Here is a 227,031-nt window from a genome sequence, read left to right as displayed (position 1 = left end):
GATATCAACAACACGCCGGGCTATTGCGGCGATTTCCTCTGCTCGCCCAATGCGAAGGTCGAGAAGTACACGATCGTCAACGCCCGCCTGACCTTCCAGACGATCGACAAGGACTGGAAAGTCTCGCTTGAGGCGACGAACCTGTTCGAGAAATACTATTATCTCAACAAGTTCCAGAACGCCTTTTACACCACGGGCCAGCCGGGCCGTCCGCGCGAGATCGCGGTTTCGGTCAACCGCAGGTTCTGACGGACGCAGAAGGGCCGTTTCGAGATCGGGACGGTGGGGTCTGGCCAAAGGGTCAGGCTCCACCGTCCTGCTTCTTGTCGGCGTGCGTAAATTCCCTCTTCCGCCGCGAGAAGGAAAAGCCGGTCGCACCATGTCCCAAAAGGACAATGCCGACCCCGTTGCCAATCCCGTCATCCACCGGCTAGGGCCGCATCCATGGTCGCCCGCAATATCATCAACGCCATCCTGCTTTCGGGATGCGTGGTCCTCGCCTCATCGCCTCTTCATGCGCAGGAGGCAGACGCCTCCGATATCGTGGTGCTTGGGCGGGGCCTCGATCTTCCGCCGGGCACGCCCGCTTACGGCTCGGTCCGCATCACCAAGGAGCGGCTGAGTGAGGACGCCTCGGGCACGGTCGAGCATGCGCTTGCCGACGTCGCCGGCTTCCAGCAGTTCCGCCGGTCGGATAGCCGCTCGGCCAATCCTTCCGCGCAGGGCGTCACCTTGCGAGCATTGGGCGGCAACGCGACCAGCAGGGCGCTCGTCCTGCTCGATGGCGTGCCGCTCGCCGATCCCTTCTTCGGCTCCATCCCCTTCACGACCTTGCCGATCGACACGATCGGCGCGGCGCGCATCACGCGCGGCGGCGGGGCAGGGGCCTTCGGCGCCGGCACTGTCGCGGGCACGATAGAGCTGTTTACCGCCGATCGCGGCCAACTCCCGCCCTATAGCGCGAGCGGCTTCTACGGCACGGCCAATGCCGTCCAGCTCAACGGCTCCTTCTCGCCCGATGTCGGCGCGGGCTATGTCTCGTTCTCCGGCAGCTTCGCGCGGGGCGATGGCTTCTGGACCACGCCCGAGGCCCAGCGCGGCCCGGCCGATTCCCGCGCGCGCTACCGGAGTTGGTCGGCCACGGCGCAGGGCGTCGCGCCTGTCGGCGAGACGGGCGAAATCCAGGGACGTATCGCGCTCTTCCAGGACGAGCGGACCTTGCGCTTCAAGGGGGCCGACAATGGCCAGGAAGGGCAGGATGCGAGCCTCCGCTTCCTGTCGCGCGGAGACTGGCAGATCGAGGCCTTGGCCTATGTCCAGCTGCGCAATTTCAACAATATCGTGATCAGCGCGACCAGCTTCCGCCCGACGCTCAACCAGCGCAACACGCCTTCAACCGGCCTTGGCGGCAAGCTCGAGCTGCGTCCGCCGGTCGGCAGCGATCATCTGCTGCGCGTCGGCGTCGACACCCGTTTCGCGACCGCCGACATGTACGAGGAGGCGATGAACGCCACGACCGGCGCCGTGACTTTCCGGCGCGACGCGACCGGCCGCCAGATGACCACCGGCCTCTATGTGGAGGACGACTGGACGCTCGGCAATGTCGTGCTGACCGCCGGCGCACGCGCGGACTATTGGAGCATCTCGCGCGGCCGCTTCACCGAGCGCAACGCGACGACCGGCGCCGTCACCACCACGCTCCATCCCGAGCGTGACGACTGGGAAGGCAGCGTGCGCGCGGGCCTGCTCTGGCGCGCTTCGGATAGGGTCGCTCTGCGCGCCGCCGGTTATACGAGCTTCCGCCTGCCGACGATCAACGAGCTTTATCGCGGCTTCGCGATCTTCCCCGTGGTGACGCAGGCCAATGCCGGCCTCGCGCCCGAGCGCCTGAAGGGCGGCGAAGCGGGCTTCGATCTGACTCCGACGGAGGGCGTTCGCTTCTCGGCCACCGCCTTCTACAATCGCCTCGACAACGCCATCGCCAATGTGACCATCGGCACCAATCTGCGCCAGCGCCGCAATGTCGATGCGGTCGTCGCCAAGGGGCTCGAACTGACCGGATCGGTGGATGTCGGCACGTTCGATCTGTCCGCCTCTTATGCCTTCGCTGACAGTCAGGTCGAGGCGAGCGGGCAGGGCGCCGCGCTCAACGGCAAGCGCCCCGCGCAAAGCCCGCGCCACAGCGCCAGCGCCACCCTCGGCTGGCGCGCCCCGGGCAACGCACGCCTCGCCGTCACTGCGCGCTATGTCGCCGCGCAGTTCGAGGACGATCTGCAAGTCGATCGCATGCCCGGCGTCACCACGATCGACGGCTTCGCGCGCCTGCCGATCACGCACAGGATCGCCGTCATCGGCCGCGTCGAGAACCTGTTCGACGTGACCGTCCTCACTCGCAAGGTCAGCACCAGCGTTGACCTCGGCACGCCGCAGACCTTCTGGATCGGACTCCAGATCGGCGGATAAGCTGCCCTAGACAAGCAAAACCAGTACTCCTGCGAAGGCAGGAGCCCAGGGCGGCCAAGCTAGTCGTCTCAGAAAAGCAGACTGTTCGGATGACGACATTAGCCGACCTTCTCCCCTTGCGGGAGAAGGATACGAAGCCTTGGTGCCGTGAGGCACTTAGGCGCAGTTGGATGAGGGGAATGCGGATCGGAGATCCGCGCGATCCAGCGGATCGCTCACCCCTCACCCCTCACCCAGCTCCGACTAGGCAGCACGCTGCCAAGTCTGCGCAACCCTCTCCCGCAAGGGGAGAGGGATTCAAGTATGTCCGCTCCCCACCCCAAACCAGCCACTACAAGCTTGCGCATCTTCTTCGGAAAGCGGACGTCGCGCTGGTCAGATCCGACAGCGAGAACCCAAAGCGCGATCCGGTCTGTCCTACATCCCGTCACCTATGGCACGAAGAACTGACAGGCCAAGTCTGCCAGCTCTTTCAAATGTCCAGATCATCCAGCGTCGGCCCGATCGGCCGCGCCTCGACGCCTGCTTTCTCAACTCACCATGGTTCACACGAGGGACGTTGGTGAAGTTAAGAGCATCAAGTCTCTGAAAAGAAGAGAATAGGATCAAACGGAAAACTGACCCTGTCCTGCCCTTCCGTTCATTTTGGCGCGCTGCGAGACACCGAAGGAGCGCGGTTCGTGCATGAAAGCGTTGTTGCGGGGCATCGGAGCACCGAATTTACAACAAAGGCCCGCACGGTACGCACCGCGCCGCTGCGTGCAGCTGAGTCGGGCAAGGTAAGCCCCTCCCGCGCGGGGAGGGGCGATAAAGCTCAGGCGGCCTTGGCGGCCGCGGCGCCGCGACGCTCGAGCACATTCGCGACCGAGAGCACGGCCTGCACCGATGCGGTCGCGATGTCCTCATCGAGGCCGACGCCGAACACCGTTTGCCCGTCGTCGGTCTTGCATTCGACATAGGCGGCGGCGTGGACGTCGCGGCCGGTGCCGATGGCATGTTCGCTATAGTCGACGACATCGAGGCCGATGCCGAGCTCCTCGCGCAGGGCCGCCAGCACCGACGAGATGAGCCCATTGCCGCGCCCGGAAATGCTGCGCTCCTCGCCGTTATGCGAGATCTTGCCGGTGAACACGCGGCTGCCGGCCGGACCACTCTCGAAATAGTCGACCAGCGCATAAGGCTGAGGACCGGCGAGGCAATAATGCTGCTCGAAGGCATCCCAGATGTCGCTGGCGTGCAGCTCGCGGCTGGTCTTGTCGGCGAGATCCTGCACGACCTTGGAGAAGTCGGCCTGCATCCGCTTGGGCAGTTTCAGCCCCTTGTCCTGTTGCAGTACCCAGGCGACGCCGCCCTTGCCGGATTGCGAGTTGACGCGGATCACCGCCTCATAGGAGCAGCCGATATCCGCCGGATCGATCGGCAGATAGGGCACGTCCCACATCTCGTCGTTGCGTTGTTCCTGCGCAGCAAAACCCTTCTTGATGGCGTCCTGATGCGAGCCGGAGAAGGCCGTGAACACGAGGTCGCCCGCATAGGGGTGGCGCGGGTGGACGGGCAGCTGATTGCAGTAGGTCACCGTCTGCACGATCTCCTCCAGGTTGGAGAAGTCGAGCTGCGGATTGACGCCCTGCGTGTAGAGATTGAGGCCCAGGGTCACCAGATCGACATTGCCGGTGCGCTCGCCATTGCCGAACAGGCAGCCCTCGACGCGGTCGGCGCCAGCCATCAGGCCGAGTTCCGAAGCAGCCACGCCAGTGCCCCGGTCGTTGTGCGTGTGGAGCGAGATCACCACCGAGTCCCGGTTGCGGATATGCCGGCCGAACCACTCGATCTGGTCGGCGTATATGTTGGGGGTAGCTGCTTCCACTGTGGCAGGCAGGTTGAAGATGATCGGCTTCTCCGGCGTCGGCTGGAGAATGTCCATCACCGCCTCGCAGCACTCGACGCTGAAATCGAGCTCGGCCGTCGAGAAGGTCTCGGGGCTGTACTCGAAATGCCAATCCGTGTTCGGCTGCTTGGCGGCCTCGTCACGGATGATCTTCGCGGCGTCGATCGCGATCTGCTTGATCTGCGAGCGCTCCATGTTGAACACGATGCGCCGCCAGGCCGGCGAGACGGCATTATAGACATGCACGATCGCCTTGGGCGCGCCGCGCAGACTCTCGAAGCTGCGCTCGATGAGGTCGCGCCGCGCCTGCGTCAGCACCTGGACGATCACGTCGTCGGGGATGCGGCCGGACTGGACGAGGCCCGAGATGAAATCGAACTCGGTGGCGCCCGCGGCGGGGAAGCCGACCTCGATTTCCTTGAGGCCGATGCGGACCAGCATCTCGAAGAAGCGCGTCTTCTTCTCGGTGTCCATCGGGTCGATCAGCGCCTGATTGCCGTCGCGCATATCGGTGGAGAGCCAGCGCGGCGCATGGGTGATCGTGCGGTTGGGCCATTGCCGGTCCGGCAGGTCGACCTGCGGGAATGGCCGGTACTTTCGGGAAGGATCGCTCAGCATCATGGGTTCGATATTTCGTCGTTCACCGGAAAGCCGCGGTCAGGCTACGCCGACTTTGTCCGATTTAGGGTTTCGACTCTGGCTCAATGGAATGGCCCTTAGGCGCATGGTGCCGCCTGCGGCAACCGCATGTTCGCGCCTAAGGGCGCGTAAGTCGCGTAAGACGATGATTTAACCGCAAGTCCATCATTCTCTGCCAAATGCCCGGAAAGCCGCTTCACGTCCAGCAACAATTCCATTGGATCGCGCCAGACATGACTCATCCAATCCTTCAGCTCACATATATCAGCACGCGCCACCCCCAGATGAACCCCGAGGAAGTGGATCGGATCCTCGCCAGCTCCCGGCGAAACAATGGCCGCGACAGGATCACGGGCTTCCTGTTGTTCAACGGGCGGCGTTTCCTGCAGCATCTGGAAGGACCTCCGGATATTGTGCAGGCGACCTTTGAGAGGATCAGCGCGGACCCGCGCCATCGCGCGGTCGTCGTGCTGGGGCGCAAGCATGTCGATAGCCGGATCTTCGGCAAATGGGCGATGGCCTTTGAGCGGGTGGACAGCCCCGTGCCGGAGCGCAGGATGTCGCTCGTCGCCCAAGTCGAGGCTCTCGTGGCGGGAATTGATCCGCGTGTCGGGGATCATTTTATAGGCTACGCACGTTTGACGACCAACAAGGCGGCCTGACGAACATAAGCTTGGTTTTTTAAGCTTGATTTTGGCTGGGGCCGTTGCACTATGCTGCAATGCACAATCGGGCTGAGAAAAACAAAGACCTATGACCTTCTCCGAAATGCTGGGGGACGCCGGAGAGATCCGCGATTGTTACGCGGTCGTTCAGCAATGGGTTGATGAAACAGGCATTGAGGGGCTTCACCGCAGGCTCGGCGAGGCCGAAGCGATTTTCCGGCGCATCGGTATCACCTTCGCGGTCTATGGCGAGGGCGGCGACCCCGAACGATTGATCCCCTTCGATCTGCTCCCGCGCATTTTCACCGCAGCGGAATGGGCACGGCTCGAAGCCGGCATCCGTCAGCGCGCGGCAGCGCTCAACGCTTTCCTGCTCGACGTCTATCATCGCGGCGAGATCATCCGCGCCGGGATCGTGCCGGCCGACATCGTCTACAAGAACAAGGCCTACAAGCCCGAGATGGCCGGCTTCACGCCGCCGGGCCGCGTCTACAGCCACATCGTCGGCATCGATATCGTGCGCACCGGCCTCAACGATTTCATGGTGCTGGAGGATAATTGCCGCACGCCCTCCGGCGTCTCCTACATGCTCGAAAATCGCGAGATCATGACGCGCATGTTCCCGGAGCTGTTCGTGCGCGAGCGTGTGGCGCCGGTGGATAATTATCCGAGCCAGCTCCTGCGCTCCCTGAAGGAAGTTGCCCCGGCAGCGTGCAGCGGCGAGCCGACCGTGGTCGTGCTGACGCCGGGCTCGTTCAACAGCGCCTATTACGAGCACAGCTATCTGGCCGACCTCATGGGCGTCGAACTGGTCGAGCCGGCCGATCTCTTCGTGGACGAGGGGCTGGTGTTCATGAAGACCACCTCCGGCCCGAAGCGGGTCGACGTGATCTACCGGCGCATCGATGACGATTTCATCGATCCGCTCGCCTTCCGGCCGGATAGCCTGCTCGGCGTGCCCGGCATCTTCCATGCTTACCGCGCGGGCGGGGTCACGCTCTGCTCGGCGCCGGGCGCTGGCATCGCGGACGACAAGGCGATCTATGTCTACGTGCCCGAGATGATCCGCTTCTATCTGGGCGAGACGGCGATCCTCCAGAATGTGCCGACCTGGCAATGCGGAAGGCCGGACGATTATGCCCATGTGATGGACAATCTTGCCGATCTCGTCGTCAAGGAAGTCCATGGCTCGGGCGGCTACGGCATGCTGATCGGCCCGCAATCCACCAAGGACGAGATCGAGACATATGCCGCGCGCATCCGCGCCAATCCGGCCGAGTTCATCGCGCAGCCCACGCTCGACCTGTCGACCTCGCCGACGCTCGGTCCCGCCGGGCTGGTTCAGCGCCATGTCGACTTCCGGCCCTATTGCCTCGTCGGCAAGGAGATCAGGCTGGTGCCGGGCGGCCTGACCCGCGTGGCGCTGGCCGAAGGGTCGCTGGTCGTCAATTCGAGTCAGGGAGGCGGCGTCAAGGACACGTGGGTGCTGCGATGAGGGGTGTTCGCCAATGCTGAGCCGGACGGCCGAAAATCTCTTCTGGATGGCGCGCTACATGGAGCGGGCGGAGGCGACCGCGCGCCTCCTCACCATGGGACAGCGCATGGCGATCCTGCCCGGCGCCACCATGCGCGACGAATGGCGCTCCGTCGTTCAGGTCACAGAGTGCGAAGAAGTGTTCGGCAAGGATGCGATGATTCGCGAGGCCGACATCGTCGAGCATCTCATGCTCAATCCGGACAATCCCGCCTCGATCCGTTCCTGCCTCGCGCGCGCGCGGCAGAACGGCAAATCGGTGCGCACGGCGTTGACGCAGGAAATGTGGGAGTCGCTCAACGAGGGCTGGCGCAAGCTGGAGACCTATGGCGTGGCGGACGCGCGCCGGGATTTCGCCGAGCTGGTCGATTGGGTGAAGAACCGGGCGATGATGTTCCGCGGCGCGACCGAGAGCGGGCATCTGCGCAACGAGGGGCATGACTTCCTGCGGGCCGGCGGGTCGCTGGAGCGGGCGCAGATGACGCTGCGGCTGCTTGACGTCAAATATTACGTCCTGCTGCCGGAAACCGAGGTCGTGGGCGGGCATCGCGACCATTATCAGTGGACCTCGGTGCTGCATGCGCTGTCCGGCAGCCGGGCCTATCACCATGTCTATGGCGGCTCCTATTCGCCCGGCCAGATCACCGATTTCCTGATGCTCAACCGGCAGTTTCCGCGCAGCGTCCTCTACTGCTTCGATCAGATCGCCTATCGGCTCCAGCGCCTCGCGCACTGGCACGGGCAACGCTCGCCAGCGAACCTGCGCAGCGAGGAGATGGTCGAGGCGCTCTCGAAGACCGATAGCGGCGACATCTTTGCACGGGGATTGCATGAAACGATCCAGAGCAAGATCGTCCAGTGCAACATGCTTGGCCTCGAAATCGCTGAAGCCTATCACTTCGGCTGATCGAGGGATTCGGAACGAGCAATGCGGATCAGCATCCGGCATGAAACACGCTACGACTATGCCGAGCCTGCGGCGGGCGTCGTCATGCGCCTGCGCTTGCGGCCGGCGAACAGCAACGGGCAGTCGATCGAACGCTGGTCGGTGACTGTCAATGACGTGCCAATCAAACGCTGGATCACCAATGGCTATGGCGATGCCGAAGCCTTGTGGCGGGCGCCGGGTCGCATCGAAGCCGTGACGATCGTTGCGGAAGGCGATGTCAGCACAATCGATTGCGCGGGGGTCACCAAGCCGTTCGACGGGGAAGCGCGGCCGTTGCTGTTCCTGCGCCCGACGCCGCTGACCGAGGTCGATGAAGGGCTTGCCACCCTGGGCGAGCAAGCGAGGAGTGCCGATGGGCCGCTCGCAAGCCTGCATGCGCTGAAAGACCTTGTCCACGCGCAAGTCGCCTGGAAAAGCGGCGTCACCACGTTCGAGACGACGGCGGCAGAAGCGCTCGCGCTCAAGGCAGGCGTCTGTCAGGACCAGGCGCACATCTTCATCGCCGCCGCACGCAGCCTCGGCATTCCGGCGCGCTACGTCGTCGGCTATCTGCGCGATGCCGAGCGGCCCGATGATGAGCATGATCCGCATGCCTGGGCCGAGGCCTGGCTCGATGGTCTTGGTTGGGTCGGCTTTGATTGCGCGCTTGGGCGATGCCCGGTCGACGGTCATGTCCGCATCAGCTGTGGCCTCGATGCCGCAGATGCCGCCCCAATTCGGGGCGTCATGTTGCCCGGCGCTGAAACGACATTGTCGCACGATGTTCAGATCGCCAGTCTGCCTCTAGACGAAGCAACCCAGACACAGTCGCAGCAGTGAGTCGCGGTGACGGCGGGGGCCGTCCGGGTGCGCGAAGGGGGAATGAATGACCTATTGCGTGGCATTGCGGGTCGAGGCCGGCCTCGTGATGCTTTCCGATACCAGGACCAATGCCGGGCTCGATAATATCGGCATGTTCCGCAAGACGTTCACCTATGAGAAGCCCGGCGAACGGGCGATCGCTTTGCTGTGCTCGGGCAATTTGTCGGTCACGCAGGAAGTGAAGACCAAACTCTCCCGCGCGATGAAGGAATCGGTCGATAATCCCGAGATCGAGACGCTGCTCAATTGTTCCAGCATGCACCGCGCGGCCCATCTGGTCGGCGAGGCGATGAAGGCGGTGCAGTTTGAACTGCGCAGCGGCATGAGCGCGACCGACCTGTCGCTCCATGCCAGCATCATCGTCTGTGGTCAGCGCAAGGGTGGCAAGCTGCGCCTCTATCTCGTCTACTCCGAGGGCAATTTCATCGAGGCGACGGCGGACACGCCGTTTTTCCAGATCGGCGAGCATAAATATGGCAAGCCGATCCTCGACCGGATGATCAAGCCGACGACCTCGCTTTCGGACGCGGCCAAGGCAGTCTGCGTGTCGATGGACTCGACCTTGCGCTCGAACCTCTCGGTCGGCATGCCGCTCGATCTCAGCATCATCCCGCGCGACGAGTACAAATTCAGCGTGCGGCGCCGGATCGAGGCGAACGATCCCGAGTTTTCGCAAATTTCGCGCGAATGGGGCGCGGTCCTCAAGGCAGGCTTCGATTCCCTGCCGTCGATGATCGACTAGCTCTGGCGGCGACAATGCGGGCTTTCCCGGCCGCAATTTAATCTGGACCGCCGGCGCGGAACTGTGCCCTTGCTTTGCGACCGGCGCACCCTAATTGCTGGAAGCATGAAACCTGATCGCCAGCGGCGATCGCGCAATCGATTTCGGACGAAAGGCCCACCATGACCGCCACGCATAGCTCGCGCATGATCATCCTCGGCTCGGGGCCGGCCGGCTTGTCCGCCGCGATCTATGCCGCTCGCGCGGGGATGGCGCCGATCGTCGTGCAGGGCATCCAGCCGGGTGGCCAGCTCACCATCACCACGGATGTCGAGAATTATCCCGGCTTTCGCGAGGTCATCCAGGGCCCGTGGCTCATGGAAGAGATGCAGGCGCAGGCCGAGCATGTCGGCGCGCAGATGATGTACGACCAGATCATCGACGTCGATCTGTCCAGTCGCCCGTTCAAGCTGACCGGCGATGGCGGCACGCTTTATTATGGCGATACTTTGGTGATCGCGACCGGCGCGCAGGCCAAGTGGCTGGGGCTGGAGAGCGAGCATCTGCTGCAGGGCAAGGGCGTCTCGGCCTGCGCGACCTGCGACGGCTTCTTCTATCGCGGCAAGAAGGTGGTTGTGATCGGCGGTGGCAACACGGCCGTCGAGGAAGCGCTCTACCTCACCAATCATAGCCATGACGTAACGCTCATCCACCGGCGCGACTCCCTGCGCGCGGAGAAGATCCTTCAGGACCGCCTGTTCGCGCATCCCAATATAAAGGTGTTGTGGAACAAGGCCGTCGATCAGTTCGTTGGTGGCGGCAATCCAGAGGGGCTGGTTGGCGTGGACCTGACCGACACCGTCACGGGCGAGAAGAGCCACATCGCGACTGATGGCGCCTTCGTGGCGATCGGCCACAAGCCGGCGACCGAGCTGTTCGTCGACAAGCTGCCGCTCGACGAAGGCTATCTTCTGGTGGAGAAGGGCACCAGCAGGACGAGCATTCCCGGTGTGTTCGCGGCAGGCGACGTCACCGACAAGATCTATCGTCAGGCGGTCACGGCCGCAGGCATGGGCTGCATGGCGGCCCTCGATGCCGAGCGGTTTCTGGCGGAGGCGGATTTCGAGAGCGCGCGGGAACATGCGCACGCCTGACAAGGCGTTTTGCGGCCATACCTTCCTCTCGGGTCCAGGGTGCGGCTTGTCTCTCGGTAGGATTTGCAGGCCGATCCCGGCCAGCACGGATAGGAGAACGGAGCAGCGCGCCCGTTGTGCTGTGCCGGCCGGTTTCGGTGAATCAGGTCAGCGCGATGCGACAATCATGGCCGAGCCGGATTTCGCGGTGCGGCCCTTGGCTTCGCTCACCGTGAAATTGACCGGCGTGCCGTTCGCGGTGCCGGATACATCGTCGCCGGTCACGATCAGGTGAAACGAGGCGCCGGGCGTTGCATAGCCCGAGATGACGCGCTTGGTCTCGCTGATGTTCTTGACGGTGTACTTGTAAGTAACGCCCTCGTGCTTGAAAGTCACGGCTTCCGGCTTTGCGCTGGCCGGCGTGACGATCGCCAGAGAAATGAGGGCGGCGGCGAAATGAAATCTATTCATGAACAAACTCCTTTGTTCTTACAAAAGAGCCTTGTCCTGCATCCCAGCTTTTGTTCTTCCGAGGCCGAAGCTGGTGCATTGCGTCGGGACCGGCAAACGCAAAGGATGTCTGTAAAGATGCATATTTTGCATCCGTCGCGCGGATGCGGCGCGCATCGATCAGTGCCGTTTGGCGGCGAGCTTGGTCTGGAGGAAGGCGCGCAACGTGCCGAAGGTTTCGAACGCCTCGGCATCCAGATCGTCATCATCGATGATGATGTCGAGCCGGTCTTCAAGATCGGTCAGAAGCGTGGCGACAGCCAGGGAATCGAGTTCCGGCAAGGCGCCGAACAACGGCGTGTCTTCGCCGAAACCCGCGACGCGCGCGTCATCGATGCCGAGCGTCTCGGCGAGGGACTGGCGCAGTTCGCTGTCGGCGACGCGTTCGTGCGTATCTTTCGTGCGCATGACGGCTGCGCCTAGCGCCTTCGCGCGCCTTTGAAAAGCGCCGTGGATGTCAGGCGCGGGAGCGTTCCGTCGCTTCCAGTGCGGCACGGCGGCCGCCGGTCGTCTTGCCCTTGAGACGGCCGCCCTGCTCGGAGGGCTGGGACAGCGCCGAGAGCCAGGTCGTGAAGGCGACACTCCAGCTGGCGGGATGGCGCAGATCAAATGCGTCGATCTGTCGCATTGGCAGGGCATCGGGCATCCAGGCTGCCTTGTAGTCATTATCGCCGGTGCCGAAATCGATGAGCGATACACGATCCTGGTCAATGGCCTGCGCGAACATCGCGTAGCTCAGCTGCGTGCCTGGCGAGACCTCGGCGAAGCGCTCGTTGAACGCCAGTTTGTGGATGTAGGCGCGGCCCTGCTCGACGGTCCAGAGCTCGACAGCGGCGGGAACTCCGTCGATGTGGGCGATGCCGAGACGCAGGCGTCCGGTTGCGGCCTCGCGTTCCGCAAAGGCGCGCAGAAAGGCGAAATCGTCGCCGTCCGGCTTCCAGCTTGCCCCGAACACGGTTTCGAACGCCGACCAGAGCGCATCATCCACCGTGCGATGGATGGCGATCTCGGCCGGATGACGCTGCGCTTTGCGTTTCAGGGTCGAGCGCAGCGTGCCGGGACGCTCGGCCCAATAGTCCGCAAAGCGGGTGCCCGGTGCGATCGCAATCAGCCGCTTGCGGGCCATGACGCGCGGAATGACGCGCCAGCCACCGGCATGCAGGGCCTGCGCGATGAGATCGGCATCGACGCGATCGTCGTCCACAATGGGGTAGAAGCGCAAATGCCGGCTCTTGCCGCGCAATTCACGGGCAATGGCGCCGAGCAGGGCGAGGCGGGTCGCCCTGTCTTCCACACCGGCAAATTGCGGACGGAAGACGAAACTGTACCAGTTGGCGATGCCATCGAGCGTGCCGCCGGACGAGCCCGTCAGGAACAGCCAGGCATGGCCGCCGCCGCCCTGGGCATGGACGATGAGCGGCGTATCGCCCGGAAATGCGCGGGCGTGCAGTGCCTCGAACCAGGCCAGGCGATCGAATGGTCCGGGCTGCGCGCCGTCATCGAGCCGGCCGGCGGCATCGGCGCGCACGCGCGCGAAGCTGTCGAAACAGCGCACCAGGATGGGGTCGATCGCCATGGCCTTCGTCGCACGATTATCCCACAAATTCCCTCGATCATGTTAATGGCCACGCGATGATCCCGCCGCTCGACCATCTGCCCCTGCGAGGCGACCCGCAAGCTGCTGCGATCGCCGGGAAATTCGGCACGATCGACTATGCTGCTCTGGAAGCGATAACCGGCCGGCTGGCGCGCTGGCTGGCGGGGCAGGGCGTCGCGCCGGGCAGTCGCATCGCGGCCTGGCTACCCAAGGGGCCGGTAGCGGTGATCCTGCCGCTCGCTGTCGCGCGCGCCGGCCATGTCTATGTGCCGATCAATCCATTGCTGAAGCGCGCGCAGGTCGCGCATATTCTCGCGGATAGCGCCGCCGCGATGCTTATATCGGTGCCCGCTCGGTTGGAAACGCTGGAAAGCGGCGATGTGCCGGATAGCACGAGACTGATCGAGGACAGCCAGGTTGAGGCGGTGATGGCGGACACGGCGCGTCCCGGCCTGCCACCGAGCGCGGCCGATCCCGAGGCGCTGGTGGAGATCCTCTATACCTCCGGCTCGACCGGTCGGCCCAAGGGCGTGATGCTGAGCCACGCCAATCTGATGATCGGCGCGCGGTCGGTGGCCTCCTATCTCGGCCTCGCGGCGGATGACCGGACGCTGGCGGTGCTGCCGCTCAGCTTCGATTATGGCCAGAACCAGCTTTTCTCGACCTGGTGGGCCGGGGGCTGCGTGATTCCGCTGGACTATCTGCTGGCGCGGGACGTGGCCAAGGCGGCGGCGACGTTCGGCGCGACGACGCTTGCCGGTGTGCCGCCGCTCTGGGTGCATCTGGTCGACCAAGCCTGGCCGGACGAGGCGATAGCATCGCTGCGGCGGATCACCAACAGCGGCGGCGCGCTGACCCGGCCACTCATCGCGAAGCTGCGCACGGCGCTCCCCGGGGTCGATATCGTCGCCATGTATGGTCTTACCGAGGCGTTCCGGTCGACCTGGCTCCCGCCGGACATGCTGGCGGATCATCCGGACAGCATCGGGCGGGCCATCCCGGATGCCGAGATCGTGATCGTGCGGCCGGACGGATCGCTCACGGCGGATGGCGAGCCGGGCGAGCTGGTACATTGCGGCCCGCTCGTCGCACAGGGCTATTGGCGCGATGCCGAGCGGACGGCGCAGCGTTTCCGTCCGGCGCCGGCAGCATCCACTTACGGCGGGATTGCCGTCTGGTCCGGCGACACGGCCGTGCGCGATGCGGACGGACTGTTGCGCTTCGTCGGCCGGGACGATGCGATGATCAAGAGCGCTGGCAACCGGATCAGTCCGAGCGAGATCGAGGAAGCGGCACTGGCCGTTGCGGGCGTGGCGGAAGCCAGCGCGCTTGGGCGCCCGGACGAGAAACTGGGGCAGGCGATCGTACTCTATATCCGCGCCGATGCGGCGCTCTGCGAGACCGACCGTGATGCGGTGCCAGACCGGCTGCGGGCGGCGCTCCGCCACGATCTGCCCAATTTCATGCAGCCCTCCGAGATCAGGCTGCTCGAGCAATTGCCGCGCAACGCCAATGGCAAGATCGACCGCGTGGCGCTCGCCGCCATGGCGCTGGAAGGGGCGGCATGAGCCAGAAGATCAAGCCCATGGGGCCGATCCCGGCTGGCTTCGAGAGCGAGGCCGGCATGCTGCTGATCGGCGGGCGGGGCGCTGCGGCGCTGGCCGATGAGGCCGGGGAGACGCCGCTGTTCGTCTATGATGCGACGATGATCCGGAACCGGATCGCGGCGCTGCGGGCGGCCATGCCGGCGGACCTCGGCCTGCACTATGCGGTGAAGGCCAATCCCTTCCCGCACTTGCTGGACCTGATGGCGACGCTGGTCGATGGCTTCGACATTGCTTCATCCGGCGAACTGGCGCTGGCGATGGAAGCCGGCATGGGCGGCGATCGGGTGAGCTTCGCCGGGCCGGGCAAGACGGACCGCGAGCTGGAAGCGGCGCTGCATGCCGGCATCACGCTCAATCTGGAGTCCGAGGGTGAGGCCTCGCGGGTGCTTGCGCTCGCCGATCGCAAGGGCATCCGGCCGCGCCTTGCCGTGCGGGTCAATCCGGACTTTGAGCTCAAGGGATCGGGCATGCGCATGGGCGGCGGCGCCAAGCCCTTCGGCATCGATGCGGATCGGGCGGGGGAACTGGCCAGGCGCGTGATAGGGGGAGGCGCGGAATGGCGCGGATGGCACATCTTCGCCGGCTCGCAGGCGCTGGACCCCGAAGCGATCATGGCGGCACAGGCAGCAACAGTCGCGCTGGCCGCGCGCCTTTCGGACGAAGTCGGTTCTGCACCCCCTCTGGTCAATCTGGGTGGCGGCTTCGGCGTGCCCTATTTTCCCGGCGATGTGCCGCTCGACATTACCGCTATTGGCACCGCACTGGGCGAGACGCTCGCGCAGCGGGCCGACATCCTTAAGGAGAGCCACTTCGCGCTTGAACTCGGGCGCTATCTCGTTGCCGAATCAGGTGTTTATCTGACACGTATCGTCGATGTGAAGTCGAGCCAGGGCGAGCGGTTCGCCGTGGTCGATGGTGGCCTGCATCACCAGCTGGCCGCGAGTGGGAATTTCGGGACGGTCGTGCGGCGGAACTATCCGCTGGCGCTGGCCAATCGGTTCGGCGCGCTGCCCGCGGACGAGCCGGTGACGGTCGTGGGGTGCCTCTGCACGCCGCTCGACAGACTGGGCGACGCCGTGGCGCTGCCGCCGGCGGAGGTGGGCGACCTTGTCGCCGTCTTCATGGCCGGGGCCTATGGCGCCAGCGCCAGCCCGGCATCGTTTCTGGGCCATGTGCCCGCGATCGAGATTCTGGTGGGAGAAGACTGATCGTCCGCGAAGGAAAACAGTCGTAAATTCGGGGTTTTCCTAACGCTATGTTCACCCTTTTCCGCCATAGCCAGGCACTGCTGGACCGGGTCTGACGGCGCACGCCACGCGCTTCTTCCCCCCGGTTCCGCGCGGAAGAGAAGGTGGATCACATGCGTTCCAGGCGGACTATCACGGCATTTTCGCTTGCGGTTCTGACCGCGTCCACGGTCCTTTCCGGCTGCTCGACGGGCACGACCGGGACGGCCACCGAGCTGCCGCCGGCCGCGTTCGTCTCGAACAGCGAAGGCCCGGGCGAGGAATATGTCATCGGCCCGCTCGACGAACTCACCATCTTTGTGTGGCGCAATCCCGAGCTGGGCGCCAAGGTGCAGGTTCGCCCCGACGGCCGCATCACGACGCCGCTGATCACGGACATGCCGGCGGTCGGCAAGACCCCGGCCATGCTCGCCGACGACATCAAGCTCCAGCTCTCGCAATATATCGAGAGCCCGCTCGTCTCGGTGATCGTCAACAATTTCTCGGGCACCTATTCGCAGCAGATCCGCATCGTCGGCGCGACGGAAAAGCCCGCATCGCTGCCGTATCGCGCGAACATGACGCTGCTCGACGCGATGATCGCGGTCGGCGGCCTCTCCGAATATGCGGCGGGCAATCGCGCGCGGCTCGTGCGCTATGATCGCGCCACCGGCACGCAGAAGGAATTCAAGGTCCGCATCGGCGACCTGCTCAAGCGCGGCGATTCCGCCGCGAACGTCCGCCTCGCGCCGGGTGATGTCATCATCATCCCCGAGAGCATGTTCTAACGGCACGGCGAAGGCGTGGGGCAATAGACCGGCATGAATAACATCTACGAAGAAGTTCAGATCATCCTGCATGGCGTCTGGCAGCGGCGCTGGGTGGCGCTTGGCGTCGCCTGGGGCGTGTGCCTGCTCGGCTGGCTGGCGATCGCGCTCGTGCCGAATGTCTATCAGTCGCGCGCTCGCGTGTTCGTGCAGCTCGATTCCGTGCTGCCGAGCGATCAGACCCCGCTCGATCAGCAGAAAGCGCTCGATCAGGTCCGTCAGACGATGACCAGCGCGGAAGTGCTGGAGCGTGTCGTGCGCAATACCGATCTGGGCGCGGGCGTGCAGTCCGATCGCGACATTGGCATGAAAGTCGGCATGCTGCGGCAGAACGTCACGGTCGTCTCGCAGCAGGATAGCCTCTTCGAAATCACGGCAAAGTCGTCCAACAAGGCTCTGTCTGGCCAGGAAAATGCCAGGCTCGCGGCGCAGATCGCTGGCGGCCTGATCCAGGCCTTCCAGGAAACCAGCGTTGCCGGCGGCATCGCATCGACGGGCCAGTCGCTCAAGTTCCTCGACCAGCAGATCGACGCGCGCGGCAAGGAGTTGCAGGCGGCCGAGCAGCGCCGCGTCGATTTCGAGCGGAAGCATCTCGGTTCCATTCCCGGCGGCGGCTCGATCGGTGCTCGCATGGACGCAATGCGCTCCGAAATCTCCCAGGTCGATTCCCAGCTTATCTCCGCGCAGAGTGCGCTGGCGGGTATCAACGGCCAGCTCGCCGGCACGCCCGCCGAGATTGCCGGTGTCGGCCCCGGCGGCGGCCCCTCGGCGCTTGCCCAGGCGGAAGGTCAGCTGGCCGCTGCCCGTGCGCAGGGCTGGACCGACAGTCATCCGGACGTGATCGCGCTACGGCGCCAGATCGACATGCTGCGGCGTGTCGGTGGCGGCGGTACGCGCACACCCAATCCGGCTTATCTGTCGCTCAAGTCGATGCAGGCCGAGCGCTCGGCGACCGTTTCGGCGCTGCAGGGCCGCAAGGCGCAGATCCAGGGCGATCTCAACAATATGGTCGAGCGCCAGATCCAGGAGCCCGGTCTTGCCGCCGAGCAGGACAAGCTCAATCGCGAATATGACGCGATCAAGGCACAGTATGACAAGCTGCTGGGCGATCGCGAGAATGTGCGCTTGCGCGGCGACGTGCAGAGCGAGGGCGGTTCGCTCAAGTTTCGCGTGATCGATCCGCCGTCGGCCTCGTCCATTCCGGCCTCGCCGAACCGGCCGCTGCTGCTGTTCGGCGTGCTGATCGCGGGCATTGGCGCGGGCATTGGCGCCGCCTTCGGCCTCAGCCAGGTGCGTACGACCTATCCGACGATCGGTCGTCTTGAAAAGGCAACCGGCATGCCGGTGATCGGCGGCATTTCCGATGTCGAGACGCCGCTGCGCGCGGAGCAGAACAAGCGGCAGGCCCGCTGGTTCTACGCGGCCTGCAGCGGTCTTGGCGGGCTTTGCTTCGTGCTGCTCGCCGTCGAGTTCATCCAGCGCGGTATGAGCGCGTGAGCGGGGACGAAAAGAAGATGTCTGGCCAGTCTGCCAAGAAGGATGTCCGCTCGCTCATCGAGCGCGCCGCCGAACATTATGATCTCTCCGCGGCGATGCGGGGAGAGGGGCAGCGGCCGCTCGTCGAGCCCATGCCGAGCACGTTTGCGCCGGCACCCGACACCGCGTCGCTGCTGCCGCCGATCTTTGCCGATCCGGAACCGGTCGCGCCTCCGCCACCGCCAACGGCCTATGTTCCGCAGCTCTCGAGCTGGTCCGGCATGCGTCACGCGATCGATCGTGAAAAGCTCGCCTCGCTCGGCCTCATTTCGCCCGACGGCGACGTGACCGGCACGGGCGAGGAGTTCCGCATCGTCAAGCGGCGCGTCCTGTCAGCGGCGTTCGACGAGCAGGGCCATCCACGCGATCGTGGCAATTTCGTGCTGGTGAACTCCGCCCATCCGGGCGAGGGCAAGACTTGGTGCGCGATCAATCTCGCCATGTCGCTTGCCGCCGAGCAGGACATGGACGTGCTGCTGGTCGATGCCGATTTCGGCAAGCCCGGTATCTGCGAGCGGCTTGGCCTGCCCGAGGGCACGGGCTTCATGGACGCGCTGGTCGATGCGCAGGTGCCGATCGAGCAGGCTGTCCTCCAGACCGATATTCCGTCGCTCAGCGTGCTGCCCGCCGGCCGCCATGTGCGCAACGACACCGAGTTCGTCGCGTCCGAGCGCACGCGGCAAGTGATGGACCGGCTGGTCGCCGGCAATGAGCGCCGCATCGTGATCTTCGATTCTCCGCCGGCGCTTGCCGCGTCGCCCGCGTCGGAACTGGCGCGCCATGTCGGTCAGACGGTTCTGGTCGTGCGCGCGGACAAGACGACCGAGGCTGCGCTGCGCGACGCGGTGAACCTCATCAGCGCCTGTCCGATCATCCGCTTGCTGCTCAACGGCGTCAAATTCTCGTCGAGCGGCCGCCAGTTCGGCAGCTATTACGGAAAGACTGCGCAATGATGCGTTTCGTCTCCCTGAAAAGGGCCAGCATGCTGGCGATCCTCGCCGGTGCCATGCCGCTGCATGCCCAGAGCGGCGGGCTGCTCGGCGATTCCGGCGTGACCAGCGGCAGCGCGCGCGCGCCGCAGGCCGGCAGCGGAGATGAAGAGGGTGGCCGCAGCTCGGGCCGCCGTGTTGCCCCGCGCGCGCGCGTCAGCGACATCTCGCCCTATCTCGAAGTCGATCAGACAGCGATCTGGGATTTGAAGGGCGGCAATGGCGATATGCTGACCTATACGACCGTCGCGGTCGGTGTCAGCGGCTCCATCCAGACCCAGAGCGTCGCGATCGGCGCCGACGTGCGCTATGCGCACCAGTTCGGCTGGGACAGCAATGCGACCGATCAGGACATCCTCAGCGGCATCGTCAACGGACGGTTCGAGGTCGTGCGCAACGTTCTGAGCCTGGAAGCCGGCGCGCTCGCCACGCGCGTCCGCTCGGATTTCAAGGGCGCCACCAATGCGCTTGCCGGCGCGAGCAGCACGGACAAGGTCTATTCGGCCTATATCGGCCCCAATTTCGTGGCACCGATTGGCGACCTCACGGTCACCGGCGCCTATCGCCTCGGCTACAACCGCGTCGATCAGGGGAACGGTGCCGCTGTCGCGCTCGGCTTGCCAGGCACCGGCACGTTCGAGGAAAGCTGGCTGCACAATGCGAGCGCCTCGGTCGGCATGCAGCCCGGTACGCTGCCGTTCGGCTGGTCCGTCGGCGTCGGCTATGTTCGCGAGAGTGCCTCACAGCTCGATCAGCGCTACGAGCAGAAATTCGCCCGTGCCGACGTCACCTTCCCGGTCGGCCCGACGGTCGCCCTGGTCGGCGGCGTCGGCTACGAGGATATAGAGATCAGCAACAAGGATGCGCTGCGCGACGCCAATGGCGTGCCGGTGCGCGACAGCTCGGGCCGGTTCGTCACCGATGCCAATTCGCCGCGTCGCCTCTCCTATGACGATGACGGTCTCATCTGGGATGCCGGCGTCATGTGGCGCCCGAGCCCGCGCCTTCAGGCGGAAGCGCGCGTCGGCCATCGCTACGGATCGATGACCTATACCGGTAGCCTCAGCTGGGCCGCGAGCCGCCGCACGTCGGTCAGCGTCGCTTTGTTCGACAGCATCGACAGCTTCGGCCGCGCCCTCAACGGCAGCCTCGCCAATCTCGGTCCCGACTTCAGCGTCATGCGCAATCCCTTCTCGGGCGATATCGGCGGCTGCGCCTTCAACAACGGCCAGTCGGGCGGCGCCTGCTTCAACGACACGCTCACCGGCATCGCGACCGCCAATTACCGCAATCGCGGCATAGTCGCGCAGATTGCGCGTCAGGGTGATCCGTGGGGCATGACATTGGCGGCCGGCTATGTTCGCCGCAAGTTCATTGCCGACAGCCAGTCTGTGCTGGCCGGAGCCAATGGTCTCGTCGATCAGAACTATTTCGTCTCGTTCGGCGTCCAGCGCGCGATCGATGCCGTTTCTGCGTTCGACGCGCAGACATACTTCAATTACTTTGACTCGGGGATCAGCGGAGTCGGGGACGTGACCAATATGGGCGCCAATGCGAGCTATCGCCGGACGATCTGGCGGCGGCTGCAGGCTTCTGCCGCCATCGGCGTCGACTCGATCGATCGCAAGGGCCAGGAAGCCTTCATTTCTCTGCTTGCCCAGCTCGGGCTACGCTATCAGTTCTGACCGACCCGGAGACGCAACGAACATGTACGACAAATATTATCGGTTTACCGGTCGGCCGTTCCAGCTCACGCCTGATCCGCAATTCTATTTCGAGAGCGCGACGCACCGCAAGGCCATGTCCTATCTGGGCTACGGCCTGGCGCAGGGCGAGGGCTTCATCGTCATCACCGGCGATGTCGGCGCAGGCAAGACCACGCTCGTCGGCCATCTCATGGCGACGATCGATCCGCAGCGCCTGACGGCGGTCAAGGTCGTCTCGACGCAGGTCGAGGGCGACGACATGCTCCGCCTGACCGCGCAGGCCTTCGGCATCGCGACCGACAATGTCGAGAAGGCGCATGTGCTGAGCCGGGTCGAGGCGTTCCTGCATCATCAGGCCCGCGCCGGCCGCCGTACGCTGCTGATCGTCGATGAGGCACAAAATCTCGGCGCGACCGCGCTCGAAGAGCTGCGCATGCTCTCGAATTTCCAGCTTGGCGGCCAGTCGCTGCTGCAGATCTTCCTGCTCGGTCAGCCCGAGTTCCGCGATCGCATTTCGGGCGGTCAGGTGCTGGAGCAACTGCGCCAGCGTATCATCGCGACGCATCACCTTTCGCCGATGCAGCCCGAAGAAGTCGGGCCTTATATCGAGCATCGTCTCCGCGTCGTCGGCTGGGCGGGCAATCCGCGCTTCACGCCCGGCGCTTATGCGCTGCTGGCCCAGGCGAGCGGGTGCGTGCCGCGTCGCCTCAATGCGCTGGTGAGCCGCGTGCTGCTGCTTGGCGCCATCGACCAGCTCGACATCATCGACGAGCGCGTGGCCGAGGCGGTCGTGGCCGATCTCGGCGGTGACTTCGCCAATCCCGAGATCGAGAACGAGCCGGAAGCGCCGGAAGCCCGCGCCGGGAGCGACAGCCGGACCGACCGGGCCGATGTCGATCGTCTCCGCGCCCTGCAGGCCGAGGTGGAGGCGCTCAACGCCGCCGCGACGCGCGATGGAGACGAGCAGGATGATCGTCCTATCGGCGCCGCAGCAGGCCATGTTGCCGAACTCGAAGCCCGCCTCGCCAAGGCCGAGCAGCGTCTGGACGAGCAGGACGAAGTGCTTCGGCGTATTCTTTCAAAACTGATCGAATGGGTAGAGCGCGATTCGCGCAACGGCCCTTTTGCTAGTCGCGTGGCCTGAGAGCGCGCCGCGCGTACTCGAATCGAGGGAATGACCTGTGCTCAATGGCTTGTCTGTTGACATTGAGGATTGGTTTCAGGTTGGCGCGTTCGAGCGCGTCATCGATCGTGCCGCCTGGGACGGTTGCGAGAGCCGGGTCGAGCGCAACACGCAAGCCGTGCTGGATATGTTCGCGCAGGCGGGCGTGGTCGGCACGTTCTTCACCTTGGGCTGGGTCGCCGAGCGCCATCCGGCGCTGATCTGCCGGATCGTCGAGTCCGGGCACGAACTCGCCAGTCATGGCTATGATCACAAGCGCGTGTTCCTCATGGATGCGGACGAATTCCGCGCCGATCTCGCGAAAGCCCGCGACCTGCTGGAGCAGGCGGGCGGCGTGAAGGTCACCGGCTATCGCGCGCCGAGCTTTTCGATCGATCAGCGCACTCCCTGGGCCCATCCGGTCCTCGCCGAGGCGGGCTATACCTATTCGAGCAGTGTCGCGCCGATCGTGCATGATCATTATGGCTGGCCGCAGGCGCCACGCTTTTCCTTCTTGCCCGTCGCGGGCAGCGATCTCGTCGAATTGCCGGTGACGACCGCGCGGCTCGGCTCGCGCGTGCTGCCGGCCGGGGGCGGGGGCTTTTTCCGCCTGCTGCCTTATGGCCTGTCGCGCTGGGCACTCAAGCAGGTGACCGAGCAGGACGAGCGGCCCGCGATCCTCTATTTCCACCCGTGGGAGATAGATCCCGGCCAGCCGCGCGTGCCGAATGCGCCGCTGCGCTCGAAAGTACGGCACTACACCAATCTCGGCGCGATGGCGGGCAAGCTGGAGCGGCTGCTCGGCGATTTCCGCTGGGGACGGATCGACAGCTTCGTCGCCAATGAGCGCGCCCGCGCCGTCGCTTTCCCGGTCGTCCATTGAGACATTGGCCGGACATGGCAACCGACCTCCTCATCAGCCAGGTCGATCTCGAAGATGCGCAGAGCGTGGCGCAGATCGAGCAATGGGTCGTTGCGCATCCGGCGTCGACGCCGTTCCATCGCCCGGCCTGGATCAAGGCGGTCGCACGCGGCAATGGCCAGAGCGCGGAAATGCTGGTGGCGCGCGACGCGACCGGCGCGATTGCGGGCCTGCTTCCGCTCAATGTCATCCACAGCCCGCTCTTCGGCCGCGCGCTGGTCTCCTCCGGTTTCGCCGTCGATGGCGGTATCCTGGCGGAGAGCAAAGCGGTCGCCGATGCGCTGGCGGCGCGCGCGGTCAGCCTCGCCGCGAGCTGGTCCTGCCCGACAATCGAGCTGCGCGGCGGCGACAATCCGGGCGCGGGCTGGATCACCAAGGCCGACGCCTATCTCGGCTTCACCCGCCCGATCGCGGCCGATGACGAGGCTGAGCTGGAAGCCTGCCCGCGCAAGCATCGCGCCGAGGTCCGCAAGGGCCTCGCCAACGAACTCGACATCCGCTTCGGCTCGGACCAGAGCGTGCGCGATCCCTTCTACGCACTCTATTGCCGCACGGTGCATAATCTTGGCACGCCGGTTTTCCCCCGCGGGATGTTCGAGCAAGTGCTCGATGCGTTCGGCGATGCCGCCGAGATCGTGCTGGTCTCGAAGGATGGCGAGCCGTTGACGGCCGTCGCGGCGCTCTACCATGGCGGCAAGGTCATGCCCTATTGGGCCGGCGCCGATCGCAATGCGCGCCACGCCCGCTCCAACGAGATCGCCTATTTCGCGCTGACGCAGCGTGGCCGCGCGCGCGGCTGCCACACGTTCGATTTCGGCCGGTCGAAAGTCGGCACCGGCACGGCCAACTACAAGAAGAACTGGGGCTTCGAGCCAACGCCGCTCGCTTATCACATCCACGCCGCGCCGGGTCACGAGCCGCGCGACATCAATCCGCTCTCGCCGCAATATGCCCGCAAGGTCGCGCTGTGGAAGGCGCTGCCCAAAAGCGTGGCCGATCTGATCGGGCCCTGGATCGCGCGGGGCCTCGGCTGATGCCCGGCGCGCAGGGGGAAATCCTTTTCCTCGCTCATCGCATCCCCTGGCCGCCGGATCGGGGCGACAAGATCCGTTCGCACAACGAGCTGCGCGCCTTGGCGGCACTGGCCCCCGTGCATGTCGGCTGCTTCGCCGATGACGAACGGGACGAGAGCTTCGCTGCCGACATGGCGCAGATCAGCGCGACGCAGTGCGTCGTGCGCCGCCCCGGCAACAAACCGATGGCGGCGCTGCGCGGCCTCGCCCGGCAAGATCCGCTGTCCATCGCCTTGTTCGAGAGCGCGCAGATGCACGCTTATGTCCGCAAGACACTCGCCGAGCGACCGATCAGCACCGTGTTCGGCTTCTCCGGACAAGTGGCGCAATATGCGCAGGGATTGCCCGCCGACTGCCGCTTCATCATGGATTTCGTCGATATCGATTCCGCCAAGTTCACGGCCTATGGCGCGACCAAGGGCGGTCCGATGGGCTGGGTCCATCGCCGCGAGGGGCGCATTCTGGCCGACTATGAGCGAGCCGTGGCAATGCAGGCGGACGTCTCCCTGTTCGTGAGCGATGCCGAAGCCGGTCTGTTCCGGCAGACCAACGGTCTTCCCGCCGACCGCGTGCAGGCGCTCGAGAACGGCGTCGCGCTCGATTATTTCGCGCAAGAAGCGGCTTTTGCGCCCTTGTCGCCCGGAGAGCGCGGCACTGGACCGCTGATCGTCTTCACCGGGCAGATGGACTACCGCCCCAATGTCGAAGCGGTGATCGATTTCGCCGAGCGCAGCCTCCCGAAGATCCGCGCCGTACATGCCGACGCGCGCTTCGCCATCGTCGGCCGCAATCCGGCGCCGCCGGTGCGTGCGCTCTGTGGCACCGGCGGTGTGCTGGTGACCGGCGCGGTGGACGATGTCCGCCCCTGGCTCGCCGCTGCCGATGTAGTCGTCGCGCCGCTCCGCATCGCGCGCGGTATCCAGAACAAGATCCTTGAGGCCATGGCGATGGCGAAACCCGTCGTCGCTTCAGGCGAAGCAGCGGAAGGCATCGATGCGACCGATGGCCGCGATCTGATCGTCGCCCCCACGCCCGAAGCCGAAGCGGACCTCGTCATTTCCCTGCTTTCCGATCCCGCCGGTGCCGCCGCGATCGGCGCCGCAGCGCGCGTCCGCGTTGAGCAGCGCTACAGCTGGGCAGCGGCCATGGCACCGCTCGCCTCTCTGTTGTCCGGCGATCGTTCGCCCGCACGGGCGGCATGAACGCCGTCCCGGTCTCGCGGCCGAACCTCTATCATCTGGTCCTGCGCGAAGCGACGGGCTGGCGGGAGTCGCTCGTCCGGCTGGGCCTGCTCGCCGCGCTCTACCTGATGCTCTTCCATGCCGATCTGGCCGATCTGGTCCGGGTCTGGACGAACAGCACGCCCTACAGCCACTGCATCTTCCTGCCCGCGATCATCTTCTGGATGGTCTGGCAGCGTCGCGCAGGACTGGCACAGCTGACGCCGCAAGGCTGGTGGCTCGGCCTCGTCTGGCTCGGCGTCGGCGCCTTCGCCTGGCTGCTCGGCTGGGCTGCCGGCGTGGCGCTGTTCCGCCATGCCGCGCTCGTCATCATGGCGCAGGGGCTGGTGCTCTCGGCGCTCGGCCCCGCGGTCGGTCGCGCGCTGGCATTCCCGATCTTCTATGCCTTCTTCATGATTCCGGTCGGCACCGAGGCCGAGCCAACTTTGCAGATCGTGACCGCAAAAATGGCGATCCATCTGCTCTGGCTGGCCGGCGTGCCCGCCGAGATCAGCGGCATCTTCATCAGCACGCCAAACGGCTATTTCCGCGTGGCCGAGGCGTGCAGCGGCACCGGCTTCCTCATCGCCATGGCCGCCTTCGCGACGCTCGTCGCGCATCTTTGCTTCAAGAGCATGACAAGGCGGGCTTTGTTCATTGGCAGCGCGCTGATCTTCTGCCTGCTTGCCAACGGCGTGCGCGCCTTCGGCATCATCCTCATCGCCTATCACAGCAGCGTGGCTTCGGCCGTCGTGGTCGATCATGTGCTTTACGGCTGGCTGTTCTTCGCGCTCGTGATCATGGCAATGCTCGCCATCGGCTTTCCTTTCTATGATCGCTCGCCGTTCGAGCAGTGGTTCGATCCTGCACGTCTGCAAGGCGCGGCGGATCGGCGCGGCATTGGCTGGGGCCTGATGCTGGCAGCGGCGGTGATCATGGTCGCGCCGATGAGCTGGTCGGCCGCGTCCCGCGCACTCGCGCAGCCCTTGCCGGCCGAAGCCATCGCGCCGGCGGTTCCGGGCTGGCACCGGCTCCCGATCTCGGCCGCACCCTATTGGGAGCCCTTCTTCACCGGGGCCGATGGTCTGTACGTCATCCCATATGGTGACGGCGCGGACCGCCTCGTCGATCTCGCCATCGTGCGCTTCGCTTATCAGGCCGAGGGCAAGGAGCTGGTCGGTTTCGGTCAGGGCGCCGCCGCGCCGGACGGGGAGGGCGACTGGACCTGGGCCGCGCCTGCGGCAAGCGCGCCGCGTCATGCCCGTGGCGAGATCATCCAGGGTCCGCATGGCGAGCGGCGGCTTGTCTACAGCTTCTATCGCGTCGGCGGCGTTCTCACGGGCCAAGCCGGCCGCGTGAAGCTGGAGACGCTGAAGGTCCGCCTGCTCGGCCGCGACCAGCGCGCGGCAGCCATTCTCGTCAGCGCCCCGATATCCGAAGGGCCGGACGGTGAGGCGCACGCGGCACAGGCGCTTGCCGATTTCCTGACCGCGCTCGGCCCCATCGAAGATTTGGCTGACCGCAGCCTCGCGATCCGCTAGGCGCAGCGGCGATGTGCGGCATAGCAGGCATTTTCTTCGTCGAGACCGGCAAGCCCGTGGACGAAGCGCGCGTCCGCGCGATGCTCGCGCCGATGGAGCATCGCGGCCCTGACGGCTCGGGCGTGTGGAGCGCCACCGGCGTCGGCCTCGGCCATCTGCGCCTCTCGATCATCGACCTCGGCGGTGGCGCCCAACCCATGGCGACACCGGAGGGCGATGTCGTCATCACCTTCAATGGCGAGATCTACAATTTCGGCGCGCTGCGGGCGGAGCTGGAAGCCAGGGGCCATGTCTTCCGTACTAACAGCGATACCGAAGTCATCCTGCATGGCTGGCGCCAATGGGGCGAGGGCGTGGTCGATCGGCTGCACGGCATGTTCGCCTTCGCGCTGTACGATCAGCGCACCCAGTCGCTCTGGCTGGCGCGCGACCGCTTCGGCGTGAAGCCGCTGCATTATGCGACCCTGGCCGATGGCAGCCTCATCTTCGCGTCGGAGTTGAAGGGCTTGCTCGCCCATCCGGGCCTGCGCCGCGTACCGGACCTGACGGCGATCGAGGATTATCTGGCCTACGGCTACGTGCCGGACGACACGTCGATCGTGAAGGGCGTCAAGAAGCTCGGTGCGGGCGAGACCCTGCTCGCCATTCGTGGCCGCCCGCTGCCGCCGCCGCGCCGCTATTGGGACATCAGCTTCTCCGATCGCGAGCGCGGCAAGCAGGAGGATCTGGAGGACGAGCTTCTCGGCCGCCTGCGCGAGGCCGTGCGCTCGCGCATGGTTGCGGACGTGCCGCTCGGCGCATTCCTCTCCGGCGGCGTGGACAGCAGCACCGTCGTCGCCTTGATGGCCGAGGCGAGCAGCCAGCCGGTCAAGACCTGCACGATCGGCTTCGACGTCGCTGCGCTGGACGAGACCGACTATGCCGAGCGGATCGCGCGCCGTTTCGCCACCGATCATCGCACGCGCGTCGTCTCGCCGGATGATTTCGGCCTGATGGACAAGCTCGTAGACCATTTTGACGAGCCGTTCGCCGACGCTTCTGCTCTGCCGACCTTCCGGGTCTGCGAGCTGGCGCGCGAGACGGTGACGGTCGCGCTCTCGGGCGATGGCGCGGACGAGGGCTTTGCCGGCTATCGGCGCCATCTCTTTCAGCATCGCGAGGAAATGATCCGCGGCCTCGTGCCCGCACCTCTGCGGCGTGGCGTGTTCGGCACGCTCGGCGCCATCTATCCCAAGGCCGACTGGGCGCCGCGCTTCCTGCGCGCCAAGACGACCCTGCTCGGCCTCGCGGCTGATGCGGGCGAGGCCTATGCGACCTCGGTCGGCATCACCACCGGAGCGCAGCGCGCCGCGATCTTCACTGATCTCGCCAGGCAGGGCCTCAATGGCCACCGCGCCGAGGACCGCTATGTCGCCGCGATGCGCGACGCGCCCGCCCGTGACCCGATCGACCGCGCGCAATATGCCGATCTCAAGATCTGGCTGCCCGGCGACATCCTGACCAAGACCGACCGCATGAGCATGGCCGTGAGCCTGGAAGCGCGCGAGCCGCTGCTCGATCACCGCCTCATCGAGTTCGCCGCGCGCCTGCCAGTGCGCCAGCGCATCCATGGCCGCTCGGGCAAATATCTCCTCAAGAAGACGATGGAGGACATGCTGCCGATGGATATCCTCTATCGCCAGAAGATGGGCTTCTCGACGCCGGTCAGCCAGTGGTTCCGCGGCGCGCTGGCGGGAGAGGCGAGGGCGATCGCCGGCGGCTCGGCACTGGCGCGGACCGAATGGTTCGACATGCGTCGCATCGCCCGCATCGCCGAGGCGCATCGCAACGGCACGTCGGACCACGGCCGCCTGCTCTGGCAGCTTGTGATGCTCGACAAGTCACTGACGCGGCTCTTCAATCTCGGCTAAGCGGCGTCGCCTTCAGGGATAGTCCGCCCGCATGAAATAGAGCCCGTCAGGTGGCGCATTATAGCCGAGCGCAGCGCGATCCCTGGCCTCCAGCGCGGCCTTCATGTCGTCCGCCGACCATGTCCCCATCCCGACCAGCGCGAGGCAACCGACCATCGATCGGACCTGATGATGCAGGAAGCTGCGCGCCTGCGCATGCACCGTGATCCGCTCGCCCGCCTGCACCACGTCGAGCCGGTCGAGCGTGCGCAGCGGACTGTCGGCCTGGCAGTGCGCCGAACGGAAGGTCGTGAAGTCGTGGCGGCCGACGAGATGCCGCGCCGCCGCCTGCATGGCTTCGCCGTCGAGGATATGCGGCACGCGCCAGATGAGGCCCGCTTCCATCGTGAGCGGCGCGCGGCGCGTGAGGATGCGATATTCATAGGCGCGGGCGATGCACGAGAATCGCGCATGCCAGTCATCGTCCACCGTCTCGCAAGCGAGGATCGCGATCGGCTCGGGCCGCAGATGCGCATTGAGCGCTTCCATCAGTCGGAAGGGGGTGATCGCCTTGTCGAGATCGACATGCGCGCGCATGCCGAGCGCATGGACCCCCGCGTCGGTTCGTCCCGCGCAATGGATGACGGGCACTGCGCCGACGATGCGCCCCAGCGCCTCCTCGATATGCTGCTGCACGCTCGGCCCATGCGCCTGCCGCTGCCAACCCATATAGGGCCGCCCGTCATACTCGACCGTGAAAGCAAAGCGAGTCATTCCAGCCGCGTGCCGGCGGGGATCGGGAAGCCGCGCAGCAGCTCGGCCGCACTCATTGCGCCCTTGCCGGCGCGCTGGACCAATGTGGGGCGTAGCGCGCCTTGATCGCCGCAGCCGATGAGCACGGCATCGTCCAACACGACGCCGGCCTCGCCGGGGCGCTCTTCTACGCTCGCGGCCAAGATCTTGATCCGCTCCTCGCCGATGCTCGTCCAGGCACCCGGTGCCGGATTGAACGCACGCACCTGCCGCTCCGCCTCGACCGGCCCGGCAGCGAAATCGATCCGACTTTCGGCCTTGTCGATCTTGGCGGCGTAAGTGACGCCCTCTTCGGGCTGCACGACCGGCGGATAGGCGCCGATATTGCCCAGCACCTGCACCATCAGCGCCGCGCCGCTCCTCGCCAACTCGTCGGTCAGTTCCCCCGCCGTCTTGCCGTCGACAGGTGTGCGGACCGTTGCCAGCATCGGCCCGGTGTCCAGCCCCTTGGCCATTGCCATGATCGTGACGCCGGTCTCATCGTCCCCCGCGAGGATCGCGCGCTGGATCGGTGCCGCACCGCGCCAGCGGGGCAGGAGCGAGGCATGGACGTTGAGCGAGCCCAGGCGCGGCGCATGCAGCACCGGCAGCGGCAGGATGAGCCCATAGGCCGCAACCACCGCCGCATCGGCCTCCAGAGCGTCGAACGCGATCTGCTCCGCCTCGTCGCGCAGGGTCAGCGGCGAGCGCACGGGCAAGCCAAGCGCCTCCGCGCGCGCCTGCACAGGGCTGGGGCGCGGCGCCTTGCCGCGTCCGGCCGGGCGCGGCGGCTGGGTATAGACGGCGACGATCTCGTGACCCGCCGCGACGAGCGCATCGAGCGTTGGCACCGCGAAATCCGGCGTGCCCATGAAGATGATCCGCATGCCGGCTTCTGAAACGCTTGTAAGGCGCGAGTGCAAGCCCTTATTTGGCATCCATGTCCTCACCCGAGATCGATGCGCTCACCCAGGCGCTGGCCCGCCTGCCCGGCCTTGGCCCGCGCTCGGCGCGTCGGGCGGTGCTGCATCTGCTCCAGCGGCGCGATACGGCGCTGGTGCCGCTGCTCCGCGCCCTGGAAAGCGTGCAGGAGCGAATGGTGCATTGTTCCATCTGCGGGAATGTCGATACGATCGATCCCTGCGGCATCTGTGCCGATCCGCGCCGGGATGGGCGCGCGCTCTGTGTGGTCGAGGATGTGGCGGATCTCTGGGCGCTGGAGAAATCGCGGCTGTTCCCCGGCCGCTTCCATGTGCTGGGCGGGCGGCTGTCCGCGCTGGACGGCGTGCGGCCGGAGGATCTCGCCATCGCGCCGCTCGTTCAGCGGGTCGCGGCCGGCGGGATCGACGAGGTCGTGCTGGCGATGAATGCCACGCTCGAAGGGCAGACCACCGCGCACTACATCGCCGAGCGCCTGGAGAGCTATCCGGTGCGCCTGACCCAGCTGGCCCATGGCGTGCCGGTCGGCGGAGAACTCGATTATCTCGACGAGGGGACGCTGGCGCAGGCGCTGCGGGCCCGTCGGCCGATCGGATAGGGAAGCAGACCGATCCGGCGCCACGCCGCAAGGGAAGGGCGTGGCGCCGGGGGCCCGTGCATCAGTGAGCCGATGCCAGAGCCGTGCCCTCGGGGTTGCGCTTCGCGGTGATCTTGAAGGTCGCGCCATTGGCGATCCACTGCTCGCGGGTGTGGCAGGTCTTGCGCGGAGCGGCGAAACCGGTCGTTTCCTCCGTCACGCAATAGACGGTGCTTCCTGCGCGGTCCTTCACTTCGACGCGGAGCGGCTTGCCTTCGTCGGGAGCCGCCATGGCGGGGACGGAAACAGCGGCAAGAGCTGCGACCAGAAGGGCGATGGGGGTCTTTGCGAACGTCATTTCCTCACTCCTGAATTCTCACTTGGGGGCACAGCCAACCGGCTGACGACTGTACTACTGCACTATCCATGCCAAACAGCTAAAACATTGAATTTCAGCCATTTCATTGAAAATCTACAAACGTAGATGTTGGCATCTCGCGCCAAGGCTTGGGATGTCATGCCAAACATTGCGAATTTTCCGCGCGCGGTTCTCAAATGATCCGCGCCTCTTTTTGCCGATGGCTCTGATCGGAACAAAGCGCCAACGGAGGTGCTTGATCTTGGGCGGCTCTCGCCATATCTCCACGCCATGGCCATCCGTCCCATCATCGAGACTCCCGATCCGCGGCTGCGGACCATTTCGACGCCGGTAGAGGCGATCGACGACGAGCTGCAGACGCTGATCGATGACATGTTCGAGACGATGTACGACGCGCCGGGCATAGGGCTGGCGGCGATCCAGGTCGGCGTGCCCAAGCGCGTCCTCGTAATCGATCTGCAGGAGCCGGAGTCGGACGAGGAAGACGCGCCGCCCGTCAAGCGGCCCCTGGTGTTCATCAATCCGCAGATCGTCGATGCCTCGCCGGAACTGTCCATCTATAATGAGGGCTGTCTGTCCGTCCCCGATCAATATGCCGAGGTGGAGCGCCCCGCGCGCATCCGCGCGAGCTGGATGGACCGGCAGGGTCGCATCCATGAGGAAGAGCTGGACGAGCTTCTGTCCACCTGCCTCCAGCATGAGATGGACCATCTCGAAGGCATTCTCTTCATCGATCATCTCTCGCGCCTTAAGCGCGATATGTTGCTCAAGAAGCTGGCAAAGAGCCGCAAGGCCGCCTGACGTTACGGAAGCCGGGCAATTTCGGGGTGCTTCGCTTGTCGGTGCGCCGCCTTCATTTATGTGTTCTTTCGCACACAGCCATTTGTCTTGAACAATATTTTCGAATTCTGTCCCAAAAACGACACAAGCTATCTTGAACGAATCAACTTTGTTTGAGTAGTCATCTGCCTGTGTGGGTAGGGGCCTCGGCCCCAGTGGGGTGTCAGGGGCATGATGAAAGCGCGACGTCGTTCGTGGCGCCGGTCACTGGTGGCAGCATCGTCGCTGCTCGTGATCGGTCTGGTTTCGGGTGAACTGGAGAGCGGAGCGCTGGCTCAGGGGGGAGCGGGTAGCGCTCCACCGGCCGCCAATGGTGTCGGCTCGAATTTCGAGCTGGTTTTCTGGCAATCGATCATGGCGAGCGAGGATCGCGCGCAGTTCGAGGCTTATCTCACGCAATATCCGCAGGGTACGTTCAGCGCGCTTGCCCGCGTGAAGATCGCCTCGCTCACCAGGCCCGGCGAGGCGCCCGCGCCTGTCGCACCCGCCGCGCCTGTGCAGGCACAGGCAGCGCCTCCCGCACCGGCGGCGACTCCGCATCCGGCACCGGCTATGCCGTCCGGCAACCTTGCGCCATTCCCCGGCCTGGCAGAGGTTCCCGCGCCGATGGCACCGGCGGCGCCCGTCAATGCCCTGCCCGCGCCGGCTCAGGCCGTTCCCGGCGCCGTTATCGCCAGTGCCCAACCGGCGCCGGCGCCGGCGACCGCGCCCGTTGCGGCGCCGCCCGCGATGGCGGCTGCCGTGCCCGGTGCGCAGCCCGCGGTCCTGACAAGCGCTGCGCCCCTGCCGGCGAGCGCTGTCGTGGCCGCACCCGCAGCGCCGGCTACACCGCCGTCTCTGCTCACGCGCCTCGCGGCATACTCGTCTCAGGGCGTGGCGGCGCCGGCAATCGCCGCTGCTCCCGCGGTCGCGACAACGCCGCAGCTCGCGGCGATGCCGGCGATCGAACTTCCGGCGCAATTCTGTTCCGCGGAGCAGCGCAACCAGTTCCATCAGGCGACCTATGTGCCGACGGTCAAGATCGCTGATGACAACAACAAAGCGGCGATCGCCTATCTCGACCAGCTACAGGCGACGTATGACGCGCGCGTGAAGGACCGGGACATCAACGGCGCCAATGCCGTCGCCAGGGATGCCGGGGCGTTCCGCCCGCTCGCGGAACAGGCCTATGCCGCCCGCAGCGCGTTGCTCGGTCTGTTCGACCGGATGATGGCCGTGCCCATCGCCAATTGTCAGCCCGCGAAATGAGGTCGGTCATGAAGCGCAATGCCACGCTCTGCCTGCTGCCGCTCGCCGCCATGGCTGCGAGTCCGGTGCAGAGCGCCACCACCTGCTGGGACGATGATGCGGTCGGCGCCGCGCGCGTCATGGAGTTTCAGATCGCCATGATGATCGCCACCCTGCGTTGCACGGCCCTGAACATGAATATGGAGGCCGATTTCAAGCGGTTCGCGGACAATAACAAGACCGTGCTCAAGGAGGCAGATACGCGGCTCAAGAAGCAGTTCGGCGGCACCGGAAAGGCGAGCCATATCGTCTATCAGAACTATCAGACGAGGGTCAGCAACCAGCACAGCAACCGCGACAGCACGATCCAGACCTGCACATTGTTCCGCGAAGTCGCGTCCGAGCTCGGCAAGTCGGAAACAAGCGCGGCGACCGTCGTGAGCTTCGCCAACGCGCTCGTGCCAGAACCGTGGATCGACGGGACGCGCTGCGTCCAGACCGCCGGCACGAAATAGCGTCCTGCGCGGGCGTCTTGCCCGCCAGCCGCTCCGGGGGTAGTCTCACACCGTTTCGGGTGGGGCATGTGGGCCATGAGCGAGACGATCCACGATGGCATAGTAGGCAGCGGCTTCCAGTTCGCGTCCGGCGGCGCCGTGGGCCGTGCCGACAATCCCTATCCCGCCTCGACCCTGCTGCTTCAGCAGCCGCATCTGCGCGCTAGGGGCATCGATCTCGATGCGCTGGTGCCGGGCTGGTTCGTAGGTACGATCAACGTCGTCCTGCCTTACGGGCTCGTCCTGGCCAAGGCGGACATGACGGCCGACCTGCTCGACTGGACGAGCGATCTAGGCGATCCCAAGGCGCACATCCCGCCGGAAAGCTTTTCCTTCGTCCACGGCACGCTTCATCACGGAGGCGCCCGCTATCCCGGGTTGATCTACTATCCGCATCCGGAAACGAAGCCGTCAGTCAATGCCCATCACTATGATGTGATGGAAGTGATCGCGCCTCCGGTAGCCGGACTGCGCCGCGGTGATCCTGTCGCGATCGCCTGCCGCGCCAGCGCCTTCGTACCGCGCGGCGGCTGAAGTTCTCAGTTCGGATCGAGCTGGTGCAGGATCAGCGAATTCCCGTCCGGATCGAAGATCGGCATCATCCGGCAATGCGGCCCCTTGATCATCTCCGCCGAACCGAGCCGCACGCCATCTTCGCGCAGCCTTGCGGTCAGCGTGTCGATATCGTCCACTTCCAGCGCGATCACGCCGCCGGCGCTCGCGCCGGGTTGATGATTGGGCATGACGGTGGTGATGGCAAAGCAGCCGCCTTCGGGCAGGTCATATTCGACCCAGGGACTTTGCTCCCCCGCGCTGCTCGTGAGGCCGAGCGCGCCTTCATAGAAGGCGCGCGCCTGGGCCATGTCCTTGACCGGGTAGAGCGTGAAGGCGACTTTGCGGATCAACTTCGCGCTCCCTGCGGTGTCCCTGTCAGCGTTGCGCTACCGGGACGTAGGGCCGCTGGGCCGGGCCAGTATAGAGCTGGCGCGGACGGCCGATCTTCTGCTCTGGGTCGGAGATCATTTCGTTCCAGTGCGCGACCCAGCCCACGGTGCGGGCGAGGGCGAAGAGCACGGTGAACATGTCGGTCGGGAAGCCGATCGCCGAGAGGATGATGCCCGAATAGAAGTCGACGTTCGGGAACAGCTTCTTCTCGCGGAAATAATCGTCGTGCAGCGCCATGTCCTCGAGCTGCAGGGCGACGTCGAAGATCGGGTCGTTGACCTTCAGCGCGCTCAGCACCTCGCGGACGGTCTTCTGCATCACCGTCGCGCGCGGGTCGTAGTTCTTGTAGACGCGATGGCCGAAGCCCATCAGGCGGAACGGATCGTCCTTGTTCTTGGCGCGGGCGATATAGGCCGGGATGCGCTCGGGCGTGCCGATCTCGCGCAGCATGTTGAGCGCGGCTTCGTTGGCGCCGCCATGCGCCGGGCCCCAGAGGCAGGCGATGCCGGCCGCGATGCACGCGAACGGATTGGCGCCCGACGAGCCTGCAAGACGCACAGTTGAGGTCGAGGCGTTCTGCTCATGGTCGGCGTGCAGGATGAAGATCCGGTCCAGCGCCTGTTCGATCACCGGATTGACCTCATATTCCTCGGCGGGGACCGAGAAGGTCATGCGCAGGAAATTGCCGGTGTAGCTCAGGTCGTTGCGCGGATAGACGAAGGGCTGACCGATCGAATATTTATAGGCCATCGCCGCCAGCGTCGGCATCTTGGCGATCAGGCGATGGCTTGCGATCATGCGCTGCTGCGGATCGGTGATGTCCGTCGAGTCATGATAGAAGGCTGAGAGCGCGCCCACGACGCCGCACATGATGGCCATCGGGTGCGCGTCGCGACGGAAGCCGCGATAGAATTGCGAGAGCTGCTCATGCACCATCGTGTGGCGGGTGATGGTGTTGTTGAAGCCGTCCAGCTCGTCCTTGGAGGGCAGGCTGCCGCGCAGCAGCAGATAGGCGACTTCCATGAAGCTGGATTTTTCCGAGAGCTCCTCGATCGAATAGCCGCGATGCAGCAGCACGCCCTCGTCGCCGTCGATATAGGTGAGCGCGGAATCGCAGCTCGCCGTCGAGGTGAAGCCGGGATCGTAGGTGAACATGCCCGTTTGGGCATAGAGCTTGCGGATATCGATGACCTTGGGGCCGACCGAGCCTGAGAGCGCCTTCAATTCCAGCTCTTTGCTATCGGTCGTCAGCTTGACTGTGTCGCTCATTCCAAAACCCCTTGTTGCTTCAATTCGCGCCCGAAAACAGTCCGGTATGGCTTACGCTTGAGCCTGATCCCCCAGGCGCCCAAGCGTTTCATCCCGTCCAAGGTGATAAAGCACGTCGAAAATCCCGGGCGATGTGGTTCGCCCGGTCAATGCGGCGCGCAGCGGCTGTGCCACCTTGCCGAGACCAAGACCGGCATCCTCCGCCACGGTCCTGATCGCGGTCTCGATGCCCTCGAGCGTCCATTCCGGGATCGCCGCGAGGGTATCTGCCACGGTCTTGAGCAGGGTCCGTGCATCCCCGTCTAGCAACTTTGCCGCAGCCTCGTCGACAGGAATCGGCCGGGTGGCGAAGAGGAAGGCGGCGCCATCGGCCAGCTCCAGCACGGTTTTCGCGCGGGGCTGGAGAGCGGGCATGATCGCGGTCAGCAGGTGCAGCCGTTCGGTAGCTTCATTGCCGCCCAGCGGCGGCATGCGCTCGGCCACCAGCGCGGCGAGACGGGCCGGCTCGGCCTCGCGGATATAATGTGCGTTCAGGCTCTCCAGCTTCTTGATGTCGAAGCGCGAGGGCGAGCGGCCGACGCCCGGCAGATCGAACCACTCGATCGCCTGATCATGGCTGATGATCTCCGCGTCGCCATGACCCCAGCCGAGCCGCAGCAGATAATTGAAGACGGCCTCGGGCAGCATGCCGAGCTCGTCCCGATAGGCATCGACGCCGGTCGCGCCGTGCCGCTTGGACATCTTGGCCCCGTCCGTGCCGAGGATCATCGGGATATGGGCATAGACCGGTTCCGGCCAGCCCATCGCCTTGATGATGCCGAGCTGGCGGAACGCATTGTTGAGATGATCGTCGCCGCGGATGACATGGGTCACGCCCATGTCGTGATCGTCGACCACCACGGCCAGCATATAGGTCGGCGTGCCGTCCGAGCGGAGCAGGATCATGTCGTCCAGCTCGGCATTCTGCACGACCACGCGGCCCTGCACGGCATCCTCGATGGCCGTCTCGCCCTCGCGCGCCGCTTTCAGGCGGATGACGAAGGGCTTGTCGCCGCCCTCGGCCGGATCGCGGTCGCGCCAGCGCCCGTCATAGCGCATCGGCTGCTTGGCGGCGCGCTGCGCCTCGCGCAGTTCGGCCAGCTCCTCTGGCGTAGCGAAGCATTTATAGGCGTGGCCGGCCGCCAGCATCTGGTTGGCGACTTCGGCATGGCGCCCGGCGCGGGCGAACTGGAAGACCGGCTCCTCGTCCCCGGCAAGGCCGAGCCAGCTCAGCCCGTCGAAGATCGCTGCGATGGCCGGCTCGGTCGATCGGGCGCGGTCCGTATCCTCGATGCGCAGCAGGAACTTGCCGCCATGATGCCGGGCGAACAGATAATTGAACAGCGCCGTGCGGGCGCCGCCAATGTGCAGATAGCCCGTGGGCGAGGGAGCGAAGCGGGTGACGACCTTGTCCGTTGTTTTCAGTCCGTCCGTCACGCTAAGTTCTGCTCCAGGGGAAGGGGGTCAACAGTTGAACGAGCACGCCCCTAGCACGGCTTTTTCGCTCCGACAAATCTCGCTGTTGCGCCGCAGCAAGGGGGCGGCGGGCGGCTGGTTAGTTCACATCGAAACTTGGCTGGAAAGCGAGCGGGCGCAACTGCCGCTCTGGGCGCCGATCGCGCTGGGAGCAGGGATTTGCGCGTGGTTTGCCTTGCCGAATCCGTATTACTGGATCGGTTGGACGGTGGGCTGGCTGGGCATCGCGCTCGGCCTCGGCGTGCTCGCGCGGGGCGGCCGGCTGGCGCATGTCCTCGCCATCGGCGCGGTGCTGCTGGCAGCGGGCTGCCTGCTGGTCTGGGCCAAGGCGATTCTCGTCGGCGCGCCGCCACTCGCCCGCCCGGCGGTAGTCGAAATGCAGGCCCTCGTGCGCAGTGCCGATCCGCTGGCGGCGCGCGGGTTGATCCGGCTCGATCTGTCGCCGGTCGAGCGCCCGGACTTGCCCACACGCGTCCGGGTCAATGCCGAGCCGGATCAGGTGCCGCAGGGGCTCACCTCCGGCGATCTCGTCTCCGTCCGCGCTCGCCTCATGCCGCCCGCGCCGGCTGCCTTGCCCGGCGGCTATGATTATGCCCAACGCGCCTATTTCGAGGGGCTCGGCGCCAGCGGACGCGCCCTCGGCCGGGTCGAGCGCTTGCGCGCGAGCGGGGAGGGGCCAGGCTTGCGCCGCCGCCTCGGCGATCATGTCGCCTCGCGCCTCTCCGGAGGCGAAGGCGCCATCGCCGTCACCCTCGCGACCGGCGACCAGACCGGCATCAGCGAGGCGGATGCCGAGGCCATGCGCCGCAGCGGTCTCGCGCATCTGCTCTCGATCAGCGGGCTCCACGTTTCGGCGCTCATCGGCGCCGTCATCTTCCTCGTCTATCGGCTGCCGGCGCTGTCGCCCCGGCTGGCGCTGCACTGGCCGATCCTGCTCATCGCGGCTTGCGCGGGAGCGGCCGCCGGCATCGGCTACACCTTGCTCACCGGCGCGCAAGTGCCGACCGTGCGCTCCTGCATCGCCGCTCTGCTGGTCATCAGCGGACTCGCGCTCGGCCGCGAAGCCATCAGCCTGCGCCTCATCGCGACGGGCGCCTTGTTCGTGATGCTGTTCTGGCCCGAGGCCGTGGTCGGCCCCAGCTTCCAGATGAGCTTCGCCGCCGTCACCGCCATCGTCGCTTTCTATGAGCATCCGCGCGCCCGCGCTTTCTTCGAACGGCGGGAGGAGGGGATCGTCCGCCGCTTCCTGCGCCATGCCGCGGTGCTGCTGGCGACCGGCCTCATCGTCGAACTGGCGCTGATGCCGATCGCCTTCGCGCATTTCCATCGCGCCGGCATGCTCGGCGCGATCGCGAACATGGTCGCCATCCCGCTCACCAGCTTCGTCGTCATGCCGGCCGAGGCGATCGCGCTGCTGCTCGACACATTCGGGCTTGGCGCCCCGGCCTGGTGGGTGGTCGGGCTGGCGCTCCGCCTGCTGCTTGGCCTTGCCCATCTGGTAGCGAGCCAACCTTATGCCACGATGGGCGCCGCAGCCACCACCAGCGACGCGGCGTTCGCCCTGACGATGCTCGCCATCCTCTGGATGATGCTGTGGCGCGGCCGGATACGCTGGCTCGGCGCGCCCGTCGCGGTCGCGGGACTGATCGTTACCTTGCTGGCCCCGGTGCCGGATATCCTCGTGACGTCCGACGGCCGCCATGTCGCGCTGCGCATGCCCGATGGCCGCATGGCGCTCCTGCGTGAACGGGCAGGGGACTATGTGCGCACGACTCTGGCCGAGGCTGCGGCCTATGAAGGCGAGTTCGCCCCGCTGGCCGAGACCGATACCGCCCGATGCTCCGATGACGTCTGCACGGTCGAACTGCCGACTGCGTCCGGAAAGCCGCTGCACCTGCTGGTGACGCGCAGCAATCTGCGCCTCCCCTGGCAGGCCATCACGGATGCCTGCGCCCGCGCCGACATCGTCATTGCCGACCGCCGCATGCCGCGCGGCTGCGCCCCGCGCTGGCTCAAGCTCGATCGGCCTGCGCTCAGCGCCATGGGCGGCGCAATCCTGCTGATCGACGCGCGCAAAGTAATCGGCGGCCGCGACGCGCGCGACCGCCACCCCTGGATCATGGCGGCACAGGGCAGTGCGTCGCCGATCCGGAGTCCTTAATCAACCCGATCTGGGAGGAACAACCTAACTTGTGCTCCTGCGAAGGCAGGAGCCCAGGGCGTCCGAGCGCAGTTCTATCCGGCCTTGGGCTCCTGCCTTCGCAGGAGCACTGCCCAACTTGACCGAACCGCCTCGAAGCCCTCAATTATATCGCCGCAGCAGCCCCGCAAGCCGGCCCTGAATCCGCACCTGACCCGCATCATAGACTTGCGGCTCATAGTCGCGATTGGCCGGGTCGAGCCGGACCTTGCGGCCTTCGGGCTGGAAATATTTGAGCGTCGCTTCCGCCTCGTCGATCAGCGCGACCACGATCTGGCCGGCGCGCGCCGTCTCGGCGCGCTGGATCAGCGCATAGTCGCCATCGAAGATGCCGGCCTCGATCATCGAGTCACCGGAGACTTCCAGCGCATAATGATCGCCCGTGCCAAGCAATGCAGCCGGGACGGAGAGCATCGTTTGCCCTTCCATGGCCTCGATCGGCACGCCGGCCGCGATGCGGCCATGCAGAGGAATCTCGATCACGTCGTTTGCGGCAATCGGCGTCGCGCGGGCCGGAACGGACGGCGCGGGCTTGCGCAGCGGCACGACATCGGCGCTCGGCGTCGGGCGAAGCGCGGCAGGCGCCATGCCGTCGGGCAGCTTCACGATTTCCAGCGCGCGCGCCCGGTTGGGCAGGCGGCGGATGAAGCCGCGCTCTTCCAGCGCGCTGATGAGGCGATGAATGCCCGACTTGGACTTGAGATCGAGCGCATCCTTCATCTCCTCGAAGCTCGGCGAAACGCCGCCCTTGTCGAGATGAAGCTTGATGTAGCTGAGCAGTTGCTGTTGCTTGGCGGTCAACATGACGAACCCCGCTGGAATGGAACGGACGGAGAACGTTTAGGCAACGAATCGGGGCAAGTCAAGCAGAGCGTGATTATCCCCTTCCCATACGTACTTTTCCCTGCTATAAAAGGGGCATGAGTAAGAAGCCCCAAACTATCGCGCAGTTTTTCAAGCAGTTTCCGGATGACGAAGCTTGCCTGCGTCACCTTTTCGAAATCCGTTTCGGACAGGGCTTCGAATGCCCCTCGTGCGGCCGCGCCTCCAAGTGGTTCCGCATCAAGGCGGAGCGTGCCTATTCCTGCCAGTTCTGCGGCCATCATCTGCACCCGACTGTCGGTACGCCATTCGAGCAGACCCGCACCCCGCTCCAGATGTGGTTCTATGCGATCTTCCTGTTCACGACAACGCGCAACGGCGTCGCGGCCAAGGAACTACAGCGCCAGCTCGGTGTGACCTACAAGACGGCGTGGCGCATGGCGCACTTGATCCGCGAGCATATGGCTGACGTTGATGGCGAGGCACCGCTTGGCGGCCCGTTCAAGACTGTCGAAGTGGACGAAACCTATATCGGGGGCGTCGAGCATGGCGCGGGCACCGGCAGCAAGAGCAACAAGACGGCGATCATGGGCATGGTCGAACGGGACGGCTCGCTGATTACCAAGGTCATTCCCAATCGCCGCAAAAGCACTCTGCAGCACCACGTCATTGAGAACGTGAAGCCCTACACGGAAGTCCATACCGACGACTTCGTGAGCTACAGCGGCCTTGAACTGACGAAGGGCCGCTATTGGCACAAGACCGTCAATCACAGCGCCGGGGAATACGTCACCAAATCGGGTGTTTCGACGAACAGCATTGAGGGCTTTTGGTCGCAGCTAAAGCGGACGATCAGCGGCACTCACATTCACGTGAGCGGCAAGCACTTGTGGAAGTATGCGAAGGAAGCTGAGTATCGTTTCAATCGTCGGACGCGGCAGAGCGAGATGCTTTCGGAGCTACTTTCGACGTTTGGGCCATTGAAGTCACAACGCGATTGAAAGCGTCAGGGTTTCCCTGTTCCGCTTGGTGTTCCTTGAGGAACTGCGACATTTTGCCCTGTTCCCGAGCTTCCTTGAGGTTGGTCATCCAATTTCTCCAAGATCGAGCGAATATCTGCTGTTTGCCCAGCAACGGCGGCCCTCAAATCACTGACCTGATCGGAGATGCGTTCCACTCGCTCATTAGATTTATCAAATCTATCATCGATACGGTTCAACATGAAAATGAACATACCTGCCAGGGCAGCTGTGAACAATGCGGCCAGCCCGTTCAATAATGCGACGTTCCAGCGCAAATCAGGGAGAGTTAACTTCATGGGGCCATCCCCCCCCTTCCACTTTCGTGAAGTGGCGGCTTGGGCGGAGGTTTGCGCCCCCTAAAATAGGTATTCCCTTGGACGTCGTAAATGCCCGTATCGACCAAATCGCTCCCTGTTGTGCTACGATCCACGCGAGGAGTGGAATGTGCCTCCGTTCCACCTTCGATGACTCTGAGGTCAGGCTTCGACATCCGGAGATCCTGTCACGATGGAGTTCTCGCTCGCTATGCGCGTGAGGAGTTCTCCCCATTGTGCCGCCTGAGTAAGAGGCAAAGCGATCGACGCGACGAGTTGATGAGTCGGCTCGGCCGACACCGGATCGAATACTAACTGCGCTAGATTTATTTTTAGGACGTTCTGCGAAACAATCGCCCCTCGAATGACATCGGCAAATATCACCGGTAAATTCGTATCGGCGTTCCTTATCGTGATCTTCTCTGTTTCGAGTGCAAAATGCTTCGCCTCTTCCCTTTCGGTCATCTCCCACACTCCTCTCAGCGTGCGAGATGTGACTGATCGAGCTAATCGAGTCAACCACGTATGCCAAGGGGATAATCACGAAGCAGAGTGATGTGTGATTCCGTGCGATTGGCACACAAGATGTTGGACGCTCGCTGGTGGCAGCGAGAAACCCGGTTCGTGCTGCGATGGCTGTTTTGGCGGGAGACGAACTAACGTTTGGAAGCGGAGGGTGACACGTAAACCGGATCCGGCTCCTTCTCGCCCCGGCAATGTCCAAAGATTGCGACCCCGTCCTTGGACCGCGTCGGCCAACCATCGATGCAATCAGTCGGCGTGGAGTCGATGCGGGCTACGACAGCGACAGACATCGCGTTGATCCGTGCCTCGCCGAGCAGGCAATTCAGATTGGCAATGGGCACGCCCTTAATTTTTACGAAGGATGATCCTGCATAGTGCAGCCCGAGGGAGTCGTTAATGAAGGCCTCAATCTTGCAATTCCTGATGAGTTTCGCACTCGTGGGGCCTTCCTCCCATTTGTGGTCTTTCCGCAGGAGATGGTCGTAATTGTCGTCGATTACTCGAAGATATTGAGGATATTGATCATCCGAAAGCCATTCGGCCGCAGCGAAACTTCCAATGGCCATCGTAACTCCGGACAAAATTCCGAACAGGAATGGGCGACGGCTCTTAGATCTCCACATAGCTGCCATCCGTATTCAGGTTTCCAATGTTCGCAACTAGGTTGCATTCAGTCGCTCTTCGTTGGCAAGCTACTCCTCCGGCAACCCAAACAACGCATTTGGCGCCGCAAACTCCTCCGGCCATCCCGCATAAGTGACGTCCGTCGGCCCGGTGACGAACGCCCGCAGCGTCCAGCGCCCATTCCGAAGCTCCAGCAAGGCAAACGTATCCGGCCCGTCGAACATCCCTTCGCGGATCAGCTCGGCATAGCGCGTGCGGCGATAGTCGATCGGCGCGCCGGCCTTCGTCTGCGGCACGACATGCGCGAACGCCCACCGCCCTTGCACACGCAGCATGCGCACCACGAACTGCACCTTCTGCCCCACGTCGCGCTCGATCGCCGGGCGCAGCGTGTCCAGCAAGGTCCGGCGCAGCGGATCGCTCGCGCCGATGTCGCGTGGCGCCGATATGCCGGCCTTCGCCGCGCGCTGCGGCTCTCCCGCGCCAGTGATCGCCAGCGCCCCGAGCGCAAGGAGCAAAGCGGATCGCAAACGCATGGCCTCGTCTCCTTCCGCCGACATTGACCGCAAGGCGCGGGAAGCAGGCTTGGGAAAGCCGCGCTATCGATCTAACCACAAGGAGCAAGCCTTCGCGACATCTATCCCGTCACCCCGGGCTCGACCCGGGGTACCGCTGCCTTGCAAGGTGGCGGAGAAGAAGCGGGATACCGGGTCAGGCCCGGGATGACGATCATGAAGCGAAGGTCGATTTCGACTGGCTTGGTACGATAGGAGCCGCAAATGACCTATGCCTACAAGGTGGTCGCCTCGCCGGTGGGCGAGCTGACCCTGATCGCCAGCGACCACGGGCTGGCCGCGATCCTCTGGGAGAATGACGATCCCGCCCGCGTGCGGCTTCATCCGCGCGTGGAGGCGGCCGATCATCCCCTGCTGTGCGAGGCGGAGCGGCAACTCGCGGCCTATTTCGACGGCACGCTGCAGGCCTTCGATCTGCCGCTCGATTTCCAGGGCACGGATTTCCAGAAGCGCGTCTGGGCCGCCCTGCTGGCGATCCCCTTCGGCGAGACCCGCAGCTACGGCGACATCGCCCGCGCGATCGGCGCACCGACCGCCTTCCGCGCGGTGGGCGCCGCCAATGGCCGCAATCCCATCTCCATCGTCGCGCCCTGCCACCGCGTCATCGGCACCAATGGCGCGCTCACCGGCTTTGCCGGTGGCATGAAGGCGAAGGAATATCTGCTGCGGCTGGAAGGGCTGGGTGTGGCGGCGTGAGCGCGGCCTGGTCAAACCAAACCCGTTCGCCCTGAGTAGGGACTGAGCGAAGTCGAAGGCCCGTATCGAAGGGGCAGTGCCCAACTTCGGTCCTTCGATACACCACTTCGACAAGCTCAGTGGTTACTCAGGACGAACGGGATTGGTTTTACGCAATGAAGAAACCGCTGTCCTACATCCGAAGCCCCTTGGCATCCTGCCCCCAGGCAAAGCGCATCCCGTCAGGCCGACTCGCAGGAAAGGAAAAAAGATTCAGCCCGACCCCCGAACCTTCAGAACCTTCGCAAGAAAATTACGCGGCTGACGGAGACCACGCCGCCACAGTCGCCGCCAAATCGACGACCTTTCAGGTCAGCACATAATCGACCGGCTCCAGCGCCGGCGGCAGATCGTCGCTGCCCAGCGCCGCCAGCATCTCGCGCTCGACCGTCCGCGCCATCGCGTCGAGCGGCAGGTCGTTGGGCTCCAGACCGAACGGGTCCTCGAGCTGGTCCCCCAGCGCATCGAGGCCGAAGAATGTGTAGCTGGAGAGCAGCACCGGCAGCAGCGCCCACCAGCCGAGCGCGCCGGCGAGTGCGAAGGGGAGGACGAGGCAGAAGACATAGGTCGTGCGGTGCAGGATCAGCGAGTAGGTGAATGGGACCGGCGTGTTGGCGATCCGCTCGCAACCGGCCTGCACCTGTGCCAGCGCGCCGATCTGCCCGTCGATCTGGCTGTGGAGGATGGGGTTGATCCTTCCCGCATCGCTCAGGCGCAGGCAGAGCCGGCCAAGCTCCTGCAGCACCGCGTCGGTCGGGTTGGGCGCGGTCGACCACGCGCCCTGCGGGTGCCAGCGGGCGATCGCCGCCACCTCATCGCCCCCGCGCAGCCGCGCGAGCAGGCCCATGGTGAAGCCGCACAGGCCGCGCAGCAGCACCTGCCGGTCCGCCTCGTCAAAGGTCGCGGTGAGGCGCGCGAGCGAGCGCGTCGCGATGATGAGGCTGCCCCAGAGCTTGCGGGCTTCCCACCAGCGCTCGTAGCAGACGCTGTTGCGGAAGCTCATGAAGATGGAGAGCGAGATGCCGATCAGCGCGAAGGGAATGGCGCTGATCTGTGCGAACATGCCCGGCCAGGCCTGCGCGGCCAGCACGGCGAGGATGGAGACGAGCGTGATGAAGCCGATGCGCCCGAGGATCTGCAGCAGGATCGTGCCCTGAAGGGCGAAGAGCACTTCGAGCAGGCCGGGGCGCGGGCGGACGATCATGGCCGCGCCCTAGAGGAAAGGACTCCATGCCGCAATCGCCGCCCATCTTGGCTATTGTCGATCCACACCGGCGAAGTTAGGAGGGGGCAGGGTCGCGTTCGCAGGCGCAGCACAATCATAAATCGGCCAAATCACAAGTCGGAGTGAGTAAGCAGACGCATGATGAGCGGCCGTTTCGCGCCTCTGGCAAAGCTCGGCAAATGCTTGCCTGCGCTGTCTTTTCTCCTGATCGCCGGCTGCTCGACCACGCCCGCCGCGCCGCCGAGCCCGCCCGATCCGGTGAAGGCGATCGCGCGCACGCTCTCGATCATCCGCAGCGCCACGCCGACCCAGCCCAGGGTGCTGCGTGTCCTCTTCTACGGCCAGTCGATCAGCGCCCCGGCCTGGACAGATCCCGCGCTCGCCCGCCTGCGCGAAGCCTATCCGAACGTCATTTTCGACGCGCGCAATATGGCGCTCGGCGGCTTCGATGCCGTCCGTCTGGAGCGCAATGCCGAGCGCGACATTGCCGAGTTCACGCCCGATCTCATCGTCTTCCACGTTTATGGCGATCACCGCGCCTATGAGCGGATCATCCAGCTCTTCCGCTCGAAGACCGCGGCCGACATCATCGTCCAGACCGATCATGTGACAACGGCGGTCGAGCCGATCTGCGACGAAGGCATCCACCTGCGCTGGTCGCCGCCGCCCGGCTGCACCGGCCATATCCGCTTCAAGCAGGCCAAGTGGGAAGATTTCATGTCGCGCACCTGGGTGCCGACCATGGCCGCGAAATACGACCTCGCCATGGAGCCGCGCCGCGACCGCTGGGACGCTTATCTCAAGGCCCGCAACCTGCCGATAAAGGCGCTCATCGCCGACATGCCGCATCCCAATGAGCGCGGCTGGAAGCTCATGGCCGGCCTCTTCACCACCTGGTTCGAGAGCCTCGTTGCCCGCTCGGACGGCAAGACCCCGACCAGCCCCGCCGTGACGACACTCGCGCCGCCCGCACCGGGCACGACCCAGCGCTACACGTTCGAAGGCAACCGCTTCGAACTGGTTGCCGCCGGAGCCCTGAACGGCAAGCTGCGTGTCACCGTCGACGGCAAGGCGCCGCAGGATCTGGACGGCTGCTGGCTCACCAGCCGCGTCTCGCGCCTGCCCAATGTCCCGGACTGGCCGGCGCTCGCGCAAGTGCGCATCGATCCCTCCTATCACAAGGAGGACAACTGGACGGCCACCGTCACGCATCTCGATCCGAAGCAGGAAAGTTTCGATTTCACGCTCACCAGCAGGCTCGCCGGACCGGACGGCGCCGGCAAGGCGAGCGAGCCTTTCACGTCGCCGTCCGGCCGCATCGCGATCGATCCGCAGGACTGGATCCTCGCTTATGGCGTGGTCAAATCGGGCAAGGGCGTGCCGGAAGGCTATCAGCTTCACTGGTCGCGATACTTCATGTGCGGGGATCAGGCTGCCGTCGCCTTCCCGCGCGGCGGCATCGAACAGCGTCATCTGATCGCAACCGGCTTGCCCAATGGCCGTCATGAAGTGGAGATGACTGTCGCGGCGGACGCACCGAAAATCGCGGAAATTCGCGCTTATCGGCCGCCGCTTGTTAATTGAATGTCGAGTTTTGCCTGCATAAGGCACTATGTCTGGCCCAAGGGAGACGTAATTTGGACCGTGAACAAGTCATCAGTCGCCTTGTCGAGTTGATGGAAGACGCCTTCGACGAAGACGATATTGCCTATTCGGACGATCTCACCGCCGACGACATTGAGGAGTGGGACAGCCTGAGCAACGTGCGTTTCATCGTGTCTGTGGAGCAGGCGTTCGGCGTGCGGTTTACGGTCGGCGAGATCGAGGGGTTCGCCAATGTCGGCGAGCTCGTGGCCAAGATCCTCGAAAAGCTCGGCTGACGCCGGGCCGGTGGGAACAAACTGATGTATCTGCCCTGGCTTAGGCAACCGCCCGAGGATTTCCGCGCGCAAGTGCGGGCCCTGCGCGATGCGCCGCCGGATCAGGCGACGCTGCGCCGCCTGGCGGCGACGGCGATGGATCTCACTCAGCTTGCCCAGCTCGGCAAGGTGGTGACGAAGCATCTCGACGAGATTGCCCGCACCAGCGATTTCTCGCGCGTGCGGCTTGGCCTCATCGGCTCGCACACGCTGGACTACATCGCCGATGCGCTGGTCGCGACCGGCCTGCGCCACGGCCTGCTGCTCTCGCTGGAGACCGTGCCTTATGGCCAAGTCGCGCAGGCCGTGCTGGACGAGAATGCCGGGCTGAAGGCCGGATCGGTCGATTTCGTCCTTTTCGCGCTCGATGCGAAATTCTTCGGGCTCGATCTCCCGGCGCTGGGCGAGGGCGAAGGCCCGGCGAGCGTCGATGCCGCGATCGCGCAAGCCGAATTGCTGGCCAAGGGCGTGCGCGGCCGTATCGGCGCGGCGGCGATCTTCCAGACGCTTGTGCCTCCGGCCGAGGCCCTGTTCGGCAGTTTCGATACGCAGGTCGACGGCAGCGCCCGCGCCATGGTCGATGCGTTCAATCGCCGGCTGCCCTCGGTGCTGGGCGAAGGCGATCTCATCGTCGATATCGCCCATGCCGCCGCCACCGTCGGCCTGTCGCGCTGGATGGACATCCGCCTCTGGCACGGCGCTAAAATGCCGTTCTCGCCGGACGCGACGACCCTCTACGCGGACTATGTCTGCCGCGTCATTGGCTCCGCGCGCGGCAAGGCGCGCAAGTGCCTCGTACTCGATCTCGACAATACGCTGTGGGGCGGCGTCATCGGCGACGATGGCCTCGAAGGCATCGTGCTCGGCAACGGCAATGGCATGGGCGAGGCCTATGTCGCGATCCAGCGGCTGGCCCTCAGCCTGCGCGAGCGCGGCATCATTCTCGCCGTCTGCTCGAAGAATGAGGAGAGCAACGCGCTGCTCCCGTTCAAGGAACATGCCGAGATGCTGCTGCGCGAGCCGCACATCGCCTGCTTCATCGCCAACTGGAACGACAAGGCCGGCAATATCCGCGACATCGCCGCGACCTTGAATATCGGCACGGATTCGCTGGTCTTCCTCGACGACAATCCCGCCGAGCGCGAGATCGTCCGCCGCGAGCTGCCTGAGGTGGCCGTGCCGGAAGTGGGCGAGGACCCGGCAGACTATCCCGCGATGATTGCCCGCGCGGGCTATTTCGAGGCAGTGTCCTTCTCCGCAGAGGATCGCCAGCGCGCCGAGATGTATCGCGCCAATGCCGAGCGCCGCGTCGCGCAGGGATCGGTCACGAACCTCGCCGAATATCTGGCTTCGCTGGAGATGGTGATGACCGCGCTGCCGTTCGATGCGGTCGGCCGTGCGCGCATCTCGCAGCTCGTCAACAAGTCGAACCAGTTCAACGTCACAACCCGCCGCTATGGCGAGAATGATGTCGAGGCGTTCGAGCGCGATCCCGCCAAGTTCACCCTGCAGGTGCGGCTGGAGGACAAGTTCGGCGATAATGGCATGATCTCGGTGATCATCTTCGACAAGGGCCCGCAGAGCTGGTCCTGCGACACCTGGCTGATGAGTTGCCGCGTGCTTGGCCGGGGCGTCGAGCAGTCGGTCCTGAACGAAGTTGCAGCCGCCGCGAAAGGCGAGGGGGCGGACACGCTCACCGCCACTTACATCCCGACCAAGAAGAACGGCCTCGTGCGCGATCTCTTTGCCAAGCTCGGTTTCACGCGCACGAGCGAGGACGCGGACGGGACGAGCCATTGGGCGCTCGATCTGGCTGGCTATGAGCCGGCCGATCTGCCCATCAAGGTCAATGTGCTAGCCGAGGGGCAGACGAACTGATGACGACCGGTGACGATCTTGCGGCCCTCCGCACCCAGCTAGCTCGTTGGCCCAATCTGCTGGCGCTGAGCGAGGTCGTCGTCGAGACCTGGCCGGAGCATGCCGGCTATCTCTCGAAGAGCTTCGACGTGCGCAGCGAAGGCATGATGGCGACCAGCGATCATGTCGCCCGCGCGATGCTGCTGCTGGCCGGCGATCGCAAGGCGCAGGTCGCCGCCGATTATCGCTGGCTGTGCGATCGTATCCGCGAGGAGGAACTCGAGTTCGCCCGTAGTGGTCATTATCGCTACAGCTCGTTCGAGCAGACGAACGCCCATGTCTACAGCAATGACGACTTCATGGAGCGTTACATGCACGGGCTGCTCTACAGCCATGTGCTCTGGTACATGCATGCCTCGTCTTTGCACTTCTTCCGCCAGCGGCTCGAAGCGCGGGTGCCGCGCGGCGGCCGCGTGCTGGAGGTCGGCTCGGGCCATGGCCTGTTGCTCTATCTCGCGCTGACCGATTTCGGCTTGTCCGAGGCGCATGGCTGGGACCTGAGCGAAGTCTCGCTGGCCCAGACGCGCCATGCGCTCAAGACGCTCGGCGCCGAGGGCGACAATCTCCATTTCCGCATTCAGGACATGCATCAGGTCCAGCCCGACGGCGAGACCTATGACCTCGTGATCCTCAGTCACATTCTCGAGCATCTCGACGACCCGGTCGAAGCGCTCCAGAAGATGCGCGGCGCGGTCTCCAAGAAAGGCGTGTTGTTCGTCAACGTGCCGCTCAACGCGCCGATGCCCGACCATGTCATCCTGCTCGAAAACCCGGACATGGCGGCCGATCTGCTGGTCAAGGGCGGCTTCCGCATCGTCGAGATGGCGACCCACACGACGCAGGCCAAGCGCATCTCGCAGGCGCTCCGCCAGAAGATCGCCGTGACCTGCTCGATCATCGCCGAGCCTGCCTGACCCCATGAGCTTCAACTCGGTCGTCTTCATCTTCGGCTTTCTGCCCGCAGCCCTGCTCGGATATTATGTTCTGGCGCTGACGCGGCTGCATGTGCTGCGCCTGCCATTCCTCATCGTCGCGACGCTGGCTTTCTATGCGCGCGGCTCGGCGCATTTCCTGCCATTGCTGTTCGGTTCGGTGGCCTTCAATTATGTCTGCGGCCTGCTCATCACCCGGCTTCCGCAGCCATGGAGCCGGCTCGCTTTGTGGGTCGGCGTCAGTGCCAATGTCGCGGCCTTGCTCTGGTTCAAATATGCGAACTTCCTCGTCGACAGCCTGTCGGCGGCGTTCGGACTGGACGTCGAGCTGGGCCGGATCGCGCTGCCGCTGGCGATTTCCTTCTATACCTTCCAGCAGATTGCCCATCTGGTCGACCTTTCGCGCGGCCGCATCGAGCAGCCACGCATCGTCGATTATTTCGCCTTCATCCTGTTTTTTCCGCAGCTTCTCGCCGGGCCGATCAGCCTGTCGCGCGAGATGATCCCGCAGCTGCGCGAGCGTCCGGTGGCGCGGCGCGTGCTGGGCAATATCCTCGCGGGCCTGATGATCTTCGGCATCGGCCTCTTCAAGAAGACGGTGATCGCGGACAGCTTCGCGCTCTGGACCGGGCCGATGTTCGATGCCGCCGCCAAGGGCGAGACGCCGAGCTTCCTCGCCGCCTGGGGCGGGGTGCTGGCCTATACCAATCAGGTCTATTTCGACTTTTCTGGCTATTCGGACATGGCGATCGGCGTGGCGCGCATGTTCGGCATATTGCTGCCGCTCAATTTCCATTCGCCGCTCCGCGCGCACAGCATCGCCGATCTCTGGCGTCGCTGGCACATAACGCTCGGCCGCTTCGTGCAGAGCTATATCTACCAGCCGCTCGCCGTGCCGCTGACCCGCCTCGCGGCCAATATGCGCCTCGGCAAGGGCGGCACGCTCGCCGTGGCGACGCTCATCCCCAGCTTCGTGTCGATGGTCATCATCGGCGCCTGGCATGGCGCGAGCTGGACCTTTGTCGTCTTCGGCGCGATGCATGGCAGCTTCATGGTCATCAACGAGATCTGGAATTTCGTGATGAAGGCGCGGCGGAAGAAGAAGGCGAAGGGCGAGAAGGGTGCCGCTGCACCGAAGCGCGAGATCCCGTGGGGCATTCCGCTCACTTTCCTGTGCTTCGCACTCGCCATCGTGCCGTTCCGCTCGGCCGATCTGCCGACGACGGGGCGCATCTTCTCCGCCATGGCCGGCGCGAGCGGCGCATCGCCCTGGGAACAATGGCCGGTGCTGACCCCGCTCGGTGCCTGGGGCCTGTTCCCGCTGATCGCGCTCGGCATCGCGATCATCTGGGCCTTGCCGAACACGCAGCAGATCATGACGCGCGTCACGCCCGTGCTCGAATGGGCGCGCTGGCAGAAGATCGGCGTCGCGCCCGTCCGCGTCGAGTGGCGGCCCGCCGCCGTGCCGACGCTCATCGCCGGTGCCGTGCTGATGCTCGGCATCATCTTCGTTGCGCGCGGCAGCACGCAATTCGTCTACTTCGCCTTCTGAGGGGACCATGACCGCTCAGGACGACACAGAGCTGCTCCCCAATGGCCTCGCGCTCCGGCTGTTCGGCTGGCTGGCGCTCGGCGCGGTGCTGGTGACGGCGCTGCTCATGCTGCTGCCGAACAACGACTATTATCGCTGGCAGCAGGGCGACGGGACGATCCTGTTCCGCGCGCGCTATGTCTATGAGCGCACGCATTTCGACAAGCGCCCCATCGACGTCGCCATGATCGGCAGCTCCCGCATGGAAGCGAGTGCGCGCGTCAACGAGCTGTCGGCGGGCCTCTCGCAGCGGCTCGGCCATCCGGTCTCGGTCGTGAATTTCGGTATGCCGCAGGAAGGGCGCGACCTGCAGTGGGCGGTGGTCGAGCAACTGCTCAACACGCGGCCGGACGTGAAGCTCATCGTGCTGACGGCCGGTGCGGAATCGACGCTCAGTCATCCCGGCTTCCGCTTCCTCGGCACGGACGCCGCGATCCTCGGCGCGCCCGCGATCTACAATCTCAATTATATCGAGAATGCGCTAACGGTGCCGTACCGCCATCTGGCCTACTTCATCCAGGGTCTGGCCCCGTCCGCCTTCCGCCTCAGCACCCGGTTCGATCCGGCGATCTACAGCAAGCTGACGTTCGATCCGACCGAGACCTTCAGAACCGGCGACGGCATTCTCGTCGACCGCGAGCGCGTCATCGACCCGGCCCAGCGCGGTGGGCCGACGCCGCCCGCGGCCGTCGTCGATCGCAAGCTGCGCCTGTTCCCGCTCGACCAGCGCTATGCCGTCGAGCGCCATTATCTGCGCCGCATCGCCGCGCTGGCGCGCGAGAAGAAGGTGACGATCGCCTTCCTGCGCGTGCCCACCTATCGCGGCGCGGAGGAATATTTCGACGATCCCGGCTTCTACACCGCGATCGGCCCCGTGCTGGAACCGGTGCAACTCGCCGACGATTATCGCAACTATATGGACAAGGACCATCTCGGGCGCACCGGCACCGCCAGGCTCTCGCCCTGGTTGATCGAGAAGTTAGCGCCGATCGTGACGGCCGCCGAGGAAACCCACTAATGTTCAGCCAATATCGCCTGCACCATGTCGGCATGATCTCGCCCAGCCTCGACGAGGCCGAGCGCTTCATGCAGACCTTCGAGCTGGAAGAGGATTATCGCGGCTTCGTCGATCCCTGGCATTGCTGGTGCATCTTCACCAAGGCGGCGAATGGCGGCACGCCGATCGAGCTCGTCGTCGCGACCGACGGCCCCCTGCTGCGCTTCAACAAGGGCGCGGGCGGCGTCCACCATTTCGCGTTCGAAGTACCGGACATTCGCGCCGCCATGGCCTGGGTCGAAAGCCAGGAGATGCGCATGATCGAGCCGGAGCCGATCAAGGGTGCGGGCGACTTCTGGTGCAATTTCCTGAGCCCGGCCTCGACGCGCGGTATTCAGGTGGAGCTGGTCCAGCCCTTTTGAGGCCAAAGTTCACACGAAGGTCACACCAGGGTCACACTATCGCGCATGATTGTGCGCGTGCGGACCGGTGGCGCGGAACGGGGTTTGCGGACCTGAGAAAGAGCTGCGTCCGGGGTGCCATGGCCCGGGGGATGTAGGACAGCGGTTTTTTTGGGGCGCTATGTGGCCCTATCGCGAGCGGGATGCGCGTTCGGCGCCGCGAACGCCTCACACGCTGTCCAATGCCTTGCCGACCGTCTCGCGTGTCCGCACGATCCACAGGATGAAGGCGATCAGCGCGAACAGGCCGAAAAACGCGAAGACGATGTTCACCGATGCGCCGCGCGCCAGCACGAAGCCGACGAAGAGCGGCGTCAGCATGGAGGAGGCCCGGCCGATCGAGCTGGCATAGCCGAGCGCCAGTGCCCTGACAGGCGTGGCATGTGTCTCCGCCGTGTAGGGCCAGAGTACGAAGGTGCCGAAGAAGATGGCGACCTTGCCGGTCGTGATCAGCGCGACCAGCACGAGTTCGCTTTCCGGCCGGAAGATGGGGATCCACAACAGCACGATCGCCGTCACGATCAGGCCACCCAGCGCAAACGGCCGGCGGCCATATTTGTCAATCAGCGTACCGGTTATCGCCAGGCAGATGAAGATGGCGATGCTGGCCATGGCCGAATAGTTGAGCGCGCGCTCGACCGGGATGTTGAACACCTTCACGTAGATGGAAGGGATCCAGGTGGTCAGGCCGAAGCTCACGAACATGGTGAGGAACCAGAGCGCCGTGATCACGCTGGTGTGACCGCGCAGCCTGGGCGTGAACAATGACAGCAGGTTGGGTTTCGCCACGGGCGCGGTGTCGGTCTTCGCCGGCTCGTCCGCGTTCGTGAAGAGGGCCGCCCGGCCACCGAGCTTGGCAAGCGCCTTGTTCGCGGCGTCGAGCCGGCCGGCGCGCGCGAGCCATCGCGGCGATTCGGGCAGGGTGATCCACACGAGCGGCAGCAGCACGATGGGGATGACGCCGAGGCCGAGCATCCAGCGCCACCCGAGATACGGGATGACAAAGGGGCTCAGCAGCGCAGCGATCGAGAAGCCGGACATTGCGAGCGTCTGGTACAGCCCGAAATAGCGTCCGCGCGTCTTCGTCGGCGCCAGTTCGTTGATGTAGGTGATGGCGACGGGCAGAGCGCCGCCGATCATGATACCCTGCAGCAGCCGCAGAACGAACATACTGTTGAAGCCGGGCGCGATGGCGCAGGCAATCGCCAGGACGCACATGAGCGCCACGGCGGCGATGATGACCGGCATGCGCCCGACGCGCTCGGCAATCGCACCAAGCGAGAAGGCGCCCAGAAACTGCCCGCCATAGCCGGCGGAGATGAGGAGACCCATTTGCATCGGATCGAGCTTCCACTCGATGGCGAGTGCGGGCATTGCGAAGGCGATCGCGATGCTGTCCCAACTGTCGAACAGCATGATGAAGCCGAGCAGGAGCGGCGCCCAGTAATTGTGCCGGAAGGTGCGAATGTCATCGAGAACAGCGCCGACCGCTGCCTCGTTCACGGATGCCGGGGCGGCTGCCGGCGGCGGCGCTTCGCCGCTCACGTAGCGCTGTCTCGCTTGAATTTTGCGCGATCGATCACTGGCCGTCTCCTCTCCCGTAACCTTGTTTCCACAAACGAGACGGATCCGACAAGACGGAAACTACATAGTTGAAATCTTTCGGCTCATACTGAGCCGGTGCGGCGTTTCGCTGGCCGGAACCTCCGTCGGCTTTGCAAGGGGAGAACAGGGAAGACGTGATCCGAGAAAACTGTTTATCATGTTAAGGGATCGTCGTATTGGCCTTCCACGGAAGGGGAATGGGCAACGATGGCAACGATAGAAGCGCCTGTGCGGCCGGAGCTGCTGGAGACGAGCGACGCGGCGATCGAGGAGGCGGTCAGCCACGGCGACCCGATGGTGTTGCGTGGGTTGCTCTACATGCTGACCGGCGATCCCGACCTCAAGACGATGGCGACCAAGACCGTGGCGTTCGGCCAGATGGACGCGGTCGTCCCGGCGACGGACATGGACGCCGCGATGGTGCGCGCCAAGACGGTCGCGTTTCTCAAGGCCTATCGCGACAGCGGCGCCGGCGCGGTCGCCCATGGATCGCCCGAGCATGTCCGCGAGAGCATGGAATTGCTGCTCGCCGGCACGATCCCCGAGGACGATGTGGCGATGGCGACCGAGGAACTGGCGCTCGATCCTTGGGCCCGCTCGCTGCAATGGCAGGCGGCGCCCGATCCTGCTCGGCTTGAGAATTTTTCCGTCACGGTCATCGGCACCGGCATGGGCGGCCTCAATGCGGCGCTGATGCTGAAGCGCGCCGGCATCCGCTACACGCATTTCGAGAAGAACACCGGCGTCGGAGGCACATGGTTTGAGAACCGCTATCCCGGCGCGCGCGTCGACGGATCGAGCCGGACCTATTCGCATCTCTTCGGTGTCGACTTCCCGTGTCCCTATAATTTCGCGCCGCAGGAGCGGAACCAGGCCTATTTTGATTGGGTCGCGGACGAGTTCGGCCTGCGCGAGAAGATCGTCTTCGAGACCGAGGTAACGTCGCTCACCTGGGACGAGGCGGCGTCCATGTGGGTGGTCGAGGCGATCGGCCCGAACGGCAAGGCGACGCATCGCTCCAATGCCGTCATCACCTCGGTCGGCTTCCTCAATCGCCCGAACATTCCGAAGATCGAGGGCATGGAAAGCTTTGCCGGGCCGAGCTGGCATACGGTTCGCTGGCCGGAAGGGATGGACTTGAGCGACAAGCGCGTCGCCGTCGTCGGCACGGGTTGCACGGGCTATCAGATGGTGCCGGAACTCGCCAGGGAAGCGTCGCATATCAGCGTGTTCCAGCGTACGCCGCAATGGCTGATGCCCATGCCGGGCTATCTTGCCCGCGTGCCGGAAGGGCTGAACTGGCTCGACCGCAACATGCCATATCACACCAATTTCATGCGGCTGCGCAATGCCTATCGGATCGGCGACTTCTTCAGCAAGGTGACCGAGATCGATCACGAGTTCGACGATCCACACAGTGTCAGCGCCGCCAACAAGGAACTGCGCGACCGCTCCATCGCCTTCCTGGAGAAGAAGCTCGGCGATGCGAAGCTCGGCGACAGGAGCCTCGTCGAGATCATGACGCCCAGGCACCCGGTCTGGTCGGCGCGCATCGTGCTGGTCGACAGCGACGAATGCATCCTGGATGCGCTGCAGCTCGACAATGTCGAGCTGGTGACGAGCGGGGCGGAGCGCATCAATCCGGACGGCATCGTGGATGGCGCCGGCAAGCACCATGATGTCGACGCGATCATCTACGCGACCGGCTTCAAGGCGAACGAATATCTCTACCCGATGAAGATCACGGGCCGCGACGGCCTGACGATCGACCAGCTCTGGGCACAGGACGGGCCGCGCGCCTATCTCGGCTGCATGATGCCGGGCTTCCCCAATCTCTGGTCGATCTACGGGCCGAACACCAATGGCGGACTTCAGGTCGCGGCCTATCATGAGCTCACCACGCTCTATGCGCTGCAATGCATGGAGAAGCTGATCCTCGAAGGCGGGGAGGCGATCGAGGTGAAGGAAGACGCCTATTGGCGCTACAGCCGGTTCATCGACGCGCGCAACGCCAACCGCGTGTGGAGCGACAAGCGGGCACACAGCTATTATTGGGAAGGGGGCCGCTCCCCCGGCATGAACCCGCTGACTGCGACCGAAAACTGGCAGTTCATGCGCCATCCCGACTTCAACGACATGGACATTCGCTAGAGCGAAGCACGAGGAGGATCGACATGACCGACACGGCAACCGTGCAGGCGCTTCAGGCACGCCTCGAGAGCATGGAAAAGCGCTTGCAGGAGGCGGACGATCGCGAGGCGATCTGGCGGCTGATGATGGTCATGCAGAACGCGATCGATAATCGCGACATCGCGACCTATGCGGCGGGCTTCACCGAGGATGGCGTCTGGGCCGGCGTCGTCGGCCGCGGCGTGGGACCGAAGGGGGTCGAGGAAATCCTCGGCAAATATATGCGCCCGTTCGAGAGCCAGTCGCAGCGCACCTGGCACACGACGCTCGACGTCATTATCGACATCGACATCGACGGCGACACGGCGACCTCGACGAGCAAGTTCCAGCACATCACGCATACGGAGACCAACGAGCTGCGGGTCTGGCATCTCGGCGCCTATGACGACAAGCTGGTACGCACGCCGCAGGGCTGGAAGTACACGCAGCGCAACGCTTATGTGATCGTGCCCTATATGGAGCCGAAGTTTCAGTTGGTGGGGGCGGAAGGCTAGGCGTCTTTTTCGGATTATCGCGGCCGCGCCGGGCGATGATGAGAACGAAGTTCACGCTATCGCCCTCTTTCGAGCCAGATCGCATCCGCAGCGTGCGCGCCGCTATATCAGCCGAACTCTCAAAGAGTACAGTGCGCTTGGGAAGGATGTAAACGCTGCGCGACCGGCCAAGTGCAGGTTCAGGAGGCGTGTTCCCGTATCGACTGGCAAGCTTCGCCGCGTGCCAGTCCAGCACGCCACCGGGTCGGCGACGTGTAACATCGATGGCGGACAAGTCGCGCGCTCGTTGGGACATGATGCCAGCCCCATGGAGCTGGCGCTAGGCATCGTAACGGCTTACGCTTGTGTCAGAAATTCCCGCGCCGTGATTGCATTGGCATAGAACGGCGCGATGTCGCTCAGGAACGATGTCTGCTGCTCCCTAGTGAAGGCCGCCGACGCATCGTAGATGACGTTGGTGTGATAGCCGAGGTCGTGGGCGTTGCGCACGGTTGACTCGACGCACTGCCGCAGCGCGAAGCCCATGACGTAGATGTCGAAGATCCGATTGTTGCGCAGGTAGCTGTCGAGCGTCGTCCCGGCAAAGGCGCTGCTGCCACCGGGGCGCTCGCTGACGACAAATTCACCGTCCTGCGGCTCGAAGCCCGGGAAGAAGTCGGCCTGCTCGCCAAGGAACGAGCGATAGCCCGGCATCATCTTGCGCAGGCCGTACTTACCTTTTCCGAGCACCTTGTACGCCGGCTCAAACCGCACTGTGACGTGGATGACGTCCATGTCACGGCGGCGCGCCTCTTCGAGAACCTTCTCCGAATTGGCAACGGCCAAGTCGAACTGCTCACGGTCCTGGAACTGACCGTTGATGCCGCCTGTGGGGGCAAGCCAGTCGTTCACATATTCGATGAGGATCAGCGCACTCTTCTCTGCGTCGGCATTAACTACGTGGTTGGTCATGATGGTTTTCCTTGTTTGAATGACGTTTTGGAGGTTGGGGTCAGGCTGCGAAGAACGAGCCGTGCTGACGCAGGTGATCGCGAAAGCGGTCGGCATAATCCGCGCCCACCGCATTCCTGACGCTCGGGCGCGCCGCCAACGCCGTCCGCCACGCCGAAACGCGCGGAAGGCCCTCAAACATCGGTTGTGCGGCTACCGGGTCGATGATCGCGAAATAGCGGAAGAGCGGTGCGTAGACCGCATCGACCATGCCGAAATCGGCCCCGGCGAAATACGGCCCCGATCCCAGCTCCGCCTCCAGCTTCTGGAGCCGGTCGCGGAACGTCGTGCGCCGGGCTTCCGCTGTCGTGGCATCGATGGAATGGAGGACCTGCCAACCTTCGGCCATGGTCTGTGTGGCGAACTCGATCCACGCGCGCTGCCGGGCGCGTAGCAGCGGATCGTCGGGATACATCGATGCGCCGGTCTGCGTTTCCTCAAGATACTCGCAGATCACCACGCTTTCGAAGAGGATCGCTTCCTCCCCGTCGGCCTGGCGCACCCTGAGCACCGGCACCTTGCCGGTTGGCGACAGCGCGAGGAACCAGTCGGGCTTGGCCGAGAGGTCGATGTTGATCCGCTCGAACGGCGCGTGCTTCTCGAGAAGGACGATAGCGGCGCGTTGAACGAACGGGCAGAGCGGGTGGCTGATGAGTGTCAGGTTGGGGTCAAGCATGATGATCTCTCGATATGACGGCAATTCCAGATGAAGGGCGGCGCGACGGTCAGATCGCCTGGCCGCCCGAGATGTCGAAGGTCGTGCCATTCGCCCAGCCCATGTCGTCGGAAAGGATGGCCGCGACCGCGCTCCCGATGTCGTCGGGTTCACCGACACGGCCAAGCGCGATTGTCCCCGCGACGAAGGCGTTCACATTCTCATCGTCGCGGACCACGCCGCCGCCGAAGTCGGTCGCGATAGCCCCCGGCGCGATCGTGTTCACGCGGATCTGCCGCGCACCCAGTTCGACAGCCATGAACTTGGTCAGTGTCTGGATAGCGGCCTTCGCCGCCGCATAAAGACCGTAGCCCGCCATCGTGACGCGCACGAAGCCTGACGAGACGTTGAGGATGCGCCCGCCGTCCGCGATTAGCGGCAGCAGCTTCTGGGTCAGGAAGATTGGCCCGCGCAGATGCGTGTCGATCAGCGAGTCGAACTGTTCCTCGGTCGCGTCGGTCAGAAGCGCGTACAGGCCGTGGCCAGCGTTGTTAACGAGGAAGTCGAACCGCTCGGCGCCGAATCTAGTCTTCAGCGTGTCGGCGACGGTCTCGGCAAATTCCGGAAAACTCGCCGAATTGCTGACGTCGAGCGCGAGCATCGCGGCTTTGCCGCCTAGTGCCTCGATCTCGCGGGCCAGCGCATCGGCCTCTGCAGCGCCGCTGCGATAGGTGCCGATGATGGCGATACCGCGCTTGGCAAGATGCAGCGCCATGCTTCGGCCGAGGCCGCGGCTGGCGCCGGTGATGAGTGCGATCTGGTTGGTCATAGTCGGTCCTTTGTCGAATGGTCTCGCCGGAATGCCGCATCGCCGTGGCATCGTTCCGTTGCCATCAGATAGGCCGCGCGGGCCGCACCCGCCCGCCCAATGCTCTCAATCTATTGCCTGATTGTCTCAAGGTTGTTGTTTGATCGAGAAAGGAATGGCATAGCAAGCTCATGACCGAGCTTCTCCAGCCGCATATCGACCTCGCCTTGCGCCACGCGGGATCGGGGGTGACCGTTACGCCGATCCCGCGACTGGAGATCGGCGTGGGGCAAACGACCTCTGGCACGTCGCCATGCCTGTACCGCTCGATGATCTGCTTCATCCTGCAAGGGTCGAAGGATGTGGTGATCCACGACAATCTATTGCGCTACGATTCCGCGCAGTATCTCGTCAGCGCGCTGGATATGCCGCTAAGCGGCCAGATCCACAATGCCGATGACGGCCAGCCCTATGCTGCGGTTTCGCTCGTCCTCGACCCTGCACTGCTGGCCGAGGTCGCGTCCACCATGCCGCCGGTCCGCGACGCCGATGCGCCTGGCATCGGGATCGCGATCAATCCGATGACGCCGCCGCTGCGCGACACGCTGCTGCGGCTGCTGGCGTTGCTCGACACCCCGGATGACATTCCGATGCTGGCCCCGATGGCGGAGCGGGAATTGCTCTATCGTCTCCTGCAGGGACCGCAGGGGCGCCTGCTGCGCCATATCGCCCGCCCCGAGGGGGCGCTTGGCCGGATCCGGCGTGCCGTCGAATGGATCCGCGACCACCAGAACACGCGGCTGCGGATCGAGGCGCTCTGCGACGCAAGCGGCATGAGCCGCGCCAGCCTGCACCGGCACTTCGTTTCGCTAACCGGACTCAGCCCGATCCAGTATCAAAAGCAGCTTCGCCTGCAGGAGGCGCGACAACTGCTGCTCTCCGGTGACCGAACCGCTTCGGATGTCGCCTTCGCCGTAGGTTACGAAAGCGCCTCGCAATTCAGTCGCGAATATCTTCGGCAATTCGGCGCACCGCCGGTGCGCGACATGCGTCAGCTCAGACAGGTGATCGGCAGCTCAGCAGTGGCGTAATCGGCTAACCTGCATCGTCTGAGTGACGTCCGGCGGCCGAACGAACGTCCGCTTAAGAGCGTTAATGAGGCGGCCATGGTCGATTGACATGGGTACGCGAAGCGGCCGTTCAAAGACGAGGACGCATGCCTTTTCTTCGGCCAACTATTGCAGAGAAATGGTAGATTTGGTGCACCCGACAGGATTCGAACCTGTGACCTTCTGCGTCGGAGGCAGACACTCTATCCAGCTGAGCTACGGATGCGTGAGGAGCCCGCTACCAGCTTTGATGCGGCGGGCCAAGCGCAAAGCGCAGCACTGCCGGTGTCTAGCGGGCGAGGGTTTCGAGGGCGGCGAGAAGAGCGCGTTCATCCAGCGTCAGGCGCTTTCGGTACTTGCGGTCGCTGGCGATCACGCGGTCGAGGATATCGTCGCGCAGCGCGCGGCCGGCGTCGGTTAGCGTGAGGCTCAGCGAGCGGCCGTCGATCGGCGCGTCGATGACCAGGCCGCGCGTCTTCAGGCGGCCAACGAGCGGAGTCAGATTTGCACGCTTGATCTCCAGCGCGCGACCGACGTCGCTTTGACGGCAGCCGGGATTCGCGCCGACGAGAATCAGCAGCGAAACTTCCCCGACGCTAAGGCCGAAGGGACGGAGCGTGGCGACGAGATCGCCGATCATCGCCATCGATGCCCTGCGGAGCCGATAGCCGAGCAGCTCGTCGAGCGGGCTGGCGAGCCGGTCGGCCGTTGTCACAGTATCATCCTCGCCATTGGTGCGTTTCGTTGCCATCTTGAATCCGATCTCTTGCCATGCTGCACCAGAACTGCTATGCAGCATAGCATAAATCATCCTGGAAGGATAGCAGCATGTCGACCGAGGAACTGGAAGAGAATGTCGTTCGCTACGAGATCGCGAACAACATCGCATGGGTCTACTATAACCGCCCCGACAAGCGGAACGCGCAGAGCCCCAAGCTCAATCGTCGCATGCTGCAGATCATCAACGAGCTCGAGTTTCGCGACGATGTCGGCGCGCTCGTGCTCGGCGGCGAGGGGCCGGCCTGGTGCGCAGGCATGGACCTCAAGGAATATTTCCGCGAGACCGAGGCTGGCGGCATCCATGAAGTGCGCAAGGCGCAGCGCGAAGCCTATACGTGGTGGGAGCGCCTGCGCTGGTACCAGAAGCCGACCATCGCCATGGTGCATGGCTGGTGCTTTGGTGGCGCTTATGGTCCGCTCTTCGCCTGCGATCTCGCTTTCGCGGCGGACGAAGCGCAGTTCGGCCTCTCCGAAGTGAACTGGGGCATCCTGCCCGGCGGCGGCGCGACCAAGGTCGCGGTCGATCTCATGCCGATGCGCGCGGCCATGTATCACGCGATGATGGGCGAGAATCTCTCGGGCCAGGACGCGGCGAAATACGGCCTCATCAACGAATCGATGCCGCTCGATCAGCTCAAGGCGCGCGTCACCGCGGTGGCCTCCAAGCTGGTCGAGAAGAACTGGGCGACGGTCAAGTACACCAAGGACGCGGTCCGCCGGGTCAAGGAAATGACCTACGACAATGCGGAGGATTATCTGATCCGGCTGCAGGAAGGTCTCAACTGGTTCGACAAGTCGGACGGCCGTCACGTCGCCATGAAGCAGTTCCTGGATGACAAGACGTTCAAGCCGGGTCTGGGTCACTACGACAAGACCAAGACCGAAGTGTAAGCAGGAGAGGGCGGCCGTCCCACAGGGCGCCCTTTTCCTCCCGTCCGTCCCGTGTGTCGCGCATTGTTCTTCTTCCCTTCGGGTCGCACTGAAGATGAGAGACATGGCTTTTCGACATGGCGGGGCGGACGGTTTTCATGAGTGAAGTCGGAGAGAGAATATGACGGTCGAGGCCGAAGTTCGCCCTGTTACAAAGCGTGACATCAATCGCCTGCTGCGCCCGCGCTCGGTCGCGATCGTGGGCGCGTCCGAGAAGCCCGGCGCACTTGGCGCTGCCGTTCTCGCGAACTTCGTGCGCAACGACTATGCGGGTGACATCCACCTCATCAACCCCAAGCGGGAGACGATTGAGGGGCGGCCTTGCATTCCCAGCGTCGAGGCACTGCCCCATGGGGTCGATCTCGCCATTCTCGCCATTCCGCGGGTCGCGGTGGTCGATACGATCCGCCAGCTCGCCGCGCGTGGCGTCGGTGCGGCGATGATCTTCGCGGCTGGCTTCGCGGAAGGCGGGCCGGAAGGCGTCGCGGATCAGGTCGAGATCGGCCGGATCGCGGCGGAGGCCGGCATGGTCATCGAAGGCCCGAACTGCCTTGGCTCGGTCAATTATATCGACCGCATCCCGCTGACCTTCATCGACACCGACATTGCCGCGCCCAGCCCGGGCGGCATCGGCATCGTCTCGCAGAGCGGCGCCATGGCCGCGGTACTTGCGGTCATGCTGGAGAGCCGCAAGCTCGATCTCAGCTATTCGGTCTCGACCGGTAACGAGGCGGCGAACGGCGTCGAGGATTTCGTCGAATATATGATCGCGGACGAGACGACGCGGATCATCGCGATGATCGTCGAGCAGTTTCGCGATCCCGCGCGCTTTCTGGCGCTGGTGGGCAAGGCCAGGGCGGCGGGCAAGCTCATCGTCCTGCTGCACCCCGGCAAGAGCAGCGCGGCGCGCGAAAGCGCGGCGACGCACACCGGCGCCATGGCCGGCGACTACAAGCTGATGCGCGCGAAAGTGGAGCGCGCCGGTGTCGTCATGGCCGAGACTCTGGAAGAACTGGGCGACATCGCCGAACTGGCGGGCCGTTGTCCGTCGCTTCCCGCGGGCGGCACGGTCGTGCTGGGCGAGTCCGGCGCGCTGAAGGCGCTGACGCTGGATCTTGCCGAGGAGCTTGGCCTTCCGCTACCGGCGCTCGACGATGACAATGCGCCGGAGCTGCGCGCCGCGCTGCCGGATTTCGTGCCGGTGAGCAATCCGCTCGATCTGACCGCGCAGGGGCTGGTCGATCCCGACATGTACTATCGTACGCTTGCCGCGCTGTTCGGCGACGACCGCGTCGGCACGATCTTCGCGGGCATCATCCAGACCAACCCGGCGACGATCGGCGTCAAGCTCCCGCCGTTCCTGAAGGCGGTGCGCGAGTACAAGTCGCCCAAGCCGGTGATCTTCGCGGGTGTCGATGAGGGCGCGCCGGTGCCGGACGACTGGATCGCGCAACTGCGCGCCGAGGGCATTCCTTATTTCCCGACGACCGAGCGCGCCTTGCGTGCCGTGCGCCGCATCGGCGCGGCGGGTGAGCAGGATGCAAGCGTGACCGATGCTGCGCCGCTCACCGTGGCTGCGCTGGCGGACGAGACCGGCGTCGTGCCGGAATATAAGGCCAAGGCGCTGCTCGGGCCGCTCGGTATCAGCTTCCCCAAGGGGAAGTTTGCGGCAACCGTGGAGGAAGCGATTGCCGCGGCCGAGGCGATCGGCGGGCCGGTGGTGATGAAGGCACAGGCCGCCGCGCTGAGCCACAAGAGCGATGCCGGAGGCGTGGCGCTCAATCTGGTGGGTGCCGATGCGATCCGCGCTGCCTGGACCAAGATGTTCTCCGATGTCGCGCGCTATGATGCATCGATCATCCTCGACGGCGTGCTGATCGAGGCGATGGGCGCGCGCGGGCTCGAGCTGATCATCGGCGCCAAGAACGATCCGCAATGGGGGCCGGTGATCCTTGCCGGGTTCGGTGGCGTGACGGCGGAGATCTTGCAGGACGTGCGGCTGCTTTCGCCCGACATGACCAAGGACGCGATCGTCGCAGAACTGGGCAAGCTCAAGCAGGCGGCTCTGCTGCATGGCTATCGCGGCGCGCCCGCGCTGGATGTCGATGCTGTCGCCGATCTCATTGGCAGGATCGGTCAATTGCTGCGCGGCGAACCGCGCATCCAGGAGCTCGATCTCAATCCGGTCGTGGTCTATCCGAAGGGGCAGGGCGCCGTCGCGCTCGATGCCCTGATGCTGGTCGGCTGACGCTTACAGCTTCCACTCAATCACGAATGTCATTCCCGCGAAGGCGGGAATCCAACGCCTGAGCTTTTGTCCGCGAACGAAGCCGCTGGAGTTGGATTCCCGCCTTCGCGGGAATGACGTTTGAGATGTGGGCCTCATTTTTTGCTGCGTGAAATGCTGCACCCGTCGTCCGGTGTGCAGGTGAATTCGCGCTGGCATTTCGCGGAATTTTCGAGTAGGTGAAATTTTCATATACCTGAAGTCCGCAGGAATTCATGAGCGACTCGACCTCTTCGGCAACGCCCGTGCTGTTGTTGCCTGGCCTGATTTGCGATGCCCGCATCTGGGCACCGCAGGTCGAGGGTTTGCGCGCTCGTTTCGTCGTCGAGGCGGTTGACGGTTATGGCGAGGCGGACAGCATCGGCGCGATGGCCGAGACCGTGCTTGCCTCCGCGCCCGAGCGCTTCATCGTCGTTGGCCATTCCATGGGCGGCCGCGTCGCGCTCGAAGTCATTCGCCGCGCGCCCGAGCGTGTCGCTGGCCTTGGTCTCGTCAGTACAGGCATTCACCTCCCGAAGCCGGGCGAGGCGGAGGGGCGCTTCGCGCTGCTGGCACGCGGTGTCGAACAAGGCATGGATGCGCTCATCGATGCCTGGCTGCCGCCGATGGTGCATGAGCCCAATCGCCTGACGCCCGGCCTCATGGACATGCTGTGGGCGATGTGCAGCGACGCGGGGCTCGACACGTTCGAGCGCCAGATGCGCGCGCTGCTCGCCCGGCCCGAAGTCGAGAGCCTTCTCGCGAGCATCGCTTGCCCGACGCTCGTCGCGACCGGCGCTCACGATGCCTGGGCGTCGCCGGCGCAGCATGAGACCATATCTGCAGGCATCAAGGGGTCGGTGCTCAGCATCATCCCCGATGCCGGTCACATGGTCCCGGTCGAGCGGCCGGATGCCATGACGCAAGCGCTGGCACGCTGGCTCGAAACGGTCTAGGCGGCGCGCAAACAAGAATTTCCTACATCTGTGAACCTTAGTCTGAAGGAGAGTATTGATGGCGAAAAATCTGCAAGATGTGCTGGACGGCGCCGGGAACGTCATTGACTTCCTGCGCAACCAGCAGGCCGGTCCGAACGTCTATCCGGGCGTTCCGGCGGAATATTCCAACTGGCGCAACGAGCAGCGCGCCTGGGCCAAGACGGCCGTGCTTTTCAACCAGAGCTATCACATGGTCGAGCTGATGGTCGAAGGCCCCGGCGCCTTCGCGATGCTCGAAGCGCTCGGCATCAACAGCTTCAAGAACTACAAGCCCGGCCGCGCCAAGCAGTGGGTGCCCTGCACGCCCGAGGGTTATGTGATCGGCGACGTGATCCTGTTCTACCTCGAAGAGAACAAGTTCAACTTGGTCGGCCGCGCGCCCGCGATCGAGTGGGCCGAGTACTGGGCCTCGACCGGCAAGTGGGACGTCAAGGTCACGCGCGACGAGCGCACCGCGCTCCGCACGGACGGCAAGCGTCGTCATTATCGCTTCCAGCTCCAGGGCCCGAACGCGATGGCCATCCTGAGCAAGGCACTCGGCTATGACGCGCCCGACCTCAAGTTCTTCCAGATGACCGAGTTCCCGATCAACGGCGCGACCGTCGGCGCGCTGCGTCACGGCATGGCCGGTCAGCCGGGCTATGAGCTCTATGGTCCCTGGGCCGATTATGAAGCCGTTCACTCGGCGCTGGTCGAAGCCGGCAAGAACCTCGGCCTCGCGCTCGTCGGTGGCCGCGCTTACTCGTCCAACACGCTGGAATCGGGCTGGGTCCCGTCGCCGTTCCCGGGCTATCTGTTCGGCGAAGGTTCGGCTGACTTCCGCAAGTGGGCCGGCGAGAACAGCTATGGCGCCAAGTGCTCCATCGGCGGCTCGCACATCCCGGCATCGCTCGAGGGCTATTGCCTGACGCCGTGGGACATCGGCTACGGCATCATGCTCAAGTTCGACCATGAGTTCGTCGGCAAGGAAGCACTCGAGAAGAAGGCCGCCGGTCCGCACCGCGAGAAGGTCACGCTGGCGCTCGACGACGAGGACTTCCTGCGCGTCACCTCCAGCTATTTCGCCGCCGAAGGCCGCGCGAAGTATTTCGAGTTCCCGAGCGCCGTCTACTCCATGCACCCGTATGACGCGGTGCTGGTCGACGGCAAGCAGGTCGGCGTTTCGACCTGGGTCGGCTATTCGTCGAACGAAGGCAAGATGTTGACGCTCGCCATCGTCGAGCCGGAATTCGCCAAGCCGGGCACCGAAGTGTCGCTGCTGTGGGGCGAGCCGAATGGCGGCACGAAGAAGCCGACCGTCGAGCCGCACGAGCAGACCGAGATCAAGGCGATCGTCGCGCCCGTGCCGTACTCGGCCGTCGCGCGCACGGGTTATGCCGACAGCTGGCGCTCGAAGAAGGCCTGATCGGGTCGCACATCCGAACGGTTAGAGAGGGCGGGGTCGCATGCGACTCCGCCCTTTTTCTTGCCGTTTCGACTCGCGTGTTGCAAAGCCCGCAACGGTTCGTCGCACGATCCGCTCAAATGATCCGCACTGCAAATTGCCCTTGGGAACGGTTCATTGGTTAGAAAGGTTGGCGTGAACAGGCTCGTCCTGACGGGGCAATATGAGGGAGTATTTCAATGATTGCCAAATTCAAAAGGTCGCGAAACCTCGTTCTGATTTCCTTGTTGACGGTGTCGGCTCCGGCCAGCCTTCTGGCGCAAGAGCAGGCCGCTCCCGGCAACGACATCAACGTCTATGGCCAGAAGACCGCAGGGCCGGAGCTCAAGGGCTTCATCTCCGCACGCAATGACGAAAAGATGCAGGTGACGAGCGCTGACGGCGCGCGCACTGTCGTCCTCATCGACGAGGCGACCAAGATCAAGGCCAGTTCCGGTCTCTTCGGCGGCAGCAAGGGCAAGCCTACCCCGGCCTCGCTGCTCAATGGCCTGCCGGTGACCGTCAAGACCTGGCAGACGGCGGACGGCACCCTGATCGCCAATCAGGTCGTCTACAAGAACAATGATTTCAAGACTGCGAACATGATCCGCAGCGGCACGGCCCAGGGCTTCGAGGAGCAGACGGCAGCGACCGAAGCGCTGCGTGGCCGCATGGGCGATATCGACAAGTATAACGTCAAAGCCACCACCAACGTGAACTTCGATACGGGCAAGTGGCAGCTCACCGAGCAGGGCAAGGCGGACCTGTGCAACGCGGCGAGTCAGGCCAATGGCATGGAGAACGCATTGCTTCTGGTCGTCGGCTATACCGACTCCACCGGCCCTGAAGACTTCAACCAGATGTTGAGCGAAAAGCGCGCCAGTCGCGTGGTCAACTATCTGCAGCAGGCCTGCGGCTGGAAGCCCTATCGCATGCTGACCCCGACCGGCATGGCCATGGCCGATCCGCTGGCGGACAACAGCACGCCGGAAGGCAAAGCGCAGAACCGCCGCGTTGCCGTGAACGTGCTCGTCAGCAAGAGCGTCGACGGCTTTTAAGAGTTAGAGCCGATTTGCAAGACAGGCGGGGCGGGCTTCGGCTCGCCCCGTTTGCTTTGTGCGCAGCCAGGCCGACATGGCCCGAATTGCCGAACATCACTTTCGCATCGATCCAGCCCGCCTTCACCACGATTCGGTTGATTGCGTCGCTTGATGCAACTGAAATTACCGCCACGGGGCTGACAGCTTCCGCGGGCGTGGCTATGCTGGGCAGACCGATCGACGGCGCCGACAGACGCGCCGGGCATCGGGACCGTTACCGGTCACAAAGCGGAGGTGGAATTGAGCTATCATTCGCCAACCAGCGTGGATCAAGCCGTCGAGTTGCTCGCATCGCGAGACGATGCCCGGCCGATGTCCGGAGGCACCGATCTGCTCGTGCAGATGCGATCCGGGCGGCTGAAGCCCGGCGCGATCGTCGACATCAAGGGCATTGACCGCGCGGTCGGATCGCGGGCGCAAGATGGCGGGTTCGTCATCGGCGCGGCGACTCCTTGCACCGAACTGCTCGATGACGCGGCGCTCTGCGCGGCATGGCCGGGCGTGGTCGAGGCGGCCAATCTGATCGGCTCGGTGCAGGTGCGCAATCGCGCAACAATCGGCGGCAATCTCTGCAATGCCTCGCCGGCGGCGGACAGCGTGCCGGCGCTGATCGCGGCGGGTGCGCGCGCCGTGGTCGCCGGGCCGCAGGGCGAGCGCATCGTGGCGGTCGAGGATCTACTTGCCGGCCCAGGCTGGACGACGTTGGGCAAGGGTGAGTTCGTGCTCGAGTTCATCCTGCCGGTGCGGGAGCCGGGATCGGCCGACGCCTATCTGCGCTCGATCCCGCGGACGGAAATGGACATCGCCGTTGTCGGCGCGGGCATCAATCTCAGCTGCGACGCGAGCGGCACGATTACAGCAGCACGTGTCGCGCTCGGCGCGGTGGCGCCGACGGCATTGCTGGTGCCGGATGCGGGCGCGGCGCTGATCGGCAGCAAGCTCGACGAGGCGGCGCTGACCGCGATGGGCGAAGCCGCCAAGGCCGCCTGCCGCCCCATCGACGACAAGCGCGGCACCATCGATTATCGCATCGCCATGTCGGCGGTCTATGCGCGCCGCGCGGCCGTCATCGCCTATAACCGGTCTCGGGAGACCCTATGAGCAAGCAGCATATTCGCGCCACGGTGAACGGCGATGCCGTCGATTTCCTGTGCGAGCCAACGACCAGCCTGCTGAATGCCCTGCGCGACGAGCTGCGGCTGACCGGCAGCAAGGAAGGCTGCGGATCGGGCGATTGCGGCGCGTGCAGCGTGATGCTGGATGACAAGCTTGTCTGCTCCTGCCTGGTTCTGGCGCCGGAGATCGACGGGCGGCGTGTCGAGACAATCGAGGGGCTGGCGCAGGATGGGCAGCTCCATCCGCTGCAGCGGAAATTCCTGGAGCATGGCGCGCTGCAATGCGGCTTCTGCACGCCGGGCGTGCTGGTGGCGGCCAAGGCGCTGCTGGAGCGCAACGTTGACCCGACGGAGGAAGAGACGCGCTACTGGCTTGCGGGCAATCTCTGCCGCTGTACGGGCTATGACAAGATCATCCGGGCCGTGCTCGATACGGCGGCCGAACTGCGTCAGGAAAGGCTGCCGGCATGACCAAGCAGGACCAGATCGCCACAACCGAACACAGGATCGTCGGCACGCGACCGGTGCGCCCGGACGGCGCCGACAAGGTCACCGGCAAGGCCGTCTATGGCGCCGACTTCTACCTGCCCGGCATGTTGCGCGGCGCGATCCTGCGCAGCCCGCATGCCCATGCGCGCATCGTCTCGATCGACACGCGCAAGGCCGAAGCGCTGGCGGGCGTGAAGGCAGTGGCGACGAACGCCGACTTCCCGCGCGTGGAGATGGACGAAATCGATGCGGGTGAGGCCGGCATCAATGTCGATCGCGCGGCGCAGATGTGCCTGGCGCGCGACAAGGTCTTCTATGAGGGCCAGCCTGTCGTGGCCGTCGCGGCGACCAGTCCGGAGATTGCGACGGCGGCGCTCGACCTGATCGAGGTGCGCTACGAAGTGCTGCCGCATGTCATCGAGATCGCGGACGCGATGCGGAGCGATGCGCCAGTGCTGCATGACGATCTCGACGCGAAAGGCCCGTCCAACATTGCGGCGCGCCTCGACTCCTCGACGGGCGATGCGGAGGCGGCGTTAGCCACGGCGGATGTCGTTGCTACGGGTCGCTACACCACGCAGGCGGTGCATCAGGGCTATATCGAGCCGCAGGCCTGCGTCGCCTCGGTCAGTGGTGACGGGCAGGCGCAACTCTGGTGCAGCAGCCAGGGCGCTTTCATGGTGCGCTCGGTCGTCGCAGCGATCACGGGGATGAACCTGGCCGATCTGCGCGTGACGCCGCTGGAGATCGGCGGCGGCTTCGGCGGCAAGACGACGGTCTATCTGGAGCCGGTGGCGACAATCCTGTCGAAGAAGAGCGGTCGGCCGGTGAAAATGGTGCTGAGCCGCGACGAGGTGTTCCGCTCGACGGGACCGGGGCCGGGGGCTGAAATCGATATCCGCCTGGGCGCAACGAAGGACGGCATACTGACAGCGGCGATTGTCGATATGCGCTATCAGGTCGGGGCGTTTCCGGGCGCGGGAGCGGGCGCAGGCGTGATGCATGCGCTCGGCGGATATCGCATCGAGCACAAGCGCGTGACGGGCTGCGATGTCGTCAGCAACATGCCGAGCACGCACGCCTATCGCGCACCGAGCGCGCCGCAAGCCGAGTTCGCGGTGGAATGCGCGATCGACGACATTGCCCGGCAGCTCGGCATGGACCCGATCGCGCTGCGCGAGAAGAACGCGGTGAGAGCGGGCGACACAAGCTTCTCCGGTACCCCCCATGGCCAGATCGCCTTCATGGAGACATTGGCCGCCGCGAAGGGTCATGACCATTACTCCGCACCGCTCGGCCCCAATCAGGGGCGCGGCATCGCGGCGGGCTGGTGGGTGAACCATGGCGGGGAATCGACCGCAATGATCAGCATCGCCGAGGACGGCACGGCGGTCGTCGCGACCGGCAATCCCGATATTGGCGGATCGCGCGCCTCCATGGCGATGATGGCGGCCGAAGTGCTTCAGATCCCCATGGTGAAGGTGCGGCCGATCGTGGCGGATACCGCGTCCATCGGCTTCTCGATGCTCACCGGTGGCAGTCGCACGACCTTCGCGACGGGTAAGGCCGTGTCCGAAGCGGCAGCCGAGGTGGTCGAGATACTGAAAGCGCGGGCCGCAATGATCTGGGGCGTCGATGCGTCCAGGGTCGAATGGCGCGACGGCGAGGCGCATTGCCTGGCGGACGGGCGCGACGAGGCGCCGCTCGGTATCAAGGAGATTGCGAGCAAGGCCTCCAAGACCGGCGGGCCGATCAGCGTCGAGAAATCGGTCTATCCGCACGATGCCATGCCGACCTATGCCGTGCATATCTGCGACGTGGAGCTGGATCCTGAAACCGGCCATGTCGGCGTGACGCGCTACACCGCCATTCAGGATGTCGGGCGGGCCGTGCATCCGAGCTATGTCGAGGGGCAGGCGCAGGGTGGTGCGGTGCAGGGCATCGGCTGGGCGTTGAACGAGGCCTATACGTTCAACAAGGAAGGTCGCGTCGATAATGCGGGCTTCCTCGATTATCGCATGCCGGTCGCCTCCGATCTGCCGATGATCGACACGCTGCTCGTTGAAATCCCCCATCCGACGCATCCCTTCGGCGTCAAGGGCGTCGGCGAAGTACCGATCGTGCCGCCGCTGGCGGCTGTCGCCAATGCGGTCTCGGCGGCAGCGGGCATGCGCATGTTCGATCTGCCGATGACCCCGGCGCGAATTCATGCGGCCCTGAACGCCGCCGGCTGAGACGTGGCCCGCATCGTTTTTGTCACGTCCATCTGCGATGAGTTCACCGATGGGCTGGAGACGCTCGACCTTCCGGCGGGCAATGTCTTCCAGCTTGTGAGCGCACTTGATCGACGCTTTCCCGGGCTTGGCCGGTTTGTCGAGACGCGCGCCTCGATCGCGGTCGATGGAGCCGTGATTCAGGACTGGACGCAGACGCTCTCCGCGGAAAGCGAAGTGCTGCTGTTCCCGCGCATCGCCGGTGGAAGCACGCTGGTCAGTTGGCCGAAGCCGAGCTCGCTTCCCCGAAGATGAGCTTCAGCTTTTCCTGCGTTTCCGCGGGGAGGCGCGGGGCGAGTATCGAGGCGATATTCTCTTCGAGATGCGCGGCGCTGCCCGTGCCGGTCAGGATGACATGCGCGCCCGGCTCGTGGCGGCAAAAGCGATAGGCTGCCTCGATCTGCGACTTGATGCCCAGTGTCGCACGCAGGAAGTCGAGCGGATCGTCGGGATTGATGAGGGCCGGGTCGATCTCCTGCTTGTCGATCAGCTCCGCCACCGCCTCCCGCGTGTTCTCGACGCCATTGAGGCCCCGGCGCACGGCGAACATGATAAGCGTGCCGACATCATGCTGCAGCGTGAGCGGGAAGACCGTCTTGCGCGCGCTCGGATTGAGCAGGTTGAAGCCGACCATGACGACGTCGAAATCATTGAGCGGCAAGGCGGCCTGCAGCATGCGGTGATCGGTATCGTAGCGAAAGACCTCGGTGATGCCGACGAAACGGACCTTGCCGGCTTCCTGATGGCGCCGCAATTCCGGGAGCAGGACCTCGCGCGCATAGTCGAGCTGGTCGTGCGAGACGCCGTGCAGGTGAAAGAGATCGACATAGTCGGTGCCGAGCCGCTGGAGGCTGGACTCGAGATTGGCAGTGAACTCGGCGGGCGTGAAAGGCTCCGGGCTGCTTTCGGCGCCACCCTTGCCGACCCAGCTCTTGGTGGAGAGGAAGAGCTTGCTGCGATCGTGGCCCTTGATGCCGAGCCCCACAGCTTCCTCGGTGCGATAGACGAGCGCCGTGTCGATGAAGTTGATGCCGAGATCGATCGCGCGGCGGACGAGATCGGCGGCTTCCTCGTTGCTCGCGCCGCGCGCCATGCCGAGGCGGCTATGCCCGCCGCAGCCGAGGCCGACGGCGCTGACCATCGCATCGGTTCGGCCGAGGCGCACATAGTCCATGTCCATTTCAGTCGATCCCCTCATTGTCGTCGGTCTCGCGCCGTGCGCCGTCGAGCCGGGAGGCGTCGCGGGCATCGTCGAGCTTCTGCTTTTTCTTCACTGCCTTGGTGCGGCCGAATTTTGCGCGGTTCTCGGCCGCCTGCTGCTCGGCGCGTTTGCGGTCGCGGGCCTTGCGGGCCTGACGCAGATTGACGATCTCGGCCATCAGGCGCTCCCCAGATGCACGGCGAGCCAGACGGTCGGCGGCTCGGCCTGCGTGAAGGTGACGCGGTGTTTCACATGAGCGGGGATCAGCAGGGTATCGCCCGGCGCGAGGCTCAGCTCACCACGATCCTCCAGCCAGAGCCGGGCTGCACCGGCGAGGAGCAGCACCCATTCGTCCTGCGGCTGGTCATAAGGCTGAGCTTCCGGTGTGGTCTGTCCGCGCGAGACGATGCGCTCGATGCGAGCGGCGGGATGCTCCAGCAGGGTCGAGAAAATCTCGCTCCCATTGTCGGCCGGCAGGGGAACGAGCAGGTTCATTGCGGGCCTTCAGCGATCGCCCAGCGCGTCCGCAGCCTGCGCAAGCAGCATGATGGCGCGCTCTTCCAGCGGAATGGTCGTACGTGCGGCCGGAATGGCGACGCTGATCGCACCGAGGAGATGCCCGCCCTTGAAGACCGCGCGGCCGATGCCGATGATGCCGGGCGTATATTCCTCGAGCGTGCGTGCGACGCCGCTTTGGCTGATGCGCACGAGTTCCTTGCGGAGATCCGCCTCGCTGGTGAGCGTATAGGGCGTGAACCCGGCGCGCGTGACCGAGGCGAAATATTGCTCCAGCTCATCTTCACTGAAAGTCGCAAGGATCGCCTTGCCGGCGGCGAAGGCATGGAGCGGCACGAGGCGGCCGACCTCGATCGTGTAGCGCAGGGTCTGTGCCGCGACCTCGCCGGCAATCGCCTCCATCTCGAAGCCGTGGCGGACGAAGAAGGAGACCGTCTCGTTGAGTTGCAGCGAGATGGAACGCACGACCGGATAGACCCGATCGGCCAGCACCGTCGCCGTAGCATCGGGATTGAGGCGGCCGAGGGCAGGGCCGGGTGCATGCAGGCGGCCGTTGCGCGTCAAATAGCCGCGCTCCACGAGGGTACCGAGCAGGTAGGAGAGGCTACTCACCGGGATGGCGAGCGCGGAGGCGATTTCCGCCGCACTCACCGGGCGGCCGCAGCCGACGACGAACTCGAGAATATCGAGCGTGCGCGTCGCCGATTTGACCGACGATGAGTCCACCTTCTGCATCATGCCATCACCCCTGCCGGCAAGATTGCTGGCCTCAGTTGGCGAGGCCCAGCATCTGTCGTGTCTCGCCGGGCGTCGCGACTTCCCCGCCAATCTTGTTGATCAGGTCCGCCCCCCAGGCGACCAGCTCCGCGTTGTTGTTCGCGAGCATGCCCTTGCGCAGATAGATCGTGTCCTCGAAGCCGACGCGGACATGGCCGCCGAGCAGCACGGACTGCGCCGCCATCGGAAAACTGTGGCGCGAGACGCCGAATCCGGTGAAGTTCGAGCCGCGCGGAAGCTGGTTCTTGGAATAGATCATCGCCTCGGTCGTCGCGGGCAGGCCGTACTTCGTGCCCAGTACAAAGGTGTAAGGCGAGTTGGGCGAAATGAGCTTCTTCTCGCGCAGGTCGTCCGCGAACACGAAATCGCCCGCCTCGAAGCACTCGATCTCGGTCAGTACGCCCGCATCCTGGATCATCGTGCCCATCTTGCCGACGATCATCTCCAGGTTCATCGCGATGCCGCCCCACAGGTTCATGGTGCAGATGTCGAGCGTACACATGTCCGGCTTGAGGTCGAGGATGTGCTCGATGCGGCGCTCGGCGGTGAACATGAGCGTGCGCTCGTCATCGGGCAGATGCGGCTCCTCGGCGCTCTTGGGGAACCACATGCAGCCGGGGCCGGTGGTGACGTTCAGGATGACGTCCGTGTTCTTCTCGCGGATCAGGTTCACGACCTTGCGGTAATTCTCCATCTCCTGGTTCGGCGCGCCGGTCTCCGGATCGCGGACATGGACGTGGATGATCGAGGCGCCGGCCTCGGCCGCGTCCAGCGCTTCCTGCGCAACATGCTCCGGGCGGAACGGGAAGTTCGGGTGCTTGGGCATCGGCGACGCGCCGGTGATCGCGCAGGTGATGAAGGTCTTGGCCATCGTTAATTCTCTCTCAAAGGTCTGGTCTATATCTAACTGTAATAACGTCATTACTGCGCCGAAATGCTGCGCACAAATTCCTTTAACCCGGACGCTTCACGACCACTTCGAGCAGGCGCGGGCCCTTTCCGGCAAAGAGCGTCTCGATCGCATCGTCGAGCGCATCGACGGTCGCGACACGCGCCCCGGGAACCCCCATGCCCTGCGCAATCTGAACGAAATCGAGGCCGGGCAGCTTGCTGCCGACCACCTCGATATCGAACAGCGCACCAAACTGGTCGAGCGCAGCATAGCCGCCATTGTTCACGATGAGAAACTTGACGTCGAGATTGAGGTCTGCCGCCGTCCAGATGCCCTGGATCGAGTACATGGACGAGCCGTCGCCGAGCAGACAGAAGACGGTCTTCGCCGGCTGGGCCAGTGCCGCGCCGACCGCTGCGGGCAGCGCGAAGCCGAGGCCGCCGCTCGCCGTCGCCATGAACTCGTCGTCGAGCTTGATCGGGAAATAGTCGTGCAGCGGGCCGCGCGTGCTCGGCGCTTCCTCGCTGATGAGCAGGCCCGAGGGACGAAGCGCGGCGAGGCGCTTCATCAGCAGCGTCTCGTAGATGGCCTGGCCCTCAGGTGCCGGATCGTCATGCGGCGGCGCAATGGCCGGGGCAGGGCGGGATGGCGGGCTTGAGGCTGCCACAAGCTGCGCGATGGCATCGGCGACATTGCCGACGATGGCCGTGCCGACCGGCGTGCGCGCGGCGGTCGCGGGATCGTCGACGATCTGGATGAGCGACGAGCCTTCCGGGATGTACGGGCCGAAGCCCTCGACATGATAGGTGAAGGCGGGCGCGCCGAGCACCAGCACGAGGTCATGCCCCGAAAGCGCGCCGACCACCGCTTCGCGCGAGGCGGGCAGGAAGCCCGCGAACAGCGCGTGATCCTCCGGGAAGACGGCACGGGCGGCCATGGGCGCGACCCAGACGGGCGCCTGATGCTTCTCGGCAAGCTGCGACAGCACGGCACGGGCCTGTTCGCGGCCAACACCAGCCCCGGCGACGAACACGGGCGACTTCGCCTTGTTCAGCGCGTCCGCTGTCTGGGCGAGCATGGCACTCGACGCCATGAACTCTTGCGCGACGGTCGAGGCGACGATCGGTGCGCACGGGCGATCCCAGTCGTCGATCGGCACGGACACGAAAACCGGTCCGCGCGGCGCCTGCATCGCCATATGATAAGCGCGCAGGATAGCGAGGGGCACGTCCTCGGGGCGAGCGGGCTCGCAGGTCCACTTGACGAAAGGCTGGGGAAATTCCGTGGCCCGCTCGGCATAGAGGAACGGGTCGTAGGGGAAGATCGAGCGGGCCTGCTGTCCGGCGGTGATGACCAACGGCGTCTGGTTGCGGAAAGCCGTGAAGATATTGCCGAGCGCATGGCCCGTGCCGGCCGATGAGTGCAGGTTCACGAAGGCGGCGTTTCCGCTCATCTGCGCGAAGCCATCCGCCATGCCGACGACGACGCTTTCCTGCAGGCCGAGAATGTACCGGAAATCCTGCGGCATGTCGCGGAACAGGGGTAACTCGGTCGATCCGGGATTGCCGAACAAGGTCGTCATGCCGAGATCGCGCAGCAGGGTCATGACCGCATCGCGCACGGTCGGCCCCTCGACCGCCTTGGGCTTTTCCACTGCCAGGCCGCGCGCCGTCATGCATCAACTCCCTTGAGACTCATGTCCGTCATCCTGTTGTCCTTGGCCCCTATCTGAAATTATCACATATGCGAAGGCCAATGTTGTTCGCCCCGTCCCGAAACATGTCCGGGAGAGTCGGCCGTCTCTAGCGAAATTGCTTAACTTGTTTAGCAAAAAAATGCGCGAGTTTCGTTTGCTGAGGCAGATCAGATCTTCGCCGAGAGGAGCAGCCGCCCCGGACCGATCAAACCCAGCACCTGCGCGATGAGATGCGGCGCGAACACGAAGCAGCCATTGCTGCGCCCGGCCTTGCCCCAGACCGCGACATGATCCTCGCTCACATAGGGCGCGGAGTGGACGACGATGGCGCGGATATCCGCATTATTGTTGGTGGGATCGAGGCCGACGAGGCGCATCGAAGCGCCATGCTGTCCATCGTAAAGCTCGCCGGTCAGATAGGCGCCTTCGCTGGTTGCCTGCGAATTCGGCTCGTTGGAGAAAGAGCGGAGATAGCCCGAATGCTCGGGATCGGAACCGAGGCCATGCGCGACCAGATAGGAAACCGCCTTGCCTGCGGCGAGATCGACGATGTGGAAGCGATGCTGGTTCGAGGCGGCGGCGAAGTCCGCGATGGCGATCCGGTCGCGCAGCGCGATCCTGTCGGAATGCGTATCGAGCGCGGCGCGCGCGCGCTCCAGCAAGAGGCCGACCGAGGTCTTTACGGGCAGTCCCATCATGGCCATCACCGCGTCCGGCGCGGGCGGGGCGGATGGTGCGCCCAACGGGACGGACAAGGCTTCCGACGCGGCACGGGCCATCGCCGGGGGCAGGCAACCAAGCCCCAGGCCGGTGAGCGCATGCCTCATGAAAAGACGCCGGTTCATGCCCTGAATCTAGGAGATGTCCCTGCACATCGCAATGGCCGGGATTGGCGACCGTCCCGGTCCGGGGAGCGGTCGGGGTATGCGGTTGAGAAGGAGTGGGGAGGGGAGATTGCGCCTCCTCCTTAGTGGGCAGGACAAATATCGATCGTGCTCGAACCGGCTGTTCCTAGACGCGGCCATGCGATAGTGGAGCGGCGCGATGGGGTGGTCGCTAGCCCCTCCTCTTCAGAGGAGGGGTTGGGGTGGTGTAGCAACGGTGCGAATGATCGCTTCGCGAGCGATGCTGGCGCATCGCCACCACCCCCGACCCCTCCTCTGAGGAGGAGGGGTGTTAATGTCCGCAACGTCCTCGTGTCCCGAAAGTCAGCTTTTCAGTGAGAAGCCTTAATTTCTGCCGATCGCATGTGCGCGCCCGCCCTAGTTTGACGCCGCATTGCCCGAGCCATGGCCGGCATGGTCCTGCGCGCCGCCGTCCGGCGCCGCGGACTCATCCGGCAAACGGCTGGTCATGCCGGTCGCCTCGGCATCGTCCTGGATCTGCTGTTCGTCGGAGAATTCCGGTGGCGCCACTTTGTTCTCGACCGGAGCCGCATTGGCGGGCGTCGGCATGGTTTCGGGCGGGATGCTGTTGAGCGGCACTTCGTCCGACAGGTTTGTATCGTTGACCGGCTGCTTGTCCGGTTCTCCGTTGCAGCCGGCTAGTACGAATGTGGCGGCGAGCGCGATAGTCCATTTCAAAGTCATGTTCAGGGTTCCCGTGATGCGGTGACGACCGCTTGTGCGCGCCGCGTGGACGCATCGATCTTGGCCGCGAGCAGCTTGTCCCAGCCATAGGGATCGTCGCGGAAATTCATGGTGCCGTTGGCGCTGGAGAAAGCCGTCCAGTAAAGCAGATAGACCGCGACCTCGCTGGGCAGGGTGACGCGCTGGGTCTTGCCAGTGTCGATCAGGGTCTGGATGCGCCCGGCGAGCGCGGGATCGTCCTGCACCATGAGCTCGGCGAGCGGGATCGGCTTTTCGAGACGGACGCAGCCGTGGCTGGCCAGCCGGTCATAGCTGGTGAAGCGGCCCCGCAGCGGCGTGTCGTGCAGATAGACCGCGAAGGGATTGTCGAAATCGAACTTGAGTCGGCCCAGCGCGCTGTTCGGCCCGGCGGGCTGGACGATCCGCTCGCCGCCGTCCGGCGTCTTGAGGATCTTGTAGCCCTGCGCCAGCAGCGTGCCGCGCCCCTTGGGCCAAAGCTCGCGCTTGGCGATGGACGTGGGCACGTTCCATGGCGGATTGACGACGATCGAATGGATGTTCGAGACGAGCATCGGCGTTTCGTTGCCGGGGCTACCCGTCACGGCGCGCATGGAAGCGATCGGCTTGTCACCCTCGAATACGGTCAGCACGGCCGCCGCGATGTTCACCTGCACGCGGTTGACGGGCAGGTCCGCCGGGAGCCAGCGCCAGCGCTCCATATTGGCCATGATCGCGCCGATGCGTGCGCCGACCGGCGTGTTGAGCGCGGCGAGAGTGCGGACGCCGAGCGTTCCGGTGGGCTCCAGCCCATAGCGGCGCTGGGCGCGCTGGATCGCGGCCGTGATCGGCTCCTTGTCAGTGACGGCATCGTCCTCGATGCGCAGGCGCTGGCGAATTTCGGGGGCGGTGGACTTGGCGGTGAGCGTAGGCCAGCCGCCGGAATCGCGAATTTTTTCATATCTGGCGAGGCCCTGGCGCAGGCCCTCATAGCCCGCATAGCGGGGGGTGAGGCCGGCGGCCCATTGCGGCAGGCGATCGTCCTTCACGGCCGCGAGGAAGCCGGGCAGCGGATCATAGGCGGCCGGGCGCAGCGCCCAGACCTGGAGGAAATCGGCCGTGTCCACGCGGCCGCGATGCAGCGCGCTGGCGCGGTCCAGAGCCGCGCGGGCGAGGGCGTCTCCGGAAAGCGCGGCGTCCCCCTGCGTCGTGCTGCTGGTGAGGCCCTGACGCGCGCCATCGGCCAGCCAGCCGCGCAGGAAAGCGGTCTGCGTGGCGCTGAGCTGCGGCAACGGGATTTGAAGCTGCGGGACGATCAGGACCGGCGGCGGGACTTGCGGCGGCTGTGTGGAGGGGGGCTGCGGTTGTGGCTGCTGCGGAAGCGCCGGCGGCAGGATGGAGACCGGCTCGGCCAGCAACCCACCCGGCGCGATGGCCAGGGCGGCAGTGACGGCCAGTCGTACTTTACGAAGGGACATGTGACGGGACTAGCTGCGACTGGGGGCGGGTTCAAATCCTGTTTGCGATTGGGCGGCGAAAAGAGTGGTCGAGTTGCGCGGTTTTGAGGTCGGGATTGCGTAAGAGCGGTTGTTATCGCCCCTCCTCTTCGGAAAAGGGGAGGGGGGATGGCGATGCGCAGCATCGTTTGTTCAGCGATCGTCAGACAAGCCCAGCACCACCCCAACCCCCTCTTCTGAAGAGGAGGGGCTACAGGTCTGCATCTTACCCGTCAGTCCCTCGGCCTCAGTCCGCAGGCGCGATCATCACCTTGCACTGATGGGTGCGCTTCTTGAGGCTCTCGAACACGTCCGGCGTCTGGGCGAGGCTGATCGTGTCGGTCACGAGGGACCGGGGCTCCAGCGAGCCGCGCTCCAGCGCGTCGAGCGACGCCTCATATTCCCCGCGCGTGAAGAAGGCGGAGGTGACGAGGCGGATTTCCTTGGAGAGCATCGCGAAGCTGTTGAACGTGTCGGGCATGTTGCAGAGGCCCAGCAGCAGGATCGTGCCGCGCGGGCGGACTTGCTGCACGGCTTGCGCGATGAGGCCGGGGATGCCGACGCACTCGAAGACGATGTCGGCAAGGCCGCCGAGTGCGCGGGTGGCCGCGCCGACCGGGTCTTCTCGGTCCACGATGAAATCGCTCGCGCCCATCTCCAGCGCGCGCTGGCGCTGCCAGTCGGCAATGTCCTGCAGGACGACGCGGGAGGCACCCGCACGGCGTGCCCAATAGGCGACGGCAAGGCCGATCGGCCCCGCGCCGAGGATCAGTATCTTGTCGCCCGGCTTGATGCCGGAGAGCGTGACACCGTGCCGCGCGACGGCGAGCGGCTCGACGATCGCGCCATCGGCCAGGCTGAGCTGCTGCGGCAGCTTAATGCACTGGTTCGGCCGGGTGATGGCGAACTCGGCATAGCCGCCTTCCTGCAAGCCGAATTGGCTGCACCAGGCGACTTCGCCGGCCTGACAGGCGCTGCACTGGCCGCAGCTCTTGAGCGGGCTGACCGAGACAAGGTCGCCCGTCCTGAGCCCCTCGACGCCGCTGCCGAGCGCGACAACTTCGCCCGCGAACTCGTGGCCAAGCACCGTGCCGGGGCCTTTGCCGTATCCGGAGTCCTCGGTCATGTGCAGGTCCGATCCGCAAATGCCGCAGCGGCCTACCTTGATCACCAGCTCGCCGGCGCCGGGCATCGGATCGGGCAGGGTGTCGACGAGGAGGGGCTTGTGCAGCCCTTGCATGATAGCGGCGCGCATGGGGATCGGTCCCGTTCAGCTGGGCATGAGGAGCACGGGCTTTACCACTTCGCCGCTTTCGCCGGCATGGAAGGCCTCGTTGATCGCATCGAAAGGATAGGTCTTGATGAGCTTGTCGTGCGGGAAGCGGCCGGCCATGTGATGCTCGATCAGTTCGGGCAGGAAGCCGTGAATGTCGGAATCGCCGCCGAGAATGCCCATGACACGGCGCCCGCCACCCATGAAATTGGACTCGTCGAAGGTCAGCATGTCGCCCGGTGCAGACGCGCCGACGATGCCGACGATGCCGAGCGGGGCGAGCAGGGAGAAAGCCTGCTCGATGATCTTGTTGATGCCCGTCGTGTCGAACGCATAGCCGAGGCCCTGCGGGCAGAGCGCGCGGATTTCGTCTACCGCGTTCTGGCTCTTGTCGTTGATCGTGTGCGTCGCGCCGAGCTCCTTGGCGAGGGCGAGGCGGCTGTCGTGAATATCGACGGCGATGATCGGGTTCGCGCCCGCGATCTTCGCGGCCATGATCGCGCCGAGGCCGACTGCGCCCGTGCCGAACACGGCGATCGGAAGCCCCTTTCGCACGGCCATGCTGCGCAGCACGGCGCCAGCGCCGGTCATCAGGCCGCAGCCGAGCGGCGCGAGCGTTTCCATTGAAAGATGTGCCGCGCTGTCCGGCACGCGGGCGGTGTTGCTGGCATGCGCGATCGCGTAGGTCGCGAAAGACGACTGGCCGAAGAAATTGGCATTGAGCGGGGTGCCGCCCTGATATGCCGTCGGGCTGCCGTCGGCGCGCGTGCCGATCCAGTTGTACGGAAAGAAATTGTAGCAATAGGTCGGCTTGTGAATGTCGCAGCTCGGGCAATGGCCGCAGCTGTCAAAGCTCATGATCACCCGATCGCCGGGCTTCACATGCGTGACGGCGGAGCCGACCTTCTCGACCACGCCCGCGCCTTCATGACCAAGAATGGCGGGGAGGGGGACGGGGATGTGCTGATCGCGCACTGCCATGTCCGTGTGGCAGACGCCGCAGGCCACGATGCGCACCAGAACTTCGTCATCGCGGGGATCGTCGAGACGGATGTCCTCGATCGAAAAGGGCTTTTCGCTGCCATAGCAAATGGCGGCCTGGGCTTGGGTGGTCATTGCTCTCTCCTGGTCAGATGGCGTCGCGCGGTGGCTGAGGTTATTGCGCCCTCATTCCGTCCATTTGGGTTCTTCCTTCATCGCGACCTTGGAAGAATTGCCGAGGATGAAGTTGTCGAGCGCGTCGATGGCATCGGGGAAACTCTTCTGGACACGACTGCGCAGGTCCGCTGAATCCTTCGACTGCGCGACGAGCTTCGGCCAGGCGGCGATGTAGCTCTGGGTGAACGTCAGCCCGGTCATGTCGTTGGGCAATCCGGGCCGACTGTGACCCGCGACGACGATCCGCGGCTTGAGCGCGGCGAGACCGTCCAGCGCCTTGCCCCAGGCGACGATATTCGACGGGTCGTGTTCGCCCAGCCAGAGATGCATCTGGTTGAAGACCAGATCCCCTGGGAAGAGCGCCTGGATCGACGGCGCCCAGAGCGCGGTCGCGTGAACATGATCGCCGGCCATCGGACCCAGCACCTTCAGCTCATGGCCTTCGAGCAGGATCGTGTCGCCCGCGAGCGGCGTCGGCGCGCTCGGATGGATGGGGCCGTTGCGTCCGAGCAGCGGACCCCAGCGCTTCACCTTGAAAGGGAGGGAGCGCCAGATATCGGCCACCACAACCGGATGAGCCACGATCCGGGCGTCGGGGAATGCATCCTGGATCACCTCCATGGCGAAGAAGTGATCGGGATGGTCGTGTGTCACGAATACATGGGTCAGCCGCTTCCCGCTTTCGAGCACCATGGCGACGACGCGGTGAGCGTCCGCGCTGGTGAACGGCGCATCGACGAGAACAGCGTCGCGCTCGCCCTTGATGAGGGCGATGTTGACGTGCAGCGAGCCGGGTCCGGTTCGCAGAACCTCGACCTCGAGCGGCTTGGGCGCCTCCTGCTGCGCCCTGAGCGGCGACATGGCAAGCAGTGCGATCAGCGTCAGAAAAGAACGTAACATTAGCCAAATCTCCCCAATGCCATGCCGCCGTCGATCAGCATTTGCGCGCCGGTCACATAGCTCGATGCGTCAGAGGCAAGATACAGCGCCAGTGGCTTGAGCTGGTGCGGATCGCCGATCTTGCCCATCAGCGTGGAATCGTCCCAGGCCTTGCGCACGACCGGGTCCTTGAGCGAACCATCGGCGATGTTGGTCGCGAAGGGGCCGGGCAGGATCGCGTTGACGCGGATCTTGTACTCGCCGAGTTCGAACGCCATGTGCTTGACCATGTGGCTGACCCCCGCCTTGGACGGCATATAGGGCATCGGCACGATCGGCTCGCAGACCACCGCCGCGTTGGACGAGGTGGCGATGATCGAGCCGGGCTTGCCGCCCTTCTTCATCAGCCGCGCCGCTTCGCGCATCGTGTTGTAGGCGCCGGTCAGGTTGATCGCGATGATCGTGTCCCACATTTCGGGATTGTAGGTGTCGATCTGGCCATCGGGATCGCGATAACCGTTCGGATTCCAGAAGCCGGGGCCGAGGCCGAGGCCGGCATTGGCGAAGGCGATGTCGAGGCCGCCATAGGCCGCCTCATGCGCGTCGAAGACTTCGCGCGTGCGCGTGCGATCACGCACATCGAGCTGGTCGGCGCGGGCCTCATAGCCTTCCGAGCGCAAGCGGGCCGCTTCGCGCTCGGCGGCCGCGGGATCCACGTCGGTCAGCGTCACCTTGGCGCCGGCCTCCGCCATCGTCTCGGCATAGGCAAGGCCGATGCCCGAGGCCGCACCGGTCACGATCGCGCTGCGGCCGGCGATGTCGAACTGTTCGAGGGCTTTGGGCGTGCTGCTCACAGGTAAAGCTCCTTGTTGATGGGCAGACCGTTCTCCCGGCAGTAGGTCTCATAGTGGTTGATGAACCACCAGACGTCGAGCGTCTCGACGTGGTTGCCCTGATCGTCGTAAAACTCGTTGGCGCCCTGCATCCAGAAGAAGGCCTTCATGCCATCGGGTTCATCGGTAACGAGCGTGTGCGCATGGCCGGGAAATTCGGTGATGAATTCGCCGGGATGGCAGAGCCAGTCATATTCGAGATAGCGGAACGTGCCTTCCAGCCCGATCGCCCAGACCATGCCGCGATGCTTGTGGGTGCCGATGACGCCGGGCGACTTGATCCAGAGGATGTTGGCATAGACATTCTGCCGCACGTCGAAGGCGAGGTGGCGGATGGCGGCATTGTCGCCGAACGGCACCCACGGACTCTCGGCTTCCGAACTGCCGACATAGGAGCCCGGGCGGACATAGCGATCGACGACCTCGCGGTGAATTTCCGGAACGGCGACGATCTTGTACGCTCCGGAAGGCGGAGCGCTGAGCGGTTCACTGGCCATGACGATCCTTTGCCGGGCTGGTTCAGAGATAGAGCTGCGGATTGATCGGAATGTCGTTCGCGCGGCAGTAGCTCTCATAATGATCCATGAACCACCAGACGTCCGCAGTCATGACCATATTGCCGTCGCTGTCGTAGAACTCGTTCGGCCCCTGCATCCAGCCGAACAGCTTGCAGCCGTCGGGATGATCGGTGACGAGTGTATGGGCCTCGCCGGGCGTCTCGTAGATGAAGCAGCCGGGCGTCGCGAGCCAGTCATACTCCAGATAATGGACGCTGCCCTCGAGGCACATCATGACCACATAGCCGCGATGCTTGTGAGTGCCGACGACGCTCGGGCCTTTCATCCACAGGATGTTAGAATAGATATTGTGGCGCGTGTCGAAGAGCAGATGCTTGATGGCGGCATTCTCGCCGAAGGGCACCCAGGGACTGTCCGTCTCGTCATAATGGACGAAGCGACCGGCAAAGGCATGCTTGGCGATAAGGTCCGGGAAGAGTTCCGGCACCTTGACGATCTTGCGCTCCTGGCTGGGAGGCGCAGTCATCCGCGTTTCCTTGTTCATGCGATCTCTCTCCTTCTTGTCCTGTCTGGCGAATGTCGCACCGGACGGGACATCTCTGTCTTTCACTAACAAACACAGTGTCGATGGCCGTTTTCCCTATCGACCTGCCAAGTCATATTAGTCCGACGTGTTGCGACGCGCTTGTCATCACGCGCAACCGCCTTGGATCAATGCGCAGAAACCGGAGCCCCTCCTGTTATGCGCCATTGCCGTGGCGGCATGCCGAAATGCCGTCGGAAAGAACGGCTGAAATGGGCGATGTCCTCAAAGCCGCAATCGAAGGCGATTGCAGAAATCGATGTCTGCGGCGATGTGACGAGCATCTGGGCGGCTGCCTCCATCCGGCGAGCGGCCACATAGTCTCGCGGCGTCCATCCGTTTGCCGCCAGCCACATTTGCACCGTGCGGAGCGAGACGCCCAACTCGTCGGCAATTGCCTGCCCCGACAGCGCGGGATCGTGAAAACGGGTTCCCACGATCCGCGCGATCCGATCGAATCCCGACGGAGCGGGGACATCATGATCCGCCCCTCGCAGGATGAGCACGAGCATGCTGACGATGCATTGATGCAGCTCATGTTGCCAGGCCGCATTGGCCTGGGCGTTCGCGGCGATGCCATCCTGCCAGGTGCTGGTCAGGAACCGTCGAAAGGCCTGCACCGAAGGGGAATGGCTCGGGAAGATGCGGGCAAGATAGTGATCGAGATTCGTGACGCGCCCCTGCAGGTGGCGTGTCGGCAGATCGATGACCAGCATGTCATGCGTGGTCGTCCGCAATTCCGAGGGAAGTTCGGAGGTGCAAAGCGAAAGATCGCCTGGCCGCAGGCGGCATTGCCGCGCTCCCTGCTGCTGCAGGCATTCGCCGCGTCCCTGAAGATGGACGAGGAGACGTTCTTCGCCGCCCGTGGTGGGCCGCCGGCGCACCACGCTTTCGGTGGCGTGTGGCCAGAGCAAAGTGATGTCGCCGAGCCGCCACCGATAGAGGTCGCCCCGAAAACCGGCGCTCGCCGCATCAATCGTCAGGCCTGCCGAGCTGATCTCGGCGACTTCATTCCACAGCCGCAAATTGGCCTTGGCGGAGAAGAAGGGAGTCGAAAACCGCTCGACCGTCGATAAGGAATGTGGCGGGCTCATTTTCGATGTGCCGAATCGGACGACGCTAGGCGTCCGGATCTTCGTCGAACACGTTGAGCTCGATCTGGACGCCGGTCGGGTCGTGGATGAACACCTGCGTCATCTTGATCACCTCTACCCGGTTCTCGCGCCAGGGGACGTTGAACTTCTTCAGTCGCTCGCGCAACGGCTCGATGCCGAAGCATTGATAGGCGACATGATCGAGGCCGCCGGTCGTGCCGGTGATATTGTCATACTGGCCATGCTCGCTGAGGGCACCGGGCGTCGAGATGTGGACGATCGGATCGTCCTTGTGGTCGTACATCCAGCGCACCATCGTCCTGTCGAGATTGGGTGGGGGATCGCGTTCCTCCAGCTCCATTATGTCGCGATAGAAGGCGACGACCGGCGGCAGATCGCGGGTGCGGATATTGACGTGATCGAGGCGTTTGATGAGCATGAGGCAATCCTGGTCCTGTGCGGCCGGGCAGGGCATGTCGATCCGGCATTATACCTATCATAGTATGCAGTTGCGTGCCGCCAGATCAAGCCTTTCCTTAGCACGAAGCGTATCGATTCCGCGTCGGAAATCGAGGAGATTTCATCGCTGCGCCAAAAGGAAAGGGGCCGGACTTTCGTCCGGCCCCTCCCGTCCTCTCCTGTTATTTCTTGCGCACTTCTTAGAAGTTGCGCGTCACGCCGAGCAGCCAGGTCCGCGGCAGGCCGGGCACGCCGCTCACGAGGCCCAGCGAGGTCGTGACGTCGCTGACGGTCGTGAAATAATACTTGTCCGTCAGGTTCTTGACTTCGAGCGTAACCTTCCAGTCGCCATCACCATCGCGCCACGAAATCTGACCGTTCGCAAGGAATCGGCCCTTGATCGTGCCCCAATCGGTGTTTTCGGCGTTGGTGAAGAGTTTGCCCTGATACGAGCCATCCACACGTGCGGTGAACGTGCCCATGTCGGTGACGTAGTCGTACTGAACGCCCGTGCTCCAGGTCCACTTCGGCGTATAGGGCGTGATAGCGGTCGCGGGAACGGCGCCGACCACCGGATTGCCCTGCGCATCCTTGCCCGAGACCAGGAAGCCACCAATGGCCGCCGAGGTGTACTTGAAGTCGAGATAGGCGAGGCTGCCGTCGATGGTCAGGCCATCGATCGGACGGAAGGTCGACTCGAGCTCAAAGCCCTTCACGTCGGCCGCACCGATATTGTCCGGACGCAGACAGGGCGTCTGCAGCACCGATTCAACGCAGCGGACCTTGGCGAGAATGATGTTCTGATACTTGTTCAGGAACATCGCACCGTTCAGGCGCCATTTGCGGTCGAAGAGGTCGGCCTTGAAGCCGACTTCGTAGGTGGTGAGCGTTTCCGGATTGAACGGCAGACGCTGGTCGGCAACGAACGGACGCGGATTGACGCCGCCGCCCTTGAAGCCCGTCGAGACCGATGCGTAGGCTAGGAACTGCTCGGAGAAGCGATAGTCGCCAACGATTCGCCAATCCCAGCGATCGCCCTCGAAACTACCGGTAATCCCATAGATGCCCGCCAGCAGGCAGTTGGGAGCCCCGAACAGACCGCCGATTGCGCATCCAGCATCCGGACGAGTGCCATCCGGGTTCCGACGGAAGTAGGTGTAGTCCTTCTTGTCCTTCGTATAGCGGATGCCGCCGGTGATGCTGAGTCCCTCGACCGGGCGAACGGTCGCGGTCGCGAACAGCGCCTTGGTGTTGCTGGGCGTCGTGTCCGGGCCATGTAGGAAGTCGATGGTGGCCGGCGCGACATAGTTCAGATCGACGCGGGCAGTGTAGACGCCTTCCTGATCGAGGTAGAAGCCGCCGACCGTACCGTCCAGCATGCCATCGCCGGCCGAGAAGTTGAGGCGGATTTCCGACGTGAACGCATGGTGGTTCAACTGGTTGTCGAGTTGCGCGACCGGGATCGGTGTCGCATCCTGGTCCTGGCCGAACTTAGACTCATACTTGCGATAGGAGCCGATGTAGACGAACTCCAGATTGTCGTTGATGTCGTAGTTCAGGGTGCCGTGCACGCCCCAGCCCTGGAATTCGGTGATGGGCAGAGCGAAATAGGGCTTGTAGGGCGCCTGTGCGTTGGGTGCCATGGCATCCATGAAGTTCGAATAGCTGACGAAACGCGGATCCCAGCCCAGCAGGTCGCCGCCCGTGTCGCACCCAAATTTGCCTGCCGGTACGAAGGCGCAGCTCATGTTCACGGCCTGGCCGTTCTTACCGACCAGCCAGGGGTTGGTGTAGACGGGCGCCCCGCTGCCATTCACGGAGAAAGAATTGCCGACGGATGCCGGGTTGAAGTTGGTGCAAGCCGGCGCAGAGCAGATCGCGCCTGCGGCCAGAAGGACGGTCGGAATCGCTTCCGATTTTTCCCGCGTGTAGTCGCCGGAAATATTGATTTCGAGGGCGCTGGTCGGCTCCCAGCGTAGCGCGGCACGGGCCGCGATGATGTTCTGGCCGCCCATCGTCGCATAGTCGGAGTTGCCGCTTCCGCGCGTGTTGTTCTGGGGCACGTTCGAATTGGGATGCGTCTGGCCATAGTCGAGCATGGCGACATAGCCGTCACGCCCGCGGCCCATGCCGGAGACACGCATCGAGAGGTTATCGGTGATGGCGAAATCCATCATGCCGCGCACGCTGATCTCATTGTACGAGCCATATTCGACGCGCAGCATGCCCGAGTTGTCGCCCCGCGGCTTGGCGCTGAACAATTTGATGGCGCCGCCGATGGCGTTCTTGCCTGCGAGCGTGCCTTGCGGGCCACGCAGGATCTCGACGCGGTCAAGATCGATCAGCTCAAGCAGCGAGCTGGACAGCGTCGGAATATAGACATCGTCAACATAGACGCCGACGCCCGGATCCAGAGCATAGTTGAAATCGACCTGGCCGACGCCGCGGATGAACGCGATAAGGCCAGAGCCGCCGCCTTGCCCCTGCGGGCGGAGCGACACGTTCGGGGCCTGTGCGGCGACCTGAGCGATGTTCGTCTGGCCGCGGGCTTCAAGCATGGCGCCGTTGACCGCAGTGATGGCGATCGGCGTGTCCTGCAGGCGTGTTTCGCGGAACTGGGCAGTGACGACGATGTCCTGGGTTTCCCCGGCATCGGCCTCTTGCGGCGCTGATGTTTCGTTCTGGGCAATGGCCGGCGCTGCGAGCGCTGCGGCTAGGGCGAACACGGCTGTCGTAAGCGTGAATTGCACGCGCATATCTCTCTCCTCCTGGTGCCGGCGTAATATTCGTGCCCCCACAGGGTTACCCGCCGACTATTGTTGCCCCTAGCACGGGTGGGTGTGTCTAGTAAGTAACACGCCCGTGTTCGGAAAGACGATTTCACACAATGAAACGAGCAAAGTCAAGTTGCTTTATATCGGAGAGAAGTGTCTCTGAGCCAGCTTATCATACGATTCGCAACCATCTATCGGAAGGAGAGAGCCGATGACATTTGTTGCCACCACCCATGTGGGAAGTTTGCCACGGGGTGGGGACCTGGTCCCCCTGTTGCTCGCGCGCGATCATGGCGAGCCTTATGACGCGGCTGAATTCGAGGCGGTCACGCAGGCCGCGATCACGCAAAGCGTCGCGCGTCAGGTCGCTGAAGGCGTCGACATCGTTTCGGACGGGGAACTCGGCAAGATCGGCTACTCGACCTATGTGATTGAAAGGCTGACGGGCTTTGGCGGCCATACGGCGCGCAAGCCGGCGCTCGACCTCGCGCCCTATCCCGACCTGCGGCGCAAGCTCGCGGCGATCATGGGCGATCAGGAGTTCACGCGGGCCTCCTGCATTGCGCCGGTGAGGCTGCGCACGCTCGAGCCGTGCCTTGACGACATTCGTCGCTTCCGGGCGGCGCTGTCGCAAGCGGGGCAGGGCAAGCGCGGCTTCATGAATGCGGCGTCGCCTGGGCTCATCACGGCGTTCCAGCCCAATGCTTTTTATCCGAGCCACGAGGCCTATCTCGCCGATCTGGTAACGGCGATGCGGCCGGAATATGAAGCGATCATCGCGGCGGGCTTCGATTTGCAGCTCGATTGTCCCGATTTGGCCATGTCGCGGCACACCGGCTATCAGGATCTGACCGACGAGGAATTCGTCAAGGTCGCCGAGGCCAATGTCGAGGCATTGAATGCCGCGACTGCCGGCCTGCCGCGCGATCGGCTGCGCATGCACATCTGCTGGGGCAATTATGAAGGCCCGCACGATCACGACATCGATCTCGCCAAGATACTGCCCGTCATCCTGAAAGCGCGGCCTGCGATCCTGCTGTTCGAGGCTGCCAATCCCCGGCACGAGCATGAATGGACGGTCTGGCGCGATGCGAAGCTGCCGGATGACACCGTGCTGGCGCCAGGGCTTATCGACAGCTGCTCCAACTATGTCGAGCATCCCGAGTTGATCGCCCAGCGCATCGCGCGCTTCACCGGCATCGTCGGCGCCGATCGCGTGCTTGCCAGCACGGATTGCGGCTTCGGCACGTTCGCCGGCTACGGCAAGATCGATCCCGAGGTCGCCTGGAAGAAGCTCCGGGCGTTGCGCGAAGGCGCCGATCTGGCGGCTGCGCGGGGGTGATTTTCCTTATCCTCGCCCCTTTCGGGGAGAGGATAGCGCAGCTTGCCGCGTGAGCGGCTAGCGAAGCTTGGAGAGGGGGGTGGCCCGTCGCAGCCCCTCTCCAACTCCGCCTAGCGAGCAAGCTCGCAAGGCTCCGTATCCTCTCCCCGAAAGGGGCGAGGACTTAAGAACGCCGTGCGATGATGCGAGGCGCGGTCTCGTCGAGGAACAAGGCGATTAGCCCCGAGGCGATCGCCAGCGCGAACATGATCCAGAGTGGCGCCGAAAGGTCGCTCGCATCGGCCGCCATGCCGGCCAGCGACGGCGCGAACACGCCGCCCAGCACTTCCGCCACGCCCATGGTGAGGCCGAGGGCGGTGGCGACATGGCGCGCATCCACGCTCTCGGACGGGATGGTCGCCATGAACAGCGGAAAGATGCCGTTCATCGACCAGCCGATGAAGAAGAGCAGCGCCATCATCCAGGCGGGCCCTTGATAATAGAGCGCGGTGAGCGGTAGGATGATCGACACGAACGGCATGACGATCATTACCGGCCGCCGCCCGATCTTGTCCGACAGGCCCGCGATGACGAAGCTCGCCACGGCGGCCGAGACGCCGAGCGTGCCCATCAGCCAGCCCATCACGTCCGGCGAGTAGCCGCGCATAGTCGTGAGGAAAAGCGGCATGAACGCCCAGCAGATCACCAGATAGGAGACGAGCAGGACGCCGAGCACGACGCACACCCAGACATTGCGCTGGAGCAGCACGTCCATGATGCCATGCGTCTTCGCGGCGCCGGGCGCCGCCTTGGGCGGTGGCGCGGCTTCGTCGATGAGGAACCAGAGCAGGATGGCGCTGACGATGCCGGGTACGCCGGCCAGATAGAAGGCCGAGCGCCAGCCGAAGGCCTCGGCGAAGGCGACGAGCAGCACCGGCGCCGCGAAGGAACCGAGCAGGCTGGAGCCGAGATTCTGCGCGACGCCCTGCGCGATGCCGCGTCGCTCCGGCGCGACGTCGCTGGCGATCATGGCGTGGCTGATCGGCATGATGCCGCCCTCCGCCGCGCCCATGAGAAGCCGCGCGCCGAGCAGCAGCGCGAAGGTCGAGGCGATGCCGCTCATGAACGAGCAGAGCGAGAAGGCGATCGTCGAGAGGATGAGCAGGCGCTTTCGGCTACCCAGCGTGTCGGAAAGCTTGCCGATGCCGAACGCGGCCAGCGCCCAGGTGAAGGAGAGGGCGCTGGCCAGCAGGCCGACCTGCGTATTGGTGAGCCGCAGCTCCGGCTGCACGAACGGCATGAGGAAGTTGAGCGCATTCCGGTCGAAGAAGACGATGCCGAAATTGAGGCTCAGCAGGCCGACCAGAAGGATCTGATAGGAAGCCGAGCGGCGCACGGGCGTCGAAGCCGGAGAAAGCATGACGGGGGCGTCCCTATGCCGCTCCACGGCGAGCGAGAGCGCGCGGCGCCGTTTCCTTGAGGAACATCGCGACGATCCCGCCCGCGATCGTGAGGCCGATCATGATCCAGAGCGGTGCGGCGAGCGTGCTGGCGTCTGCTGCGGCACCGGCGATGCCGGGCGCGAACACGCCGCCGAGGATTTCCGCCGAGCCCATGGTGAGGCCGAGCGCGGTCGCCGCGTGGCGCGGATCGACGCTTTCAGAGGGTACCGTCGCCATGAACAGCGGGAAGATGCCATTGAGGCCCCAGCCGAAGAAGAAGATGGCGGCGAGGCCCCAGACCGACCCGGCCCAGTACATGGCACCCAGCGGGAGGATGACGCCGATCAGCGGCATGGCGATCATCACCGGCTTGCGGCCGATGAGGTCGGAGAGGCCCGATGTCGCGAAGCTGCCGATCGTCGCCGAGATGCCGAGCGTCCCGATCAGCCAGCTCATCTCGATTGCCGAATAGCCGCGGATGCTGGTCAGATAGATGGGCAGGAAGGTGAGGCAGATCACGAAATAGCTCACCATCAGCACGCCGAGCACGACGCAGAGGAACACGTTGCGGTTCCGCATCGCGTCCATCACGCCATATTTCTCGCCTTCATGCTCGGCCGAGGGCTTGGGCGGGGCGGGCGGCTCCTTGAGCGTGAACCAGATGATGGCGGCGCTGACGATGCCCGGAATACCGGCGAGGAAGAAGGCATTGCGCCAGCCGAATTCCTGCCCGAACCAGACAAGCAGCACGGGCGCGATGAACGAGCCGAGCAGGTTGGAGCCGAAATTCTGCGCGATGCCTTGCGCCAGGCCGCGATGCTTCGGATCGACCTCGGTCGCCACCATGGCGTGGCTGATCGGCATGATGCCGCCCTCGGCCGCGCCCATGAGCAGGCGGGCAGACAGCATGAGGATGAAGCTGGTCGCGATGCCGCTGGCGAAGGAGCAGACCGAGAAACCGAGGGTCGAGAGGATCAGCAATAGCTTGCGGTTGCCGATCGTGTCCGAGAGCTTGCCGACGCCGAACGCCGCCAGCGCCCAAGTGAAGGAGAGCGCACTCGCCAGCAGGCCGATCTGCGTGTTGGTGAGCGACAGCTCCGGCTGCACGAACGGCATGAGCACGTTGAGCGCTTGCCGGTCGAAGAAGACGATGCCGAAATTGATGCTGAGCAGCCCGACGAGCCAGGCCTGATAACCACCGCTACGCCGACCGGTCCCGGTTGCCGCGCTCCCTTGCGTCATTTCCATTTGCGCCCCTCTCCAAGGTCCGACTTTATCGATTGGCCCCTTTGTGTCGCGGGCGAGCGCGCTTGGCCAGTGCAATTTGAGGAGGGTGGTCGTTTCGGGAGAGGCGGGCGAAGCTTGATACGGAGAACCACATCTCATCCACACAAGCCCGGAGTGACGGCGGATTAGAAGCCGACGCTACGCCACCTAGCTCGCGAACTTCGCCCGCACGTCATCCGGCACACGCTCGGCGCGCATCCCGCCGGGGCGCTCGGCGTCGCGGATCGTCCAGACGCGCTTCTCAATGCCGGTCACGCAGACATGCCCGTTTTTCAGCAGGCGGTGCGCGATCGTGAAGCTCGAATTGCCGAACTCGGGCGCGGCGGCTTCCAGCACGACGTCATCGCCATAAGCGGCCGGGCGCATGAACTTCGCCGACACGTCGACCATAGGATAGCCGACGACGCCCTGCGCGCTCAGCATGTCCTTCTTGCGCACGCCGAGCGCCTTTTCGAAGAGCATGATCGTGCTCTCGCCGAACATCTCCAGGAAGCGCGGCGCATAAACGATGCCCGCCGGATCGCAATGACCCCATTCGATGCGATAGGGCCGCGAGAGGAACGGGATGAAATCGTCGGTCGTGCTGTCGCTCATGGGGCAAAATCCAGTCCGCCGCGGCGCTCGGCAAACCGCCAGCCATCGGCGGTCTTGCGCAGGCGGTCGTTGAAAGTGCCGATCAGCGGATCGGCGGGATCGTGGGATGGCAGGCTGCCATTCTCGGTAGTCTTGCCCCGATAGAGCAGCATCACGCAGAAGGCGCTTGCCTCGGTCTCGCTCTCCACATCGACGACGATGTTCGAGACGACATGGCGTGTCACGATACCGGCCGGGCGCGAGCGGAAGCCGTCGAGGATCGCCTGACGGCCGACATAGGGCTTGTCCGGCAAGGTCGGGCGAGCGAGCAGGCCGTCCTCGGTAAAGAGCGAGGCGACGGCATCCCAGTCGCCAGCATCGTTCACCTTCATGTAGAGATTGATGAGGCGCGTGCAGTCCCACTCGATTGCACGGCGGATTTGGTCGTCCATCAGGCCTGCTCCGTCTCTTCGGGGAGAAGTTCGGTATCGATCTGCGTCTGCACGGGTGCGGGATAGCGTGGGCCGGCGACGGCGCCCGGCGCGAAGATCGAGTCAACGGTGGCGATCGTTTCGGCCGAGAGCGTCACGGTCGCGGCGCTGAGATTTTCCTCAAGATGCGGGATGGTGCGCGTGCCGGGAATGGCGACGATGTTCGGGGAGCGGGAAAGGACCCAGGCGAGGCAGAGCTGCGCGGGCGTCAGGCCGTTTTCCGCTGCCAGCGCGTTGAACCGCGCCGCGAGCTTCAGATTTTCGCTGAAATTGGGTTCCTGGAAGCGCGGCATCGGGATGCGGATATCGCCCGGCACGAAGTCGACATTGGTGACGGCGCCGGAGAGGAAACCGCGCGCCAGCGGCGAGAAGGCAACGAAGCTGACGCCCAGCTCCGCGCAGGCATCGAGCACCGCGACCTCGGGATTGCGCACCCAGGGCGAATATTCGGACTGCATAGCGGCGATGGGATGGACCGCATGCGCGCGGCGCATCGTCGCGGCGGACATTTCGGAGAGGCCGATGGCGCCGATCTTGCCGGCTTCCTTGGCGCGGACCATCGCGCCCATCGACTCCTCGATCGGCACCTTCATGTCGAGCCGATGCAGATAATAGATGTCGATGAAATCGGTGCCGAGCCGCTGCAGCGAGCGCTCCAGCGAGCCAGCGATGGTCTCCGGCCGCCCGTCGAGGATGCGCGTCCCATCGACCTGATCGAGCACGCATTTGCTGGCGAGGACATAGTCCTTGCGACGATGGCCGACGGCCTTGTTCAGCAACCGTTCGCTGCCGCCACCGCCATAGAGCGCCGCACTGTCCAGATGCGTGACGCCGAGGTCCAGCGCCCGGTTCAGCACGCGGATGCCATCTTCCTCGCTGGGCGGGACGTCATAGGCGTGGGACAGGTTCATGCAGCCGAAGCTGATCGCCGAAACCGGCGTGGAACCGAGGAGGCGGGTGGGGAGGGAGGTGGCCGGCAAGGTCATGGGCAGGCTTTGTCGTCGCGTCGCACAAAAATCAATGTGGAGATGCGAGAATGCGACGGGACTGCCCGGATCGGACGCCGAACTAGCGCCGAAACCCCAGCTCCTGATCGACCCAGGCCCAGAATGCCCGCGAGCGCTCGATGACGGGCTGTGAGGCGGAGCGATAGGCCTCGCGCTCATCGCGCACGCGGATCGCCGGCCAATTCGCCTGGTTGATTGAGTTCGCGCTGCGAAAGGCCGCAAACAGCCTTGTGCCTTCCGTCAATTTGTCGGGGTTGGCCTTGAGGTGGGGATCCTGCTCCAGGGCATTGCCGACCTTGGCGAATTGCAGGACGAGGTCGCGGCGCACGCGAACCAGTTCCATCGCGTTGTCGCCGTCTTTCAGCTGACCTGCCGACACGATATCGCGCTCGGCTATCGCAAAGGATCGCAGAGCATCCTCAAGCTCGGCACCAATGGCCATGTTCAGTCTCTCCTTCGCGCTTACCCTCGATCATGGGCAATGCGGTGTGTCATCTTGTCGTCCGGTCTAAATGATCGCAGCTGCCATGGGGGACAGTCGTGCAACGCATCACGCGCCCCACTGATCCCTTTTCAGTCCGACATTGTGCTGCCACCAAGCCCAGAAAGCGTCGGATTTTTCCTTCACGCCAAGGGCGGAATTGCGATAGGCGACGGGATCTTCGTCGATTTTCACGGCCGGCCAGCTCGCCTGATGGAGCGCGAGGCTGTAGCGCATCGCGGCGAACAGCCGATCGATTTCCTTCTGCTTGTCCGGTTCGGTCTTCAGTTCGGCATCTGCCTCCATCGCCTGGGCGATGTCGCCGATCCGTTCCGCAAGTTCGCGGCGTGAGCGGACCAATGCCAGCTTGCGACCCTCGTCGCGGCGCACGCCGATCGCAACGACATCATCCTCGACAATACGATAATTGCCGAGCGCGTCACGCAATTGCACAGAAAGTCTCATCGCGACACGACCATGCGCCATTGTTCCCCCAATAATTTTGTTATGTTTGATTATGGTTTTTACCGCTTTGCGCTTCTCGCGCAATAGGAGCGCCAACAGCTCAGCGCATGGCGGCGAAAACTCGTCCAATATCGAACACAGGCAATGTCGCGCTGGACGTCAGGCGTGAACGCGCAATGCCCAGCTCGCAAAGTCGCGATTGACCCGCGTAATCGCGTCGGCGAGGCGAGGAATTCAGGGTTCTCGTCGTCGAGCTGCGCTGGAGGCGGACCATCTCCACGATCATGTCGCGAAGATGGTCCAGCAGTATCAGCCCTGAGCGTCGAGCTGCTTTTCCAGCTCGCCCAGCACACGATAGCAATCGAGCACCTTAGCGACAGAGCTGTTGGGCTCGCGGCCTTCGCGGATCGCGGCGATGAACTCGCGGTCCTGCAGCTCGATGCCGTTGTTGGAGACGGTGACGCCGGTGAGGTCGATCGGCTCTTCCTTGCCGTTCACCAGATCGTCGTAACGGGCGATGTAGGTGCCGTTGTCGCCGATGTAGCGGAAGAAGGTGCCGAGCGGGCCGTCATTGTTGAACGAGAGGGAGAGCGTGCAGATCGCCCCCGTCTCGCTGCGCAGCTGGATCGACATGTCCATGGCGATGCCGAGCTCGGGATGGATCGGACCCTGCACCGCATTGGCCTGGACGATCTTGCCGGCCTGATAGGCGAAGAGATCGACCGTGTGCGCGGCATGGTGCCATAGCAGATGGTCCGTCCAGCTGCGGGCCTCGCCCTTGGCGTTCATGTTCTTGCGGCGGAAGAAGTAGGTCTGGACGTCCATCTGCTGGATGTTCAGCTCGCCCGCCACGATCTTGTTATGGACATACTGGTGGCTCGGGTTGAACCGGCGGGTATGGCCGACCATGCACACGAGGCCGGTTTCCTTTTGCTTGGCGAGCACCGCCTCGCTGTCCGCCCAGCTGTCCGCCAGCGGGATTTCGACCTGCACATGCTTGCCGGCGTTCATGCAGGCTATGGCCTGTTCGGCATGCAGCTGGGTCGGCGTGCAAAGGATGACGGCATCGACATCGTCACGGGCGAGCGCTTCACTCAGTTCCGTGCCGCTGTGCCTGGCGCCATATTTGGCGGCGACTTCCGCGGCCTGCTCGGCGCGGCGGCTAATGATCGAGACGATCTCCACGCCGTCGATCAGCTTGAGGCCATCGAGATGCTTTTCGCCGAAGGCTCCGGCGCCAGCGAGGGCAATACGCATGGGATTTTCCTTTCTGCTCCCTCGCCCCCTTCAGGGGGAGAGGGCTGGGGAGAGGGGGAGCAACGGTGAGAGGGAGTGCGGCGGTGCGATGTCGCGCTGGCCCCCTCTCCCAACCCTCTCCCCGAGGGGAGAGGGCAATGTTGGATCACGCGCTGGCGAGGCTATGCCCGCTCATCACCTTGCGCGGCTCGAGCGCTTCGCCGGCGGTTTCCTCCGGCTGGAGGATCAGTGCGCCGAGCGCGGTGTTCGAGGCAGGGATATGATAGAAGGTGTAGAGGTCCTTGACCTTCTCGCCCAGCGCGCCGCGCATGATCAGCCACATGACCAGCTCGATGCCTTCCGATCCGGCATCGCGCAGATATTCGATATGCGGTTTCTTGCTGAGCGTCTCGGGGTCGGCGATCAGCTGATCGATGAAGGCCAGGTCGAACTCCTTGTTGATAAGGCCGGCGCGCGGGCCCTGAAGCTGGTGGCTCATGCCGCCGGTGCCCCAGACATGGACGTTGAGATCCTCGGGGAAGCTCTCGACCGCGGCCTTGATGCTGTCGCCGAGGTTGAAGCAGCGCTTGCCTGACGGCGGCGGGTAGGTGACGACATTGACCGGGAGCGGAATGACCTTGCACGGCCACTTGTCGACCTCGCCGAAGATCATGCTCAGCGGCACGGTGCAGCCATGGTCGACGTCCATGTTGTTCATGATCGTCATGTCGAACTCGTCGAGGATCAGGCTCTGGGCGATGTGCCAGGCGAGGTCCGGATGGCCGATCACGTCCGGAACCGGGCGCGGGCCCCAGCCTTCGTCGGCAGGCTTGAAGCTCTCGGCGCAACCGATCGCGAAGGTCGGGATGATGTTCATGTCGAATGCCGAGGCATGATCGTTGTAAACGAGGATCACGACATCGGGCATGTTGCCGGGCTGCTTGATCCAGTCCTTGATCGGCTGGTAGCCGTTAAACACCGGCCCCCAATAATCATTGCCGCTGGTGCCGGTCTGCATCGCCGCGCCGAGCGCGGGAATGTGGCTGGACGTAATGCCGGTGGTGACACGTGCCATATCAGTAGCCTCCCTTGATCGAGCGCACGCCCTGCGGGGAGCGGCCGCCGTCGATCATCATCTGTGCATATTCTTCCTGGGTCATGCCGGTCATCGATCCGGCCGCGAACTGGAAGCTCTTGCCGTCGGTCGAGAACAGCTTGGAGAGGAAATAGACATTCCCGCCCTCGTCGATCATGCCGTTATAGTCGCGGGCCAGCACGGCGGCCTTGGCGGCGGGCGTGATGTCCCACTCGTCGAGATAGGCGCTCTCGTCCGCCTTGAAGCGCTCGCGGTTCTCGGCCTTCATCAGGCTCATCGCGAACTGATTCAGGTGATAGCCCTTGCGCGCGCGCTGGGCCGTGAACACGCGAGTGCCGGGAATGTCCTCAAACTCGGCAAGATAGGCGTGAACGTCGATTCTTTCTTTCTTCTCGGTCATTTCATCCGCTCCAGGGGAATGGGGTTCAAAGGCCGCGGGCCTTCAGCTTGGCGTCCAGGCGTGGGAAGACGCGGCGCGTATTGCCTTCGAAAATGGCGTGGCGCTGATCGTCCGTGATGGGAAGCGCGTCGACATAGCGCTTAGTGTCGTCGAAATAGAAGCCGGTGGTCGGATCGATGCCGCGCACCGCGCCGACCATCTCGCTGCCGAACAGGATGTTCTTTGTCTCGATCACCTCGTTGAGCAGGTTGATGCCCGGCTGGTGATAGACGCAGGTGTCGAAGAACACGTTGTTCATGAGATGCGTATCGAGGCTCGGCTGCTTGAGCATATCGGCGAGACCCCGGTAGCGGCCCCAATGATAGGGCACCGCGCCGCCGCCATGCGGGATGATGAAGCGCAGCGTCGGGAAGTCCTTGAACAGATTGCCCTCGAGCAGCTGCATGAAGGCGAGCGTGTCGGCCGCGATATAATAGCCGCCGGTCGCGTGCATGGCCGGGTTGCAGCTGCCCGAGACGTGGATCATCGCCGGCACGTCCAGCTCGACCATCTTCTCGTAGAAGGGATACCAGAACTTGTCCGTGAGGGGGGGCTGCTTGAAATGGCCGCCACTGGCGTCGGGGTTCAGGTTGCAGCCGATGAAGCCGAGTTCGTTCACGCAGCGCTCCAGCTCGGCGATCGAGCTGGTCATGTCGGCCTCGACCGACTGCGGCAGCATGCAGACGCCGGCGAAAACGTCCGGGAACATCGCGACGACGCGCGCGATCAGATTGTTGCAGGCCTGCGCCCACGGCACCGCCACCGACTGGTCGCCGACGTGCGGGGCCATGGCCGAGGCGCGCGGGGAGAAGATCGTCATGTCCGCGCCGCGCTCTTTGATGAGGCGGAGCTGGTTGGCCTCGATCGTTTCGCGGATCTCGTCGTCGCTGATCTCGGGATAGGGCGGGGCCTTTTCGCCGGCCTTGAAGGCGGCTGTCTGCGCCACGCGCCATTCGTCATGCGCCTTGGGCAGGACCGTATAATGGCCATGGCAGTCGATGATCATCGTCATTCAGTCACCTTCCAAATGCTCTTTTCTCTTCGTCATGCTGAACTTGTTTCAGCATCCATCTCGCCGTCTCAAGCTGCCGCTTCGTCAGGAGGAATGGATCCTGAAACAAGTTCAGGATGACGTCCTGCGAGATAAGCAAGCTTCGTCTTCAAATCCTCGGGCATCGCCGCGCCCTGCAGCAACTCGCCCATCGCGCGCTGCCGCACGACCGTGCCGCGCGTCATCAGCGGCTCTATGCCGAGCTCGGTCAGCGTCACGACCACTTCCTCCATCTCGGCCGCGCGGCGCAGGCCATGGGCCAGCATGCGGTCGAGATTATAGTCCGCTTTCTGTGCCCAGTCGCCGCCCAGCGAGGCGAGCACGGCATCGGTCACGCCGGCCTGTTCGGCCGCGAGCAGCATCTCGGCGGTGAGCGCCTCGATGCCCTTGACCATGACAGAGCGGACCATCTTGGTCGCGCTCGCGTCGCCGATGCGCCCGCCCGAAATCGAGACCTTGGTGAAGCCGATGCTGCGCAGCATGTCAGCCCCCGCCTCGGCGTGCGGGCCGGCGACGAGCAGCGGCACGTTCATCGCGGCCGGCTGGACCGGCGACATGACGGCGACATCGACATAGCGCCCGCCCGCTGCCTCGACGGCGGCGGCATTGCGCTGCTTGGTGCCGGGCGAGACGCTGTTGAGATCGCAGAACAGCGCGCCCTTGGGCAGCGACTTTGCCGCGGCCTGCGCGGCGATCGGCGTCTGGTCGGCGGTGACGAGGCTGAGCACGACTTCCGCGCCATCCAGCGCCTGCGCCAGTGTCTCGCAGCCGGTGACGCCCGCCGCTGCATAAGCCGCCTGCATGGCCGGCGCGGTCGCGTTGCTCAATGTCTTGATGTCGAAGACGCTCGCCGCCTCGCGCCACTGCGCTGCGCCGGCAAATGTCCGGCCGGCCTCTCCGAAGCCGATCAGGGCGATCCTCTGACTCATGGCAGTTCCTCTGCGCTCTTGCTTGGCGAACCGCAAATTTGATCGCTCGCCGGGCTATAAGGTGAAGCGAATGGTTCGGCCGCTGCCCTATCCAGCTCGGCGATGAACGCGGCTTGGGCGGGCGAGGGACGCCATTGTGCGCGCGTCGTGATGCCGATGGTGCGAGCGAAATGGCCGGGTGGTTCGCCGAGCGATGTGAGCCAGCCCGCCTGCCGCTCGACCGACACCTGATCGGGCGAGAGCAGAGTGAGGAAATCCGTCTGCATCAGGATTTCGCGGATCATCATGACCGATCCGCATTCGATCGGGACGATGGGCGGGGTGAGGCCGGCAGCGCGAAACATCGCCTCGAAGCCCGTGCGCAGCGGCGCGCCGGGCGAGGGGACGATCCACGGATAGCGGGCGAGATCGGCAAGGGACGGGGGAGCCGCTCCCCCTCCCGCAAGCGGGAGGGGGCCGGGGGGTGGGCGTGTGTTCGCCCGGTCGCTCCTTGCTTCAGAGGTCGAGGCCCACCCCCTAGCCCCCTCCCGCTTGCGGGAGGGGGAACAAAGCGGATGCCCGGCCCTTGCGAGAATGATTACGCCATCTTCGAACAAAGCGCGTTGGCTGAGATCCGGCCCAGACCCCGTTTCCCGCAGCGCCCCGATCATGAAGTCGATACTCCCGTCGCGCAGCGGCTCGGCCAGTTCGCCGTGTGAGCCTTCGACGATGACGAGCTCCACTTCGGGATGGCTCGTATTGAAGCGCGCCATGGCGAGCGGCAGGACACGAGCGCGGGACAGCGGCATCGCGCCGATCGTGATGCGCGCGGGGCCGCTTTGTGCTTGGCCGAGCGCCTCGCTCAGCCCCGCTTCCAGCTCCGCTCGCGCAAGCCGAAAGGCGCGGGCGGTGCGCCTGCCCGGTTCGGTGAGGGCGATGCCGCGCCCCCGGCGCTCGACCAAAGTGCGCCGCAAGATGAGCGCGAGGTCTCCGATCGCCCGGTGCAGGGTCGGCTGCGAAAGGCCTGTGCGCTGGGCGGCGGCGGCATAGCTGCCGCTGTCCGCCACGGCGAGGAAGGCGCGCATCTGTGCCATAGTCACGCGCCGCGAGCCGATCAGCGCCAGCGCCTGTTCCACACGTGATGCGAGCGCGCGCGCCGGGGGCAGGGGCGTCATGCCGTCCGTGCGGCGCTCGAACAGCTGCGCGCCGAGCTGGGTTTCCACCCGTGCGATCGCCTGTGTCACCGCCGGCTGGGTCAAGTGGACCGTACTCGCCGCAGCCGAGACGCTGCCCCGGCTGACGACCGCCGCGACCGAGGCGAGGTGCCGCAAATTGAAGGTCCAGGTCGAGAGCATCGACGCAGACTTAGCAGCAGCTTATGATCGGCGCAAAGTTCCGGCTTGCCTCGCGCTCGCGGGCGGGTCGAGTGAGCCGCTTGCCGTCGTGCTGGCGGTCGTCATATCATGCGAATTTGGGAAGAGGAGAGCTGCCATGGGTGTCGTCGTCCAGAATATCGAGCGGGCCGATCCGGCGGTGATCGATGGTCTCGCCGCTTGCGGCGTGGCGACAGTGCATGAGGCGCAGGGCCGCACGGGCCTGCTCGCCAGCTATATGCGGCCGATCTATCGCGGCGCGCGGATCGGCGGCAGCGCTCTCACCATCTCTGCGCCTCCCGGCGACAACTGGATGGTCCATGTCGCCATCGAACAGCTCAAGGCGGGCGACATCCTGCTGCTGGCGCCGACCAGCCCCTGCGAGGACGGCTATTTCGGCGATCTGTTGGCGACGTCTGCTCAGGCGCGCGGGTGTCGCGGTCTCATCATCGATGCCGGTATCCGCGACGTTCGGGACCTCACCGAGATGAACTTCCCCGTCTGGTCGAAGGCGATCTTCGCGCAGGGCACGATCAAGGCCTCGCTCGGCAGCGTCAATGTGCCGGTCGTCTGCGCCGGCGCCTTCGTTAATCCGGGCGACGTGATCGTCGCGGACGATGACGGCGTGTGCGTTGTGCCGCGCGCCAATGCCGCCAAGGTTCTGGAAGCGGCGCAGAAGCGCGAGGCCAATGAAGGCGACAAGCGCGAAAAGCTGGCGGCCGGTGTCCTCGGCATGGACATGTACGGCTTCCGCGAGCCCCTCGCCAAGCTGGGGCTGAAATATGTTTGATTGTTCCATGTCCTCCCCGGAACGGGGAGGGGGACCGTTCGCGAAGCGAATGGTGGAGGGGGCCTGCGGCCGAGAGCGTCGCGCTGGAGGGCGAGCCCCCTCCACCAGCCCGTGGCTGGTCCCCCTTGCCGTTCCGGGGAGGATTTGATGACCGGTTTCTCTGCCCGCTGCATGTGGATGCGCGGCGGCACCTCAAAGGGCGCGTTCTTCCTCGCGGACGATCTGCCGCAGGACATTGCCGCGCGCGATGCCTTCCTGCTGCGCGTCATGGGCTCGCCGGACGAGCGCCAGATCGATGGCATGGGCGGCGCCGATCCGCTGACCTCGAAGGTCGCGGTGGTGAAGCGCTCGCAACGCGAGGGCGTCGATGTCGACTATCTCTTCCTGCAGGTGTTCGTCGATCAGCCGATCGTGACGGACAGCCAGAATTGCGGCAACATGCTTGCCGGCGTCGGCCCGTTCGCCATCGAGCGCGGGCTGATCGCCCCGGCCGGCGACGAGACGCGCGTCGCCATCTTCATGGAGAATACCGAGCAGGTCGCCGTCGCCACGCTGCAGACGCCGGGCGGGCAGGTGACCTATTCCGGCAATGCCTCGATCAGCGGCGTGCCCGGCACCGCCGCGCCGATCCCGCTCGCCTTCCGCGACACGGCCGGCTCATCCTGCGGCGCGCTGCTGCCGACCGGAAACGGCGTCGACGAGATCGACGGCGTCAAGGTGACGATGATCGACAATGGCATGCCGTGCGTCGTGTTCCTTGCCTCCGATGTCGGCGTCACCGGTTATGAGGATCGCGAGACGCTGGAGGCCAATGCCGCGATGAAGGCGAAGGTGGAAGCAATCCGCCTCAAGGCCGGGCCGCTGATGAACCTTGGCGACGTCAAGGAAAAGTCGGTCCCGAAGATGATGTTGGTCGCACCGCCGAAAGAAGGCGGCGCGGTGGCCGTCCGCTCGCTCATCCCGCACCGCGTGCATGCCTCGATCGGCGTGCTCGGTGCGGTCAGCGTCGCGACGGCCTGCCTCATCGAGGGATCGCCTGCTGCCGCCGTCGCCGTGGTGCCGGAGGGCGCTAACAAGACGCTGGGCGTCGAGCATCCGACCGGCGTCACCGAATGCGTGGTGACCGTTGATGCCGACGGCCAGCCGACCGAAGCCGGGATGCTGCGTACGGCGCGCAAGCTGATGGATGGGGTCGTATTTGGTTGATTGACGGATATTCCTCAGACACCGTTCGCCCTGAGCCTGTCGAAGGGTTGTCCTTCCTTCTTCAAGACCGTGCGGAAGAGGGACGGGGCTTCGACAAGCTCAGCCCGAACGGAATTTTAGGATAAGACTATGAGTACAGAAACGAGTGATCGCATCCTTTCGTGGCACAGCAATCCGTCCAGGCCGCGCTACACGCCGCCGCCGGGCGCGATCGACGCGCATTGCCACGTCTTCGGGCCGATGGCGCAGTTCCCGTTCAGCGCGAAGGCGAAGTACCTCCCGCAGGATGCCGGGTCGGACAAGCTCTTCTCTTTGCGCGATCATCTTGGCTTCGCGCGCAACGTCATCGTGCAGGCAAGCTGCCATGGGACGGACAATGCAGCGACCCTGCATGCCATCGCCGTTTCGGAAGGAAAGGCGCGGGGCGTCGCCGTTGTCAATCCGGCGATCGGCGACGATGAGCTGCATGCGATGGACGCGGGCGGCATGCGCGGCATTCGCTTCAATTTCCTGAAGCGGCTGGTCGATGATGCCCCCAAGGACAAGTTCCTGGAAGTGGCGAGCCGCCTGCCGAGGGGCTGGCATGTCGTCATCTATTTCGAGGCGGACATCCTCGAGGAGTTGCGGCCGTTCATGGACGCGATCCCCGTGCCCATCGTGATCGATCATATGGGCCGCCCCGACGTGACGCAGGGACCGGACGGCGCTGACATGAAGGCGTTCCGCGGCCTGCTAGATTCACGGCCCGACATCTGGTTCAAGGCGACCTGCCCGGACCGGCTGGAGGAGCCCGCCGGCCCGCCATGGGACGATTTTGCCCGGGCGGTAGCGCCAATGGTCGCTGACTATTCGGACAGAGTCATCTGGGGGACCGACTGGCCGCACCCCAACATGCAGAACGCGATCCCCGACGACGGCGCGCTCGTGGACATGATCCCGCGTATTGCGCCGACGCCGGAGCTGCAGCAGAAGTTGCTCGTGACCAACCCGACGCTTCTATATTGGCCTGAAGAAATTGGATCTGAGTCATAGTCAGACCAAGACCGTAGCCGCAAACAGGCGGCGCACAGACTGGAGAGAGAGATGTCATTTCCTGCGACCCTGGACTATATGGGCCTCAACAAGCCCGTCGGTCGGGAAGTTTCGATCAAGGGCCTGAAACCGTCGGAAGGCAGCATTCCGGCGGACGTCAAAGGCGTCTTTTTCCGCGCCGTTCCCGATCCGCAGTTCGAGCCCTTCTTCGTGCCGGACACGGCTCTCTCCGATGATGGCATGATCAGCCGCGTCCTGTTCAACGAGGACGGCACGGTCGATTACGACATCAAATTCGTTCAGACGCCACGCTGGAAAGCAGAGAATGCGGCGGGCAAGCGCCTCTTCGGTCGCTACCGCAATCCCTATACCAACGATCCCTCGGTCGAGGGTGTCGAGGGCACCGTCTCGAACACCACGCCGATCTGGCATGCCGGCACCCTGCTCATGACCAAGGAGGACGGGCCGGCGCATCGCATCGATCCGTTCACGCTCGATACGATCGGCGCCTATGACTTCGGCGGCGTGCTCAAGTCGAAGACGATGACCGCCCATGTCCGCATCGATCCCGATACGCAGGAGATGTTCGTGTACGGCTATGAGGCCGACGGCCTCTGCTCCGCGACCATGGCCTATTGGTGGACCGACAAGGACGGCAAGCTGGTCAGGGAACAGTGGTTCGAGGCGCCGTTCTGCAGTCTGGTCCACGACTTCGTGATCACCGAGCATTATGCGATCTTCCCGCTACAGCCGACCGTCGCGGACCTGGGCATAGTCAAGGCCAAGGGCGCGCACTGGATCCATCATCCCGAGCTCGAATATCATGTCGGCATCATGCCCTTGCGCGGCGACGTGAAGGACATGCGCTGGTTCAAGGGACCGAAGGGCGTCTCCAGCTTCCACATGATGAACGCCTTCGAGACGCCGGACGGCAAGGTCCATATGGATCATCATGTCACGGACACGATCGCTTTCCCGCACATTCGGGCGGATAGCGGTATTGACGTGCCCCCGCAGAAGCTGGGTGGCGGCTTCCAGCGCTGGACGATGGACATGGCGGCCGAAGGGGATGGCATTGCGGTGACCCCGCTCGGCCCTCCCGGCGACATGCCGCGCATCGCCAATGCCGATCAGGGCCGTGCCTACAAGCAGGGCTATTATTGCAGCATGAACCCGCAGATGATGGGGCCGCCGGTCATGGGCGGCGTCGTCGGCGCGATGTTCTCGGCGCTGCTGCGCGTCGATTTCCAGACCGGCGCCATCATCGGCTACAATCTCCCGCCCGCCCACGGCATGAGCGAGACGGTCCATGTCGATGCCAGCGAGCCGGGCCATGAAGGCTGGCTGGTCGGCGTGGTCGATCACGAGACCGGCCCGGACCAGTATGAGCACGCGATCTGGATCTGGAATGCGGGCAATCTCCCGGCAGGTCCGGTCTGCAAGGTGCCGATCCCGACCCGCATGCGTCCGCAGGTTCATGGCTGGTGGGTGCCGATGAAGGACTATCTGGCCGCTAAGGCAGCTTGAGGGCGCGCGCGTCAGGGCAGCGCACATAGTCGGCTTGTCGTCCCTCCCTTGAATGAAACGCCCGGCCTCGGCAAAGAGGCCGGATGCGTTATCTCATTCCCGCTCTGCTGAGCCTTTCCGCCCTGACCGTCGCGCCAGCGCTTCATGCCGCGCTGGCCAAGCCTTCGCCGATTCTGACCACGCCCGACGCGCTGGATACGCAGACCTATGCCCGGCCGCAGGTCGCGCGCGTCACGCATGTCGATCTCGACCTCGCTGCCGATTTCGACGCAAAAGTCATGCGCGGCAAAGCGACGCTGGACATCCTCGCCCTCCGGGGTGCGCGCGAGATCGTCCTCGATGACAAAGGCCTCGTTATCGAGAAGATCACCGATGCGAGGGGTAAGGCGCTGACATGGACTGTCGGCGCCAGCGACGAGACCAAAGGCGCGCCGCTGACCGTTCAGCTCGGCACAGCCCGCAAGATCGTCATCCACTACAGCTCGAAGCCCGATGCGAGCGCGCTCGGCTGGCTGCCCCCTTCGCTCACCGCCGGCAAGCAGAAGCCTTTCCTCTACAGCCAGGGCCAGGCGATCGAAAACCGCAGCTGGGTGCCGACGCAGGACAGCCCAGGCATCCGCCAGACCTGGAGCGCGAGCATCACCGTACCCGAGGGGTTCGTCGCCGTGATGAGCGGCGAGCGCCTGACGCCGCAGGGCGAGGTGGTCGCCGGCGGCAAGCGCCGCTTCCGCTTCAGCATGCCGCACCCGGTGCCGCCTTATCTGATCGCCATCGCGATCGGTGATCTCGCCTTCAAGCCGCTCGGCCCACGCTCGGGCGTTTATGCCGAGCCGGAGACGTTGGCACGTGTCGCGCCGGAGTTGGACGATACCGAGCGGATGATCGACGCGGCAGAAAAGCTCTATGGACCCTATCGCTGGGGCCGCTTCGACATGCTCGTCCTGCCACCGAGCTTCCCTTATGGGGGCATGGAGAACCCGACGCTGACTTTCCTCACGCCGACGATCTTCACTGGCGACAAGGCCAATGTGGATGTGGTCGCGCATGAGCTGGCGCATAGCTGGTCGGGTAATCTCGTGACCAACGCGACCTGGCCGGACGGCTGGCTCAACGAGGGCTTCACCACCTATTTCGAGAACCGGATCGACGAGATCGTCTATGGCACCGAGCGCGCCGCCGTGCTCGCCGATATCAGCTGGGACGAGCTTCAGCGCGATCTCAAGCTCAGCAAGCCCTCGGCCACCAAGCTGCGCGTCGATCCCGGCGAGGAAGCGGGCGAACTTGCCTACAACAAGGGCGCGACCTTTCTACGCACGATCGAGCGCGCGGTCGGCCGCGAACGCTGGGACGCATATCTGCGCTCCTATTTCGATCGCCACGCCTTCCAGCCGCAGACGACTGCGGGCTTCCTCGCCGATCTGCGCAAGAACCTCATCAAGGGCGATGCCGCGCTGGAGGCACAGCTCCTGCCGGATCGCTGGGTCTATGAGCCGGGCCTCCCCGGCAATGCCGTGCATGTGAAATCGCAGACGCTCGCGCAGGTGGACCTCGCCATGGAGCGCGTGAAGAGCGGGGCGCCGGCCGCGTCGCTCGGCTTCGAGAAGTGGGGGACGCAGGAGTGGCAGCGCTTCCTCAATGGCCTGCCGCGTGAACTCCCGGCGGAGCGCCTGGCCGACCTCGACAGTGCTATGAAGCTTTCAACCTCGTCCAACGCCTATGTCCGCTCGGCTTGGCTCGTGCTCGCGATCGGCAATCGCTACCAGCCGGCCATCGCGTCTGCCGAGGAGTTCCTGCCGCGCGTTGGCCGCAATCTGCTCATCCGTCCGGTTTATCGCGCCCTTGTCGCGCAGGGTAACTGGGGCAAGCCGATCGCCGAGCGTATCTTCGCCGGCGCGCGGGGTAATTATCATCCGGTCACTGTCAGCGCGATCGAGCGGGTGTTGAACCCGGCGGCTTGATAGCTGTTCCCCGGCCCTGAGCGCCTGTCTTGGCAGGCAATCGAAGGGCCGGGGAACAGGTTGCTCAAAGCGCCGCGATCATTGACACCGCCGCGTCAAACCGGCCTTCGCGCTCCGCATCGCGCAGGAACTTGACGTTCTCGACCAGGATTTCCGGCGGTGTCGGCACCTGCTGGAACAGCGAGATCACTTCGGCCGCATAGTCGTCGAGCGGCATATAGCCTTCGCGCGTCGACTGGCCCGGAGTCAGCTCGGTCCGCACTGCGGGAGGGGCAAGCTCGATCACCTCGACCTTGCCACGCAGTTGCTCGCGCAGCGAGACCGTCCAGCTGTGCAGTGCCGCCTTGCTGGCGCTGTAGCTCGGCGCGGTGACGAGCGGCACGAACGCCAGACCAGAGGTCGTGTTGACGATCACCGCATCCGCCTGCGAACACAGATGATCGACAAAGGCATTGGTGATGCGGATCGGCCCCAGCACATTGGTGATGAGTGTCTGTTCCGCGATCGCCGTATCGGCGCCATGCGCGATATCCTCGCGGTGCATGATGCCCGCATTGTTGATCAGCACATTGATTGCCGGGAAGCGCTCCAGCGCTGTCTTGGCGAAGGCCGCGATGCTGGCTTCGTCGCTGGCATCGACCGTCAGCCAGTGCATGTTCGCGCGGCCGCGCACGGTCTCCTCCAGCGAGGCCTGGGTGCGTCCGGCGACGATGACGGTGTTGCCGAGATCGTGAAAGCGCTGCGCCAGTTCGCGGCCGATGCCCGATCCGCCGCCGGTGATGAGGATGGTGTTTCCGCTGGTCTTCATGGGTCGTCTCCCGAAAATATTGGGTTGAGGGGTGGGTGGACGAACGCCTATTTACGCTCTAACTTTCGAATCGAAAGAAGGCACCGGAAAGATTTATACTTACCAAAAAGAGAGTGTGAAATGGCGAGCCAGTTACAAAGCCCGGAAACCTACGGCGAGATCGATCCGCGCGTCGAGGCGCTGGTTCATGACCTGATCGCGCAGGTGGCGGACAAGTGGACGATGATCCTGATCGAGGTGCTGCACGATCATGGCGAGCAGCGCTTCACGCAGATCTCGAAGCGCGTGCCCGGCGTCAGCCAGAAGATGCTGACGCAGACCCTGCGCCAGATGGAGCGCAACGGCCTCGTCCTGCGCACGGTCCATCCGGTGGTGCCGCCCAAGGTGGAATATCGCCTGACCAAGCTGGGCGAGAGCCTTGGTGAGGCATTCTGCGGGGTGTGGACATGGGCGGAGGACAATCTCGAAACGGTCGAGACTGCACGGCAGGGGTTCGACGAGAGGGCGGCGGGCTGACTGCTAATCCCGCAGACCATATTCCCGCAATAAACTCACGTCACCCCGGACTTGATCCGGGGTCCAGCTTCCTATTTTCCGCCACGTTCGGGCGTGTGCTCACGCGCCCAGGGCGCCATCAGTCAGGCCCCGGAATCGTCATTTCGACACTGTCGGCCGATTTCTCGAACGGCCCGTGACAGACCAGCTCGATGTTGTTCCCGTCCGGATCGAGCAGGAAACCGCCATAATAGCCGGGATGATAGTCCCGTTCGCCCGGCGCGCCATAGTCGCGCCCGCCGGCAGCAAGGCCCGCCTCGTAACCAGTATCGACCATCGCGCGATCGACTGCCTGAAAAGCGAGATGGACGTGCGACGCATTGCCGCTGTCGTCATCGCCCAGCGCGTCGATCCATAGTTCGTCCGCCATCAGATGATCGTCCGCGATCTGAGTTTCGATGCCGACCACATCCAGCACGGCCTTGTAAAAGCGCTGCGATGCCGGGAGATCCTTCGCTCGCAGATGGACGTGGTCAATCAGCCTGCCACGGTGCAATTTCATGTCGGCCCCTCGTCAAAGCCTCCCGCATCCGGAAACGCGGGGAGGCTCAACGTGGTTCCGAACCGTCAGTCCTTCGGCGCCGTGCAGGCGAAGCTCGCCGCCTGCTTGGGATCGCCGCCTTTGTACGCCGCATAGGCCGGGAAGGGGCAGAGCGGCCGCGTCTCAGCCGGTGCTTCCTTGCGCCGCGCGATGATCGCCTCGGGCGCCTTGCCGCCTTCCACCCAGTCGACCAGCGCGCTCAGCATGTCGAATTCGTCGAAGCTGTTGCCGCCCCGGCAATGCAGCATGCCGGGGACCATGTAGAAGCGGCTGGCATCGGTGAACGCCGCGCCATTGTCCTTGGCCGCACGCTCATAATAGTCCCAGGTGGCGAGCGCGGAGAACCAGAAGTCCGAGACGCCGTGGTAGAACATCATCTTGCCGCCACGGTCGAGATAGGTGTTGAGCTTCGTCCAGTAATTCGTGTCGGTGAGGCGCTGGTTCGCGTCGTTGCGTAGCGCTTGGATGCGCGCGTCAAGGTCGATCTCGACGGCGGTGCTCGGCGGGCCGAACGGGCCGGGCAGGCCGCTCGGCAGATAGCCCATCGGCGTCGCGACAATGCCCGTGTCGAACGGCATCGCCGTGTAGATGGGATAGCCGGCCTTGTCCTTCGGTCCCGCGAACCCCGTCGCGAGCGCATGAACTTGCCCGGCGCTCAGGCATCCGTCCTGCTTGCCCGTCTTGCACTGGAGCTGCGCAGGGTCGAAGCGGCACTGCGCGACATTTTCGATCATGCCGTCCTTCAGGCCATCGATCCCGTCGCACTGGGCGAGCAGGCCGTCGAGGATGGTCTTGCGGTCGGCCGCGGTGATGAGCTGGGTCAGGATCGGTTTGCCGTCCGGCCCCTTCGGAGCGGCCTGGTTGAACAGCACGGTGGTGAAATCGACGCCGAGGTTGGAATCGCCGGTCCGCATCGCCGGCGCGCCGACGATGATGCCGTCGAACAATTCGGGATAGCGCTGCGAGGCCAGCATGCCTTCGCGCCCGCCGGTCGAGCAGCCGGTCATGTAGCTCTTGCTTGCCGCTTTGCCGTAATAGGCTGCTGTGGCCGCCTTGCCGAGCAGCGCCACGGTCCTGACCGATGCTTCGGCGAAATCGAGTGCGGCGCGCTGGTCGGCCCGGAAACTCGAATCCCACACCACGCCTTCGTGGCCGCTGTCGTGGCTGAGGACGGCGAAGCCGCGCGCGAGCGCGGGGCGATTGCCGGCCGCGACCGGACCGATTGGCGGATGCACCGAACCATTCAAGCCACCACCGCCCATGAGGAGAAAGCGCCCGTTCCAGTCGTCCGGCAGCGCGATCGCGAAGCCGATGCCATAGCGTTTGCCCTCAGCCCCGGTGCGCTCGTTGATGACGCCTTCGACAAGGCAATGTGCGGGGAGCGAAACGGTCATCGGCGGCTGTCCCGGTGCTGCGGCTGCCGGGCCTGGCCCGACATGCCGGGCGGACCTGATCTTCACGTCGCCGCCGAGCTTTTCCCCGACGAAGGCCGCGCATTTGTCGGGTGAGGGCGTGCCGGTCTGCGCAATGGTCGGCGTTGCCAGCGTGGTCGTCAGCGCCATCGCGGCCAATGTCAGTTTCTTCATGTCCTTCTCTCTCCTCACTGCCTTTTTCACCTGCCGCCGGGCAATCTTAGCGCGAATCTATCATATGGGAGCATGTCATCCCATCGGACCAGCGACTAGCCGGACATCCAGGACGATCACTTCGGGATCGTCCTCCCACCGTGCGCCGGGCGCCGGATGATTGAGGTCCCAATAGCGCGCGAAGGCTCGCCGGGCCCCCAGATGCAGGCCCGGGATCGGCTTTGGCCAGCGCCAGAGCAGTCCGCCCAGCAGTGGCACGGCGCCCTCGGCCCTTATGTCGCGGCGGCGGATCTGCCGCAGGGGTTCCGCACGCCGTCCCTCGACCAGCAAGCCCATCCGGCAGGCCCAGTAGGGCGCTTGGATCGCGGGCACCCATTGATGCTCGCCATCGGCCTTGCGCGCGCCCTGCCAGCCGCTGCCGTCGCGCATCTGCCGCCAGCCATCGGGGAAGATCACATAGTCGGCCCGGTTGAGCGCCGTCGCATATTCCTGTCCCGCCTTCTCGCGCGCGGCGATGCACGCTTCGCGGACCCGCAGGATCGCGCCTGGCTCCGCCTGCGCCAAGGCGCTGTCGGCCAGCACGCGCATCTGCGTCTTGCGGCCGGAGAGCAACGCGCCGGCCATGCCGGGATCGACGATGACGGACAGGGCCATGCGCGGGAATGCGGTCTCAGCTCAGATCGTTGATGCTGATCTTCGCGCCTTCGAGCGCCGCCTTGTTGGCCGCGCGGCGCAGGCGCTCGACTTCCAGCCGTTCTGGCGGCGCTTCCTCGTTGGGCAGGGCGGCGAGGCTGGTTTCGTAGATATCCTTGAAGTCCTCGGCGAACTCGGGATGCGTGAAGATCAGGCCCTGGTTCGCGGTCATGCCGCGCAGGATCTTCTCGCCGGCCTCCAGCGGGTCCATGCCGTTGGCGAAGATCGCGGCGAACTGGCGCAACTCCGCCTCGTCGACCGGCGCAAAGCCGCTGCCCTCGAAGGCGTCCGGCCGCTTGAGCGCGCTCAGCCCCGCATCGGTCGCGACCAGCGCGGGGCAGACCAGCGAGACGCCGATGCCATAAGGCACGAGATTGTAGCGCAGCGATTCCGTGAGCCCGCGCACCGCGAACTTGCTGGCGGTGTAGATGCCCGCCTGCGGCCCCGAGAGATACGCCGCCATGCTCGCCACGTTGATGACATGCCCGCCTTCGCCCGTCTCCTTGATCTTCGGCACGAACGACACGATGCCATTCACGACACCACCGAAGTTCACCCCCATGATCCAGTCATAGTCGGCATAGCTGGCTTCGTCCGTCGGGCCGAAGACCGAGACGCCGGCATTGTTGACCAGCACATGGCATTTGCCGAAGTGATCGATGACTTTGTCTGCAGCTTGGGCGAAGCCCTCGCGGTCGGTGACGTCGAGCTTGATCCAGAGTGGCGCCTCGCGCCCGCGCTCCGCGAACCACTGATCGCAGCGCGCCCGCTGCTCCTCGTTGCGATAGGAAAGCGCGAGCCGCATGCCCGCATTGCTGAAGGCCCGTGCGATGCCGAAGCCGATCCCCGTGCCCGCGCCGGTGATGAAGGCGACCTTCCCGGCCCAGTCTCGCGATCCCATGATGACTTTTTCCTCTCGATTCAGCGGGTCTGCTTTGTTAGCGACTCATACAACTTTGGAGAGAGGAGTCGAACATGTCTGACGTGGAAACCCGCCTGGCTGACCTGGAAAAGAAGGTCCAGGAACTGGAGGATATCAACGCAATTCGGCGGCTCCAATGGGCCTATGGCTATTATATCGACTATAACCGTCCGGAGGAGGTCGCCGGCCTCTTCGCCAAGGACGGCGTGGTCGTTTTCCTCTCTGGCGAATATGTCGGTTACGAGGGTGTGATGCGCCTCTACGGCACCTGGTTCCAGAACCTGTTCACCGGCGGCCAGCGCGGTCCGATCCACGGTCTGCTGCTCGATCATTTCCAGCTTCAGGACGTCATCACGATCGGCGAGGGCGGCCAGACCGCCAAGGGCCGCTTCCGCGGCATCCTCGCGGGTGGCTGGCATGACGATGTGCTGAAGGACAAGCCCAATGAAGTGCCGCAGCAATTCTGGGAGTCCGGCATCTACGAGAATGACTATGTCAAGGAAGACGGCGTCTGGAAGATCAAGCGCCTCGACTATATGATGCAGTGGCAGGGCGATTATGAAACAGGCTGGGCGCACACCATCGCGCACCTCCAGCCGGCCGTCGTCTGCTATCCCGAGAACCCGGATGGCCCGGACCGCATCCTGCCCGACAAGGAAGTCCGCCAGACCTGGCCGCATCGCTACGAAGTGCCGATGAGCTTCGCGCATCCGGTGCTCGGCAAGGCATTCCTGGTCGAGAACTTCACGCCGATGATGACCAAGAAGGGCCGGTTGGGTCCGGTCGGGTAAGCCACAATAAAACACCGTTCGCCCTGAGCGCCTGCCAAGGCAAGTTCAGGGCGAACGGGTCTGTAGGGGAGGGGAGCGATGAAGAGACTGGGCTTTGGGGTGGTGGCACTCGCTTTGTCTGCCACGACCGTACCCGCCCACGCTGCCGACGCCAAATGCGGGATGACCGCGGTCGAGATCGTCACCAAATTCAGCCAGCTCTTCTTCATCGAGAAGAAATGGCGCGAGGCGTTCCTCACCTATGTTGCCGAGGACTATACCCAGCATAACCCCATGGCCGAGGATGGGCGCGCCGCGGCGCTGAGACATCTCGGCCCGGTGTTCGATGCCAATCCCGGCCTCAAGGTCGACATCAAGCGCATCTTCGGCGACGAGACCCATGTCGCCGTCCATTATCATTCGGTCATGCAGCCCGGCACGCGCGGCTTCGCCGCGGTCGACATGTTCCGCGTGAAGGATTGCAGGATCGTCGAGCACTGGGATGTCATCCAGGCGGTTCCCGAGAAATCCGCCAATCCGCATCCGATGTTCTGACGTCCGCCAAAGCATGCGTGACACATGGGGGACTTGTCTCCCGACTGCTCGGGACAGCATGGATGTCTCGCCGCATAAGTCCATGTTGATGCGCCATAATGCGCAAATCTGTTCGAGCCGTCATAGCTACAGCAGTAGGGATTGATGCATTTGCCCCACAGTTCTTGAAATAAAACTGCTGATAATGGCACTTTTTTGATCGTTACGTTGATCTTGTCCGGATACCGATGCATATCTCGGCGCGACGATCGCCTTGCTCGGAACGGGGTGTCCGGTTTGACGGGTCGTCGCAAAATAGAACAAAATAGAACAACGATAAATAACGCCGAAAATTAGGAGAGGGAGCCTACTCATATGAAGCCAAAGAGCTTTTCCGGCCGCGCACTGCTGTGCGCGGCATCGATGTCCGTTATCTCGTTCGTCCATATCTCGCCTGCTTTTGCACAACAGGGCGATGCGCCACAGACCGCCGAGGAAGAGGCGACGGGGGACATCATCGTCACGGCGCAATTCCGCGAACAGCGGCTGCAGGATACGCCGCTCGCGATCACTGCGGTGAACGCAGCAATGATGGAGCAGCGCAGTCAGAGCAACCTGTCGGACGTGGTGAAGCAGGCGCCGAGCGTTCAGCTTCTGCCGGCGACGGCGGCTTTCGGCCCATCCATTTCGGCGAGCATCCGCGGCCTTGGCCAGGGCGATTTCAACCCCGCGATGGAGCCGGGTGTCGGCCTCTACATTGACGATGTCTATTATCCGCGCTTGACCGGCGCCAACTTCGACCTGCTCGACGTGGAGCGCGTGGAAGTGCTGCGTGGCCCGCAGGGCACGCTCACGGGGCGAAATGCCGAGGGTGGCGCGATCAAGTTCTTCTCGCGCAAGCCCACTGGCGATGGCGGTGGTTATGCGTCGGCGACTTACGGCAGCCGTAACCGCCTGAACCTGCGTGCAAGCGCCGATTTCGAACTCGCCAGCACCTTGTTTGCCCGGATTTCCGGCGCCTTTTCGGACCAGGACGGGTACGTCCAGAATATCGACTTCGATTGCGCTCATCCCACTGGCGGCCTCCCTGTCGCGCAGAGCGGATCGAGTTGCGTCAGGGGCACGCATGGCGATGTCGGCTATCGCGCGTTGCGCGGCATTCTCCGTTTCGTCCCGAGCAACTCCGTGGAGCTGATGATCTCTGCGGACTATGTGAAGGACGTGCGGAATCAGGGCGCGGAAGTGTTGCTCTATGCCAATAATCCGAGCCCGGCCGTCGCGACCGAGAACGGCACGCCCTTCGACAGTCGCTTCATCTGTGGCCCACGCTGCAACTATGCCGTTTATAACAGCTATGCCGGTCCCTTCCAGGGCCCCGTTGCAACGGGCTATCCCCTGCTGGCGATCGACGGTGATCCGCGTTCGCGTTACGAAAGCTGGGGCGTCGCAGGCAATCTTACGGTGGATCTGAGTGACTCCATCAACGTCACCTCGATCAGCGCCTATCGGGAATGGACCAGCCAGTTCTCCGTGGATGGCGACTTGTCGCCTGCCGCGACCGGGTTTGGCCTCAACGATCTCGATCACTGGTTCGTGAGCCAGGAGCTGCGGCTCAACGCCAAGGTCAACGACATGATCGACGTGACCGTTGGCGGCTATTATTCGGATGAGCGGACAACCTATTGGACGCTGCAGGATCTCCGCTACGCGCCGATCCCGCTGCAATTCATCGGTAACGATCCTGTCAACACCGACTCCAAGGCGGTGTTCGGCACGATCATCGTCAAGCCGCTCGACGCGCTCACGCTGACGGTCGGCGGCCGCTATACCGACGAGCACAAGGATTATACCTTCCGCCGTCTGAACCCGGACGGCGTGACGATAAATCCGTTTCTTGGCGCGCTTAACGGCGTGAAGGCCGTCTATGACGGGACGCGCACGGACTATCGCGTGTCAGTCGATTACCGCTTCTCGCCAGAGATCCTCGCCTACGCGACGGTCTCGACGGGGTTCAAGGGCGGTGGCGTCGGGCCGCGTCCGTTCAATCCTGCGCAGGCCCGAGGGTTCAATCCCGAGACGGTCACCACCTATGAGGCCGGTATCAAGACCGACCTGTTCGATCGGCGCCTTCGGCTGAACATCGTCGGCTTCTTCAACGACTTCAAGGACGCGCAGCTCACCTTGCTCTCCTGCCCGCAATTCGGCGGTCCCGGCCCCTGCGCGCTGCCGCAGAATGCCGGCAACGCCGAGCAGAAGGGCGTGGAGATCGAGTTCAGCGCGACGCCGATCGACGGCATGACGATCGACGGTTCGGCCTCATATCTCGACTGGAAGTGGAAGTGCGTGAACCCGGCGGTCGTCGGTCAGGCGGATGGCCCCTGTTCGTCCGATCCGACAGTGATCGGTCTGCTGACCGATCCGCTGGAGGGCTGGAAATGGGCGATCGGCGCCCAGTACAAGGCTGATCTGGGTGACAACGGTTCCGTCACGCCGCGTGTCGATGTGACACGCCAGCAGGCGCTGCCCGGCAACAATCTGCGCGCTGCGGCGGGGTCGCCTTCCGCCATCTTTGGGCAGATTCCGGGCTATACGCTGGCAAACGCGCGGATCACCTGGGCCAATGCCGCTGACGACCTGACGATCGGCCTCGAAGTGACCAACTTGTTCGACAAATATTATTTCCTGAACAAGTTCGATCTCACCGGCGTCGGCGCGGGTGCCCTGAGCGGACAGCCCGGTCGTCCGCGGGAATGGGCCATCACGGTCAAGAAGAAGTTCTGATCGCAAGCGTGGGAGAGGGGGGAAGGCGGTCACCGGATGGTGGCCGCCTTTCTGTTGGCAGCGCCCGGGCCGTGCGCTAGTCACGTTGACAGAGTCCGAGTGGCTCTGAGGAGAGAGAGAATATGCAGCTAACATTGCCGCCCGGCATGTCACCGCAGACGTTCGATGCCGCCGTCAAGGCCTTGCAGGGCGCGGTCGGCGCCGGCTGGGTCATGACGACGGACGAGGATCGCGATGCCTATGCCGACATCTATGCACCCGGTCCCGAAACGCTCTGGGGGGCGTCCGGCGCCGTTGCGCCGCAGACAGTCGAGGAAGTGCAGGCGATCGTCCGCATCGCCAACGAGCACAAGCTTCCGCTCTGGACGGTCGCACGCGGCAAGAACCTCGGCTACGGCACCGCCGCGCCGCGCATGCCCGGCTCGATAGTGCTCGATCTCGGCCGCATGGACAAGATCCTCGAGCTCGATCCCACGCTCGGCTATTGCGTGATCGAGCCCGGCGTCGGTTTCCTCGATCTTTACGAGCGCATCCAGCGCGACAAGCTGCCGCTGATGATGTCGGTGCCCGGCAATGGCTGGGGCTCCGTGCTCGGCAATGCGCTGGATCATGGCATCGGCTACACGCCTTATGGCGTCCACGCGAAGAATCTGTGCGGCATGGAAGTCGTGCTCGGTAATGGCGATCTGATCCGCACCGGCCTCGGCGCGATGGAGAAGAACCAGGCCTGGCATCTTTTCCCGTTCGGCTACGGCCCGACCTGGGATCATATGTTCTCCCAGTCCAATCTCGGTGTCGTCACCAAGGCCGGCATGTGGATCATGCCCGAGCCGGAGACCTCGCTGGAGCTGATCTACGACATCCCCAATGCCGATGATATCGGCTGGGTCATCGACACGCTCGCGCCGCTCAAGATCGCGGGCATTGTCGAGCAGTCGATCTTCATCCCCAGCTGGCTCGGCAAGATGGTCATCAAGGGCCAGCGCAAGGACTTCTGGGAAAAGCCCGGCGCCATCCCCGAGAGCCGCGTGCAGGAGCTGCTGAAGGAGCACAAGCTCGGATACTGGCAGGTGGCGCTGCGCCTCTATGGCAATGAGGGCATCGTGAAGGCGCAGGCGGAGGTCGTGAAGGCCGCCTTCAAGAAGCATCATGATCCCGCGCCGCAGGAGAAATGGTGGCGCCAGGGCGATCCGACCCATGTCATGGATACGACGCTCGGCGTGCCCTCGGCGGTGCCGCTCCAGATGGGCGACTGGGTGGGCGGCCGCAGCGCGCATATGGGCTTCTCGCCCGTCGTGCCCGCCACCGGCAAGCAGGTGCTCGATCAGATGCACCGCAGCCGCAAGATCATCGATGCGCATGATGTCGATTTCTATGCGAGCTTCACCATCGGCGGCCGCTTCTGCAACAATGTGAACATGCTGATGTATGATCGCGACAAGCCGGAGGACGTGGAACGCACCAAGAAGCTGTTCAACGCCCTGATCGCCGATGCGGCGGCCAATGGCCTTGCCGAATATCGCACCCATCTCGGCTGGATGGACGCTATCGCGGACACGTTCAATTTCCAGGATCATTCGATGCGCCGGATGACCGAAAAGGTGAAGGACGCGCTCGACCCGAACGGTATTCTCTCCCCCGGCAAGAACGGCATCTGGCCTACCGCCTATGCCGCCCAGCGCGGGAAGAATCTCGCATGAGCCGCGCGCAGGCATTGGGCGTCGCGTTCGCCCTCGTCGCCGCGCTGGCGGTTGCCGGTTGCAAGGTCTCGGATAGTAAGAACGAGGCGGCCGCGCAGGGCGGTCCTCCGGCCGGCGGACCACCGCCACCGCCGCCGCATCAGACGCGTGCGCAGATGGTCGAGGGCGATCGCCTCCACACCACGATGGACGGCAAGGACCTCTTCTCCAATCGCTGCGGCACCTGCCATCTCGATTGGGGCATGGGCACCAACCTCATCACCAAGCAGCAGGTGGCGATGGGCCGCCCGCCGAGCATGGGCCTGCTCACCAACCGCGACGATCTGACCGCGGACTACGTCAAGTCCGTCGCGCGCATGGGCAAGGCAGCCATGCCGCGCCAGACCCGCGTCGATGTGACCGATGCGGAGCTGGAGAAGATCGCCGCCTATCTGGGGAAGGGCAAGTGAGCGTCTCGCGGCGGCAAGTCCTCGGCGGCGTCGCGCTGATCGGTGCGGCGGGCGCGGTCGGCATCCACAGAATGGCGGGGCAGGGGCGCAAGGCCCCCGTCCTCGTCGTCTATGACAGCCGCAAGCCCGCCAGCCTCGCCTTCGCGCGCACGCAGCCGGGCAAAAGGCAGGTCGATCTCGCCTCGGCCGCGAGCTGGTCGGTGATCCGCACGGCGCAGCGCAAGGCGCCGGTCGCGGGTCTTACCAGCTGGAACGATTATGTCTCCGCGCGCCAATGGCTGGAGGAGCGCGGCCTGCGTGTCGCTTCCGAAAACCACGACCGCGCGCATGATCTCATCGCCTGGACGATGGCCTGACACAACCTGATAAGCCCCTCCCTTTCAAGGGAGGGGGAAGGGGTGGGTGACGCGCAATAGCGCGTTCTCAGACTTTCGCGCGTCGCGATGCCGCTTCGTTGCTGCCCCACCCCAACTCCTCCCCTGAAGGGGAGGGGCTAATAAGTAGGAATGGAAAGCTCCCTTCCACCCCATGCAACGCAGGGAAGTTGACGATGTCCGCAGGCAGATCCATGCCTATGGCGTGAGCAGCAGTGCGCGTGGCTTCGCCGTCGCGCCGGAGTCGAGAGGAGGGGGCGTCAGCCCAGACGGCCATGACGAGTGATGTCACGCTCTATCACTGGGAGCCCAATGCCAATTCGGGCAAGCCCATGCTGACGATGGTGGAGAAGGGCCTGTCCTTCAACAGCCACTATATCGATCTGCTCGCTTTCGATCAGCACAAGCCGGAGTATCTGGCGATCAACCCGATGGGCACGATCCCGGCCATGACGCATGGCGGTCGCTTGCTCAACGAATCCACCGCGATGATGGAATATGTCGAGGAGGCTTTCCCCGGCCCGGCAATGATGCCGGAGGACGCGGTCGATCGCTGGCGCGTGCGCTGGTGGATGAAGTTCCTCGATCAGTGGCTGTGCCCTTCCTTCAGCATGATCGGCTGGAGCCTCTTCATCGGCCCGCAAGTGCGCGAGCGCGATCCCGAGGAGCTGAAAGCCGCGATCGAGCGTATCCCGCTGCCCGAGCGCCGCATCGCCTGGCGCAAGGCGATCTACGGTCTGTTCAGCGAGGAGGAACTGGCCGAGTCCAGGCGCCGCGTCGATTTCGGCATCGGCAAGCTGGAAGAAGCGCTGGCGAAGCGCGAATATCTCGGCTCGAGCCAATATACGCTGGCCGACATCAATCTCTTCAACAGCGCCTATGGCCTGCCCTCGATGCAGCCCGACGACGTCAACGACGAGAAGACGCCCAATCTGATGCGCTGGCTCAGGGCCGTCGCCCGCCGCCCGGCGGTCCGCGAAACCTGGACCTACAGCCGCGTGCCGCGCTTTGCCGAACGCATCCTTCCGCTCATCGAGGAGGCAGCCTGATGACGATGACTCTTTATCATGGCGAGCCGGTCGGCCCGTCGCTCACGGTCCTCGCTGCGCTGTTCGAGAGCGGGCTGGAGACCGATCTGGTCCGCATCGATCTAGGTCTTGCCGAGCGTCATGGCGGCGCAATCCCGCTCGGCTTCGAGGCGAATTACAGCGTGGAGGGCGAAGGCCCGGTGCTCGTCGTCGATGGCGAGGCGCTGGTCGACAGCGTGTTCATCGGCTGCCTGTTCGACGATCTCGCGCCCGAATGCGGCCTGCGCCCGACCGACCCCTATGCCCGCTGGGAAATGATGGCCTGGTGCCGCTGGATGATCGAGCGCCTCGCGCCCGGCGCGGCCGCGCTCGCCAACCTCGCCTGGACGACGCCGCGGCTTGCCGCGCTCGACGATGCCAGCTTCGCGGCCAGGATCGCCCCCATCGAGGCGGACGACCTGCGGGCGCGCTGGGCGCAGACCCGCGCCGGCATCCTGTCGGACGATCATCGCGCCGCCAGCGAAGCGCGCGTGCATGAGGCCGCGAAGAAGATCGACGACCGTCTGGCCGATCGCCAGTGGATCATGGGCGAGTTCAGCCTTGCCGATCTCGAAAGCTATGCCTGGCTCGCGCCGATGCGCGCGCTGCTTCCCGCAGCGTTTGAGGACAAGCCGCGCCTTGCCGTCTGGCTGGCGCGCGTCGCTGGCCGCCCGAGCGTCGTGCGGGCTGCGGAATTGGCGCGCTCGGCCGATCCTGTCGGCAGCTTCGCGCCCGGCCCCGAGATCAATCGCTGGGGCTGAAATGAGGTCTGGCATCGGAGAGATCGTACCATGAATACCGCGCGCGAGGTTCCAGCCGATCTGGTGGTCGATTTCAACTTCTACCGGCCCGGTGTCGAAGGGCTGGATCCGTTCACGGCCTTCACCGCCGGGTTGCAAGGCAAGCCGCCGGTCGTGTGGAGCCCGCATAATGGCGGGCACTGGATCGTCACCACCGGCAAGGCCAGCAAGGAAGTGCTGACCGATCCGGACCGCTTCTCCTCGGAATCGGTCTTCATTCCGCGCGTGGACCGCCCGCGCACGGTGCCGCTCGAATATGACCCGCCCGAGCATACGGCCATGCGCCGCGCGATCCGGGGGACGTTCCTGCCCGCGCCGGTCAAGATCATGGCGACCGAGGCGCGCAACCTCGCGATCGAGTTGATCGAGGCGTTCCAGCCGCGTGGCGGATGCGAGTTCGTCTCGGAGTTTGGCCAGCAATTGCCGATCATCATCTGGCTCAAGATGATGAACCTGCCGATGGACGATCGCCTCGAACTGCTCGAAGCGGTCAATGCCGGCATCCGGCCGAAGGACGAAGCGCATCGGGAGTGGGGCCGCGCATATATGGGCGCCTATATCGACGCCCTCGTGGACGATCGCATGGCCAATCCCGGCGACGATCCGCTGAGCGTGAGTCTGCAGGAGGATATTGGCGGCCGCCGGATGAACCGCAGCGAGGCAGTCGGTCTCGCGACGACGCTGCTCGGCGGCGGGCTGGACACGGTCGCGACCACGCTTGCCTGGTTCGCCCTGCACCTCGCCGAGAATCCGGCTGACCGCGCACTGCTGCGCACCGAGCCGGAGCGCATCCCCAAGGCCATCCATGAGCTGATGCGGCGCTATGCCATCCCGAACATTGCGCGCATCGTGACGCGCGACATGGAGTTCGAGGGCGCGTCGCTGCGCAAGGGCGACGCCATCCTCGTCTCCGCCTGCCTGCATGCGCTGGACCCGCTCGAATTCGACAATCCCTGCACGGTCGATCTGACGCGCAAGAATGCCCATGCGCATCTCGGCTTTTCCGCGGGTGTCCATCACTGCGCCGGTGCGCCGCTCGCGCTCAGCGAGTTGCGCATCTTCCTCGAGGAATGGCTGCCGCGCATCCCCGATTTCCGGACCGATCCCGACGATCCGCCGGTCGTGATGACCGGCATCGTCAACGGGCTCGAACGCTTGCCGCTGCGCTGGGACTGAGCAGCCAGATTTACAGGAGACAAGACACGTGCGTTCCATCGACTATTTCGACAAGATGGCGCAGCTCCATCCGGAGCGGCCCATCCTGATCTCCGATGACGCGCGGTACAGCTATGCGCAGATGCATCGCCTCACGCACCGCCTTGCCGTGGCGATGCACGGGGCGGGCCTCACGCATCAGGAGCCGGTGGCGATCATGTCGCCCAATCACGGCACGATCCTCACCGCGCTGCTCGGCCTGTGGCGGGCCGGCGCGGTCTGGATCCCGGTCAACACGCGCAACGCGCTCGATGCGAATATCGCTTATCTGAACTACGTCCGCGCCGGCTGGCTGTTCTACCATTCGAGCCTCGCCGCCGATGCCCGCCGCGTGCAGGCCGAAGTGCCGAGCATCCGTAAGCTCATCTGCCTCGATGTGCCCGATGGCGAGAACCCGTCGCTCGATGCCTTCATGGCGCCGCAGGACGCGCCGGACGCGCCAGACCTCGGCGATCCTGTCGGCGATCCGGACGAACTGACCGCGATCATCGCGACCGGCGGCACCACCGGCCCGGCCAAGGGCGTGCGCATCATGAACCGTAGCTGGGGCGCGCTCATGGAGACGATCGGCAATCTAATGCCGGCCGAGAACCCCGTCTGCCTCGCCACTGCGCCGCTTACCCACGCAGCCGGCCCTGTCGCCATGGCCGCCGTCGCCATGGGCGCGACCATCTCGGTACTGCCCGGCTTCGATGCCGAGGCGGTGATGCGCACGATTCAGGACCACCGCGTCACGCACATGTTCCTCCCGCCGACTGCGCTCTACGCGATGCTCCAGCACCCCAATGTGCGCGACTACGACTATTCGAGCCTGCGCTATTTCCTGCTCGCCGGCTCTCCGGTCTCGCCGGACAAGCTGCGTCAGGCCGTCGAGATCTTCGGCGAATGCATGTGCCAGAGCTATGGCCAGACCGAGTGCCACATGATCGCCACCTGGCTTCCACCGCACGAGGTCGCGGCGGCCGCGCGCGGCGACCACCCGGAACGCCTCGCGAGCTGCGGCAAGGCGAGCTACTCTGTCCGCGTCGAGCTGATGGACGATGACGGCAACATCCTCCCCACCGGTGAAGTCGGCGAGATCGTCGCGCGCGGCGGCATTGTCGGCGGCGGCTATTTCGAGATGCCCGAGGCGACGGCCGAAGCGCGCCTGCACGGCTGGCATCACACCGGCGACGTCGGCCGGCGGGACGAGCACGGTTATTATTACATCGTCGACCGCAAGAAGGACATGGTCGTCTCCGGCGGGTTCAACGTCTATTCGGCCGAGGTCGAGGGCGCGATCATGGAGCTGGATGCCGTGGCCGAGGCGGCGATCATTGGTGTACCCCACGAGAAATGGGGCGAGCAGGTCCACGCCGTCGTCGTGCGCAGCGGCGAGATCGACGAAGCCACCATTATCGCCCACGCCAAGGCGCGCGTCGGCAGCGTCCAGGCGCCCAAGAGCGTCGAGTTCGTCGAGGCCATCCCGCGCACCGCTGCGGGCAAGATGGACAAAAAGGCCCTTCGCCAGCCATATTGGGGAAACAAGACGCGCATGGTGAACTAGCCATGCAAAAACCCCTCCCTTTCAAGGGAGGGGCAGGGGGTGGGTGTCGCGCAGCGATCAGCGCGTAGCTCCATCCCCACCCCAACCCTTCAGCAGAGTCACGTGCCTCTGCTGAACCTAAAGGAGAGGGGCTAAAGAAGGTGAAGAGGGAAGGGGATCGATGAAGGCATTTCTGACGGGGGCGGTGCTCGCTCCGCTGGCGCTGCTTGCGGGCTGCAACAGCGCGAGCACCAACCCGAGCGGCACGGTCGACGGCGCGGCGATCGCGCACGGCACGGACGGGGAATGGCTCTCCTACGGCCGCACCTATAACGAGCAGCGCTTCTCCCCGCTGACCCGGATCAATACGGACAATGCCGGCCAGCTCGGCCTCGCCTGGTATGCCGATCTCGACACCAATCGCGGGCAGGAAGCGACGCCGCTCGTCATCGACGGCAAGATCTACATCTCCACCGCCTGGTCCAAGGCCAAGGCCTATGACGCAGCGACCGGCAAGCTCATCTGGGAATATGATCCCAAGGTGCCGGGCGAGACGGCGGTCAAGGCCTGCTGCGACGTCGTCAATCGCGGCCTCGGCGCGTGGGGCGACAAGCTGTTCCTCGGCACGCTCGATGGGCGCCTCGTCGCACTGGATCGCGCCACCGGCAAGGAGCTGTGGTCCGTCGTCACGGTAGATCAGAGCCAGAACTACACGATCACCGGCGCGCCCCGCGTCATCAACAACATGGTCATCATCGGCAATGGCGGCGGCGAATATGGCGTGCGCGGCTATGTGACCGCCTATGCCGCAGACACCGGCAAGCAGCTCTGGCGCTTCTATACCGTGCCCGATGCGCCCGGAAAGAACGAGGCCGAGTATCTCAGGAAAGCCGAGGCCAGCTGGAAGGGCGAATACTGGAAGATCGGCGGCGGCGGCACCGTCTGGGACAGCATGGCCTATGACCCCGCGCTCGATCTGCTCTACATCGGCGTCGGCAACGGCTCGCCGTGGAACCAGGCGCTGCGCTCGCCCGGCGGCGGCGACAATCTCTATCTCTCCTCGGTCGTAGCGATCAAGGCGAAGACCGGAGACTATGCCTGGCACTTCCAGGAAACGCCCGGCGAGACCTGGGACTATACCGCCACGCAGCACATCATGCTCGCCGACCTCGACATCGACGGCAAGCCGCGCAAGGTGCTCATGCACGCGCCCAAGAACGGCTTCTTCTATGTGATCGACCGCACCAACGGCCAGTTCATCTCGGCGAAGAATTTCGTGCCCGTCAACTGGGCCACCGGCGTCGATCCCAGGACCGGCCGTCCGATCGAAAATCCGGAGGCGCGCTACGACAAGACCGGCAAACCCTTCACCGGCACGCCCGGCCCCGGCGGCGCGCATAGCTGGCATCCCATGGCTTATGATCCGGCGCAGAAGCTCGTCTTCATCCCGGCGCAGCTCGCCAGCTTCCCGTACATTCCGCTGGCCGCGAAGGACTACAAGGTCTCGCCCATGGGCTTCAACACCGGCGCCGACTTCGCCGCCGGCTCGATGCCGCCCGATCCCAAGGTACGCGAGGCGGCACTGGCCGGCACGACCGGCGCGCTCATCGCCTGGGATCCGGTCGCGCAGAAGGAGCGCTGGCGCGTCGCTTATAAGGGCCCGTGGAATGGCGGCCTGCTCGCGACCGCCGGGGGCCTGCTCTTCCAGGGCACGGCCTCGGGCCAGTTCATCGCTTATGCGGCGAAGGACGGCAAATCGCTCTGGTCCTTCCCCGCGCAGACCGGCGTCATCGCCTCGCCCGTCACCTATAGCGTCGGCGGCGAGCAATATGTCGCGATCCTCGCCGGCTGGGGCGGCTCCTATGCGCTCTCGCCGGGGCTGATCTCGCTCAAGTCCGGCCCGGTGCGCAACGTCAGCCGGCTGCTCGTCTTCAAGCTCGGCGGCAAGGCCGCGCTGCCGCAGGCCGTCGCTGCCGTCGAGCCGCCGCTCAATCCGCCCGCCAAGTTCGGTACACCGGCGCAGATCGCCACGGGGCAGCGCATCTTCTCGACCTATTGCGGCGTCTGCCATGGCGATGCGGCAGTCTCGGGCGGCGTCCTCCCTGATTTGCGCCATTCCGCCGTGCTGGGCGACGCCGAGACCTGGCAGCGCATCGTCCATGACGGCGCCCTCGCGCAGAACGGCATGGTCGGCTGGTCGAAGATCATGTCGCGATCGGACATCGACTCCCTCCGCGCCTATGTCGTAAACCGGGCGCACGAGGATAAGGCGCTGATCGACGCTGCTGCGAAGAAATGACCTGACACACCCCTGTTCATGATTGGAGAGAGACATGAACCAGATGACGAACGTGAAGTTGGAGCAGTTCCCCTATTCGGACGCTGCCAAGAAGGCGCTGGCCCGCAAGCCTGCCTTGTTCATCGATGGCGAGTGGGTCGAGTCCACCGGCGGCGCAACGCTCGGCGTGGTCGATCCCTCGTCCGGCAAGGAGATCAGCCGCTTCGTCGATGCGACCGATGCAGATGTCGACAAGGCCGTCGCCGCCGCCCGCCGTGCCTTCGATGACGGCCGCTGGTCCGATCTGCCGCCGATCGTGCGCGAGCAGATCATGCACAAGCTGGCCGACATTCTCGAGGCCCATGCCGACGAGCTGGCCGAACTGGAAGCCATCGACAACGGCAAGCCCAAGGGCATGGCCGGCGCGATCGACGTGCCCGGCGCGATCAGCATGATCCATTATATGGCCGGCTGGGCGACCAAGCTCGGCGGCGAGATGATCGAGCCCTCCGCCACGCCGCGCGGTCTCTTCCACAGCTATGTGCGCCGCGAGCCGATCGGCGTCGCCGCGCAGATCGTGCCGTGGAACTTCCCTCTGCTCATGGCCGTGCTCAAGATCAGCCCCGCGCTCGCCGCCGGCTGCACGGTGATCCTCAAGCCCGCCGAGCAGACCTCGCTCACCGCACTGCGCCTCGCCGATTTCATCCAGATGGCCGGCATCCCCGCAGGCGTCGTCAACATCATCACCGGCAATGGCCACACCGCGGGCGATCGTCTCGTGCGTCACCCGGATGTCGACAAGGTGGCCTTCACCGGCTCGACCGAGATCGGCAAGGTGATCAACCGCACCGCAACCGACAGCCTCAAGCGCGTCACCCTGGAGCTGGGCGGCAAGTCGCCGGTCATCGTCCTGCCGGATGTCGATCCCAAGGTCGCCGGCCCCGGCACCGCGCAGGCGATCTTCTTCAACTCGGGCCAGGTCTGCGTCGCCGGCTCGCGCCTCTATGCGCACAAGAGCGTGTTCGACAGCGTGCTGGAGAATTTCGTCGAGGCGTCCAGTTTCTGGCAGCCGCGCGCCAGCCTCGATCCCGCCGGCCATATGGGCCCGCTGGTCAGCGACGAGCAACTCGCCCGCGTCATGGGCTATATCGAGGACGGCAAGAAGGCCGGTGCCTCGGTCGCGATCGGCGGTGACACACCGGAGAGCGAAGGCGGCTATTATGTGAACCCGACCGTCCTCGTCGACGTGAAGCCGGACATGCGCGTCGTGCGCGAGGAGATCTTCGGGCCCGTCGTCGTCGCCCAGCGCTTCGACGATCTGGACGAGGTCGCCCGCCAGGCCAACGACACCAGCTTCGGCCTCGCCGCCGGCATCTGGACCAAGGACCTCTCGGCCATGCACAAGTTGGCCGCGAAGCTGAAGGCCGGCACCATCTGGGGCAATTGTCACGCGATGATCGACCCGGCACTCCCCTTCGGCGGCTTCAAGGAAAGCGGCCTGGGAAGAGAGCAGGGCAGGCAGGGCGTCGAAGCCTATACCGAGCTCAAGTCGGTGATCATCCAGCTCTGATGAAGAAACCTAGCCCCTCCCCTTCAGGGGAGGGGTTGGGGTGGGGAGCAACATGGCGCAAAGTCCCAAGCTACTTGGCCGGGCCAAGCAAATGCGCCATGAAACAACCCCATTCGAAGTCATCCTATGGCGTCACCTCAGCGGCTCAAAGCTCGCAGGCTTCAAGTTCCGCCGACAGCACGTCATCGACAACCGCATCGTGGACTTCTTTTGCCCCGCCAAGAACCTGATCATTGAGGTGGACGGCGACACCCACGATCCGGAGAAGGACGCACAGCGCGACGAAGCCTTGAACGCGCAAAATTATCGAACCCTGCGGTTCACCAACCTTCAGGTGGCTAACGAGCTGGAGGCGGTCTTGCAGACAATTCTCAACAGCTGCACAGACGCACCGGAGCGCTGGCCCCACCCCAACCCCTCCCCTGAAGGGGAGGGGCTAGAAACGGAATAACGAATGCCCATCGACCCCACCAAAGTGAAAGCCATCGACGTCCACGTCCACGCCGAGGTCTCGTGCCACGATCCGGAAGACCCGGTCATGGCCCGGTTCTTCGACGCCGCGTCCGCCTATTTCAAATCCCCCCGCGAGCGCCCGAAGATCCCCGAGATCATCGACTTCTACCGCCAGCGCGAGATCGCCTTCTGCCTGTTCACCGTGGACTGCGAGAGCGCGGTCGGCGCCAAGCGCGTCTCGAACTACGAGATTGCCGAGCTGGCCGCCGAGCATAGCGACATCGTCATCCCCTTCGCCTCGATCGATCCGCACAAGGGCAAGATGGGCGCCCGCGAGGCGCGCGATCTCATCGAGAATTACGGGGTGAAGGGCTTCAAATTCCACCACCTCATCCAGGGCATCCATCCGTCCGACCGGACCGGCTATCCGATCTACGAGGTGATCGCCGAGTACAGGCTCCCGGCCATCTTCCACACCGGCCATTCGGGCATGGGTACCGGCATGCGCGGGGGCGGGGGCATTCGCCTCAAATATGGTCAGCCCATGCTGGTCGACGATGCCGCGTCCGACTTTCCGGACATGAAGTTCATCCTCGCGCACCCCAGCTGGCCATGGACCGACGAGAGCCTCTCGATGGCGCTGCACAAGGACAATGTCTTCATCGACCTGTCCGGCTGGAGCCCCAAATATTTCCCCAAGCAGATCATCCAGTACGCCAATACGCAGCTGAAGCATAAGATGATGTTCGGCAGCGACTTCCCGCTGATCACCCCGGAGAAGTGGGTCGCGGCGGCGCAGGAAGTCGGCTTCAAGGAGGACGTGCTCCCGCTGATCCTCAAGGACAATGCCGTGCGCGTGTTGGGGCTTGGGTGAGCGCTGCGCCGTTCGCTTTGAACGTGTCGAAGACACTATTTTTCACGCGGAGACGCGGAGACGCGGAGAATGCCGAAAGAAAGGCCCAACCTCCTCCGCGCCTCCGCGTCTCCGCGTGAACAAAAATAACCATTGGCCTTCGGCCACCTACCGCTCGACAAAATCAGGACGAACGGCAATTCGCAGACAAAGCTGTCCTACAACCTCACACCCATGCTAAGAATATTATATCTAAAGTACTGAATTAAATGAATTTAATGTCAAACCATGGCGCATATGCACGAACAAAGAGAAGTTACGGAAGAAGACCCAATAAATCCAAAGGCTTGAGCGATGACCGATCCCGAGGACCTTCGCAATTTCGTGCGCATTGACGACCGGATCACCACGTCCGGCCGTCTCCAGCCGGCCGATCCGGCGCGTCTCGCGGCAATCGGCGTGCGGCATGTCATCAATCTGGCGCTGGACGAGCATCCCGAGGCGCTGCCCGAAGCCGCGACTCGCATGGCCGAGGCGGGCCTGCGCTACACGCATATCCCGATCCCCTTCGATGCGCCGACCGACGCCCATTATGACGCCTTCGTCAGCGCGCTCGAGGACAGCGACGCCCCGGTCCACGTCCATTGTATCGCGAACTTCCGCGTCTCCGCCATGTTCTATCGCTACCATTGCGAGCGGCGCGGCATGAAGCAGGCCGACGCCCGCGCCATGATGGAGCGCGTCTGGACGCCCGAGACGATCAATATCCCCCATGCCCCCGCGTGGGCCGCATTCGTCGCGCGCGACACGACAGGAGAGACTGAATGACCGATTTCGCCGGCCGCCACATCATCGTCACCGGGGCCTCCAGCGGCATCGGCCTCGCCACCGCGCAGATGCTGGTGGCGCGCGGCGCGAAGGTCTCGATGCTGGCCCGCCGGATCGAGACGCTGACCGCGGAAGCCGGCAAGCTCGGCCCCAATGCCGCTGCCTTCGCCGCCGACGTCGGCGATCGCGCCCAGCTCGAGACCGCACTGCATGCCGCCGCCGGCCATTTCGGCCCAGCCTATGGCCTCTTCGCCAATGCGGGCCTCGCCGGCAATTTCGCGCCGGCCGTCAGCTATGATGGCGCGCTGTTCGAGCAGGTGTTGACGGTCAATCTCACCAGCGTCTTCTGGGCGATGCAGGCCGTGTTGCCCGCGATGATCGAGGCGGGGGAGGGGAGCATTCTCGTCACCGGCTCGATGGCCAGCAAGCGCGGCATGGCGATGAACCCGGCCTATGTCGCCTCCAAGCATGGCGTGCTCGGTCTCTCGCGCGCCATCGCGGTCGAGATGGCGCCGCATGGTGTGCGCAGCAACTGCATCATCCCCGGCTTCATCGAGACGCCCGCTTTCGATCTCATCCCGCCCGATCAGGCCGCGCGCATCAACCAGCGCGTCCCCCAGCGCCGCATGGGCAGCGCGGACGAACTGGCCGAAGTCGCGAGCTTCCTCCTGTCCCCCGCCGCCAGCCATGTGACCGCGCAGAACTGGGCGGTGGATGGCGGCGTGCTGGATACGCTGGAGGTTTGATGGCGTTGACGATGCTTCCCGAGACAATCCGAAACCGGTTGGCGACGACATGGCCATTCGGCTGCCTGTTCACGGTCCTTCTTGGGCTGGGTATGGCTTTCACGATTTTTGTCGGCTCGGTGATGGGTGACTGTGAGCCGGGGCCTGGATGCCATGACCGTGACGGCCTCTTGATTTTCAAGGGTTGGTTTCTCGCGCTTCCCATTGTCATCAGCTTCGGTGCCGTGTGTTGGCTTGTCTTTGCGTCTATTCGTACATTTTTGGCCGATTTTCTGGGTGTATGGGCAACGAATATCCTGTTCAGCATGACTGCGGTGGCGCTCGCATGGTTTGGCTTGGATGCGGCGTTCGGGATATTTTTTTGGTTCAGCGCGCCTGCTTAGTCGCGCCAAAAAGGAGAGAGAAATGACCCTCAAATACTACCACGCCGAGCCGCTGGCGAACTCGCTCAAGTCCATGATCCCGCTCAAGGAGAAGGGCCTCCCTTACGAGTCCATCTATGTCGACCTGCACAAGTTCGAGCAGCACAGCGACTGGTTCGTGGCGATCAATCCCGAGGGTCAGGTGCCGGTGCTCGATCACAACGGCACGATCATCACGCACACCACCGTCATCAACGAATATCTGGAGGACGTCTTCCCCGAGATCCCGCTGATGCCGCGCGATCCGGTTGGCAAGGCGCGCGTGCGCTACTGGAACAAGTTCATCGACGAGCATGTGATGAACCATGTCTCCATGCATGGCTGGCATCGCCTCGTGCGGGTCATCGCACGCAACATCGAGAGCGGCGATTTCGAGAAGCTGCTGGAGCATATCCCGCTGCCCGACCAGCGCAAGAAATGGGCGACCGCGCGCTCCGGCTTCTCGGAGGCGGACCTCGCCAACGCCACGGACAAGATCGTCTATGCGCTGAAGAAGATCGAGGCGCAGCTCGGCGAGACCGCGCATCTGGCCGGCGACATGTACACGACGGCGGACATCAACTTCTTCAGCCATTGCGGCGCCATGGTCGCGCGCATGTTCCCGGACATGGAAGTCGAGAAGAATTATCCGCGCCTCGTCGACTGGATCGAGCGGGTGAAGGCGCGCCCGGCCGTCGCGGAGGCGCTTAAGAGCGAGGACCGCACCGCGCCGGGCCTGCGCACCTGGTCGGGAGATCGGTGACAATCGCAACCAATTCCACCTGATGGAAAGGCGCTTCCGTTCCGGGCAACCGGACGGGAGCGCACGAACATCGGGAATCGCGCGCAAAACCGCGAAAAAATGCACCTTTTCATCGCACTGGCCTTGCGTCTCGCGCACCCCCTTTGCTATTTCGCGCAGTGAAAGAAAAATAGATTGAGCGAAGGAGAGAGAGCTTGATCGAACGCAAGGTCAAGACTGTGCGCGCGCTGGAGCGCGGGCTTCAGGTGCTGTCCGAGATCGATCGGCGCAAGGGCGCCAATCTGCACGAGCTTCATCTGGCGCTGGGCCTACCTAAGGCAACCTTGCTGCGCATGGTCGTCACGCTCGGCAAACATGGCCATATCTGGCAGCGATTGGCCGACGGGGCTTTCCTGCCCAGTGCCCGCAGTGGTCGCATCTCGGGCGAGCTGACCAGTCAGGGCATTGCCGAGGCGGCCTCGCCGCATATGGCGCGCCTGTCCGAACAGGTCGCCTGGCCGTCCGCCATCGCCGTGCCCAAGGCCGATTGCCTGGAGATCGTCGAGACCAATGCGCCTTTGCTCCGGCTCGATGCGATCCCGCTCGGCCCGGTCGGCAGCCGCCTCTCGTTCCTGCACACCGCGACCGGCCGCGCCTATCTCGCTGCCTGTCAGGCGGATGAGCGCGCGGCAATCGTCAAGCGCTTGCGCCCGCAGCAGGATGACGGCTCGGGCGAGCGTCTGCTTGACGAGCTGCTGGCAGCGATCCGCGAGCGTGGCTATGCGTTGCGCGAGCCGTTCCACCCCTGGGCCGATCGCGACTGGCAGGCCGTGCGTCAGGATGGCCGGCGTTCGATGGCCGTGCCGGTCATGCTCGGCGCGTTTCCGGTCGCCTCGATCAACATCACCTGGCTTCAGCGCCGCAGCGAGACCGCGACGGTCGTGCAGCGTCATCTCGGTGCGCTCAAGCGCGCGGCGCAGGCTATTTCGGCGGATCTGGCGGCCAACCGCGACGCCTGACCGCCCGTTTCGCCGCTTGAAACATTGGGCCTTGCTGCTGGCGCTTCGCCGCGCCAAGGGCATGGCAGGTCAGGAAACAGGAGGGTCTGAATATGCACGCATGGCAGCTGTCGGCGGGAGCTACGTCGCTCGACGATCTCAATCTCGTCACGCTCGACGATCCAACGCCAGGCCCGGGGCAGGTCGCGATCCGCGTCCGTGCCTGCTCGCTCAATTATCGGGATCAGGCCATCGTGCTCGGCCGCTATCTGGGCGGGCCGATTCCGGCGCCGATCGTGCCATTGTCCGATGGGGCGGGAGAGGTGATTGCCGTTGGCGCGGGTGTCTCCCGCTTCAAGGTCGGCCATCGCGTCGCGGGGACCTTCTTCCAGAACTGGCTCGACGGCCCGCCCAATCCGCACATGGGCGTCGCGCTCGGCGCGGCCGGTGCGCCCGGTATGCTGGCCGAGACCGTCGTGCTGCCCGAGAACGGCATCGTCCACATCGCCAAATCGCTGAGCTATGCCGAGGCGGCGTGTCTGCCTTGCGCGGGCGTCACGGCCTGGAACGCTCTGTTCGAAGGGCCTCGGCCAATCAAGCCCGGCGACCGTGTGCTGGTGCTCGGCACCGGCGGTGTCTCGCTGCTTGCGCTTCAGCTTGCCAAGGCGGCCGGCTGTCAGGTCATCGCGACCTCTTCCGACAATGCCAAGCTCGACCGGATCAAGGGCCTCGGCGCCGACGAGGGCGTAAACTACAGGGACGTCGAGAACTGGGGCCAGCATATCGCCGCGACATTCGGCGGTGTTGACAAGGTGGTCGAGGTTGGCGGCGCTGGCACCGTCCAGCAGAGCCTCGCCGCGCTACGCCACAATGCCGAAATCGCGCTCATCGGCGTCCTCAATCCGGTCGGTGGTCCCAATCCCTCGGCCCTCATGATGACCGGCAGCATCATCCGGGGCATCTTCGTTGGGTCGCGCCGCATGGCCGAGAAGCTGCATGATGCGATCGACGCCAACGGCATCAAGCCCGTCGTCGGGGCAACTTTCGGTTTCGAGGACGTCAAGCAGGCCTATGCCTACGCGACCTCGCCGTCCTTGTTCAGCAAGGTGGTGATCGAAGTCGGCTGATCTGGAGAGCGCCGCCATGGCGAGTTTCCTCATGATCCACGGCGCGTGGCACGGCGGCTGGTGCTTCGATCGGCTGCGCGCGCCGCTGGAAGCACCGGGTCATGTCATGGCCGCGCCGACCTTGCCGGGCATGGGCGGAGACGCGAAAGCGCTCGCCGCCGTCTCGCTGGAGGGTTGGGCGCAATTCGTGGTGGCGGAAGCGCGCAAGCTGCCGGCGCCCGTCATCCTCTGCGGCCATAGCCGCGGCGGTCTCGTTATCAGTCAGGCGGCGGAGCTGGCACCGGAGCTGTTCTGCGCGCTCGTCTATATCTCGACCGCCACGGTGCTGGACGGCCAGAGCCTCTACGATGCGATTGGCGCTGCGATGGAAGAAGATCGCTTCGGCGAGGCGCTGAGTCCCGTCGCCGACGGGCTCGGCATCGCCTTCGCGCCGGACGCGGCTATCCCCGTCTTCTACAATCTCTGCACCCCGCAGGATCAGGCCGACAGTGCCACGCGACTGATCGCCGAGCCCGTCCGCCCGCTCGGTACAAAGCTGCGCCTCAGCGAAAAGCGCTACCACAGTGTGCCGCGCCATTATGTCGAATGCACCGAGGATCGCTGCTTCCCCATTGAGGTCCAGCGCTCGATGCGCGCGGCCTTGCCCTTTGCCAGTATCGTCACGCTGGAGAGCGATCACAGTCCCTTTGTCTGCGTGCCGGACCAGCTGGCAGCAGCCCTGAACAATCTTGCCGAGGAGAGAGTGGCATGCCCAAGAAGCTGAGCTATGGCGCGGAGGTCGGGACGATCTGCCAGATGGCCTATGTGGTCGAGGACATTCATCAGGCCATTGCCTGGTGGATCGAGAAGATGGGCGTCGGCCCCTGGTTCCTGCTCGACAGTTTCGGTTCCCCCGAGCATGTCTATCGCGGCAAGCCGAACACCGCCAATGTGACCATCGCGATGAGCTTTGCGGGATCGATGAACATCGAGCTGCTGCAGCCGCTCGACAACGAGCCCTCCGTCTATCGCGAGACCATCGACAAGGTCGGTTATGGCTTCCACCATTTCGGTGTCGCGCAGGAAGATATCGAGGATGAGGTCGCGCGCCGCATTGCCCGTGGCGAAGTGCTGGCGCATCGCGCGCAGGTGCCGACTGGCGGCAAAGTGGCCTATTTTGAGGGCGGGGAGGGCGCGCCCGGCTTCGTCGAGCTCATCCCCGTGACCTCCGGCATGGAGGCCGGTTTCCATCGCTTCTGGGAAGCGACGCAGGACTGGGACGGCAAGGATCCCGTCCGCTCCTTCCTCTGACGATCGCCTTGCGCCGCAGGTAAGAGGTCCTCGCCGGCGCGACCGGGTGGGCGCGGTAACGCTGGTCAACGAACGTCAACCATGATGCGACGGAATACCCCGGTATTCCGTCGATTCATTGTGCAGTTGCAGCAAAATCGGTCGCCAAATTTTCGTTTGTGTAACATACAAAAATACGTATGTTCCGCGCCGTCCATTGATTCGATATGTCAGTCGAAGGCTGACCTGTACCTGGCGATTACCAAGGAGAGGAATTCGCAATGCCGACACCTACCAACCTCGAACAAGTGCTTGCAGCCGCCGGCAATCCGGTCGACCTGCTCCGCAACAGCCAGATCGGTGCCTATGTGTACCCGGTCGTCGCTCCGGAATTCTCGAACTGGCGCACCGAGCAGTGGGCCTGGCGCCACAGCGCCGTTCTCTTCGACCAGACGCACCACATGGTCGATCTGTACATCCGCGGCAAGGACGCTCTGAAGCTCCTCTCCGACACGATGATCAACTCGCCCAAGGGCTGGGAGCCCAACAAGGCGAAGCAGTACGTCCCCGTGACGCCTTATGGCCATGTCATCGGCGACGGCATCATCTTCTATCTCGCTCCCGAAGAGTTCGTGTATGTCGGCCGCGCCCCGGCCGCCAACTGGCTGATGTATCATGGCGCCACCGGCGGTTATGACGTCGACATCGTCCATGACGACCGCTCGCCGAGCCGCCCGATGGGCAAGCCGGTGCACCGCATTTCCTGGCGCTTCCAGATCCAGGGTCCGAATGCCTGGAACGTGATCGAGAAGCTGCATGGCGGCAAGCTCGAGCAGCTCAAGTTCTTCAACATGTCGACGATGAACATCGCCGGCGAGACCATCCGCACGCTGCGTCACGGCATGGCCGGCGCGCCGGGTCTGGAAATCTGGGGCCCCTATGAGACCCAGGAGAAGGTCCGCAACGCGATCCTCGAAGCCGGTGCCGAATTCGGCCTGATCCCGGTCGGCTCGCGCGCCTATCCGTCGAACACGCTGGAGTCGGGCTGGATCCCGTCGCCGCTGCCCGCCATCTACACCGGCGAGAAGCTCAAGGCCTATCGTGAGTGGCTCCCGGCCAACAGCTATGAATCGGCTGGCGCCATCGGTGGTTCGTTCGAGTCGAGCAACATCGAGGATTATTACGTCAATCCTTACGAGATCGGCTATGGTCCGTTCGTGAAGTTCGACCACGACTTCCACGGTGCCGACGCGCTCAAGGCGCTCGACCTGTCGACCCAGCGCAAGAAGGTCACGCTGGCCTGGAACGGCGACGACATGGCGAAGATCTATGCGTCGCTGTTCGACGCGGATGCCGACTCGCACTACAAGTTCTTCGACCTGCCGCTCGCCAACTATGCGAGCACGAACGCCGACGCCGTCCTCGATGCGGCTGGCAACAATGTCGGCATGTCGATGTTCACCGGCTACTCGTACAATGAGAAGCGCGCGCTTTCGCTCGCGACGATCGATCACGAGATCCCGGTCGGCACCGAACTGACGGTCCTGTGGGGCGAGCCCAATGGCGGTACGCGCAAGACCACTGTCGAGCCGCACAAGCAGCTCGCGGTTCGCGTCGTTGTCAGCCCGGTTCCCTATTCGGTGACCGCGCGCGAGACCTATCAGGGCGGCTGGCGCAAGACCGTCAACGCCTGATCTGATTGACTGGCTTCGGGCGGCCGTCTCCACGCGAGATGGTCGCCCGCAGCGACCCGGCCGGACCTGGTCGGATATTCTTCCGTTTGAGTATCTCCGTCCGCCCTGAGCGAAGCTAGTCAGGGCGAACGGAGATACTGAGGCGTCTCGACGCCAATACATAAGGCGAGGAACCCAATGGCTACCGCGACCCTGGACAAGACGGCGCTTTCGACGCTGTTCACCGATTACTCGCTCGAAATCACGCCGAAGGACGTTGAGGCGCTGCAGAATGCCGCGCACATGATCCCGCAGGGCACGTTGATCTCCTGCACCTTCCTGCCCGGCGCCGAGTTCGAGGACCGCGTCGTCGCGGCGCGCGCCATCCAGGATCTGGGCTTCAAGCCGGTGCCGCATATCTCGGCCCGCCGCCTGCTGGTGAAGGAAGATCTCAACCGCTTCCTCGATATGCTCAAGGCGCAGATCGACCTCAAGCATGTCTTCGTGATCGCCGGCGACCCCTCCGAGCCGCTCGGTCCGTATGACGACGCGCTCGCGGTCATCAATTCGGGCACGCTCAAGGAGTATGGCATCGAGCATGTCGGCATTTCGGGCTATCCCGAGGGCCATCCCGATATCACCAACGAGAAGCTGGTGAAGGCGATGCACGACAAGGTCGCGTCGCTCAAGGAGCAGGGCATCGACTATTCGATCATGACCCAGTTCGGCTTCGACGCCGATCCGGTGCTTGACTGGCTGAAGCAGATCCGCGCGGAGGGCATTGATGGCCCGGTGCGCATCGGTCTCGCTGGGCCGGCGTCGATCAAGACGCTGCTGCGCTTCGCCGCCCGCTGCGGCGTCGGCACCTCGGCCAAGGTCGTCAAGAAGTACGGCCTCTCGATCACCAGCCTGATCGGCAGCGCGGGTCCCGATCCGGTCATCGCCGATCTGGTACCGGAGCTCGGCCCCGAGCACGGCAAGACGCATCTGCATTTCTATCCGTTCGGCGGTCTGGTGAAGACCAACGAGTGGATCGTGAACTTCAAGGACAAGCAGGGCATCTAAGCTCCCGCTGGTCACATCGGTTAGCCGGGCCGCGCGTTTTCCAGGCGGGCCGGTTTCGCAACAGGAAGGACGAGGAACATGGCTCAAGGCTCCGATATCGAAGTCGCGCGCGCAGCGAAGATGCAGAATATTGCCGAGGTCGGTGCCAAGGTCGGCATCCCCCAGGAAGCGCTGCTGAACTATGGTCCGTACAAGGCCAAGCTCAGCTGGGACTTCATCAACAGCGTGCAGAGCAATCAGGATGGCAAGCTCATCCTGGTGACCGCGATCAACCCGACGCCGGCGGGCGAAGGCAAGACGACCACGACCGTGGGTCTGTCGGACGGCCTCAACGCCATCGGCAAGAAGACCGTCGCCGCTCTGCGCGAGCCCTCGCTCGGCCCGTGCTTCGGCGTCAAGGGCGGCGCGGCCGGCGGCGGATATGCGCAGGTCGTGCCGATGGAGGATATCAACCTCCACTTCACCGGCGATTTCCACGCTATCACCTCGGCGAACAACCTGCTCTCCGCGCTGATCGACAACCACATCTACTGGGGCAACAAGCTCGGCCTCGACCCGCGCCGCATCGCATGGCGCCGCGTGCTCGATATGAACGACCGCGCGCTGCGCTCGATCGTGAACTCGCTGGGTGGCGTCTCGAACGGTTATCCGCGCGAGGATGGCTTCGACATCACCGTGGCCTCGGAAGTCATGGCGATTCTTTGCCTCTCCTCTGACCTTCAGGACCTCGAGCGTCGTCTCGGCAACATCCACGCCGGCTACACGCGGGAGCGCAAGGCGGTTCTCGCCAGCGAGCTCAATGCCTCGGGCGCGATGACCGTGCTGCTCAAGGACGCGCTGCAGCCCAACATCGTGCAGACGCTGGAGAACAATCCGGTCCTGATCCACGGCGGCCCGTTCGCGAACATCGCGCATGGTTGCAACTCGGTGCTGGCGACCAAGACGGCGCTGAAGCTCGCCGATTATGTCGTGACCGAAGCCGGCTTCGGTGCCGACCTCGGCGCCGAGAAGTTCTTCGACATCAAGTGCCGCAAGGCGGGCCTGAAGCCCGCTGCCGCGGTGATCGTCGCGACGGTCCGCGCGCTCAAGATGCATGGCGGCGTCGAGAAGGCCGATCTCGGCACGGCGAACCCGGCTGCGGTCAAGAAGGGCGGCGTCAACCTTGCCCGTCACATCGAGAACATCCGCCAGTTCGGCGTTCCGGCCGTGGTGGCGATCAATTCGTTCATCACCGACACGCCCGAGGAAATCGAGGCCGTGAAGGAAATCGCGGCTGCCGCTGGTGCCGAGGCCGTGCTCTGCAGCCACTGGGCCAACGGCTCGAAGGGTACCGAGGAGCTGGCGCACAAGGTCGTCGCGCTGGCCGAGAGCGGTTCGTCCAACTTCGCGCCGATCTATGACGACAGCCTTTCGCTGTTCGACAAGATCGACACGATCGCCAAGCGCATCTACCGCGCGACCGAGGCGACGGCCGACACCAGCGTCCGCTCGAAGCTCAAGGGCTGGGAAGCCGACGGCTACGGTCACCTTCCGGTCTGCATGGCCAAGACGCAGTACAGCTTCTCGACCGACCCGGCCCTGCGCGGCGCCCCGACCGACCATGTCGTTCCGGTCAAGGACGTGATCCTCTCGGCCGGTGCCGAGTTCGTGGTCGCAGTCTGCGGCGATATCATGCGCATGCCCGGCCTGCCCAAGACGCCTTCGGCGGACTTCATCAAGCTCGACGAGAAGGGCCAGATTCAGGGCCTGTTCTAAGACCGCCTGATAAGCGATTGAAAGAAAGGGCTCGGGGCGACCCGGGCCCTTTCTTCATTATGGTCACGTCGCGCTGCGGGCGGCTTCGCGGCCCTTGCGGTAGCTCTCGCGGCGCATCTTCTCGAAGCCGGTGCGCTGCTCGTAGCCGGGGTCCTGCGGATAGTCGCGGAAGTCGGCGAGGACTTCGCCGAACAGCTCTTCCAGCTCGTCGCGGAACTCGGGGTGCGGGAAGATGTGGGCGCGGTTCTCGCGCATGCCATCCAGAACACGCGCGGCGATGACGTCCGGCTCCATGCCGTGCTGGTGGAGCTGCTCCATCCGCTCGACCGCAGCGCTGTCCACCGCCTTCATCTCGCTCTTGAGGCCATCCGGGCGGACGGCGTCGCTCGCATAGATGTAGCTCTTCACCAGCCCCGGGCAGAGCACGGACACGCCGATGCCGTGCGACGCGAGGCTGTAGCGCAGCGACTCGCTCAGGCCGCGCACGGCGAACTTGGTCGTGTTGTAGATGCCGGGCGCGCCGGCCGCGAGGAACGACGCCATGGAGGCGGTGTTGACGATGTAACCGCCCAAGCCTCGCGCCTTCATGCGCGGCGCGAAGGTCATGCAGCCGTTGATGACGCCGTGCAGATTGACGCCCATCACCCAGTCCCAGTCGTCGAAACTGGAGTCGTCGATCGTCTGGAAAAGGTTGATGCCGGCATTGTTGAACAGCAGCGAGACCGGGCCGAGCCGCTCCTCCACCTCATCGGCGGCGCGCGGGAAGTCGGTGCGGCTCGCGACGTCGAGCTTGATGCCCATCGCTTCCTGATTGTCGAAGCTCTCCAGCGCCTTGTCGATCGAGTCCTGGCGGATATCGGCAATGGCGACCTTGCAGCCCTCGGCGAGCAGGGCGCGGGCAATGCCGAGCCCGACGCCATTGGCGCCACCGGTGACGAAGGCCGTTCGGCCGGCGAAATCGATCATCTGTCTTCCTTCATTGGGGGTGATTTTCGTCCCGCGCCTGTGCCCGTTCCGCATCCATCATCCGCGCAACAATCTTGCGAAGGTTCGGAAAGTTCGGGGGTCGCCGCAATTTAAAATCGCCTTTCGCCGAGTCGGGCTGACCGCATCAGCGCCTCGCCGGGGTCAGCGTGCCAAGGGGCATCCCTGTAGGACAGCCCCTTTTTCAGCGGAACGAAATCAAGGCCGAGAGGGCAGGGCGGGGGCATCGTCACGGCTGCCGCGCCGCGCGCGCCGGATTGTCCGGGCCGGACTGGCGCCCCGGCACCTGCTCGTTGAAGATGCGGCGGCTGACGAATTTCCAGACGCCATCGACCTTGCGCATCGCGTCCTCATAATGGCCATAGCTGCCGATCAGCGGACTGTCGCCGGGACCGTTGTTCGCCATCTCGAACCAGTAGACGACGCCCCGTGCCGTCTCGCCCTCGACATAGATCGCCTGATTGGTGACGAAATGGCGCAGTTTGACGGGATTTCCCGCGCTGTCCGTGCCGTAGACGCGCGCGACCACCTCCTTGTAGGCGGTCATTTCCTTGAAGATTTCGGCCGGACCGACGGCGCGGCCTCCGGCCCATTCGAGCACGCCCTCGGGCGCGAACAGGGCGGCATAGGATTCCGCGTCGCCCCAATCGAGCGCCAGCAGATACTCCGCCTCGAGTTGCAAAATGGCAGCGCGGTCCTGCGCATAGCGCTCCTGCACGCCTGCTGCATTGCCCATTTCGTTCGTCATCGCTCCCCCCGCTCCCTTGCGCGTCCCGTGGCGTGACGCCTGATGAAATGTGGCGGGCTTGCACGGCCCTTGCGTATCGTCTCTAAAGCATGGAAACGGGGCTGCGCAACATTTCGGACAGAATCAACGTTGCGCAAAACTCGGGTGAGGTCAGAGCGGTTTATCGGCAGGGCCGGGCACTGCTTTTCAGGGTCAGAGAGAGAGGAATAACATATGGCAATCGCACCCTCCGCGGGGCAGGCGCCGGCAACCGACGCGGGCGCGCAGGCGCATCAGTGGCCGTCGAGCCCGGCCGCCTATTATGGCCTCACGGTCATCATCATCGCGACCTTCCTGAGTTTCTTCGATGCGACCGTGTTCGGCATGCTGGCCGAGCGGATCAAGATCGACTTCGGTCTGGGTGACGAAGCGCTCGGCTTCCTCGGCGGTCCGGCCAGCGTGATCTTCTACGTGTTCGTGGGCGTCCCGCTCGCGCGCCTCGTCGATCTCTATCCTCGCCGCTACATTCTCGCGATCAGCGCGGCCGTCACCGGCGGCGTCACGATGCTGAGCGGCCTTGCCCAGAATTTCTACCAGTTCATCGCCTCGCGCATGCTGCTGGGGGCGGGCGGCGCGGCGCATGCGCCCGGCTCCTACTCGCTCATCGCCGACATGTTCCCACCCAAGAAGATCCCGATCTCCTTCGCGCTGCTGCAGTTCGGCTTCATCGGCGGCACCACGCTGGGCGTCTATTTCGGCGGCAAGATGATCGTGGCGACGGCGGACTGGGGCATCAGCGATTTCATGGGGCTGCGCATCCATAGCTGGCAGTGGATCCTCATCTGGCTCGGTTGCCTGTCGTTCCCGGCGGCTCTGCTCTTCCTGTTCATCAAAGAGCCGGCGCGCCGCAAAGGCGTGGCCGACAAGGTGCATATTCCGGAGAAAGCGAGCTTCGGCCGCACGGTCGCGACCTTCATGGGCTTCGATGCGATCAAGGCGATCCACTCGCAGGGCCGCGTCTATTATCCGCTGTTCATCGCGCTGGCGCTGAGCGCGCTGGAGAGCCAGGGCTTCGGCTTCTGGCGCGTACCGTTCCTCGTGCGCACCTATGGCATGGACGAGGGGCAGATCGGCTCGATCCTGGCGCCGATGCTGCTGGTCGCCCAGCTCATCGGCCTCGTGCTTGGCGGTGTCATGGTCTCGTTCTTCGCCAAGAAATACAAGGACGCCAATGTCCGCACGGCCGCCATCTGCTTCACGGCGGTGACGATCCTGACTATCTCGGCCCCGCTCATGCCGAGCGGCGAACTGTCCATGGCCTGCATGGCGATCGCGACCATGTTCGGTCTGGCCGGCGCACCCGCGCAGAATGCCGCCGTGCAGCGCGTCGCGGCGCAGTCCATGCGCGGGCAGATCACGGCCTTCTACCTGTTCATGTTCACCTTCTTCGGCGCCATGGGCAGCCTGGTGATCGGCACGGTGGCGCAGCGCATCGTCGGCAATGAGGCGGACCTCTGGAAGGCGATCTTCTACACCGCGATCGTGCTGTTGCCGCTCGCCACGATCAGCATGTGGCGCGCTTGCAAGCCCTATCGCGAGGAGATCGAGCGACTGGAGGCGATCGAGGCTGAAGCTGCGAAGGCAACAGCGGCGTAAATCCTCCCCGGAGCGGGGAGGGGGACCGCCAACCGCAGGTTGGGGGTGGAGGGGGATGGCGGCGTTGCGCGACTCCGCACGCCCCCTCCGTCAGCCCTGCGGGCTGCCACCTCCCCGACACGGGGAGGATCAGGCAGCGAAGAGTAGTTGACGACTCACCATCTTGCCCCGAGAGGGGTGAAGCGAAAATCTCGGCCGGCGGGCATGTTTGCCCGCCGTGCCTTTTATCCCGATATCCTTCGGAGAGGACGGCCATGACGAGCTACCCCGCCCTGCACATGATCATCGACGGCGAGGCCGTCAGCGGCGGCGACCGCAACACGTTTGCCATCGTCAACCCGGCGACGGGCGAGACGATCGGCGCGCTGCCGCTGGCAACCACGGCCGATCTCGACCGGGCACTGGAGGCCGCACAGCGCGGCTTCGTGCGCTGGCGGAACTCTTCGCCGCAAGAGCGCGCGGCGGTCCTCAACGGTGCGGCGCGGCTGCTGATCGAGCGGCAGGACATGCTGGCTCGCATCGCCACGATGGAGCAGGGCAAGCCGCTCGCCGAAAGCCGCATCGAGGTGATGATGGTGGCGGGGCTCTTCCAGTTCTACGCCGGGGAAGTGTTCCGCATCTATGGCCGCACGCTGGTGCGCCCGGCGGGCACGCGCTCGACGGTGACCTATCAGCCGGTCGGCCCGGTCGCGGCCTTCTCGCCGTGGAATTTCCCGCTCGGCAATCCCGGTCGCAAGCTCGGCGCGCCGATCGCGGCGGGCTGCTCGGTCATCATGAAGTCGGCGGAAGAGACGCCGGCCTCCGCGCTCGGTGTGCTGCAGTGCCTGCTCGACGCCGGGCTGCCCAAGGAAGTGGCGCAGGCCGTGTTCGGCGTGCCGGACGAAGTCTCGCGCTATCTGCTGGCCTCGCCGATCATCCGCAAGCTGAGCTTCACCGGCTCGACTGTGATCGGCAAGCATCTTGCCAAGCTGGCGGCAGAGGACATGAAGCGCACGACCATGGAACTGGGCGGTCACGGGCCGGTGCTGGTGTTCGACGATGTGGATGTCGATCGCGTGCTCGACGTCATGGTCGGCCACAAATACCGTAATGCCGGGCAGGTCTGCGTCTCGCCGACGCGCTTCATCGTGCAGGAAGACATATTCGACAAGTTCCGCACCGGCTTTGCCGAGCGGGCCAAGGCGATCAAGGTCGGCAATGGCCTGGACGACGGCATCCAGATGGGTCCGATGGCCAATCCGCGCCGCCCGGACGCCATGGAGCGCCTGATCGGCGGCGCCAAGGCGGCCGGCGCGACGCTGCACACTGGCGGCGAACGGCTCGGCAATCAGGGCTTTTTCTACGCCCCGTCCGTGCTCAGCGAAATTCCGCTCGATGCCGAGATCATGAACGAGGAGCCGTTCGGCCCGGTCGCGCTCATCAATCCGTTCGGCAGCGCCGACGACATGATCGCGGAGGCCAATCGCCTGCCTTATGGCCTTGCCGCCTATAGCTGGACCAACGACGTCAAGATGCAGCGACGCATCGCCCGCGAAGTGGAGACCGGCATGCTCGGCATCAACAGCGTCGCCATCGGCGGCGCGGACTCGCCGTTCGGTGGTGTGAAATGGTCTGGCCATGGGCATGAGGATGGGCCGGAAGGCCTGCAGGCTTGCCTCGTGACCAAGGCGGTCCACGAGGGCTGAGGCTGGAGATCAAGAGAAATCCGTTCGCCCTGAGTAGCTGCTGAGCTTGTCGAAGCGGCGTATCGAAGGGTTGTTCTGCGGTGCTTCGATACGGGACTTCGACAAGCTCAGTCCCTACTCAGCACGAACGGTTCGAGTATATGCTGGGTGAGGAGAGAGACGTGACCCATGAACTGAAGACCGGCGGCGACCGGGGCTATCTGCGCATCGCGACGGAAGAGGCCTTCGGCACGCGCGAGCAGCTCGACGCCTATCTCAAGCTCGTGAAAGAGGGCAGAGCGGACAAGGCTACGGCCTCGCTCTGGGGCTTTTACGGCACCTCGCCTTCCGAGCGGACCCAGTTCATCCGCGATCGCCTGCTCGATCTCGACACGTTGCGCCTTCAGGCGATGGACGAGACCGGTATCGACGTCGCGATCCTCTCCATGACGTCCCCTGGCGGGCAGGTGTTCGAGGCGGATGAGGCCAAGACGCTGGTGTCCCATGCCAACAACGTGCTGAAGGACGCCGTCGAGCGGCACCCGACGCGCTATGTCGGCATGGTCTCGATCGTGCCGCAGGACCCGGCCTGGTCCGTCGCCGAGATCGCGCGCGGCAAGAATGAGCTCGGTTTCAAGGGCGTGATGGTCAACAGCCACACCAAGGGGCATTATCTCGACGAGGAGCAGTTCGATCCGATCCTGCGCGCCTGCGTCGACAATGACCTGCCGCTCTACATTCATCCGCAATCGCCACCGGACAACATGATAGCCGGCATGGTCGAGGCGGGGCTGGACGGCGCCTTGTTCGGCTTCGGCGTCGAGACCGGCTATCATCTGCTGCGCGTGATGACCTCGGGCGTGTTCGATCGCTATCCGGACCTGACCGTCTGCGTCGGCCATGGCGGCGAGGCGATCCCCTACTGGCTGTTCCGCATGAACTACATGCACAATGCCAGCGTGCGTTCGCAGCGCTATCCGCGCTTGAAGCCGCTCCAGCACGACCTGTTCCACTATATGCGCAACAATGTCTGCGTGACGACCAGCGGCATGGCCTGCGAACTCGCGATCAAGCTGTGCATCGACCAGCTGGGCGAAGACCGCGTCATGTATGCGATGGACTATCCCTACGAGTTCGTGGCCGACGAAGTGCGCACGCACGACAATCTCGACATCCCGCTCGAGACCAAGAAGAAGCTGATGCAGACCAACGCCGAGCGGGTGTTCAAGCTGTGAGTGCCGACCCGGTGATGGCACGCCGGGTCACCGGTACGGCCTGGTATGCGCTGGCGCTGGTGGCACTCACCAATGCACTGTCGCTGCTGGATCGCAATATCCTCGCGATTCTGGCACCGCGCATCAAGGCGGATCTGGAAATCGGCGACGCGGAGATGGGGCTGCTCTACGGCACCGTTTTCGCGCTCTTCTATGCCCTGTTCTCGCTGCCGCTCGGGCGCCTGTCCGACGGCTGGGTCCGCACGCGCATCCTGTCGATTGCGATCGGCTTCTGGTCGCTTGCCGCCGGTCTCGCCGCCTTCGCCAGCGGCTTTGCCATGCTCGCCATCTCGCGCCTCGGCGTCGGCATTGGCGAGGGGGCGACATCGCCCGCGGGGACTTCCCTGCTGTTCGACTATTTCCCCAAACAGCGGCGTGGTCTGGTCATGGGGGTCATTGCCTCGGCGATCGCGGTCGGCCTTGGTCTCTCCAACGTGCTGGGCGGGGTAGCGGCGGAATGGTGGGACACGCGCTATGCCGGCGGCGGGGCACCCGGGGGCTTCTCGGGCTGGCAATTCGCGTTCCTGCTGGCCTCTCTGCCCGGCTTCATCCTCGCAATCCTGCTCTGGGGCCTGAGAGAGCCGCGGCGCGGCCTGATGGACGGGGTCGAGACGCCGCGCGATCCCGCGCCGTTCAGGGCCAGCTTCGCGCTGCTCGGATCAGTGACGCCGGGCACGAATTTCCTGAGCCTCGCCGCGCGCGGTGCGCCGACACGGCACTGGACCGCCAATATCGGGGTGATCGTCGTGGTCGTCGCGCTGATGGCTTTCATCGTACACCTAACATCCTCCTTCTCGCCGCGCCCGCCGCTCGTGGTGGGCGGCGTCGCGATCAATCCCCATCTGCTGCAGTGGGGCGTGATGGGCTTTGGCATCATCGTCATCTTCAACCTGCTGCAGGGGCTCAGCCTGGCCGACAAGCCAACTTATCGCGTGATGGTCGGCTCGCCTTCGCTGATGATCGGCATGGCTGTCGGCGCGCTGCAGACGGTCATCAATTACGGAATCATGGGCTTCACGCCGACCTTCATCATGAAGACCTATGGCACCTCGCCGGCCGAGACCGGCGTCGTCTTCGGGATGCTGTCGCTGGCGATCGGGGTCCTCGGGCCGATGATCGCCGGGCCGCTGTCCGACTGGTTCGACAAGGTCCTGCCGCTCAGGGGGCGGGTCTATCTCACCCTGTTCGCGCTCGGTCTCTCGCCCATCGTCGGCATCTGGACCTATCATGCGGCCGACACGGCCGGCTTCTACACGCGCTTCGTGCTCTACAGCATCATCCTCACCTGCTGGATTCCGCCGCTCTATTCGCTGATATATGGCCTCGTGCTGCCGAGGATGCGCGGTATCTGCGCCAGCACCTATCTGATCGTCTCGACCATTTTCGGCCTGGGCATCGGACCGTATCTGGTCGGCATGGTGTCGGACGCCACGGGCGGCGACCTGCGCGCTGCGATCCTAAGCGTCAACTGGGTCGCCATCCCGATCGTCATCCTCCTGCTTGTCCTCGCCCTGCGGGTGCGCAAGGATGAGGCATTGATGCTGGAACGGGCGCGGGCGGCCGGCGAGCCGATCTGACCCGGCCGGACATGCGGGCGATCCGGCGCCACTTGTTGACTTTGTTCGAAAACGTCCCTGTAGTCGGGCGGTGAGTCTGGGTCGCGCGCGCTGTTCGGCGCGCCGGGAGAGAGGAAAGACAAGAACATGGCTGATGAAGTGACTGTCGATTATGTGATCGTCGGCGCGGGCAGCGCGGGCTGCGTGCTCGCCAACCGTCTGTCGGCGGACAAGAACACGCAGGTCGTCCTGCTGGAAGCCGGCGGCGACGACAGGCCGACGCGCGAGCTCGGCCAGTTCTGGTCGAACATGATGATCCATATCCCGATCGGCTTCGGCAAGACGCTGAACGACCCGAAGGTCAACTGGCTCTACGAGACCGAGGTGGACGAGGGATCGGGCGGCCGCCCGCACAAATGGCCCAAGGGCAAGGTGCTTGGCGGCTCCTCGTCGCTCAATGGCATGCTCTACGTCCGTGGCCAGTCGGCCGACTATGACGGCTGGCGCCAGATGGGCAATGAAGGCTGGTCGTGGGACGACGTGCTGCCGCTCTTCAAGAAGAGCGAAGACCAGCAGCGCGGCGCGATCCCGACGCACGGCACCGGCGGCGAACTCGCCGTCTCCGACTTCCCCGAGCAGCACCCGGTCAGCAAGGCGCTGATCGATGCCTGCGTCGAGGCCGGCATTGCGTACAAGGACGACCTCAATGACGGCGATCAGGAAGGCTCCAGCTGGTTCCAGATGACCGCGAAGAACGGCAGGCGCTGTTCGGCAGCGGTCGCCTTCCTGCACCCGGTGATGGACCGCACGAACCTCACGGTCGAGCTGCGCGCCATGACGACGCGCATCCTCTTCGAGGGCAAGCGCGCCGTCGGCGTGGAGTATAAGCAGCATGACCGCACGCGGATCGTGCGCGTGCGCAAGGAAGTCATCCTCGCGGCCGGCGCGGTCGAAAGCCCCAAGCTGCTCGAAGTCTCGGGCATCGGCCAGGGCGCGCTGCTCCAGTCGCTCGGCGTGCCGCTCATCCACGAGCTGCCCGGCGTCGGCGAGAACATGCAGGATCACTATATGATCGGCTGCCAGGCCCGCCTGAAGCCGGGCACGCCTTCGGTCAACTCGATGGCGAGCGGGCTGCCGCTGGTGGGTCAGGTGCTGAAATATGGCCTCACCCGCAAAGGCCTGCTGAGCTACGCCGTGGCCCATGGCTGCGCCTTCGTGCGCTCGCGCGAGGGACTGGAATCGCCGGATATCCAGATCCACACCATGGCCGCTTCGATGGACCTCGAGGTCCTGAACGCCAAGCAGCAGCTCGCGCTGGAGAAGGAGCCGGGCCTCGCCTCGAACCCCTGCCAGCTTCGCCCGGAATCGCGCGGATCGATCCACGCCAAGTCACCGGACGGCCTCGTGACGCCGAAGATCGTGCCGAACTATCTGGACGACAAGGCCGACCAGCAGATGGCGGTCACGCAGCTCAAGCTGATCCGCAAGATCTGGCAGCAGCCTTCGGTCGCCAAATATCTCGCCGGTCCCGATCCGTTCGGCGAGACCGACGACCAGATGTTCTTCTATGCGCAGGTCGCGGGCGGCACGCTCTATCATGCCGTCGGCACGGCGCGCATGGGCAGCGACCCCAAGGCCGTGGTGGACGCCCGCCTGCGCGTCCATGGCGTGCAGGGCCTGCGCGTGGTCGATGCCTCGATCATGCCCAAGATCGTCTCGGGCAACACCAATGCCGCCACGATCATGATCGGCGAGAAGGGATCGCAGATGATTCTGGAAGACGCCAAGGAACTGGCGCCGGCCTGATCCGGCCTGTCATTTGGAATTGGGGAAGGGGCTTCGGCCCCTTTTCCTTTGTCTGCTGCGCTGGATGCACTTGCCCGAAACGAGCGGATCACCGATCTTCCTCGGCGGATGTCCTCATTGGAGCAGGCCATGGACGACGACACGCCACCGCCCGACAGCAAGCTGACCCGCTCCAAACAGCGCTGGGCCAGCGAGCAGAAGTTCCTGACCGGCGCCGTCTCGCGGCCGGAGGATGAACGCCTGCCGCCCGGCCAGCATCTGGTGCGCGACTGGCCGGTGCTCGATCTGGGCCGTCAGCCGGATGTTTCGCACGAGCGCTGGCGGCTCAAGATCGGCGGGATGGTCGAGCATCCGGTGACGCTGGACTGGGAGGCCTTCATGGCGCTGCCGCAGACGAACCTTCGCACCGACATTCATTGCGTCACGACCTGGTCGCGCTACGACAATGACTGGTCCGGTGTCTCGACGCGCGATCTGCTCGATCTGGTCATGCCGCGCGACGAGGCCGCATTCGTCATGCTGCACGGCTATGACGGCTACACGACGAACGTGCCGCTCGCCGATTTCGCGGCACCGGATGCACTGGTGGCGCATGGCTGGCAGGGCGAGCCGCTGACCCGCGAGCATGGCGGCCCGGCACGGCTGGTCATCCCGCATCTCTATTTCTGGAAAAGCGCCAAGTGGATCAGCGGCATCGAGCTGCTCGGCGCGGACAAGGCCGGCTTCTGGGAAGTGAACGGCTATCATATGCGCGGTGACCCGTGGGCCGAGGAGCGCTACGGCTGAAAAGGTCTCGGTGGCGCTATTGGAGCACTGCTGATGCGGCATTCCGGTGCGTGCGGGCATAGAGGCCGGGCGAGCATCCCATGCGCCGACGAAAGGCCGTGCTGAAAGCGCTGGCCGATTCATAGCCGATCGTGTCGGCAATGCGATCGAGCGTCGTGTTGCCGCGTGCCAGAGCATCCTGCGCCAATGCCATTCGCCAGCGCGCCAGATATTCGATGGGGGCGCAGCCGAGTATCTGCGCGAAGCGCGCGGCGAAGGCCGATCGCGACATGCCGGCAAGCTTTGCCAGCGTCTCCACCTGCCATCCGGCACGGACATCCGCATGAATGGCGCGCAGAGCGCGCGCCAGACCGGGATCGCGCAAGCCCGCCAGCAGGCCGGCCGGCAGATCGTGCCCATCGGTCTCGCGCCAGCGCAGGCACTCGACCAGGAGGATTTCGAGCAGGCGATCGACGATCATGTCGGCGCCAGGCCGCTCCGCAGCGCATTCGTCGCCAAGTAGCGCGATAATTTGACCGAGCCGTCCTGTCGCGCTGCCTGCGCGAATGTGGATCGTCGCCGGCAGAAGCCCCAGCAGCAGCGGTGCATTGACCCCGTAAATCTCGAACGCGCCGCCGAATAGCGCGACATCCGGCTCGCCATCAGGATCGCCATGGCGCACCGGGGCATCAGATGGCAACTGATCGACGCAAGGAACTCCGGGTTCGCTGGACATGCGAAAGGCGGGGGTTGCAGGGAGCAGGATGAAATCGCCTTCGTCCAATCGAACGGGCTGTGCGCCCTCCAGCGAAAGCCAGCAGGCCCCCTTCATCACCAGCGCAAAGCCCGGTCGGCGATAGGCTGCGTAGCGCACGCCCCAATGCCCGCGCGCACTGATCGGCTTCGAAACCGCCGCATGAGGCCGGAGGAGCGAGATGACGTCACTGAGAGGGTCCATTGGACGATCCATAATGTTTCATGGATTTAACATTATAGATCATCTTGAGGCAATGTCTATGCTGAGGGTCTCGAAAGGAGATTTCTCATGTCCAAGACGATCCTCATCACCGGCACCTCGTCCGGCTACGGCAAGGCGATGGCCAGCCTGTTCCTAGAGCGTGGCTGGAACGTCATCGCCACGATGCGTCGCCCTGACGCCAGTCTTTTCCCGCCGTCTGATCGGCTCAAAGTCCTTCCGCTCGATGTGACGGACAGCGATAGCATCGCGGCCGCCATCGCCGAGGGCGTTGCGGCTTTCGGTACGATCGAAGTGGTGGTCAACAATGCCGGCATCGGCCTCGCCTCGGTTGTCGAGGCGACGCCTGACCATATCGTGCGCGAGATTTTCGAGACCAACAGCTTTGGCGTGTTCGCGGCCTGTCGCGCCATCATTCCGCAATTTCGCCACCAGGGTCATGGCACAGTGATCAACGTGACTTCCAGCGCGGCGATCGCGCCGCCTGCGCTCGTCGCCATCTATGCCGCGAGCAAATGGGCGGTGGAGGGCTTCACGGAATCGCTCTCCTACGAACTGGCCTCATTCGGCCTTCGCGCGCGTCTGGTCGAGCCGGGCTATGCGCCGACCACCAGCTTCACGGCCAATGGCGGCGACCGTATGCAGGGGCTGATCCCGGCGGACTATGGCGCATTTGCGCAAGCCTGTTTCGGCAAGATGGCGAATTATCCCACAGCCTATTGCACCGAGGCTGAGGTTGCCGAGGCGACCTGGCGCGCGGCGACGGAGGCCGGAAATCGTCTGCGCTATCCCGCCGGGGCGGATACGCAGCTGCTGTCGGACCTGCGCTGGACGACGTCCGAGGATCATTATCTCGCGAGGATGCGAGCCATGTTCGGGCCGGAGCTCCAGCCGGCCTGAGCGACCGGGGTGAAGCCCGTCAGCGATCCTGGCTGGCGGGCGTCGCCTGTTCGACGCCTTCGAACGCCTTGGCGATCAGCGCAACCGATTTCATCCGCACTTCGGGATCGTAGGCCGGGCTATGGACGATCACTTCGTCCACCTGCGTGCGTTTGATGAAGCGGCGCAGGCCTTGGGTCACATCCTCGACCGAGCCGAAGGCGGAGCATTGCAGCGTGTGCGCCAGCATGCCGCTGATCGCGGGATCGAGAGTCTCGATGTAATTTTCCTGTGGCGGCGGCAGGCGGCCGGGCCGGCCGGTGCGCAGCGCCACGAAATTCTGGATGATCGAGCTGGCGATGAAGATGCCTTCCTCCGTCGTATCGGCGGCCACGGCGCTGAGCGCGGCGGCGGCATAGGGCTCGCGCAGATGCTGCGACGGGCGGAAATCGCGGCGGTAGATTTCGAGCGCCTCGTCCAGCAGATCGGGCGCGAAATGCGAGGCGAAGGCATAGGGCATGCCGAGCGCGGCGGCGAGTTGCGCGCCGAACAGGCTGGAGCCGAGAATCCACATCTCGACCTGCGCGCCGCGGCCGGGCACGGCGATCAGGCCGAGATCGGGATCGCCCGTGAAATGCGCGCGCAGCTCGACGACGTTGCGGGGAAATTCCTCGGCTTCCTGCATGAAATCCCGCCGCAAAGCCCGCGCGACGCGATTGTCGGCGCCGGGCGCACGGCCGAGGCCGAGATCGATGCGATCGGGGAACAGCGCGTCCAGCGTGCCGAACTGCTCGGCGATCACCAGCGGCGAATGATTGGGCAGCATGATGCCGCCCGATCCGATGCGAATACGGCTGGTCGTGCGGCCGGCCTCGGCAATGATGAGCGAGGTTGCGGCGGCGGCGACCCCGGTCATGCCGTGATGCTCGGCGATCCAGTAGCGATGATAGCCATGCGCCTCGACATGCGCGGCGAGGGGGCCGACGCGACGGATCGCATCGGCGCTGGTTTCGCCCTCGCGGACATTGACGAGATCGAGGAAGCTGAGCTTGGTCATGGCGCGAAGATGGGGCAGTCGGTGGCTTTGTGCAACCGGTTCCGACCGTCATCCCAGCTTTCGCCGGGATGACGAGGGAAGGGGGGAAAGCTTCAGGTCACCCGCCAGACCCAGAGCTTGATCCCCGCCGCGAAGCGCGCGCCGGAGCAGACGAAGATGCTCTCGTTCATCCACTCATAGCGGCCCTTGGGTGCGATGAACTCCGGCACGGTGCGGAAATAATAGTCCCGAGCGTCGACGACTTCCCCCGCCGCGAGCCGGGCCATGACCGCTGGCGGGCCATGGCGCAGACCGCGATTACGGATCTGGATGACCACATCATCGTCGGTGCGGATCGCATAAATGGCATCGGCCACCGTGACGCCGTCATGCCGCGTCAGCTGCCAGTCCGACGCATTGCCGATGAGGCTGCCGCGGATAAGCGGACCCTCGACGCGGCCGCCGGTCTGGATGGGGATGATGCGGCGCGTGCCGTCGATCGTCTCGCCGATCGGAATGGGCGGATCGAGCGCGCCCTCGGCCTCATAAACGAATTCGAGGCCGGGCATGATGGCGTCGGCGGGGATCATCGGTCGGTCTCCGTCAGCGTTGGTCGGTAATGGCTTTGAAATAGCGAATGGTGTCGGCCGTGACGCTCGCCGGGACGGCGGGCGGGTGGTAGCTGAGCTTCACGATCACGGTCTTGGTCGCGGGATGAACGTAAATCATCTGCCCGGCAAGGCCCACTGCGGCATAAGCGCCGGGTTCTCCATCGACCTGCCAGAACTGGAAGCCATAGCCACGCGACCCCCCCGGCGAGTCAACAGGGATGGGCAGCATCGTCGTCGCCTGGGCGAGCCAGCTTGCCGGCACGATCTGGCGATTGCCGCGCTTGCCATTGTTGAGCATCAGCAGCCCGAGGCGTCCGAAATCCCGGAGCACGGCGTTGTAGCCCATGCCGGAAAGCTCGCGGCCGACGCCTTCCGGGCCGTCGGCGAGCCAGTAGCCGTCGGCCTCCATGCCGGCCGGCACCCAGAGATTGGCCTGGGTGAAGGCGGCGAGCTTCTGTCCGGTGGCGCGCTCGAGCGTCCAGCCGAGCACGGCGGTGTCGATCGTCGCATAGTTGAAGTGCGTGCCCTGCTCCCACTTGTGGCCGATCGTGCGGGCGGAGTCGGCGAAGCGCACCTTGTTTTGCACGATGGCATTTTCGTGGTTCACGGCGGCGGGGCTGGGATTGGCGCCGAAATCATAGCGCTCCTCATAGTCCACGCCCGAGCGCATCTGGAGGATGTGGCGCAGCGTGACGCCTTCATAGCCACCGCCCTTGAGCTCGGGCAGATAGGCCGTGACCGGATCGTCGATCGACTTGATCATGCCTTTTTCGACCGCGATGCCCATCAGCAGCGCCGTGATCGACTTGGCCATGGAGAAGCTGATGAAGCGCGTGCCCGCATCCGAGCGGTTGCGATAATCCTCGAACAGGATTTTGCCATCGCGGATGACGAGGACGGCATTGGTGTAGGTGCGCTCGGCCCAGGCGTCATAGCCGTTCGGCATGGTGAAGCCGGTTGCGTGGGGCAATTGCCAGACGGCTCCGCGCCGTTTGACCTCGCGCGTTTCGAACATCCGCGCATTGTCGCGGAAGGTGAAGCTGTTGATCTCCGGATTGAGCCATTGCCGCCGCATGGCGATGACGGCGGGCGAGGGGCCGGCCGCGACGGCGGGTGCGCTCTGTGCGATGGCAGGCAGGGTGGGTGCCGCCAGCAAGGCCAGCGGCGCGACGATCTTCATTAGGCGCATGTCTCTCTCTCCTGTTATGCCACGCCGGTTTTCGTCCGGTCGCGGATCCTTCGTTTTGGTTTCAGAACGTGATGACCAACCGCCCGCGCGTGCCTCCGGCCTCAAGGCGGCGATGGGCGTCGGCCGCCTGCTCCGGCGGATAGGTCTGTGCGAGGCGCAGGGTGAGGGTCCGTGCCTCGACCTGTTTCACCAGCGTTTCCAGCTTTTCCCACTCCTCGGCATAGGCGCGCACCAGGGTCGCGGTGGCGTTGATGCCCCGCTGCGGCTCGGCCTGATAGGCGCGCAGGGACGTGTAGGCGCCGCCATCGCGTACGGCGGGGACGGCCAGCGCGTTGAGGATGGCACCGTCGGCGAGGCCATCGACGCCATCCGGAAAATGCTCGCGGAAACGCTCAGCGACGTCATTGCCCCGACGCACGACGATGTCGGCACCGAGCGACTTGACCAGAGGCTCGTCCGCTTCCGATGCATCGGCGATGACGGTAAGGCCCTCGGCTTTGGCGAGCTGGACGACATAACCGCCGAAAGCGCCCGCCGCGCCGGTCACGGCGAGGACCTGCCCGGGCTTGAGATCGAGCAGGTCGAGCGAGCGGCGCGCGGTGAGGCCGTTCATGGGCAGCGTTGCGGCCTCTGCATGGGAGACGCCCACCGGTGCGCGCACGACAGAGCGGGCATCGAGCACGATCTGCTCGCGATAAGCGCCATGACTACCCTCCGGGATGACGATGGCCAGCACTGCATCGCCGACCTTGAGGCGATCGGGCACGTCGCTGCCGACTTCGTCGATGATCCCGGCCACTTCCATGCCCGGCACATAGGGCGGGGGATCGGCCGCCTGCATCGTCGCGCGCGTGCCGTTGCGCGCGCCGACATCGGTCGGGTTCACGGTCGCGGCATGGACGCGAATGCGCACTTCGCCGGGGCCGGCGTGGACTTCGGGGAGGTCGATAACTTCCAGGACCTCGGGTCCGCCATGCGTGAAGAGTCCGACTGCGCGCATGAGGTCATCCTTTCTCCCTGGCACCGGCGATCCGCGGGCGGGCGCATCCTAGGGGCATTTGTTTGATCGGCAAGGGGGTCAGCGCGCGGGCGGCTGGTTGACCGTGCGGCGAGCGACAAGATGGTCGAGCGCCAATGTGCCTGCGCCCATCGTCCCGAACAGCAGGCCAAGGCCGACCAGGACGATGGCGGGTCACCACTCCCGGAAGCTCTGGTCCCAATGCACCATCACGACGGCGATGACGAAGTTGACGATCAGCAGCAGCCCGGCCCAGCGCGTGGCGAGGCCGAGGATCAGGGCGATGCCGATGAGGAACTGTGCATAGACGGACAGCGGCGCCATCGATTCTGGAGAAACGAAGCCCGTGGCGCGCAGGAACAGGACGAATTCCTCCATGCGCGCGGGATCGACGATATTGTCCCAGACACCGTGGACGAGGAAGGCGCCAGTCAGCAGCCGGAGCGCGAGGAGGGCCGCATCGGCGCCATTCGCCAGTGGTTTCAGCAAGAACCAGTCATGGCCGTTCATGCGTCTCTCCCTGGTCTGCCAGCATAAACCCACATGGGCACGGCCGGTCAAGCGTGAGAGGAGGGGAGCCGAACATGCGCTGTAAGTCGACTGGGCAAGGGCGTTTCCAGTGACGCAAAATCGCGGCGTCACCCCGGATCAAGTCAGGAGTGACGCCTGTCTCCGAATTCCCGGAACGTCCCGGAATTTCAGGCCGCCAGCCCGATTTCCTCGGCATTGGCCCAGTTGCCGTGCAGGCCGAAGCGCAAGGCAAAGGGTATGTGGATAGTCGCCACCGGACCCTTCTCGATGTTCAGCGCCTCGAAGATTAGCAGGTCGCTCTTGTGGTCGGCGAGGCGATTGCAGACCTGCACGATCCAGCCGTCGCCTTCGGGCGCATCCTTGCTGCGCGGGATGAAGGCAGGCTCCTGCAGTGAGGAGACCGGGCCGCACCACCAATGCTGTTCCTTGCCGGTCTGGTGATCGATGTGGAACAGGCAGTTCATCAGAAAACCGCCTGCGGAGCCGCCCTTGAGCTCCACCGGCCGCTTCATGTCCATCTCGAGCATCCAGCCGTGCCGATAGGGGAGGCCGGTCATGCGATCATCGATGCGCGGGAACTCGCCGACGGTCTCGGTCAGGCGTTCGACGCTGGCGAACTCCTCGCTGTTCGAGGCCATATCGACCGTCCAGCGCGTCAGGCGGCTGGCGGCCTGCATCGGGTTGAACGGCGCGCCATGCACGTCCGGGAAGAAGGGGAACATGTTGTTCTCTGCTTCGGGCACGTCGATGCTGACCTTGGTGCCGTCCTGAAAGGCATTCATCACATGGCTTGCGAAGCAATTGTCACGCTTGAACCAGCGGATATCCGCCTGCGTCACGCCGTCGCGGCGCGGAATTATGCCGAGATAGACGGGCATGGTGGTATCGAAGCCGAAATGCGGCAGGCCCTTTTCCAGTCGCTCCCAGCTGCCGATCGACGGCACGATGTGGAGGACGAGATAATCCTGCGTCACGCCGAAGTCGTGCATCATGCAATAATAGGGCGCCTTGAACCAGATTTCGCGGATCAGTTCGCCTTCCGGGCTTACCTCATAATAGCAGACGTCGTCCGTGCAGAGGCCGCTCGCGGCATAGCCGATGGCGATCATGTTGCCGGTCGCGGGATCGATCTTGGGATGCGCGGTGAAGGTCTGGCCGGTCATCTTGCCGCCGAACTTCTCGAAGCCGATCGTCTCCATCGTGTCCGGCTCCATGACCAGCGCCGGGCTGTCTTCCTTCATTGCCCAGAGCTTGCCGGCATAGATGAAGGCATTGGTGTTCGCCGTGGAGCGGATTTCACCTTTGACGGACTCATCGTCGGTCAGCGGATTGCGATAGGCGCCGAACAGACCCTTGTTGGCGGCGTTCTCCAGCTTCCACTTGTCCGTCTTCGCCCAGCGCTGGCGAATGTCGCACTGGCCGTCATGAATATGAAAGCGGGTGATCATCCCGTCGCCGTTGAAGCTGATGTCGTCGCCGAGGCGCGGCGGGAATTGCGCATCGGGCTGGACGCGGAAGAAAGCGCCGTTGAGCTCCGGCGGGATCACCCCTTCATGAGCGAGATTCGGGATGTCGCACTCGATGCGGGACGGTGCGTTGAAGCCCGTAAAAGATGGGGTGTCCGGAAATTGTGCCATGGGTTGCTCCTCTCGCTCATAATTGTATGCTATGCTTACGAAATCGGCAAAGTCTTTGCGCTGCGTCAAGCCCGTGAGCGATCTGTTCCTTGTTGGAGAGAGAATTGGAAGCGAAACAAAGGCAACGTTCGGTCAATCCGGCAAGCGCCGATTGCGTGAACGATGCAGAGGTCGCGCCCCGCTCGCCCGGGGACGATGGCGGCATCGGTGGCATCGACGAGATCATCGGGTTCCACATCCGACTGGCTCATGGCGCCACCTACCGGCATTTCACGGAGACTTTCGCGGAGCTTGGACTCACGCAGAAGATGGTCTCGGTGCTCTGGCTCATCAACGATCATCCGCACATCGCACAGGCTGACATCGGCCGGCGGCTGCAGATGGACCGCGCCACCACCATGGCGATCATCAACCGCCTCGAAGCGCGTGACCTGTTGGTGCGCGGCGCTTCCACGCTCGATCGGCGTCGGCAGACTTTGGCGCTGACCGAAGGAGGCCTGGATGCCCTGGTCGAGGCCAGGCGGTGCATCGACGAGCATGAACAGTGGGTGAGGACGCGCTTCACCAAGAAGGAAGCGACATTGCTCATCGAGCTGTTGCGCCGTATCCACGAATAGACTCGGCGCCAAGAATGCCGCGACAATAAGATAGCCTGGAGGGGACGAATGGCAGCGACTGACCCGCGTCAAATCATCAATGACAGCGCCATGACGGTGCGACAGTGGGTTGTCGTGGTCCTGATGGTGCTGCTGAACGCGCTGGACGGGTTCGACGTGCTGTCGAGCGCCTTCGCTGCACCGGGCATCTCCAAGGAATGGGGCATTCCCCGCTCGGAACTGGGCATCGTCCTGTCGGCCGAGCTGGTCGGCATGGGGTTCGGCTCGCTCATCCTGGGTGGCGTGGCGGATCGGCTGGGCCGCAAGCCGGCGATGCTCACCTGCCTCGTCGTCATGGCGATCGGCATGTACATGGCGCATTCCGCGCAGGCCGTGACGCCGCTTACCATCTGGCGCTTCATCACCGGACTCGGCATTGGCGGTATGCTGGCCGCGACCAATGCGGTCGTGGCCGAAACCACCAGCAAGGCCTCGCGCAGCCTCGCCATGGCGCTTTACGTGATCGGTTATCCGCTAGGTGGCGTGATCGGCGGTTTCGCAGCGCAGGGCTGGCTGCTCGTGGACTATGACTGGCGCGCCGTCTTCCTTTTCGGCGCCGTCGTGACCGCGATCATGATCCCGCTGGTCATGTTGCTCGTGCCCGAAACGCCGGCCTTCTTCGCCGCGCGACGACCGGAAGGGGCGGTCGGCAAGATCAACAAGTCGCTGCGCGCGCTGGCCAAGCCCGAGATTTCCGAGCTGCCGCCGATCCCGGAGCAGGCCGCCAAGCCCAAGGTCACGGACATTCTTTCGAATTCGCAGCTGCGCCCGGTCACGCTGCTGCTGGCGTTCGGCTACATGTTCCACACGCTCACCTTCTATTACATCCTGAAATTCGCGGTGCAGATCGTGGCGGATGCGGGTTTCAGCCAGCCCGAGGCGGCAAGCACGCTGACTTATGCCAATATCGGCGGTGCCGTGGGCGGCGGGCTGTTCGGCTTCCTGCTCAAGAAGTGGGACATCAAGGGGCCGACCATCCTGATGTGCGTTCTCGGCGTCTGCGCGGTCGCCTGGTTCGGCATCGGCCATGAGGGCCTGGGCGCATGGCGGCTTGCGGGCTTCCTGACCATGTTCTTCCTGAATGCGGCCATCGTCGGCTATTATGCCGCCTTCGCGCGCGGCTTTCCGGCATACGCCCGTGCCACCGGTACCGGCTTCGCGCTCGGTGTCGGTCGCGCTGGCGCGGCCGGCTCGCCGATCCTTGCGGGCTTCCTGTTCACCGCACTGGGGAACGAACAGCTGTTGACCGTCTCGCTGATCATGTGTTCCGGCGCGATCCTGGGTGCCTGCCTGCTGTGGCTGCTGCCGATGCGTGACGGCGACGACGTGGTGGCCGGCAAGGCCTGATCGGAGGCCGGACCGCCGTCCGCTAAGTCGCGACCTTCAGCACTTCGTCGGGCCGCGCCAGCGCGAATAGGCTGAGGCCGGCGGCTTCCGCACGGGCTGCTGCCATGCTGGTGGGCACGGAAATAGTAACGAGGCTCGTGGCGCCAGCACGCACGGCCTTCTCGACGATCTCGTAGCTGCAGCGCGCGGTGGAAAGGATGAAGCCCCCGGCCATGCTCTGGCCGCTGCGCGCCATGGCGCCGACCAGCTTGTCGAGCGCATTGTGGCGGCCGACATCCTCGCGGACGGTGACGATTTCTCCTGCCGAATCGACATAGGCCGCGGCATGCATCCCGCCAGTCGCGCGATTGCCGGGCTGGTGCTCGCGCAATGCCTCCAGCGCGCGGAAGATGACGGCGGGATCGATCGGCGTATGGGCTGCGACGGGGGGTAGGGGGCGCGCAACGGCTTCCAGATTGTCGATGCCGCACAGGCCACAGCTCGATTCCGCGACGCGGCTGCGCACGCGCTCCTGGAGTTTTTCCAGCGCGAGCGACGTGATCGTCGCGCGGGCGATCCAGCCCAGGTCCGTCTCGGCGAGATCGATGCCGGTCACATCCTCGACCCGCGGCGCGAGGCCCTCCGTCAGCGCGAAGCCGGTGATGAAGTCTTCGAGATCCGTCGGCGAGGCCATCATCACGGCATAGGAGAGGCCGTTATATTCGAGCGCGACGGGGATCTCAGGCGCGAAGGGCCGATCGACCGTGCGGGTCGAGCCGTCCGGGCGCAAGGCGGTAAGGGTGAGGGCGGTCGGTGTGGTCACAGAGCACTTGTGCTCCCGCAAAGGCGGGAGCCCATGGCAGCCAGGCGCCGCGGTTGGGCCCTGGGCTCCTGCCTTTGCGGGAGCACAAGGCTGTTTGGCGACGACATGACCTGTGCGAGCTGATGGTGGACGGTGCTTTGCCGGCTCACCAGGCCGAGGCGGGGCGGGCCGCCACATAGGCCTCGACCTTCACCATCGCCTCGGCGGCAATGGGGGAGAGACCGGAGCGGTCGCCCTCCAGCATGGTCTTCTTCATGCGCGGGTCCCAGAACTTGTTGATATGGGTCGCGGCCTGATCGACCGCGCTGTCGTGCCCCTGTGGCTCGAACGCGCGCGCGATCTGGTTGGCCATGTATGTCAGGCGATCGATGTTCATCGCTTATTCCGCCGCTTCCGCCGTCACCGTGCCGGCGATCCGTCGCGAACGACGAGCCTGCTCCTCATATTCTTCCTGCCAGTCGGTCGGACCGTTGGAAGGCGAGATCTGCACCGCCGTCACCTTGTATTCGGGGCAATTGGTGGCCCAGTCCGAATATTCGGTGGTGATGACATTGGCCTGCGTCGCCGGGTGGTGGAAGGTCGTGTAGACCACGCCCGGCGCCACGCGATCGGTCACCTGCACGCGCAGGGTCGTCTCGCCGGCACGGCTGGCGAGGCGCGCCCAGTCGCCGTCCTTCAGGCCGCGATCCTCGGCATCGACCGGATGCATCTCCAGCAGATCCTCCGGGTGCCAGGCGACATTGCCGGTGCGCCGCGTCTGCGCGCCGACATTATACTGGCTGAGGATGCGGCCGGTGGTGAGCAGCAGCGGGAAGCGCGGGCCGGTCTTCTCGTCGGTCGGAACATAATCCGTGACGACGAACTTGCCCTTGCCGCGCACGAAGCCGTCGACATGCATGATCGGCGCGCCGTCCGGGAACTTCTCGTTGACCGGCCACTGCAGCGAGCCCTCGGCGTCGAGGCGCTCCCACGAAACGCCGGCGAAGGTCGGCGTCAGGCGCGCGATCTCGGCGAGGATTTCCTTGGGATGGCTGTAATTCCAGTCGAGGCCCATGGCCTGCGCCATCAACTGGGTGATTTCCCAGTCCTCATAGCCATTGGCCGGCTCCATCACCTTGCGCACGAGCTGGATACGGCGCTCGGCATTGGTGAAGGTGCCGTTCTTCTCGAGGAAGGTCGAGCCGGGCAGGAAGATGTGCGCGTAATTGGCGGTCTCGTTCAGGAACAGGTCGTGGACGATGACGCATTCCATCGCGGCGAGGCCGGCGGCGACATGATGGGTGTTCGGATCGGACTGGAGGATGTCCTCACCCTGGCAGTAGAACAGCTTGAACGAGCCATCGACGGCCGCGTCCAGCATGTTGGGGATGCGCAGGCCCGGCTCCGGATCGAGCGTGACGCCCCAATCATCCTCGAAGAGCTTGCGGGCGACATTGTCGGTGATGTGGCGATAGCCGGAGAGCTCGTGCGGGAAGCTGCCCATGTCGCAGCTGCCTTGCACGTTGTTCTGCCCGCGCAGCGGGTTCACGCCGACGCCGCGACGGCCGACATTGCCGGTCACCATGGCGAGGTTGGCGATCGCCAGCACGGTCGAGCTGCCCTGCGAATGCTCGGTCACACCGAGGCCGTAATAGATGGCGCCGTTGCCGCCAGTGGCGAACAGACGCGCCGCGCCGCGGATGTCCTCGGCCTTCACGCGAGTGACGGGTTCCAGGAATTCCGGAGAATTCTGCGGACGCGAGACGAACTCGGCCCATTCCTGATACTCGTCCCAGTCGCAGCGTTCCTTGATGAACGCCTCGGCGGCGAGGCCTTCGGTCACGATGACATGCGCCAGCGCGGTCAGCACGGCGACATTGGTGCCGGGCTGGAGCGGCAGGTGGAAATCGGCCTCGATATGCGGCGAGCGGACAATGTCCGTGCGGCGCGGATCGACCACGATCAGCTTGGCGCCCTGACGCAGGCGGCGCTTCATGCGGCTCGCGAACACAGGGTGGCCGTCCGTTGGATTGGCGCCGATCACGAGGATCACGTCGCTGTCCATCACGCTGTCGAAATCCTGCGTGCCGGCCGAGGTGCCGAACGCGGTCGAGAGGCCGAAGCCGGTCGGCGAGTGGCAGACGCGCGCGCAGGTGTCCGTGTTGTTCGAGCCGAAGCCGGCGCGGATGATCTTCTGGACGAGGAAGGCTTCCTCGTTCGTGCAGCGCGAGCTGGTGACGCCGCCGAGCGCGCGGGCGCCGTAATTATCCTTGATGCGCTTGATCTCGGATGCCGTGTAGGCGATCGCCTCGTCCCAGCTGACTTCCTGCCAGGGATCGTTGATCGACTTGCGGATCATCGGGTTGAGGATGCGGTCCTTGTGCTGGGCATAGCCCCAGGCGAAGCGGCCCTTGACGCAGCTATGGCCGCGATTGGCCTTGCCGTCCTTCCAGGGGACCATACGCACGAGCTGCTCGCCGCGCATCTCCGCGCGGAAGGTGCAGCCGACGCCGCAATAGGCGCAGGTGGTGACGACGGCGCGCTCGGGCTTGCCGATCTCCTTCATCGGCTTTTCCTGCAGTGTCGCCGTCGGGCAGGCCTGCACGCAGGCGCCGCACGAGACGCACTCGGACGAGAGGAAATCGTCCATGCTGGTGCCGGCCGAGACCTTGGACGCGAAACCGCGACCTTCGATCGTCAGCGCGAAGGTGCCCTGCACTTCGTCGCAGGCGCGCACGCAGCGCGAGCAGGCGATGCACTTGCTGGGATCGAAATCGAAATAGGGGTTCGACGTGTCGGTCGCGAGGCCGAGATGATTGTCGCCCGAATATCCATAGCGCACGTCGCGCAGGCCGACGGCCGCAGCATTGTCCTGCAGCTCGCAATCATTGTTGTCCGAACAGGTCAGGCAGTCCAGCGGGTGATCGGAGATGTAGAGCTCCATGACGCCCTTGCGCAGCTTCTGCAGGCGCGGCGTCTGGGTGTGGACGTTCATGCCCTCCATGACCGGCGTGGTGCAGCTGGCGGGGGTGCCGCGCATGCCGTCCACCTCGACGAGGCAGAGACGGCAGGAGCCGAAGCTCTTCACATTGTCCGTCGCGCAGAGCTTGGGGATGGAGCCGCCGCTTTCGGCCGCCGCGCGCATCACGCTCGTACCCTCGGGCACGGTGATGGCGCGACCGTCGATGGTCAGCGTGACCAGCTTCTCCGATTTGGAAGCGGGGGTCCCGAAATCGGCTTGCGGTTCATATCCCATGGCGTTCAACTCGCTCCAGATCGGCGACGGTGTTTATATTAGCAGGATCGCGTGCCAATTGCACGGCACGCGCGGAAATCCGGGCTGCAAAGCCCTTGATGGAATGTTTTTCTTCCGATTCAAGAATAGCGAGCGCATCGGCTGCGGCATAAGCGGGCCACAATCCGACGACCGGAAGATTTTCCACATAAGCGGGGAAGGGGTGAAGCTGCTTCAGCAGGTCGCCCGGCAGGTCATAGGCATCGCAAGGCACGGTCAGCACGGCGGAGTAGCCGCGCGCATGCGCCTCGATCAGCGCCGCCGCAATGCCGCCCAGTGGCCCCATGTCGGGCGCGGGCTGATCGGGAATGCTCTGGAGGCCGGAATGCTCACGGCCGACGACGATCATCTCGGCGCACTGGCCCGACAGCGTCTCGGCGACCTGATCGATCAGCGAGCGGCCGTTGAGCTGCGCCAGCGCCTTGTCGCTGCCGAAACGGGTCGACTTGCCGCCGGCAATCACCGCACCCATGACGAGGCGGCGATCCGTGCTGACGAGGCCGACGCAGCAGCTCATTATTCGGCCGCCTCCGGAACCTTGGCCGTGGCGACGCCAAAATCGGCGGGCCAGTGCTTGAGGGCGCTCATCACCGGATAAGGCGTGAACCCGCCCAGCGCGCAGAGCGAACCGAACTTCATCGTCTCGCACAGGTCCTCGAGCAGCTCGATCTCATCGTCGAGACTGCGCTGGTCCTTGGGCGCATTGTGCATCTGCGGCAGCGCTTCGACTGTGTCGCGGGTGCGCGGCGCACGGTCGAGAATGCGGTCGATCAGCTCCACGCCGCGAGTCGAGCCGATGCGACAGGGCGTGCATTTTCCGCAGCTCTCGGCCGCGCAGAATTCCATGGCGAAGCGCGCCATGCCGGCCATGTCCGCATCCTCGTCGAACACGGTGATGCCGCCATGGCCGATCAGCGCGTCGACGGCCGCATAGGCTTCATAGTCGAACGGAATATCGAACTGGTCGGGGTGCAAATAGGCCCCCAGAGGTCCGCCGACCTGCACGCCCTTGACCGGCTTGCCCGTCGCGGTGCCGCCGCCAATATCGTTGACCAGCGCGCCGAGCGTGATGCCGAACGCAGTCTCATACAGGCCGCCATGCTTGATGTTGCCGGCGAGCTGGATCGGCATCGTGCCGCGCGAGCGACCCATGCCGCAATCGGCATAGGCCTTGGCACCCTCGGCCAGAATGAACGGCACGGCGGCGAGGCTCAGCACATTGTTGACGATGGTGGGGCGGCCGAACAGGCCGACCAGCGCCGGAATGGGCGGCTTGGCGCGCACTTCGCCGCGCTTGCCTTCCAGGCTGTTGAGGAGCGAGGTTTCCTCGCCGCAGACATAGGCGCCGGCGCCCTCACGCACTTCCAGCACGAAGGGATGCACGATGTGCGCGCTCTTGTGGATCGCTTCCTCGAGCTTGGCGATGGCGTGCGGATATTCCGAGCGGCAGTAGATGTAGCCGCGCGTCGCGCCGGCCGCGAACCCGGCGATCGCCATGCCCTCGATGAGCATATAGGGATCGCCTTCCATGACCATGCGGTCGGCAAAGGTCGCGCTGTCGCCCTCGTCGGCATTGCAGACGATATATTTTTGGTCGGCCTTGGCGCCCGCCACGGTGCGCCACTTGATGCCGGTCGGGAAACCCGCGCCGCCGCGACCGCGCAGGCCCGAGGACACGACTTCCTCGACCGCCGCTTCCGGGCCGAGCTCTCTGGCGCGATTGAGACCCTTCCAGCCGCCGGTCGCCTCGTAGTCCTCAAGGCTGGTCGGCCGGGTCTTGCCGGCACGCGCGAAGGTCAGGCGCTGCTGGCCGGCGATGAAGGGGTGGGCCGCGATCGGGCCGATGCAGATCGCATCCGCGCCGCCGTCCAGGATTGCCTGCACGTCGCCGGGCGTTGCTGGACCGAAGCCAATGCCGCTGATCTCGACCAGCGGCTCCAGCCACTGCATGCCCCAGCTGGACACCCGCTCGACGGTCGCGCCGGCCTTCTCGAAGGCTTTCGCCACGTCGTCCGCGCCGCAGGCAATGGCGAGCGCGTCGTCGGAAATGCGCACCGTAACCATCATGCCATCTCCCGGATCAGCGCTTCGATCTTGGGCACGTCGAGCATCGCATAGGGCCGCTTGCCGATCATCGCATTGGGGCCGACGCTGCACAGCCCAAGGCAATAGATCGTCTCGATCTCGACCCGGTCGCCCGCCGCCGCTTCGGCCGCCGCCACCAGATTCTCGACACCGCGCGCCTTACAGGACTCGGCGCGGCAGAGTTTGAGGACGGGCTTGCCCACCGGCTCGGCCTTGAAGTCGTGGTAGAAGCTGACCACGCCATGCACTTCGGCACGGCTGAGATTCAGTGCCTTCGCAATGGTGCGCTTGGCGTCCTCGCTGACATGGCCGAACTCAGCCTGGACGTCGTGGAGGATCGGCAGCATCGGACCTTCGCGATGCGCATGGCTCGCGATGATCTCGTCCAGCCGAGCGGCCTTCCCGTCAGTCACGCGCACATCTCCCAAGCCAAATGATGGTCTAAATTCGTTTGTCTTACTGCCTATTTTTTGCACGACACGCAAGCGCAAAGCGCCGCTCACCGCAGCGGCATTGCCACGCGATGTTGCAGCGCTGCTACGTTGTCAGCGGCTTGGGGTCAGCCGATTCGGCGGCCGAAGGTGCGCGGTGCGTTGCCGAAGGAGGCCGCCGGTCGCGGTGCCACGGGCGCTGGCGCGTAGCTGACCGGCTGGGGAGCCGGTGCCGCCGGCGCGCCGGCTTCAAGGACAGCGAGGGTCTCGACGAAGCAGCCACGCAGCATGGCGACCTCGCTCGCAACCTCCTCGGGAGCGGTGTGCTGCTCGACGCAGCGACGCGCCGTCTTCTCGATGACTTCGGCGATGTCGCCCAGGCGACGGGCGCCGAACTGGCGCGACTCACCTTTGAGCGTGTGCGCCGGAATGACCATCGCGGCGGCATTGCCCGTAGCGAGCGCTTCCTCGATCTGGACGATGGACTTGGCGCCGTCTTCCCGGAAATAGCCGATGATACGCGCGAGGCCTGCGCCGATGACGGCTCGTGCCTGCGCCAGTTCCGGCTCGTTCACCAGTGGGATCGAATAATAATAGGACATGGCTTTGACCCGATTCTCCTGAGCGGACAATATCGCTCACGCCCGTAAAAACAGACTTAACGGCTTGGGCCGATTGTCGATTTTTGCAGGCGATATTCCGCGTGCGCGTCACGCTCGACGATCTCGATTGCCCAGTCATTGGCCTGCGCGAGCGCGGGAATGTCGATGAGCGCGACGGGATCGTCGGCCAGGATGAGGACGGCATCGACCTCCCGCATGACCCGCGCGGCGCGTAGCACCGGCCAGGGGCATTTAAGGCCGCGCGTGTCGAGGCGCCGCAGTCCGGCGTCAGCAGCGCTCATCGGCGCTCATTTTTTGGTCCGGTCGAACGGATTGCGGGCGCTGCGCAGATTAAGACGGATCGGAACGCCGGAGAAGTCCAGCGCCTTGCGGATCCCGTTCACCAGATAGCGGCTGTAGCTTTCCGGCAATTCGTCAAGCCGCGTGCCGAAGATGACGAACGTCGGCGGGCGGATGCGGGCCTGCGTGATGTAGCGCAGCTTGATGCGCTTGCCGCCGGGAGCGGGCGGGGGATTGGCTTCAAGCGCGTCGTCGAACCAGCGGTTGAGCAGGCTCGTCGGCACGCGCTGCGACCAGCGGAAGCGCGTATCGAACGCGGCCTGAAGCAGGTCGTCGAGACCCTTGCCGGTGGCGCCCGAGACGGTGAGCAGCGGCACGCCGCGTACCTGCGCGAGCCCTTCGTCGAGCGCCCTGCGCACGCCCTGATAGAGCGACGATCCGTTCTCCGCGACATCCCATTTGTTGAGCGCGATGACGAGGGCGCGGCCTTCGCTCAGCACCTTGTCGGCAATCTTGAGGTCCTGCGCCTCAAGACCCAGGGTTGCATCGAGCAGCAGCACGACGACCTCGGCGAAATCGACCGCGTGCAGCGCATCGGCGACGGAGAGCTTTTCCAGCTTGTCCTGCACCTTGGCGCGCTTGCGCATGCCCGCCGTGTCGATGAGGCGCACGTCGCGGATGCGGCCGTCCGGTGCGGGCCAGCGATAGTCGATGGCGATGCTGTCGCGCGTGATGCCGGCTTCCGGGCCGGTAATGAGCCGTTCCTGGCCAAGGAAGCGATTGATCAGCGTCGATTTGCCGGCATTGGGGCGCCCGACGATCGCGAGCTTGAGCGGTGCATTGTCGTCGGCCTCCTGATCGTCCGCCTCATCGAGCTCGTCCGCTTCCTCCTCGTCGATCTCGACATGAGGGCGGATCGCCTCGAACAGGTCGGCAAGACCCTGGCCATGTTCGGCGGAAATGGCGACAGGCTCGTCGAAGCCGAGCGAGAAGGCTTCCATGATGCCCGGATCGGCCGCGCGACCCTCCGCCTTGTTGGCGAGAAGGATGACCGGTGTGTTGCTGGCGCGCAGCCAGCGCGCGATATGCTCGTCGAGCGGCGTGACGCCGGCGCGCGCGTCGATCATGAACAGCGCGACGGCGGCGCCCTGAACCGCCATCTCGGTCTGTGCGCGCATGCGGCCGGGGAGGCTCTGCGGATCGTCCTCCTCGAACCCTGCCGTATCGACGATCCGGAATTTGAGGCCGAGCAACTCGGCATCGCCCTCGCGCCGATCGCGCGTCACGCCCGGCCGGTCGTCGACCAGAGCGAGCTTCTTGCCGACCAGCCTGTTGAACAGGGTCGACTTGCCGACATTGGGACGGCCGATGATGGCGACGACGGGGAGCATGGAGAAAAGGCCCTGACAGAAAAAGAAAATCGTGCCCCCACATTCGTGAGGGCACGCGCTGTTATCACGTGGACGATGCCCGCGCCAAATCGCGGCCGATATCACCGATAGGCGAGGAGCCGCCCGTCGTCCGAGAGCAGGTAGAGCATGTTGTCGGCCACCACCGGTGAAAGCGATACGCCGTCGTTGAGCTCGGTCTCGTAATTGACCTTGCCGGTCGCCGGATCGATATGGACGAGCGCACCCTCGGTCGAGACCAGGATGAGCTTGCCGCCGGCCAGGATCGGGCCGCGCCAGCGAATGGCGCCGGTCTTCTTCTGCGGCTTGCGCCACGCCGGCAGCTCGCTGATCCAGCGCACCTTGCCGGTGGCGCGGGTGATGCAGAAGAGCTTGGCCTTGTCGGTCACGACGAACACCCAGTCGCCCACGACCAGCGGCGTCGAGACGCCGCCGATATTGAGCTCCCAGAGGCGCTGGCCGCTGAGCAGCTCGTAGGACGCCATGCGGCCGCCTTCGCCGATCGCGAACACGCGGCCACGATCGATCACCGGGTCGGCGTCGATATCGGTCAGTGTGGCGACCGAGGTCGAGATGCTGGTGCGGCTGAGCGCGTCGCCCCACAGCGCGCGGCCATTCTCGTAGCGATAGGCGGTGAGCTCGCCCGAGCTGAAGCCCGCGATCACCGAGCCCTGACCGGCCGAGGGCGCCGCAACGCCGAACACGCCGGTCGATTCGAGCGTGCCGCTGTCCGTCCAGAGCACTGCGCCGTCCGCTTCCCCCAGCGCGAAGAGCTGATTGTCCTGGCTCATCACATAGACGTTGCCGTTCGACAAAGTGGGGGAGCCGCGCAACGGACCGCCCGGCCGTACTTTCCACACGACACTGCCGTCGGTGGCACTGATCGCAGCGACATCGCCGATGCCCGTGGTCACATAGACACGCTCGCCTTCGACGCTGACGCCGCCGCCGAACTGGACCTTGCCCTGATCGTCCTTGGCGCGGATGCTCGACGACCAGATGCGCCGGCCGCTCTTGGCATCGAATGCGTGAACCACGGCCTCGGTATCGATGACGTACAGCTTGCCGCCGGAGATGACGGGCGGGGAGGCAAGCCGCGCACGGGCACTGCCGCCGGCGATCGAGCCGGTCCAGACCTGCTGGGTGCCGGCGCCGAGCGCGACATGGCCGATCGCCTTGGACGGCGAGCCGCCGGGCTGCGCCCAATCGGTGTTGAGCTGCGCCTCGGGAAGGGTGACCGGCATCGATTCGACCGTCGAGTCGGCCGCCGTCACTTCGGTGCCGCTCAGGATCGACGTCCGATCGCCATGGACCGGCGTCTTGGGTCCACCCTTCTTGCCTCCAAGAGCGCCACAGCCACTCAGGGCCAGCAGCGTCACGGGCAGGATCATCCAGGTGGCCCGGTGGTTCATGCGACTCCTCATCCGATTCTTTCTTGTCTCTATTGTGCGGCCGGTGCCGGCGCGGCTGGCGCGGCGGCGACTGGCGAACCCAGCATGCTGGCCATCTGGGCCGCACGCATCCTGATCGATTCCGGCACGGTCGGATCGCGCGTCAGGCTGGAAAACAGCTCTGCGGCACGATCGCGCCGGCCCATTTTGAGATAGGCGACGGCCGTCAGTTCGCCGGCGCTGCCGAACCAGGCATTACCGGGGACGGCGAGGCCCTTGAGCGCGGCAACGACCTGCTCGGGCTTGACGCCGTCAAAGGTCAGCGCGGTCTTGCGGACGAGCGCGGCGTCCTTCATCGGCTGGAGCGCATCGGGGTCGGCAATGATCGCGTCATAGGCGGTGACGGCGGTCGCGGCGTCCCCCTTGCCGGCAGAAAGCGCAGCCTTCACCAGTTCGGCCTCGCTCTTGTAGGCGGGGCCGCCTTCCTTGACGAGCTTGTCATAGACGGGCTGATCGAGCGTTGCGCCCTGGGCGGACTTGAGCAGATTGGCGAACTGCTCGCTATTCTCCTGCGCGACATTGCTGCGATGATTCTGCCAGAACAGCCAACCGCCGAAGGCGGCAAGACCGAGCAGGATGGCGCCGATGAGCAGACGGCCATAGTTCCGCCAGAAGCTTACCATATCGTCCTGACGGACGGCATCGTCGACTTCGCGAAGCAGGGCATCGGTCTGATGTGGCGTCAGGGCCAAATCTTATCTCCGTTCGGTTCGGATGGGTGCGACAGCATGACGCGGCATAGGCGGCTTTGTGGCCGCGGACCTTAGCGGCGGCTGAACTGCAATAAAATCACTTTTTCGGCTGGTAGAGCTGATCCTGTCCCGGGAAGGTCCGCGCGCGCACCTCCGCGGCATAGTGCGCCGCCGCTTCGCCGATCGTGCCGGCGAGATCGGCATAGCGCTTCACGAAGCGCGGCGTGCGCTCGAACATGCCGACCATGTCCTCGGTCACCAGCACCTGTCCGTCACAATCGGGCGACGCGCCGATGCCGATCGTAGGGCAGGGGACCGCGGCCGTGATCGCGGCGGCAAGCGGCTCGATCACGCCTTCGATGACCATCGCGAAGCAGCCTGCGTCCGAGACGGCGCGGGCGTCCTGCTTGATCTTGTCGGCTTCCGCCTCGTCGCGACCGCGCGGACCATAGCCGCCCAGCACGTTGATCGCCTGCGGTGTTAGGCCGACATGGCCGCAGACCGGGATGCCCCGCGCGGTGAGAAAGGCGATGGTCTCGGCCATGGCCGCGCCGCCTTCCAGCTTGACGCCGGCCGCCCCGGTTTCCTTGAGCAGGCGAGCGGCATTGTCGAAAGCCTGGGCAGGCGAGGCTTCGTAGCTGCCGAACGGCATATCGACGATCACCACGCTATGATAGCTGCCACGCACGACCGCCGCGCCATGCGCCGCCATCATCTCAAGCGTGACCGGCACGCTGGAGGGCAGGCCGTAAATCACCTGACCGAGCGAATCCCCGACGAGCAGCATGTCGCAATGCGGATCGAGCAATTGCGCCTGCCGCGCCGTATAGGCGGTCAGCACGACGATCGGCTCGGCGGTGACGCCATCGACCTTGCGCGCACGCAGCCCGGGAATGGTCAGGCGCCGGATCGGTGCCGGCGTCGGGTTCGCGCGGCTGGTCGAGGTGTCGAGCGTATAAGTTGCGGACATGCCGCCTCTCTAACGGAGGTTGGCCGCATCGGCTAGAGGAGGTGGTCTTTGGAAGTGAACGGCCGTCCTCGGGGAGCTGCCAGGCCGGAAGGGTCTGCAACACTCGCAACCAGGCTCGACGCTCGGTCGTGAGAAGCCGGCGCCGTGAAGCGCCGGCTCTTCCGTCATCAGAATTTGAAGCCGAATGTCGCGCCGTAAGTGCGCGGCGGCATCAATGTCCCGCCGATGGTCCGGCTGGTCGCGACCGCATAGCTGCCGGCCCAGACGAACTCGTCAGTGAGGTTCTTGACCCACAGGTTCAGCGAATAGCGCTCATCCGCAGTCGTGAAGAGCATATTGGCATCGATCATCCAATATGGGTCCTGTGCCAGGCGATCGTCGTTGAACTCGGTGTGATATTGCTTGCTCCGATAGGCGATGTTCGACGCAAGCTGGAGCGAGCCCATGTCCGAGAGATCGAACTCATAGCTCGGGTTGAGGTTGAGGCTCCACTCCGGGGACATGCGGGTGCGGTTGCCCGAAAGATCCTGGTCTGGAACATTGGCGCCGCCGGGGCCGAACAGGGCCGGATCGAGCGGATCCTTCGAGAAGAAGCTCGTGAACTTCGAGTCGAGATAGGCGATCGAGGCGTCGAGCACGAGCCCGCGCGTCGGCCGCCAGCGCACTTCCAGTTCGGCGCCATTGGCTTCGGACACTGCCGCATTTTCCAGTCGGCTGGCGAAGAAGGGCGGCGCCGCGATCGGGAAAGTCCGTTGGAACTGACCGTTCTCGAGCTTCTGATGGAAGACGGCGAGGTTGAACTGGACTCGCTGGAACGTGGCTTTCAGGCCGCCTTCGAAAGCTTCCACTTCCTCGGGATTCACGAACGGCGTGGTGGCGACAGCCGAACGGCGCGAACCGATTTCGGCGGTGCCGCTTTTGAAGCCGCGCGCCCAGTTGAAATAGAGCAGCAGATCATCATTGGGCCGATATTCGACACCGAGCGTGGGTGAAAAATCGGTCCAGCTCTTGCTGTGGTCCCATTGCAGCGCGTCGAGCACGAAACCGGTCGCCGCTGAACCGATGCCGCTATTGTTCTTGAGGTGGCGCTTTTCCCAGCTGTACCGACCGCCTGCCTTCAGCGAGAGCTGGTCGGTGAGGTCGTAAGTCAGGTTGGCGAAGGCGGCCCAGGTCTCGACATCCTGCGTGCCGTCGAACTGGACGCGAAACGGATCGGTGTTCGTGAGCACGTCGAAGCCGATATGATTTTCAACGCGGACCTTCTCCTTGAGATAGTAGAAGGCGGCGATGCCGTGCAGCTTGTCGGTGTCGATATTGAGCTGGAGCTCTTCGGAGAACTGATCCTCGAACACCGGCTGCCAGTGATTGGCGCTGGTCTGCGTCGCGCTGGTCTGGGCGAGGCGATAGCCGGCATAGGACGACATGTCGAAATCGTGGAAGAAGATGGCTTCGAAATCGCGGTAGCTGGTGATCGACTTGAGCGTGAACACGTCATCCAGCTCGTAGCTGATCGTACCCGTTAGAGCCCATTGCTTGCGGTGATTGATCGGGTCGTAGTTGGTGTTGAGGTTGCGCGGATCGCTGGCGAAGGACGCGCCGTCGCGCTGCCCGAGCGAGGTCAGGCTCGGCGTCGTCGTACCGGGGAAGGAGATGGCGCGGAACTTCACGGCCAGCGAGCGATCATGCTCCTTGTGATATTCGCCGGTCAGCAGGATGGAGAGCTTCTCGGTCGGCAGGAATTCGAGGTGAAGGCGACCCGACCATTGATTGACGTTGTCGACGTCGTTGCCGGTGAACTCATTGATGCCGTAGCCGTCGCGATGCACGCCTCGAAGGGCGAGGCGCGCGCGTATGCCTTCGGTGAGCGGGCCACTGATCGCGCCTTCGCCGGCATAGTAGAGATTGTCGCCGCCAACGGTGGCGCGAACATAGCCTTCGAGCGTGTCGGTCGGCTTGGCGGTGATCAGGTTGACCGCGCCGCCGGTTGCGTTACGCCCGTAGAGCGTGCCTTGCGGACCGCGCAACACCTCGACGCGCTCCAAATCGAACATCGAGCCGAGCTGGGCCTGGGCGAGGGCGACCACGGCGCCGTCGACATGCAGCGCGACCGAGGGATCGACGCCGGGCAGCGAGCTCGACAGGCCGATCCCGCGGATGAACAGCTTGGCGAAATTGAAGTCATTGCCGAAGCTGATGCTCGGGACGAGGTTCTGCAGGCCTTCGATACCGCCCGTGCCGGTGGAGGCCAGTTTGTCGGAGCCGACGGCCGAGACGGACAGCGAGACGTCGGAAAGCGACTGGCTGCGCTTTTGCGCCGTGACGACGATTTCGTCCATCAGGGCGTCTTCGGTGGCGTCACCCTCCTGGGCGTAAACGGGCGCTGCGATCATGGCGGCGACCATTGCAACACTGACGCCTGAAAGCCGGTGCGCAATCTTGAGCTTGTGGATCATGTTTTCCTCCCCTGAATATTAATCGCGTTCGCGCTGTTCCTATGGCGCGGTCCAGGATGCGTCGGTTGATATCGTCATATCCGAAGTGCTTCCGACTGGATGGGGGCGCTCGTCATTCGAGCGAGAGGCGAAGCGTATCGGCAGGGCCGTCGAAGCAATCGCCTTCCTTACCCGCAACACCTTCCCTGCCTTTCCAGCACTTCGGCGTTCGAAACCGACATTCTCCTCCATAGGCTTTCGGGACGGAATGGACATGGCAGCAGGAACCGATTATTTGGATTTTTCAACGGCATTTTCGATCCGGCGAGCGTAAATCGGTATGATTCCGACCTTTTATCTTTATGGCGAACCCCATCGAACGATCGCGGACGATTTTCTGCACGCCGAAGGTCTGGATCTGCGTTCCCGCCCTGCGGGTTGGACAATCCGTCCGCATTCTCACCGTGAATTGAACCACATCATGGTGCTCACCGAAGGCGGTGGCGTCATGCAGGCCGACAGCACGGAAACGCCGTTCGAGGCGCCGTGCCTGCTGATCGTGCCCGCCCGGACCGTCCATGGTTTCCGCTGGCAGGATGAGTCGCGAGGCTATGTGATCACCTTTGCGAATACACAGCGCGACGCGCTCATTCACCGTGAACCTGACGTTGCGGACCTGTTCGCCGCGCCCGGAATCGCTGCGCTGGATGCGGAGGTCGCGTCTGCCGTCAGCGACCACGCCAGGGTCATCATGCGGGAACTGGGCTGGGCTGCATCCGGCCATCGAACGGCGATCGAAGCCTCCCTCATGTCCGTCATCGTTCATGCGCTGCGCAGCAGGGCTCTATCGGCGGAGGGGGCGAGGGCTGCGCCGGGACGCCATGCAGCGATCGTCGCTCGATATCGTGCGCTGGTGGAGGAACGCTTTCGCCTGCGCGAACCTGTCGAGGTCTATACGGATCGACTGGGTGTGAGCGCGACCACGTTGAGAATCGCCTGCGCCAGGGTGGCAGGCAGATCTCCTGGGAGGATTCTCAACATGAGGGCGATGCTCGAGGCCAAGCGCGCCCTGTGCTACACAAACCTTTCCGTGGGGCAGATCGCCTACAGCCTCGGCTTTTCCGACCCCGCCTATTTCACGCGGATGTTCGCACAAATGGCCGGATGTTCGCCCCGAAGTTTCCGCCACTCCCGGCATGCCGTTTCACCGGAGAACGAAGTCCCGGCGGACGTTTAGCCCGCCGGGAGGGATACGCCTCATTCCTTCTTCGCGGCTTCCTGCGCGGCGTCGCCGGCCTGCTGCGCGGCATCGCCGACCTGTTGTGCCGCAGTCGTGATCGCGTCGTCCTTGCGGCCGTCCTTGTCGATGAGGACGAAAGCCGCGATCGCCACGATTATGCCGAGCAGCAGGATCGCAATGAGGGTCATGCCACCGCCGCGCGAGCGCTCTACGATAACCGTCCGGGGTTCTTCAGTCGCCATGATGTCTTCTCCGCAACCTTATGGGTGTTGCGGGGGAAATGGTCGAACGCGCGTGGAGTTCCTGAGCGAACTCAGACGTGGTCGGCGAGGCGGGTGCGCAATTTGTCCAGAGCGGACTTCTTGATCTGGCAGACCCGGGCGGCGCCGATGTCCAGAGTCATGCCGATTTCCTCGAGGTTCATTTCCTCGACGAAGTAGAGCTGCAGCACGATCGCCTCGCGCTCGGGCAACTCGGAAATGCAGCCGGCGATCGTCTTCTTGAGCGACTCGCGCTCGAGCATTTCGTCGGCCCGTTCGGTGACATCGGCGAACCACATGGACTGGTCGGAATAGACCTCGTCCATGCTCTGATGCTGCGCCAGATCGGTGCCGTCGGCGAGCTCGCGCCAGGCCGCGGCGTCGAGGCCCATATGATCCGCGACTTCTGATTCGGTCGGAGCGCGGCCGGTCTTCTGCTCGATCTGCCGGCGCGCTTCCTGGATCGTCTTGCGACGTGCCATTGCCGATCGGCAGAGCGTCGCATGACGGCGCAGATGATCGATCATCGCCCCGCGCACGCGCATCTGCGCATAGGTTGCAAAGCCGTGCCCGCGATCCTCGAAGCCGTTGGCGGCCTCGACGAGGGCGACCATGCCGATCTGGAGAAGGTCCTCGATATCGATGGCGGACGATACACGCCCATGTACATGCCACGCGATCTTCCGCACCAACGGCATATATTGCTGCACGAGCCGGTCCGGTGATGAACCGCCGGCGCCATGCGTATATGCTGCGACCTTGAGCTTTGCGCTTTGCATGTTGGGAGGTCTAACCCAAAAGCCTTAACGGACATTTTCCATCGGACTTTAGGGCTGCGCGATGTAAATTTTTTTGCGCAGCATTTGTAGCTGGCCAAGCTGAAACACCAAGCGCCGCGCCCCTGCATCAAGCGGAGGCACGGCGCGAACCTGGCGAAAAATGGCGCGCTTATGCGGCGAGGCGCTCGACGCGGTTGATGCGGCTCTCATTGCCGACGACCGCAACGACTTCCACGGGCTTTCCATCCGGAATTTCGAGGAAGGAGAGGACCGGCGTCTCGGGCAGATGCGGCTTGAACAGACGCGCGAGCGCGCGGCGCGCGACCGGCGAGGTTACGATAGCGAAGCTGCGGGCCTGCGCCATCAGCGGCTGGGCAGCGGCGCTCACCTGCTCGATGAGTCGCTGGCCGAGCGCGGGCTCGATCGGATGCTGCGAATCGCCGGCCACGCGCATGGCTTGCGCAAGCAGGCCTTCCAGTTCGCCGTCGAGCGTGATGACCGGCAGCGGCATCTTCACCGGCACGATATTCTGGATGATCAGCGATCCGATCTTCTGGCGGACGGCTTCGCAGAGCAGATCGACGCTCATGTCCGGACGGGCGACCGCGACCATCGCCTCGGCGATCCGGCGGAAGTCCTTGAGCGGAATACCCTCGGCGAGAAGCAGGCGGCAGAGCGCGGTGACCTGCGCCAGCGTCAGCGGCTGCGGGGTGAGGCCGTCGGCGAGCTGGGGCGCGACTTCCTTGAGCGTGTCGAGCAGCTTCTTCGCTTCGTCCATGCCGAACATCTCGGCTGCATTGTTGACGATGAGATGGTTGAGGTGTGTCGCCACGACCGTCGAGGGATCGACCACGGTATAACCGGCGACGACGGCCTCGCTGCGCATGCTGGTGTCGATCCAGACGGCTTCGAGACCGAATGTCGGGTCCATGGCGCGGCGGCCCGCGATCGTGCCGGTCAGGTCGCCGCTGTCGAGCGCCAGCAGTTCTTCCGGCCAGATCTCGTCCTCGCCGACGACCGCGCCGGCAATGGTGATACGGTACTGGTTGGCGCCGAGCGCAAGATTGTCCTTCACGCGGATCATCGGAACGACGAAGCCGAGCTCGCGCGAGAGCTGGCGGCGGATGCCGGTGATGCGGCCGATGAGCGGTGCGTCCTTGCGCTCGTCTACCAGATTGATGAGGCCATAGCCGATCTCGAGGCCGAGCACGGCGCCGTCGGAGACGTCTGCCCACTCGATATGCGCCGGGTTCTCGGGCACCGGCATTTCGGCCGGCACTTCGGCTGCGACCTGGCTGGCCTTGCGCAGTTTGAGCGCGATGAACCAGGAGATACCGGCCGCCGGCAGGATGATCATGTGTGGCATGCCCGGCAGGACGCCGAGAAAAGTGAGAATACCGGCGACCGGGAACCAGGCCTTGCCGACGCTGAATTGCGAGGAGATCTGGCCGCCCAGATCGTCTTCCGACTTGACGCGGGTGACGATGGCGGCCGCGGCGATGGAGAGCAGCAGGGCGGGCACCTGCGCGACCAGCGCGTCGCCGATGGCGAGCAGCACATAGGTCTGCGCAGCCTGGCCGATGTCGAGGCCGTGGCTGACGACGCCCAGAATGATGCCGCCGACGATGTTGATGACAAGGATCAGGATGCCGGCGACGGCATCGCCCTTCACGAATTTGGAGGCACCGTCCATCGAACCATAGAAATCGGCCTCGGTGGCGATCTCGGCGCGGCGCAGTTTGGCTTCTTCGGCGGTCAGCAGGCCGGCGTTGAGATCGGCGTCGATCGCCATCTGCTTGCCGGGCATGGCGTCCAGGGTGAAGCGCGCCGAGACTTCGGACACGCGGCCCGCGCCCTTGGTGATGACCATCAGGTTGATGATCATCAGGATCGCGAACACGAAGATGCCGACGACATAGTCGCCGCCGATCATGAAATTGCCGAATGCCTCGATGACATGGCCGGCCGCATCCGATCCGGTGTGGCCGTCCACCAGCACGACGCGGGTCGAGGCGACGTTGAGCGCCAGGCGCAGCAGGGTCGCGAACAGCAGGACGGTCGGGAAGCTGGAGAAATCGAGCGGTTTGGCGGCGTTCAGCGCGATCATGACCACTGCGAGGCTGATCATGATGTTGGTGACGAAACCGATGTCGAGCATGATCGCCGGGACCGGCACCATCATGAACATGACGACCGCGAGAATGGCCAGCGGCATGGCCGCGCCCTTCGCTGTGCGGCTCCAGATCTTACCGTTGACGTCGCTGCGGGTCATGTCCGTCGATTACCTTCCGAAGGTAGCAAGCATGAGATAGGCGAGCCGCGCGGTTTCGGCGCGCGGTGCGAGTTCGGGATAGACGCGGCTCTGGGCGAGCATCTGCTGCCCCATGAGCGCATCCTCGCCTGCGAGGCTCTCGTCGGCGGGGAGATCGTCCGCGACGGCCATCTGGGCCTGGGCGATGCGCATATAGTCGGCAGGGGCGACCATATTGGCGCCATCCGGGATGTCGCCGCTATAGCTCCCGCCCATGTCGCCGCCGCCGGCATTGAGACCGGCCATTTGCGCGCCGTTGGCGAGCTTGCTGGCGAAGCGGTCGCGAATCTCGACGAGGCTGCGCGGATTGCCCGAGCGATCGTAGAACACCGAAGCATTGGCGCGCGCCGCCGCCGGAAAGAGGCTGGCGGCGGGCGTATTCGGCGCGGCGTTCATCGTGGTGAGGAACTTGGCTGCCCCACCGGCACCCAGGAAATGGGCCATATAAAGGTCGGTTGCGTCGGCGGGGCGGCCTGTACGTTCCTCGAGATAGGCGCGATTGTCGGAGGCCAACTCCGCGGCCATGACCGATGCCGTCTCGGGATGATTGCGCAGGTTGAGGATCTGCTGGCGCAAAGCCGGGTCGGACACGCTGTAGCGCCCGCCATTCTTCTGGATGGCGTCGGACGCCCAGCTCATGCCGTATTTGGCGCCATGATCGTTGATGATGGCGAGCCAGCTCTGGTCGAGAAACTGATAAAGGCCCGTCGCGCTCGATGTGCTGGCGCGGGCGTTGGGATTCATGCTGCTTTCGATTTGCGCCTGACCCATGAGATACGAGAAATCGACGCCCGTACGGCGGCTTGCCGTGGCGATCGCGTTCGTAACCCGGCTGGGCGCGCCGGTGATGTTCTTCGTCGTCAGTCCATCGAAAGCGGACATGTCTGGTCTTTGACCCCTGGTTGGTACCGCAGGTCAAAAAGCAAGATGCGTGCCAGATCGGGACGTCCCGAAGTGCAACTCATCCGGATATGAAGAAGGCGGCGATGGGCCTCATCGCCGCCTTGAAAAGGCCGGTTCGGCGCGGCTGTTAGCGAGCGCGGCCGTAAAGCGGCTGCGGCGCATCGAGATTCTGCGCGGCCAGGGCGGTCTGCATCTGGCTGCTCATGTCACCCAGCAGGCAGGCGAGCATTCGCGAGGATTCAAGCTCGGCCATGACCTGCTTCACGCGGGCCTTGAGTTCGGGATCGCTGTGCCATGCGCCGACATCCTGGACCGCATCCAGGGCATTACGAAACCGCACCATCGCCTTCTCAATGCCGCTCAGATCATATTCCCGCATGGCGACACGCAGCGTCGCGGTTGCTTCGGAAAGATTGTCGATAAGGGCCAGCGACATGTGTCAGAACCTCAGTTTTTGCGGACGGGCAGGTCCAGATCCAGCATCTTCTCGGCGATTTTGTCGGGATCGACCGGATAATTGCCGGAAGCAATGGCCTGCTTGATGCGGGCGACGCGCGCGACATCGATCGGCGCACCTTGCGATGCGACGCGGCCCGCCGAGGTGGAAACCGCAGATGTCGAGGCCGCCTTCTCCGACGAAACGTCGGCCGAGACCTTGGCTGTCGACCGCGACTGCGCCGTCTCGCGCAGCTTTGCTGCCTCGACTGCGGCGTTCAGCGCCTGGCCAACTGACTTGATCATCGTGAAATCCTTTCTGTCCGAACTCCATTATATACGGATCCGTTCAAGAAAGCTTAAATTCCTGGAATACGAACGACGCCGATTGTTTCGACGCGGGCCATGACCGGGGTTGCCTTTGCATCCTGGCGGACGCGAATGAGGGCGCCTGCAGCCCCATCCTCATCGGCGATCATCAGCCGGGAAATGGTGAACTGGTCATTGCCGGCAATGAGCTGGACCGGATCGCCCTTCTTGACGACGATGGTCCTGGCGGGCGCCGCAATCGCGCGGGAAGGCGCGAAATTCGTCGTCTGCTGGGGCGCGTTCTGGCCGGGAAGCAGCGGCACGCGGATGCGCCAGCCAATGCTGGTGCAGGAGACGACAGCAAAGCTCGGCTGCGTCGCATCGACGATCGGCGTCTGCGGGCAGGGGGCGAGCCGAAGCCGCCGATCGATCGGTGCGACCGGGCCGCCGGGCTCGCGAAGATTGGCGCCCACGCTCATGGCAACGAGGCCGTCGAGACGGTCGAGATTCTCGAAATTCTGCGCTTGGGCAGGCGTTGGCAGGCTCGCGAGGAAAGCAGCTGCGAACGTCGCGAAGACGGCGAGCATCACTTGGGACAATCCGGACGTGCGGTCAGTCATGGCGGTCGTGCTCCGAAGCGGCATGGTCGAATACATGCAGCCAACGGAGCAAGGAGCGTGCCAGACGCTCAATCGTCGCCGAGCGGCTTTTCGGCGATGCGAATGATCTGTTTGCCGGGCATCTTGTCCTCGGCCTCTTCAGCGAGCCCGGCGATGCGGATGCGGCCTTGCGGAACTCCGGCGGCGACCAGTGTCCGCGCGACCGCGCCGAGGCGGGCCGCGGCAAGATCCCAGGCATCGAAGCGGCGCACGCCAGAATCGACACCAATCGACTGAATCTGGATGATCTCGCTGGAATCGGCGAAGGGTTTCGCTGCGCGCAGCAGAGTGTTGCGACCCGTCTCGCTGAGCAGTGCCTCGCCGGGTTCGAACAGGGTCGCGGCGGGGAGGTCCGTCCGCACTGGCGCCTCGATCGCGCCGAAATAGGTTCCGAGGCCGGTCAGAGCGGCTTCGCGGTTGCTCTGACTGGCCTGCAGCAGCACGAAGAAACCGAGCAGGAGCAGGCAAAGATCGGCGAAACTCAGCGCCCAGCGCGTGCGGTTCTGCCGGATCATGCGACTTCCTGGACGATCGACCGGCGCAGCATGGCCGGTTCGCGCCGGGCAATGGCGGTAACGCGCCCGGCAAAGCTCCGCTGCCAGGCCAATTCGCGCTCGGAGACACCATGGAGGCGATTGGCGATCGGCCCCGCGATCACGTTTGCCAGGATCATGCCGTGCAAGGTCGTCATGAGTGCGAGCGCCATGGAAGGGCCGATCGAGCCCGGGTCGCGCATGCTCGCGAACATGCCGATCAGGCCGATGATCGTGCCCGCCATGCCCATGGCCGGTGCGGCGTCGGCGAGAGCGTTCCAGAAGGCGATCACGCGCCCGTGGCGTTCGCGACGGTCATCGACGGCTTGCCCGATCCATGCCGCGAAATGCTCGGCATCGGCGGAATTGGCGAGTGTCACCAGCGCCTGCCGGCAAAAGGGATGAGCGGCGCGCAACCGATCCGTATGGGCGAGGCCCTTGAGTTCGGCGATGGCTTCGACCTTGAAGAGCAGTGCCCGCGCGGCGTCGCGGTCGTCGTCGGGGCGCGCGGCGAAGAGCGGGCCGAGAGCGGCGAAGGCTTTGCCGGCGGTGTCGGTGCCGGTCTGGAGAAGGGCGATGATGCCGGCGCCAAGCACGACCGTCAGAATCGGCAAAGGCGCGAAAACATGGCCGATTATGTCCGTCATCGCCGCTTTGGTCCCCGTCCGTGCCGTGCGACCGGCAACAGTCTGCCGTTGACCGGCAAAAAATTGCCGGCCTTGCCGCTCACGCGCTCGAAAAGCGCGGAAATCCTACTGTTCCCGTTCCGTCCCAAGGGCGGCAACGGGGTTTGGCACGGCATTTGCAGTTATTCCCTGCGGGCATGGGTCATGCCGAAACCGGACCATCTCATCCGGTCAGAACGACCCCGGCCCAGAGACTTTTAGGGAAGGCACGAAAAAAATGTCGTCGGTCGAAGACAGTTTGTTCGGCATTCATGGCAAGGCCCTGGCGCTGCGTTCGCAGCGGCTGGAACTCATTGCCTCGAATATCGCGAACGCTTCCACGCCCGGCTACAAGGCCCGGGACATCGATTTCGACAAGGCGCTCGCCGCTGCCTCGCAGAAGCAGGGCACGGTCGCCGGCGCGCTCGAGACGGCCATGGGCTATCGCATCCCGCTGCAGCCGAGCGCCGACGGCAACACCGTCGAAATGTCGACCGAGCAGACCCTCTTCTCAGAGAATGCGGTGAAGTACCGCACGACGCTCTCCTTCCTGGAAGGGCGCCTCAACACCATCACGCGCGCCTTGAAGGGAGAATGAGCATGGCCGACAAGCCCATGAACATCTTCGACATCTCCGGCCGTGCCATGTCGGCGCAGCTGGTCCGGCTGAACGCCACGGCGTCGAACCTGGCCAATGCCGGTTCGGTCTCCGGCAGCGAGGCGCAGGCCTATCGCGCCATCCGCCCGGTCTTCTCGACCGTCACGGAGAAGCCCGGCGTCGCCACCGTCAAGGTCGATCAGATCGTCTCGTCCGACACGCCCGCCAAAATGCGCCACGATCCCGGCCACCCGCTCGCGGACGCCGATGGCAATGTCTGGGAGTCGGGTGTGGATAGCAGCGCCGAGCTCGTCGACATGATCGAGAGCGCGCGCATGTACCAGAACAATGTGCAGGTCCTCCAGACCGCAAAGTCCCTCCTCCTCGAAACGATCAGGCTCGGCAAATGACCACAGTCACGAACAATACGACGTCCAGCCCGTGGACGGTGGATAGCGGCACCGCGTTCACCAACCGGAACCTCGCCCAGACGAGCGACGGGTCGAACCAGACGATCGACATGAGTGGCTTCCTGAAGCTCATGACGACGCAGCTCCAGCATCAGGATCCGTTCGCGCCGATGGACAACAACCAGATGGTTGCCCAGATGGCGCAGTTCACGTCGCTGTCCTCGATGGCGGAATCGAACAAGCTGCTCGGCAACATCGCGGACTCCGTCGGCAGCGCTCGGCTGTCCGACGCGGCGAACTGGATCGGCAAGTCGATGCTGGTCAAGAGCAACATCGCGACGCCCGATCGCACCGGCGCCTATGCCGGCGAGCTGACGCTGGGCAAGGACGCGAGCAACGTCCAGGTCGATCTGGTCGATGCCGACGGCAATGTCGTCAAGTCGCTCGATCTTGGCGCGCAGAAAGCCGGCGCGGTCGGCTTCTTCTGGGATGGCACGAACGAGGCCGGCGACTTCATCGGCGGCGAGGCACTCAAGGTGGAAGTCCGTGGCGCAACGCCCACGCAGACTGCAACCTGGGCCAGCATTGCGGCGGTCCAGTCGCCTGCGAGCGGCACCAGTGCCCAGCTCATCACCGCCCTTGGCAATTATTCCCCCGCTGACGCGCTGCGTCTCGGCTGATCCACACATTCACTAAGGAGTTAAGTCCATGTCCTTCTACACCTCGCTTTCCGGCCTCAAGGGCGCGCAGACCGACCTCAGCGTCGTAGCCAATAACGTAGCGAACGTTTCCTCGATCGCGTTCAAGAAGAGCAAGGCTATGTTCGGCGACATCTTCGCCTCCAGTGGCGGCGGCATGTCGGCGGGCAACGGCGTGCGCCTGATCGACCTCAAGCAGCAGTTCACGCAGGGCACGCTCGAGACGACCGACAAGACGCTCGATCTGGCCGTTACCGGCGAGGGCTTCTTCACCGTCAAGGGCGCCGGGGCGACCGGCCGGACGACCTACACACGGGCCGGCGCTTTCGCGATCGACAAGGATCGCTACGTCATCGACACGACCGGTTCACGCCTCCAGGTGCTGCCGGACGCCGACCAGGACGGCCGCGCCGACAACACGGCTGCCGGCAGCCTGACGGACCTCCTGATCCCCACCGTCGATCCGAACGATGCGACCAACCAGCTCTCGGCCGTCTCGATCTCCGAGACCGGCTTGGTCGCCGCGACCTTCGCCGACGGCTCGGTTCTGAACCTTGGCGTCATCGCCATGGCCAGCTTTCCGGCTCAGGACGAGCTGCAGCAGATGGGCGATGCCCACTGGATCGCCACCGGCTCCAGCGGCGCCGCCGTCTATGGCGAGGGCAATGGCGGCCTGTTCGGCGCGGTCCGTTCGGGCACGCTGGAGCGCTCTAACGTCGATATCACCGAGGAACTCGTGGCGCTCATCTCCGCCCAGCGCAATTTCCAGGCGAACGCCAAGGCGATTGAGACCCAGTCGACCATGTCGCAGGCCATCATCAACATGCGCAGCTGATCGCTGACACGACGTCTCTCGAAGGGAGTTAGGCCATGGATCGTCTCGTCGATATTGCCCGCACCGCGATGCGCGGCTCGATGGCGCGCCAGACGGCGGTCGCGAACAACCTCGCGAACGTCAACACGGCGGGCTTCCGGGCCGAGATCGTCAATGCCTCGACACGCTGGATCGGTGGTCCCACCCTTCAGAGCCGCGCCGAGCAGGTCGATCAGGTCATCGGCGCGGACATGAAGCAGGGCTCGGTCGTCCAGACCGGCAATGCGCTTGACGTCGCGCTCGATGGGGACGGCTTTTTCGCGGTGCAGGCGAACGACGGTTCGGAAGGCTATACGCGCCGGGGCGATCTCAAACTCAGCGACAGCGGGCTGCTCACCACCGGGGAAGGGCATCCCGTCCTGGGCGAGGGCGGCCCGATCACGCTGCCGCCGGCCGACAGCGTCAAGATCGCCAAGGATGGCGGCATCTGGATCGTGCCGCAGGGCGGGCAGATCGATCAGCCCCAGCTCGTGGATACGATCAAGCTGGTCAATGCCAGGGGCTCGGTCATCGCGAAGGGCACGGACAACCTCTTCCGCGAAGTGAATGGCGGCGCATTGCCGACCGATCCGATGGCCAGTGTCACCTCGGGCGCCCTCGAGGGCTCGAACGTTAACGCGACCTCCGCCCTCGTACAGATGATCGAGGCAAGTCGCGCCTGGGAGACCCAGATCAAGCTCATCGATACGGCCAAGGACATCGATTCCGGCGGCGCCAGCCTCATGCGGCTCGACGGCTAATCCGGCGCGAGCGCCCCAGACCAGTTTCTAGAGAACAAGGACCAGAACCATGTCGACCTCAGCTCTTCACGTTGCGCGCACCGGGCTCGATGCCCAGGACGTCAAGATGCGCGTCATCGCCAACAACCTGGCGAACGTGAATACGACGGGCTTCAAGCGCGACCGCGCCAATTTCGAGACGCTTGCCTATCAGCAGGTTGTCGCGGCGGGTGCTCAGGCCGACAGTCAGAACAAGCTCGCCATCGGTCTCAATCTCGGTACCGGTGTCCAGCTCACCGGCACCGAGCGGATCGACTCGCAGGGCACGCTCAACATGACCGAAAACACCCTTGATCTTGCGATCGAGGGGAACGGATTCTTCCAGGTGCAGCGCAGCGACGGCTCGACGGCCTATACGCGCGCCGGCAATTTCAAGACCAATGCCGAGGGCACGGTCGTGACGGCGGACGGTCTGCCGCTCGTTCCGCAGATCCAGATCCCGGCTGGCGCCGGTTCGGTCACGATCGGCAATGACGGCACGGTGTCGGCGGTGCTGACGGGCCAGAGCGAAGCGACCCAGATCGGCCAGATCGAGACCGCCAGCTTCGTCAACCCGGCCGGCCTTCAGGCGACCGGCAACAATCTCCTGATGGAGACGGCCGCATCGGGCGCGCCGCAGGTCGGCGCTGCCGGCCTCGAAGGTCGCGGCGCGATCCGCCAGGGCGCCCTCGAGCAATCGAACGTCAACACCGTCGAGGAGCTGGTCGACATGATCGAGACCCAGCGCGCCTACGAGATCGCCTCGAAGATGATCAAGGCGACCGACGAGATGCTCCAGTACGTGAATCAGCAGCTCTAAGCCATGAAGACGCTCATCGCCTTCGGCGCCATCGTCGCGCTCGCCGCCACTCCCGCCTCGGCCGGTCTCTCCGGCCTGTTCAAGAAGAAGGACCCGCTGGCGGATCCGTCCTATCAGGTCACTTATGCGCCCGAGGTGCCAGCTGCTCCGGCGCAGCCCAACGGCGCGATCTTTCAGGTGAGCGCGGGCTATTCCTCACTGACCAACGGCGCGCGCGCCGCGCAGGTCGGCGACATCATCACCATCCTGCTCGTCGAGCGCACGCAGGCCTCCAAGAGCACGAGCGCCAACACGGATCGCTCGGGCAGCATCGGCCTGACGCCGCCGAGCAGCGGACCGTTCAGCAAGCTGTTCAGCGCGAGCGACATTGGCGCGAGCGGCACGCAGGGCTTCAAGGGCAAGGGTGACGCCTCGCAGTCGAACGCCCTCTCGGGCGAGATCACCGTCACTATCGCCAGGGTCTACGCCAACGGCACGATGCTGGTGAGCGGGCAGAAGGCGCTGACGCTGAACCGCGGCGACGAATATGTGCAGGTTTCCGGCCTCGTCCGCCAGGCCGATGTCGGCCCGGACAACCGCGTGCTCTCCACGCGCGTTGCCGACGCCCGCATCACCTACACCGGCAAGGGTGAGATCGCCCGCGCCAGCCGTCAGGGCTGGCTGCAGCGCTTCTTCTCCGCGATCAGCCCTTTCTGACGGAGCAATGGTCCTCATGATTTCGCGCCTTCCCAATTTGCTCACCCGCATGCTGAGCTGGGTCATCGCTTTGGCCGTCGTTGCCGGTTTGCAGCTTGCCGCGCCGCAGGCGCAGGCCGAGCGCATCAAGGACATCGGGTCGTTCGAGGGGCTGCGCACCAACCAGCTTATCGGCTATGGCATCGTGGTCGGCCTTGCTGGCACCGGCGACGACAGCCTCGATTATGCCACGCAGGGCGTGAAGGGCGTCATCTCGCGTTTCGGCCTCACCTTGCCGCCGGGCGTCAATCCTTCGCTCAAGAACGCTGCCGCTGTGCTCGTCACTGCCGAACTGCCGCCCTTCGCCAAGCCCGGCCAGCGGCTGGACGTCACCGTTTCGGCGCTCGGCAAGGCCAAGTCGCTGCGTGGCGGCACGCTCGTGCTGACCCCGCTGCGCGGTGCCGATGGCGAAATCTATGCGATGTCTCAGGGCAATCTTGCCGTTGGTGGCCTTGGCGTTTCCGGCGCGGACGGCTCGCAGCTTTCGGTCAACGTGCCCTCGGCCGGCCGAATCCCGAGCGGCGCCTCGGTCGAGCGTGCGGTCGCCACCGGCTTCGACACGAGTCCGGCGCTGACCTTCAATCTCGCGGAAGCCGATCTCACGACGGCGCTGCGCGTCGCCGACGCCATCAATCTCGCCTTCAATGATCAGCGCGCCCGCGCCCTGGATGGCGTGTCGATCTCGATCTCCGCGCCGCAGGGTGCCGAGAGCCGCATCATGATGATGGGGCTCATCGAGAATATCCAGGTGAAGCCGGCCGATCCGCCGGCCAAGGTGATCGTCAATGCCCGCACCGGCACGGTCGTCATCAACGGCGGCGTGCGCATCAGCCCGGCGGCGGTGAGCCACGGCAAACTCACCGTCACGATACAGGAATCGCCGCGCATCGTGCAGCCCGCACCTTTCTCCCGGGGTGAGACCGCAGTGGAGCCATCCAGCTCCATTTCCGCCGAGCAGGAGAAGAATCCGATGTTCCTTTTTAAAGGTGGAGCGTCCCTGTCCGATATTGTGAAGGCGGTGAACGCTGTGGGTGCCTCTCCGGCGGATCTCGTCGAGATCCTGGAGGCGCTGAAACAGGCGGGCGCCATGAAGGCGGAGCTCGAAGTGATATGACGCAGATCAACGCTTCCGCTTCCGGCACGGCCGCTTTTGCCGCTGCGTCCATTGCGACGACGGGCCTGAAGCCGGCCGCTGCGACCGACGAGCGCGCCGCGCTCGCCAAGGCTGCGCAGGCTTTCGAGGCGATCTTCACGCGGCAACTGCTCGGCTCCATGCGCCAGGCGAGCCTGGGCGAGGACATCGCGGGCAGCAGCGCCGTCGATCAGTTTCGCGAGCTCGCCGATGCGCGCATGGCGGACGGTCTCGCTCAGCAGGGCGGGCTCGGCATCGCCGGCCTCATCCTCCAGCAGCTTGACAGGAAGACGCCGTGACGACCAGCGATCTCTACAGCATCGGTGTGTCGGGCGCGCGCGCTTATCAGGCGGCGCTCGGTACGATCTCGAACAACATCGCGAATGCGGACACGCCGGGCTACGCGCGGCGCATGATCGAGCTCAAGGAGTCACCCGCCGGCACGGGCACAACGATCTACTATCGCTCGGGCGTCGCCTATGGCGGTGCGACGATCGGCAAGGTCGTGCGGATGAGCGACTATTATCTGGACGCCGCTGCGCGCAACACCGGCAATGCGCTCGGCAGTGCCGATCAGCGCGCGCGCTGGATGAGCGACATTCAGAACGGCCTCAACGATGGTTCGCTCGGTGTGGGCCAGCGCATGTCCGCCATGTTCGCCTCCGTCGAGCGTCTGGCGTCCAACCCCACCGACACGACGCTGCGGAGCAACGTGCTTTTCGCCTTCGAGCAGATCAACACGGCTTTCAAGCAGGCCCATACCGATCTCACGGCGATCACGGAGGGCATCGGGAAAGCCGCGCAGACCGAGATGGCCGCGCTCAACGACGCACTCAAGCAATTGGCCGACGCCAATGAGGGCTTGCGGCGTTCGTCGGATGGCACGGCCGCGCACGTCGCGCTGCTCGATTCACGCGATCAGGCACTGACCGAGATCACCAAACGCATCAACGTCACCATCACATTTGGCGCGAACGATGTCGCTGATGTGAAATATGGCGCGATGGATATGGTGACGAGCGTGGCGGCCGGGTCGATGACGGTGACCCAGGCCGGCGACGGCACGCTGTCCTTCACCGCGACCGATGTCGGCGGCACGACCGCCGCGGCGGCGGCGCCGACGGGCGGCTCGCTCGCCGGTCTTAGCAGCAGCGCCGAGGCGAACCGCGACCGCATCATCGATCTCAACGATCTGGCGGATCAATATGTCAGCGACATCAACGACTGGCACACCGGTGGCTTTACAGCGGCGGGTGTCGCAGGTGGAACGATGCTCTCGATCGGCGGCGATGCCAGCACGCTGCAGGTGCTGATCACCGCCCCGGCGGACCTGGCCGGTGCCAATGCGGGCGGTGTCGCAAATGCCAATCTGGTGGCGATCGGCGGGTTGCGCGGCAGCGGCGGCATTGAGGATACGTGGGTCAACCTGATCTCGGACCATAGCAATGTCGTCACCGCGACGCTTGCCGAACAAACCGCCGCGACCAGCCGCGACACGATGGCGCAGGAGGCACGCGCGGACGTCAGTGGCGTCAATCTCGACCGTGAGGCGGCAGACCTCATGCGTTTCCAGCAGGCCTATCAGGCCTGCGCCCGCATCATCCAGGTGGCCAACCAGGTGATGGAATCCCTTTTCGCGGCCATCTGACGGCCCCAGCTAGCGAGTAACACGCCATGGTTTTCATCACGACCCAGTCGCTCCGCGCCGAAATCAACCGGCAGCACGCCATGTCGAAGGACATCTCGACCGAGCAGAGCAAGATTTCGACCGGGCACAAGCTCAATGCGCCGTCCGACGATCCGCAGGCCTGGGTGCAGATCTCGCTGCTCGGCCGCCAGCAGGCGATCACCACGGCGTGGCAGGACAATCTGACCTTTGCCCAATCGCGGTCCGCCAAGGCGGAAGCGAACCTCAACGACATCAACAATCTCATGACGCGCGTCAGCAATCTGCTCGTGACCTCGACCTCTACGGCCGACGGTTCACCGGGCCGTGAGGCCGTCGCGCAGGAACTGGAAGGCGTGCGCGCGACGATCAATGATCTGCTGAACCAGACGGACTATCAGGGGCAGCCCGTGTTCGACGATACGAATACGCTTCCCGTGCCGGTCGGTGCCGGGCTTTCGGTCGAATCGGTCGGCACGCGGCAGAGCATCTCGGACAACGTCGTCGGCGCGCGTTCGCTCGATCAGGTGTTGACCGACGCCATTGCCGCCGTGCGCACCGGCACCGCCGATGATCGCACGAACGCGCTCGGCGACGCGCGCAAGGCGCTGGATCATGTCATCGTCGCCCAGTCGATCCAGGGCGTGCGCACGCAGCGGCTCGAGGATATCGGCGAGCGCCTCGTCGATCAGCAGCTCGGCCTGAGCGAGCGTCGCTCGGGACTGGAGGACACCGACCTCACCGAGACGATCACCAAGCTGCAGAACAAGCTGACCACGCTGGAGGCCGCGCAATCGGCCTTTGCCCGAATCAGCCGCCAGTCACTGTTCGACTATCTGAACTGATCATCGTTACCGGTTCACCTTGGTTTTTCTTCCCCCGGCTCGCGGCCAGCGCCGCGGGCCGTGTCATTTCCGGCGGTTCTGGGCGAAAGAAGGGGTTTTCAGCCTCTTATCCTTAAAGGCGCGGTAACCGTGAGCCTAAACCCTGTTTCAGTGCGGCCGTTCTAGAAGATGAGGAAAGATCGGTTGTTCTGACTGATCGAACCATCTCGTGCGGGGATCAGAATGTTCGCTGGTATCGGTCTCGTTGTCCTGTTGGCCATGGTCTTCGGTGGTTTCATCATCACCGGTGGCGACATCGGGCCCGTTCTCCACGCGCTCCCGCACGAAATGCTCATCATTGGCGGCGCCGCCGTCGGCGCGCTTATCATCGGCAATAGCGGTGCGGACCTGAAAGCGCTGATGGGCGGCCTCTCCAAGGTGTTCAAGGGACCGAAGTACAAGAAGCAGGACTATCTGGACTGCATCTTCCTGGTCTCCAAGCTCATGAAGATGCTGCGCGTAGAAGGGCCTGTCGCGCTCGAACCGCACATCGAGGATCCCAAGACCTCGTCGGTCTTTGCCGAATATCCCAAGCTGATGTCCGACACCGCGTTGATCCACCTGATCTGCGATACGCTTCGCCTCGTCGTCGTCTCCTCGGGCACGCTCGATCCGCATGCGGTCGAGGACGTGATGGACAACAGCCTCAAGACCCACCACCACGAGGCGATCCGCCCGGCCGACAATCTCCAGGGCCTGGCCGACGCACTGCCGGCTCTCGGCATCGTCGCGGCCGTGCTTGGCGTGGTCAAGACCATGGGCTCGATCGACCAGCCACCGGAAATCCTCGGCGGCATGATCGGCTCGGCGCTCGTCGGTACCTTCCTCGGCGTGCTGCTCGCTTACGGCATGGTGGGTCCGTTCGCGAACCGCTGCCGTCAGGTCATCGAGGCCGATGCCTCCATCTATCAGGTGGTGAAGCAGATCATCATCGCCTCGCTCCACGGCCATCCGCAGCCGCTGGTCATTGAGGCCGCGCGCTCCAATCTGAGCCACGCGAACCAGCCGGCCTTCGCTGAAGTGTTCGACGGCATGCGCGGCCGCTGAGGCCGGAAAGGGGACGCGAGCGATGGCCAGTCAAGCCAAGGGCAAGCGGGCGAACGAGCCCGAAGTCCGCCCGATCATCGTCAAGAAGATCATCGCCGATGGCCATGGCGGTCATCATGGTGGTGCGTGGAAAGTCGCTTATGCCGACTTCGTGACCGCCATGATGGCGTTCTTCCTGCTCATGTGGCTGCTCGGCGCGACCACGGAGAAGCAGCGCAAGGGCCTCGCCGATTATTTCACGCCCACGCTCATCCAGATGAAAATGGAGAGCGCAGGCTCGAACGGCCTGTTTGGTGGCGACAGCATCGTCGCCAAGGAAAATCAGCGGACGACTGGCGGCCAGGGCAATCTCGCCATCACCATTCCGCGCGATGCCACCGGCACGGCCGACATCGGCGGCGACGACATGAAGAACAGCGATCGGCAGAAGTTCGAGAAGCTCAAGAAAGTCATTGAACAGAAGATCGAGGAGAGCAAGGAGCTCCGCCGCCTGAAGAAGCACGTCAAGTTCACCGAAACGCGCGAGGGGCTGCGCATCGATCTGGTCGATGAGGCCGATTTCGCGATGTTCTCCATGGGCACGGACAGGCTGCTGCCCGAGGCGCGCGAGCTGCTCGCGCAAGTCGCCAAGGTCGTCGCAAAGGTGCCGAACGACGTGATCGTGCGCGGCCATACGGACGGCATGCCCTATGCGGCCGGCCGGAACATGAACAACTGGATGCTGTCCTCGGCCCGCGCCGAGGCGACGCGAACGGTGATTGCCCAGAACGGCATCGGCAACGAGCGGTTCATGCGCATCGAGGGCGTGGCCGATCGCGAGCCGTTCATCGCCGAGGACCGCTACGACCCGCGCAACCGCCGCATGTCGGTCATTCTCGGCTGGAGCCGCAACGTCGAGAAGGTCAACAAGGACACGGACGAAATGGCGGCGACGCGCCGCGGCATGCTGCGCGATGACCGACTGGCACTGGCGCGCAGCGCGGTTCAGAAGCTCGACCTCGGCAAGACGGCCCTGCCGGCCGGCGCAACCGTGATGAACCAGGGTGCGGTGCGCAAGAACAACGGCGCGATCCCGCCGGGCAAGTCCGAAGCGACGGCGAAGCAGAAGGAAAAGCCGGCACACTGATCGAGGGCGATGCCGCCGTTCAGGCTACGATCGGCAGGCTCAGTTCCGCGATCAGTCCGCGCTCGGCGCCGTTGCGTAGCACCAGCTGGCCGTTCTCCGCCGAAGCGACCGCCCGCACGATGGCGAGACCCAGGCCCGTGCCGCCCGTGTCGCGACTGCGCGAGCTTTCGATGCGGGTGAAGGGCTGGAGCATTTCCTCGATGCGGTCCTCGGGAATGCCCGGCCCCTCGTCGGCGACGGAAAGGATCGCGCGGCCGCTCTCGATGCGCAGCGAGACATGCGCTCGATCACCATATTTGACGGCATTCTCGATGAGATTGGTGAGCGCTCTGCGGATGGCGCGGGGATGGACGTTGACCACTGCCCGGGGCAGGTCGCCGCGCACGACCGGCACGCCCATATCCTCGAAATCGTCGAGCGCGGCATCGGCGAGGGCGGACAGATCGACGCGCTGCGGCGGCTCGCGGTCGCGGCCCACGCGGGCGAGCGAGAGGATGTCGTCGAGCATTTTCTGCATGTCGTCGATCGTCGCGACCATGCGGTCCCGGTCGGCGCCCTCCGCCGCCGTCTCGACGCGCACGCGCAGGGCTGTCAGCGGCGTGCGCAGATCATGGCCGATCGCGCCCAGCATATGGTCCTTCTCTTCCAGCATCGAGCGAATGCGTTGCTGCATCGCGTTGAACGAGGCGGCGAGGCGGCGGACATCCTCCGGCCCGATCTCGGGCACCGGCTGCGCGCCTTCCGGCGTGCCGACCCGTGCCGTCGCGGAAGTGAGCGCGCGTAAGGGGGCCGCCAGCCGCCGCGTGAACCAGACCAGCGGGATCAGCACCATGCCGTAGAGAAACAGCGTCTGCACGATCATGCGCTGGGCAATCGGCTGCGCGACGGGCGCGGAGCGCGTATAGACCGTCACCCATTGATCGGCCTGCAATTGCACGCTGAGCTGCACCTGCAGGCGCGGAGCTTGCGGACGCTCCTCGGCAAAGAGGCGCAGCCGGCGATTGCGGCGCTGAGGCTCGTCGAGCGCGGCGCGCACGTCGAGCGGCACCATGCCTGCCGAGCGGAACAGTTCGGCGGCGCGCGTCGCGATCTCGGGCGCTTCCTTGCCGGTCATGACCGGAACCTGCGGCGTGACGATGAGCGTGCGGGCGGCGCGGGCGCGTTGCCAGGCGGGCGTGCGCTCGCGCGGATCCAGCGCTTCCAGGATGCGGATGACACCCGGCGCGGCGGCGACCGTGATCCACTGGTTGCGCTGGGCGAGATAATAGAGCGAGAAACCGATAAGCTGGACGAAGGCCAGCGACAAAGCGACGACGAGGATCGTCTGCCCCGCCAGCGTGCGCGGGCGCATCCAGCCGGTCAGCTTGCCCAGGATGCCGCTCATTCGCGCGTGACGTCCGCGCTGAACATGTAGCCGCCGCCCCAGACCGTCTTGATGAGCGTCGGCGAGCGGGCGTCATCCTCCAGCTTGCGGCGCAGGCGGCTGATCTGGTTGTCGATCGACCGGTCGAACGCATGCGCTTCGCGTCCCGCCGTGAGGTCGAGCAGCTGGTCGCGGCTCAGCACTTGTCGCGGATGGGTCACGAACGCCTGGAGCAGGCGGAAATCGGCCGTGCTGAGCGGGATCGCCACTTCGTCGGGGCCGCTCAAAGTCCAGTCATCCGAGCGCAGCGTCCAGCCCTCGAAGCGATAGAGCGAGGCGCTGGCCTGCGTTTCGGTCCGCGCGCTGGCTCCGCCGCCGCCCGCGCGACGCAGGATCGTCTTGATCCGGGCGACCAGCTCGCGCGGCGAGAAAGGCTTCAGCACATAATCGTCCGCACCCATTTCGAGCCCTACGATGCGGTCGGTCTCCTCGGTGCGGGCGGTGAGCAGGATGACGGGCAGTTCGCCCTGTTCGCGGATCGAGCGGCAGAGGCTCAGACCGTCCTCGCCCGGCATCATGATGTCCAGCACGACCAGTTCGATCGCGCTGCCCGCCAGCACCTTGCGCGCATCGGCCGCGCTGCCCGCCTCGGACACGCGAAAGCCGGCGCGCTGGAGATAGGCGCCGAGCGGTTCGCGGATTGATGCTTCATCGTCGACGAGAAGGAGATGGGGCCGGGCGGACATCAACGGGCCTTCCTGCGCAAGGGAATGGTCACTCTTTTCCCCGGTTAGGCGATCGTGTCCATCTTGCAAGGGGGATGACGGGGCGGGAGGCATCAGCGTCGCCTGGCCCGGCGCGCACGCTCAAGAACGATATTGCGGAAAAAGATACGGCCGGCCCGGCGGGGAGTGGGATACCCGCAAGGCCGGCCGTGCAGGCTCACAGCCCCGGGGGCGGGGGCGAGTGCCTATGCGCCGGCGCAAGGCGGTCGCGCATTGCCTTGCGGGCGGCGTCACGTTCGGCGGAGGTAATCTTGCCGTCGTGATCGGTATCGACGCGGTCGAAGTGGCCGAGGCCCGCATCGACGAACTGCGTCCGGGAAATTGGTTTGTCGCGATACTCCGCGAGCTGGTGGCGCATCATGCCGCCGGCCATATGGCCGCGATGACCGCCACGGTCCTTGCCGGCCGCATGCGGACCGCGCGCGGGCGCGGCGGCGAACTCGGCCTTGCTGATGGCGCCATTCTTGTCGGCATCGAGGCGGGCAAACATATGCTCGCGCATTTTCGCGCGCGTTTCGCCGCGCTGGGCCTGGCGCTCCTGCGGCGTGAGCGAGCCGTCCTTGTTGGCGTCGGCCGCATCAAAGCGCTTTTCGAGATGTGATTTGAGAGCGGCCCGATCGGCCGGCGGGCGCATCGGCTTGGCGCCGGCATCTGCCGGTGCGGCGGGAGCCTGAGCGTAAGCGACGGCGCCGAGGGAGAGCAGGCCGGCACTCAGGAGAAGCAAGTGGGAGCGAAGCGACATCATGTATTCCTGACCATTGGCGACGCCGTGGGAGAAGCGTCGAGGTCAGTGTATAGGCTCCGACTGTCGCGAGACTTTGTCGCGATCGGGCAAATTTGTATCAAAGTGTCGCGGGCGGGTGCCCTCGGTCAGGCCGCAACGACCCGGTTGCGGCCGGCGCGCTTGGCTTCGTAGAGCGCAACGTCCGCCTCGTGGATGAACTCGTCGATCGTGAGACCCGCCCGATAGCGCGTCACGCCGCAGCTGATCGCGGTGCGCAGGCTATTGCCCGAGGGGAGGCCGACGACGTCCGTGCTGACCGCCGTGACGATGCGGCCGCAAATGTCCTGAACCATCTCCCAGTTCGGCGTGTCGAGCAGGATGACGAACTCATCGCCGCCCAGGCGCCCGACCGCATCGCTGGAGCGCACCTGGCTGGAAATGCGCCGCGCGATTTCGCGCAGGACAATGTCGCCCACCCGGTGGCCGCTATTGTCGTTGATGAGCTTGAACCGATCGACGTCGATCATCGCGATGCTGAGCGCGCCTGGCCTCGCGGTGAGCAATGCATGCTCGAGGCGCGCGCGGAAGCCGGCGCGATTGAGCAGGCCGGTCAGGCTGTCCGTCGTCGCGGTGCGCGAGAGGGAAAGTTCCTGGTTCTTGCGCTGCGTCACGTCGTGAATCGTCGCGATCGTGCCGATGCAGCGTTCGTTCTCGCTGAACTGGGCGCGGAACACGGCCTCGTACCATGCGTCGTTGCCGTTGACCGTGCGGAACTCCGCCGTGTGGCTCTGATCGACATATTCGAGCGCGGCATTGTGCGCGCGGCGAAGCTCGAACTGGCCCTCGTCCGAGATGTCGGCGAAGCTGCCGTCGATGAGGTCGGCCGATGCTCTGTCGAGCAGCAGGCTGTTCGATCCGACGACGCGCTCGCATTTGCCGGCCATGTCGAACGAGAGCAGCAGGATCGGCGATCGGGCAGCGAGCAGCCGCAGCGCCTGCTCGCTTTCCCTGAGCTTGTCGACCAGCCCCTGCCGGGCGAACAGGGCGGCCGCCACCGGCATCTGGATCATCAACATCGTCGCGATGTAGACCTGGAAATAATAGACCTGCTGATCGGGATCCTGCGTGATCCGGGGGATCGGGCCATGGCCGCCCAAGGTCGCCGTGCCACCGATGACGGCGACGATTGCCAGCGCGACCTTCGTGCCGAGCCAGCCGGATCTGAAAGAGACGAGCATCATGGGCACGATAACGACGAACAGCATCGGCAGTAGCGCCGGGAAGAAGACAAACCAGCTCACGAGCGCCGTGAAGGCTAGCAGCCCAACGAATTCGAAGCGCTCTCGTGCGTCCTTCTCGCGGAAGCCCGCGACGAGGTCGCCGCTGATCAGCGAAATGCAGAAAGGCGTGAAGATGAGCAGCCCGAGCGCGTCGGCCCAGTACCAGCGGCCCAGCGCTTCCACAAAGGGCTGGCCGAAGAGATACCAGGCTGTGCCCGCGCCAAGCAGCGCACTGATGCCGGGCGCGATGAGGCCGCACCAACACAGGAAATGCAGTACGGTGATCGGCTCGGACAGGATGCGCCGGTGGCCATCGCCCCATTTCAGGCCGAGCGAGGCAATCGCGACTTCCACCATGTTGGAAGCCCCGAACAGCAAGGGTGCGGTCGCGGCCTCGCGCGTCAGCATGTTGGCGAGCCCGTTGCCGATGAAACCCGCAAGCAGGATGACCGGCATCTGTGTGCGCGGTCGCATCAGCGCGAACGCCAGCAACACGGCGTTGGCAGGCCAGATCGGCGCGATGCTCGACTGGCTGTCCGTGAGATAAATGACACCCCCGGCCAGCACGAAATAGGCGAAGCAGGCGAGCAGGGGCGTCATCGCCATTGCGGCGATGCGCGTCATGAAACGATTTTGGCCCCGGACCATGCCCCTCCTTGGGCCAGAGGAGGTTGTCAGCGGGTTAATCATGAGCGGCGCAATCGAGATAAAATGCCGATTTCCGGCCGCTGGCGGACATTTTCGGCGCCGCAATCCTCTCGCCCGGCACAGGCAGGCATTGACCGGCCCGGTCGCGCTGTGGCAAGCGCTCCGCCGCCGAGACGAGCAGGCGGGTATAGCTCAATGGTAGAGCACTAGCCTTCCAAGCTTGTGATGCGGGTTCGATCCCCGCTACCCGCTCCATCGGCACGCCGCGCGGTCGGTTGACATCGAATCCGATAGGCTGCACCTGATCGCCATGGAAAGACCAACGCTGCGCCAGCTCGAGGCGCTCGACACGATCGCGCGCGAGGGCAGCTTCCGGGCAGCGGCGCGCGCACTGGGCATCTCTCAGGTCGCGGTCAGCGATCACATCAAGCAACTCGAAGCCCGTCTGGGCATCAGCCTGTTCCATCGGGCGCCGGGCGGCAAGGCGAGCCTCTCCGACGCCGGCGAGGCCGCACTGTCACGGGCACGCCTGATCCTTGCCGATTGCGACGCGCTGGTCTCGACGATGCAGAGCTTCGCATCCGGAGCGCCCGAGGAGGTACGCATCGAGCGGCCCGCGCGTGCCGAGACCCCCGTTGTCCGCAAACCAGCCGCGATGCCGAAACCGGAACCGGAGCCGGAGTCGGAAACCGCACTCGCGCCGGAGCCTGAGCCCGAACCGGTCATCGTCCTGACCCCGCCGGATCCGGTCGCACCTCTGCCGTCAAGCGATCAGCCGATCACGATCGGCATCCATCCCTCGATCCTCACCCGCTTTCAGGACAAGCTCGCGGCCTTCGAGGATGCCTTTCCGAACAGGCCGGTCTCGGTCGATTTCAATTGCTTCGTGGCGGATCGTGTGGCGCTCGCGCTGTCGGCAGGGATCATCTCGATCGCTTATTTCTACGCGCTGGGCGAGACGAGGGTCTTCCCCTCCGATTATCTCTGGAGCGAGCGCTGGGCGCTCTATGTGGGCGAGAATCACCGGCTGGCCGAGCGCGACTATGTGAGCCGAGAGGATCTCTCGAATCAGTCACTGATCAGCTTCGCCGAGGGCAACCGGCTGCGACCGCTGGTCGAAGCCTGCATGACCGAAGCCGGTCTTGGCGGATTGCCTTATGCGGTCGAGAGCGACGATTACGCCCTGCTGGTTGAGCGGGCGCGCGACGGCGCCGGCATCCTGCCGCTGTTCGGCGCAGCGGCCGGGCGCGTCGGCGCGAGCGCCGGCCTCAAGCGACTGCCTTATGTCGATCCGATCCCGGCCGTCGAAGTCCGCCGCGTGATTCATCCCAGCCTCGTCGAGGATGACGAGGTGCAGGCGCTGGTCGCGACGCTGCAATAAGGCTCGGTCTGTAAGACCCGGCGGGGCCGGTCGCCCCGAAATTGCACTTGTCGTCACCTTCGTCTATGAGCGCGCCAGAGCCCCGGCGCGCGCTGATCCCCTGATTCGCGTCGCCGGGGCCTTGGTTTTTCCGTTCTTTCTGATGAGTAGGTCCGCCCATGTCCCGTCGCCGCCAAATCTATGAAGGCAAGGCGAAGATCCTCTACGAAGGCCCCGAGCCCGGCACGCTGATCCAGTATTTCAAGGACGACGCGACTGCGTTCAACGCGCAGAAGAAGGGGACGATTTCCGGCAAGGGCGTACTCAACAACCGGATTTCCGAGCACATCTTCACGCTGCTCGCCAACATCGGCGTGCCGACCCATTTCATCAAGCGGCTGAACATGCGCGAGCAGCTCATCCGCCAGGTCGAGATCGTGCCGATCGAGGTCGTGGTGCGCAATGTCGCGGCCGGCTCGCTCTCCAAGCGCCTCGGCATCGAGGAAGGCGTGCAGCTGCCGCGCACGCTTATCGAATATTATTACAAGGACGATGCGCTCAACGATCCGATGATCACCGAGGAGCATATCGCCTGCTTCGGCTGGGCCAGCCAGGAAGAGATGCATGACATCGCCGACATGGCGATCCGCGTGAACGACTTCATGAGTGGGCTGTTCGCGGGCATCGGCATTCGCCTGATCGACTTCAAGCTCGAATTCGGCCGCATCTGGGACGGCGATTTCGCGCGCGTCATCCTCGCCGACGAGATTAGCCCGGACGGCTGCCGCCTGTGGGACATGGAGACGAACGAGAAGCTCGACAAGGATCGCTTCCGTCGCGACATGGGCGGTGAAACCGAGGCTTATCAGGAGGTTGCGCGGCGTCTTGGGCTTCTGCCGGAAGGAACGGACACCGACGTGCTCGATCTGGAAAGCCACCGCAAGAAGCGCGGCAAGTGAGAGAGGGCTGTCCTACAGCCCGTCTCTTGTGGGATGATTACGGCGCAGCGCCCGAGAGGCGCCGCTCTTTGATCCCGTAAAAAATCCGCAGAAATCCGAGGCTTCGCTAGGCCAGAAGCAGACTTTTGCGCGCTCACCATACGTTATATGCGTGACCTTGGTGAAGTTAGGGTCGATAAGTTACTGAAATATAATAATATTGATCGACTGTCGGGGCGGTCGTTAACGCCAGAAACCGGCACTGCCGTGAGGTTTCGACAAGTCAGGCGCTGGAATAAGCCGCCGTCCTGCCAAATGGACGCAGGATCGACAGCTCTGGCCTACCGGTCCCACAAGAGCCCGAGTCGCGCCAGATCAGTGCATCGCGGCCGACAACACCCAGGTCTCCAGCGCCATCCAGACCGCCATGCCGACCATGAACACATCCTCGGTCAGCGAGACGAAGCCCAGCGGCACATTGCTGCCGCCGCCGACGCAGGCGCATTTGAGGCTGCGCTTCTCGACATAGACGGCCTGATAGATCGACACGGCGCCGACCCCGCCGATGACGAGCGCAACCGACACCGACAGCCAGGGGAGGGCGCCCGTCAGCATCAGCAGGCCCGCGCCGAGCTGCGCGAACGGATAGGCATAAGCATAAGGCACGAAGCGGCGAGCCAGCAGGTCGTAGCCCAGGAACATTGTCGCGAAGCGGTCGACATCCTGCAGCTTCAGCATCGCCAGCAGCACCATCGTCACCGAGACGAAGCGCTCGATCGTCGCGGCACTCGCGAGCGGCGTCGCGGTTAGCCAGTCGATCGCCAGCGCCAGTAGGGCCGCCACGGCGAATACCGCCAGAACCGGCGTGTAGCTGGTCGCATCCGGGTCCTTGACCTTGAGGCCCAGATAGCGGCGCAGATCGTCATGCCCGCCGAGCCGTTCGCCGCCGATGAAGGCCTGCGGCGTCGTCTTGACGTCATGGGCGGCCTTGAATGCGTCGGTTTCGGCTCGGGTCGTCAGCCAGTGGTCCTCGACCTCATAGCCCCTGGCCTTGAGTAGATACCGCGCCTTGAGCCCATAAGGGCAGATGTGGCCGGGCATCACCATCCGATAGAGGATGGCCCGTTTTCCGGTGGTTGCGGCATGAGAAGTCACGGCATGATCCTTGTTCGGGGAGCGATGCAGTCCATATAGGGTCTGTACCATGGTACGGAGTCAAGCATGGCCGACATGACGATCGCGGGTCTGGCGAAGGCGGGTGGCGTCGGGGTAGAGACGGTACGCTTCTATCAACGCCGCGGCCTGCTCGATGTTCCGGGCAAGAGCGGCGGCAACGCGCTGGCGGGCGGCATAAGGCGCTACGGGCGCGAGGATGTCCGCAAGCTGCGCTTCATTCGCGCCGCGCAGGCCGCCGGCTTCACGCTCGACCACATCGGCGAGCTGCTCTCGCTCGATGCCAGCGAGGATCGGCCGAGGGCACGTGAACTGGCGGCGGAGCGGCTGGCCGCGCTGGATGCGAAGATCGCCGAATTGGAGACGGCGCGGGCGGCGCTGCGCCATCTCGCACGGGAATGCGGCGCATCGGACGATGGCCCTTGCCCGATCCTCTCATCCTTCGGTGTGTGAGGTCAGCCAGCGGGCAGACGCAGCCGCACCAGCAGTCCGCCAAGGTCTTCGCTTTCGCCGAGCGTGACCGATCCGCCATAGATTTCCGCCACATCGCGCACGATGGCGAGGCCAAGGCCCGTGCCGGGCTTGCCGCTGTCGAGCCGCACGCCACGATCGAAGATGCGCTCGCGCTCTTCCGCCGGAATGCCCGTGCCGTCATCCTCAACGAGGATATCGACCCATTCGCTCCCGGCCGGCTGGACCGTCACGAACACGCTGCCGCCACCATATTTCGCGGCATTCTCGACCAGGTTGCCGAGCAGTTCGTCGAGATCCTGCCGCTCGACACGTACCGATGCGCTTTGCGAGCCGTCGCGGTCGATCCTGGCTTCGGGATAGAGCCGCTCGACCGCACGCTCGACGGCTTCGAGGCTGGGCCACACTTCGGTGCGACTCTGTGCCGCGCCGCGACGGCCGAGCGCGCGGGCGCGTGCGAGATGGTGATCGATCTGGCGGCGCATCGTGCCGGTCTCGCGGATCACGATCGGCGCGAGTTCGGGATCATGCGCGGTCGCCGCGTTCATCACCACGGTCAGCGGCGTCTTGAGCGCATGGGCAAGATTGCCGGCGTGGCGCCGCGCTTCCTCGGCCTGCTGCTCGTTGTGAGCGAGCAGGGCGTTGAGCTCCTCGACGAGCGGCTGCACTTCCTTGGGCAGCGGCGCCGTGACGCGGCTCTTCTCGCCCGCGCGCATGCGGGCGATCTCGCGCCGGATATGGCGCAGCGGGCGCAGGCCAAAGAAGACCTGCAGGGCCGCGAGCAGGATGAGCCCGACACCGAGCGCCAGGAAGCTGTTGACGAGCGTCGTGCGCAGCGCGTGGATCTGCGCGTCGAGGCCTTCGCGCGCCTGCGCGACGATGAAGATCCAGCGCGTGTCGCTTCCGGGCAGGATGACGGTGCGGGCCATCAGCCGCAGCGGTTCCCCGGCAAACTGCTGGCTGTCTATGCCTTGCCCCGGGCGGTCGGTCATTTCCGGCGTCACCCGGATCGCACGGTCCCACAGCGAGCGAGAGCGCCAGTCCTCGTGGCCGGTGCCGCTGATCTGGTAGTAGAGACCGCTTGCCGGTTCGAGGAAGCGCTGGTCCGCGAGCGGGCGGTTGAAGAAGACTTCGCCTTCCGGGCCCACTTCCGCCGAAGAGATCATTGCGGTCAGGACATAGGAGAGGCCATCATCGAAATTGCGCGTGACCGCGTCGGTCAGGACGCGATCGAGCGCCAGCCCGCCGCCGAGCAGCAGGATGCCGATCCACAGCGCGGATATGCCGATGATGCGCCGGCTGAGCGATCCCGTGCTGCGGCTGGAGAGCGCCGTCGGGCTCTCGGATGTGGAGGCCGCCTGTTCAGCCAGTGGGCTCGTCCAAGCTGTAGCCCAGACCCCGGATCGTCGAGATGACGTCCGCGCCGAGCTTCTTGCGAATGCGCGTTACGAACACCTCGATCGTATTGGAATCGCGATCGAAATCCTGATCGTAGATGTGCTCGATCAACTCGGTGCGGCTCACGACCTTGCCCTTGTGGTGCATAAGGTAGGAAAGCAGCTTATATTCCTGCGCGGTGAGCTTCACCGGCTCGCCATTGAGCGTGACCTTGCCAGAGCGAGTATCGAGACGGACATCGCCTGCGGTCAGCTCGGACGAGGCATTGCCGGCCGAGCGACGGATCAGCGCGCGCAGGCGGGCGATCAATTCCTCGCTCTGGAACGGCTTGGCGAGATAGTCGTCGGCACCGGCATCGAGGCCCGCCACCTTGTCAGACCAGCTGTCGCGCGCGGTGAGGACCAGGACGGGCGTGTCCTTGCCTTCCTTGCGCCAGCGATCGAGTACTGTCAGGCCATCGACTTCCGGCAGGCCGAGATCAAGCACCACGGCATCGTAGTTCTCGGTCGAGCCCAGGAAATGCCCGTCCTCGCCATCCGTAGCGAGATCGACCGCATAGCCCGCGCCTTCCAGCGTGGACTTGAGCTGCTTGCCCAGAGTCGGCTCATCCTCGACGATCAGCAGGCGCATGATAATCCTTTCAAAAGAGAGGGCGCCCCGGACGGAGCGCCCCGTTCAGCGCGTCCGCGCAATGATATTGCCCGTCTTGCCATCCACATCAACCCAGATGACCTTGCCGTCCTCGCGCAGGAACTGCATCCGGTAAATGCCTTTGCGCGGGGGCGGGGCGACACCGACATAAGTGGCTGCGCCCATCTCGCGCTCGACTTTGCGCTTGATGATGGAAAAGGGCATCACCTCGCCGTCGAGCATGTCCTGACGGGCGGTGTTCTGGTCCGCACTATGCGAGAAATGCTGAGCGGACGCCGGGATGGCCACGCCGGACAGCGCAAGCAGTCCGCCCAGGGTCAGTGTGGAAATGCGAAACATCATGCCGGATGAATAGCCATCATGCCTTGAACACGCGCTGAATGCCTCATTTTTCCTCCATTCAGCGTTCGAGCATATATTGGACATTGAGCGAAATCGAGGTGCTGATCTGCCCCGGCTCGATCTTCGTCGCGGCGGACTGCGCGGCGTCCATCCGCATCGCCATCATCGGCATGGGCGGGCTGTAGCCGCCGCCTTCCGAAATGGTGATCAGGCGGGCAGTCTTGTAACCGGTTGCCTGCGCATAGAGATCAGCACGCGCCTGCGCGGTCTTGAGCGCGTTGAGCCGTGCCTGGTCGAGCAGCTTGTCCGGTTCGGATATGCCGAAGGTCGGGCCGTTCACATTGGTCGCGCCGGCTGAGACCATCGCATCGACCAGTTCGCCGGCCGTGGCGAGCTTGCGGACCTTCACGGTCACCTGATTGTTGGCCTCATAGCCGATGAAGCGCGGGCCCTGACCGGCGCTCTGCTGGCTATAGTCATATTGCGGGCTCAGATTGATGCCACTGGTCTGGATATCCTGACGCGCGACGCCGCCCTTGATGAGCGCGGCGATCAGCTTGTCCATCTGATTGGCGTTCTGCGCCATGGCATCCTTGGCGGCCGGTGCGCGGGTCTGAACGCCCGTGCTGATCGTGGCCATGTCCGGTGCGCTCTCGATGGATTCGGTCACCGAAAGGCCGAGGATCGGCCCGGTCGCGGGCACCATGGGAACGGGGCCTTGCTGGTTCTGCGCCGAGGCGACGGCAGGCGCCATCAGGATTGCGGCGGCAGCGAGCAGGTGGGGCATACGGAGCATGGAGAGACTTCCTCTTGAGTGACTGCGATGAAACGTCCCTTAGGCAAGATCGGCTGAACACCCCCTGACCTGCATGTCGTCTCTCGTTCAGCCTTGCCCTTGTGGCGCGGTTCTTTTAGCGCCGCCCGATGGCAGCGCCACTTCTTTCCTACGAAAATCTCGGGCTGAATCAGGGGACAGGCTGGCTGTTCCGTGGTCTGAACCTCAACATCGGCGCGCGTGACCGGCTCGCCCTTATCGGCCGCAACGGCGCGGGCAAGACCACTTTGCTCAAGCTCATCGGTGGTCAGATCGAGGCGGACGAAGGCAAGCGGGCCGTCGTGGCGGGCACGAATGTCGTGATGCTGGAGCAGGATCCGGACGTCTCCGCCTTTGCGACGTTGCGGGATTTCGCGACATCGGGCGCCCGTGCGCCGGCCATTCATGAAGTGGAAGCGATCGCCGATCAGCTTGGTATCGATCTCTCCCGTGAAGCCTCGACCGCTTCGGGCGGCGAGCGGCGGCGGGCGGCGATCTGCCGGGCGCTGGCGAGCGAGCCGGACATTTTGCTGCTGGACGAGCCGACCAACCATCTGGATATCGCTGCGATTGATTGGCTCGAAGACTGGCTCGGCCGGTTCAACGGCGCGTTCGTGGTGATCAGTCATGACCGGACGTTCCTGACGCGGTTGACGCGCTCGACCCTGTGGCTGGATCGCGGCAGTTTGCGACGCAATGAGGTCGGGTTTGGGGGCTTCGAAGCCTGGACGGAACGTGTCTATGCCGAGGAAGCGCGCAATGCCGACAGGCTCGACGCGAAACTGAAGATCGAGGCGCATTGGCTGGAGCGCGGTGTCACCGCGCGGCGCAAGCGCAATCAGGGGCGTCTCGCCAAGCTCTGGGAAATGCGGGCGCAGCGGGCCGCAATGGTCGGACCGCAGGGCACCGCCAAACTCGCCGTCACGAGCGACGACGTGAAGACAAAGAGCGTCATCACCGCCGAGAACGTCACGAAGAGCTTCGGTGACCGTACGATCATCAAGGACTTCTCGCTGCGGATCCAGCGCCGCGACCGGATCGGCATCGTCGGCAGCAATGGCGCGGGCAAGACGACGCTGTTGCGCCTCCTGACCGGCGAGATCGAGCCGGACAGCGGCACGGTCAAGCGCGCCAAGACGCTCGACGGCATCGTGATCGACCAACAGCGCAGCCTGATGCAGCCGGACAAGCGCGTGCGCGACATATTGGCCGAGGGCGGCGACTGGATCGACGTGCGCGGCGCGCGCAAGCATGTGCTGAGCTATCTTAAGGACTTTCTGTTCGATCCGGCTCTGGTCGACGCGCGCATCGGCACGCTTTCGGGTGGCGAGCGCTCGCGGCTGCTGCTGGCCCGCGAGTTCGCGCGCGAGTCCAACCTGCTGGTGCTGGACGAGCCGACCAACGATCTCGACCTGGAGACGCTCGACCTGCTGCAGGAGGTCATTGCCGACTATGAGGGCACGGTCCTGATTGTCAGCCACGACCGCGACTTCCTCGATCGGACGGTCACGGTGACGCTGGGGCTCGATGGTTCGGGCCGGATCGACGTCATCGTCGGCGGCTATGCCGACCGGGAAGCCAAGCGGCGAGCGCCCAATGCGACGGCCAAGCGCTCCTCCGCGCCCAAGGCAGATGCAGCCGCGCCGCCGCCGCCAAAATCCAACAAGCTCAGCTACAAGGACCAGCGGGACTATGACCTGCTGCCGGAGCGGATCGCCGACATGGAGGCCGCGATCACCCGCGACGAGGCGGCGCTGTCCGATCCCGAGCTCTACGCCAAGAACCCGGCACGCTTCTCACAGCTGACCACCGCGATCGAGATGGCGCGCGCCGAGAAGGATGCAGCGGAGGAGCGATGGCTGGAGCTGGCCGAGATGATCGAAGGGCTTGGGCGATAATCGACAGGCGCATCATTGCATTTAGAGGCGCGCGCCAATGATGACGACGGTTCATCCCATCCGCGCGGTGCTGCTGTTCAATCTCGGGCTGGTGCTGTTCGCCTGCATGGACGTGACGAACAAATATCTGACGGCGCAGTTCGACGTGCCGCTGATCGCCGCCTGCCGTTATATCGGCAATATCCTGCTGATGCTGGCTTTCGTCGCGCCGAAGCAGGGTCTCAGGATGGTGCAGACGCAGCGGACCGGCCTGGTCTGGTTTCGCGGCGCGTGCCTCGCGATGTCGACCCTGTTCGTGGGACTCGCCTTTCAACGCATGCCGGTCGCCGAAACATCGGCCATCGTGTTTCTCTCGCCGATTCTCGTCGTGGTAGCGGCCGGGCCGCTATTGGGCGAGCGGGCCGGCCGGCTGGGATGGGCGAGCGCCGCACTTGGCTTCCTGGGCGTTTTGCTGATCGTTCGGCCCGGCAGCGGGCTCGATCCGCTGGGCGTCCTGTCGGCGCTCGGCTGCATGGCGGTCGTGACGGCCTATAACCTCCTGTCGCGGCTATTGGCTGCCTCCGAGCGGACCATCGCGTTGCTGTTCTACACGGCGCTGGCAGGTTCGCTCATCTTCGGCGCGACCTTGCCGTGGTTCTGGGCGGACCATGTGCCGACGCCCATGGAAGGCGTCTTGCTCGCGAGCCTCGGCGTGATGGGCGGCGTCGGGCATTTTCTCTTCACCGCCGCATTTCGCGATGCGCCTGCATCAGTCCTGGCGCCGATGAGCTATCTCCAACTGCTGTGGGTCGCGCTGCTGGGCTGGATCGTGTTCGACCATATACCCGATGCGCCCAGCCTGCTCGGAATGGCGATCATCGGCGCTTCGGGCGTCATGGTGGCGCTCAAATCGCGCCAACCGCCCGAAGAAGCGGCCTGAGTGGCGTAAATTGCCCTTGGATTGTCGTTTTTCGGCAGAAAGCGGAAATGGCTGTTTGAAGCGATTTCAAACACCTAAGCCTCCTAACTTCTCCATGTTCGCGCATATGAGCCATGGTGATCTCGGCAAAAGTCCGTCCGTGGCCGAAGAACGGCTGCGGTTTCTTGTCGATGTCGGACGATGAGAAGGAGCGAGGTCAGGCAGACGCTGCCACGGCGCGGGGCGTGTAGGACAGGCTTTTGAGGGTTGCGCTCAGCTTTCGTGGGCGCCGGACACCTCGTAATGCGTGATCTGCCGCTCGCCGATGCCGAGCGCCGGCCAGGCAGCGCGCCAGTCTTTCATATGCTGGCTTTGCGAATGCGCCTGCTGCGCTTCATGGTCGCGAAAGACCTCGAAAATGCGGATGAGGCCGGGCTCCAGCAGGTCCTCGGCGAAACTATAGGCGACACAGCCCGGCTCCGCGCGGCTCGCCTCGATCATGCGCTGCATGACCGGGCGGGCTTCGGGCAGTTTCTCAACCGGAAGTCGGATCGATCCGGCGAGGACGAGCATCAGCGGCCAGACCTCAGCGGATCGGCGAATCCGGTGCGAGGCGCATGTCGAGATAATTATCGACGCTCATCATCAGCTGATCGAGCTCATGCTCGAAGAAGTGATTGGCGTTGCGGATCTCGTCGTGATGGATGGTGATGCCCTTCTGCGTGCGCAGCTTGTCGACAAGCTTCTGCACGGACTGGGCGGAAACCACCTCGTCATTCACGCCCTGCACGATGATGCCGGAGGCGGGGCAGGGGGCGAGGAACGAGAAGTCATACATGTTTGCGGGCGGCGCGACCGAGATGAAGCCGCGCACTTCCGGACGGCGCATGAGCAGCTGCATCGAAATCCACGCGCCGAAGGAGAAGCCGGCGATCCAGGTGGTCTGCGCTTCCTGATGGAAGCTCTGCACCCAATCAAGCGCGGCGGCGGCGTCGCTCAGTTCGCCAATGCCGTTATCGAACACGCCCTGGCTACGGCCGACGCCGCGGAAATTGAACCGCAAAGTTGCGAAGCCGCGCTTCACAAACGTCTTGTAGAGCGCCTGCGTGATGCGATCGTTCATCGTGCCGCCGCCCTGCGGATGCGGATGCAGGATCAGCGCAACAGGTGCGCGGGGACGGGGCGGGGGGCTGAAACGGCCTTCGAGTCGGCCTTCGGGACCGGGGAAAATGACGTCGGGCATGGCACCTGAAAGCTGAGAGGGGCTTGTCGCCAGTGGAAGCTGGCGCGCACGGGATGGGCGCTTATATAGGCTGAGAGCCGTGTTTCGCAACGTTATTGGGAGGGCTGTGAGTTCCTGCTTCCTCTCCCCTTGCAGGAGAGGATAGTGCAGCTTGCTGGCCGCAGGCCTGCTAGCGAAACTTGGAGAGGGGTTTCTCCTTGAAAGCCCCCTCTCCAACTTCGCCTAGTCGCCGGCAGCGACAAGGCTCGGTATCCTCTCCCGCAAGGGGAGAGGAGCTAGGTAGGTTATGAGCGCTCCCATCTATTTCGACCACGCCGCCACGAGCCCGCTGCTGCCCGCCGCGCGGGAGGCGATGCTGCAAGGCTTTGACGTCTGGGCGAATCCTTCCTCGCCGCACGCGGCCGGACGGCAGGCGCGGGCGATGCTGGAGGATGCGCGCAAGCGCCTTGCTGCTGCGCTGGATTGGGACGGGCATGTCATTCTGACATCGGGGGCGAGCGAAGCGATCGCGCTGGCTCTCAACGGTTCGACGTCGAGCGGCCTCCTGGCGGGCGCGAGCGAGCATGACGCCGTGCTGCGTCATGTGCCGGAGCAGGCGCGCTTGCCGGTCGGCGCGGATGGGGACGTGATCCTGCCCGAAGCGATCGACGAGGCTGCGCTGATCGCGATCCAGCAGGTCAACAGCGAAACCGGCGTCATCCAGCCGCTCGATGCGTTGGCCGATCGCCTGCATGAGCAGGGCGCGCTGCTCCTCGCCGATTGCAGCCAGGGGGCAGGCAAGCTTCCGCTGCCGCAGGGCGCGGACATGATCGCCCTGAGCGCGCACAAGCTGGGCGGGCCGATCGGGATTGGCGCGCTGCTCGTGCGGGATCTGGCATTGCTTCGGGCACAAGGTGGTCAGGAGCAGGGTTATCGGCCCGGAACCGAGGCGATGCCGCTGGCGATCGGCTTCGCCGCGGCACTTGAGTCTCCGCGTGCCTGGCTCGATGACGTCGTGGGTTGGCGTACCCGGCTCGATGCGGCGATCAAGGCGGCAGGCGGGGATATCGTAGCCGAGCATGCCCCGCGCCTCGCCACGATCGCAAGCTATCGCATGCCCGGCGTTTCCGCGCAGGCGCAGCTCATCCGGTTCGACATGGCCGGCATTGCGGTCTCCGCCGGCAGTGCCTGCTCCTCCGGGAGCCTGCGCACCAGCCATGTGCTTTCCGCCATGGGATGGGATGAACGCTCGGCAAGTGAGGTCATCCGTGTCACTATGGGGCACGACACGCAGGCTGGCGACATTGACGCCTTTCTTGCGCAGTGGCAGGCCATCGCCACGGGAACGCAAAAAACATGATCTATCTGGACTATCAGGCAACGACGGCGCTCGCGCCGGAAGTCGCCGCAGCGATGATTGCGGCGATGGAGCATTACGGCAATCCGAACAGCGCACACCGCATGGGCCGCGTGGCCGCCGCGGATGTGGAGCTTGCGCGCGGGCGGATCATGGATTCGCTGGGCAAGCACGATGGCCGTCTCATCTTCACCTCCGGCGCGACCGAAGCGCTGAACATCGCGATCGTCGGCGCCGCGCGCGCGTCCTCGCCGGAGCGCCGCCGCGTGGTCACGCTGGCGACCGAGCATCACGCCGTGCTCGATACCGTGCTCTCGCTGCGCCATGAGGGCTTTGAGCCCGTGATCCTGCCCGTCGGTCGCGACGGGCTGGTCGATCTCGACATTGCCGAAGCGGCAATCGACGGGCGTGCGGCACTGCTGGCGGTCATGCAGGTGAACAACGAGATCGGCGTGACGCAGCCGGTGGAGGCGCTGATCGCCATTGCCCGCGCGAGCGGCGTGACAGTGGTGTGCGATGCAGTGCAGGGTTTCGGCAAGTTCGCGACGCCCGATGCCGACCTCGTGGCGATCACGGCGCACAAGATGCACGGGCCCAAGGGCATCGGCGCGCTCTGGCTGCGAGATGGCATCGAGCTGCCTGCGTTCATGCATGGCGGCGGGCAGGAGCAGGGCATCCGGCCCGGCACCCTCTCGCCGATGCTGTGCGCCGGTTTCGGCGTCGCGGCGCAATTGGCTGCGGCGCATCCGGCCGAGGATCAGGCGCATGTCGAGAGCCTGTGGGTGCATGCGCTCGACCTGTTCGCGGACTGGCAGCTCAACGGATCAGCGGGCCAGCGCTATCATGGCAATCTCAATATCCGGCGCGTCGGCATCGATGCGACACGGCTGATCTCGGATGTGCGGACGGTGGCCTTCTCGCTCGGATCGGCCTGCGCCAGCGGATCAGGGCGACCGAGTCATGTGCTGAAGGCGTTGGGCCTGACCGACATCGAGGCGCGCAGTTCGCTGCGGATGGGCTTCGGGCGATACACGACGCACGAGGAACTGGACGAGGCGGCAATGCTCATCAACGAGGCGGCCGCGATGCAGAAGGTCGCGGCATGACCCTGGTCCGCTTCGTCAGCGCCGATGGCGAGCGGGTTCAGGAAGTGCGGGCCGCAGCGGGGGACAATCTGCTCGACATCGCGCAGGCCGCCGGCCAGCCGCTGGAGGGAACCTGCGAGGGGCAGATGGCCTGCTCCACCTGCCATGTGATCGTCGATCCGGCCGACTTCCCGCTCTTGCCGCGCGCGAGCGAGGACGAGGAGGACATGCTCGACCTCGCGGCGGCGACGACCCGGACGAGCCGCCTTGCCTGCCAGATCATGCTGACCGCGACGCTGGAGTCGCTCACCGTGCGCATTCCGGCCGAGAGCCGGAACATGCAGGGGCTTTAGCTTTCCTTAGGCTCCCAGAGCTCGATCTTGTTGCCTTCCGGGTCCATCACCCAGGCGAAGCGGCCATTCTCGTCGCTGTCGTCGCGGGCGACCGGTTCGACGCCCTTGTCGGCAAGGCGCGCGAGCAGGGCGTCGATGTCATCGACGGCGAAGTTGATCATGAAGCTGGCGGTTGACGGCGCAAAATAGTCGGTGATTTCCTTGAATGGGCTCCAGACCTGATAGGGCGCCTGGCCGGGCTGGCCGGTGGGGAGCATGGCGCCGTCCCAGCCTTCCATGCCGAGGCCGAGCACGTCACGATACCAGGCGGCGAGGGCGCTGGTGTCCCGCGCCTTGAAGAAAATGCCGCCGATGCCGGTTATGCGGCCGGGCGCCGGGCTGTCTGATGTCTCACTCATCGTGCGCACCTCCTTGCATTTTCATGCCGATCCAGCCATATGCCGCCCCGGAAGTCGGGCGGACGCAGTTCTCGCCAACCTGGTCAGGTCCTGACGGAAGCAGCCACAACGAATTCGCTGCGGGTCGTTCCGGCTTCCACCTTTCCCCTCACAGTTCAGGCATCGACCGTCACCGGTGCGTGCAGCAGGCGCCTGGCGAGGAACAGCCTGAACAGCAGGAACACGCTGCCCGATGCCGCGGCGAAGCCCGCGTGCATGAGCCAGAAGGCGGGCGTCGACATCGTCTCGTAGAAGCCGCCGACCCAGCCGACCATCGAATTGGCGCCGAAGAAGGCGAGATAATAGAGGCCGATCACGGTCGCGTTGATCTGCTGCGGGGCGAGGCGTGCGAACAGCGCGAGGCTGACCGGGAGCAGATGCGCGAAGCCGATCGAGTTCATGAAGTGGAACATGAACGGCCAGAACAGGCCGATCTTGCCGTCGCTCGCATCGGTCGAGGCGGCCATGAACAGGCAGAGCATGCCGGCGATCGAGAAGACCGAGCCGATGATCATCTTGGTGAGCTCGTCCGGCTCCTGCCAGCGCTTCGCATACCAGCGATAGAACAGCGCCACGATGGCGAGGAAGCTGACCGAGACGATGGCGTCGAGCGTCACGAGGAAGGATGTCGGCAAGCGGGTGCCGAAGAAATTGAGATCGAACTGCGCGTCGCCCCAGATGAGATAGACGTTGAAGATCTGATTGTTGGGCACGATCGCGACGGCCATAACGGGAATCAGCACGACCACGGCGACGAGCGCCAGCCAGTCCTGCCGAGTCATGACCGATTTGGGCCGGGCGGAGGCGTTTCCCTTGCCCTGCGGCGCGAAATGCTCGGCCGGAAGATATTTCTGCCCGGCGATATAGATGGCGAGGCCGATGAGCATGCCGACGCCAGCCGCGCCGAAGCCATAGTGCCAGCCGACCTTCTCGCCGAGCGTGCCGACGATCAGCGGCGAGGCGATCACGCCCGCATTGATGCCGAGATAGAAGATCTGGAAGGCGTCCGCGCGGCGCAGATCGTCCGGCTTGTAGAGCGCACCGACCTGGCTCGCGATATTGCCTTTGAACATGCCGCAGCCGAGCACCATGCAGAGCAGGGCGAAGAGGAAGCTCGCCTCGAAGGCCATCAGGAAATGGCCGAGCGCCATGGTGATCGCGCCGAGCAGCACGGTGCGGCGCTTGCCAAGCACGCGGTCGGCAATGAAGCCGCCGAGGATCGGGGTCAGATAGACGCTGGCCGCATAAGTGCCGAAAATGGCGGACGCGAGCGGCTGGCCATCGAGGCCGCGATAGAGTGGGAGGTTCCGGAAGGCTTCGAACGCGGCGATATTCTCGACCTGGCCGGGCAGCAGCAGATATTTGACCATGTAGAGGACGAGGAGCGTCTGCATCCCGTAATAGGAGAAGCGCTCCCAGGCTTCGGTGAAGGCGAGATAGCCGAGGCCCTTGGGATGGCCGAGAAAGGCGCGGTCGGCATGGTCGGGCAGGGTGAGCGACGGTGTCGCTTCGGCTGTGGTCATGGGCGGCTCCGTCGCGGTATTTCGATCGTTGCGGCGGTTAGATGCCTGATCGTCGGCAAAAGCAAGCGGCGCCTGCGATGATTGCGTGGGCGCGTAATTTTCTTTCGAAGGTTCGGAAAGTTCGGGGGTCGGCCCAAATTAAATTCGGCGGGATTTTTCATCTGGCGGCGCTTTAATCGAGGGAATCGATCAATGGCCATGCCATGGCGCGAGTCCTGTAGGACAGGGTTCAATGCGTGCGCAGACAAGTTTGGAATGACGGGTTGCGACGCCAAAGCCGACAAAAAAACTCTGTCAGCGCATGCCGCGGCGGCTCCAATAATATTGTTTAGCGCCGGACGAGACGGCTGTCTGGCTTCCGCCGCCGCATTGCTGAACCGACCAGAGCGAAACCGCCGATCATCATGACCCAACTCGCCGGTTCGGGCACGGCGGAGATGCGTTCGAAGCGAAGCGTGCCGACATGAGCATATCCATCAATAAAATGGAGATCTTCATAGCGGTCTTCCAAGTGATGGAAAATTCGCTCGTAGCTCGTGATCGAGGCGATCAGATAGTCAGTCGAGGCAATGGGCCTCGCGAGGGGCGCGCCAAGCTCCACCGTATCGAGCAAGGTGCCGTATTGAGGGATTTCCTCCTGCTTGCCGCCCGGATCATCTTCGAGAAAGAAGTTTGCTGCGATAAACTTTTCTCTGGTCACCGGGTCGCCCAGATCATCTCCTGTGCGCTCGGAGCTGTAGTCACTTGCCGCCACGCTCACATAATCGTCCGGCACGCCGGGGGGAGAATCATGACGCCATGCAAAAGCGAAATCTAGGCCGGGAACGTCGAACGTCACGATGCCGGGAATCGTGACGACGGCGCTGATAGGGCTGGAAGTTTCGAAATCGGCTCCGCCGCGCAGATAGACAAAGGTCGACGTCTTGCTCACAAAATAGCCTTTGCTGTCATCGATCCGCCACGCGATCTCAAAGGGCTTGCCGGCAAGGCTCTGCATCGGATCGTTAGGCGCAAGATGATAGCTGCCGAACCAGAAGGTTCCGCTGTAGCTGATCTGATAGATGGTCGCAGCGGCCGGTGCGGAGGCCGCAATCAGCATCTGCGCGACGATAGCTGCAATGCGTGAGAACGACATGATTTCTCTCCCACAAAGTCGCGTCGATCATATCACGCGCCGAGCCGATCGTCGATCCGGTCCGGATGCGGCAGACCCGCATCTCGCCCTCGCTTCGGCGAGAAATCGCCGGGCCGGCAACAGGGCGCGACGCCGAGAACGGCTGCTCCCCCCACGCCACTCCCGATGGTCCGGACCGCACGCCGTTATTGCCTTAGCTCCCCTCTTCAGAGGAGGGGCTTATGGCAGCTAGCCACCCCAACTCAGTCATTGTGGCCGCCGCCGAATTCGTCCGCGCCGCCTGGCGCAGTGCCGGGCCTTGCTTGCCAAGCCGGGGCCGGGGAGCCATAGGCCCGAGCGTCGAACAGCCGAAAGGCCTGCACCGTGCCGACGGCTTCCCGCCGCAACATCTATCTCATGCTCGTGCTCGTCATGCTGATCTGGTCCGGCAACAGCATCCTTGGGCGTGCCATGCGGATGGACGTGCCGCCCCTGACGATGGCGTTCCTGCGTTGGGGCGGTGCGGCGTTGATCGCGGTGCCGCTCGCGTGGCGGCACATTCGGGCGGACTGGGGTGCGATCCGGCAGGGGTGGCCGGTCATCCTGCTGCTCGGGATCGTCGGCGTGGGGTCCTTCAATGCCCTCATGTATTCGGGGCTTCAGTATACGACGGCGGCCAACAGCCTGCTGATCCAGGCAGGCGTTCCGGCGTTGGTGCTGCTGCTCGATTTCCTGCTGTTCCGCGTGATGCCGCGCTGGGCGCAGGTCGCGGGCTGCCTGCTCGCCTCGGCGGGCGTGCTCATCATCGTCTTCCGCGGCGATCCGGCGGCAATGGCGGTGCTGGCGTTCAATCGCGGCGATGCGCTGATGCTCTGCGCCGTGACGATGTGGTCATTCTATACCGTCCTGCTGCGCCTGCGCCCGCAGATCAGCGGCCTCAGCTTCCTCGCGCTCACGATCGTGATCGGTGCCGTTGTCACGGCGCCGTTCTCGGCGGTCGAACTGCAGACGAGGGACGTACATCTCAGCCTGTCGGTGATGGCTGGCTTGGCCTATCTGATCACCTTGCCGTCGATCGTGGGCTATTTCCTCTACAACAAGGCCGTCGATACGATCGGCGCGGGCGACGCCGGGCAAGTCACCAATCTCCAGCCGCTCTTTGGCGCGATCCTGGCGTCGCTGATCCTCGGCGAGCCGTTCGATCAGCATCATCTGATCGGCATGGCGCTGATCCTCGCAGGCATCGGGCTTCCCTTGATAGCGCGGCCCGGAGCGGCATGAAGGCGACGAAAGAAGGTGCAGATGGACCCGTTCGCCCGAGCTTGCCGAACGCTCGACCGGGCGCAGCGGGGGTCAGTGGGCGGGGCTTCGCCTTCGCTCAGCAAAGCCTTTCGACAAGCTCAGGGCGAACGGATTTGGGTATCCGACGGCGCGGCGGGCTAAACAAGACTGCCATCACTCGCTACACCGGTATCAATGACTGATTCCCCCGACGACGATCTCGGGCCGGGCTTCGACCTCGGCGAGCCGCCTGCACCCAAGGCCGCGCCTTCCGGGGCGAGCGGCTATCGCGTTCTGGCGCGCGCCTATCGGCCGCAGACCTTTGCCGAGCTGATCGGCCAGGAAGCGATGGTCCGCACGCTCGCCAACGCGATCAAGCGCGACCGGCTGCCGCATGCCTTCCTGATGACCGGCGTGCGCGGGGTCGGCAAAACGTCGACCGCGCGGCTGATCGCCAAGGCGCTCAACTGCATCGGCCCGGACGGGCAGGGTGGTCCGACCATCGATCCCTGCGGCGTGTGCGAGCCGTGTACGGCGATTGCGGAAGGGCGGCATATCGACGTGGTCGAGATGGACGCCGCCAGCCATACCGGCGTGGACGACGTGCGCGAGATCATCGAGGCGGTGCGTTATTCGACCGTCTCGGCGCGGTTCAAGATCTATATCATCGACGAAGTCCACATGCTGTCGCGCAATGCATTCAATGCCTTGCTCAAGACACTTGAGGAGCCGCCCGAGCATGTGAAATTCCTGTTCGCGACGACCGAGGTGAACAAGGTGCCGATCACGGTGCTTTCGCGCTGCCAGCGCTTCGACCTGCGGCGCATCCCGGTCGAGCTGCTCGTCGGCAATTTCCGCATGATTTGCGAGAAAGAAGGCGTCGACGTCGAGGAAGACGCGCTGCGCCTGATCGCGACGGCGGCGGAAGGCTCCGCGCGCGACGGGCAATCGATCCTCGATCAGGCGATCGCCCATGCCGCGACGGCGGAAGGGCGGCCGCATGTGAAGGCCGATCAGGTCCGCGAGATGCTGGGCCTCTCGGATCGGGGCGCGACGCGGCGGTTGTTCGATCATATATTGGACGGCGATTCTGCGGCGCTGCTGACAACGCTGGGCGAGCAGGAGTCGCTTGGTGTCGAGCCGTTGGCGACCGTCAATGCGCTGCTGGAGTTGATCCATGCCGTGACGACGGCCAAGGCCGGCCGCGGTGTCGGACTGGACCGCCATGCCGAGGCGGAGCGGCTCGCGATCGAAACCTGGATGGGGCAGCTCAGTTTCCCGGTGCTGCACCGTCTCTGGCAATTGCTGCTGAAGGGCCATGCCGAAGTGGCTGCGGCGGCGCGGCCGCACGCGGCCTGCGAAATGGCGCTGTTGCGGCTGATCCATGCCGCCTCCATGCCCGATCCGCTGGAACTGGCGCGGATGATCAAGGATGGGGTGCCGGCCGGGCAGGGTGGGCCGTCAGCAACAACTCCGGCGCCTGTTGCGCCGCCGGCGGGCGAAACGGCCGCGATGACCGCCGAGTCGGCCTCCACGTCGCCGTTTCCGGTGGATTTCGCGACGCTGGTGGCGGCGCTGATCGACCGTTTTCCCCGGCTTGGCGCGGAGATGCATGACTATGTGAGCCTGGTGCGCTATGCGCCGCCAGTGCTGGAGTTTCGCATCCTGCAGCCGCTCGATGCCGATTTCCCACGCCAGATCGCTGCTGCGCTCAAGGATCTGACGGGCGAGCCCTGGATGGTGAACTCGACCGACGCGCCCGGCGAACCGAGCCTGCGCGAGCAGCAGATGGCAGTGCGGAATGCGCGCATGGCGGCCTTGAGCGCCGAGCCCGTGGTGGCCGCAGCGCTGGAAGCTTTCCCGGGATCGCAACTTGTCGATCCCGATCAGGACCAGATTTGGAGTGAACGCAGATGAAGGATTTGAACGACATTCTCGGCATGGCGAGCCGCGTCCAGGAAGAGATGCAGAAGGCGCAGGCCGAGCTCGACAATGTCGAGGTCGAGGGCGTTGCCGGTGGCGGGCTGGTCAAGGTCCGTGCCAGCGCCAAGGGCCGGATCATCGGCCTCACCGTCGACGACAGCCTGATCGTGCCGGCAGACAAGGGCATGATGGAGGACCTGATCGTCGCGGCGTTCAACGACGCGCGGCTCAAGGCCGACGAGGCGGCGAGCGCGCAGATGAGCAAGATGGCGAGCGGCATTCCGCTGCCGCCGGGGTTCAAGCTGCCGTTCTGAGCAAGAGCGCTTTCATCTTCTGGTATTGTTTGCGCGTCAGGGCGCGTTGCACGGGGCGGTTCATGTTGCCGCGCCGCATCATTGAAAAGGGGCCGCCCGTGCCCGATATTGCGGGCAAGTCAGCGAGCGCCAGCCAGGCCGCCGCTGGAGATGTGGAGTGACAATGGAACTGGAACTGCCCCTTTTGCCGCTGCGGGACATCGTTGTGTTTCCGCAGATGATCGTCCCGCTGTTCGTCGGCCGGGACAAGAGCGTGACCGCGCTCGAAAAGGCGATGGCCGGGGACAAGGACATTTTTCTCGTCGCGCAGCTCGACCCGAGCGAGGACGATCCGGACCGCGACGCGCTCTATGACATGGGCGTGATCGCCAGCATCGTGCAGATGCTGAAGCTGCCGGACGGCAATGTGCGCGTGCTTGTCGAGGGCAAGCAGCGCGGCGCCCTGATCGCGCTCAACGCCGACGACGATCACATGATCGCGACCGTGCAGGCGCATGATGACGTCGAAGTCAGCGGCACCGAGGTCGAGGCGATGATGCGCTCGGTCGCCGACCAGTTCGAGAATTACGCCAAGCTCAACAAGAAGCTGCCGAGCGAGACCGCCGTGCAGCTGCGCGAGATCACCGAGGCCGGGCGCCTGTCCGACTTCGTCGCCGCCAATCTGGCGGTGAAGGTCTCGGACAAGCAGGCGCTGCTGGTCGAGGGCGATCCGCTGAAGCGCCTGGAGATGGTCTTCGCCTTCATGGAAGGCGAGCTCGGCGTGCTGCAGGTCGAGAAGAAGATTCGCGGCCGCGTGAAGCGGCAGATGGAGAAGACCCAGCGCGAATATTATCTGAACGAGCAGCTCAAGGCGATCCAGCGCGAGCTGGGCGGCGGCGAAGGCGAGGAAGGCGACGAGCTTTCCGAGCTGACCGACAAGATCAAGAAGCTCAAGCTCAGCAAGGAAGCGCGCGCCAAGGCGGATGCGGAGCTCAAGAAGCTGCGCGGCATGCAGCCCATGTCGGCCGAAGCGACCGTGGTGCGCAATTATCTCGATGCGCTGCTCGGGCTCCCTTGGGGCAAGAAGAGCAAGCTCAAGAAGGATCTTGTGAAGGCCCAGAACATTCTCGACGCGGACCATTTCGCGCTCGACAAGGTCAAGGACCGGATCGTCGAATATCTCGCCGTGCAGGCGCGCTCGGACAAGCTCAAGGGCCCGATCCTGTGCCTTGTCGGACCGCCGGGCGTCGGCAAGACCTCGCTTGGCCGGTCGATCGCGAAGGCGACGGGCCGTGAGTTCGTGCGCCAGTCGCTGGGTGGCGTGCGCGACGAAGCCGAAATCCGCGGCCATCGCCGCACCTACATCGGCTCGATGCCGGGCAAGATCGCGGCCAACCTCAAGAAGGCCGGGGCGATGAACCCGCTCATCCTGCTCGACGAGATCGACAAGCTCGGCCAGGATTTCCGAGGCGATCCGGCCTCGGCGCTGCTGGAAGTGCTCGATCCGGAGCAGAACAGCCGCTTCCAGGATCATTATCTGGAGATCGACCTCGATCTGTCGGACGTGATGTTCGTGACCACTGCGAACAGCCTGAACCTGCCGCAGGCGCTGCTCGACCGCATGGAGATCATCCGTCTGGAGGGCTATACCGAGGACGAGAAGGTCGAGATCGCCAAGCAGCATCTGATCGACAAGCAGATCGAGGCGCATGGCCTGAAGGACGGCGAGTTCGTCATCCAGGAAGAGGCGCTGCGCGATCTCATCCGCTATTATACCCGCGAAGCCGGCGTCCGCACGCTGGAGCGCGAGATTGCGCGCCTCGCCCGCAAGACGCTGCGCAAGATCCTCGAGGGGAAAGCGGAAAGCATCGTCGTTACGCCGGCCAATCTCGACGAGTTCGCAGGCGTGCGGAAGTTCCGTCACGGCATCTCCGAAGAGGAGAACCAGATCGGCGCGGTCACTGGCCTCGCCTGGACGGAAGTGGGCGGCGAACTGCTCACCATCGAATCCGTGACGGTGCCTGGCAAGGGCCTCATCAAGACGACCGGCAAGCTCGGCGAAGTGATGAACGAGTCGGTGCAGGCGGCCTTCTCCTATGTGAAGGCGCGCGCCCCGGCCTATGGCATCAAGCCGAGCATCTTCAACCGCAAGGACATCCACATCCACTTGCCCGAGGGGGCGGTGCCCAAGGATGGTCCGAGCGCCGGCATCGGCATGGTGACCTCGATCGTCTCGACGCTGACGGGCATCGCCATCCACAAGGATGTCGCGATGACGGGCGAAGTGACATTGCGGGGGCGCGTCCTGCCGATCGGTGGTCTCAAGGAGAAGCTGCTGGCGGCGCTGCGCGGCGGTATCAAGACAGTGCTGATCCCGCAGGAGAATGAGAAGGACCTCGCCGAGATCCCGGCCAACATCAAGGAAGGGCTGGAGATCATCCCGGTCAGCCATGTCGACCAGGTTCTGGCGCGGGCGCTCGTCTCCCCGCTGACCGCGATCGACTGGTCGGAAGAGGACGATCTGGCCGCTCAGCCGCCCAGTGGACTCGTCTCGGACACGGACCTCTCGGTTCGTCATTAAGTTTCGCCCGAAAACGGGTCGAATCGGTGCGACTCGGTCCGGTTTCGGCGAAAATCCGGCCCGAAGCGCCAAGCGACCGTAAAATCGGACGAAAACGGCAGATTTCGACGACGAACCGCGCAAATCTCTTTGACTCATAGGGCGAATAGCGCCTTTATGCGCGCCTTCGTCGCTCGATTCCCAACCCACAAACCAATTCCTAGAAGGGGGTTCCCAAGGCATGAACAAGCAGGATCTCATCAGTTCGGTCGCGGACCAGAGCGGCCTTACCAAGGCTGATGCCGGCAAGGCTGTTGAGGCTGTTTTCGACGCGATCACTGCGTCCCTGAAGAAGGGCGATGAAGTGCGTCTCGTCGGTTTCGGCACTTTCTCCGTTTCGAAGCGCAAGGCTTCGACTGGCCGCAATCCCCGTACGGGCGAAACGATGGCCATCAAGGCTTCCAGCCAGCCCAAGTTCAAGGCTGGCAAGGGCCTCAAGGACTCGGTCAACTAAGTTGATCTCAGGCACTCCGGTCTTCGATCGGGGTGTCGGCTTCTCGAAGCCGGGCGCATGCTCGCGACGTCATGCGCTTTCTCGAAAGGCCGGGCCTCATGCCCGGCCTTTTCCTTTGAGCCGGGCCGCCTCCGCCCTTGACGCTGGCCCCGTCCGCACACTATGGCCCGCCTCTCGATGCGCCTTCGGGTGCTGTGGCGACCGTAGCTCAGTTGGTTAGAGCGCTGGTTTGTGGTACCAGAGGTCGCGGGTTCGGATCCCGTCGGTCGCCCCATTTTCATCATAGTGTCGGCGCAGTAGAGCCGTTCCGGTTCTAGTCGAGCCGAAACAACTCTAGGTTTTTGTTGTCCGTGATTTCCGAGCCGGCAGGTGTATCCACCTGCCTCGAAATCACTCCAGAGTGCGGATTGCCTGTCAGTCCGGCGCGCGATGCCTGACGAGGATTGACTCATGATGTGGTCCCATCCGGACTTCGACCAGCACGAAGCCGTTCATTACTTCACCGACGCTGCCAGCGGGCTGCGCGCGATCATTGCGATCCACTCCACCCACAGAGGCCCGTCGAGCGGCGGCGTGCGCTACTGGCATTACGCGCGGGACGAGGATGCGCTGACCGATGCGCTGCGCCTCTCGCGCGGCATGAGCTTCAAGAATGCCATGGCGGGTCTGCCGGTCGGCGGCGGCAAGGGGGTCATCCTCTCCGACGGCACGCCCAAGACGCGGGCGCAGCTCCTTGCCTTCGGTGACGCGATCGAGGCAGTGCAGGGCCGCTATGTGACGGCGGAAGATGTCGGCATGAGCGAGGCCGACATGTCGACGATTGCCGAGCGCACGCGCCATGTCTCCGGTCTGCCGGTGGCGAGCGGGCAGGCGGGCGGCGATCCCGGCCCGGTGACGGCGCGCGGCGTCTATCTCGGCGTCAAGGCAGCGGTGAAGGAAGCGTTGGGCAAGGACAGCGTGGCCGGCGTGCATATCGCCATTCAGGGCGTCGGCAGCGTTGGGGGCGGCCTGGCGCGCTATCTGGCGGCGGACGGTGCGCAGCTGACGCTGGCGGACGTGCATGCCGACAAGGCGGCGGCGCTGGCGAGCGAGCTTGGCGCGCAGGTGGCGAGCACGGACGAGATCATGACGATCCCGGCGGACCTGTTCAGCCCCAATGCGCTGGGCGCGATCCTCACCGAGCGCTCGATTCCGACGCTGGCGGCGGGCATTGTGGCCGGTGGGGCGAACAACCAGCTGGCGACGGCTGCGGATGCACAGCGCGTCCATGCCCGCGGCATCCTCTATGCGCCGGATTATGTGATCAACGCGGGCGGGATCATCAACGTCGCGTCCGAATATTTCCAGCTTGGCGATCGCGATGCGGTCGATGCGCGGGTGAACCAGATTCCCGAGCGGCTGCGCAGCATCTGGGCTGAGAGCAAGACCAGCGGGCGGCCGGCGGCGGATGTGGCCGACGATATGGCAAGAGCGCTGATCGGGCGTTAGGTCGCATCGCCATTCGTCCCATGCCGGGCTGCAAATGGCGGTTCCGTGCGCTTCCGGTGCTCACGTACTTAAGTACGCTGCGCTCCGGGTCGCCCGAAACCACCATTTTCGCCTCGACCTGAACCAAATGGCGATACAACCTAAAGTGCCATTAACCGTCGTCCCGGCGAACGCTGGATGACGGTAAGGGCTGGGGATGCCGAGAGGGGGCTGGCGTGGTGACAGCTCTGCCGACGCCTCCTATAGCTCCTGCATGGCAGATGCACGCGACACGGGGCTGGTCCTCGATCCCAAGTATGACCGCGACGGGCTGATCACGGCCGTCGCCAGCGATGTCGAGACCGGCGAACTGCTGATGCTGGCGCACATGAATGCGCTGGCGCTGGCGGCGACGGTCGAGACGGAGCGGGCGCATTTCTGGTCGCGCAGCAGGGGCAAGCTGTGGCGCAAGGGCGAAGAGAGCTGCAACGAGCTGCATGTCGTCGATATCCGCATCGATTGCGATCAGGACGCGATCTGGCTGCTGGTGAAGCCGGTCGGCCCGGCCTGCCACACCGGTCGGCGCAGTTGCTTCTACCGCCGGGTGACCAGGGACGGACTGGTGCCGGTCGACGAAAGCGACGCGGGGCTGGCGTGACCGAAGGAACGGCGTTGCGCGCGGCGCTGCTTGGCTCGTTATTTTGGCTGGCGGCTTGCAGCAGCGACTCGAACAGCGATGACACATCACCCATGAGCCCGGCAGCGGCCGAGTTGGATGCGCTGGCGCTGGAGACGGGGGCCTTGCCCGATCGCGAGCAGACCGACCCGTCGGGGCGCTACGGGCGGCGCTACGAAGGTGGCAGCGACAGCCTCTGCATCATTCCGGACGGCAGCGCGCGGGGTCGCTATCGCTTCGGCGCGGAGACGCGGATCGGGCAGGACGAATATTGCCGGGGCACAGGTCGCGCCAAGATGTCAGCCGACAAGCTGCTGTTGCGCTTCGAGGGGCAGGGCAAGGATTGCATGATCGTGGCGCGCTATGAAGGCGATGCGATCGTGATGCCCGGCGGGCTCGATCTCGCCTGCGCGTCGCTCTGCTCCAGCAGGGGAAGTTTCGCTGGCGTCAGCTTTCCCCGGATCGACCATGACGTAGCGGCGGCGCGGCAGACGACCGACCGGGACAAGCGTGCGTTGTGCCGTTGACGTAAACGTAAGTCTGCGC

220 protein-coding genes, 3 tRNA genes and 1 other RNA gene (1 of these 224 running past the window's edge) are annotated in these 227,031 nt (G+C 64.6%); 121 read left to right on the top strand and 103 right to left on the bottom strand.

Features of this window, described 5'->3' with window-relative positions:
• Together KM135_RS05060 and KM135_RS05055 are read left to right on the top strand one after the other, a co-directional pair.
• Nucleotides 1-249, top strand: partial view of a TonB-dependent receptor gene (locus KM135_RS05060; protein ID WP_221712878.1) — the 3' end only. Its footprint begins 2,283 nt before the window's first position; 249 of the gene's 2,532 nt are visible here — the last part of the coding sequence; its start codon lies off the left edge, out of view; the stop codon is at nt 247-249.
• A 195-nt stretch (nt 250-444) separates the two neighbouring features.
• Nucleotides 445-2,463, top strand: a complete 2,019-nt coding sequence (locus tag KM135_RS05055; RefSeq protein ID WP_221712877.1) for a TonB-dependent receptor — start codon at nt 445-447, stop codon at nt 2,461-2,463.
• A gap of 814 nt (nt 2,464-3,277) precedes the next feature.
• Here the strand turns inward: KM135_RS05055 and leuA are convergent.
• Complete coding sequence (leuA, locus tag KM135_RS05050; RefSeq protein WP_221712876.1) at nt 3,278-4,972, bottom strand: 2-isopropylmalate synthase; 1,695 nt, start codon at nt 4,970-4,972, stop codon at nt 3,278-3,280.
• 197 nt (nt 4,973-5,169) lie between these two features.
• Here leuA and KM135_RS05045 point away from each other — a divergent pair, with 197 nt between their 5' ends.
• From KM135_RS05045 to trxB, 6 genes are all read left to right on the top strand, one after another.
• Nucleotides 5,170-5,652, top strand: a complete 483-nt coding sequence (locus KM135_RS05045) for a BLUF domain-containing protein (protein WP_221712875.1) — start codon at nt 5,170-5,172, stop codon at nt 5,650-5,652.
• Between the two features lie 91 nt (nt 5,653-5,743).
• The gene (locus KM135_RS05040) at nt 5,744-7,150 is read left to right on the top strand and encodes a circularly permuted type 2 ATP-grasp protein (RefSeq protein ID WP_221712874.1); all 1,407 of its coding nucleotides are present in this window, start codon (nt 5,744-5,746) and stop codon (nt 7,148-7,150) included.
• A gap of 13 nt (nt 7,151-7,163) precedes the next feature.
• Nucleotides 7,164-8,096 carry an alpha-E domain-containing protein gene (locus KM135_RS05035; protein WP_221712873.1) on the top strand — a complete coding sequence of 311 codons (933 nt, stop codon included), beginning with the start codon at nt 7,164-7,166 and terminating at the stop codon, nt 8,094-8,096.
• 21 nt (nt 8,097-8,117) lie between these two features.
• Complete coding sequence (locus KM135_RS05030; RefSeq protein ID WP_221712872.1) at nt 8,118-8,957, top strand: transglutaminase family protein; 840 nt, start codon at nt 8,118-8,120, stop codon at nt 8,955-8,957.
• A gap of 46 nt (nt 8,958-9,003) precedes the next feature.
• Nucleotides 9,004-9,741 carry a proteasome-type protease gene (locus KM135_RS05025; protein ID WP_221712871.1) on the top strand — a complete coding sequence of 246 codons (738 nt, stop codon included), beginning with the start codon at nt 9,004-9,006 and terminating at the stop codon, nt 9,739-9,741.
• Between the two features lie 161 nt (nt 9,742-9,902).
• Entirely contained in the window at nt 9,903-10,874 is a 972-nt protein-coding gene (trxB, locus tag KM135_RS05020) for a thioredoxin-disulfide reductase (RefSeq protein ID WP_221712870.1), read from the top strand.
• Nucleotides 10,875-11,021: 147 nt separating this feature from the next.
• Here the strand turns inward: trxB and KM135_RS05015 are convergent, their stop codons facing one another.
• From KM135_RS05015 to KM135_RS05005, 3 genes are all read right to left on the bottom strand, one after another.
• Nucleotides 11,022-11,324: a hypothetical protein gene (locus tag KM135_RS05015; protein ID WP_221712869.1), complete on the bottom strand. Its 303-nt coding sequence runs from the start codon at nt 11,322-11,324 to the stop codon at nt 11,022-11,024.
• A 159-nt stretch (nt 11,325-11,483) separates the two neighbouring features.
• A complete protein-coding gene (locus KM135_RS05010; RefSeq protein ID WP_221712868.1) occupies nt 11,484-11,771 on the bottom strand; it encodes a phosphopantetheine-binding protein in 288 nt (95 codons plus the stop codon).
• Between the two features lie 49 nt (nt 11,772-11,820).
• On the bottom strand, nt 11,821-12,939 hold the full coding sequence (locus tag KM135_RS05005) for a GNAT family N-acetyltransferase (RefSeq protein ID WP_221712867.1): 1,119 nt from the start codon (nt 12,937-12,939) through the stop codon (nt 11,821-11,823).
• 56 nt (nt 12,940-12,995) lie between these two features.
• Between KM135_RS05005 and KM135_RS05000 the strand changes: the two genes are divergently transcribed.
• The 12 genes from KM135_RS05000 (at nt 12,996) to KM135_RS04945 (ending at nt 28,679) form a co-directional block, all read left to right on the top strand.
• Nucleotides 12,996-14,528, top strand: coding sequence for an AMP-binding protein (locus KM135_RS05000; RefSeq protein WP_221712866.1), 1,533 nt, complete (start codon nt 12,996-12,998; stop codon nt 14,526-14,528).
• 8 nt (nt 14,529-14,536) lie between these two features.
• Entirely contained in the window at nt 14,537-15,775 is a 1,239-nt protein-coding gene (locus KM135_RS04995; protein ID WP_221713058.1) for a pyridoxal-dependent decarboxylase, exosortase A system-associated, read from the top strand.
• A gap of 152 nt (nt 15,776-15,927) precedes the next feature.
• Nucleotides 15,928-16,581 carry an XrtA/PEP-CTERM system exopolysaccharide export protein gene (locus KM135_RS04990; RefSeq protein ID WP_221712865.1) on the top strand — a complete coding sequence of 218 codons (654 nt, stop codon included), beginning with the start codon at nt 15,928-15,930 and terminating at the stop codon, nt 16,579-16,581.
• A 33-nt stretch (nt 16,582-16,614) separates the two neighbouring features.
• Entirely contained in the window at nt 16,615-18,117 is a 1,503-nt protein-coding gene (locus tag KM135_RS04985) for a Wzz/FepE/Etk N-terminal domain-containing protein (protein WP_221712864.1), read from the top strand.
• Nucleotides 18,118-18,134: 17 nt separating this feature from the next.
• Entirely contained in the window at nt 18,135-19,109 is a 975-nt protein-coding gene (locus KM135_RS04980; protein WP_221712863.1) for an AAA family ATPase, read from the top strand.
• On the top strand, nt 19,106-20,830 hold the full coding sequence (locus tag KM135_RS04975; RefSeq protein WP_221712862.1) for a hypothetical protein: 1,725 nt from the start codon (nt 19,106-19,108) through the stop codon (nt 20,828-20,830). Before KM135_RS04980 ends, KM135_RS04975 begins: the two co-directional genes overlap by 4 nt.
• A gap of 22 nt (nt 20,831-20,852) precedes the next feature.
• Complete coding sequence (locus tag KM135_RS04970) at nt 20,853-21,995, top strand: XrtA/PEP-CTERM system-associated ATPase (protein ID WP_221712861.1); 1,143 nt, start codon at nt 20,853-20,855, stop codon at nt 21,993-21,995.
• A 37-nt stretch (nt 21,996-22,032) separates the two neighbouring features.
• Nucleotides 22,033-22,896: an XrtA system polysaccharide deacetylase gene (locus KM135_RS04965; RefSeq protein ID WP_221712860.1), complete on the top strand. Its 864-nt coding sequence runs from the start codon at nt 22,033-22,035 to the stop codon at nt 22,894-22,896.
• A 14-nt stretch (nt 22,897-22,910) separates the two neighbouring features.
• On the top strand, nt 22,911-23,969 hold the full coding sequence (locus tag KM135_RS04960; RefSeq protein ID WP_221712859.1) for a FemAB family XrtA/PEP-CTERM system-associated protein: 1,059 nt from the start codon (nt 22,911-22,913) through the stop codon (nt 23,967-23,969).
• Nucleotides 23,969-25,210: a TIGR03087 family PEP-CTERM/XrtA system glycosyltransferase gene (locus tag KM135_RS04955; protein ID WP_221712858.1), complete on the top strand. Its 1,242-nt coding sequence runs from the start codon at nt 23,969-23,971 to the stop codon at nt 25,208-25,210. The genes KM135_RS04960 and KM135_RS04955 overlap by 1 nt, the downstream gene beginning before the upstream one ends.
• Nucleotides 25,207-26,769 carry an exosortase A gene (gene xrtA, locus KM135_RS04950; protein ID WP_221712857.1) on the top strand — a complete coding sequence of 521 codons (1,563 nt, stop codon included), beginning with the start codon at nt 25,207-25,209 and terminating at the stop codon, nt 26,767-26,769. The genes KM135_RS04955 and xrtA overlap by 4 nt, the downstream gene beginning before the upstream one ends.
• A gap of 11 nt (nt 26,770-26,780) precedes the next feature.
• Nucleotides 26,781-28,679, top strand: a complete 1,899-nt coding sequence (locus KM135_RS04945; RefSeq protein WP_221712856.1) for an XrtA/PEP-CTERM system amidotransferase — start codon at nt 26,781-26,783, stop codon at nt 28,677-28,679.
• A 12-nt stretch (nt 28,680-28,691) separates the two neighbouring features.
• Here the strand turns inward: KM135_RS04945 and truA are convergent, their stop codons facing one another.
• Together truA and fmt are read right to left on the bottom strand one after the other, a co-directional pair.
• Entirely contained in the window at nt 28,692-29,432 is a 741-nt protein-coding gene (gene truA, locus KM135_RS04940; RefSeq protein ID WP_221712855.1) for a tRNA pseudouridine(38-40) synthase TruA, read from the bottom strand.
• Nucleotides 29,429-30,337 (bottom strand): methionyl-tRNA formyltransferase, encoded by a 909-nt coding sequence (gene fmt / locus KM135_RS04935; RefSeq protein ID WP_221712854.1) that lies wholly within the window; start codon nt 30,335-30,337, stop codon nt 29,429-29,431. The genes truA and fmt overlap by 4 nt, the downstream gene beginning before the upstream one ends.
• Before the next feature lie 53 nt (nt 30,338-30,390).
• Between fmt and recR the strand changes: the two genes are divergently transcribed.
• Nucleotides 30,391-30,987, top strand: a complete 597-nt coding sequence (recR, locus tag KM135_RS04930) for a recombination mediator RecR (RefSeq protein WP_221712853.1) — start codon at nt 30,391-30,393, stop codon at nt 30,985-30,987.
• A gap of 61 nt (nt 30,988-31,048) precedes the next feature.
• On the opposite strand, the gene KM135_RS04925 is transcribed toward recR, so the two are convergent.
• A complete protein-coding gene (locus tag KM135_RS04925) occupies nt 31,049-31,324 on the bottom strand; it encodes a hypothetical protein (RefSeq protein ID WP_221712852.1) in 276 nt (91 codons plus the stop codon).
• Between the two features lie 291 nt (nt 31,325-31,615).
• Between KM135_RS04925 and def the strand changes: the two genes are divergently transcribed.
• From def to KM135_RS04905, 4 genes are all read left to right on the top strand, one after another.
• Nucleotides 31,616-32,146 carry a peptide deformylase gene (gene def, locus KM135_RS04920; protein WP_221712851.1) on the top strand — a complete coding sequence of 177 codons (531 nt, stop codon included), beginning with the start codon at nt 31,616-31,618 and terminating at the stop codon, nt 32,144-32,146.
• Nucleotides 32,147-32,395: 249 nt separating this feature from the next.
• Nucleotides 32,396-33,433, top strand: a complete 1,038-nt coding sequence (locus KM135_RS04915; protein WP_221712850.1) for a hypothetical protein — start codon at nt 32,396-32,398, stop codon at nt 33,431-33,433.
• An 8-nt stretch (nt 33,434-33,441) separates the two neighbouring features.
• Nucleotides 33,442-33,927 (top strand): hypothetical protein, encoded by a 486-nt coding sequence (locus KM135_RS04910; protein ID WP_221712849.1) that lies wholly within the window; start codon nt 33,442-33,444, stop codon nt 33,925-33,927.
• 75 nt (nt 33,928-34,002) lie between these two features.
• Nucleotides 34,003-34,500 (top strand): hypothetical protein, encoded by a 498-nt coding sequence (locus tag KM135_RS04905; protein WP_221712848.1) that lies wholly within the window; start codon nt 34,003-34,005, stop codon nt 34,498-34,500.
• Nucleotides 34,501-34,505: 5 nt separating this feature from the next.
• Here KM135_RS04905 and KM135_RS04900 read toward each other — a convergent pair whose 3' ends face one another.
• The 3 genes from KM135_RS04900 to gltX are packed head-to-tail and all read right to left on the bottom strand — an operon-like array spanning nt 34,506 to nt 37,656.
• Nucleotides 34,506-34,871, bottom strand: a complete 366-nt coding sequence (locus tag KM135_RS04900) for a VOC family protein (RefSeq protein ID WP_221712847.1) — start codon at nt 34,869-34,871, stop codon at nt 34,506-34,508.
• 25 nt (nt 34,872-34,896) lie between these two features.
• Nucleotides 34,897-36,180, bottom strand: coding sequence for a citrate synthase (locus tag KM135_RS04895; protein WP_221712846.1), 1,284 nt, complete (start codon nt 36,178-36,180; stop codon nt 34,897-34,899).
• Nucleotides 36,181-36,231: 51 nt separating this feature from the next.
• Nucleotides 36,232-37,656, bottom strand: coding sequence for a glutamate--tRNA ligase (gene gltX / locus KM135_RS04890; RefSeq protein ID WP_343228149.1), 1,425 nt, complete (start codon nt 37,654-37,656; stop codon nt 36,232-36,234).
• A gap of 214 nt (nt 37,657-37,870) precedes the next feature.
• On the opposite strand from gltX, the gene KM135_RS04885 reads away from it, so the two are divergent.
• Nucleotides 37,871-39,856 carry a ComEC/Rec2 family competence protein gene (locus tag KM135_RS04885; protein ID WP_246605745.1) on the top strand — a complete coding sequence of 662 codons (1,986 nt, stop codon included), beginning with the start codon at nt 37,871-37,873 and terminating at the stop codon, nt 39,854-39,856.
• Between the two features lie 141 nt (nt 39,857-39,997).
• On the opposite strand, the gene lexA is transcribed toward KM135_RS04885, so the two are convergent.
• The gene (gene lexA / locus KM135_RS04880) at nt 39,998-40,699 is read right to left on the bottom strand and encodes a transcriptional repressor LexA (RefSeq protein ID WP_221712845.1); all 702 of its coding nucleotides are present in this window, start codon (nt 40,697-40,699) and stop codon (nt 39,998-40,000) included.
• Between the two features lie 116 nt (nt 40,700-40,815).
• Here lexA and KM135_RS04875 point away from each other — a divergent pair, with 116 nt between their 5' ends.
• Nucleotides 40,816-41,718 carry an IS1595 family transposase gene (locus tag KM135_RS04875; RefSeq protein ID WP_246605744.1) on the top strand — a complete coding sequence of 301 codons (903 nt, stop codon included), beginning with the start codon at nt 40,816-40,818 and terminating at the stop codon, nt 41,716-41,718.
• Nucleotides 41,719-41,723: 5 nt separating this feature from the next.
• Here the strand turns inward: KM135_RS04875 and KM135_RS04870 are convergent, their stop codons facing one another.
• The 4 genes from KM135_RS04870 to KM135_RS04855 all read right to left on the bottom strand — a co-directional run bounded on the left by KM135_RS04870 (nt 41,724) and on the right by KM135_RS04855 (nt 43,738).
• The gene (locus KM135_RS04870) at nt 41,724-42,035 is read right to left on the bottom strand and encodes a hypothetical protein (RefSeq protein WP_221712844.1); all 312 of its coding nucleotides are present in this window, start codon (nt 42,033-42,035) and stop codon (nt 41,724-41,726) included.
• Nucleotides 42,036-42,215: 180 nt separating this feature from the next.
• A complete protein-coding gene (locus tag KM135_RS04865) occupies nt 42,216-42,518 on the bottom strand; it encodes a hypothetical protein (RefSeq protein ID WP_221712843.1) in 303 nt (100 codons plus the stop codon).
• 191 nt (nt 42,519-42,709) lie between these two features.
• Nucleotides 42,710-43,144 (bottom strand): hypothetical protein, encoded by a 435-nt coding sequence (locus KM135_RS04860; protein WP_221712842.1) that lies wholly within the window; start codon nt 43,142-43,144, stop codon nt 42,710-42,712.
• Between the two features lie 126 nt (nt 43,145-43,270).
• Entirely contained in the window at nt 43,271-43,738 is a 468-nt protein-coding gene (locus tag KM135_RS04855; RefSeq protein ID WP_221712841.1) for a hypothetical protein, read from the bottom strand.
• 243 nt (nt 43,739-43,981) lie between these two features.
• Between KM135_RS04855 and KM135_RS04850 the strand changes: the two genes are divergently transcribed.
• Nucleotides 43,982-44,473: a methylated-DNA--[protein]-cysteine S-methyltransferase gene (locus KM135_RS04850; RefSeq protein WP_221712840.1), complete on the top strand. Its 492-nt coding sequence runs from the start codon at nt 43,982-43,984 to the stop codon at nt 44,471-44,473.
• Between the two features lie 346 nt (nt 44,474-44,819).
• Here KM135_RS04850 and KM135_RS04845 read toward each other — a convergent pair whose 3' ends face one another.
• Nucleotides 44,820-45,716 carry a bestrophin family protein gene (locus tag KM135_RS04845; protein ID WP_221712839.1) on the bottom strand — a complete coding sequence of 299 codons (897 nt, stop codon included), beginning with the start codon at nt 45,714-45,716 and terminating at the stop codon, nt 44,820-44,822.
• A gap of 159 nt (nt 45,717-45,875) precedes the next feature.
• On the opposite strand from KM135_RS04845, the gene KM135_RS04840 reads away from it, so the two are divergent.
• Genes KM135_RS04840 through KM135_RS04810 form a run of 7 tightly spaced genes read left to right on the top strand, consistent with a single transcriptional unit; the run spans nt 45,876 to nt 53,515 of the window.
• Nucleotides 45,876-47,321, top strand: coding sequence for an SGNH/GDSL hydrolase family protein (locus KM135_RS04840; RefSeq protein ID WP_221712838.1), 1,446 nt, complete (start codon nt 45,876-45,878; stop codon nt 47,319-47,321).
• Nucleotides 47,322-47,374: 53 nt separating this feature from the next.
• Nucleotides 47,375-47,617: an acyl carrier protein gene (locus tag KM135_RS04835; protein WP_246605743.1), complete on the top strand. Its 243-nt coding sequence runs from the start codon at nt 47,375-47,377 to the stop codon at nt 47,615-47,617.
• A 24-nt stretch (nt 47,618-47,641) separates the two neighbouring features.
• Complete coding sequence (locus KM135_RS04830; RefSeq protein ID WP_221712837.1) at nt 47,642-49,534, top strand: HAD-IIIC family phosphatase; 1,893 nt, start codon at nt 47,642-47,644, stop codon at nt 49,532-49,534.
• Nucleotides 49,534-50,487, top strand: a complete 954-nt coding sequence (locus KM135_RS04825) for a class I SAM-dependent methyltransferase (RefSeq protein ID WP_221712836.1) — start codon at nt 49,534-49,536, stop codon at nt 50,485-50,487. Before KM135_RS04830 ends, KM135_RS04825 begins: the two co-directional genes overlap by 1 nt.
• A 4-nt stretch (nt 50,488-50,491) precedes the next feature.
• Nucleotides 50,492-52,057, top strand: a complete 1,566-nt coding sequence (locus KM135_RS04820; RefSeq protein WP_221712835.1) for an MBOAT family O-acyltransferase — start codon at nt 50,492-50,494, stop codon at nt 52,055-52,057.
• 7 nt (nt 52,058-52,064) lie between these two features.
• The gene (locus KM135_RS04815) at nt 52,065-53,114 is read left to right on the top strand and encodes a hypothetical protein (protein WP_221712834.1); all 1,050 of its coding nucleotides are present in this window, start codon (nt 52,065-52,067) and stop codon (nt 53,112-53,114) included.
• Entirely contained in the window at nt 53,114-53,515 is a 402-nt protein-coding gene (locus tag KM135_RS04810; RefSeq protein WP_221712833.1) for a VOC family protein, read from the top strand. The genes KM135_RS04815 and KM135_RS04810 overlap by 1 nt, the downstream gene beginning before the upstream one ends.
• A gap of 207 nt (nt 53,516-53,722) precedes the next feature.
• On the opposite strand, the gene KM135_RS04805 is transcribed toward KM135_RS04810, so the two are convergent.
• Entirely contained in the window at nt 53,723-55,099 is a 1,377-nt protein-coding gene (locus KM135_RS04805) for an MFS transporter (RefSeq protein WP_343228148.1), read from the bottom strand.
• A 267-nt stretch (nt 55,100-55,366) separates the two neighbouring features.
• Between KM135_RS04805 and KM135_RS04800 the strand changes: the two genes are divergently transcribed.
• On the top strand, nt 55,367-57,310 hold the full coding sequence (locus tag KM135_RS04800) for a flavin-containing monooxygenase (RefSeq protein WP_221712832.1): 1,944 nt from the start codon (nt 55,367-55,369) through the stop codon (nt 57,308-57,310).
• Between the two features lie 23 nt (nt 57,311-57,333).
• Nucleotides 57,334-57,843 carry a nuclear transport factor 2 family protein gene (locus KM135_RS04795; RefSeq protein ID WP_221712831.1) on the top strand — a complete coding sequence of 170 codons (510 nt, stop codon included), beginning with the start codon at nt 57,334-57,336 and terminating at the stop codon, nt 57,841-57,843.
• A gap of 336 nt (nt 57,844-58,179) precedes the next feature.
• Here KM135_RS04795 and KM135_RS04790 read toward each other — a convergent pair whose 3' ends face one another.
• Genes KM135_RS04790 through KM135_RS04780 form a run of 3 tightly spaced genes read right to left on the bottom strand, consistent with a single transcriptional unit; the run spans nt 58,180 to nt 60,317 of the window.
• Nucleotides 58,180-58,794 (bottom strand): cysteine hydrolase family protein, encoded by a 615-nt coding sequence (locus KM135_RS04790; protein ID WP_221712830.1) that lies wholly within the window; start codon nt 58,792-58,794, stop codon nt 58,180-58,182.
• A 40-nt stretch (nt 58,795-58,834) separates the two neighbouring features.
• Nucleotides 58,835-59,509, bottom strand: a complete 675-nt coding sequence (locus KM135_RS04785) for a glutathione S-transferase family protein (RefSeq protein WP_221712829.1) — start codon at nt 59,507-59,509, stop codon at nt 58,835-58,837.
• Nucleotides 59,510-59,558: 49 nt separating this feature from the next.
• A complete protein-coding gene (locus KM135_RS04780; protein WP_221712828.1) occupies nt 59,559-60,317 on the bottom strand; it encodes an SDR family NAD(P)-dependent oxidoreductase in 759 nt (252 codons plus the stop codon).
• A 170-nt stretch (nt 60,318-60,487) separates the two neighbouring features.
• On the opposite strand from KM135_RS04780, the gene KM135_RS04775 reads away from it, so the two are divergent.
• On the top strand, nt 60,488-61,387 hold the full coding sequence (locus KM135_RS04775) for an AraC family transcriptional regulator (RefSeq protein ID WP_221712827.1): 900 nt from the start codon (nt 60,488-60,490) through the stop codon (nt 61,385-61,387).
• 167 nt (nt 61,388-61,554) lie between these two features.
• On the opposite strand, the gene KM135_RS04770 is transcribed toward KM135_RS04775, so the two are convergent.
• Nucleotides 61,555-61,631 (bottom strand) — tRNA-Arg (locus tag KM135_RS04770).
• A 63-nt stretch (nt 61,632-61,694) separates the two neighbouring features.
• Nucleotides 61,695-62,204 (bottom strand): MarR family winged helix-turn-helix transcriptional regulator, encoded by a 510-nt coding sequence (locus KM135_RS04765; protein ID WP_221712826.1) that lies wholly within the window; start codon nt 62,202-62,204, stop codon nt 61,695-61,697.
• Between the two features lie 29 nt (nt 62,205-62,233).
• Here KM135_RS04765 and KM135_RS04760 point away from each other — a divergent pair, with 29 nt between their 5' ends.
• The 9 genes from KM135_RS04760 (at nt 62,234) to KM135_RS04720 (ending at nt 73,034) form a co-directional block, all read left to right on the top strand.
• The gene (locus KM135_RS04760) at nt 62,234-63,076 is read left to right on the top strand and encodes a p-hydroxycinnamoyl CoA hydratase/lyase (protein WP_221712825.1); all 843 of its coding nucleotides are present in this window, start codon (nt 62,234-62,236) and stop codon (nt 63,074-63,076) included.
• Nucleotides 63,077-63,236: 160 nt separating this feature from the next.
• A complete protein-coding gene (locus tag KM135_RS04755; RefSeq protein ID WP_221712824.1) occupies nt 63,237-65,363 on the top strand; it encodes an acetate--CoA ligase family protein in 2,127 nt (708 codons plus the stop codon).
• Between the two features lie 254 nt (nt 65,364-65,617).
• Nucleotides 65,618-66,337 (top strand): alpha/beta fold hydrolase, encoded by a 720-nt coding sequence (locus KM135_RS04750; RefSeq protein ID WP_221712823.1) that lies wholly within the window; start codon nt 65,618-65,620, stop codon nt 66,335-66,337.
• Between the two features lie 58 nt (nt 66,338-66,395).
• The gene (desA, locus tag KM135_RS04745; RefSeq protein ID WP_221712822.1) at nt 66,396-67,784 is read left to right on the top strand and encodes a syringate O-demethylase; all 1,389 of its coding nucleotides are present in this window, start codon (nt 66,396-66,398) and stop codon (nt 67,782-67,784) included.
• A 218-nt stretch (nt 67,785-68,002) separates the two neighbouring features.
• On the top strand, nt 68,003-68,860 hold the full coding sequence (locus KM135_RS04740; RefSeq protein WP_221712821.1) for an OmpA family protein: 858 nt from the start codon (nt 68,003-68,005) through the stop codon (nt 68,858-68,860).
• A 276-nt stretch (nt 68,861-69,136) separates the two neighbouring features.
• Nucleotides 69,137-70,003, top strand: a complete 867-nt coding sequence (locus tag KM135_RS04735; RefSeq protein ID WP_343228147.1) for an FAD binding domain-containing protein — start codon at nt 69,137-69,139, stop codon at nt 70,001-70,003.
• The gene (locus tag KM135_RS04730) at nt 70,000-70,488 is read left to right on the top strand and encodes a (2Fe-2S)-binding protein (protein ID WP_221712820.1); all 489 of its coding nucleotides are present in this window, start codon (nt 70,000-70,002) and stop codon (nt 70,486-70,488) included. Before KM135_RS04735 ends, KM135_RS04730 begins: the two co-directional genes overlap by 4 nt.
• Nucleotides 70,485-72,740 (top strand): xanthine dehydrogenase family protein molybdopterin-binding subunit, encoded by a 2,256-nt coding sequence (locus tag KM135_RS04725; RefSeq protein ID WP_221712819.1) that lies wholly within the window; start codon nt 70,485-70,487, stop codon nt 72,738-72,740. Before KM135_RS04730 ends, KM135_RS04725 begins: the two co-directional genes overlap by 4 nt.
• Nucleotides 72,741-72,743: 3 nt before the next feature.
• Entirely contained in the window at nt 72,744-73,034 is a 291-nt protein-coding gene (locus KM135_RS04720; protein WP_221712818.1) for a MoaD/ThiS family protein, read from the top strand.
• On the opposite strand, the gene KM135_RS04715 is transcribed toward KM135_RS04720, so the two are convergent.
• From KM135_RS04715 to KM135_RS04630, 18 genes are all read right to left on the bottom strand, one after another.
• Nucleotides 72,997-73,959: an aldo/keto reductase gene (locus KM135_RS04715; protein ID WP_221712817.1), complete on the bottom strand. Its 963-nt coding sequence runs from the start codon at nt 73,957-73,959 to the stop codon at nt 72,997-72,999. The genes KM135_RS04720 and KM135_RS04715 overlap by 38 nt on opposite strands.
• Before the next feature lies 1 nt (nt 73,960).
• Entirely contained in the window at nt 73,961-74,158 is a 198-nt protein-coding gene (locus KM135_RS04710) for a DUF4169 family protein (protein WP_221712816.1), read from the bottom strand.
• Complete coding sequence (locus KM135_RS04705; protein ID WP_221712815.1) at nt 74,158-74,475, bottom strand: cupin domain-containing protein; 318 nt, start codon at nt 74,473-74,475, stop codon at nt 74,158-74,160. The genes KM135_RS04710 and KM135_RS04705 overlap by 1 nt, the downstream gene beginning before the upstream one ends.
• Nucleotides 74,476-74,484: 9 nt before the next feature.
• The gene (locus KM135_RS04700; protein WP_221712814.1) at nt 74,485-75,234 is read right to left on the bottom strand and encodes an IclR family transcriptional regulator; all 750 of its coding nucleotides are present in this window, start codon (nt 75,232-75,234) and stop codon (nt 74,485-74,487) included.
• Between the two features lie 31 nt (nt 75,235-75,265).
• Nucleotides 75,266-76,144 carry a beta-keto acid cleavage family enzyme gene (locus KM135_RS04695; protein WP_221712813.1) on the bottom strand — a complete coding sequence of 293 codons (879 nt, stop codon included), beginning with the start codon at nt 76,142-76,144 and terminating at the stop codon, nt 75,266-75,268.
• Between the two features lie 82 nt (nt 76,145-76,226).
• A complete protein-coding gene (gene mdlC, locus KM135_RS04690) occupies nt 76,227-77,840 on the bottom strand; it encodes a benzoylformate decarboxylase (RefSeq protein ID WP_221712812.1) in 1,614 nt (537 codons plus the stop codon).
• Between the two features lie 188 nt (nt 77,841-78,028).
• The gene (locus KM135_RS04685) at nt 78,029-78,706 is read right to left on the bottom strand and encodes a murein L,D-transpeptidase catalytic domain family protein (protein ID WP_221712811.1); all 678 of its coding nucleotides are present in this window, start codon (nt 78,704-78,706) and stop codon (nt 78,029-78,031) included.
• Nucleotides 78,707-79,123: 417 nt separating this feature from the next.
• On the bottom strand, nt 79,124-79,450 hold the full coding sequence (locus KM135_RS04680) for a hypothetical protein (RefSeq protein WP_246605741.1): 327 nt from the start codon (nt 79,448-79,450) through the stop codon (nt 79,124-79,126).
• A 2-nt stretch (nt 79,451-79,452) separates the two neighbouring features.
• Entirely contained in the window at nt 79,453-80,925 is a 1,473-nt protein-coding gene (locus KM135_RS04675; RefSeq protein ID WP_221712810.1) for a L,D-transpeptidase family protein, read from the bottom strand.
• 265 nt (nt 80,926-81,190) lie between these two features.
• Nucleotides 81,191-82,198, bottom strand: coding sequence for an alcohol dehydrogenase catalytic domain-containing protein (locus KM135_RS04670; protein WP_221712809.1), 1,008 nt, complete (start codon nt 82,196-82,198; stop codon nt 81,191-81,193).
• Nucleotides 82,199-82,213: 15 nt separating this feature from the next.
• Complete coding sequence (locus KM135_RS04665; protein ID WP_221712808.1) at nt 82,214-83,332, bottom strand: NAD(P)-dependent alcohol dehydrogenase; 1,119 nt, start codon at nt 83,330-83,332, stop codon at nt 82,214-82,216.
• A 51-nt stretch (nt 83,333-83,383) separates the two neighbouring features.
• Nucleotides 83,384-84,274, bottom strand: coding sequence for an MBL fold metallo-hydrolase (locus KM135_RS04660; protein ID WP_221712807.1), 891 nt, complete (start codon nt 84,272-84,274; stop codon nt 83,384-83,386).
• Nucleotides 84,274-85,107, bottom strand: a complete 834-nt coding sequence (locus tag KM135_RS04655; protein WP_221712806.1) for an SDR family NAD(P)-dependent oxidoreductase — start codon at nt 85,105-85,107, stop codon at nt 84,274-84,276. The genes KM135_RS04660 and KM135_RS04655 overlap by 1 nt, the downstream gene beginning before the upstream one ends.
• Nucleotides 85,104-85,643 carry a 2,4'-dihydroxyacetophenone dioxygenase family protein gene (locus KM135_RS04650; RefSeq protein ID WP_221712805.1) on the bottom strand — a complete coding sequence of 180 codons (540 nt, stop codon included), beginning with the start codon at nt 85,641-85,643 and terminating at the stop codon, nt 85,104-85,106. Before KM135_RS04650 ends, KM135_RS04655 begins: the two co-directional genes overlap by 4 nt.
• Before the next feature lie 22 nt (nt 85,644-85,665).
• The gene (locus tag KM135_RS04645) at nt 85,666-86,208 is read right to left on the bottom strand and encodes a 2,4'-dihydroxyacetophenone dioxygenase family protein (RefSeq protein WP_221712804.1); all 543 of its coding nucleotides are present in this window, start codon (nt 86,206-86,208) and stop codon (nt 85,666-85,668) included.
• 167 nt (nt 86,209-86,375) lie between these two features.
• Nucleotides 86,376-87,341 (bottom strand): AraC family transcriptional regulator, encoded by a 966-nt coding sequence (locus KM135_RS04640; RefSeq protein ID WP_221712803.1) that lies wholly within the window; start codon nt 87,339-87,341, stop codon nt 86,376-86,378.
• 25 nt (nt 87,342-87,366) lie between these two features.
• Nucleotides 87,367-87,780, bottom strand: coding sequence for a VOC family protein (locus KM135_RS04635; protein ID WP_221712802.1), 414 nt, complete (start codon nt 87,778-87,780; stop codon nt 87,367-87,369).
• Between the two features lie 220 nt (nt 87,781-88,000).
• Nucleotides 88,001-90,556, bottom strand: coding sequence for a TonB-dependent receptor (locus KM135_RS04630; RefSeq protein ID WP_221712801.1), 2,556 nt, complete (start codon nt 90,554-90,556; stop codon nt 88,001-88,003).
• Between the two features lie 229 nt (nt 90,557-90,785).
• On the opposite strand from KM135_RS04630, the gene KM135_RS04625 reads away from it, so the two are divergent.
• Entirely contained in the window at nt 90,786-91,916 is a 1,131-nt protein-coding gene (locus KM135_RS04625; protein WP_221712800.1) for a cobalamin-independent methionine synthase II family protein, read from the top strand.
• Nucleotides 91,917-92,079: 163 nt separating this feature from the next.
• Here KM135_RS04625 and KM135_RS04620 read toward each other — a convergent pair whose 3' ends face one another.
• The 13 genes from KM135_RS04620 to KM135_RS04560 form a co-directional block, all read right to left on the bottom strand.
• A complete protein-coding gene (locus KM135_RS04620) occupies nt 92,080-93,315 on the bottom strand; it encodes an MFS transporter (protein ID WP_221712799.1) in 1,236 nt (411 codons plus the stop codon).
• Nucleotides 93,316-93,328: 13 nt separating this feature from the next.
• Nucleotides 93,329-94,579 carry an MFS transporter gene (locus KM135_RS04615; RefSeq protein ID WP_246605740.1) on the bottom strand — a complete coding sequence of 417 codons (1,251 nt, stop codon included), beginning with the start codon at nt 94,577-94,579 and terminating at the stop codon, nt 93,329-93,331.
• A gap of 192 nt (nt 94,580-94,771) precedes the next feature.
• Entirely contained in the window at nt 94,772-95,218 is a 447-nt protein-coding gene (locus KM135_RS04610; protein ID WP_221712797.1) for an acyl-CoA thioesterase, read from the bottom strand.
• On the bottom strand, nt 95,215-95,649 hold the full coding sequence (locus KM135_RS04605; protein ID WP_221712796.1) for a nuclear transport factor 2 family protein: 435 nt from the start codon (nt 95,647-95,649) through the stop codon (nt 95,215-95,217). The genes KM135_RS04610 and KM135_RS04605 overlap by 4 nt, the downstream gene beginning before the upstream one ends.
• The gene (locus tag KM135_RS04600) at nt 95,649-96,674 is read right to left on the bottom strand and encodes an aldo/keto reductase (RefSeq protein WP_221712795.1); all 1,026 of its coding nucleotides are present in this window, start codon (nt 96,672-96,674) and stop codon (nt 95,649-95,651) included. Before KM135_RS04600 ends, KM135_RS04605 begins: the two co-directional genes overlap by 1 nt.
• Nucleotides 96,675-96,756: 82 nt before the next feature.
• Nucleotides 96,757-97,137: a hypothetical protein gene (locus tag KM135_RS04595; RefSeq protein WP_221712794.1), complete on the bottom strand. Its 381-nt coding sequence runs from the start codon at nt 97,135-97,137 to the stop codon at nt 96,757-96,759.
• Between the two features lie 108 nt (nt 97,138-97,245).
• Entirely contained in the window at nt 97,246-97,770 is a 525-nt protein-coding gene (locus KM135_RS04590; RefSeq protein ID WP_221712793.1) for a hypothetical protein, read from the bottom strand.
• A gap of 180 nt (nt 97,771-97,950) precedes the next feature.
• Nucleotides 97,951-98,898 (bottom strand): Gfo/Idh/MocA family oxidoreductase, encoded by a 948-nt coding sequence (locus KM135_RS04585; protein ID WP_221712792.1) that lies wholly within the window; start codon nt 98,896-98,898, stop codon nt 97,951-97,953.
• 145 nt (nt 98,899-99,043) lie between these two features.
• Nucleotides 99,044-99,952 carry a class III extradiol dioxygenase subunit beta gene (locus tag KM135_RS04580; RefSeq protein WP_221712791.1) on the bottom strand — a complete coding sequence of 303 codons (909 nt, stop codon included), beginning with the start codon at nt 99,950-99,952 and terminating at the stop codon, nt 99,044-99,046.
• A gap of 1 nt (nt 99,953) precedes the next feature.
• Nucleotides 99,954-100,373 carry a protocatechuate 4,5-dioxygenase subunit alpha gene (gene ligA / locus KM135_RS04575; protein ID WP_221712790.1) on the bottom strand — a complete coding sequence of 140 codons (420 nt, stop codon included), beginning with the start codon at nt 100,371-100,373 and terminating at the stop codon, nt 99,954-99,956.
• A 25-nt stretch (nt 100,374-100,398) separates the two neighbouring features.
• Nucleotides 100,399-101,424 (bottom strand): amidohydrolase family protein, encoded by a 1,026-nt coding sequence (locus KM135_RS04570; RefSeq protein WP_221712789.1) that lies wholly within the window; start codon nt 101,422-101,424, stop codon nt 100,399-100,401.
• Nucleotides 101,425-101,492: 68 nt separating this feature from the next.
• Entirely contained in the window at nt 101,493-102,392 is a 900-nt protein-coding gene (locus KM135_RS04565) for an NAD(P)-dependent oxidoreductase (RefSeq protein WP_221712788.1), read from the bottom strand.
• Entirely contained in the window at nt 102,389-103,726 is a 1,338-nt protein-coding gene (locus KM135_RS04560) for a LysR substrate-binding domain-containing protein (RefSeq protein ID WP_221712787.1), read from the bottom strand. The genes KM135_RS04565 and KM135_RS04560 overlap by 4 nt, the downstream gene beginning before the upstream one ends.
• A gap of 136 nt (nt 103,727-103,862) precedes the next feature.
• On the opposite strand from KM135_RS04560, the gene ligK reads away from it, so the two are divergent.
• The 5 genes from ligK to KM135_RS04535 all read left to right on the top strand — a co-directional run bounded on the left by ligK (nt 103,863) and on the right by KM135_RS04535 (nt 110,257).
• Nucleotides 103,863-104,534, top strand: a complete 672-nt coding sequence (gene ligK / locus KM135_RS04555) for a 4-carboxy-4-hydroxy-2-oxoadipate aldolase/oxaloacetate decarboxylase (RefSeq protein ID WP_221712786.1) — start codon at nt 103,863-103,865, stop codon at nt 104,532-104,534.
• A gap of 147 nt (nt 104,535-104,681) precedes the next feature.
• Complete coding sequence (locus KM135_RS04550) at nt 104,682-105,740, top strand: 4-oxalomesaconate tautomerase (RefSeq protein ID WP_221712785.1); 1,059 nt, start codon at nt 104,682-104,684, stop codon at nt 105,738-105,740.
• 129 nt (nt 105,741-105,869) lie between these two features.
• Complete coding sequence (locus tag KM135_RS04545; RefSeq protein ID WP_221712784.1) at nt 105,870-106,772, top strand: amidohydrolase family protein; 903 nt, start codon at nt 105,870-105,872, stop codon at nt 106,770-106,772.
• A 51-nt stretch (nt 106,773-106,823) separates the two neighbouring features.
• Nucleotides 106,824-108,299, top strand: a complete 1,476-nt coding sequence (nov2, locus tag KM135_RS04540; protein ID WP_221712783.1) for a lignostilbene-alpha,beta-dioxygenase NOV2 — start codon at nt 106,824-106,826, stop codon at nt 108,297-108,299.
• Nucleotides 108,300-108,382: 83 nt separating this feature from the next.
• A complete protein-coding gene (locus tag KM135_RS04535; protein ID WP_221712782.1) occupies nt 108,383-110,257 on the top strand; it encodes a M1 family metallopeptidase in 1,875 nt (624 codons plus the stop codon).
• A gap of 64 nt (nt 110,258-110,321) precedes the next feature.
• Here KM135_RS04535 and KM135_RS04530 read toward each other — a convergent pair whose 3' ends face one another.
• Complete coding sequence (locus tag KM135_RS04530) at nt 110,322-111,065, bottom strand: SDR family oxidoreductase (protein ID WP_221712781.1); 744 nt, start codon at nt 111,063-111,065, stop codon at nt 110,322-110,324.
• A 120-nt stretch (nt 111,066-111,185) separates the two neighbouring features.
• Between KM135_RS04530 and KM135_RS04525 the strand changes: the two genes are divergently transcribed.
• On the top strand, nt 111,186-111,581 hold the full coding sequence (locus tag KM135_RS04525) for a winged helix-turn-helix transcriptional regulator (RefSeq protein ID WP_221712780.1): 396 nt from the start codon (nt 111,186-111,188) through the stop codon (nt 111,579-111,581).
• Nucleotides 111,582-111,699: 118 nt separating this feature from the next.
• Here KM135_RS04525 and KM135_RS04520 read toward each other — a convergent pair whose 3' ends face one another.
• From KM135_RS04520 to KM135_RS04505, 4 genes are all read right to left on the bottom strand, one after another.
• A complete protein-coding gene (locus KM135_RS04520) occupies nt 111,700-112,122 on the bottom strand; it encodes a VOC family protein (protein WP_221712779.1) in 423 nt (140 codons plus the stop codon).
• Nucleotides 112,123-112,187: 65 nt separating this feature from the next.
• Nucleotides 112,188-113,747, bottom strand: coding sequence for a tannase/feruloyl esterase family alpha/beta hydrolase (locus tag KM135_RS04515; RefSeq protein WP_221712778.1), 1,560 nt, complete (start codon nt 113,745-113,747; stop codon nt 112,188-112,190).
• Between the two features lie 75 nt (nt 113,748-113,822).
• On the bottom strand, nt 113,823-114,401 hold the full coding sequence (locus KM135_RS04510) for a hypothetical protein (RefSeq protein WP_221712777.1): 579 nt from the start codon (nt 114,399-114,401) through the stop codon (nt 113,823-113,825).
• A gap of 16 nt (nt 114,402-114,417) precedes the next feature.
• Nucleotides 114,418-115,341, bottom strand: coding sequence for an SDR family oxidoreductase (locus KM135_RS04505; RefSeq protein ID WP_221712776.1), 924 nt, complete (start codon nt 115,339-115,341; stop codon nt 114,418-114,420).
• Nucleotides 115,342-115,415: 74 nt separating this feature from the next.
• Here KM135_RS04505 and KM135_RS04500 point away from each other — a divergent pair, with 74 nt between their 5' ends.
• From KM135_RS04500 to KM135_RS04380, 25 genes are all read left to right on the top strand, one after another.
• A complete protein-coding gene (locus KM135_RS04500; RefSeq protein ID WP_221712775.1) occupies nt 115,416-116,153 on the top strand; it encodes a nuclear transport factor 2 family protein in 738 nt (245 codons plus the stop codon).
• A 78-nt stretch (nt 116,154-116,231) separates the two neighbouring features.
• The gene (locus KM135_RS04495; protein WP_221712774.1) at nt 116,232-116,687 is read left to right on the top strand and encodes a nuclear transport factor 2 family protein; all 456 of its coding nucleotides are present in this window, start codon (nt 116,232-116,234) and stop codon (nt 116,685-116,687) included.
• Nucleotides 116,688-117,041: 354 nt separating this feature from the next.
• On the top strand, nt 117,042-119,447 hold the full coding sequence (locus KM135_RS04490; protein WP_221712773.1) for a TonB-dependent receptor: 2,406 nt from the start codon (nt 117,042-117,044) through the stop codon (nt 119,445-119,447).
• Between the two features lie 122 nt (nt 119,448-119,569).
• Entirely contained in the window at nt 119,570-121,147 is a 1,578-nt protein-coding gene (locus KM135_RS04485; protein ID WP_221712772.1) for an FAD-binding oxidoreductase, read from the top strand.
• On the top strand, nt 121,144-121,596 hold the full coding sequence (locus KM135_RS04480) for a c-type cytochrome (protein WP_221712771.1): 453 nt from the start codon (nt 121,144-121,146) through the stop codon (nt 121,594-121,596). Before KM135_RS04485 ends, KM135_RS04480 begins: the two co-directional genes overlap by 4 nt.
• Nucleotides 121,593-121,952: a twin-arginine translocation signal domain-containing protein gene (locus KM135_RS04475; protein ID WP_221712770.1), complete on the top strand. Its 360-nt coding sequence runs from the start codon at nt 121,593-121,595 to the stop codon at nt 121,950-121,952. Before KM135_RS04480 ends, KM135_RS04475 begins: the two co-directional genes overlap by 4 nt.
• A gap of 293 nt (nt 121,953-122,245) precedes the next feature.
• On the top strand, nt 122,246-123,019 hold the full coding sequence (locus KM135_RS04470; protein ID WP_221712769.1) for a glutathione S-transferase family protein: 774 nt from the start codon (nt 122,246-122,248) through the stop codon (nt 123,017-123,019).
• A complete protein-coding gene (locus tag KM135_RS04465; protein ID WP_221712768.1) occupies nt 123,019-123,798 on the top strand; it encodes a glutathione S-transferase family protein in 780 nt (259 codons plus the stop codon). The genes KM135_RS04470 and KM135_RS04465 overlap by 1 nt, the downstream gene beginning before the upstream one ends.
• Before the next feature lie 30 nt (nt 123,799-123,828).
• On the top strand, nt 123,829-125,013 hold the full coding sequence (locus KM135_RS04460; RefSeq protein WP_221712767.1) for a cytochrome P450: 1,185 nt from the start codon (nt 123,829-123,831) through the stop codon (nt 125,011-125,013).
• 28 nt (nt 125,014-125,041) lie between these two features.
• A complete protein-coding gene (locus KM135_RS04455) occupies nt 125,042-126,598 on the top strand; it encodes a class I adenylate-forming enzyme family protein (protein ID WP_221712766.1) in 1,557 nt (518 codons plus the stop codon).
• 160 nt (nt 126,599-126,758) lie between these two features.
• Entirely contained in the window at nt 126,759-128,876 is a 2,118-nt protein-coding gene (locus KM135_RS04450) for a PQQ-dependent dehydrogenase, methanol/ethanol family (RefSeq protein WP_221712765.1), read from the top strand.
• A 34-nt stretch (nt 128,877-128,910) separates the two neighbouring features.
• Complete coding sequence (locus KM135_RS04445) at nt 128,911-130,425, top strand: aldehyde dehydrogenase family protein (protein WP_246605739.1); 1,515 nt, start codon at nt 128,911-128,913, stop codon at nt 130,423-130,425.
• A gap of 52 nt (nt 130,426-130,477) precedes the next feature.
• Nucleotides 130,478-130,876: an endonuclease domain-containing protein gene (locus tag KM135_RS04440; protein WP_246605738.1), complete on the top strand. Its 399-nt coding sequence runs from the start codon at nt 130,478-130,480 to the stop codon at nt 130,874-130,876.
• A 3-nt stretch (nt 130,877-130,879) separates the two neighbouring features.
• Nucleotides 130,880-131,752 (top strand): amidohydrolase family protein, encoded by an 873-nt coding sequence (locus tag KM135_RS04435; protein ID WP_221712764.1) that lies wholly within the window; start codon nt 130,880-130,882, stop codon nt 131,750-131,752.
• 333 nt (nt 131,753-132,085) lie between these two features.
• The gene (locus tag KM135_RS04430) at nt 132,086-132,559 is read left to right on the top strand and encodes a protein tyrosine phosphatase family protein (RefSeq protein WP_221712763.1); all 474 of its coding nucleotides are present in this window, start codon (nt 132,086-132,088) and stop codon (nt 132,557-132,559) included.
• Entirely contained in the window at nt 132,556-133,305 is a 750-nt protein-coding gene (locus tag KM135_RS04425; protein ID WP_221712762.1) for an SDR family NAD(P)-dependent oxidoreductase, read from the top strand. Before KM135_RS04430 ends, KM135_RS04425 begins: the two co-directional genes overlap by 4 nt.
• Nucleotides 133,305-133,688, top strand: coding sequence for a hypothetical protein (locus KM135_RS04420; RefSeq protein ID WP_221712761.1), 384 nt, complete (start codon nt 133,305-133,307; stop codon nt 133,686-133,688). The genes KM135_RS04425 and KM135_RS04420 overlap by 1 nt, the downstream gene beginning before the upstream one ends.
• A gap of 22 nt (nt 133,689-133,710) precedes the next feature.
• Nucleotides 133,711-134,469 (top strand): glutathione S-transferase family protein, encoded by a 759-nt coding sequence (locus KM135_RS04415; RefSeq protein WP_221712760.1) that lies wholly within the window; start codon nt 133,711-133,713, stop codon nt 134,467-134,469.
• 194 nt (nt 134,470-134,663) lie between these two features.
• Complete coding sequence (locus KM135_RS04410; protein ID WP_221712759.1) at nt 134,664-135,467, top strand: IclR family transcriptional regulator domain-containing protein; 804 nt, start codon at nt 134,664-134,666, stop codon at nt 135,465-135,467.
• A gap of 92 nt (nt 135,468-135,559) precedes the next feature.
• Nucleotides 135,560-136,573, top strand: coding sequence for a zinc-dependent alcohol dehydrogenase family protein (locus KM135_RS04405; RefSeq protein WP_221712758.1), 1,014 nt, complete (start codon nt 135,560-135,562; stop codon nt 136,571-136,573).
• A 16-nt stretch (nt 136,574-136,589) separates the two neighbouring features.
• Nucleotides 136,590-137,336, top strand: a complete 747-nt coding sequence (locus KM135_RS04400) for an alpha/beta fold hydrolase (protein WP_221712757.1) — start codon at nt 136,590-136,592, stop codon at nt 137,334-137,336.
• Nucleotides 137,321-137,863 carry a VOC family protein gene (locus tag KM135_RS04395; RefSeq protein ID WP_221712756.1) on the top strand — a complete coding sequence of 181 codons (543 nt, stop codon included), beginning with the start codon at nt 137,321-137,323 and terminating at the stop codon, nt 137,861-137,863. The genes KM135_RS04400 and KM135_RS04395 overlap by 16 nt, the downstream gene beginning before the upstream one ends.
• Before the next feature lie 260 nt (nt 137,864-138,123).
• A complete protein-coding gene (gene ligM / locus KM135_RS04390; RefSeq protein WP_221712755.1) occupies nt 138,124-139,536 on the top strand; it encodes a vanillate/3-O-methylgallate O-demethylase in 1,413 nt (470 codons plus the stop codon).
• Nucleotides 139,537-139,713: 177 nt separating this feature from the next.
• Entirely contained in the window at nt 139,714-140,580 is an 867-nt protein-coding gene (locus KM135_RS04385) for a methylenetetrahydrofolate reductase (protein ID WP_221712754.1), read from the top strand.
• A 78-nt stretch (nt 140,581-140,658) separates the two neighbouring features.
• Nucleotides 140,659-142,335: a formate--tetrahydrofolate ligase gene (locus KM135_RS04380; protein ID WP_221712753.1), complete on the top strand. Its 1,677-nt coding sequence runs from the start codon at nt 140,659-140,661 to the stop codon at nt 142,333-142,335.
• Between the two features lie 63 nt (nt 142,336-142,398).
• On the opposite strand, the gene KM135_RS04375 is transcribed toward KM135_RS04380, so the two are convergent.
• Together KM135_RS04375 and KM135_RS04370 are read right to left on the bottom strand one after the other, a co-directional pair.
• Nucleotides 142,399-143,301: an SDR family NAD(P)-dependent oxidoreductase gene (locus tag KM135_RS04375; RefSeq protein ID WP_221712752.1), complete on the bottom strand. Its 903-nt coding sequence runs from the start codon at nt 143,299-143,301 to the stop codon at nt 142,399-142,401.
• Between the two features lie 247 nt (nt 143,302-143,548).
• A complete protein-coding gene (locus KM135_RS04370; protein ID WP_221712751.1) occupies nt 143,549-144,067 on the bottom strand; it encodes a nuclear transport factor 2 family protein in 519 nt (172 codons plus the stop codon).
• 213 nt (nt 144,068-144,280) lie between these two features.
• Between KM135_RS04370 and KM135_RS04365 the strand changes: the two genes are divergently transcribed.
• The 6 genes from KM135_RS04365 to KM135_RS04340 all read left to right on the top strand — a co-directional run bounded on the left by KM135_RS04365 (nt 144,281) and on the right by KM135_RS04340 (nt 152,788).
• On the top strand, nt 144,281-145,702 hold the full coding sequence (locus tag KM135_RS04365; RefSeq protein WP_221712750.1) for an MFS transporter: 1,422 nt from the start codon (nt 144,281-144,283) through the stop codon (nt 145,700-145,702).
• A gap of 254 nt (nt 145,703-145,956) precedes the next feature.
• Entirely contained in the window at nt 145,957-147,387 is a 1,431-nt protein-coding gene (locus KM135_RS04360) for an NAD-dependent succinate-semialdehyde dehydrogenase (RefSeq protein ID WP_221712749.1), read from the top strand.
• Between the two features lie 161 nt (nt 147,388-147,548).
• Complete coding sequence (locus KM135_RS04355; RefSeq protein ID WP_221712748.1) at nt 147,549-148,601, top strand: amidohydrolase family protein; 1,053 nt, start codon at nt 147,549-147,551, stop codon at nt 148,599-148,601.
• Entirely contained in the window at nt 148,598-150,217 is a 1,620-nt protein-coding gene (locus tag KM135_RS04350) for an MFS transporter (protein ID WP_343228146.1), read from the top strand. Before KM135_RS04355 ends, KM135_RS04350 begins: the two co-directional genes overlap by 4 nt.
• A 126-nt stretch (nt 150,218-150,343) precedes the next feature.
• On the top strand, nt 150,344-152,002 hold the full coding sequence (locus tag KM135_RS04345) for a GMC family oxidoreductase (RefSeq protein ID WP_221712747.1): 1,659 nt from the start codon (nt 150,344-150,346) through the stop codon (nt 152,000-152,002).
• Nucleotides 152,003-152,131: 129 nt separating this feature from the next.
• Nucleotides 152,132-152,788, top strand: coding sequence for a sulfite oxidase-like oxidoreductase (locus KM135_RS04340; RefSeq protein ID WP_221712746.1), 657 nt, complete (start codon nt 152,132-152,134; stop codon nt 152,786-152,788).
• A 16-nt stretch (nt 152,789-152,804) separates the two neighbouring features.
• Here KM135_RS04340 and KM135_RS04335 read toward each other — a convergent pair whose 3' ends face one another.
• Entirely contained in the window at nt 152,805-153,725 is a 921-nt protein-coding gene (locus KM135_RS04335) for an AraC family transcriptional regulator (RefSeq protein ID WP_221712745.1), read from the bottom strand.
• Nucleotides 153,726-153,812: 87 nt separating this feature from the next.
• Between KM135_RS04335 and KM135_RS04330 the strand changes: the two genes are divergently transcribed.
• A complete protein-coding gene (locus KM135_RS04330; RefSeq protein WP_221712744.1) occupies nt 153,813-154,643 on the top strand; it encodes an SDR family oxidoreductase in 831 nt (276 codons plus the stop codon).
• Nucleotides 154,644-154,662: 19 nt separating this feature from the next.
• Here the strand turns inward: KM135_RS04330 and KM135_RS04325 are convergent, their stop codons facing one another.
• The 6 genes from KM135_RS04325 to KM135_RS04300 all read right to left on the bottom strand — a co-directional run bounded on the left by KM135_RS04325 (nt 154,663) and on the right by KM135_RS04300 (nt 160,644).
• Entirely contained in the window at nt 154,663-155,679 is a 1,017-nt protein-coding gene (locus KM135_RS04325) for an LLM class flavin-dependent oxidoreductase (protein WP_221712743.1), read from the bottom strand.
• Between the two features lie 92 nt (nt 155,680-155,771).
• Complete coding sequence (locus KM135_RS04320) at nt 155,772-156,248, bottom strand: DUF3237 domain-containing protein (protein ID WP_221712742.1); 477 nt, start codon at nt 156,246-156,248, stop codon at nt 155,772-155,774.
• A 13-nt stretch (nt 156,249-156,261) separates the two neighbouring features.
• Nucleotides 156,262-157,458, bottom strand: a complete 1,197-nt coding sequence (locus KM135_RS04315) for a serine hydrolase domain-containing protein (protein WP_221712741.1) — start codon at nt 157,456-157,458, stop codon at nt 156,262-156,264.
• A 61-nt stretch (nt 157,459-157,519) separates the two neighbouring features.
• Nucleotides 157,520-158,458, bottom strand: a complete 939-nt coding sequence (locus KM135_RS04310; RefSeq protein WP_221712740.1) for an NADP-dependent oxidoreductase — start codon at nt 158,456-158,458, stop codon at nt 157,520-157,522.
• Between the two features lie 192 nt (nt 158,459-158,650).
• Entirely contained in the window at nt 158,651-158,986 is a 336-nt protein-coding gene (locus tag KM135_RS04305; RefSeq protein WP_221712739.1) for a DoxX family protein, read from the bottom strand.
• A 188-nt stretch (nt 158,987-159,174) separates the two neighbouring features.
• On the bottom strand, nt 159,175-160,644 hold the full coding sequence (locus KM135_RS04300; protein WP_221712738.1) for a lignostilbene-alpha,beta-dioxygenase: 1,470 nt from the start codon (nt 160,642-160,644) through the stop codon (nt 159,175-159,177).
• A gap of 155 nt (nt 160,645-160,799) precedes the next feature.
• Between KM135_RS04300 and KM135_RS04295 the strand changes: the two genes are divergently transcribed.
• On the top strand, nt 160,800-161,261 hold the full coding sequence (locus tag KM135_RS04295) for a Saro_0803 family transcriptional regulator (RefSeq protein ID WP_343228145.1): 462 nt from the start codon (nt 160,800-160,802) through the stop codon (nt 161,259-161,261).
• Nucleotides 161,262-161,309: 48 nt separating this feature from the next.
• Nucleotides 161,310-162,647 carry an MFS transporter gene (locus KM135_RS04290; protein WP_221712736.1) on the top strand — a complete coding sequence of 446 codons (1,338 nt, stop codon included), beginning with the start codon at nt 161,310-161,312 and terminating at the stop codon, nt 162,645-162,647.
• Nucleotides 162,648-162,669: 22 nt separating this feature from the next.
• Here KM135_RS04290 and fdhD read toward each other — a convergent pair whose 3' ends face one another.
• From fdhD to KM135_RS04225, 13 genes are all read right to left on the bottom strand, one after another.
• Nucleotides 162,670-163,449 carry a formate dehydrogenase accessory sulfurtransferase FdhD gene (fdhD, locus tag KM135_RS04285; RefSeq protein ID WP_343228144.1) on the bottom strand — a complete coding sequence of 260 codons (780 nt, stop codon included), beginning with the start codon at nt 163,447-163,449 and terminating at the stop codon, nt 162,670-162,672.
• Nucleotides 163,450-163,594: 145 nt separating this feature from the next.
• On the bottom strand, nt 163,595-163,825 hold the full coding sequence (locus tag KM135_RS04280; protein ID WP_221712734.1) for a formate dehydrogenase subunit delta: 231 nt from the start codon (nt 163,823-163,825) through the stop codon (nt 163,595-163,597).
• A 3-nt stretch (nt 163,826-163,828) separates the two neighbouring features.
• The gene (gene fdhF / locus KM135_RS04275; protein WP_221712733.1) at nt 163,829-166,684 is read right to left on the bottom strand and encodes a formate dehydrogenase subunit alpha; all 2,856 of its coding nucleotides are present in this window, start codon (nt 166,682-166,684) and stop codon (nt 163,829-163,831) included.
• Complete coding sequence (locus tag KM135_RS04270; protein ID WP_221712732.1) at nt 166,674-167,240, bottom strand: molybdenum cofactor guanylyltransferase; 567 nt, start codon at nt 167,238-167,240, stop codon at nt 166,674-166,676. The genes fdhF and KM135_RS04270 overlap by 11 nt, the downstream gene beginning before the upstream one ends.
• Nucleotides 167,240-168,787, bottom strand: a complete 1,548-nt coding sequence (locus KM135_RS04265; protein WP_221713050.1) for an NADH-ubiquinone oxidoreductase-F iron-sulfur binding region domain-containing protein — start codon at nt 168,785-168,787, stop codon at nt 167,240-167,242. The genes KM135_RS04270 and KM135_RS04265 overlap by 1 nt, the downstream gene beginning before the upstream one ends.
• Nucleotides 168,787-169,221, bottom strand: coding sequence for an NAD(P)H-dependent oxidoreductase subunit E (locus KM135_RS04260; protein ID WP_221712731.1), 435 nt, complete (start codon nt 169,219-169,221; stop codon nt 168,787-168,789). Before KM135_RS04260 ends, KM135_RS04265 begins: the two co-directional genes overlap by 1 nt.
• A 146-nt stretch (nt 169,222-169,367) precedes the next feature.
• On the bottom strand, nt 169,368-169,841 hold the full coding sequence (locus KM135_RS04255; RefSeq protein WP_221712730.1) for an Hpt domain-containing protein: 474 nt from the start codon (nt 169,839-169,841) through the stop codon (nt 169,368-169,370).
• Between the two features lie 56 nt (nt 169,842-169,897).
• On the bottom strand, nt 169,898-170,143 hold the full coding sequence (locus KM135_RS04250; protein ID WP_221712729.1) for a sulfurtransferase TusA family protein: 246 nt from the start codon (nt 170,141-170,143) through the stop codon (nt 169,898-169,900).
• Nucleotides 170,144-170,149: 6 nt separating this feature from the next.
• Entirely contained in the window at nt 170,150-171,532 is a 1,383-nt protein-coding gene (gene der, locus KM135_RS04245; RefSeq protein ID WP_221712728.1) for a ribosome biogenesis GTPase Der, read from the bottom strand.
• Nucleotides 171,533-171,633: 101 nt separating this feature from the next.
• Entirely contained in the window at nt 171,634-172,962 is a 1,329-nt protein-coding gene (locus tag KM135_RS04240; RefSeq protein WP_246605737.1) for an outer membrane protein assembly factor BamB family protein, read from the bottom strand.
• A gap of 29 nt (nt 172,963-172,991) precedes the next feature.
• The gene (locus KM135_RS04235; protein ID WP_221712726.1) at nt 172,992-173,693 is read right to left on the bottom strand and encodes a tetratricopeptide repeat protein; all 702 of its coding nucleotides are present in this window, start codon (nt 173,691-173,693) and stop codon (nt 172,992-172,994) included.
• 97 nt (nt 173,694-173,790) lie between these two features.
• A complete protein-coding gene (gene panB / locus KM135_RS04230; protein ID WP_221712725.1) occupies nt 173,791-174,663 on the bottom strand; it encodes a 3-methyl-2-oxobutanoate hydroxymethyltransferase in 873 nt (290 codons plus the stop codon).
• A 167-nt stretch (nt 174,664-174,830) separates the two neighbouring features.
• Nucleotides 174,831-177,116: a TonB-dependent receptor gene (locus KM135_RS04225; protein WP_221712724.1), complete on the bottom strand. Its 2,286-nt coding sequence runs from the start codon at nt 177,114-177,116 to the stop codon at nt 174,831-174,833.
• A gap of 319 nt (nt 177,117-177,435) precedes the next feature.
• Between KM135_RS04225 and KM135_RS04220 the strand changes: the two genes are divergently transcribed.
• The gene (locus tag KM135_RS04220; RefSeq protein ID WP_221712723.1) at nt 177,436-178,332 is read left to right on the top strand and encodes a helix-turn-helix domain-containing protein; all 897 of its coding nucleotides are present in this window, start codon (nt 177,436-177,438) and stop codon (nt 178,330-178,332) included.
• Nucleotides 178,333-178,352: 20 nt separating this feature from the next.
• Here the strand turns inward: KM135_RS04220 and KM135_RS04215 are convergent, their stop codons facing one another.
• From KM135_RS04215 to KM135_RS04175, 9 genes are all read right to left on the bottom strand, one after another.
• A complete protein-coding gene (locus KM135_RS04215; RefSeq protein ID WP_221712722.1) occupies nt 178,353-178,577 on the bottom strand; it encodes a hypothetical protein in 225 nt (74 codons plus the stop codon).
• A 71-nt stretch (nt 178,578-178,648) separates the two neighbouring features.
• The gene (locus KM135_RS04210; protein ID WP_221712721.1) at nt 178,649-179,374 is read right to left on the bottom strand and encodes a sigma-70 family RNA polymerase sigma factor; all 726 of its coding nucleotides are present in this window, start codon (nt 179,372-179,374) and stop codon (nt 178,649-178,651) included.
• 169 nt (nt 179,375-179,543) lie between these two features.
• Nucleotides 179,544-181,646, bottom strand: a complete 2,103-nt coding sequence (gene flhA, locus KM135_RS04205; RefSeq protein ID WP_221712720.1) for a flagellar biosynthesis protein FlhA — start codon at nt 181,644-181,646, stop codon at nt 179,544-179,546.
• 9 nt (nt 181,647-181,655) lie between these two features.
• The gene (locus tag KM135_RS04200; RefSeq protein ID WP_221712719.1) at nt 181,656-182,567 is read right to left on the bottom strand and encodes a transglycosylase SLT domain-containing protein; all 912 of its coding nucleotides are present in this window, start codon (nt 182,565-182,567) and stop codon (nt 181,656-181,658) included.
• Nucleotides 182,568-182,715: 148 nt separating this feature from the next.
• On the bottom strand, nt 182,716-183,024 hold the full coding sequence (locus KM135_RS04195; RefSeq protein ID WP_221712718.1) for a hypothetical protein: 309 nt from the start codon (nt 183,022-183,024) through the stop codon (nt 182,716-182,718).
• 11 nt (nt 183,025-183,035) lie between these two features.
• Entirely contained in the window at nt 183,036-183,329 is a 294-nt protein-coding gene (gene flgM / locus KM135_RS04190; RefSeq protein ID WP_221712717.1) for a flagellar biosynthesis anti-sigma factor FlgM, read from the bottom strand.
• Between the two features lie 53 nt (nt 183,330-183,382).
• Nucleotides 183,383-183,952 (bottom strand): flagella basal body P-ring formation protein FlgA, encoded by a 570-nt coding sequence (locus KM135_RS04185; protein WP_425516994.1) that lies wholly within the window; start codon nt 183,950-183,952, stop codon nt 183,383-183,385.
• Between the two features lie 68 nt (nt 183,953-184,020).
• Entirely contained in the window at nt 184,021-184,506 is a 486-nt protein-coding gene (locus KM135_RS04180) for an OmpA family protein (protein WP_221712716.1), read from the bottom strand.
• Nucleotides 184,503-185,171 (bottom strand): MotA/TolQ/ExbB proton channel family protein, encoded by a 669-nt coding sequence (locus KM135_RS04175; protein WP_221712715.1) that lies wholly within the window; start codon nt 185,169-185,171, stop codon nt 184,503-184,505. Before KM135_RS04175 ends, KM135_RS04180 begins: the two co-directional genes overlap by 4 nt.
• A 256-nt stretch (nt 185,172-185,427) precedes the next feature.
• Between KM135_RS04175 and flgB the strand changes: the two genes are divergently transcribed.
• From flgB to KM135_RS04110, 13 genes are all read left to right on the top strand, one after another.
• On the top strand, nt 185,428-185,787 hold the full coding sequence (gene flgB, locus KM135_RS04170; protein WP_221712714.1) for a flagellar basal body rod protein FlgB: 360 nt from the start codon (nt 185,428-185,430) through the stop codon (nt 185,785-185,787).
• Nucleotides 185,784-186,197 carry a flagellar basal body rod protein FlgC gene (gene flgC, locus KM135_RS04165; RefSeq protein WP_246605736.1) on the top strand — a complete coding sequence of 138 codons (414 nt, stop codon included), beginning with the start codon at nt 185,784-185,786 and terminating at the stop codon, nt 186,195-186,197. The genes flgB and flgC overlap by 4 nt, the downstream gene beginning before the upstream one ends.
• Nucleotides 186,194-186,877, top strand: a complete 684-nt coding sequence (locus tag KM135_RS04160) for a flagellar hook assembly protein FlgD (protein WP_221712713.1) — start codon at nt 186,194-186,196, stop codon at nt 186,875-186,877. Before flgC ends, KM135_RS04160 begins: the two co-directional genes overlap by 4 nt.
• A gap of 28 nt (nt 186,878-186,905) precedes the next feature.
• Complete coding sequence (locus KM135_RS04155) at nt 186,906-187,730, top strand: flagellar hook-basal body complex protein (protein ID WP_221712712.1); 825 nt, start codon at nt 186,906-186,908, stop codon at nt 187,728-187,730.
• A gap of 35 nt (nt 187,731-187,765) precedes the next feature.
• The gene (flgF, locus tag KM135_RS04150; protein ID WP_221712711.1) at nt 187,766-188,509 is read left to right on the top strand and encodes a flagellar basal-body rod protein FlgF; all 744 of its coding nucleotides are present in this window, start codon (nt 187,766-187,768) and stop codon (nt 188,507-188,509) included.
• 49 nt (nt 188,510-188,558) lie between these two features.
• Nucleotides 188,559-189,347, top strand: coding sequence for a flagellar basal-body rod protein FlgG (gene flgG / locus KM135_RS04145; RefSeq protein ID WP_221712710.1), 789 nt, complete (start codon nt 188,559-188,561; stop codon nt 189,345-189,347).
• Nucleotides 189,348-189,350: 3 nt separating this feature from the next.
• A complete protein-coding gene (locus KM135_RS04140; RefSeq protein ID WP_221712709.1) occupies nt 189,351-190,043 on the top strand; it encodes a flagellar basal body L-ring protein FlgH in 693 nt (230 codons plus the stop codon).
• Nucleotides 190,044-190,092: 49 nt separating this feature from the next.
• The gene (locus KM135_RS04135) at nt 190,093-191,196 is read left to right on the top strand and encodes a flagellar basal body P-ring protein FlgI (protein ID WP_425516999.1); all 1,104 of its coding nucleotides are present in this window, start codon (nt 190,093-190,095) and stop codon (nt 191,194-191,196) included.
• Nucleotides 191,193-191,513: a rod-binding protein gene (locus KM135_RS04130; protein ID WP_221712707.1), complete on the top strand. Its 321-nt coding sequence runs from the start codon at nt 191,193-191,195 to the stop codon at nt 191,511-191,513. Before KM135_RS04135 ends, KM135_RS04130 begins: the two co-directional genes overlap by 4 nt.
• The gene (flgK, locus tag KM135_RS04125) at nt 191,510-192,862 is read left to right on the top strand and encodes a flagellar hook-associated protein FlgK (RefSeq protein ID WP_221712706.1); all 1,353 of its coding nucleotides are present in this window, start codon (nt 191,510-191,512) and stop codon (nt 192,860-192,862) included. Before KM135_RS04130 ends, flgK begins: the two co-directional genes overlap by 4 nt.
• A gap of 26 nt (nt 192,863-192,888) precedes the next feature.
• Nucleotides 192,889-193,725: a flagellin gene (locus tag KM135_RS04120; RefSeq protein ID WP_221712705.1), complete on the top strand. Its 837-nt coding sequence runs from the start codon at nt 192,889-192,891 to the stop codon at nt 193,723-193,725.
• A 222-nt stretch (nt 193,726-193,947) separates the two neighbouring features.
• Entirely contained in the window at nt 193,948-194,811 is an 864-nt protein-coding gene (gene motA / locus KM135_RS04115; RefSeq protein ID WP_221712704.1) for a flagellar motor stator protein MotA, read from the top strand.
• 22 nt (nt 194,812-194,833) lie between these two features.
• Nucleotides 194,834-195,937: a flagellar motor protein MotB gene (locus tag KM135_RS04110; protein WP_221712703.1), complete on the top strand. Its 1,104-nt coding sequence runs from the start codon at nt 194,834-194,836 to the stop codon at nt 195,935-195,937.
• A gap of 19 nt (nt 195,938-195,956) precedes the next feature.
• Here KM135_RS04110 and KM135_RS04105 read toward each other — a convergent pair whose 3' ends face one another.
• From KM135_RS04105 to KM135_RS04090, 4 genes are all read right to left on the bottom strand, one after another.
• Nucleotides 195,957-197,321: an ATP-binding protein gene (locus tag KM135_RS04105; RefSeq protein ID WP_246605735.1), complete on the bottom strand. Its 1,365-nt coding sequence runs from the start codon at nt 197,319-197,321 to the stop codon at nt 195,957-195,959.
• Nucleotides 197,318-198,046, bottom strand: a complete 729-nt coding sequence (locus KM135_RS04100; protein ID WP_221712702.1) for a response regulator — start codon at nt 198,044-198,046, stop codon at nt 197,318-197,320. The genes KM135_RS04105 and KM135_RS04100 overlap by 4 nt, the downstream gene beginning before the upstream one ends.
• Before the next feature lie 196 nt (nt 198,047-198,242).
• A complete protein-coding gene (locus tag KM135_RS04095) occupies nt 198,243-198,830 on the bottom strand; it encodes an EF-hand domain-containing protein (RefSeq protein WP_221712701.1) in 588 nt (195 codons plus the stop codon).
• A 125-nt stretch (nt 198,831-198,955) separates the two neighbouring features.
• The gene (locus tag KM135_RS04090) at nt 198,956-200,737 is read right to left on the bottom strand and encodes a sensor domain-containing diguanylate cyclase (protein ID WP_221712700.1); all 1,782 of its coding nucleotides are present in this window, start codon (nt 200,735-200,737) and stop codon (nt 198,956-198,958) included.
• Nucleotides 200,738-200,918: 181 nt separating this feature from the next.
• On the opposite strand from KM135_RS04090, the gene KM135_RS04085 reads away from it, so the two are divergent.
• From KM135_RS04085 to purC, 3 genes are all read left to right on the top strand, one after another.
• Nucleotides 200,919-200,992: transfer RNA gene (locus tag KM135_RS04085), tRNA-Gly, on the top strand.
• Nucleotides 200,993-201,047: 55 nt separating this feature from the next.
• Nucleotides 201,048-202,118: a LysR family transcriptional regulator gene (locus tag KM135_RS04080; RefSeq protein ID WP_221712699.1), complete on the top strand. Its 1,071-nt coding sequence runs from the start codon at nt 201,048-201,050 to the stop codon at nt 202,116-202,118.
• A 158-nt stretch (nt 202,119-202,276) separates the two neighbouring features.
• A complete protein-coding gene (gene purC, locus KM135_RS04075) occupies nt 202,277-203,056 on the top strand; it encodes a phosphoribosylaminoimidazolesuccinocarboxamide synthase (protein ID WP_221712698.1) in 780 nt (259 codons plus the stop codon).
• A gap of 354 nt (nt 203,057-203,410) precedes the next feature.
• Here purC and KM135_RS04070 read toward each other — a convergent pair whose 3' ends face one another.
• The gene (locus KM135_RS04070; protein WP_221713046.1) at nt 203,411-204,142 is read right to left on the bottom strand and encodes a MauE/DoxX family redox-associated membrane protein; all 732 of its coding nucleotides are present in this window, start codon (nt 204,140-204,142) and stop codon (nt 203,411-203,413) included.
• A gap of 114 nt (nt 204,143-204,256) precedes the next feature.
• On the opposite strand from KM135_RS04070, the gene KM135_RS04065 reads away from it, so the two are divergent.
• Nucleotides 204,257-204,661, top strand: a complete 405-nt coding sequence (locus KM135_RS04065; protein WP_221712697.1) for a MerR family transcriptional regulator — start codon at nt 204,257-204,259, stop codon at nt 204,659-204,661.
• A gap of 2 nt (nt 204,662-204,663) precedes the next feature.
• Here the strand turns inward: KM135_RS04065 and KM135_RS04060 are convergent, their stop codons facing one another.
• The 4 genes from KM135_RS04060 to KM135_RS04045 all read right to left on the bottom strand — a co-directional run bounded on the left by KM135_RS04060 (nt 204,664) and on the right by KM135_RS04045 (nt 207,866).
• Complete coding sequence (locus KM135_RS04060) at nt 204,664-205,971, bottom strand: sensor histidine kinase (protein ID WP_221713045.1); 1,308 nt, start codon at nt 205,969-205,971, stop codon at nt 204,664-204,666.
• Between the two features lie 70 nt (nt 205,972-206,041).
• Complete coding sequence (locus KM135_RS04055) at nt 206,042-206,707, bottom strand: response regulator transcription factor (RefSeq protein ID WP_221712696.1); 666 nt, start codon at nt 206,705-206,707, stop codon at nt 206,042-206,044.
• Between the two features lie 45 nt (nt 206,708-206,752).
• A complete protein-coding gene (locus tag KM135_RS04050) occupies nt 206,753-207,070 on the bottom strand; it encodes a hypothetical protein (protein ID WP_221712695.1) in 318 nt (105 codons plus the stop codon).
• A 58-nt stretch (nt 207,071-207,128) separates the two neighbouring features.
• Nucleotides 207,129-207,866, bottom strand: a complete 738-nt coding sequence (locus KM135_RS04045; RefSeq protein WP_221712694.1) for an SIMPL domain-containing protein — start codon at nt 207,864-207,866, stop codon at nt 207,129-207,131.
• Nucleotides 207,867-207,994: 128 nt separating this feature from the next.
• On the opposite strand from KM135_RS04045, the gene KM135_RS04040 reads away from it, so the two are divergent.
• Both KM135_RS04040 and KM135_RS04035 read left to right on the top strand, forming a co-directional pair.
• Entirely contained in the window at nt 207,995-209,782 is a 1,788-nt protein-coding gene (locus KM135_RS04040; RefSeq protein ID WP_221712693.1) for an ABC-F family ATP-binding cassette domain-containing protein, read from the top strand.
• Nucleotides 209,783-209,819: 37 nt separating this feature from the next.
• A complete protein-coding gene (locus tag KM135_RS04035; protein WP_221712692.1) occupies nt 209,820-210,701 on the top strand; it encodes a DMT family transporter in 882 nt (293 codons plus the stop codon).
• Nucleotides 210,702-210,953: 252 nt separating this feature from the next.
• On the opposite strand, the gene KM135_RS04030 is transcribed toward KM135_RS04035, so the two are convergent.
• A complete protein-coding gene (locus tag KM135_RS04030) occupies nt 210,954-211,253 on the bottom strand; it encodes a putative quinol monooxygenase (protein ID WP_221712691.1) in 300 nt (99 codons plus the stop codon).
• A 13-nt stretch (nt 211,254-211,266) separates the two neighbouring features.
• On the bottom strand, nt 211,267-211,923 hold the full coding sequence (locus KM135_RS04025) for an alpha/beta hydrolase (RefSeq protein WP_221712690.1): 657 nt from the start codon (nt 211,921-211,923) through the stop codon (nt 211,267-211,269).
• 286 nt (nt 211,924-212,209) lie between these two features.
• Here KM135_RS04025 and KM135_RS04020 point away from each other — a divergent pair, with 286 nt between their 5' ends.
• From KM135_RS04020 to KM135_RS04010, 3 genes are read left to right on the top strand one after another with little or no spacing between them, the layout of a single operon-like run.
• The gene (locus KM135_RS04020; RefSeq protein ID WP_221712689.1) at nt 212,210-213,262 is read left to right on the top strand and encodes a cysteine desulfurase family protein; all 1,053 of its coding nucleotides are present in this window, start codon (nt 212,210-212,212) and stop codon (nt 213,260-213,262) included.
• Nucleotides 213,259-214,365 carry a cysteine desulfurase family protein gene (locus KM135_RS04015; RefSeq protein ID WP_221712688.1) on the top strand — a complete coding sequence of 369 codons (1,107 nt, stop codon included), beginning with the start codon at nt 213,259-213,261 and terminating at the stop codon, nt 214,363-214,365. The genes KM135_RS04020 and KM135_RS04015 overlap by 4 nt, the downstream gene beginning before the upstream one ends.
• Complete coding sequence (locus KM135_RS04010; RefSeq protein WP_221712687.1) at nt 214,362-214,697, top strand: 2Fe-2S iron-sulfur cluster-binding protein; 336 nt, start codon at nt 214,362-214,364, stop codon at nt 214,695-214,697. The genes KM135_RS04015 and KM135_RS04010 overlap by 4 nt, the downstream gene beginning before the upstream one ends.
• On the opposite strand, the gene KM135_RS04005 is transcribed toward KM135_RS04010, so the two are convergent.
• Nucleotides 214,694-215,095 (bottom strand): VOC family protein, encoded by a 402-nt coding sequence (locus KM135_RS04005; RefSeq protein ID WP_221712686.1) that lies wholly within the window; start codon nt 215,093-215,095, stop codon nt 214,694-214,696. The two genes, KM135_RS04010 and KM135_RS04005, sit on opposite strands and share 4 nt — an antisense overlap.
• 46 nt (nt 215,096-215,141) lie before the next feature.
• On the opposite strand from KM135_RS04005, the gene ffs reads away from it, so the two are divergent.
• Nucleotides 215,142-215,239: signal recognition particle sRNA small type (gene ffs / locus KM135_RS04000), an RNA gene on the top strand.
• A gap of 11 nt (nt 215,240-215,250) precedes the next feature.
• On the opposite strand, the gene KM135_RS03995 is transcribed toward ffs, so the two are convergent.
• Together KM135_RS03995 and KM135_RS03990 are read right to left on the bottom strand one after the other, a co-directional pair.
• On the bottom strand, nt 215,251-216,657 hold the full coding sequence (locus tag KM135_RS03995) for a peptide MFS transporter (RefSeq protein WP_221712685.1): 1,407 nt from the start codon (nt 216,655-216,657) through the stop codon (nt 215,251-215,253).
• 328 nt (nt 216,658-216,985) lie between these two features.
• Entirely contained in the window at nt 216,986-217,792 is an 807-nt protein-coding gene (locus tag KM135_RS03990; protein ID WP_246605734.1) for a PEPxxWA-CTERM sorting domain-containing protein, read from the bottom strand.
• 363 nt (nt 217,793-218,155) lie between these two features.
• Between KM135_RS03990 and KM135_RS03985 the strand changes: the two genes are divergently transcribed.
• From KM135_RS03985 to KM135_RS03945, 9 genes are all read left to right on the top strand, one after another.
• The gene (locus tag KM135_RS03985; protein WP_343228143.1) at nt 218,156-219,052 is read left to right on the top strand and encodes a DMT family transporter; all 897 of its coding nucleotides are present in this window, start codon (nt 218,156-218,158) and stop codon (nt 219,050-219,052) included.
• Nucleotides 219,053-219,247: 195 nt separating this feature from the next.
• On the top strand, nt 219,248-220,969 hold the full coding sequence (locus KM135_RS03980) for a DNA polymerase III subunit gamma/tau (protein WP_221712684.1): 1,722 nt from the start codon (nt 219,248-219,250) through the stop codon (nt 220,967-220,969).
• Entirely contained in the window at nt 220,966-221,289 is a 324-nt protein-coding gene (locus KM135_RS03975) for a YbaB/EbfC family nucleoid-associated protein (RefSeq protein ID WP_221712683.1), read from the top strand. The genes KM135_RS03980 and KM135_RS03975 overlap by 4 nt, the downstream gene beginning before the upstream one ends.
• A gap of 163 nt (nt 221,290-221,452) precedes the next feature.
• A complete protein-coding gene (gene lon, locus KM135_RS03970) occupies nt 221,453-223,849 on the top strand; it encodes an endopeptidase La (protein ID WP_221712682.1) in 2,397 nt (798 codons plus the stop codon).
• A gap of 220 nt (nt 223,850-224,069) precedes the next feature.
• The gene (locus tag KM135_RS03965; protein WP_221712681.1) at nt 224,070-224,342 is read left to right on the top strand and encodes an HU family DNA-binding protein; all 273 of its coding nucleotides are present in this window, start codon (nt 224,070-224,072) and stop codon (nt 224,340-224,342) included.
• A gap of 197 nt (nt 224,343-224,539) precedes the next feature.
• Nucleotides 224,540-224,616, top strand: a tRNA-His gene (locus KM135_RS03960).
• A gap of 176 nt (nt 224,617-224,792) precedes the next feature.
• Nucleotides 224,793-225,830: a Leu/Phe/Val dehydrogenase gene (locus tag KM135_RS03955; RefSeq protein WP_221712680.1), complete on the top strand. Its 1,038-nt coding sequence runs from the start codon at nt 224,793-224,795 to the stop codon at nt 225,828-225,830.
• Nucleotides 225,831-226,083: 253 nt separating this feature from the next.
• Nucleotides 226,084-226,467, top strand: a complete 384-nt coding sequence (gene hisI / locus KM135_RS03950) for a phosphoribosyl-AMP cyclohydrolase (protein WP_221712679.1) — start codon at nt 226,084-226,086, stop codon at nt 226,465-226,467.
• A gap of 92 nt (nt 226,468-226,559) precedes the next feature.
• Nucleotides 226,560-227,012: a hypothetical protein gene (locus KM135_RS03945; protein WP_221712678.1), complete on the top strand. Its 453-nt coding sequence runs from the start codon at nt 226,560-226,562 to the stop codon at nt 227,010-227,012.
• Nucleotides 227,013-227,031 lie beyond the last annotated feature (19 nt).

It is taken from the genome of Sphingobium xanthum, from assembly GCF_019737615.1.
Lineage (GTDB): Bacteria > Pseudomonadota > Alphaproteobacteria > Sphingomonadales > Sphingomonadaceae > Sphingobium > Sphingobium xanthum.
The sequence above is the reverse complement of the archived record's forward strand: the minus strand, read 5'-3'. Positions and strand labels throughout refer to the sequence as shown.

Bases quoted from the DNA above. Each gene is read 5' to 3' on its own strand.
- KM135_RS05055 (WP_221712877.1), top strand. From the start codon at position 445: ATGGTCGCCCGCAATATCATCAACGCCATCCTGCTTTCGGGATGCGTG.
- leuA (WP_221712876.1), bottom strand. From the start codon at position 4,972: ATGATGCTGAGCGATCCTTCCCGAAAGTACCGGCCATTCCCGCAGGTC.
- KM135_RS05045 (WP_221712875.1), top strand. From the start codon at position 5,170: ATGCCCGGAAAGCCGCTTCACGTCCAGCAACAATTCCATTGGATCGCG.
- KM135_RS05040 (WP_221712874.1), top strand. From the start codon at position 5,744: ATGACCTTCTCCGAAATGCTGGGGGACGCCGGAGAGATCCGCGATTGT.
- KM135_RS05035 (WP_221712873.1), top strand. From the start codon at position 7,164: ATGCTGAGCCGGACGGCCGAAAATCTCTTCTGGATGGCGCGCTACATG.
- KM135_RS05030 (WP_221712872.1), top strand. From the start codon at position 8,118: ATGCGGATCAGCATCCGGCATGAAACACGCTACGACTATGCCGAGCCT.
- KM135_RS05025 (WP_221712871.1), top strand. From the start codon at position 9,004: ATGACCTATTGCGTGGCATTGCGGGTCGAGGCCGGCCTCGTGATGCTT.
- trxB (WP_221712870.1), top strand. From the start codon at position 9,903: ATGACCGCCACGCATAGCTCGCGCATGATCATCCTCGGCTCGGGGCCG.
- KM135_RS05015 (WP_221712869.1), bottom strand. From the start codon at position 11,324: ATGAATAGATTTCATTTCGCCGCCGCCCTCATTTCTCTGGCGATCGTC.
- KM135_RS05010 (WP_221712868.1), bottom strand. From the start codon at position 11,771: ATGCGCACGAAAGATACGCACGAACGCGTCGCCGACAGCGAACTGCGC.
- KM135_RS05005 (WP_221712867.1), bottom strand. From the start codon at position 12,939: ATGGCGATCGACCCCATCCTGGTGCGCTGTTTCGACAGCTTCGCGCGC.
- KM135_RS05000 (WP_221712866.1), top strand. From the start codon at position 12,996: ATGATCCCGCCGCTCGACCATCTGCCCCTGCGAGGCGACCCGCAAGCT.
- KM135_RS04990 (WP_221712865.1), top strand. From the start codon at position 15,928: ATGCGTTCCAGGCGGACTATCACGGCATTTTCGCTTGCGGTTCTGACC.
- KM135_RS04985 (WP_221712864.1), top strand. From the start codon at position 16,615: ATGAATAACATCTACGAAGAAGTTCAGATCATCCTGCATGGCGTCTGG.
- KM135_RS04980 (WP_221712863.1), top strand. From the start codon at position 18,135: ATGTCTGGCCAGTCTGCCAAGAAGGATGTCCGCTCGCTCATCGAGCGC.
- KM135_RS04975 (WP_221712862.1), top strand. From the start codon at position 19,106: ATGATGCGTTTCGTCTCCCTGAAAAGGGCCAGCATGCTGGCGATCCTC.
- KM135_RS04970 (WP_221712861.1), top strand. From the start codon at position 20,853: ATGTACGACAAATATTATCGGTTTACCGGTCGGCCGTTCCAGCTCACG.
- KM135_RS04960 (WP_221712859.1), top strand. From the start codon at position 22,911: ATGGCAACCGACCTCCTCATCAGCCAGGTCGATCTCGAAGATGCGCAG.
- KM135_RS04955 (WP_221712858.1), top strand. From the start codon at position 23,969: ATGCCCGGCGCGCAGGGGGAAATCCTTTTCCTCGCTCATCGCATCCCC.
- xrtA (WP_221712857.1), top strand. From the start codon at position 25,207: ATGAACGCCGTCCCGGTCTCGCGGCCGAACCTCTATCATCTGGTCCTG.
- KM135_RS04945 (WP_221712856.1), top strand. From the start codon at position 26,781: ATGTGCGGCATAGCAGGCATTTTCTTCGTCGAGACCGGCAAGCCCGTG.
- truA (WP_221712855.1), bottom strand. From the start codon at position 29,432: ATGACTCGCTTTGCTTTCACGGTCGAGTATGACGGGCGGCCCTATATG.
- fmt (WP_221712854.1), bottom strand. From the start codon at position 30,337: ATGCGGATCATCTTCATGGGCACGCCGGATTTCGCGGTGCCAACGCTC.
- recR (WP_221712853.1), top strand. From the start codon at position 30,391: ATGTCCTCACCCGAGATCGATGCGCTCACCCAGGCGCTGGCCCGCCTG.
- KM135_RS04925 (WP_221712852.1), bottom strand. From the start codon at position 31,324: ATGACGTTCGCAAAGACCCCCATCGCCCTTCTGGTCGCAGCTCTTGCC.
- def (WP_221712851.1), top strand. From the start codon at position 31,616: ATGGCCATCCGTCCCATCATCGAGACTCCCGATCCGCGGCTGCGGACC.
- KM135_RS04910 (WP_221712849.1), top strand. From the start codon at position 33,442: ATGAAGCGCAATGCCACGCTCTGCCTGCTGCCGCTCGCCGCCATGGCT.
- KM135_RS04905 (WP_221712848.1), top strand. From the start codon at position 34,003: ATGAGCGAGACGATCCACGATGGCATAGTAGGCAGCGGCTTCCAGTTC.
- KM135_RS04895 (WP_221712846.1), bottom strand. From the start codon at position 36,180: ATGAGCGACACAGTCAAGCTGACGACCGATAGCAAAGAGCTGGAATTG.
- lexA (WP_221712845.1), bottom strand. From the start codon at position 40,699: ATGTTGACCGCCAAGCAACAGCAACTGCTCAGCTACATCAAGCTTCAT.
- KM135_RS04875 (WP_246605744.1), top strand. From the start codon at position 40,816: ATGAGTAAGAAGCCCCAAACTATCGCGCAGTTTTTCAAGCAGTTTCCG.
- KM135_RS04870 (WP_221712844.1), bottom strand. From the start codon at position 42,035: ATGAAGTTAACTCTCCCTGATTTGCGCTGGAACGTCGCATTATTGAAC.
- KM135_RS04865 (WP_221712843.1), bottom strand. From the start codon at position 42,518: ATGACCGAAAGGGAAGAGGCGAAGCATTTTGCACTCGAAACAGAGAAG.
- KM135_RS04860 (WP_221712842.1), bottom strand. From the start codon at position 43,144: ATGGCCATTGGAAGTTTCGCTGCGGCCGAATGGCTTTCGGATGATCAA.
- KM135_RS04855 (WP_221712841.1), bottom strand. From the start codon at position 43,738: ATGCGTTTGCGATCCGCTTTGCTCCTTGCGCTCGGGGCGCTGGCGATC.
- KM135_RS04850 (WP_221712840.1), top strand. From the start codon at position 43,982: ATGACCTATGCCTACAAGGTGGTCGCCTCGCCGGTGGGCGAGCTGACC.
- KM135_RS04845 (WP_221712839.1), bottom strand. From the start codon at position 45,716: ATGATCGTCCGCCCGCGCCCCGGCCTGCTCGAAGTGCTCTTCGCCCTT.
- KM135_RS04840 (WP_221712838.1), top strand. From the start codon at position 45,876: ATGATGAGCGGCCGTTTCGCGCCTCTGGCAAAGCTCGGCAAATGCTTG.
- KM135_RS04830 (WP_221712837.1), top strand. From the start codon at position 47,642: ATGTATCTGCCCTGGCTTAGGCAACCGCCCGAGGATTTCCGCGCGCAA.
- KM135_RS04825 (WP_221712836.1), top strand. From the start codon at position 49,534: ATGACGACCGGTGACGATCTTGCGGCCCTCCGCACCCAGCTAGCTCGT.
- KM135_RS04820 (WP_221712835.1), top strand. From the start codon at position 50,492: ATGAGCTTCAACTCGGTCGTCTTCATCTTCGGCTTTCTGCCCGCAGCC.
- KM135_RS04815 (WP_221712834.1), top strand. From the start codon at position 52,065: ATGACCGCTCAGGACGACACAGAGCTGCTCCCCAATGGCCTCGCGCTC.
- KM135_RS04810 (WP_221712833.1), top strand. From the start codon at position 53,114: ATGTTCAGCCAATATCGCCTGCACCATGTCGGCATGATCTCGCCCAGC.
- KM135_RS04800 (WP_221712832.1), top strand. From the start codon at position 55,367: ATGGCAACGATAGAAGCGCCTGTGCGGCCGGAGCTGCTGGAGACGAGC.
- KM135_RS04795 (WP_221712831.1), top strand. From the start codon at position 57,334: ATGACCGACACGGCAACCGTGCAGGCGCTTCAGGCACGCCTCGAGAGC.
- KM135_RS04790 (WP_221712830.1), bottom strand. From the start codon at position 58,794: ATGACCAACCACGTAGTTAATGCCGACGCAGAGAAGAGTGCGCTGATC.
- KM135_RS04785 (WP_221712829.1), bottom strand. From the start codon at position 59,509: ATGCTTGACCCCAACCTGACACTCATCAGCCACCCGCTCTGCCCGTTC.
- KM135_RS04780 (WP_221712828.1), bottom strand. From the start codon at position 60,317: ATGACCAACCAGATCGCACTCATCACCGGCGCCAGCCGCGGCCTCGGC.
- KM135_RS04775 (WP_221712827.1), top strand. From the start codon at position 60,488: ATGACCGAGCTTCTCCAGCCGCATATCGACCTCGCCTTGCGCCACGCG.
- KM135_RS04765 (WP_221712826.1), bottom strand. From the start codon at position 62,204: ATGCTGCATAGCAGTTCTGGTGCAGCATGGCAAGAGATCGGATTCAAG.
- KM135_RS04760 (WP_221712825.1), top strand. From the start codon at position 62,234: ATGTCGACCGAGGAACTGGAAGAGAATGTCGTTCGCTACGAGATCGCG.
- KM135_RS04755 (WP_221712824.1), top strand. From the start codon at position 63,237: ATGACGGTCGAGGCCGAAGTTCGCCCTGTTACAAAGCGTGACATCAAT.
- KM135_RS04750 (WP_221712823.1), top strand. From the start codon at position 65,618: ATGAGCGACTCGACCTCTTCGGCAACGCCCGTGCTGTTGTTGCCTGGC.
- desA (WP_221712822.1), top strand. From the start codon at position 66,396: ATGGCGAAAAATCTGCAAGATGTGCTGGACGGCGCCGGGAACGTCATT.
- KM135_RS04740 (WP_221712821.1), top strand. From the start codon at position 68,003: ATGATTGCCAAATTCAAAAGGTCGCGAAACCTCGTTCTGATTTCCTTG.
- KM135_RS04730 (WP_221712820.1), top strand. From the start codon at position 70,000: ATGAGCAAGCAGCATATTCGCGCCACGGTGAACGGCGATGCCGTCGAT.
- KM135_RS04725 (WP_221712819.1), top strand. From the start codon at position 70,485: ATGACCAAGCAGGACCAGATCGCCACAACCGAACACAGGATCGTCGGC.
- KM135_RS04715 (WP_221712817.1), bottom strand. From the start codon at position 73,959: ATGGACATGGACTATGTGCGCCTCGGCCGAACCGATGCGATGGTCAGC.
- KM135_RS04710 (WP_221712816.1), bottom strand. From the start codon at position 74,158: ATGGCCGAGATCGTCAATCTGCGTCAGGCCCGCAAGGCCCGCGACCGC.
- KM135_RS04705 (WP_221712815.1), bottom strand. From the start codon at position 74,475: ATGAACCTGCTCGTTCCCCTGCCGGCCGACAATGGGAGCGAGATTTTC.
- KM135_RS04700 (WP_221712814.1), bottom strand. From the start codon at position 75,234: ATGATGCAGAAGGTGGACTCATCGTCGGTCAAATCGGCGACGCGCACG.
- KM135_RS04695 (WP_221712813.1), bottom strand. From the start codon at position 76,144: ATGGCCAAGACCTTCATCACCTGCGCGATCACCGGCGCGTCGCCGATG.
- mdlC (WP_221712812.1), bottom strand. From the start codon at position 77,840: ATGACGGCGCGCGGCCTGGCAGTGGAAAAGCCCAAGGCGGTCGAGGGG.
- KM135_RS04685 (WP_221712811.1), bottom strand. From the start codon at position 78,706: ATGAACCGGCGTCTTTTCATGAGGCATGCGCTCACCGGCCTGGGGCTT.
- KM135_RS04680 (WP_246605741.1), bottom strand. From the start codon at position 79,450: ATGACTTTGAAATGGACTATCGCGCTCGCCGCCACATTCGTACTAGCC.
- KM135_RS04675 (WP_221712810.1), bottom strand. From the start codon at position 80,925: ATGTCCCTTCGTAAAGTACGACTGGCCGTCACTGCCGCCCTGGCCATC.
- KM135_RS04670 (WP_221712809.1), bottom strand. From the start codon at position 82,198: ATGCGCGCCGCTATCATGCAAGGGCTGCACAAGCCCCTCCTCGTCGAC.
- KM135_RS04665 (WP_221712808.1), bottom strand. From the start codon at position 83,332: ATGACCACCCAAGCCCAGGCCGCCATTTGCTATGGCAGCGAAAAGCCC.
- KM135_RS04660 (WP_221712807.1), bottom strand. From the start codon at position 84,274: ATGTTACGTTCTTTTCTGACGCTGATCGCACTGCTTGCCATGTCGCCG.
- KM135_RS04650 (WP_221712805.1), bottom strand. From the start codon at position 85,643: ATGGCCAGTGAACCGCTCAGCGCTCCGCCTTCCGGAGCGTACAAGATC.
- KM135_RS04645 (WP_221712804.1), bottom strand. From the start codon at position 86,208: ATGAACAAGGAAACGCGGATGACTGCGCCTCCCAGCCAGGAGCGCAAG.
- KM135_RS04640 (WP_221712803.1), bottom strand. From the start codon at position 87,341: ATGAGCCCGCCACATTCCTTATCGACGGTCGAGCGGTTTTCGACTCCC.
- KM135_RS04635 (WP_221712802.1), bottom strand. From the start codon at position 87,780: ATGCTCATCAAACGCCTCGATCACGTCAATATCCGCACCCGCGATCTG.
- KM135_RS04630 (WP_221712801.1), bottom strand. From the start codon at position 90,556: ATGCGCGTGCAATTCACGCTTACGACAGCCGTGTTCGCCCTAGCCGCA.
- KM135_RS04625 (WP_221712800.1), top strand. From the start codon at position 90,786: ATGACATTTGTTGCCACCACCCATGTGGGAAGTTTGCCACGGGGTGGG.
- KM135_RS04620 (WP_221712799.1), bottom strand. From the start codon at position 93,315: ATGCTTTCTCCGGCTTCGACGCCCGTGCGCCGCTCGGCTTCCTATCAG.
- KM135_RS04615 (WP_246605740.1), bottom strand. From the start codon at position 94,579: ATGACGCAAGGGAGCGCGGCAACCGGGACCGGTCGGCGTAGCGGTGGT.
- KM135_RS04610 (WP_221712797.1), bottom strand. From the start codon at position 95,218: ATGAGCGACAGCACGACCGACGATTTCATCCCGTTCCTCTCGCGGCCC.
- KM135_RS04605 (WP_221712796.1), bottom strand. From the start codon at position 95,649: ATGGACGACCAAATCCGCCGTGCAATCGAGTGGGACTGCACGCGCCTC.
- KM135_RS04600 (WP_221712795.1), bottom strand. From the start codon at position 96,674: ATGACCTTGCCGGCCACCTCCCTCCCCACCCGCCTCCTCGGTTCCACG.
- KM135_RS04595 (WP_221712794.1), bottom strand. From the start codon at position 97,137: ATGGCCATTGGTGCCGAGCTTGAGGATGCTCTGCGATCCTTTGCGATA.
- KM135_RS04585 (WP_221712792.1), bottom strand. From the start codon at position 98,898: ATGCGTATTGCCCTCGCTGGCGCCGGAGCCTTCGGCGAAAAGCATCTC.
- KM135_RS04580 (WP_221712791.1), bottom strand. From the start codon at position 99,952: ATGGCACGTGTCACCACCGGCATTACGTCCAGCCACATTCCCGCGCTC.
- ligA (WP_221712790.1), bottom strand. From the start codon at position 100,373: ATGACCGAGAAGAAAGAAAGAATCGACGTTCACGCCTATCTTGCCGAG.
- KM135_RS04570 (WP_221712789.1), bottom strand. From the start codon at position 101,424: ATGACGATGATCATCGACTGCCATGGCCATTATACGGTCCTGCCCAAG.
- KM135_RS04565 (WP_221712788.1), bottom strand. From the start codon at position 102,392: ATGAGTCAGAGGATCGCCCTGATCGGCTTCGGAGAGGCCGGCCGGACA.
- KM135_RS04560 (WP_221712787.1), bottom strand. From the start codon at position 103,726: ATGCTCTCGACCTGGACCTTCAATTTGCGGCACCTCGCCTCGGTCGCG.
- ligK (WP_221712786.1), top strand. From the start codon at position 103,863: ATGGGTGTCGTCGTCCAGAATATCGAGCGGGCCGATCCGGCGGTGATC.
- KM135_RS04550 (WP_221712785.1), top strand. From the start codon at position 104,682: ATGACCGGTTTCTCTGCCCGCTGCATGTGGATGCGCGGCGGCACCTCA.
- KM135_RS04545 (WP_221712784.1), top strand. From the start codon at position 105,870: ATGAGTACAGAAACGAGTGATCGCATCCTTTCGTGGCACAGCAATCCG.
- nov2 (WP_221712783.1), top strand. From the start codon at position 106,824: ATGTCATTTCCTGCGACCCTGGACTATATGGGCCTCAACAAGCCCGTC.
- KM135_RS04535 (WP_221712782.1), top strand. From the start codon at position 108,383: ATGCGTTATCTCATTCCCGCTCTGCTGAGCCTTTCCGCCCTGACCGTC.
- KM135_RS04530 (WP_221712781.1), bottom strand. From the start codon at position 111,065: ATGAAGACCAGCGGAAACACCATCCTCATCACCGGCGGCGGATCGGGC.
- KM135_RS04525 (WP_221712780.1), top strand. From the start codon at position 111,186: ATGGCGAGCCAGTTACAAAGCCCGGAAACCTACGGCGAGATCGATCCG.
- KM135_RS04520 (WP_221712779.1), bottom strand. From the start codon at position 112,122: ATGAAATTGCACCGTGGCAGGCTGATTGACCACGTCCATCTGCGAGCG.
- KM135_RS04515 (WP_221712778.1), bottom strand. From the start codon at position 113,747: ATGAAGAAACTGACATTGGCCGCGATGGCGCTGACGACCACGCTGGCA.
- KM135_RS04510 (WP_221712777.1), bottom strand. From the start codon at position 114,401: ATGGCCCTGTCCGTCATCGTCGATCCCGGCATGGCCGGCGCGTTGCTC.
- KM135_RS04505 (WP_221712776.1), bottom strand. From the start codon at position 115,341: ATGGGATCGCGAGACTGGGCCGGGAAGGTCGCCTTCATCACCGGCGCG.
- KM135_RS04500 (WP_221712775.1), top strand. From the start codon at position 115,416: ATGTCTGACGTGGAAACCCGCCTGGCTGACCTGGAAAAGAAGGTCCAG.
- KM135_RS04495 (WP_221712774.1), top strand. From the start codon at position 116,232: ATGAAGAGACTGGGCTTTGGGGTGGTGGCACTCGCTTTGTCTGCCACG.
- KM135_RS04490 (WP_221712773.1), top strand. From the start codon at position 117,042: ATGAAGCCAAAGAGCTTTTCCGGCCGCGCACTGCTGTGCGCGGCATCG.
- KM135_RS04485 (WP_221712772.1), top strand. From the start codon at position 119,570: ATGCAGCTAACATTGCCGCCCGGCATGTCACCGCAGACGTTCGATGCC.
- KM135_RS04480 (WP_221712771.1), top strand. From the start codon at position 121,144: ATGAGCCGCGCGCAGGCATTGGGCGTCGCGTTCGCCCTCGTCGCCGCG.
- KM135_RS04470 (WP_221712769.1), top strand. From the start codon at position 122,246: ATGACGAGTGATGTCACGCTCTATCACTGGGAGCCCAATGCCAATTCG.
- KM135_RS04465 (WP_221712768.1), top strand. From the start codon at position 123,019: ATGACGATGACTCTTTATCATGGCGAGCCGGTCGGCCCGTCGCTCACG.
- KM135_RS04460 (WP_221712767.1), top strand. From the start codon at position 123,829: ATGAATACCGCGCGCGAGGTTCCAGCCGATCTGGTGGTCGATTTCAAC.
- KM135_RS04450 (WP_221712765.1), top strand. From the start codon at position 126,759: ATGAAGGCATTTCTGACGGGGGCGGTGCTCGCTCCGCTGGCGCTGCTT.
- KM135_RS04445 (WP_246605739.1), top strand. From the start codon at position 128,911: ATGAACCAGATGACGAACGTGAAGTTGGAGCAGTTCCCCTATTCGGAC.
- KM135_RS04440 (WP_246605738.1), top strand. From the start codon at position 130,478: ATGGCGCAAAGTCCCAAGCTACTTGGCCGGGCCAAGCAAATGCGCCAT.
- KM135_RS04435 (WP_221712764.1), top strand. From the start codon at position 130,880: ATGCCCATCGACCCCACCAAAGTGAAAGCCATCGACGTCCACGTCCAC.
- KM135_RS04430 (WP_221712763.1), top strand. From the start codon at position 132,086: ATGACCGATCCCGAGGACCTTCGCAATTTCGTGCGCATTGACGACCGG.
- KM135_RS04425 (WP_221712762.1), top strand. From the start codon at position 132,556: ATGACCGATTTCGCCGGCCGCCACATCATCGTCACCGGGGCCTCCAGC.
- KM135_RS04420 (WP_221712761.1), top strand. From the start codon at position 133,305: ATGGCGTTGACGATGCTTCCCGAGACAATCCGAAACCGGTTGGCGACG.
- KM135_RS04415 (WP_221712760.1), top strand. From the start codon at position 133,711: ATGACCCTCAAATACTACCACGCCGAGCCGCTGGCGAACTCGCTCAAG.
- KM135_RS04405 (WP_221712758.1), top strand. From the start codon at position 135,560: ATGCACGCATGGCAGCTGTCGGCGGGAGCTACGTCGCTCGACGATCTC.
- KM135_RS04400 (WP_221712757.1), top strand. From the start codon at position 136,590: ATGGCGAGTTTCCTCATGATCCACGGCGCGTGGCACGGCGGCTGGTGC.
- KM135_RS04395 (WP_221712756.1), top strand. From the start codon at position 137,321: ATGCCCAAGAAGCTGAGCTATGGCGCGGAGGTCGGGACGATCTGCCAG.
- ligM (WP_221712755.1), top strand. From the start codon at position 138,124: ATGCCGACACCTACCAACCTCGAACAAGTGCTTGCAGCCGCCGGCAAT.
- KM135_RS04385 (WP_221712754.1), top strand. From the start codon at position 139,714: ATGGCTACCGCGACCCTGGACAAGACGGCGCTTTCGACGCTGTTCACC.
- KM135_RS04380 (WP_221712753.1), top strand. From the start codon at position 140,659: ATGGCTCAAGGCTCCGATATCGAAGTCGCGCGCGCAGCGAAGATGCAG.
- KM135_RS04375 (WP_221712752.1), bottom strand. From the start codon at position 143,301: ATGATCGATTTCGCCGGCCGAACGGCCTTCGTCACCGGTGGCGCCAAT.
- KM135_RS04370 (WP_221712751.1), bottom strand. From the start codon at position 144,067: ATGACGAACGAAATGGGCAATGCAGCAGGCGTGCAGGAGCGCTATGCG.
- KM135_RS04365 (WP_221712750.1), top strand. From the start codon at position 144,281: ATGGCAATCGCACCCTCCGCGGGGCAGGCGCCGGCAACCGACGCGGGC.
- KM135_RS04360 (WP_221712749.1), top strand. From the start codon at position 145,957: ATGACGAGCTACCCCGCCCTGCACATGATCATCGACGGCGAGGCCGTC.
- KM135_RS04345 (WP_221712747.1), top strand. From the start codon at position 150,344: ATGGCTGATGAAGTGACTGTCGATTATGTGATCGTCGGCGCGGGCAGC.
- KM135_RS04340 (WP_221712746.1), top strand. From the start codon at position 152,132: ATGGACGACGACACGCCACCGCCCGACAGCAAGCTGACCCGCTCCAAA.
- KM135_RS04335 (WP_221712745.1), bottom strand. From the start codon at position 153,725: ATGGACCCTCTCAGTGACGTCATCTCGCTCCTCCGGCCTCATGCGGCG.
- KM135_RS04330 (WP_221712744.1), top strand. From the start codon at position 153,813: ATGTCCAAGACGATCCTCATCACCGGCACCTCGTCCGGCTACGGCAAG.
- KM135_RS04325 (WP_221712743.1), bottom strand. From the start codon at position 155,679: ATGACCAAGCTCAGCTTCCTCGATCTCGTCAATGTCCGCGAGGGCGAA.
- KM135_RS04320 (WP_221712742.1), bottom strand. From the start codon at position 156,248: ATGATCCCCGCCGACGCCATCATGCCCGGCCTCGAATTCGTTTATGAG.
- KM135_RS04315 (WP_221712741.1), bottom strand. From the start codon at position 157,458: ATGCGCCTAATGAAGATCGTCGCGCCGCTGGCCTTGCTGGCGGCACCC.
- KM135_RS04310 (WP_221712740.1), bottom strand. From the start codon at position 158,458: ATGCGCGCAGTCGGACTCTTCACGCATGGCGGACCCGAGGTCCTGGAA.
- KM135_RS04305 (WP_221712739.1), bottom strand. From the start codon at position 158,986: ATGAACGGCCATGACTGGTTCTTGCTGAAACCACTGGCGAATGGCGCC.
- KM135_RS04300 (WP_221712738.1), bottom strand. From the start codon at position 160,644: ATGGCACAATTTCCGGACACCCCATCTTTTACGGGCTTCAACGCACCG.
- KM135_RS04290 (WP_221712736.1), top strand. From the start codon at position 161,310: ATGGCAGCGACTGACCCGCGTCAAATCATCAATGACAGCGCCATGACG.
- KM135_RS04280 (WP_221712734.1), bottom strand. From the start codon at position 163,825: ATGAACATCGATCGCCTGACATACATGGCCAACCAGATCGCGCGCGCG.
- fdhF (WP_221712733.1), bottom strand. From the start codon at position 166,684: ATGGGATATGAACCGCAAGCCGATTTCGGGACCCCCGCTTCCAAATCG.
- KM135_RS04270 (WP_221712732.1), bottom strand. From the start codon at position 167,240: ATGAGCTGCTGCGTCGGCCTCGTCAGCACGGATCGCCGCCTCGTCATG.
- KM135_RS04265 (WP_221713050.1), bottom strand. From the start codon at position 168,787: ATGGTTACGGTGCGCATTTCCGACGACGCGCTCGCCATTGCCTGCGGC.
- KM135_RS04255 (WP_221712730.1), bottom strand. From the start codon at position 169,841: ATGTCCTATTATTATTCGATCCCACTGGTGAACGAGCCGGAACTGGCG.
- KM135_RS04250 (WP_221712729.1), bottom strand. From the start codon at position 170,143: ATGAGCGCTGCTGACGCCGGACTGCGGCGCCTCGACACGCGCGGCCTT.
- der (WP_221712728.1), bottom strand. From the start codon at position 171,532: ATGCTCCCCGTCGTCGCCATCATCGGCCGTCCCAATGTCGGCAAGTCG.
- KM135_RS04240 (WP_246605737.1), bottom strand. From the start codon at position 172,962: ATGAACCACCGGGCCACCTGGATGATCCTGCCCGTGACGCTGCTGGCC.
- panB (WP_221712725.1), bottom strand. From the start codon at position 174,663: ATGTCCGCAACTTATACGCTCGACACCTCGACCAGCCGCGCGAACCCG.
- KM135_RS04225 (WP_221712724.1), bottom strand. From the start codon at position 177,116: ATGATCCACAAGCTCAAGATTGCGCACCGGCTTTCAGGCGTCAGTGTT.
- KM135_RS04220 (WP_221712723.1), top strand. From the start codon at position 177,436: ATGATTCCGACCTTTTATCTTTATGGCGAACCCCATCGAACGATCGCG.
- KM135_RS04215 (WP_221712722.1), bottom strand. From the start codon at position 178,577: ATGGCGACTGAAGAACCCCGGACGGTTATCGTAGAGCGCTCGCGCGGC.
- KM135_RS04210 (WP_221712721.1), bottom strand. From the start codon at position 179,374: ATGCAAAGCGCAAAGCTCAAGGTCGCAGCATATACGCATGGCGCCGGC.
- flhA (WP_221712720.1), bottom strand. From the start codon at position 181,646: ATGACCCGCAGCGACGTCAACGGTAAGATCTGGAGCCGCACAGCGAAG.
- KM135_RS04200 (WP_221712719.1), bottom strand. From the start codon at position 182,567: ATGTCCGCTTTCGATGGACTGACGACGAAGAACATCACCGGCGCGCCC.
- KM135_RS04195 (WP_221712718.1), bottom strand. From the start codon at position 183,024: ATGTCGCTGGCCCTTATCGACAATCTTTCCGAAGCAACCGCGACGCTG.
- flgM (WP_221712717.1), bottom strand. From the start codon at position 183,329: ATGATCAAGTCAGTTGGCCAGGCGCTGAACGCCGCAGTCGAGGCAGCA.
- KM135_RS04185 (WP_425516994.1), bottom strand. From the start codon at position 183,952: ATGACTGACCGCACGTCCGGATTGTCCCAAGTGATGCTCGCCGTCTTC.
- KM135_RS04180 (WP_221712716.1), bottom strand. From the start codon at position 184,506: ATGATCCGGCAGAACCGCACGCGCTGGGCGCTGAGTTTCGCCGATCTT.
- KM135_RS04175 (WP_221712715.1), bottom strand. From the start codon at position 185,171: ATGACGGACATAATCGGCCATGTTTTCGCGCCTTTGCCGATTCTGACG.
- flgB (WP_221712714.1), top strand. From the start codon at position 185,428: ATGTCGTCGGTCGAAGACAGTTTGTTCGGCATTCATGGCAAGGCCCTG.
- flgC (WP_246605736.1), top strand. From the start codon at position 185,784: ATGAGCATGGCCGACAAGCCCATGAACATCTTCGACATCTCCGGCCGT.
- KM135_RS04160 (WP_221712713.1), top strand. From the start codon at position 186,194: ATGACCACAGTCACGAACAATACGACGTCCAGCCCGTGGACGGTGGAT.
- KM135_RS04155 (WP_221712712.1), top strand. From the start codon at position 186,906: ATGTCCTTCTACACCTCGCTTTCCGGCCTCAAGGGCGCGCAGACCGAC.
- flgF (WP_221712711.1), top strand. From the start codon at position 187,766: ATGGATCGTCTCGTCGATATTGCCCGCACCGCGATGCGCGGCTCGATG.
- flgG (WP_221712710.1), top strand. From the start codon at position 188,559: ATGTCGACCTCAGCTCTTCACGTTGCGCGCACCGGGCTCGATGCCCAG.
- KM135_RS04140 (WP_221712709.1), top strand. From the start codon at position 189,351: ATGAAGACGCTCATCGCCTTCGGCGCCATCGTCGCGCTCGCCGCCACT.
- KM135_RS04135 (WP_425516999.1), top strand. From the start codon at position 190,093: ATGCTGAGCTGGGTCATCGCTTTGGCCGTCGTTGCCGGTTTGCAGCTT.
- KM135_RS04130 (WP_221712707.1), top strand. From the start codon at position 191,193: ATGACGCAGATCAACGCTTCCGCTTCCGGCACGGCCGCTTTTGCCGCT.
- KM135_RS04120 (WP_221712705.1), top strand. From the start codon at position 192,889: ATGGTTTTCATCACGACCCAGTCGCTCCGCGCCGAAATCAACCGGCAG.
- motA (WP_221712704.1), top strand. From the start codon at position 193,948: ATGTTCGCTGGTATCGGTCTCGTTGTCCTGTTGGCCATGGTCTTCGGT.
- KM135_RS04110 (WP_221712703.1), top strand. From the start codon at position 194,834: ATGGCCAGTCAAGCCAAGGGCAAGCGGGCGAACGAGCCCGAAGTCCGC.
- KM135_RS04105 (WP_246605735.1), bottom strand. From the start codon at position 197,321: ATGAGCGGCATCCTGGGCAAGCTGACCGGCTGGATGCGCCCGCGCACG.
- KM135_RS04100 (WP_221712702.1), bottom strand. From the start codon at position 198,046: ATGTCCGCCCGGCCCCATCTCCTTCTCGTCGACGATGAAGCATCAATC.
- KM135_RS04095 (WP_221712701.1), bottom strand. From the start codon at position 198,830: ATGATGTCGCTTCGCTCCCACTTGCTTCTCCTGAGTGCCGGCCTGCTC.
- KM135_RS04090 (WP_221712700.1), bottom strand. From the start codon at position 200,737: ATGGTCCGGGGCCAAAATCGTTTCATGACGCGCATCGCCGCAATGGCG.
- KM135_RS04080 (WP_221712699.1), top strand. From the start codon at position 201,048: ATGGAAAGACCAACGCTGCGCCAGCTCGAGGCGCTCGACACGATCGCG.
- purC (WP_221712698.1), top strand. From the start codon at position 202,277: ATGTCCCGTCGCCGCCAAATCTATGAAGGCAAGGCGAAGATCCTCTAC.
- KM135_RS04070 (WP_221713046.1), bottom strand. From the start codon at position 204,142: ATGGTGATGCCCGGCCACATCTGCCCTTATGGGCTCAAGGCGCGGTAT.
- KM135_RS04065 (WP_221712697.1), top strand. From the start codon at position 204,257: ATGGCCGACATGACGATCGCGGGTCTGGCGAAGGCGGGTGGCGTCGGG.
- KM135_RS04055 (WP_221712696.1), bottom strand. From the start codon at position 206,707: ATGCGCCTGCTGATCGTCGAGGATGAGCCGACTCTGGGCAAGCAGCTC.
- KM135_RS04050 (WP_221712695.1), bottom strand. From the start codon at position 207,070: ATGATGTTTCGCATTTCCACACTGACCCTGGGCGGACTGCTTGCGCTG.
- KM135_RS04045 (WP_221712694.1), bottom strand. From the start codon at position 207,866: ATGCTCCGTATGCCCCACCTGCTCGCTGCCGCCGCAATCCTGATGGCG.
- KM135_RS04040 (WP_221712693.1), top strand. From the start codon at position 207,995: ATGGCAGCGCCACTTCTTTCCTACGAAAATCTCGGGCTGAATCAGGGG.
- KM135_RS04035 (WP_221712692.1), top strand. From the start codon at position 209,820: ATGATGACGACGGTTCATCCCATCCGCGCGGTGCTGCTGTTCAATCTC.
- KM135_RS04030 (WP_221712691.1), bottom strand. From the start codon at position 211,253: ATGCTCGTCCTCGCCGGATCGATCCGACTTCCGGTTGAGAAACTGCCC.
- KM135_RS04025 (WP_221712690.1), bottom strand. From the start codon at position 211,923: ATGCCCGACGTCATTTTCCCCGGTCCCGAAGGCCGACTCGAAGGCCGT.
- KM135_RS04020 (WP_221712689.1), top strand. From the start codon at position 212,210: ATGAGCGCTCCCATCTATTTCGACCACGCCGCCACGAGCCCGCTGCTG.
- KM135_RS04015 (WP_221712688.1), top strand. From the start codon at position 213,259: ATGATCTATCTGGACTATCAGGCAACGACGGCGCTCGCGCCGGAAGTC.
- KM135_RS04010 (WP_221712687.1), top strand. From the start codon at position 214,362: ATGACCCTGGTCCGCTTCGTCAGCGCCGATGGCGAGCGGGTTCAGGAA.
- KM135_RS04005 (WP_221712686.1), bottom strand. From the start codon at position 215,095: ATGAGTGAGACATCAGACAGCCCGGCGCCCGGCCGCATAACCGGCATC.
- KM135_RS03995 (WP_221712685.1), bottom strand. From the start codon at position 216,657: ATGACCACAGCCGAAGCGACACCGTCGCTCACCCTGCCCGACCATGCC.
- KM135_RS03990 (WP_246605734.1), bottom strand. From the start codon at position 217,792: ATGTCGTTCTCACGCATTGCAGCTATCGTCGCGCAGATGCTGATTGCG.
- KM135_RS03980 (WP_221712684.1), top strand. From the start codon at position 219,248: ATGACTGATTCCCCCGACGACGATCTCGGGCCGGGCTTCGACCTCGGC.
- KM135_RS03975 (WP_221712683.1), top strand. From the start codon at position 220,966: ATGAAGGATTTGAACGACATTCTCGGCATGGCGAGCCGCGTCCAGGAA.
- lon (WP_221712682.1), top strand. From the start codon at position 221,453: ATGGAACTGGAACTGCCCCTTTTGCCGCTGCGGGACATCGTTGTGTTT.
- KM135_RS03965 (WP_221712681.1), top strand. From the start codon at position 224,070: ATGAACAAGCAGGATCTCATCAGTTCGGTCGCGGACCAGAGCGGCCTT.
- KM135_RS03955 (WP_221712680.1), top strand. From the start codon at position 224,793: ATGATGTGGTCCCATCCGGACTTCGACCAGCACGAAGCCGTTCATTAC.
- hisI (WP_221712679.1), top strand. From the start codon at position 226,084: ATGGCAGATGCACGCGACACGGGGCTGGTCCTCGATCCCAAGTATGAC.
- KM135_RS03945 (WP_221712678.1), top strand. From the start codon at position 226,560: ATGAGCCCGGCAGCGGCCGAGTTGGATGCGCTGGCGCTGGAGACGGGG.